Source organism: Phytomonospora sp. NPDC050363 (genome assembly GCF_040655735.1).
Classification (GTDB): domain Bacteria; phylum Actinomycetota; class Actinomycetes; order Mycobacteriales; family Micromonosporaceae; genus Phytomonospora.
On record NZ_JBFAKK010000017.1, the window covers coordinates 1 to 163,162 of the forward strand.

Genomic DNA, 163,162 nt, shown 5'->3' on the forward strand with positions numbered 1-163,162 from the left:
TGGGGGCGAAGCCTCCCAGCAGGGTCTGGGACGGAGTCCCAGCGGGGTCCGGGGCGGAGCTCCGGTGGGGGTGCGGGGGGCGAAGCCCCCGGCCAAGGGCTTGACCTTGAGGGCCGAGGACTGAGGACTGAGAACTGACAGCTGAGAACTGAGGTCAGTCCTGGGCTTGAGCTTGGGCTCGAAACCCTTGAAACCCCCTCCCCCACCTCAGATCCACCCCTCCTCCCACGCCCTGTGCGCCGCCGCGTGCCGCGTCGCCACGCCCAGCTTCGTCATCGCCGCCGACAAGTAGTTCCGCACCGTCCCCGGCGCCAGATGCACCTCCGCCGCGATGTCGCGCACCGACCCTCCGCCCCTGGCCGCTCGCAACACCTCCAGCTCCCTCCCCGTCAGCGGACACGCGTCCTCCGTCAACGCCGAAGCCGCGATGTCGGGATCCACGTACCGTCTCCCCGCCGCCACCTCGCGGATGATCTCGGCCAACCGCTCCGCCGCCGTGGTCTTCGGCACGAAACCGCTCACCCCTGCCGCCAGTGCCCTGCGCAGCACTCCGGGGCGGGCGTGGCGGGTCACCAGGATGATCCTCGTCGGCAGCTCCGCACCGATCTCCATCGCCGCGGCCAAGCCGTCGGCGGGCGGCATCTCCAGATCCAGCACGGCGATGTCGGGCCGGTGCTCGCGGGCGAGGCGGACCGCGTCGGTCGAGGTGGACGCCTCCCCCACGACCGCGAAATCGGGCTCCAGCGCCAGCAGCGCCGCCAGCGCGCCGCGCAGCAGATCCTCGTCGTCGGCGATCAGCAGCCGGATCATCCAGTCCCCCGGTCTAGCGGCAGGGAGGCGGCCACCGCGAAGCGGTCGTCCTCGCGTTTCCAGGTCAGTTCGCCACCGGCCTCGGCCAGCCGGGCGGCCAGGCCGCGCAGCCCGGTACCGCCGTCGCCGCCGGAGTCGTGGGCTCCATCGTTCCCGACGCGCAGGAGGGCGCGGCCGTCCTCGACGGTGAAGTCGACCTCGGCGAAGCGCGCGCCGCTGTGGCGCAGCACGTTCGTGGTCGCCTCCCGCACGACCAGCCCGAGCAGGTGCCGGGCCGCTTCGGGCAGCTCGTCGACCGGGTCGAGGCGGGTGGCGACCTCGATGTCGGCGGCGGCCAGGACCCGCCCGGCGTTGGCGATCTCGGCGTCGAGGGTGGTGCGGCGGTAGCCCTGCACGACCGCGCGGGTGTCGCGCAGCGCGTCGGCGGCCAGCTCGCGGACCTCGCGCATCTCGGCGGCGGCCCGGTCGGGGTCGCGGGAGGCGAGACGTGCGGCGAGTTCGCTCTTGAGGGCGATCACCTGGAGGTGGTGGCCCTGGATGTCGTGCAGGTCGGCGGCGAAGCGCAGCCGCTCGCGCGTGACGGCGAGGTCGGCGGCCAGCCCGCGGGCGGTGTCGAGACGTTCGGCGACGTCCCAGGCCCACAGCAGCCCATAGACGACCCAGACGGTGAAGATGACGATGGACGGCACGAGCAGGACGCCGAGGACACGGTCGTCGCCGGCGGCCACGGGCGGGATCATCTCGACGGCGGTGCCTGCGATGACGGCTCCGGCGATCAGGACCCGCCGGTCGACCGGCCGCAGGAACATCGCGATGACGGTGACCATGGAGGCCGGGGCGACGCACCATGCCTCGTCGCCGGGGTCGATGGCGAGGATGAGGGCGGCGAGCACGACCGCGGCCACACTTCCGGCGACCAGCCACGCGACGGGCGCCGGTGGCGGCCGGTCGGCGGCCGCCTCGGCAGGCGGCGTGGTCCGTTTGAAGGCGAGCCGGTGGTAGAAGGCGACCACGCAGGCGACGGACACGACGGCCAGCGCGGCGATGCCCACGATCCCCGACCACAGCGGCGTCTCGTCGCGGAACTGCCGCCAGCCGAGGACGCCGATGAGGGTGAGGACGATGCTGGCGACGAGCGTCAGCCAGGTGAAACGGCGGAGGTTGCCCAGCCCGTTGGCGGCACGGTCGTCGGTGCCCGGCGCGGTCATGCGGCCATTGTGGCAGCGCCCGGCCACGCGAGGAGGGCCCCAGCCGCCGGGCCCGCCGATCAATGACAGATGTCATCGGGACCCGTGACATTTCCACCCGATCGCCTGCGGTTTCGGCACTACTGGCCGGGCTCGTGTTCGGCGAGGCTGTTCTACAGGAGATACCCCGCCCCTGTATCGAGGAGAAGCCGTGAACACCACGACGAAGACCCGCCCCGCCGAGACCCACCACCACCACCACGGCCGCCGCGGATGGTGGCCCTTCACCCGCCACTTCCTGGAGATGGTCGCCGCCATGATCGTCGGCATGGCCGTCCTGGGCGGCGCCCGCATGGGCGTCCTCGCCCTGCTCGACGCCGAGATCCCCGGCGGCGCCACCACCGGCGCGCTGCTGATGGCCCTCGACATGTCGATCGGCATGGTCGCCTGGATGCGCTTCCGCGGCCACCGCTGGGCGCCCTGCCTGGAGATGACCGCCGCGATGTTCGTGCCGGTGCTGGCCGCGCTGCCGCTGCTGTGGACCGGCGTGATCGGCGAGCACGGCCTGATGATGGTCGAGCACATCGGGATGCTGCCGGCGATGCTGCTGGCCATGCTGATCCGCCCGTCCGAGTACGGCCGGTGAGCCCGATGACCGACCCCATGCGCACCGACTCCGCCACCGCCCCGAAAGGCACCGCCGTGACCACCGAGACCGCTCCCCGCCGCCACTGGGCCCGCACCGTCACCGACCGCTGGCCGACCGCACTGGCCCTGCTCGCCGCCGCCGCGATCGTCCTCGACTCCGGGGGCGACGGGGGTATAGCGCCGGTGATCCAGCTCTTCCCGCTGCTGCCGCTGGTCTACCTCGTCGTGGCCAAGCTGGAGCGGCCCGGTGCGACCTGGCCGGTCGTGCTGGTCGGTGCGGCGCTGATCGGGGTCCTGCGCGCCACGGAGGTCATCTCGCCGGCGGCCGTGCTCTACGGCATCGCCCTGGTGGTGCTCGTGTGGGGCGTCGTCGACGGGCATTCGCGGGGCTCGGGGACCTTCCGGCTCCAGGCGCTGGGCATGCTGGCCTTCGGCGCGCTGGGGCTGGTCGCCCTGGCGGTGGAGCCCGACCTGGGCCGCTACCTGATCGCGGCCGGCTGGTTCTTCCACGGTTTGTGGGACTTCTGGCACCTCAAGACCGGCAAGGCGGTCTCGCGCTCCTACGCCGAGGCGTGCGGCGTCATCGACGTCCTGACGGGCGTCGGGCTGCTGTTCATGGCGTAGGGCGTGTCCTGGGGAAGGAGAGACGGGCGGGGCTCATGGGGAGCCCCGCCCGTTTCGCGTGCTATTTGCGGCCGCCGGGGCCGTTGAGCAGGCCGAGCGGCTTGCCGGCCAGGCTCTCGCGGCGGACGGCGAGGCGGTCGGCGATGGCGCTCAGTGCCCTGGCCGCGGGCGCGTCCGGGGAGGACAGCACGTAGGGGCGTCCGGCGTCGCCGGCCTCGCGCAGGCCCGGGTCGAGGGGGATCTGGCCGAGGAGCGGCACCGATGCGCCGACGAGCTTGGTCAGCGCCTCCGCGACCGTCTCGCCTCCGCCCGCGCCGAAGACCTCCATGCGCGAGCCGTCGGGCAGTTCGAGCCAGGACATGTTCTCCACGACGCCCGCGAGGCGCTGGTGGGTCTGCATGGCGATCGCGCCGGCGCGCTCGGCGACCTCGGCGGCGGCCATCTGCGGGGTGGTCACGACGATCAGTTCGGCGCCGGGGAGCAGCTGGGCGACGGAGATGGCGATGTCGCCGGTGCCGGGGGGCAGGTCGAGGAGGAGGACGTCGAGGTCGCCCCAGTAGACGTCGGCGAGGAACTGCTGGAGGGCGCGGTGCAGCATCGGGCCGCGCCACACCACGGCGGCGTTGCCGCGCGTGAACATGCCGATGGAGATGACCTTCACGCCGCCCGCCTGCGGCGGCATGATCATCTCTTCGACCTGGGTGGGCTTGCCCTCGGCGCCGAGCATGCGCGGGACGGAGTGGCCGTAGATGTCGGCGTCGACGACGCCGACCTGGAGGCCCTTGGCGGCCAGCGCGGCGGCGAGGTTCACCGTGACGCTGGACTTGCCGACGCCGCCCTTGCCGGAGGCCACCGCGTACACGCGCGTGCGCGAGCCGGGCTGGCTGAAGGGGATGACGGGCTCGGCCCGGTCCCCTCCGCGCAGGCTCGTCTGGAGGTCCTTGCGCTGGGTGTCGGACATGACGCCGAAGTCGATGGTCACGCGGGCCACGCCGGGGACCTCGGTGACGGCGAGGGTCACGTCGCGCTGGAGTTTGTCGCGCATCGGGCAGCCCGCGATGGTGAGCAGGATCCGGACCGCCACGACGTCGCCCTCGATGGACACCGTGTCGACCATGCCGAGGTCGGTGATGGGCCGGCGGATCTCCGGGTCGTCGACGGTCGCGAGCGCTGCGCGGACGGCGTCTTCCATGGTGGTGCTTGGCGCGGACATGGCTCCCACTCTACGTCTCGGTAACCCTCAGGCGCCTTGCGCGTCCTCGCCGTCCCCGACGCCGTCCTGAGGGGTCGGCGAGGTGGTTGACGAGGGAGAAGGCGATGAGGGGGTCGGTGACGGCGAAGGCGACTGTGAGGAGGGTGACTCTCCCGGCGTGGTCGGCGTCGGCGTCGGCTTGTCGGTGTCGCTGTCGGTGGGCGCGGGCCGCTCGGGGTCTTCGCCCGGCCGGTCGTCGCCCTGCGGCGGGGAGTCGTTGTTGAGGCTGGTGCCGGTCGCGCCGTCGGCCTGCCCGAAGAGCCCGGCGAGGGGCTGGCCGAGAAGGGCCTCGGTGACGGTGACGACGCCGAAGGTCAGCGCGCACACGACCAGGGCGGTCAGCACGACGGCCTTCCAGCGTTTCGGCGCGTCGGCGTCGCCGGTGCCGCCCACGGGTTCGACGGCGGGCACGGTGACGGTCGCGCGGCCGGTCGCGGGCCCGGTGGTGGTGCCACCTTCTTCGAGGGTGATGACCTGCGTCGCCTCGGTCGCCTGGACGGAGGTCTCGACCACTCGCGTGGGCCGGTCGCCGTCGATCTTGGTCACGTCGATGCGCAGGGTCTTCGGCAGGTGGCGCAGGCGCTCCTTGGTGTGGTTCATCGAGGCCAGGTAGAGGGCGCTGCCGACGGTGCTGATGACGCTGGCCAGCACCGCGCCGATGATCGTCCCCGCGACGCCGAGCGTCGAGGCCACGACCGTCGCGGTCACCGCCGCCGCCGTCGCGGCCGCGACCTGGAGTCCGTTGAGTTCGAGCCGTCGCTTTGGCTGCTGCTCTTCGCTCACGCCACCTCCAGGGTCGCCGCCGGGGAGCGCCGGCGGGATTCGCTGTCGTCTTTGTCGCGTCGGCTTCGTCGCCGCACCCAAAAGCTCCAGAGTGGCCCACGCCTCCCGACACGCCCAGTGGCTGTGGCGGCACTCACCGGTGATGATGGCGACGTGCCGGCGGGGGCAATCGGATTGCGTTACCCACCATGGGGCGAATCGAAACGGGCCGAGACGCCCGGGATCACTTGGCGGAGGCCGGATCGCGGCCCGGCCCTCGGCGTAACCTGCCCTTGCCGACCTCGTCGAGCAGCCGGTTCATCTCGCCGCGCACGAAGTCGCGGGTGGCGACCTCGCCCAGGGCGATGCGCAGCGAGGCGATCTCGCGGGCCAGGAACTCCGTGTCGGCCTTCGACGCCTCGGCGCGGCGGCGGTCGGCCTCGATCTGGAGACGGTCGCGGTCGGCCTGCCGGTTCTGCGCCAGCAGGATCAGCGGCGCCGCGTAGGAGGCCTGGGTGCTGAAGAACAGGTTCAGCAGGATGAACGGGTAGGGGTCCCACCGCAGGCCGAAGACGCCCACCAGGTTCAGCGCGATCCACAAGATCACGAAACCGGTCATGTAGACCAGGAAGCGGGCGGTGCCCATGAACCGGGCGAAACGCTCGGCGAAGGCACCGAAGGCGTCGGAGCTGAACTTCGGCAGCCGGAGCCGGCCGGGGGGTTTGGGCTCCGACAACGGCGGCCGGCCCGCGCGGTTGTGGTCAGTCATGGGCTCGGTCCCGCCAGTCGGTGGGCAACAGGTGGTCGAGGACGTCGTCGACGGTCACCGCGCCGACCAGGCGCCCGTCGACCTCGACGGGCAGCGCCACCAGGTCGTAGGTGGCCATCTTCCGCGTGACCTCGGTGAGGTCGTCCTCGGGAGACAGGGGGTCGATGTCGCGGTCGACGATGGAGCCGATGAGGTCCGAGGGCGGTTCGCGCAGGAGCCGCTGGAAGTGGACCATCCCCAGGTAGCGGCCGGTGGGCGTGAGCGAGGGCGGCCGGCACACGAAGATCTGCGCGGCCATCGCCGGGGAGTTCTTCGGCTCGCGCAGCAGTGCCAGCGCCTCGGCGATCGTCGTGTCGGGCGGCAGGATGATCGGCTCGCTGGTCATGATGCCGCCGGCGGTCCCGGGCACGTACTTCAGCAGCTGCCGGACCGGACTGGCCTCCTCGGGCTCCATCAGGTCGAGCAGCTCGGTGCGGTCGCTGGTGGGCATCTCGGCGAGGAGGTCGGCGGCGTCGTCGGGCTCCATCTCCTCAAGGACGTCGGCGGCGCGGTCGCGGGAGAAGGCGGTGATGATCTCGACCTGGTCGTGCTCGGGCATCTCCTCAAGGACGTCGGCGAGGCGGCCGTCCTCAAGGGCCGCGGCCAGCTCGACACGGCGGCGCTTGGGCAGGTCGAGCATCATGGTCGCCACGTCGGCGGCCCGCATGCCCTCCACAATGGACAGCAGGCCGGCGGTGCCCTGCTCGGGCGCCGGAGCCACCAGGCCGGTCACGTCGTTCCAGCCGAACTGGTTGACGTGAGCGCGGCCGAGGCGGCCGGTGCGCTCGCGGACGGCGATGCGCGACAGCTCCCAGTCGCCGATGGAGCTCTCCCGGCACATCGCCACGTCGGTGACCTCGCCGGACTGGCGGGGAGCGCCGTTGTCGGTCACCACGGCCACCCGGCGGTCGAGAAGCTCGCCCAGCACGAGGATCTCGCCGGGCCGGCTCTCGAACTTGCGCAGGTTCAGCTGCCCGGTCGACAGCACCACGGCGCCGACGTCGACGCTCGTCACGCGGCCCATGGGGATGAAGATGCGGCGCCAGGCGCCGATCTCGGCGACCAGCCCGAGCACGCGGGGCGGGGCGTTGCCCGGCCGGGGCCGGGCGACGGCGTCGCGGACACGGCCGACCTGGTCCCCGTTCGGATCGAAGATCAGGGTACCGGCCAGCCTCGCCAGGTACACGAGCGCCGAAACTGCCACACCGGCAGCCTAGTCGTTGTCGATCGTGGGAAAGCGCGCTCTGCCGTAGGCTTCGGCGCATGTCCCCTGTGACCTACGAGATCGTCGACGTGTTCACCGACCGTCCCTACACCGGCAACCCGTTGGCGGTCGTGTTCGGCGCCGAGCGGCTCGACACCGAGCGGCTGCAGGCGATCGCGCGGGAGTTCAACCTCTCCGAGACCGCGTTCGTGCTGCCGGTCGAGGATCCCGCCGCCGACTACCGGGTGCGGATCTTCACGCCGGGCGCCGAGCTGCCCTTCGCGGGCCACCCGAGCATCGGCACGGCCGTGACGCTGCTGAGCCGGGGCAGGCTCAAGGCCGGCCGGGTCATGCAGGAATGCGCCGCGGGGCTGTTCGAGCTCACCATCGAAGACGGCCGCGCGACCCTGGACGGTACCCCGCCGTCACCGCTGCGCCCGCTCGACGCCGGTCCGCTGCTGGCCGCGGCGGGCCTGACCTCCGCCGACCTCGCCGGCGAGCCGTACGCCACCGGCTCCGGCCTTGAGCACCACTTCCTCCCCGTGCGGCCCGATGCCGTCGCCCGCGCGGTGAGCAGGCCGCGTCCGGACGTCCCGAAGGTCTACCTCTTCTCCTGGGACGCCGAACGCCGCCGCGCGAACGCGCGACTGTTCGCGCCCGGCATCGGCATCACCGAGGACCCCGCGACGGGTTCGGCCGCGCTCGGCCTCGGCGCCTACCTGACCGGCACCGGACTGCTGCCTTCCGACGGGGTCTCCGCCTACACGATCGACCAGGGCGAGCACATCTCGCGTCCGTCGATTCTGGACTGCGAGGTGGCCGCCAAGGGCGGTGTCGCGATCGGCCTTCGCGTGACCGGCCGCGTCGCGGCGGTGGCCAAGGGCGAGCTAGTCGCCCTCCCCCACTGAGGGCGGGGCGAGTTCGTAGACGACGCACTCGGCGGCCCAGCGGGCGGCGGTGTCGTCGGTGCCGGACAGGTTGAGGCGCTTGCCGCTGATCTGGCCGACGAGGTCGTCCCAGCGTTCGCCGCCGGGTTCGACGGGGGTGGCGGTCGCGGTGAAGGTGAGGATGGCGCCGCCGTGGTCGCCGCGCAGGGTGATCAGGGGGGCGTGGTCGCGGGAGAGTCCGGGGTCGGGCTGCTCGCCGGGTCCGACGACGGTGTAGAGCTTGCCCTCGATGGGCAGGCACCACACGGGCCGCGCGGCGGCTCCGCCGCAGGACACCCAGGCGACGGCGGCCTTCTTGAGGGCTTCGGCGAGCAGTTCCGGCGCGGGTGCGGTCGTCACGTGCGGCCTCCTGGTGGCGGGGTCGAGACGTATTCGAGGCTCTCGTAGCGGCTGACGGTCATGCCCTCCTCGGGCCACCGGGGCCAGCCGCCCTTGCGCAGTAGTGCGGCGAGGAACGCCTGCGGGGTTTCGAGCCGCTTCCACACCGCGGGCAGGAATGTCGAGCGGCGGGTGCCGTCGCTGAGGATGATGCCGTCGACGCCGGGGCGCAGGGCGGCCAGGAGCGCGCGGGGGTCGGCGTCGAGGGGTTCGGGCGTGGTGAGCACCGAGACCTTGACGGTCAGGCCGGGCCATTCGGCGGGTTCGACCGGGGGCAGGCGCGGGTCGCTCATGGCGCGGGCGGCGTTGCGGGGGACGTCGACGTAGAGGGGGCGCTGCGCCTGGAGTGTCCCGATGCAGCCGCGCAGGCGGCCGCCGTGCTCCAGGGTCACGAAGGACGCGCCGGGTTCGCGCAGCCGCTCGGGGTCGTCGTCGAGGAGCAGTTCGTCGGGGGCGACCGTGGCGACGGCCATCGTCAGGCGCACCGCCTCGACCGCGAGCCTGGTCACCGCTTCGCCGAAGGCTTCCATAGGTGGCATCGTGCCACGTTCGTCCCCGGGTGGGGTGATCAGCCGGTGAGGTGCGCCAGCGAGTAGGCCACCTCGGGGCGGACCTCGTCGGCGCTGGCGCCCGCGGTGAGCTTCACCGCGTCGGGCATGGAGGCGGCGTCGCCGACGATGATCACGTCGTAGGAGCTGCCGTGCAGCACGCCGGGGCCGTCCTTGTGCCTGCGACGGAGCAGGGGCAGGACGACGCCGCGCTGGACGCGGCGCGCGGCGCGTTCGTGCAGGCGGCCCATGAGGGAGACCGGGGCGCGCAGCGGTCCGCGGCCGACGGTCCGGTAGACCTTGCGCGGCAGGCGGAACAGCAGCAGCCACTCCATCGAGCGGGGCGGGCTGCGCAGCTCCATGCCGGAGCGGACGACGACCTCGACGCCCGGCGCGAAGGGCGTGTCGAGCCAGGAGCGCTCTTTGGCGACGACGACGGTGGCGCGGCCGCCCTCGGTGACGACCCGCGCGGCCTCGTCGGCCACGGCACGGCGCCGGTTGCCGCCGACGGCCAGGAACAGGACCCTCATGCTCGCTCCCTTGAGAACCAGAGCTCGTGGTGGCGCGCGCCGACGGCCTCGAAGCTGTAGCGCCCGGCGAGGACCTCGCGGGCGCGGGCCAGGTCGAGTCCGGCGGGGAAGCGGTCGCGCAGGCGCCAGTAGCCCTCGCTGATCGTGGCGGGATCGTCGGTGACGTCGATCATCTCGCCGGCCGCTTCCTCGACGCCGGCGAGGGTCTCCTGCGGGCCGCCGCTGCGGGTGACCAGGATGGGCGTGCCGGCGGCGATCGCCTCGACGATCGTCATGCCGAAGGTCTCCAGGCGGCTGGGGTGGACGAGGAGGTCGTGCGTGGCGATCATCCGCAGCGCCTCGGCAGGGGGGATCGAGCCGGTGAAGTCGACGACGTCGCTCAGGCCGAGTTCGGCGACCCGCGCGGTGAGCTCGGCGCCGAGCACGCCCTCGCCGACGATGGTGAGGCGCAGGTCGGGGTCCTTGTCGTGGCAGGTCGCGAAGGCCTCCACGAGCAGCCCGACGCCCTTGCGTTCGATGAGCGAGCCGAGGTAGAGCCACCGGCGCAGTTCGCGGACGGGTTCGGCGCGCTTCGGGCCGAAGTCGATCGCGTTGGGGATCAGGCCGATCTTGGCGGCCTGCTCCGGGAAGGCCTCGGCGAGCGGTTCGCGGACGGGGTCGCCGACGGCGTTGAAGCTCGTGCAGCGTCGCAGGACCTCGCCGTACATCTCCCGCGAGTCGGGCTGGGCGAGGACCTGGTCGAGGAAGGTGGAGTGCTCGGTGACGTGCACGCGCGCGTCGGGGCGGGCGTTGTCGAGTGCCACGAAGCCGCCGCGCAGTCCGACGTGGGCGTGGACGACGTCGGCGGGGATGGGCTGACCGCCCAGCGCCAGCCGCAGGTTCTCGGCGTAGGAGTGCGCGCGTTCGGCGAAGCTCGGGCGCCCGGTCAACGGCACCGGCACGTAGACGAGTTCGGCGCCGGCGACGTCGGGAACCGAGCGCAGCGCGCGCTTCATCAGCCGCTTGTGCGCCTTCTCGACGGCGGGCAGCCGCGACTCGTCGCGCAGCTTCCACGGGTCGCAGTGGAAGACGGTGACCCGGTCGCATCCGGGCGCGGTGGCGGCGACCATGGCCTGCACGAACGCGCCGCCGAAGGGCGACTGGGAGTTCGGATACCACGGCGTGATGATCGCGACGTCTCTGCTTGCGGGCACCGGACGGCTTCTTCCACTCGAAAAGGGGTGAGAAGGAGAGGGTGATTGCCCTGCGAAGGTTACCGGGAGTTGTCCTGAAGTGGAATTCCGGTGGCCCTCGCGCTGGCGTCCCACAGGGCGTGGGCGACCTTGTCGTCGGAGGCCGCCGAGGACGGCGAGTGCCGTTTTCCGCGTACGTAGTAGCCGCCGGAGGTGAAGTCGCCGGGCGCGGCCGTCGCCAGCCACACCAGGGTCCGCGCCCCGGCTTCGGGGCTGATGAACCCGGGCATGCGCTTGGCGAGGCGGAACAGGCCCGTCTCCTCGCCGAAGCGGGAGCGGACCGCGCCGGGGTGGAAGGCGGCGGTGAGCACCTCGGGGCCCCAGCGGCGGGCGGCCTCGCGGGTGAAGAGGATGTTGGCCTGCTTGCTTTCGGCGTAGGAGCGCCATTTGCGGTATTTCGGGGCGAGGGTGAAGTGGGCGGGGTCGATGCGGCCGCCGGCGTGCACCGCCGAGGACGTCGTGATGATCCGGCCGCCGGTGAGGCGGTCGCGGAGCAGGTTGGCCAGCAGGAAACCGGCGAGATGGTTGACCTGGAGGGTCAGTTCGTAGCCGTCGACGGTCTCGATGCCCTTCCCGGAGATCAGTCCGGCGTTGTTGGCCAGGACGTCGATGCGCTCGTAGGTGTGGTGCAGGACCGCGGCGAGGTCGCGAACGTCACTCAGGGCGGCGAAGTCGCTGCGGTAGGCGGCGGCGTCGTGCCCGCCGGCGGCGCGGACCTCGGCGAGGGCGTCGTCGAGTCGGCCCCGGTCGCGTCCGACCAGCACGATCTCGGCGTCCGGGGCGAGTGCGACGGCCGCGGCGCGGCCGATCCCGGCCGACGCGCCGGTGACGACAATGACGCTTCTGCTCGGCGTGCTAGGCATCCTCCGATTCTTCTCCATGGCAGGATCGGCGGTATGACCCCCGTACCGCCGCGGCGTTCCCACCCGGACGTCATCCCCCACCCCACGATGAACCGCCGCGCCCAGGTCGACCCGCAGTCCACCGGGATCCTCGAAGGCAAGGTCGCGCTGGTGACCGGGGCGGGCAGCCCGGACGGCATCGGTTTCGCCGTCGCCAGGCACCTCAGGGAGCTGGGCGCCGAGGTCGCGATCGTGTCGACCACGCGCCGGATCCACGACCGCGCCGGCGAGATCGGCGGTTACGGCTTCGTCGCCGACCTGACCGACGACGCCGAGGTCGCCGGTGTCGCCGACGCGATCGCCGAGCAGGTCGGGGAGGTCGACGTGCTCGTCAACAACGCCGGGCTCAACTCGAAGGCCGGTCCGGCGGTGCTGCGCCCGGTGGCGCAGTTGACCTTCGAGGAGTGGCGCGGGGAGCTCGACCGGAACCTGTCGACGGCTTTCCTGGTCAGTCGCGCGTTCGTGCAGGGCATGGCCGAGCGCGGCTGGGGTCGCGTGGTGAACGTGTCGGCGACAGCGGGTCTGCTCAAGGCCGTCCCGGCCGAGGCGGCCTACGCGGCGGCGAAGGCCGGGATGCTCGGTCTGACAAGGGCTCTGGCGATGGAGCTGGTCGCCGACGGCGTGACGGTCAACGCGGTCGCGCCGGGCGTCATCCGGACCGGATCGTCCACTGTGCATGAACTGCAGCGGGGGCTGGACTCGCCGATGGGCCGTCCGGGCACGCCCGACGAGGTCGCGGCGGTCATCGGTTTCCTGTGCGCCCCGCAGGCGTCCTACGTGACGGGGCAGGTCGTGGTCGTCGACGGCGGCGAGTCGATCCACGCGGATTAGGCTCCCGCGGGGCCCCAAGGCCGGGAACCGAGGACGAGCCCGACCCCCAAAGGCCGGGAACCCGTCACCGGAGGCGGGGCCGCAGCCCGATCCCATACCTTTCAGGCGTTTCGTTCGCCGCCGACCAGAGAGCACAGCCGTCCGCGAGCACATTTACCGGCCTCGTATCATGAGCCCCTGCCGCATCCACTCCTATCGCAGGGGAGAGCTCGTGTCCGGAACAAAGGGGTCGCTCCGGTGACGGTGATCGGACGAACCCTCGGCAAGTCGACCGGTGTGCGCGCCTTGTGGCGCAACCGTTCCACGCTGCTCACTCTGGTGCAGCGTGACCTGGCGGTGAAGTACCAGCGTTCGGTGCTGGGCTACTTCTGGTCGCTGATCGAGCCGATGGGCATGGCCGCGATCTACTACTTCGTCTTCGGCATTCTCTACAACCACGCGGGAAGCAATGTCGACGGCGGCGACTACGCCGTGTTCGTCGTGTCGGGCATCTTCGCCTGGCAGTGGGCGAGTTCGGCGATGTCGGAGTCGACGAGGTCGCTGACGAGTCAGTCCTCGCTGATCACGACGATGCGCGTGCCGCGGGAGATCTTCCCGGTGGCGAAGGTCATCGCCCGTTTCGCGGAGTTCGCGGCGGGTGTTCCGATCATCATCTTGTTCGCCCTGTTCCTGGGGGACGGTTTCCAGTCCTCGATCTGGGCGCTTCCGGTGGCGGTGCTGCTGCAGACCTGCCTGCTGGTGGGGCTGGCCTTCATCCTGGGTTCGGTGAACGTGCTGATGCGCGACGTCGAGCGCTTCATGCGGCTGGCGATGCGGGTGCTGTTCTACGCCGCCCCGATCATCTACCCGCTCTCGAAGGTCCTCGGCGACGACGCCAACCCCTCGAACGTTCCGGGCTGGCTCCAGGGCGTCTACATGGCCAACCCCTATGTCGGGATCATCCAGCTGCACCACGCGGCCTGGAATCCCAGCGAGCTTCCGAGCTGGGGACTGTTCGGGTACACCGCGGCGGTCTGCGTCGTGGTGCTGTTCCTGGGCTGGGCCCTGTTCAAGAAGCTGGAGAACTCGGTGCTCAAGGAGCTCTGAGAACTCTTTTCGAAGCGTTGCCCGGCCATCACCGGCGGTCCCTGTCAGGGGCCGCCGGTGTTCGTTGGCGGCCGTTTTCCGGTGAACGTCGAGCGAATTCGCCCGGACATGCCGACACCCCCGGTAACCTCGTGTTCCACCATTGGAGAGGCACTGCTCGGGCGGCTTTCAGGCGCCATCAACCGACCCGATGCTGTGCGTTAATCTTCCAGGCGGGACCGGCCCGGACGCGGCCGGCCGAAGCGAAGGGCGCGCCGGCGAGATCCACCGGGCGCCCCACAACGAAATCCGCAGGGAGTAACAGCACATGGCCGCAGGTGGAGCCCCTATCCCCGCCGCGCAACCGGTGATCGGCGACGACGAGATCGAGGCCGCCGTCCGGGTGCTGCGCAGTGGCCGGGTCGTGCAGGGCCCGGAGGTCGCGGCCTTCGAGGAGGAGTTCGGTGAGCTCGTCGACGGCAGGCACTGCGTCGCGGTCAACTCCGGCACGTCCGCCCTGCAGTTGACGCTGCTCGCCCTGGGCGTGGGCCCGGGCGACGAGGTGATCGTCCCGTCGTTCTCCTTCGCGGCCTCGGCCAACGCGGTGCGCCTGGTGGGCGCCGAGCCGGTCTTCGCCGACATCGAGGCGGGCAGTTACGGCCTCGACCCCGACTCCGTCGCCGCCGAGATCGGGCCGCGCACCGCGGCGATCATGCCGGTGCACCTCTACGGCCACCCGGCCGACATGGCGCGGCTTCAGCCGCTGGCCGACAAGCACAAGCTCGCCGTCGTCGAGGACGCCTGCCAGGCGCACGGCGCGACGCAGAACGGCCGCCAGGTCGGCGCGTTCGGCGCGGCCGGCTGCTTCAGCTTCTACCCGACGAAGAACATGCACTCCCTTGAGGGCGGCATGATCTCCACCGCCGACGCCGGCATGGCGCGCACGCTGCGGCTGCTGCGCAACCAGGGCATGGAGCAGCGCTACGCCAACGAGATCGTGGGCGCCAACATGCGCATGACCGACGTGGCCGCCGCCGTCGGCCGGGTGCAGCTGACGAAGCTGGCCGGCTGGACCGAGCAGCGCCGCCAGAACGCCAAGGTCCTCGACGCGGGCCTGACCGCGGTGGAGACGCCGCCGGTCGCCGAGGGCGTCGGGCACGTCTACCACCAGTACACCGTTCGCTACGCCGGTGACCGCGACGCCTTCATGGCCGCCCTCACCGAGCGGGGTATCGGCAACGCCGTGTACTACCCCACCCCGATCCACGAGCTCAAGCCCTACCGCGAGCCCGTCGGCGGCAACCCCGTGCGCGCCTGGGACCTCCCCGAGACGGCCCGCGCTGCCCGCGAGGTGTTCTCCCTGCCCGTCCACCCCTCCCTGACGTCCGAGCAGTTGGAGCGGATCGTCGCCGGTGTCAACGAAGTGGGAGAGGGGCTGTAGGCCTATGACGGCAGCGACCAGGCGTCTTCGCGCCGGGCTCGTCGGGCTCGGCGCGATGGGGCGCAACCACGCGCGCATTCTGTCCACTTTGGACGGCGTGGACTTCGTCGGCTCGGTCGACCCGGCCGGCGACCCCCGGCGCTCCGCCTACGGCGCGCCGGTCTTCGCCGAGGTCGCCGAGCTGCTGGCGCTGGGCGTCGACTACGCCGTCGTCGCCTGCCCCACCTCCCTGCACGAGAGCGTCGGCCTCCAGCTCGCCGAGGCCGGGGTGTGCGCGCTCATCGAGAAGCCGCTCGCCCCGAGCGTCGAGGCCGCCCAGCGGCTCGTCGAGGCCTTCGAGAGCCGCGGCCTGGTCGCCGGGGTCGGGCACATCGAGCGCTTCAACCCCGCGCTGCAGAGCCTGCGCGAGCGCCTGGAGGCCGGTGAGCTCGGCGACATCTACCAGGTCGTGACCCGCCGGCAGGGGCCGTTCCCGAACCGCATCGCCGACGTCGGCGTGGTCAAGGACCTGGCGACCCACGACATCGACCTGACCTCCTGGGTGACCGGGCAGGGCTACGCGACGGTCTCGGCGCGCACGGTGCACAAGAGCGGTCGCGAGCACGAGGACATGGTCGCCGTGGTCGCCTCCCTGGAGGACGGGACCGTCGTCAACCACCTGGTGAACTGGCTGAGCCCGCTCAAGGAGCGGTTCACCGCCGTCACCGGCGCCCTCGGCTGCTTCGTCGCCGACACGCTCACCGCCGACCTCACGTTCTACTCGAACGGCGCGGCCAGCAACGAGTGGGAGGCGCTGAGAACCTTCTCCGGTGTCGCTTCGGGCGATATGATCCGATATGCGATTCTGCGCCGTGAGCCGCTGCTCGTCGAGCACGAACGTTTCCGCGACGCCGTCGAGGGCAAGCCGAGCGAGATCGTCACCCTGCGGCAGGGCCTGCGGACCGTCGAGGTCTCGGCGGCGATCCTGGAGTCGGCGCGGACCTGTTCGACTCTGCGTGTCGACTAGGGGCGGTAACGGGATGGCCGATAACGCCCACCATCCGGCCGGTGGGGGAGCAGCCGGCCTTAGCAGTGAGGAAAGCCGTGCCAAAGGGCTCTGACAACACCGCCGTCTCCGACGGGAGACGCGGCCGGATCGTGATGCTGGTCGACAACCAGGTCAACGGCGACTCCCGCGTCCAGAAGGCCGCCCGCTCGGCCGCCGACCGCGGCTGGGAGGTAACCCTCCTGGGACGCTCCTCCGAGACCGTCCCGGCCCAGACCTGGCAGCTCGGCGAGGCCGAGGTCCGGCTCCTGGAGTTTCGTCCCCACTTGCAAAAACACCCCGAGCAGCTGCGCCGGCTCTTCTGGCGCCGCCCGCTGGCCTACCGCCCGGGCCACATCTCGGCCTACCGGCTCCAGCAGGTCCGTGCCCGCGAGGCCGAACTGCGCTACCGGGGCAGCCTGCTGGGCGCCGCCAAGAACGCCGGCGACACCGGTGTGGGCTTCCTCCTGGGCCGTGTGCGGCTCAAGGGCGCCAAGTTCCTCGCCGGCGCCCGCCGCAAGTGGGTCCGCATGCGCGCCCGCCACGCCAAGGCCATCGCCCCCATGCGCAGGAACAACAGCTCCTCCGCCGACCGGCTCGCGGTGAGGTTCTGGAGCAAGCTCATGGGCGACCGCGCCTGGCGCCGTATCGACCCGAGCCTGTGGGACTTCGAGCTCGCCTACGCCAAGACCATCGACCGGCTCAAGCCCGACATCATCCACGCCAACGACTTCCGGATGCTCGGCGTCGGCGCCCGCGCGGCGCTGCGCGCCCGCGCGAAGGGCCGCGACGTCAAGCTCGTCTGGGACGCCCACGAGTTCCTGCCGGGCACCCGGCCGTGGTCGAACAACGAGCGCTGGAAGCCCGCCATGATGGCCGCCGAACGCGAGTTCGCCCGCCTGGCCGACCGCGTCATCACCGTCTCCGACGGCCTCGCCGACCTCCTTCAGGAGACCCACGGCCTCAAGGAGAAGCCGGCCGTGGTCCTCAACGCTCCCGAGAAAGAGGTCGCGGAGGAGCGCGAGGCGCCCGCGCCGCCGAACCTTCGCGAGCAGTGCGGCCTCGAACCCGGCACGCCCCTGCTGGTCTACAGCGGCACCGTCAACCCGCACCGCGGTCTGACCACGATGATCGAGGCCCTGCCGCACCTGCCGGAGACCCACGTCGCGCTGATCGTGTCGCGGCCCGGTTCGGCCCACGTCCGCAAGCTCCTCGACCGCGCCACCGAACTGGGCGCCGCCGAGCGGGTCCACGTGCTCCCCTACGTCCCGCACTGGCAGGTTGTGCCCTATCTGACCAGCGCCGACATCGGGGTCATCCCGATCCACCACTTCCCGAACCACGAGATCGCGCTGATCACGAAGTTCTTCGAGTACTCCCACGCGCGCCTGCCGCTGATCGTCAGCGACGTCAAGACGATGGCCGCGGCCACCCGGGCGACCGGGCAGGGCGAGGTCTTCGAGGCCGAGAACACCGAGGACTACGTCCGCGCCGTCCGCGCCGTCCTGGCCGACCCGCAGCGCTACCGCTCGGTCTACGACCGGCCCGGGCTCCTCGACGGATGGTTCTGGGAGGCGCAGGCCGACGTCCTCGACGGCGTCTACCGGGAGCTTCACGGCAAGCAGGCACCTCGGCCGCGCTCAGCCGGCCCGGACGAGGACCTGGCGTCCGCGCCCGTCGAGGTGTCGGCGTGAGGCCCCCGCACGGCGGTCCGCGAGCCGCCGACCGGCCGGCCGGCGAGCACCCGGCGCGGCAACCGCTACCCCGTAGAGGAAGAGACCTGTCATGCGGATCTGTGTAGTCGCCCTGGGCAAGATCGGCCTCCCGCTGGCCGTGCAGTTCGCGTCCATGGGCCACCGGGTGATCGGCGCCGACGTCGACGAGAAGGTCGTCGGCCTGGTCAACGCCGGGGTGGCGCCCTTCCCGGGCGAGGCCGACCTGGAGAACAAGCTCGAAAAGGTCGTCGCCGAGGGCCTGCTGACCGCGACCACCGACACCTCCGCGGCCACCGCCGACTCCGAGGCCGTCGTCGTGGTGGTGCCGCTGTTCGTCGACGGTGACGGCAAGCCCGACTTCGGCTGGATGGACGCCGCGACCAGGGCCATCGCCGCGGGCCTGAAGCCCGGCACGCTCGTCAGCTACGAGACGACGCTGCCGGTCGGCACGACCCGCACGCGCTGGGCGCCGATGCTCCAGGAGGGCTCCGGCCTCACACCGGGCGAGGACTTCCCGCTCGTGTTCAGCCCCGAGCGGGTCCTCACCGGCCGCGTCTTCGCCGACCTGCGCCGCTACCCCAAGCTCGTCGGGGGCATCGACGACGCCTCGGGCCGCAAGGGCGTCGAGTTCTACGAGGCGGTGCTGGAGTTCGACGAGCGCCCCGACCTCACCCGCCCCAACGGCGTGTGGGACCTCGGCTCGGCCGAGGCCTCCGAGCTGGCCAAGCTCGCCGAGACGACCTACCGGGACGTCAACATCGGCCTCGCCAACCAGTTCGCGCGCTTCGCCGACTCCGCCGGCGTCGACGTCAACAAGGTCATCGAGGCCTGCAACACGCAGCCCTACAGCCACATCCACCAGCCCGGCATCGCCGTCGGCGGCCACTGCATTCCGGTCTACCCGCGCCTGTACCTGTGGAACGACCCGGACGCCACCGTCGTGCGGGCCGCGCGGGAGGCCAACGCGGGCATGCCGGAGTACAGCGTCGGCCTGCTGGCCGAGGCCTACGGCGTGCTCGACGGGGCCGCCGTGCTGGTCCTGGGCGCCTCCTACCGGGGCGGGGTCAAGGAGACGGCCTTCTCGGGCGTCTTCCCCGTCGTGGAGGCCCTGCGGGCCCGCGGCGCGGTGCCCTACGTCAGCGACCCGATGTACACCCCGGAGGAGCTGTCGAAGCTGGGCCTGCCCGCCCACGACGGCGCGCCGGTCACCGCGGTGATCGTGCAGTCCAACCACGAGGACTTCAAGACGCTCGGCGCCGCGGACTTCCCCGGCGTCCGCGTCGTCGTCGACGGCCGCCGCGTCACCGATCCGGCCAACTGGGCCGGCGTGAAGCACGTGGTCATCGGCGGCTAGACCGCGACCTGCGAGAAGGGCCGTCCGCTTCGTGCGGGCGGCCCTTCTCTGCGTCGGCACACCCTCCGCCGGCGGCCGGCGGGAAGCTTCCGAGAACGGCCTCCGGCCGCACCGCGGCCGATATGATCCGTTATGCGAGCCTGCGTCGCGAGCAGCCGCCCGTCGAGCACGAGCGCTTCGGCGACGCGGGTGACGGGAGCGCCGGACCGCGGCTGAATCCGCGCACGGCCGAGAGTCCGGGCGGCGATCTCGTCGCCGCTGCGGGCCCGGTCGCACCCCGCGGATCCATCGTGAGCGGCGCGGGCCGACACCGCGCACCGACGGCCGGTGGAGGGAGCAGCCGGCCCTAGCAGTGGGGGTAGCCGTGCCACAGTTTTCCGACGAGATCACCGCCTTCGGCAAGGAACGCGGCCGGATCGTGATGCTGGTCGACAACCAGGTCAACGGCGACTCACGGGTCCAGAAGGCCGCCCGCTCGGCCGCCGACCGCGGCTGGGAGGTAACCCTCCTCGGCCGTTCCAACAGCGCCGTCCCGGCCCAGACCTGGCAGCTCGGCAAGGCCGAGGTCCGGCTCCTGGAGTTCCACGACGTCCTGCACAAGCACCCCGAGCAGTTCCGCCGCCTGTTCTGGCGCCACCCGCTGGCATACCCCCCGGGTCACATCGCCAGCTACCGCCGGCGTGAGGTCCGCGCCCGCCAGGCCGAGCTGCGGTTTCGGGGCAGCCTGCTCGGCGTGCGGAAGAACGCCGGCGACACCGGCCCGGGCTTCCAGTTCGGCCGCGTCCGTCTCAAGCTCGCCCGGATCGCCGCGGAGCTGCGGCGCCGATGGGTCCGCATGCGCGTCCGCCAGACCAAGGCCGTGTCCTCCATGCGCAGGAACAACAGCACCACCACCGACCGCGTCGCGGTGAGGTTCTGGAGCAAGCTGATGGGCGACCGCGCCTGGCGCCGTATCGACCCGAGCCTGTGGGAGTTCGAGTTCGCCTACGCCAAGGCCATCGACGCCCTCAAGCCCGACATCATCCACGCCAACGACTTCCGGATGCTCGGCGTCGGCGCCCGCGCGGCGCTGCGCGCGCGGTCCTGCGGCCGCGACGTCAAGCTCGTCTGGGACGCCCACGAGTTCCTGCCCGGCATCTGCTCGTGGTCGCGCAACGAGCGCTGGAAGCCGGCGATGATGGCCGCCGAACGCGAGTTCGCCCGGTACGCCGACCGCGTCGTCACCGTCTCCGACGGGCTCGCCGATCTTCTGCAGGAGACGCACGGCCTCAAGGAGAAGCCGGCCGTGGTCCTCAACGCGCCGGAGAAGGAGATCCCGGAGGAGCGGGAGGACATCCCCCTGCCCGACCTGCGCAAGCAGTGCGGCATCGGGCCGGAGGTCCCGCTGCTCGTCTACAGCGGCGCCGCCGCTCCCCAGCGCGGCCTCGACACGATGATCGAGGCCCTCCCCCACCTGCCCGGGACGCACGTCGCGCTGATCGTGGCGCGGCCGGAGTGCGACCACGTGCAGGAGCTCCTGGGGCGCGCCGCCGAACTCGGCGCCGTCGAGAGGGTCCACGCGCTGCCCTACGTCCCGCACTGGCAGGTGGTCCCCTACCTGGCCGCCGCCGACGTCGGGGTCATCCCGATCCGCCATTTCCCGAACCACGAGATCGCCCTGATCACGAAGTACTTCGAGTACTCCCACGCACGGCTGCCGGTGGTCGTCAGTGATGTGCGGACGATGGCGGCCACGACGCGCTCGACCGGGCAGGGCGAGGTCTTCGAGGCCGAGAACACCGAGGACTACGTGCGCGCGGTCCGCTCGATCCTGGACGACCCGCAGCGCTACCGCTCGGTCTACGAGCGGCCGGGCCTGCTCGACCAGTGGTACTGGGAGACGCAGGCCGACATCCTCGACGGGATCTACCTCGAACTGAACGGCCGGCCGGCTCCCGAGCCCGTCCGCGCGGACCAGGACGACGAGGATCCGGCGCCCGACCCCGTCGAGGTACCGGCTTAGAGCCCACGGCGTCACCGGAGCGGCGTGTTCGCGCCGCCCCGGTGACCGTGGGATCAGCCTCGGCGCAGGAGCTTGCGCAGCAGCGCGTCGACGCGAGGCAGGATGCCGACCGTCGCGGGCGCGCCGCCCTTGCGGGTGACCGGCAGCGTCCGCTTACCGCCCTCGTGGGTCAGGCGCGCCTTGACCGTCCACGTGCCCGGCCGCAGCTTCATCAGCGGCGAGGACAGGTGGGAGACGACGAGCGACCCCTCGTCGTCGGCGCGCAGCTCGGTGGGCATGACGACGGTCTTGCCCGGGCGCGTCGCCACCAGGGAAAGGTCGAGGCCGTCGCCGACGTCGGCGAGGGGCATGTGCACCGTGACGTCGAGACGCGAGCGCGAGGAGTCGAGCTTCGTGCAGCGGGCCTTGTCGGTGATGTCGCGCAGTTTCCCGCCGACCTCGAAGCTGAGGTTTCCCGCGACGCTGAAGTAGGCGTCGGCGAGGTGGTGGCCGCCCTTGCCGTCGGGCAGGACGCGCAGGCGGTGGCCGGTGGCGATGTCCTTGGCCCGCTCGGCGCCCAGCCGCCGCTCCAGGGTGACGCCCTTGGCGTGGACCGCCAGCGAGAGGTCCCAGATCCCGGCGGCGACGGGCGCGCCCTCGGCGAGGGTGGCGAAGTCGACGCCGGCGCTGAAGCCCGCGTGCGTGTAGTCGTAGGGCGTCGAGTCGTCGGCCAGTTGCGGCGTCTCCCCGGTGGCGGCCGCCACGCGGTACTCCACGTCCGATCCCCGCTTGCGGACCAGCAGCTCGACCGTCTGACCGTCGGTGTCGACCTGCGTCAGGTGCGCGAAGCCGCCGAGGGTCAGGTGCCCGCTCGCGGCCCAGTCGAGGGTTTCGAGGCGGTGGACGACCCGGATGTTGTCCAGCGCGTACATCTCGTCGGGGATGCCGGCGGCGGGGTCGCGGAAATAGGGCAGGGACAGGTACACCTTGCCGTTGTCGGCGGTCGCCTTCTCGGCCGGCGACAATTGCGCGCGAACGATCTCGGTCAATTCAGCGATCTTGTTCTCGCGGAGGCAGTAGGCGCGCAGCCGCAGATCCGGGGCCAGCTTCTCCAGCACAATGTCGGTGACCCAGGTGTCGGTCAATTCCTTGACCCGGTCGAGCACTTTCCGCTGCTCGGCGGGGCCGCTGTGGTTGAGCCAGCGGTCGGCGAACCTCGGGTGTTTCCCGCCGAGGCAGGGAAGGATCTCGAAACGGAAGTGGCGGGTCACCAAATGGTCGCGGTCCTTACCGGCCGGAACGTATTCGGCGATCATGTCCAGCAGCCGCTCGGCCTGGTCGAGCCACGGGAGCGGATCGTGCGTGCGGCGGGTGACGTTGCTGTCGTCGGGACGGTTGCGCACGAAATAGCAGTCGTAGTCGGCGACCACGGAGATGACCTCGGCGCGGAAGTACGCCTCGGCGGCGAAAGGCTGGTCGGAGGAGACCATCTGCCCGGTGGGGAAGCGCAGGCCGTGGCGCTCCACGAAGGCGCGGCGGTACAGCTTCACCTGGCTGAGAGCGAGGTAGATCTGCGAGCTGAACAGGTCGACCTTCGCCTCGGTCCTGCCCCACATCCCGCGCGGCGCGCGATTGCCGAAGCCCGGCGCCGGGACCATCTTCCCCAGCACGATGTCGGAGTCGGCCTTGCGGGCCATGGCGAGCATTTTCTCCAGCGCCTTGGGGCCGAGATAGTCGTCGGCGCCGACGAAGTAGACGTACTCGCCGGTGGCATTGTCGAGACCGACGTTGCAGGGTTTACCCGGGCCGCCGGAGTTCTCCTGGTGAATCACTTTGACGCAGGAGTTGGCCGCCGCGAAACGATCCAATTCCTCGCCGCCCCCGTCGGTGGAACCGTCGTCGACGGCGATGACCTCCAGCTGATCTTGTCCGATGCTCTGGGCGAGGATCGAATTGATCGCCTCGGTCAGCCATGGCATCGCGTTGTAGACGGGAACCACGATGGTCACGGCGGGCGTGTGATTCATGAGGCGGATTTTACACAGCGGAAACCGGCACCAAGTACGACGTTCGTCCGATTGGCGAGAGGCCGGGTCCCCGGCCGCTACGTGGCATCGAGATCGTACTTCGCGGTCGTGCTGCGAGGCGGGTCGGCGATGGCCGTCTCACCGTCGGCGGCGACGGCCGGCGAGGCCTTGGGGGCCGACCTGCCGTTGTCGCGCGAGGTGATCCCCGAGGCGGTGTCCTTGAGGCTGTCGCGGACGCCGTCGGTGTCGCGCTTGAGGTCCTCGAAGGCCGCCTGGAGAGGGCGCTTGAGGGCCTCTTCGTCCTCTTCGCTCAAGACGTGCTTGCGAATGAAGGTCTTGGGGTTCAGGTCGGTGATGTCGAGGTTGGTGCCGAGGTCCTTGTTGAGGTCGGCGGTGGCCGAGGAGGCCATGTTGCGGACCTTGCGCAGGACGCGGCCGATGTCGGCGAGGATCTTCGGCAGGCGCTCGGGACCCAGCACGAATAGCGCGATGAGCAGCAGGGCCAAGATCTCCGGCCAGCCGAGGTTTTCGAACATGCGCTGCGCTCCCTAGCTGTGCTCCCCGATGACTGTCGCCCCGCCGAAGAGTACTCACAAGTCGGGCGGGCCGACAGTGGGCGTGTGGATCATTCCTCGTCGGCGGCGAGGGTGACGGAGACCTTGTTCTCCGCGCCCCCGCGCAGGTACCCGATCTCCACGACGGTGTTGGCGGGGTACTTGCGCACCAGTGCGACCAGCTGGACGGGGTCGGTGAGGTGCTTGCCGTTGAAGGTGGTGATGATGTCGCCGTCCTGGAGGCCGGCGCTCGCGGCGGGGCCCGGGTCGACGACCTTCTGGACCTTCACGCCGTCGGGGTTCGGTGTCTCGGAGGTCTCGATGCCGATGACCGTGCGGGACGGTTTCCCGTCGGCGATGATCTCCTCGGCGAGGCGGTTGGCGAGGTTGATCGGGATGGAGAACCCGATGCCCATGTTGCCGCCCTGGCCGTCGGCGTTCTGGAAGGTCGCGATGGAGGCGTTGACGCCGATCACGCGGCCGGAGGCGTCGAAGAGCGGTCCGCCGGAGTTGCCGGGGTTGATCGGGGCGTCGGTCTGGATGGCCGCGGTCACCGAGGAGTCGCTGCTCTCACCGGCCACGACGGGCCGGTCGAGGGCGCTGATGATGCCCATGGTGACCGTGCCGGGCAGGTTGAGGGGCGCTCCGACGGCCAGGACCGGGTCGCCGACGGCGAGTTCCTCGGAGTTGGCCATGGTCACCGGGGGCAGGCCGGTCTTGTCGACCTTGATGACGGCGATGTCGGACTCGATGGAGCTGCCCTTGAACTCCGCCGCCGCGGTGGACCCGTCGTTGAAGACGACGGTGAGCTCGACGTTGTGCAGGTCGGAGGGGTTGGCGACGTGGTTGTTGGTGATGATGTAGCCGTCTTCGCTGATGATCAGCCCGGAGCCGTTGCCCTCGCCCTCGCGACCCTCGATCATGATCGTGACGACGCTCGGGGCGATCGTGGAGACGACCTCGGCGACCGAGCCGACCGGCCGGTCGACGGGCGGGTTGCCGCTGGCGATGGGACTGCTGCCGCCGCCCCGCATCGCGAGGACGCCGATCGCCGCACCGAGACCGCCCGCGAGCAGTGCTGTGATGAGCGCCACGGTGAAGACGAGGCCGAGACCGCCGCGTACGCCGCCGCCCGGAGCGGGCGCGGCGGGTGCCGCGGGCGTCATCGGGTCGGTGGGCGGGCCGGCCGGGGGCGCGGTCTGCACGACGGCCGCGGAGGCCGCCGGGTCGCGCCAGGGGTCGCTGGCGGCGTTGTTGGCCCACCAGGGGGAGTTGTCGGGAGCGGGCGCCGGAGGTTGTGGGGGCCGTGCCGCGACCGTCGGCTGCGGCTGGGCCCTGAACTGGGCCTGAGGGGTGTTGTAAGCCGCGGCGTGCGGCGGCTGGGAGGCGTAAGGCCACTGCTGGGCGGCCCCTGCCGGTGGCTGCCCGTTCCCGTTGTGCCGCGCGGCTCCCGCCGCGTCGCCGCCGTCTGTCACGCCGTTCTCCTCCCGGTGCCCAGCCTGCCGGTGGGTGGACCCCCGCGCCAGACCGAGTCTCGCGCCGGTCGCCGCGAGGGGCGGCCCGTGGGTGGTCAGCTTCAAGCTTGTCATGCGCAACGGCCATCGTATTAAGGCCGGTCAAACTCGCGGGTAGGGCGTACTGGAGGGGCGAAAGAGTGCTGGTGGGGCCGCTTTCGAGGCTTTCCATGGCGGGACCCGGTCGCGTGGTGGGGCCGGGTCCCGCTGAGAAATGGAAGGCCGGAGGGAGTGATGTCTTCCGAAGAGCGCGCACGGTGCGCCGCCTCTCCGGTCGCTACTCCGTGACGGACTTCAGCGCATCGCCGAGTGACTGAGCCTCGTCCGGCGTCATCTCAAGTACGAGTCGACCACCGCCTTCGAGCGGAACGCGCATGACGATGCCGCGGCCTTCCTTGGTGACCTCCAGCGGACCGTCGCCCGTCCGCGGCTTCATGGCCGCCATGTGTTGTCTCCCCTCGATCCAATGCCGCGGTCGCCCGCGGGTTCACACAAGCCAGGCACCAGTCCGCCGGGGGGCGGGAGGTGCCACGACCAGTGGCGCTGTACGCCACCGACGAATAATCTTCCCCGATGAGGGCCTCAAAACCCAAACCGCCCCGGCACGGTTGTGACAAGGTCTGGCATTTTGGTTGCAGTACTGTCACAATGATCGGTCGTGCGAGCCCGGTCTGCCCTTTTTGATCTCTACGGCGACTACCTGCGAAATCGCGGAGGCGCCGCACCGATCGCCGCCCTCGTCCGCCTGCTCGCACCCCTCGGGATCGCCGCCCCGGCCGTGCGCACGGCGGTGTCGCGAATGCTCCGGCAGGACTGGCTGACCGCCACGCGCTTCGGCCGCCAGCGCGGATACGCCCTCACCGGACGCGCCGTCCGCCGCCTCGACTCCGCCGCCGGGCGCATCTACCGCACCACCCGCCGCGAATGGGACGGCGGCTTCGACCTGCTCGTGATCAGCCCACCGGCCGACCGGACCGCGCGCTCGCGGCTGTCGGCGCAACTGCGGCTCTTCGGCTACGGACACCTCGGCGACAGCGCCTGGACCTGGCTGTCGCCCTGGCACGCCGCCGAGGTCGGCCCGCTGCTGGCCGAGACCGACGTCACCTTCGAACGCTTCGACGCCCGCCACGCCGGGGACCCCGTCGCGCTCGTACGCCGCGCCTGGGACCTGCGCGAACTGGAGCTGGCCTACGAGAAGTTCATCGACGAACTCGACCCCGTCGTCAGCGGGATCGGGCCGACCAGCTCCGACGAGGCGGCCTACGCCGCCCGCTTCCGCCTCGTGCACGCCTTCCGCGGGTTCCTGTTCCGCGACCCCCAGCTGCCCGCCGCGCTCCTGCCGCCGGGCTGGGCGGGGTCGGCGGCGGCGGCCTTCTTCGACGCGCAGGCGGCGCGGCTGCGTCCGCCCGCCGACCGGCACGTCGACCGTATGCTCAGCGAGACCATTTGAGAACGAGGTGCCATCAGTGACCGACAGCCTGCTCGTCGACCGCGCCGAAGGCGTGGTGACGCTGACCTTCAACCGTCCCGACGCGCTCAACGCCCTCACCGACGACCTGAAGGTCGCCTTCCGGGACCAGCTGGCCGCGCTGTCGGCCGACCCCACCTGCCGTGCCATCGTGCTGACCGGTGCCGGGCGGGCCTTCTGCGTCGGGCAGGACCTGCGCGAGCACGTCGAGAACCTCAAGTCCGGCGATCCGCTCGCGACCGTCCGGGAGCACTACAACCCGATCGCGGCGACCCTCGCGGCCATGCCGAAGCCGGTCGTGGCGGCCGTGCGCGGCACCGCCGCCGGTGCCGGCGCGTCGCTGGCGTTCCTCGCCGACTTCCGCGTCGGCGGGCCCGGGACGAGCTTCACGATGGCCTTCGCCGGGATCGGGCTGTCCTCCGACACCGGTGCCTCGCTGACGCTGCCCAGGCTGGTCGGACACGCCAAGGCGACCGAGATGCTGATGCTGGGGACGAAGGTCAAGGGCGAGGAGGCCCAGCGCGCAGGGCTGCTCGGGACCTTCGTCGAGAACGACGACGACGTGCTGCCCACGGCGCAGAAGCTGGCGGCGCGGCTGGCCGAAGGGCCGACCGTGGCGTACGCGTACATCAAGCGGACCCTGTCGGCGGCGGAGCACATCCCGCTGTCGGAGACGCTGGAGCTGGAGGCCGAGGCGCAGGCGCGCTGCGGGCAGACGGCCGACCACTGCGGAGCGGTGGAGGCGTTCGTGGCGAAGGAGCCGATCGTCTTCGAGGGGCGGTAGGGGCGGGTTGGGGCACGGCGTGGGGGGCTGCCGTGCCCGGGGCTGGCGGCGTGGCGCTGCGTGCGCGGGCTTGGGCGTTAGCTGCTGAGGTGCGCCGCTGTGGCATTGGCCGCCGGGCGCTTGGCGGGCTGACCGTCGGGGCGCCGCTGTCCTCGCCGGAAGAGCCGCGCGACACGGCGACTGCGGGGTTTTTGGGCGGCGCGCGGGTGGCGCCAGTACCGAGCGCTGCCGCCGGCGAATGGCCCGGGTGGCCGAGTCGCCGCAGACGTCCTGGGTGGTGGACGCCGGAGGCGTTGACCGCCGATTTGCCGAATCTCCCGTCGAAAAACCCACGCGACGCGACGGGAGCGGGCGCTTGGAAGCGGGAGCGTGGGCGGCCTGGCAGTCGCCGTCGCCCAGAGTGCGGCGGAACACGGCGACCGCGGTGCTCAAGCTGCACCCGCCGCTGCCAGAAGTCCCCGCGCGACGCGGCGGCCGCACGCGCTTGGGTGTGTGAGGGCGCGCGAGCGGCCGGCCAACGCCAACGCCAAAGCCAACGCCAAGAGAAGCCTTGAGACACGGCGACCACCGTGCTTGAGCGTTGCCGCCGCCGGAGATCCACACGACCCGGCGGCCGCGAGCGCGCTGAGGCGCTGAGCGGCCGGGCCGCCGCCAACGCCCCGAGAGCCCGGAAACACAGCGACCGCCGTGCTTGAGCGGCATTGCCGCCGGAGAGCCGCATGACGCGACGCCAGCGATGCGGGCAGCGTTAGCCGTCAGCTCGCCGTCGCTGGTGGCGTGGGCGTGGGCGGACCCCTGTGACGCGGCGGCCGTACGCGTTCCGGGCAGCGTGCGTGGTGGCGCGGCGGCGTTAGCCACCGAAGAGCTGCTGCCGCCCACGGGATGGCCCGCGCGACCCGACAGTCGCAAGGATTGGCCCGCCAGGCGTCCGGTCGTCGTCATCGCCGGGAGGATCGTGGGGCCGCGACCGTAGTGGTTTAAGCCGCGTTGGGCGCCCGCCGGAAGGCCCGCGCATGCGGGGACGGCAGGTGTCCGGGCGGCGAGCGCGGCGCCAGCCGCCGAAACGCCGCTGCCGCCGACGGATGGTCCGCTCGGCCCGGCACCGGCAGTCGTTCTGGTCGGCGAGCGCGGTGGTGCCAGCCGCCGAAGCGCCGCCGGAGACCCTCGCAACACGGCGGCCGGGAGTGTTCGGAAGCGATGGCGTCCCCACCGGAGGACCCGCGGGCGGTGGCGGCCGCGAGTGGTTCGGAAGCGATGGCGTCCCGCCGCAAGGTCCTCGCGCCACGGCGGCCTTAAGCCTTGGGCGGCTAGGTGGTGGCGTGCGCACCGGCGTTAGCCATCAGGTCCCCGCGGCCGCCGTCGGAAGACCCGCACCACCCCTCGCCGCCGGACCCGTTCCACGGGGTGGCGGCGCGTGGTTCGAACGGCGTCCCAGACGGCGGATGGCGCCGCGTCGACCTCCGGCGAGCTGCGGCCGTCGGAAGAGCCGCCCGATCCCGGCCGCAGCGTTCGGGGCGGCGTGCACCCCAGCGCTAGCCATCAGGTCCCCGCGGCCGCCGTCGTCGGAAGACCCGCGCCACGCGGCGGCCGACCCCGACTCCGAGTGTGATCACGCCGCCCACCACCGACCCCGCCGCGAAGGCCAGTAACGCGAACAGACTCGGGACCGTCGGGTCGCGACGCTTCCGGCAGTTCATGGCGTGCCGGGAACGCCGACCGCGTCGAATGCCCGCAGTGCGCTCGCCGCCACCCGTCGCAGGAACTCGTCGCCGTCCTCCTCGGCCGCCGTCGCCAGCGTCGGGCGGAACACCGCCCATTCGGCGTAGGCCATGCCCCACAGCGCCCCTTCCCGCACCGCCGGGTCGTCGTGGAAGGCACCCGACTCCAGGCGCCGGACAAAGCCCTCGTCGGCCTCGACCGGCGCCCCCAACCCCGCCCGCGCGAGCGCCACGCCCAGGGCGGCGGTCGTGTCGGCGGAGTCGCAGGGGCCGAGAAGCTCGCGGCGCCCCCGCACGAACGGATGCGCCGCGAAGACGGACACGCAGCCCTCCACCTCGGCCGCCCCGAGCGCGCTCGCCGCCATCACGAAGCAGGTCTCGACGGCCGGCTTCTCGGTGTAGGTGACGGCCAGGCCCGGCAACGGCTCCCAGCCCAACAGCAGGGGCTTTCCGCCGTCGGGCGACGCGGGCCGGTCGACGGTGGGCTGCCACCCGGCGGCCGCGGCGACGGCCCGGACCTCTGCGGACGCCCTCGGCGCGGCGAAGACGAAGCGGCGCGAACGGAAGCCGCCGGGACGCTGGACGACGTTGGGGGTGGTGGGGTCCATCGGCCAAGGGTGGCATGGGGTGGTGGGGCGGGTGGGACCGGCGGGGATCGGTGCCCCCGATCGAATGGACGTGGCCGTGCTACGTCGCCGATGTCTGGCGGCGCACGGAGATGCCGGTCGTATTGATCGTCATCTGCCCGACCGACGAGACGGCGGCCTGGGCCGGTCGGCCGATCGAAATGGGACCGCGCGCGGTCGTCGTGCCGGCGGCGATCGCTCCGAGCCGCTTCCCGGTCATCACGGGCACCGAAGACGTGGAGGAGGCAGAAGTCTCGGTCGAGGTCGCCGTCTTCTCCGCCTACATGCACGCCGATGGTCCGCATGGCTCCGGAGTGCTCCGCGCGCTGATGGCAAGTCTCGATCGCGTCGACGTCGATGCGGCGGACAATTACATCAAGTACCTGGAACAGACCCTCTCCGCCGACCCGAAAGCCCTACTGGAGGTACTCATGAGCGCCGGAACCTACGAGTTCCAGACCTACAGCCAGAGCCGCTACGCCAAGGGCATGGCCGAGGGTGAAGCCAAGGGCGAGATCAAAGGTGAGATCAAGGCGATCCTCACCGTCCTCGGCGCGCGCGGGATCGAGGTCCCCGACGAGGTGATCAAGCGCGTCGAGTCCTGCCAGGATCTCCGAACCCTGCAGGCATGGCTCATCCGCGCCGCCACCGTCTCCACCGCCGAGGCCATCTTCGGCTGACCGCCGACGCAGGCCAACCACGCCACCCCTCCCCAGGCGCCCCGAGCCGTACCCCTAAACGATCACCCTCTCCGGCACGACCTCCGCCGGCCCGTGCCGCCGCAGCTCCTGCCACGCCGCCGCGAGTCTCCCCACCAGCGACTCCAGCTCGCTCTTCGAGAACGTGAACGGCAACCGAATGTGGTCGGAGAACCGCACGCTCTCCGCGCACATCGCGGTCCCCGGCACCACCTCCACACCGTGCCGCAACGCGACCTGCGCGAACACCCGCGCGTCGACTCCGGGCAACCGCACCCACAGCGACCCTCCGCCGTCGGGCCTGCGCCACGACCACTCCGGCAACCGGTCCCGCAGCAGCTCTTCCAGCACTTCCAGCCGCTCCCCGAGTTGCGCCGACCGCTCCGCGCGAATCCTCGCGTGGAACGGCATCAACCGCGCCGCCAGCGCCTGGTCGAGCAGCGGCCCACCGAGGTCGGCGAGCACTTTCCGCCGGGCGAGGCGGTCGATGATCCCGGCGGGGCCGCGCACCCATCCGATGCGCAGGCCGCCCCACACGAGCTTTCCCAGCGACCCGATCGTCAGCACTTCGGCTCCGGCGGGCGCGAAGGAGGCGATGGGCGGCGGCGCCTTCGACAGTTCGTACCCGTCGAAGGCGTTGTCCTCGCAGATGGGCACGTCGTGGCGGGCGGCGAGTTCGGCGAGCCGCCGGCGCCGGTTCGACGACATGACCAGTCCGGTGGGGTTGTGGTAGGTCGGCATCACGTAGAGGAGGGCGGGCTGGTGGGCCTCGAAGGCGCGCTCGGTGCCGGCGGCGCAGATGCCCTCGTCGTCGAGGGAGACGCCGACGATCTGCGCACCGCGATCGCGGAACACGTCGATGCATCCGGGCCATCCGGGCGACTCCGCGACGATCCGGGTTCCCTTGCGCGCGTAGAGCTGTGCGACCAGTCCGATGGCCTGGTGGGCGCCGTTGGTGATGAGGATCTGCTCGGGCGTGGTGGGCAGCCCGGCCTGGCGGTAGTGGGCGGCGACGGCCACGCGCAGCGGTTCCCAGCCGCGCGGGTGGTATCCGTTGTCCTGCAACAGGTCCGCCAGGTCCTCGCGGAGGAGGTCTTCGAGGGCGTCGCGGATCCAGGGCGAGCCGGGCTCGGAGGCGCAGCTGAGGGAGATGACGGCGCCGGGGCCGTCGAGGAGGCGCTGGAAGATTATCCCCGCCTGTCCGCCTTGTACCCGGCCGTCCTGTGCGCGGCGGGCCACATCGGTGAGATTGGACTGGGCCACGACCGTGCCACTCCCTTGGCGGCTGACGACGAGGCGTTCGGCGCGCAGGGCCTCATAGGCGGTGACGACGGTGGCGCGGGAGACCGCCAGGGCTTCGGCGAGTGCGCGCTCGGATGGCAGGCGCTGTCCCACAACCAGGTCGCCGCTGGTGATCGCGCGGCGGAGACGGTCGGTGAGCTGCTGGTAGAGGGGGCCGTTGCCCGCCGACCAGTCGCCGAGTAGCTCCTGCATTTCGGAACGGTCCACTTTTCGCTCCTTTGGCCAGGCCAGTTTCGGTCCATTGTGCCGACACTGGACCTGCACCCGCAAGCGGGAGGTCTACGAAACGCTCTGGAGGAGTGTCATGGAACTGGTCCTGTTCGCGTTCCTGGTCGTGTTGGCTCTGCTCGTTCCCTGGCTGGGCAAGGATTCTCGCCAGTCCGGCGACTGGCACGTGCCCTTCGAGGCGCGTCGCAGTCCGGTCAGCAACGCCGTCTCCGACCACTTCGGCTCCGGCCCGCGCAACGCCGCGCCCGCCGCGCCCGCCGCCACGGTCACGAACGCCAAGCCCTGCCCCGCGCCCGCGGTCGCCAGCGGGCACTGAACGCGCCGGTGGCGCCGCCCACGAGGCGGCGCCCGGCCTATTCGTCCTCGTCGTCCTCTTCCTCGGGGTCCATCTCGTGCGGGCTGCCCAGGACGTAGGCGCGCATGTCGAGCTCGTCGCCGTAGGGCGCCACGAAGGCCGGCAGTTCGGCCGGGCCCAGTTCGGCGACGTAGGACCAGTAGAGGCGCGCGGCCTCGGCCGGTGAGGACGCCTCGACGGGGATGGTCACGCTGACGAGGTAGTCGCGGACCGGCGCGGTGACTACGGCCGTCGCGGGGATCAGCGACGACAGCCTCGCGTAGGTCTCGCCGTCGAGCGGACGCGCGCCGGGCGTGGAGTCGCTGTCCTCCAGCGCGGGCGGTTCCTCCAGGACGCGGTGGGTGTAGACCGCCTCGCCGCCCTGGACCGTCCCGGCGCCGAAGAGCACGCCGTCGGCGGCCAGCAGCGCGGTGTCGCCGTCGCCGGGGCCGCCACCGCCGGGCAGCGTCACCGTGTCGGCCGCGTACATGCGCTGCCGCTCGTACTCCGTCGTGTCCACCACGATCAGCCAGTGCGCCATGCGGACATCACATCATGAACACCGGGGGCGCATCCAGCCGTACCCGACGTCAGGCGCGTGGCCAGGGCGGGACGCAGCAGTCGGCGAGGTGGTCGTCGACCATGCCCACGGCCTGCATGAGCGCGTAGGCGGTGGTCGGCCCGACGAAGCGGAAGCCGCGCTTGCGCAGTTCCTTGGCCATGGCCTTCGACTCGGGCGTGACGGCGGGCACGGTGTCGAAGCTCTCGGGCCTCGGACGCGCCTCGGGCGCGAAGGACCACAGCAGGTCCGACAGTCCTTCCGGCTGGTCGAGGGCGACCTTGGCGTTGGCCATGACGGCCTCGATCTTGGCGCGGTTGCGCACGATCCCGGCGTCGGCCATGAGCCGGTCGTGGTCGGCGGCGGTGAAGTCGGCGACCTTCTCGATGACGAAGCCGTCGAATGCCGTGCGGAAGTTCTCGCGCTTGCGCAGGATCGTGATCCACGCGAGTCCGGACTGGAAGGCCTCCAGGCTCATGCGCTCGAACAGGGCGTCGTCACCGCGCAGCGGGCGGCCCCATTCGTTGTCGTGGTAGTCGGTGTAGATCTCCGGCCCGGCGCCCCAGGGGCAGCGCGGAAGTCCGTCGGGGCCGGGCAGCGAACCGGTCACGACTTCTGCTCACCGGCCGGCGAGACCGGTTCGGCGGCAGGGTCGGCGGCGGGCTCGTCGGCGGGGTCATCGGAACCGGCGTCACCGGCGAGCGCGTCGGCGCCCTCCGCCGACTTGTCACCGGGGTCCACAACGGACGGTTGCTCCACGTCATCGCCGTCGACCGACGGCCGCCGCGTGTCCACTGTGGTCTCACCGATAGCCTTGGCGCGGGCCAGACGCAGTCGTTCGGCGTCGTCGGTACGCCCGTCACGCAATGCCTGTACCTCGGAGACCAGCACCTTGATCAGTTCATCCTTGAAGCCAACGTCGTACGCGAGCCGGGCGAGAGCGTCGTCCACCTGGCCGGTGCGGTAACCCCGCAGACCGGTATCGAAGCGGGCGGTGAGCACATCGTCCTCGGACAGCGGACGGTCCGGCGGGAGACCGATCGAAACCCCGTCGGCAGAGACCGGGCGCAGTCCGTTGTCTTTACCGGTCGCCAGCACGACAACGCCGAAGACCAGGCCGACGGCAATGGCGACGACGACGAGCAGGATCAGGAATTGGCCCATTGACGCATCTTTCCACGGAGGCCCGGGGCACAATTGCCCGGATGCTTCCTCCTCCCCCAGGACAATTGGCTTCTATGACTACAACTCCCCAACAACCAACTCCCTCTCGCACACTACGTCTCGGTTCACGGACTTTCGGTCCGAGCAGCTTCGCCCTGATGGTGATCGTCAACCGGACACCGGATTCCTTCTTCGACAAGGGCGCCAACTTCGCCTTCGAGGCGGCCCTGGCCGCCGTTGACCGCGCGGTCGCCGACGGCGCCGACATCGTCGACATCGGCGGCGTCAAGGCCGGCCCCGGCGACGAGGTCAGCGTCGACGAGGAGATCCAGCGGACCGTCCCGTTCATCGCCGAACTGCGCCAGCGCCACCCGCGGCTGGTCATCTCGGTCGACACGTGGCGCGCCGAGGTCGCCGAGAAGGCCACCGCGGCCGGGGCCGACCTCATCAACGACACGTGGGCGGGCGCCGACCCCGAACTGGTCTCGGTCGCCGCCGAGTCCGGGGCCGGACTGGTCTGCTCCCACACCGGCGGCATGCGCCCGCGCACGATCGCCGGGAAGGTCACCTACGACGACGTCGTCGCCGAGGTCACCGACGCGCTGGGCCAGGCCGCCGAACGCGCGCTCGCCGCCGGTGTCCGCGCCGACGGCATCCTCATCGACCCCACCCACGACTTCGGCAAGGCGACGGTCCACTCCCTGGAGCTGACCCGCCGCCTCGACGAGCTCGTCGCGACCGGCTGGCCGGTGCTCGTCGCGCTGTCCCGCAAGGACTTCGTCGGCGAGACCCTCGACCTGCCGGTGAACCGCCGCCTCCCCGGGACCCTCGCCGCGACCGCGGTGTCGGCCTGGCACGGCGCGCGGGTCTTCCGCGCCCACGACGTGACGGCCACCCGCCAGGTGCTCGACATGGTCGCGGCGATCCGCGGGGACAAGGCGCCCAAGGCGCCCAAGCGCAGCCTCTAGCGGACGAGCCCACCGTGTGAGACCGGACACGGTGGGCCGCGGCTCAGGCCCGTTGCGGGGGACTTGACAGGGTCTGGCACGGTAGGCGTGTCCCAGACCACATCCCCCACAAAGGACACACGACGTGACCGAACCCCTCCACGTCGACTTCGCCGGCATGGCCGGCGCCTCGACCAGGCTCAACACCCTCGGCGAGCACGCCGGGAGGGCCGCCGAGCTCGCCGACGACGCCGACCCCGACTGGTACACCTGGGGCATGCCCGGCCTCGCGCTGGCGCCGCTGTACTGGAGCAAGGCCACCGAACTCCACGAGCACATCGGCATGATCGGCCGCGCCCTGGGCGCCCACGCCGGCCGCATGGACGCCTGCGCGGAGAACTACCGCCTCACCGAGACCGACAACGACGACACGATGCGCAAGATCCGTGCCCGTCTCGACGGCGGAACCTACGGGGGCTGAGGGACATGGGATCAGGCGACTCCGCGACCGACGTCGGCGACGACACCGGCGTCAAGAACTCCCCCGGGATCTTCGACGGATCCGGCGCGGCCTCCGGCCTGCCGGGATACGCACAGGTCAAGGGACTCACCACCAAGTCGGCGGCCTTCGGCGACGGCGCCGACTTCTCCGACGTGACCGGCCTGCTCGGCGAGATCTCCTCGACCTTCTACACCGGCCTGGGCGCCATCACCAATCCGGCGAACTTCCTCGCCGGGACCGTGGTGTCGTTCCTCATCGACTTCATCCAGCCCCTTGAGGACCTGCTCGGCCTGGTGACCGGCAACCCCGAGCGCATGGACCTGGAGATCGCCAAGTGGGACCGCGTCGCCGCGGCCCTCAACGCGATCGGCGAGGACGTCGGCAAAGTCCCCGGCGAGGACATCGCGAACTGGCGCGGCGACGCCGCCGGCGTGGCCAAGACCCGCCTCGGCGAGTGCTCCGAGGCGATCACCGCGACCGCCAACGACGTCACGCGCGTCCGGCTGGTCATGCAGGGCGCCTCACTGCTCGCGACGAGCCTCCAGTCGATCATCAAGGGCGAGCTGACGAAGTTCCTGCTCGCCCAGATCCCGAAGTGGCTGACCGCGCTGGCCGCCGCGGGCCCGAGCATGGGCGCCTCGACGGCGGCGCAGGCCACGATCACCGCCGTGGAGGCAGCGCGGACCTACCTGACGGCCGTGACGTGGGTGCGCAAGGCCATGGCGGTGTTCGAGAAGCTCCAGACGGCGCTGAAGGTGATCGAGACGATCAAGTACGAGTCGGTCATCGCCAAGGTGGTCACCACCGGCGCCGACATGTACGTGCGCCACCAGGAGTCGAAGGACGGGCCCGCGTTCGACCCGGGCGGGCTGACCTAACTCGGCAGGGCGGCGTCGCCGGGCGGGCCGGGCCTGGTGTTGCAGCCGGCGACGATGTGCGCGACGGCCTCGGCGACGTCGTCGGTGACCAGCATCAGGTCGACGTCGACGGGGTTGATCATGCCGTCGTCGAGCATCCGGCCGCGCAGCCAGTCCACCAGGCCGCCCCAGTACGCGGTGCCCAGCAGGACCACCGGGAACTGGGTGACCTTCTTGGTCTGGACGAGCGTGAGCGCCTCGAACAGCTCGTCCATCGTCCCGAAGCCGCCGGGGAGCACGATGAAGGCCTGCGCGTACTTGACGAACATCGTCTTACGCACGAAGAAGTAGCGAAAGTCGAGGCCGATGTCGACGTAGCCGTTGAGGCCCTGCTCGAAGGGCAGCTCGATGCCCAGGCCGATCGACTCACCGCCGGCCTCGACCGCGCCCTTGTTCGCGGCCTCCATCACACCGGGCCCTCCACCGGTGATGACCGAGAAGCCCTCCTTGGCCAGGGCCGCCCCGACCTCCTCGGCCAGCGCGTAGCCCGGGCTGTCGGGCTTCGTGCGGGCCGAGCCGAAAACGGCGACGGCGCGCTCGACGTCGGAGAGCGTGTCGAAGCCGTCGACGAACTCCGAGAGGATCCGCAAGGTCCGCCAGGCGTCCTTCTGCTTCCACTCCGAGCGCCGGTTCGAGTCGAGCAGGTGCTGGTCTGCGGTGATACGCGCCTTCATGGGCCGAGTGTCGCACGGGCGGCCGCCGAGACAGCGGACCGGGCGTGTCGCGGCCCGCGGAGGCATCATGGGTCGATGGGCAACAACGTCGACACACTCCTCGGGATCGCGGCCAACCCCGCCGCGCCGCCCGAGGTCCGCGCTCGCCTCGCGAGCCTCCCCGGTGCGGGCGCGGCCATCGCCGGCCGCGCCGACCTCGACCCCGGCCACGCCCACCGGCTCCACCAGACCGGCGACGTCCACACCGCCATTCAGCTGGCCGCCAACCGGCACGCGCCGACCGAGCTGCGCGAGCAGCTGGCCGAGCACTCCCACGCCTACGTCCGCGAGGCCGTCGGCCGTACCGGACACGTCGCCGAACGAGTCCTGGTGCGCCTGGCCCTCGACCACGAGCAGCGCGTCCGCCTCGGCGTGGCCCGCGGCGCGCACAACACTCCCCTGACGCACAAGGCGCTGCTCGCCGACGACGACGGCGAAGTGCGCCGCGCCGTCATCGCCCGCGCCGAACTCCCCGAGGAGCTCACTGACACCCTCCTCGCCGACCCCGACGGCGAGACCCGCGAAGCCCTCGCCGACAACCCGCACATCTCCCCGGAGACCGTCAAGGCCCTCACCGACGACCCCAGCCCGCTGGTGCGCGCGAAGGTGATGCTGCGCCACGACGTCGGCGAGGACGTCCGCGCCCGCCTCTACAGCGAGCTGAGCGCCCGGCCCACCGACCCCGACGACCTCGACGCGCTGACCGCCTCGGTCCAGCTCGACGGCGCCCTCGCCGGCGACGCGCCCTGGGTCCGCCGCGAGCTCGTGGAGACCCAGATCGCGTTCCTGCGCTCCCCCTACCCGTTCCTGCGCCGCGCGGTCGCGCGGAACCCGAAGATCCCCGCGCGGGTCGCGTCGAACCTCCTCACCGACGCCGACACGTGGGTCCGGCAGTTCGCCGCCGGGCACCCCTCCACGCGCGCCGACGTGCTGGTCGCCTTCACCCGCGAGTTCGACGGGACGGGCAAGGTCCGCCACGACTACGTCCGCCACCCCAACTTCCCCGCCTCGGCCCTCCCCCGGCTCGCCACCGACGACCAGCCGCGCCTGCGCCTGATCGCCCTCGACTCCCCCGCCCTGCCGTCGGCCTCGGTGCTGTGGCTGCTCGCCGACGCCGACCCGCTCATCGCCCACAAGGCCGCACGGCACCCCTCGCTGCCGTTGGGGGCGATGCTCGACCTGCTCACCGCCGCCGGACGGTGACCGCGCCATCGCTACCCTTGCCCCGTGACCACCTACCTGACTGATTCCGCCTGGGGCGTTGGCGAGGCCCACCTCGACGCCGACGGGACCGTCCTCGACGTCTGGTACGCCGAGCTCGGCCTCGGTGCGGCCAAGCCCACCGAACTCGACTTCGAGCCCGGCGAGGACGACGTCCTGGGCATCGAGACCGAACAGGTCACGACGACCATCGCGTCCCTTGCCGACGCGCCGCAGAACGCCGCCGACGCCTACCTGCGCCTGCACCTGCTGTCGCACCGGATCATCAAGCCGCACCAGGCCAACCTCGACGGCGTCTTCGGGCTGCTGTCGAACAACGCCTGGACCGACCTGGGACCGATCCCCGCGCACCGCATCGAGGAGGTCCGGCTGGCGCTGCGCCTGGAGGGGCACCGCCTGGAGGTCTACTCGGTCGACAAGTTCCCGCGCATGACCGACTACGTCGTGCCCAGCGGTGTCCGCATCGCCGACGCCGACCGCGTCCGCCTCGGCGCGCACCTCGCCGAGGGCACCACCGTCATGCACGAGGGTTTCGTGAACTTCAACGCCGGAACCCTCGGCACCTCGATGGTCGAGGGCCGCATCGTCGCCGGGGTCGTCGTCGGCGACAACAGCGACATCGGCGCCGGCTCGTCGATCATGGGGACCCTGTCCGGCGGCGGCAAGGACGTCGTGTCGATCGGCGAGGGCTGCCTGCTGGGCGCCAACGCCGGGATCGGCATCTCGCTGGGCGACAACTGCGTCGTCGAGGCCGGCTGCTACATCACCGCCGGGTCGAAGATCCTGCTGCCCGACGGCGAGGTCGTCAAGGCGCGCGAACTGTCCGGCGCCTCCGACCTGCTGTACTGGCGCAACTCCCAGACCGGCGCGCTGGAGGCCAAGCCCCGCACCGGAACCTGGGGCGGGCTGAACGCGGCGCTGCACAAGAACTAGGGGACGGCGGGTCTCACGACTCGCGACCTCGCTGGACCGGGCCGGCTCCGCGACGCCATACTTGGCGTTCGCGGAGCCGCTTCGGCTTCGGGCGGGCTCGGCGGGCAGGGGATTCGGTGTCGAACGTGGAACTGGTCGTCGCGGCGTTGGTGGCCGGGGCGACGGCGGTACCGGAAGGCGCCGACGGAGAGGCCGTCCGCGGCTCGTACACCGCGCTGAAGGGCGCGCTCTCGCACGAGCTCGCCGAGCGGCCGGAAGTTCACGCGGCCCTGGAGGCCGAGGTCACCGACCCCGTCTACTGGCACAAGGTGCTGGATGACACCGACATCGGCGAGGACGTGGCCGTCACCGAACTCGCGCAGCATCTGCTGTCGATCGCCGAGCCGGGGAAGTACAACGTGGATCTGCGCGAGGCGAAGAGCGCGTAAGGATCGGCTCACAGCCGCTCGATCGAGTCGACGGACAGCTCCGGGACCACCGTGGTGCCGCCGGCCTGCAGCTCGTACTCCAGCGAACCGGCGACCTCGACGTCCGCCGTGAACTCGTCGCCCTGCACCAGATCGGCGAGTGTGGACTCGGCACCGGTGAGGACCGTGTTGGTCGGGTAGTCGAAGACGTACTCGGCGTCCTCGTGGCCGATGTCGGCCCGGAGGGCACCGGTGCCGGTGGCGGTGTCGAACTGCGTGACGACTCCGTAGACGACGATCGTGCGGCCCACATGCTTGTCGGGGTCCTTGGCGATGGTCGCCCATTCCCGTTGGCTGAGGTCCTCGTAGTCGACCGACAGCGGCATCGCGGCGTGCGCGATCGCGTCCATGGCCCCCGAAGGGTCGCCGCGCGCGCCTGCGTGGGCTGCCGAGATCGGCAGTGAGGCGGCCAGGAGTGCCAGTACGAGGGCCAGGATCGGCGACCACTTGAGGTGTGGGCGTCTTCGCCTCGCCGGTATCCGCGGTGGGCCTGTCGCCGTGTGCGGTGACGCTTCGTGTCCCGCCGACGGCACCGGGCCGGGCGGTGGGTTGAATCTCGCGGCCATGGTTCTCGCCCCGGGATCGATTATCCTCCCCGAGCTGCGGAAAAGGCCCGGATTCCGCCGGCCCTCACAACCCGATCGCGCCGTCCAGCCGTTCTCGCAGCAGGTCGGCGTGCCCGTTGTGCCGCGCGTACTCCTCGATCATGTGCATCAGCACCCAGCGCAGCGACAGCTTCCCCCGCCACGCGTCCTCGCCCTCGACGTCCAGGCTCGCCGCCCGCGCGGTGAACGCGTCGGCGAAGGCGGCCTCGTCCCTCCAGGCGGCCCAGGACTCCTCGATCACGGCGTTGTCGGCCACGGCGCCGTCGAAGTCCCCGTCGGGGTCCTCAGGGCCGCAGAAGCGGGGTGGGGCGTCCTCGCCGGCGAGGTCGAGGCGAAACCAGCGGCGTTCGACGTCGGCGAGGTGCCGCACGAGCCCCAGCAGCGACAGGGTCGACGGGGGTACTGCGCGGGACGCCAGCTGTTCGGCGGTCAGCCCGGCGCACTTCAGCTCAAGGGTGGCCCGGTGTGCGGCGAGCATCTCCACGAGCAGCGTGCGCTCGTCGGCGTCGGCGGGTGCCGCGAACCGGGACTCGTCCTCACCGGTGAACAGCCGCCCCCGGCGCATCAGCCGGCCAGGCGGGCGGCGGCGGACGCGACGAGCGCGTCCGGCGCGGTCAGCGCCACGCGCACGTGGTCACCGCCGGCGACACCGTAGAACTCTCCGGGCGCGACCAGCACGCCCAGGGAGGCGAACTCCTCGACGGTCTTCCAGCAGTCCTCGTCGCGCGTCGCCCACAGGTACAGGCCCGCCTCGGAGTGCTCGACGCGCATCCCGCGCGCCAGCAGCGCCGGGCGCAGTACTTCGCGGCGGGCCCGGTACAGCTCCCGCTGCGCCGCCGCGTGCTCCTCGTCGCCCAGCGCGGCGACCATGGCGGCCTGCACGGGGGCGGGAACGATCATGCCGGTGTGCTTGCGCGCCTCCAGCAGCGACGCGACCAGCGCGGGATCGCCGCCGACGAACCCGGCGCGGTAACCGGCCAGGTTCGAGCGCTTCGACAGCGAGTGCACCGACAGCACGCCGCCGTAGTCGCCGTCGCAGACCGACAGCACCGAGACGGGCTCGGCGTCCCAGCCCAGCGTCAGGTAGCACTCGTCGCCGGCCAGCACGGCGCCCGTCTCGCGGGCGTAGGCGAGCCAGTCGCGCAGCTCGCCGGCCGTCGACACGCGGCCGGTGGGATTGCTCGGCGAGTTGATCCAGATCAGCGAAGGCCTGGTCCCCGAGGGGATCTCCGACGGTGAGTCGGCCACCAGGGCCTCGGCGCCGCTGACGCGCACGCCGATGTCGTAGGTCGGGTACGCCAGCCGGGGCAGGACCACGGTGTCGCCCGGCCCGGCGCCCAGCAGGGTGGGCAGCCAGCCGACGAGTTCCTTCGAACCGATCGTGGGCAGCACGCCCACCGAGGCATCGGCTCCGCAGTGGAGCGCCAGCCAGTCCCGCAGCGCCGCCCGCAGCTCCGGCGTCCCCGCCGTCAGCGGGTAGCCCGGGATGTCCGCCGCGCTCTGGAGCGCACGGCGGATCAGCGGCGGGACGGGGTCGACGGGAGTGCCGACCGAGAGGTCGACGATCCCGTCGGGGTGGTTGCGAGCGATGTCACCGAAGGGGGCCAACCGGTCCCAGGGGAAGACCGGCAGCCGCTCCGACAGGCTCACGAATCAGTGCTCGGCGTTCTCTTTGGGCGGCAGCCCGGCCACGTGGGTGGCGTCCTTCTCGATCTTGCCCATCTTCGAGGCCCCACCGGGCGAACCGAGGTCGCCTTCGAAGAACTCGTAGTTGGCGCGCGTGAAGTCGCTCCACTCCTCGGGAACGTCGTCCTCGTAGAAGATGGCCTCCACCGGGCACACCGGCTCGCAGGCACCGCAGTCGACGCACTCGTCGGGGTGGATATACAGCATCCGGTTGCCCTCGTAGATGCAGTCGACGGGGCACTCTTCGATGCACGCCTTGTCGAGCAGGTCAACGCACGGCTCGGCGATGATGTATGTCACGGCCAGTCCTCTCACGTCGGCAGGTAGGTTCGCTGCCGGAAGCCCAGCCTAGTGTGGGTCGTCGTCCAGCGCGAACCGGGAGCCCTCATCATGCCCTCACTGACAGCCGAACACGTAGGCGGCCGGGTCGTTATCCGACTAAATGCCGGGGTGCGCGAGGGCCGCGAACGCTTCACCGACGTTCTCGGCGAGCTCCTTGAGATCAGTGATCGTTCTCTCCTGATCCGGCGCGACGACGGCGGTGAGCAGAAGATCGACCGCGCCGACGTCGTGGCCGCCAAGCCGGTGCCGCCGCGTCCGGTGCGGTTCTCGGCGGTCGCGGCGCTGGAGCGGGTCGCCTCGGCGCACTGGCCGGCGCCCGACAGTGAATGGATCGGCGACTGGCAGCTGCGGGCGGCGGCCGGCTGGACCTTCCGCGCGAACACGGTCCTGGCCGTCGGCGATCCGGGGCGCCCACTGGAGGAAGCCGTCCGCTACGTCACCGACTGGTACGGCTCGCGCGGCCTGCCGCCGGTGTTCTCGCTGCCGCTTCCGCTGTCGCGGCGCCTCGACGCCGACCTGGACCGGCTGGGCTGGGTCGAGCAGCTGCCGCGCACGAACGTGATGACCCGTGAGCTGTCCGACTGGACCCGGCCGCCGCGGGCGGACCTGGAGCCGGTGCAGATCGGTTCGGCGCCCTCGGTGGGCTGGCTGGACCTGGTGTCGAGCCGCAAGGGCGGGCTGCCGCAGATCGCACTGAGCATCCTCGCGGGCGCGCCGAAGACCGCCTTCGCCTCGCTGTACGAGGACGGCGAGCTGATCGCGATCGGCCGGGGCGCGGTGTCGGCGGGCTGGCTCGGGGTGTCCCTTGTGGAGGTCGTGCCGGAGGCAAGGCGACGCGGTGTGGCCACGCACCTCTTCGACGGTCTGGTGGGCTGGGCCCGGCCCCTGGGGGCCGAGCGCGCCTACCTACAGGTCGTGTCGACCAACGAGGCCGCGACGGCGCTGTACCACCGGATCGGTTTCACCGACCACCACGAGTACACCTACCGCAGGCTCAGCGCCGCTTGACGGGCTTCTTGCGGGAGTAGTACTTCTCGGTGTTCTTCAGCTGGCGGCTGCGGTAGTCCGCGGCGAACAGCGTCAGGGCCATCAGGCCGATGAAGACGCCGATGACGGCGACGGCCCAGAAGGTCAGCAGCGCGACGAGGAAGTCGCCGAGGCCGTTCTCGAAGGGCCCGCGGCCGGCGGCGACGGGGCCGAGGACGACGGCGAGGACACCGGCGACGACGACGCCGAGTCCGGCGTCGGCGATGAGGTTCTGCACCGATCCGCGGCGTCCCCACCACACGCCCGCGGCGATCGCGATCGCGGCGATGACGGCGATCATCGCGATGCCGAGTTGAGTGTCGCCGTCGGCGTCGGTCTCGTCGTTGCCGCTCATGACGAACGCGGCGATGACGTAGACGGCGACCAGGGCTGCGGTGAAGGCGGCGATGGGAATCCAGCGCGCTCGGGGATTGCTCACGGCAAATATGTACCCGAGATGAAGCGCACAGCGCAAGCCCTTCGCGCGCGCCGGAACGTCAGCGTCGCCTGGTCACCACGACATATGCCGCGACCACGGCGGCCGCGGCCCCGGTGAGCAGCATCGCGTAGCCGGGCCACACGTCGGGAATGACCAGGTCGCCGTCCCCGGTGGGCCGCGACAGGCCGACCACGACGGCGAACCACACCACGCCGGGCAGCAGGGCGGTGATGCGCCAGCCGGTCAGCCACACCGCGAGGAAGGTGAGGCCGGCGTTGACGATAAGGGCCATCGCCGCCGACACGGGGACGTAGACCTCGTTGAAGCGCAGCGGCACCAGGAACGACTCGATGACGGCGAAGACGAGGGCGGTGGAACCGACGAGCGCGGCGCCGGAGACGCGGATGGCCAGGGACAGCCCGGGCGGGGGCGTCGCCTCGGTGGTGGTGCGGGGATCCACGGGGGAAGCCGTGGAAGTGTCGGTGCTCACTCCGGGAGGGTAGCTCGCGGAGCTGAGCGCGGGGCGTCGGCGGGGCCCGGCACGCCGTCGACGGCCCGGCGGGAAGGGCCCTCAGCGGCCCGTGGGCGTCACAGCCCGGCGAAGAGGTCGTCCTCCCACTCCGGGCCGCCTTCGAGGGCGACGGTTCCCGGACCACGCTTGCCGCGCGCGAGGGTGTAGTACTCGACTTCGAGGCCGGCCTCGCCGAGTTCGGCGGCCAGCGTGAACATCCAGTCGCCGCCGGGGATCTGGCTGGCGTGCGCGTGCAGCGCGGCCAGTTTCGCCTCGCCGAAGCCGGTGGCCTCGACGCGGGCGTCGATCTGCTCGTCGGGCGCGCCGAAGGGCAGGTCCTCGACCCGCTCGACCTCGCCGAAGGGGTTCTCGGCGGAGTTCTTGAAGTGCTCGAACATCTCGGCGAGCTCGCGGCGCGAGACGGTCGTGTAGTAGAGCTTGTCGACGGTGTGCGCCTCGGGTCCCTCGGCGGCCAGCTCCATCGCGCGGACACTGACGCGGTGGGCCTGGATGTGGTCGGGGTGGCCGTAGAAGCCGTTGGCGTCGTAGGTGACCAGGACCTGCGGGCGGACCTCGCGGAGGATCTGGGCGAGGTGACCGGCGGCCTCGTCGAGGTCGGCGCCCCAGAAGGCGCGCGGGTGCTCGTTGGCGGGCAGGCCCATCATGCCGCTGTCGCGGTACCGGCCGGCCCCGCCGAGGAAGCGGTGGTCGGTGACGCCGAGGGCGGCGCAGGCGGCGTCCAGCTCGGCGATGCGCCAGCCGCCGAGCTGGTCGGCCTGCGCGGCCTCCAGCTGTGCCAGCGCGGGCACGTGGATCTCGCCCTCCTCCCCCAGCGTGCACGTCACGAGGGTGACGTGGGTGTCGGGAGCGGCGGCGTAGCGGGCCATGGTGGCGCCGGTGCCGATGCTCTCGTCGTCGGGGTGGGCGTGTACGAGCACGATTCGCCTTGGCGCGTCAATCACGTGGCCGACCTTAGCGCGACGGCCCCTCCCGTGGGGTGGGTACGGGAGGGGCCGTCAGGTGCGGGTGGAAAGCTCGGCGATCAGGTCTCGCTCAGTACGTCTCGGGGTGGTGGCAGGCCGCGACTCCGCCCGTGGGCTTGATCGACAGCGGCGGCGCCTCGGTGGCGCAGACCTCGGTCGCCTTCCAGCAGCGCGTCCGGAAACGGCAGCCCGAGGGCGGGTTGATCGGGGTCGGCACGTCGCCTTCGAGGCGGATGCGGCCCGATCCCTCCCGGCCGAGCTTGGTGACGTCCGGGACGGCCGACAGCAGCGCCTTGGTGTACGGGTGCGACGGGGTGTCGTAGATCTGGTGCCGGTCGCCGACCTCGGCGATCTTGCCCAGGTACATCACCGCGATGCGGTCGCAGAAGTGCCGGACCACCGACAGGTCGTGCGCGATGAACACGAACGACAGGTCGAGCTCCCGCTGAAGTTCGCGGAGCAGGTTGATGACCTGCGCCTGGATCGACACGTCGAGCGCGGAGACCGGCTCGTCGGCGACGATCAGCTTCGGCCGCAGGGCCAGCGCGCGGGCGATGCCGATGCGCTGGCGCTGACCGCCGGAGAACTCGTGCGGGAAGCGGTTGTAGTGCTCCGGGTTGAGGCCGACCAGCTCCAGCAGCTCCTGGACGCGCTTCTTCACGCCGCCCGGGGGCTTGATGTTGTTGACCTGGAACGGCATCGCCACGATCGTGCCGACCGTGTGGCGCGGGTTCAGCGAGGAGTAGGGGTCCTGGAAGATGATCTGGATCTCCTGGCGGAGCTTGCGCAGCTCCTTGCCCTTCACCTTCGTGATGTCGCGCCCGTCGAACTGGATCGACCCGGAGGTCGCCTCCAGCAGGCGGACCAGCATCCGGCCCGTCGTGGTCTTGCCGCAACCGGACTCGCCGACCAGGCCAAGGGCCTCACCGCGCGCGACGGAGAAGTCGACACCGTCGACGGCCCGCACGTACTGCTTCGTCGAAACCAGTCCACTGCGGACGGCGAAGTGCTTGGTCAGTCCTTTGACCTCCAGCAGCTCGCGCCGCTGGGCACGCTCCGGCGGCGCCACCGCCACCGTCTCGACCTCGGTCATCAGACTTCCACCTTCCTGACATCGGACTCGCGGATCGCCTTGCGCTCGTCCACCGGGAGGTGGCAGGCGGCCGAGTGGCCGCCGTCGCCGGGCACCACTTCGAGTTCGGGGCGAACGATCGCGCACGGGCCGGGAAGCATCGCGTGCGCACACCGCGGGTTGAACGCGCAGCCCGGCGGAACGTTCAGCAGGCTGGGCGGGTTACCGGGGATCGGCACCAGCTCATCGTTGGAGTCGCCCTTGAGCGACGGCACCGAGTTGAGCAGGCCCCACGTGTACGGGTGCTCCGGGGAGCGCATGACCCGCTCGACGCTGCCCTTCTCCACCGCGCGGCCGCCGTACATGACGAGCACGTCGTCGGCGACCTGGCTGACCACGCCGAGGTCGTGGGTGATCAGGATGATCGCCGAGTGGAACTCGCGCTGGAGATCTTCGAGCAGGTCGAGGATCTGCGCCTGGACGGTCACGTCGAGCGCGGTCGTCGGCTCGTCGGCGATGATCAGGTTCGGGTCGTTGACCAGGGCCATCGCGATCATCGCGCGCTGGCGCATACCGCCGGAGAACTCGTGCGGGTACTGCTTGGCCCGCCGCGCCGGCTCGGGGATCCCGACCCGGTCGAGCATCTCCACCGCCCGCTTCCACGCCTGGTCCTTGCCGACCTTGTGGTGGATGCGGTACGCCTCGGAGATCTGCCGCCCGATCGAGTAGAACGGGTGCAGCGCCGTCAACGGGTCCTGGAAGATCATCGACATGTCCTTGCCGCGCATGCGGCGGACCGTCTCCGGCTTCGCGCTGACGATGTCGACGTCGCCGATCGTGAGGCGGCCGCTGACCGTGGCGGTGCGCGTGTTGTGCAGGCCCAGCATGGTGAGGCTGGTGACGCTCTTGCCCGAGCCGGACTCGCCGACGATGCTGAGGGTCTTGCCGCGCTCCACGCCGAACGACACACCGTCGACGGCCTTGACGATGCCGTCCTCGGTACGGAAGTGGACCTTGAGGTCCTCGACTTCCAGGTAGGTGCCGGTGCTCATGCGTCGTACTCCTTAACCTAGCCGGACGCGCGGGTCGATGACCGCGTAGAGCATGTCGACCACGGCCGTGGAAACGACGATGAAGAAGGCCGCGATGAGCACCGTGGCCATGACGATGGGGAGGTTGCGGCCGGTGATGGCCTGGACGCTCATCTTCCCCAGCCCGTTGAGACCGAAGACGGTCTCGGTGACCACCGCACCCGACAGCAGACCGCCGAGGCCGAGGCCGGCGGAAGTCGCGATCGGGGTCATCGAGGCGCGCAGCGCGTGCCGCCAGTAGACGACCCGGTCGCGCAGGCCCTTGGCGCGGGAGGTGCGGATGAAGTCCTCGTCGAGGGTCTCCAGCATCTGCGACCGCGTCATCCGGGCGTCGAAGGCGAACCCGATCAGCGCGATCGTCAGCCAGGGCAGGATCATGCCCCCGACCCAGCCGAGCGGATTGACTATCGGGGATATGTACGACGGTTGCGGCAGCCACTCCAGGGTGTACCGGAAGATCAGCAGCAGCATCGCGCCGACGAAGTAGATGGGGAGAGCGGCGCCGACCAGGGTCGCGCCGATCGAGAAGCGGTCGATCAGGGTGCCGCGCTTGCGGGCGGCGATCACGCCGAGGCCCACCGCGATGACGGTCTGGAGGATCCAGGCGCCGATGGCGATGGAGGCCGAGATCGGCAGCGCCCGCGCGATCATGTCGCTGACGTCTTCGTTACTGAGAAAGGAGCGCCCGAAGCAGGGGGCGTCACAGCGTGTGGCGAACTCGCCCTCACCGAGATCGCGGCCGACGAAGATGCCCGCCATGAACTCGCCGTACTGGGTCATGATCGGCTCGTTGAGGCCGAGGGACTCCCGCACGTTTTCCAACTGTTCGGCGGTGCACCGCTGCCCGCACACCGTGCGAGCCGGGTCCGCCGGGACGGCGAAGAACAGCATGAACGTCATGAAACTGATCAACGCCAGTGTCACGACCGCCAGCAACGTCCGCCGCACAATGAAACGCAGCATCCAAAAACCACCTTGGTTCGCGCCGGTCGACCCGGCTGTCGCGTGGAATCCCGCCCTGTCGATCCGGGGTGGGGCCGCGCGGTTCGCGCGGCCCCACCCGTCGGACGGTCGATCAGACGAACATTCCGGTCGTCAGATCAGGTCAGGCGTTGAGCGCCGGGTCGATCAGGAAGAGCTTGGTGATGTCCAGGGTGCTGAGGTTCTGTCCCAGCTGGAGGCCACCGATGTTCGAGCCGCTCATCCAGACGCCGTAGCTGATGTCGGCGGGGATGTAAGGCGCGAACTCCTTCATGATCTTCTCGTCCAGCTCGCCCCAGCCCGGGAGGGCCTCGGTGACGGGCAGGCTCTCGAGGCGGTCGATCTCGGCCTCGATGGTCGGCTCGGTGAAGTACGAGTAGTTCGTGCTGGCACCGGGAACGTCGGAGATGCCGTCCTCGCCCAAGCACGGCGGGATCACGGTCGAACCCGACGGCCAGTCGGCACCCCAGCCGGCCCAGTACAGGTCGTACTCGTTGGTCGGGTCACCGATCTGGTCGTACCAGCCGGTCGGCTCCAGCGGAACCGTCTCCAGCTCGACACCGATCTTGGCGTACTCGTCCTTGAACATGCTGGCGATCTGGCCGTCCAGCTCCGAGGCGTTCTGGTAGGCGTAGCGCAGCTTGACGGACTTGCCCGCCAGCAGCTCCTTGGCCTTCTCGATGTCGGCCGGGTAGGCGTTGAACTCCTTGAAGCCCGGGACACTGGGGGTCATGAACGCGGTACCGGGCTTGGCCGCGAACTCGCCGCCCTGGAGCTGCACCCAACGGTCACGCGGGAAGGCGTAGTTCAGCGCCTGGCGCGTCGCGAGGTCCTTCACGCGGTTGTTGTTGATGGCGATGTAGCCGTTGTACTTCTGGGCGCCCTGAACGACACGGGTGCCGTACTTGCCGAGGTCCGAGGTCACCTGGGGCAGCAGGTCGGGGTAGACCTGGGCGAAGGTGAACAGGTTCTCGTCGCCGCCGGCGTTGGCGTCCAGACGGACCGAGGTGTCCTGCGGCTCGGCACCGAACTTGAACTCGAACTTGTCCGGGTAGGCGTGACGGATCGGGTCCGTCTTCTCGTCCCAGTGCTCATTGCGGACGAGGACCATCTCCTCGTCGATGGTGCGCGACTCGATCTTGTACGGACCCGAGGAGAAGGGCTTCTTGTCGAACTCGCCCTTGGTGTCCTTGGCCTCCGGCACGGGGGCCGTGTTCGGCATCGCCACGGCGAACGGAAGCTCGCAGCGGGCCTTGTCGAAGGTGAAGGTGATCTTGTTGCCGTTGACGGTCACGCCCGGCGGAACCTTCTCGGCACCCTCGTACGGTCCCTTGTACTCGCGGGACTCCTGGAGCCAGTTCTGCAGGAACTGGGCGCCCTCACCGAGCTCGGGGGTGAAGCTGCGGGCGATGCCGTAGGCGACGTCGGCCGCGGTGATCTCGGTGCCGTCCTCGTACTTCAGGCCGGTCTTGAGGGTGTACTCCCAGACCTTGCAGTCCCCGTTGACGTCCAGGCCGGGGTTGGTGGCCAGGTCGCCGACGAGCTTCAGGCCGCCGCCCGGCTCCTCGCGGTAACCGTTGAGCGTGCGCCACAGCAGACCGTTGCCGACCATCATGTACGAGCCGACGTAGGTACGCGACGGGTCGAGGTGGACGAAGTCGGAGAGACCGGTGTAGTCGATCGTGCCACCGGGCTTCGCGTTGGGCACGGGGGTCGCGGGACCGGTCGAGTCGGCCTCGGTGCCGATGATGTCGAGCGAGCCCACCTCGATGTCGTCGCTGGCTCCGTCACCTTCACCGGTGTTCTGCGAACACGCGCTGAGCGCGAGCGCAATCACCAAACCGCCTGCGGCGGCGATCCTTGAGGATCTTCTCACTACCTTCTCCTTTTTCAGTGGGTCCGTACCGGGGGGCACGGGATCACCGGTTCGATTTCGGGTTGAGGGCGTCTCGCACCGAGTCGCCGAACAGGTTGAATGTCAAGACCAGGAGGAAGATGGTGCCGCCGCTGATCAGCAGGAGGAACCATCCGTTGATGATGCGCATCTGGCCGACCGCGTAGGCGACCAGCCGGCCGAGGTCCGGGTGGGGCTGGGAGACGCCGACACCCAGGAAGGCCAGGTACGCCTCGGCCGCGACGAGCGCGGGGACCGTCATCGAGAACGACACGAGGATCGGCGCCCACACGTTGGGCAGGATCTGCTTGAAGACGATGTGCGCGGGGCCGGCGCCGGCGGCACGGGCCGCCTCGATGAACTCGCGCTCGCGCAGCGACATCACCTGGCCGCGCACCAGACGGGCGGCGCCCATCCACGAGAAGATCAGCAGCACGATCATGATCATCGAGGCCGAGACCCACAGTGGACGCTCGCCCGGACCGCCCAGGAGGAGGTCGGTCACGATCGGCACCGCGGCCAGCGCGATGATCAGGAAGGGCAGGCTCAGCATCACGTCGATGAACCAGTTGATGACCGCGTCGAGCCAGCCGCCGACGAAGGCGGAGAAGGCTCCGACGATCGCCCCGAGGGCCACCACGACGATCGCGGTGATGATCGCGATCGACACCGAGGTGCGGATTCCGTAGAGCAGCTGCATCAAGACGTCTTCACCGTTGCCCGGCAGCACGCCGAGCCAGTGCGTTCCGTCCATACCGGCGAAGCCGAGCGGCTTGGCGCCGCTGTCGAGCAGTTCCGGGTTCTGCTTGTAGGCGTCGGAACCGTAGATGAGGGACCAGAGCGGGGCTCCGTAAGCCGCGACCATCAGCAGGACGATCGTGATGAACGTGGCCTTCGCCGTACGGTCGCGCTTGAGACGGGCCCACGCGAGTTGACCGGGCGATCGGCCGACGAACTTCTTGGCCTCGGCCTCGGAGATCTCCTCGACGACGGTCAGATCCGCCTCGGCGATCGGCTCCATGGTTCCGCTCATCGGCCGTGACGCTCCTCTTAGGACAGGGACAGGGAGTGACCGGCACTGTAAGTGATCACTCGCACAGTGCCGTTCCTCACTGCAACGTAGCCCCGCGCGAGGCGATTTCGAACGCTGCCCGCCATCGGTTGGATAACAAGTCGATCACAGGCCGGAATGAAGGTGCGTTAGACGCTGAACGGCCCTCGTCCACCTTCCAGGTGGGCGAGGGCCGCATCGTACTTATGGTCATCTAGCTGGGAGATCGCCTCCGCGCCCAGGGCACGGGTGTAACACGCCCGTAGTCTGCCTGTCATCGGCAGGGTCGACTTCGTAGGCGATCTTCGCTCTTGTGATGGTTTTTCTAAGGGGTCGACAGAGGCCTATTCGACGGCGTGCACGACGTCGCGGGGTGCGGCGTAGTGGCAGGCGTTGGGGTGCGGGGCACCGGCCCGGATCTGGAGCAGGGGCTCCTCGGCGGCGCACTTCTCGGTGGCCTTCCAGCAGCGCGTGCGGAAGCGGCAGCCCGAGGGCGGGTTCGCCGGCGAGGGCACGTCGCCTTCGAGGACGATCTCGTCGCGCAGCCCGCGAAGGGTGGGGTCGGGGACGGGAACGGCCGACAGGAGCGCCTGCGTGTAGGGGTGCATCGGGGCTTCGTAGATCTCGTCCTCGGTGCCGAGTTCGGCGATCTTGCCCAGGTACATCACCGCCACGCGGTCGGCGATGTGCCGCACCACCGACAGGTCGTGCGCGATGAACACATACGACAGGCCCAGCTCGTCCTGGAGTTCCTCCAGGAGGTTGATGACCTGCGCCTGGATCGACACGTCGAGGGCCGACACCGGCTCGTCGCAGATCAGGATCTCGGGTTTGAGCGCGAGCGCGCGGGCGATGCCGATGCGCTGACGCTGACCACCGGAGAACTGGTGCGGATAGCGGTTGATGTGATCGGGGTTCAAGCCGACGACATCGAGAAGATCCTGCACCGCTTTGCGGCGGCCGGTCTTCGGCACGACGTCGGTGTGGATCTCGAAGGGTTCGCCGATGATGTCGCCGACGGTCATGCGGGGGTTCAGCGACGTGTAAGGGTCCTGGAAGACCATCTGCACGTTGCGGCGAAGCCTGCGCATGCCGGCCCTGCCGAGTTTCGTGACGTCCTCGCCGCGAACGGAGATGGAGCCCTCCGTCGCGGTCTCCAGACCGACGAGGAGCTTGGCGAGCGTCGACTTGCCGCAGCCGGACTCCCCGACGACGCCGAGGGTCTCGCCCTTGCGGAGGGTGAGGTCGACGCCGTCGACGGCCTTGACCTGACCGACGGTGGTCTTGAAGACGACACCCTGCCGGATCGGGAAGTGCTTCTTGAGTCCCTTGACTTCCAGGGCGACATCGCCGTTGGGGCTAGACATCCCGGATCACCTCCGAGGAGAAGTGGCACGCGGCGGCGCGGTCGGCGGCCACCGTGGCGAGGAGAGGGAGTTCCCGCGTGCAGATCTCCTGCGCGTAGGCGCACCGCGGCGCGAAGTTGCACCCGGGCGGGAGATCGGTGAGCACCGGCGGCAGACCCTTGATGATCTCCAGCCGCTGGCCCTTGGTGTCCAGGCGCGGAATCGACTTCAGCAGCGCCTTGGTGTACGGGTGCGCCGGGGTCGCGAAGGTGTCCAGAACGGGCGCCTGCTCGACGATGCGGCCGGCGTACATGACGCTGATCTTGTCGGCGACGTCGGCGACCACGCCGAGGTCGTGGGTGATCAGGATCAGGCCCATGTTGCGTTCGAGCTGGATCTCCTTGAGCAGGCGCATGATCTGCGCCTGGACGGTGACGTCGAGAGCGGTGGTGGGCTCGTCGGCGATCAGGAGGTCCGGGTCGAGTGCGAGCGCCATCGCGATCATCACGCGCTGGCGCATACCGCCGGAGAACTGGTGGGGGTACTCGCGCAGCCGCTGCGCGGCGGCGGGGATCTTCACCAGGTCGAGGAGTTCGAGGGAGCGCTTCATCGCGTCCTTCTTCGACATCCCCCGGTGCTGGCGGAACAGCTCGGAGAGCTGGAACCCGACCGTCCACACAGGATTGAGCGCGGAGAGCGCGTCCTGGAAGACCATGGCGACGTGGTTGCCGCGGACCCGGCGGGCGCGTTCCTTCGACAGCGTGAGCAGGTCGACGTTGCGGAACAGGACCCGGCCGCCGGCGACCTTCGCCGGCGGGGATTCGAGGATCCCCATGATCGCCTGCGAGGTCACCGACTTGCCGGAACCCGACTCGCCGACGATGGCGAGGGTCTCGCCGTTGTCGACGGAGAAGGACGCGCCGTTGACGGCCTTGGCGATCCCGTCGCGCGTGTGGAACTCCACCCGCAGGTCCTCGACGCGCAGCAGCGTCGCCATCGGATCGGCGTCGGGCAGGATCTCCGACTTGACCTTCACTTCAGTCATGTCGCTCACCTCAACTTCGGGTCGAGTGCGTCGCGGATCGCGTCACCGAGCAGCACGAAGCTCAAGACGGTGGCGATCAGGAATGCGCTTGGCACGATCAGCAGTCGCGGGAAGCCGGACGTGAAGTACGGCGCTCCGGAGCTGATCATCATGCCCCAGGTGATCTCGGGCGCCCGCACGCCGAGACCGATGAACGACAGGGTCGCCTCGACCGAGATCATGCTGGCGATGCTGAGCGGGATCAGCGAGACCACCGGCGCCATGGCGTTGGGCAGGATGTGGCGGAACATGATCCGCATGTCCGAGGCGCCCAGCGAGCGGGCGGCCTGGACGTAGTCCAGTCCGCGAGACTCGATGACGCTGGCGCGGATCAGCCGCATCGTGCTCGTCCAGCCGAAGATGATCAGCGTGATCGCCGCCGGGATGATCGCCTGGAGGCGACCGCCGATGAGCGGCACCTGCACGTCGCGGAACATCGTCAGCAGCATGACCGCGCCCAGCAGGAACGGGATCGAGTTGAACACGTCGACGACGCGGGAGAAGATCGCGTCGACCCAGCCGCCGTAGAAGCCGGCCAGGACGCCCATGAAGCCGCCGATGATGATGGTGACGGTCACGACGATGACCGCGAGCTGGATGGACGGGCCCGCGCCGTAGATGGCCTGGGCGTAGTAGTCGCAACCGAACTCGTCGAAGCCGAACCAGTGCTGGCCGCTCGGCGCGCCGCGGGTCAGTCCGAGGTCGCAGTACTTGACGTTCTGGTCGTGGAAGTTGAACAGGCCCGGGAAGAACGCGATCAGCAGGATCACCAGGATCACGAAGCTGGAGATGATCACCGTCGGCCGCTTGCGCAGGTCGTGGAAGGCGTCGCTCCACAGACCGCGCTGCTTCTGCGTCTTGGGGGCCGTCGCCGCAGCCACCTGGAGGTTGGCGTCACTCATAGCGGATCCTCGGGTCGAGTACGGCGTAGAGCAAGTCGATCAGGAGGTTCACCAGCATGTAGATGATCGCCGAGATGGCCGTGACGGCGATGATGACCGGTGTGTCCACGGTCTTGATCGCGTCGTAGGCGAGCTTGCCCATGCCGGGGATGTTGTAGATGCCCTCGGTGATCAACGCGCCGCCGAGCGCCTCGGCCAAACTGAAGCCGATCAGGGTCACGACGGGGATCAGCGAGTTGCGAAGCGTGTGCACGATCGTCACGCGCGTCGGCTTGAGGCCCTTGGCCTTGGCCGTGCGGACGAAGTCGGAACGCAGGTTCTCCAGCATGCTCGTCCGCGAGAGGCGGGTGATGCCGGCGATGCCGAAGACACCGAGCACGATGCCGGGGATCAGAAGGGTGAGCCAGGCGTACTTGGCGTTGTACGACGGCTGGAAGATGATCCCCAGCACGCTTTCTCTGCCGAAGGTGTCACGTGCCCAGTTGCCGAGCAGCACGCCGACGACCTTCTGCACGATGAGCAGCAGGAGGAAGCCGGGGACCGCGACGGTGAGGGTCGTGCCGATGCGCACGAAGTAGTCGATGAACTTGCCGCGGCGCAGGGCCGCCCAGGTTCCGGCGGTGATGCCGAAGAGGATCCACACGATGGTGACGATCAGGAAGAGCTGGAGGGTCACCGGGATCGCTTTGAGGATCGACTCCATGACGTCGACCTGCTTGAAGTTCGTGCCGAAGTCCCCGCGCAGGAACCAGTCGCCCATGCGCTTCTGGAAGATGCCCATGCACGGGTCGCCGACCCGCGTCAGGCAGGGGTCGTCCAAGTTGAACTTGGCCTTGGTCGCCGCGAGCACGGAGTCGCTGACGGGTTTGTCGCCGAAGAACGTGCGGACCGGGTTGCCGTTGATCTGAATGGCCAGCGTCGTCAGGTAGTGCAGCAGGAACATGACTACGCCGAAGGTCACCACCGTCTGCAACAGCCGACGGATGACATATCGCCCCACTGGGGACCCTCCTTCCTCTTGTGGACACGCGTGGGATCACTGGTGGCGCAGAAGGGTGGTGACCGCCCGCCGTTCCGGGTCGGCCACCACCCTTGGTTCTGCTTCTACGTCCTCGTATTGCTCAGCGCGTCTTAGGCGAGCTTGAGCTTGACGAGGTCGATCTCACCCAGGATCGGGTTACGGTCCACCGAGTCGAAGGCGATCTTCTCGCCGATGACCGTGGAGGTCATGCGGGTGAAGAGCGGCGAGACCGGCAGGTCGGTGCCGAGGATGGCCTCGGCGGCCTGGTACTGGACGATGGCCTCGGGCAGCGTCGCCGAAGCGTCACCGGCGGCCAGGGCCGCCTCGAACTCGGCGTTGTAGTAGCCGAAGTCGTTGTCCGAGCCGTCGCCGGCGATGCTGGCGTACAGCGGGCCCATGTAGTTCTGGCTCAGCGCGTAGTCGGGCGCCCAGCCGGTGAAGAACGGACCGGTCAGTTCCTGGTCGGTCTTCTTCTGCAGGAAGTCGGGCCACTCAAGGGTCTTGAGCTCGTACTCCAGGCCCAGGTTCTTGTTGAGCTGGTCGCCGATGGCCTTGAGGATCTTCTCACCGGTGCTGCCGCTGTTGATCCACAGCTCGACCTTCTTGCCCTTCGGCCAGCTGGAGGAGTCCAGCATCGCCTTGGCGGCGGCCGCGTCGAACGTGGTGTAGGTCGCGGCGGTGCCGTCCTTGAAGCCCGGGATCATCTCGGGGGTGAAGGAGTTGAGCACCTTGCCCTGGCCCTGGAAGATCGCGTCGATGATCTCCTGGCGGTTGATCGCCTGGGAGAAGGCCTGACGGACCTTGACGTCCTTGAAGACGTCGTCGTAGACCGGGTAGCCCATGCTCCAGGTGCTCGGGGACGGCGCCTCGATCATCTTGGAGCCGTAGGTCTCCTTGGCGCCCAGGTACTTGTCCGGGGTCGGCGCGCAGATGTCGATCGTGCCGGCCTCGAAGTCGGCCCAGCAGTTCGACTGACCGGTGTAGATCCGGTAGTTCAGGTTCTTGTACGCCGGCTTGTCACCGGTGTACTCCTCCCAGCGCTCCAGCTTGATGGAGGTGTTGTGCTCCCACTTACCGACGATCTTGAAGGGGCCGTTGCCGATCGGGGCCTCGTTGCAGGCGTCGATGGCGGTGCGGCACTCTTCGGCGGTCGGGAAGAAGGCGGTGTAGCCGAGCATGGTCGGGAAACCGACCCACGGGTCGCTGAGGGTGACCTCAAGCGTGGTGGGGTCGACGACCTTGACGCCGGTCAGCTCCTTCGCCTTGGGCTCGGGGGCCTTCTTCGGGCCCTCCTCGCCGTCGGGGTCGGTCGACTGCAGGTCGGCGTAGCCCTCGATGCGCGAGAAGAAGTAGCCGCCGTTGTTGGCGGCCGGGCCGTAGGCGGCGTAGTCCCACGACTTCTTGAACAGGTCGGCGGTGATCTCCTCGCCGTTCTGGAACTTGAAGCCGGTCTTGAGCTTGAGGGTCCAGACCTTGTTGTCGGTCGTGGTCGGCTGTCCGGAGGCGATGACCTCTTTGAGAGAGCCGTCGTTGGCGTACTCGTACAGACCGGAGTACGTCAGGCGGGCGACGGCGCCGCCCTCGGTCTCACCGATGTTCGGCGGCACCAGGTTGGCGGGCTCACCCAGGCTCAGGTTGAGTTCGCCATTGCCGTCAGAACCAGCACTATCTCCATCGCCACTGCCACATGCGGTCACAACGAGACCGGCGATGGCTGCCACGGCGACGGCCGACAGGACGCGCTTACTGCGCATCTTCAGCCTCCTGCAAATAAGTAAATGAGGTCAGGGCCACCGGCGCATCGGAGAGGCTGTGTTCATCTCCCGGCACCCGGTGATGTGGGCCACCGGCTGTGAGCCCATGGGACGGAAACCTAGCGCAGGAAATTGGGTCGTTGAGCGCTCAGAGCCATCGGATGGATAACGACTTGGCCACGATAGTCGGCTCGCGAATGAACATCGAGCGGGCTTACGCAGGGACTTCGGCAATTCGGGCAAGTCTGGACTCCTCGGGTACCAGTGGGGACTAACCGTTCGGTGGAGGCCAACGGAGAGTGACCGAACGGAAGCCCAAAGGGGGCGAAAAGGGGTTTGTGATCAAAGAGTGATTCAACAGAAATCAAGGAGTTTCCAATGCGCTGCATGACTGCGACGGAATTGACGGGGTGGACGGGAATCGGATCTTGTGGTATTGGCGGGGAGGGGGAATGGGAAGTGGTGTGGGTGGGGGACGAATAGGGAGGATTCGGCGGGGGCGGGAGGGGGTGTCTTCGGCGGGGAGTCGGTGGGGAATCGGTGGGTTTTCGGCGGGTGGGACGAAGGCCCGGAGGAGGGGGCGGGAAGGCGGGCCGGAGGGGGCTCGGCGGCGGTCGGCGGTGTCCTCTGCCCCCGGTATCTAAGATCGGCCGATGCCCACGCCCGTTCGCCCGCACCTCGCCGCCGTGCTCGCCCGCACGAGCCACGTCCTGATCGCCTTCGACGCCATCGCCGGCGGCGCGGTCCGCACCGCGGGGACCGGCCGCCGCCTCGGCGACCTGATGCGCCGGCGCGGTGAACGCTTCTCGCTGGTCGCGGAGATGCTCGCCGGCGACGACGACTGGTACGCGATCGCCGTCGAGCGCGGCCATGGCCGGGACGCCTTCGCGATGTACGCCGAGGCCGAGCGCGAGGCGACGGCCGAGTCCGCGCCGAAGCCGTACGTGCCCGAGTTCCTCGCCGCCTGCCGCGAGTCGGGCCGTGGCGTGGTCGTCGCGGGGAACCAGGACCAGCACGTCGTTCGCGCCTACCTTGAGCGGCACGGACTCGCCCGTCGGGTCGACCACGTCCTGTGCCGACGGGCGCTGCTGCCGCCTGGCGTGGAGGAGTTCGCACCGAGCGCCGGGTGCCTGCCGGGAGAGCTCGCGGCCGTCTCCGGCTGCGCCCACTCGCTGTGGCGGGCGGAGATGGCGGGGATGCTGCGGATCGGTGTCGAGGGTGGCGGCGGGGGTGGCGGCGGGGGGCGTGGCGACGGCTGCGGCGAGGGTGTCGCCGACAGTCGCAAGCTCCTCGCGGGCACCGGCAGGCTCGGCGTGACGAACACCGGCGCGACTCGGGGACCCGCGATCGCGCGGATGTGGCCGGTCGCGCGCGGCGGGCTGGTGAGCGGGCACGTGGACCGGGTGCCGGTGAGGCCGGAACGGCCGACGCCGGTGGTCGGGGACCTCGGGAGGCTTGCGGCGGCGATGCTCGCCGTCCTGCCGGAGGCGACGGGGCGGCGGGGGCGGCGGGGGCAGGGGCGGTGGTGGGCTGGGTTTCTCGGGCGGTAGGGCTCGTCGGGCGGGCGGGGCGGCAGAGGGTGGGGCCGGGCATGGGGCGGCGGGCGGCAGGCGGCAGGCGGCGGGCATCGAGGGCCGGGCATCGGGCGGCGGGCACCGGGCGCCGGGCGGTCGGCACCGGGCGGCGGGCGGCCGGGCACCGGGCGGTCGGCACCGGGCGGCGGGCGGCCGGCATCGAGCATCGGGCGGCTGACGGCTGCGGATAACGGTCGGCGCTGGGCAGTTATCCACAACCGGCCAGTTATCCACAGGTCCGGCGTCTCAGGCCTACACAGTCACGCGTGGCGGTCTTCTACTGTCAGAAGTGGGAGGCGGACCGGGTGGCCCCTCCGTTCCGATCCGGCGAGTGGCGGGCGTACGGCGCGTGGTTGACACGGCAGCGCAGTCGCCCGGCAGGCCGCAGCCCGCGAGTCGAGCGGCCCGCCAGCCCGCCGCCCGACAGTCCGCAAACTGAGCGGCCCACCAGCCCGCCCCGGCAGCCCGCGAATCGAGCGGCCCGCCAGCCCGCCGCCCGACAGTCCGCAAACTGAGCGGCCCACCAGCCCGCCCCGGCAGCCCGCGAATCGAGCGGCCCCGCCAGCCCCGCCATCTGGCAGCCCGCTAGCCGAGCAGCCCACCAGCCCGCCGCCAAGTAGCCCGGGCACCGAAGGTTGGGTTACCCGCAACCGGAACCGCCGACCAGCCAGCCCGCCATCCGCCATCCGCCAGCCCTCAGCCCTCAGCCCTCAGCCCTCAGCCCTCAGCCCTCAGCCCTCAGCCCTCAGCCCTCAGCCCTCAGCCCTCAGCCCTCAGCCCTCAGCCCTCAGCCGGCGAGTCAAGCGGCCCGCTACCGCCAGCCCGGCCACCCGCAAGCCGAGCGGCGCGGCGACCCGTCAGCCCGCCAGCCGAGCGGCCCACCAGCCCGGCGCCTCTCGGCAACCAGCCGCAAGCCCTCTCCAGCCACCCAGCGTCGGCCGTCCCCAACCACCGGCCCGGCCACCCGCGCACCGAAGGCCGGGCCGCCCCTGCCGGCACCACCGGCGCGAGGGGCGGCTACCGAGGGCTGCCGCTCGCTCGTTTCCGTTTCCCTCGGGTTCGGGGTGGCGGGTGGCGGGTTCTCGGCGGGGCGCGGTCGTCTCGGGTTCCTCACCTCAAAACCGGCTGGGTGGCTCCGCCCCCAGCACCCCCGCCGGGACTCCGTCCCGGACCCTGCCAAGGACTCCGTCCCTGGACCCTGCTGGGGCTCCGCCCCAAACCCCGCCAGGAACTCCGTCCCTGGACCCGGTCCTACGCCGAAGGTGCGGGCCGTGGTGCGCGTTCTCCGCCTGTCTCCCTGCCTGCCGCCTCGCTTCGCGGGGTGGGGGGCCGCTCCGCTTGGCGCGCCTTCGCCTTCGGCAGCCGGCCGCCTCGGCGGCGAGCCGCCTCGCCCGGCCGCGCTTGGCGTCCAGCCTCCAGCCCAGCACGTTCCGCCTCTCCACCCCAGCCCGCCGCCCGCAACCTCACTCCACCCCGCCCCGCCTCCCCGCCCCTCCTCCCCACCCGAACACCCACCTCAGTGGACACCCCCACCCTCCACTTAGGTTCCCCTTACCCAGCGCTAACGCCTGTGACCCCCCGGCACTTTCCCGGGGCGAGCGCGAGTGCCCCACGTCACCCCTGACTATGCTGCCTAGCGCATCTGTAGATAGAGCCTCGGCGTAACGTGTGCACCGGCATGCGAACTATGTCGTTTCCGTATCGCGACACACCGCGATTCACGACGACACGGTGCCTGGCTCGCACGAACCGCTCAGGGAGCGTACGAAGGATGACAACAACGGCAGCGACGCCGCCACGTCCGCGGGCAGCGATCGCCGAGCGAACTCTGCGGACCGATCGATGGTGGCTTACTCCACTGTTGACATTCCTGGGCCTGGCGGGCTTCCTGGTCTACGCGACGGTGCGCATCTTCGTCGACGACTACTACTGGGTCGACGAGTTCCACTACCTCGCGCCTTTCTATTCCCCTTGTCTGGCCGACAGTTGCGTGCCGGGTTCGAGCCACTTCCTCGGCTCCCCGTTCCCGCAGCTGCCGTCGTGGATGAGCCCGGCGATGATCATTCTGGCGCTGCCCGGCGGTTTCCGCGCGACCTGCTACTACTACCGCAAGTCGTACTACCGCTCCTTCTGGCTGTCGCCGCCCGCGTGCGCGGTTCCCGACGGCCACAAGAAGTACACGGGTGAGACGAAGTTCCCGCTGCTGGTCCAAAACGTCCACCGCTACTTCTTCTACGCCGCCATCCTGGTCGGCGCGGTCCTCACCTACGACGCCTTCCTTTCCTTCCACGGCAAGGACGGCGGCTTCGGCATCGGGCTGGGCACGGTGATCCTGTGGATCAACGTGGTCCTCATCTGGGCCTACACGCTCGGCTGCCACTCGTGCCGCAACATCGTCGGCGGCCGGCTGACGCACTTCTCGAAGCACCCCGTCCGCTACTGGCTGTGGACGCAGGTCGGGAAGCTGAACAAGCGCCACCAGCTCTTCGCCTGGTTGTCGATGTTCTCCGTGGTGGCCGCCGACGCTTACGTCTGGGCGGTCGCCGCGGGTATGACCGATCTGCGGATCTTCAACTAGGGGACTGTCCAACATGCCTGACAAAGACATCACCCGCCTCTCCTTCGACGTGGTCGTCATCGGCGCCGGCGGTGCCGGGCTGCGGGCCGCGATCGAGGCGCGCATGGCCGGTAAGAAGACCGCGATCATCTCGAAGTCCCTGTTCGGCAAGGCCCACACGGTCATGGCCGAGGGCGGCGCGGCCGCCGCGATGGGGAACGTGAACTCCAACGACAACTGGCAGGTCCACTACCGCGACACGATCCGCGGCGGGAAGTTCCTCAACCACTACCGGATGGCGGAGCTGCACGCCAAGGAGGCGCCGGACCGCATCTGGGAGCTGGAGACCTACGGCGCCCTGTTCGACCGCACCAAGGACGGCAAGATCAGCCAGCGCAACTTCGGTGGTCACGAGTACCCCCGTCTGGCGCACGTCGGCGACCGCACCGGTCTCGAACTGATCCGCACGCTCCAGCAGAAGATCGTCTCCCTTCAGCAGGAGGACTTCGCGGAGTTCGGCGACTACGACGCCCGCCTGGCCGTCTTCGCCGAGACGACGATCACCGACCTGATCCTGGACGGCGACAAGATCGCCGGTTCCTTCGGTTACCGGCGCGAGAACGGCGAGTTCCTGCTGTTCGAGGCGCCTTCGGTGATCCTGGCGACCGGCGGTGTCGGCAAGTCCTTCAAGGTCACCTCGAACTCGTGGGAGTACACCGGCGACGGGCACGCGCTGGCGATGCGCGCGGGCGCGAACCTGGTGAACATGGAGTTCCTGCAGTTCCACCCGACCGGGATGGTGTGGCCGCTTTCGGTGAAGGGCCTGCTGGTCACCGAGTCGGTTCGCGGTGACGGCGGGGTTCTGCGCAACTCCGAGGGCAAGCGGTTCATGTTCGACTACATCCCCGAGGTCTTCAAGGCGCAGTACGCCACGACCGAGGAGGAGGGCGACCGCTGGTACACCGACCCGGACAACAACAAGCGCCCGCCGGAGCTGCTCCCGCGTGACGAGGTCGCCCGGGCCATCAACTCCGAGGTGAAGGCCGGTCGCGGCACCGAGCACGGCGGCGTGTTCCTCGACGTCTCCACGCGCATGAAGCCCGAGGAGATCATCAAGCGCCTGCCCTCGATGCACCACCAGTTCAAGGAACTGGCCGACGTCGACATCACGAAGGTGCCGATGGAGGTCGGCCCGACGTGTCACTACGTCATGGGCGGTGTCGAGGTCGACCCGGACACGACGGAGTCGGCCGTGACGGGCCTGTTCGCCGCCGGTGAGGTCTCGGGCGGAATGCACGGCTCGAACCGGCTGGGCGGCAACTCGCTGTCCGACCTGCTGGTGTTCGGCAAGCGCGCCGGCGAGTACGCCGCGCTGCACGTCGACCGGCTCGGTGAGGCGCGTCCGCAGGTCTCGCAGGAGGCTTTGGACAAGGCTCTCGACCGGGCGCTGACGCCGCTGGTCGACACGCCGGACGAGGCGGCGGACGGCGAGAACCCTTACACGGTCCAGTACGAGCTCCAGCAGGTCATGCACGACCTGGTGGGCATCATCCGCCGCGCGGATGAGCTGGAGGACGCGCTGGTGAAGATCGGCGAGTTCAAGAAGCGGCTGGCGAACGTGCGCGTGGCCGGTGGCCGCAAGTACAACCCGGGCTGGCACCTGGCGCTCGACCTGCAGAACATGCTGCTGTGCAGCGAGGCGGTCGCGAAGGCGGCGCTGGAGCGGACCGAGAGCCGTGGCGGGCACACCCGCGACGATCACGGGAAGATGGATCCGGCCTGGCGCAAGGTGAACCTGATCTGCTCCACGCAGGGCGACGGTGTGGCGCTGCGGCGCCAGCCGGTGCCGACCATGCCGAACGAGCTGCTGAGCCTCTTCGAGCGTTCGGAGCTGGCGAAGTACCTGACCGAGGAGGAGCTGGCGGTGTTCGACGCGGACAACGCCACGGACGCCGTCTCTCCGGAAGCCACGGTGTCGGGTGGCGACGCCACGGACGGCAGCGCCTCGGACAGCACGACGGCCGCCCCCTCAGGCGCCACGGCAGTCGACCCCGCAGACGGCTCGAAGGACGGTGAGAAGTAATGACTACTCGACACTTCCGCGTGTGGCGGGGTGACGACGAGGGCGGTCAGCTGACCGACTACGACGTCGAGGTCAACGAGGGTGAGGTCGTTCTCGACATCATCCACCGGTTGCAGGCGACGCAGGCGCCGGATCTGGCCGTGCGGTGGAACTGCAAGGCCGGCAAGTGCGGGTCTTGTTCGGCCGAGATCAACGGCAAGCCGGGTCTGCTGTGCATGACGCGGATGAACACCTTCGGTGACGAGCAGACCATTACCGTGACGCCGGTCCGGACCTTCCCGGTCATGAAGGATCTGGTCACGGATGTCTCGTACAACTACGAGAAGGCTCGGGAGATCCCGGCGTTCACGCCGCCCGCGGACCTGAAGCCCGGTGAGTACCGGATGCAGCAGGTCGATGTGGAGCGTTCGCAGGAGTTCCGCAAGTGCATCGAGTGCTTCATGTGCCAGAACGTGTGTCACGTGATCCGCGACCACGAGGAGAACAAGGAGGCCTTCGCGGGTCCCCGGTTGTTCATCCGGGCCGCCGAGCTCGACATGCATCCCCTCGACGCGCGCGATGACCGCAAGGAATTCGCGAAGGAGGAGCAGGGGCTCGGGTTCTGCAACATCACGAAGTGCTGCACCGAGGTGTGCCCCGAGCACATCAAGATCACCGACAACGCGATCATCCCCATGAAGGAGCGCGTTGTGGACAGGAAGTACGACCCGTTGACGTGGCTCGGCAGGAAGATCTTCCGCCGGGATCAGCTGGAGTCAGGCGCGAAGTAGCCGCTCGGGGCTGCTTTGGGCTTGAGGCTTGAGGCTTGAGGCTTGAGGCTTGAGGCTGCCTGAGACTGCTTGAGCTCCGGCCGGGTCGGAACCCGACACGAACGATGAGCACGAAAGAGCGCCCCACCGGAGACCGGTGGGGCGCTCTTTCGTTGCGGGGGAAGGACTTCAGCGCTTCACGATGGCGAGGAAACCCACCCAGTCAGCAGCGGTGAGGGTGAGAACCGGGCTTTCGGCGAGCTTGGAGTCACGAACCTGGAAACGGCCGAGGTTGGCCCTCGCTTCAACGCAAGCTCCGCCGCTCTGGCTGCGACTGGACTTCTTCCACGGGGAGACGCCCACCTAGAACTCCTCTATCGGTAGTCCTCGATCGAATGACTGCTCGAACACCCGATGGTAGATCGCGGCGGTCTCGGCGACCTCGTCGTACCGACTGCCCTCCAACCCTTCGGTGTACACGCAATCGGGCTCATCCGTGTCCTCGGGAAACCGCAGGATCATGAACGGGCCCCGGAGGAGCGGATGCGGCGCACCGGCCGTGCTCAGCACTCTGACCTCGGCGTCCGGCGACCGCAAGCGCGCCAACTGATCCGCGCCGCCGAGTCCAGGAAGCGCCCACTCCCCCATGAGAACCTTCACCACCGGGCGAGGCTCGCGGGACCAGAACGTGCCGAGCCTGCGCTCCCAGATCTCCATCCTCGCCTGCACCGTCGCCGCGTCGATCTCGTTGCGGCGGTGCAGTTCGCGTGCGTACTCCTCGGTTTGGAGCAGCCCGGTCACGAGGTTCGGTTCGAAGATTCGAAGCTCCGAAGCCATGTACTCCAACTCGATGAACAGCGGGAAGCCCTTGATAACGCTCTCGCCGTACCGGTCGCCCCAGGGACGGTCGGCGGCCTTGAACATGTTCTCCAGCTCGGCGCACAGCTCTGCCGGGGCGCCGTAGTACTCGGCGAGCCGTCCGATGGCGGGAAAAGTGAGGCTCACGGACTGTCCGGCCTCCAACCGCCGGATGGTTCTCGTCGAGCCCACGATCCCCGTCGCCTCTACTTCTCTGAGCCCGCGCCGGCCCCGAAGCCTGCGCAGGCGACGCCCCAACTGACGCCTCGTGAACGTGATCGCCATGTCCACAGTGTGGCATCGACTGCCACGGGGCGCAACGCCACTCTTACTCAATGCACGTTTGGCATTGTCACCGGCAACGCGGCGATCTAACGTCCCTTGTGTACCGGTGCGATTACCACCGGTCATTCATCGAGGTGGGGACCACCATGCTGACCCGTTGGATCGACACTGCCCTCTGCGCCTGCGTGGCGGGAGCCCTGGTCGGGCTGACGTGGTTCAGCAGCGTCGACGAGGGCCCCTTCTGGATCGCCTGCGGCGCAACCCTCACCGCCACCGCCGCGACCCTCGCCGGCCGCCTCGCGTGGGTGCTCCCCGGCCTACCCGACTCAACCGACTCGCCCGACTCAGCCGACGGCAACACCAACGAACAGAAGGAGTCCTGACATGGCCCTCGTAGTGGACTGGGCGAAGATCGCCGCCGCCCACGTCGAAGAACCCGGCGGCGGCATCTGCGCCGACTGTCGCCGCCCCCACCCGTGCCCCGCCGCCCGCATGGCCGACCGCACCCTCCGCGACATGCGCGAACTCCAGCGGGAGGCCCGATCATGAGCCCGCTCCCGATCGGCGACACCAGCGCCGCCCCCAAGCCCACCATCGGCGTCGTCTTCTCCGCACCCACCTCCGCACCCGCCCCCGCCGCGCCCACCCCTGCCCCTATCCCCCTCGCACTCCCCAACATGTCCACCCCGACCGCCGCCTGGCGCGCGGCCGGCATCGCCTCCGGCTGCCTCGCCCGCGAAGCCGCCCGCGACCGCCGCCCCACGGAACTCCGCGAAAGCCTCCGCGTCCTCCTCGCCGTCGCCACCTCCCTCGGCGTCAACCTCGGCATCGACCTCCGCGACACCGGCGGCGGCCCTTCCCTCTACCCCATCCCCGGCCCCGACGCCGACCTCGCCCTCACCGAAACCCAGCAACACCACCGCGCCCGCCTGCGCCTCTCGATCCGCGAACTCCAGGTCCTGCGCGGCATGTCGGAAGGCAAGTCCAACGCCGCCATCGCCCGCGACCTCTCCATCGCCGAGGACACCGTCAAAACCCACGCCCGCCGCATGTTCAAGAAAGTCGGCGCCCGCGACCGCGCGCACTCTGTGGCGATCGCGTTTCGGATCGGCCTCATCACGTGAACACCAGGTCTCGGCACGACAACGATCCCCTTTGAACCACCGTGATCCCCGCGACTATCCCGCCCCCGCACACCCCGAAATCACGGGCGCGTCCCCTCCCGGAGACGCGCCCGTGACCAAAAAGCGACCTGCCGATCCCACAGATCAGACCGGTGCGACCCCCGAATCGTCACCGATCAGCCCGCCCGCGACATCACCGAGGACACCGTCGAGCGCCCACACCCGCACGAAACCGTTGCGGCCACCCGTGATCGCGACCGCCCGCCCCTCCAACTCGGTCACCCGCACCGCGCTCACCTCATCGCCGTGCTCACCTTCGGCGACGACCTTCAACGCACCCAGGTCCCACACCCGCACCGCACCGTCGGCGGCACCGGTCACCGCGACGGGCCTGCCGTCCACCAGGCCCGCGTCGAGACACCGGATCCCGACACGGTCGAAGTCGGGCTCGTCCTCGTCGTCACCGTCGTCCCCGCCGTCGCCCTCAGCATCGCCCCCGATGTCGTCCCCGATGAAGTCGTCGGGGCCACCCCGCCATTCCTCCGTCACCGGATCCCCGACCACCACGCGGTCGTCCCCACCGGCGACGATCACCTCCCGACCATCCACAGTGGCCAGCGCCACACCGAAGACCCTGATCCCCGGGTGGTACATCTCCCGCACCGCCCGATCCCCGTTCGGGTCCACGATGGACACCGTCCCGTCGTACCGGCCCCAGACCACCACCGGCTCACCGCCCAGCTCCCCGGCGGCGATGTCGCTGGTCGACTCGAAACCCGCGTAGAACTCCGCCGGCTCCGCCTCATCCCCACCCGCCGGATCCCACACCCGCAGCCTCGGCGGAACACTGCTGTCCCCCGCGATGAGCACCGGACGCCCGTCGACGATTCCACCGATGGCTTGGCCGACGCCGGCGTGTTCGAGCCGCGCGTGCGCAAGCACCCGTCCGCTCTCCAAATCCCACAAGGCGAAGGGCTGATGCTGCGCCCCCCGCCGATGACGACGCGGCCGTCGTGGACGACGGCCGCGATCGCGACGATCTCAATGAAGTCCATGCCGTCGCCCGCGCGAAACGGTTTGGCCGGCGGATGCTCCCGCCACTCGCCGGCCGCCGGATCCCACACGTGCACGTCACTGCGGGAGTCGACGCACACGACCTTCGTGCGCCCGTCGTGGTGGACGACATCGAAGTCGTCGATGACCGCCCCGGAAGGGATCCGGGCGGCCCGAATCGTTGAAAACACCGACATGCCGCCCGACTCTAGAGCCACCCTGAGACAGCCCCGGCTACGGGCACAGCGCCCCGGCGAGGATCCCCACGATCTCGTCCTGCGTTGCCCCACGCAGGTAAGGGTTGTAGCTCAAGGTCGCGACCCGGCCGTCGTCGGTGCGCAGGCTGTAGGTCAAGTACCCCAGCAGCTGCCCCCCGTGCCCGAACGCCGACTTCCCGCACGGCAGCGGGTACTCCTGCAAGCCGAGGCCGTACTCGAACAGCGGCGTCCCCGTCGCCACGGTCTGGCGCATCTCTCGCAGCGACTCCCGGCTCGTCAACCTCCCCGACAGCAGCGCCGTGAAGAAGCGGTTGAGGTCGGCCGTCGTCGAGATCATCTCGCCGGCCGCCCAGTCGAGCGAAGGGTTCTGCTCGGTCGCATCGACCAGCACACCGTCCACAGTGGTGTACCCATGCGCGTGCGGCTCGGGCAGACCCGGATCCTCGCCGGGAACGACGGTGTCGCGCATCCGCGCCGGGCGCAGGACGCGGTCTTCGACCTCGTCGGCGAAGGACTCTCCGGTCAGCCGCTCGATCAGCATCGCCGCGACGATGTAGTTCGTGTTCGAGTAGTGCCACTGCGAGCCCGGGACCTCGAAGTCCGGGCCGTGCGCGAAGGCCACGTCCAGGAGTTCCCGCGGCTCATAGGAGTCGAAACGCGCGTCGCCGCGCCAGCGGTTCGTCGAGTAGCCGGGCTCGCTCATGTAGTCGTGCAGGCCGCTGCCGTGGTTGAGAACGTGCCGCACGGTGATCGCCGATCCGTTGGGCACCACCCCTGGCAGGTGCTCCTCGACGAAGTCGTCCAATCCCAGCAGACCCTCGTCGACGAGCTGCAACACGACCGTGGCCGCGAAAGTCTTGGTGACACTGCCGATCCGGAAATGCCCCCGCCGATCGGCCGGCTCCGACCCACCGAGCTCGGCCACCCCCGCCGCACCCGACCAGTGCTCGCGGCCGACGTCGACGCGAAACAGCGCGGCCGAGGCCGCTTCACCGTCCACAAGGGCGTCAAGGCGCTGCTGAAGGTCGGCGCCGGGGATGGTCGACGGGGCCGACAGCGCGGAATCGGTCGCCGGGGCCGGGGTGGTCGAAGCGTTCGCGTCGACCGCGAACACCCCCAGCCCGGCGAGCGCGGTGAGGGTCAGGGCGGTGGTGAGGACTCGTCTTCTCGTCATGCCCCGAAAGCTACGGATCCCGGCGGTGGCCGCCATTGCGGATGAACCGGAGCTTCGTTGCGGAAAACCTCACGTCCGCCGGACGCGGGCACTACCCCCTCGACCCCGGCGGTGCGTTCTGCCGGTCCACCAGGACGTCGAAGCGGTCGCGTTCGCGAAAGCCCACGAGCGCCAGCGCCCGCCACCGATGGGCCAGCACCTCGCGCAATGCGGCGTCGACCGTCTCCGACGGCGTGCCGGTCCCCAGCGCCCTCGCGGCCTCGGCGAGCAGTTCCTCGTCGAGGTCTATGCGTACCCGAGCCATCGACCGCCTCCTCGGACCCCGGCCGGCGGGTCGGTGCGAGCCGCGATGACCACCGGTAGCGGTGAGGATACGTGGTGTTGGGCGCGGGGTGGGCGCCTACTCCTTCTTCTTCAGCGAGTGGCGCAGCACCGCGTCCTTCTCCGACACCATCCGCTCCAGCCCGACCTGGTAGTCGCGCAGCGTGGCCGTGAGCTTCTCGTCGGCCACCGCCAGGATCCTGGCGGCCAGGATCCCCGCGTTCTTCGCGCCGCCGATCGCCATGGTGGCCACCGGGATCCCGGCGGGCATCTGGACGATCGACATGAGCGAGTCCATCCCGTCGAGGTACTTCAGCGGAACGGGCACGCCGATGACCGGCAGCGTGGTCGCCGAGGCGACCATGCCCGGCAGGTGGGCGGCACCGCCGGCGCCGGCGATGATCACGCGCATGCCGCGATCGGTGGCGGAGTCGGCGTAGGCGAGCATGCCGTGCGGGGTGCGGTGGGCGGAGACGACGCGGACCTCGTGGCTGATCCCGAACTCGTCGAGCACGTCGGCGGCGGGCTTCATCGTCGGCCAGTCGGAGTCACTGCCCATGATGATCCCGACCAGGGGTTGCGCGTAGTTCGTCATGTCCCCGATGATTCCAGCACTTCAGTGCTCGATGTGGCCGACCCCGTCGCGCAACCACGTCGCCGCGGCCTCGGCGCGGGCGCGGGCGTCGGCGAGGTCGTCGCCGAGGACCGTCACGTGCCCGATCTTGCGGCCGGGCCGCACCGCTTTGCCGTAAAGGTGGACCTTCGCGCCCGGGTCGGCGGCGAAGAGGTGGTGCAGCCGCTCGTCGATGCGCATGCCGCCGGGCTCGCCGCCGAGGACGTTGGCCATGACGACCCAGCGCGCGGTCAGTTCGGTGGCGCCCATCGGGTAGTCGAGGACCCCGCGCAGGTGCTGCTCGAACTGCGAGGTCCGCGCGCCCTCGATGGTCCAGTGGCCGCTGTTGTGGGGGCGCATCGCCAGTTCGTTGACGAGGATCCGCCCGTCGGTGGTCTCGAACAGCTCGACGGCCATCACGCCGGTCACGCCCAGCTCGCCGGCCAGCGAGATCGCCAGCCGCTGCGCCTGCGAACCCAGCTCCTCCGAGAGGTCCGGCGCCGGGGCGATCACCTCGACGCAGATCCCGTCGCGCTGCACGGTCTCCACGACCGGGTAGGCCGCGACCTGCCCGAACGGCGAGCGCGCCACGACGGCCGACAGCTCGCGCGCCAGCTCGACCTTCTCCTCGGCGATGAGCGGGACTCCGCTGCCGACGACGTCGGCGGCCTCCTCGGCGCTGCCGACGATCCACACGCCTTTGCCGTCGTAGCCGCCGCGCACGGCCTTCAGCACGCACGGGAAGCCGAAGGCCTCCACGTCGGCGAGGGACGCGATGGGCGCCCAGCGCGGGACGGGCGCGCCGAGTTCGGTGAGGCGCTCGCGCATGGCGTGCTTGTCCTGCGCGTAGATCAGCGCCTCGGCGGAGGGCTGGACGTTGACGCCGTCGGCGACGAGGGCGCGGATGTGGTCGCCGGGGACGTGCTCGTGGTCGAAGGTGACCACGTCGCAGTCCTTGGCGAAGGCGCGCAGGGCGTCGAGGTCGGTGTGGGAGCCGATCTGCACGTCGGCGGCCACGAGGGCGGCGCCGTCGGTGGGCGACTCGGCGAGGACGCGCAGGGACTGGCCGAGCGCGATCGCGGCCTGGTGGGTCATGCGAGCGAGTTGTCCGCCGCCGACCATGCCGACCTTGGGGAGTTGCGTGTGCTGGTCCATCGCGGTGAAGCGTAACGAGGCCCGCACCCGGGCTGAGCGGGGGCGGGCCTCGATTGAAGGGTTGCTTACACCGGGGGTGCGGCGGGGGTGCTGCCTACGCCTCGCGGCGGCGGCGGGCGATCAGGAGGGCGCCGAAGCCGGCGGCGAGGACGCCACCGCCCACGAGGCCCAGGGTCGCCAGGTCGGCGCCGGTCTTGGCCAGCGGGCCCTTGGTCTTGCTCGGGGTCGGGCTCGTGCTGGTCGGGGGCGCTCCCGCGCCGCCTTCCGGCGAGATCTTGATGGTCACCTTGGCGCTGTCGGAGAGCTTGCCGATGACGAGCTCGTAGGTGAAGGTGTCGGTGCCGCTCCAGTCCTTGTCCGGCGTGTACGTGAAGGCGCCGGTCTTGGAGTCGAAGACGAGCTTGCCGTGGGTCGGCTCGGAGACCAGCTCGACGGCGCCGCGGTCGGCGGGCTTGTCGTTGCTCCTGACGTTGCCGGTGACGGGCTTGTCCTCGGTGCCGGTGAACGCGTCGTCAGTGGCGACGAGTTCGAAGGGGAGGTCGTAGTCGATGACGAACTTCCACTGGGTGGTGCTGTCCGGCTTGCCGTCGGTGACGGTGGCCTCGAAGGTCGCGTTGCCGTCGGGGTTGTCGGTGCCGGTGAAGGTCAGCGACTTGCCGTCGTCGGCGGCCTCGACCGAACCGTCGCCGTTGACCTGCGAGACGGCGGTGATGGTGAGTTCGTCGCCGTCATCGTCCGTGCAGTGGTCGCCGACCTGGAAGGTCAGGGCCGCGCCGGTGAAGGTGATGTCATCCGAGATGGGGCAGTTCGGCGCCTGGTTCTCTTCGTCGTCGGCCGAGGCCATCGCGGGCGCCGCCAGCGCCAGTGCGAAGGCCGCCGCGGCCACGCCGAGGGCTCTGACGGTGTTGCGGGATGTACGAGTCATGTTCGGGCATTCCTCCCCGTTGGGCAGTCCGCTGCGCAGTCCACTGTGGGGTGAACACGTCTCATAATCGCCGCGGGTTGCGCCATTTCTCCGCCACCGGAATCGATCTTCGACAATTGATCATGCATAGGAAAAGATCCGGATCGCCTTTCGGCGATCCGGATCCTCGGGTCGTGCCCGTCGAGTGGGAGATTCGCTTAGATCTCGCCCGTCTCCTTGCGGCGACGCGAGAACCACAGCGCCACGGCACCGGCACCGAGGGCGCCCGCGCCGGTGACGGCGACACTCGTCAGGGACATGCCGGTCTTGGCCAGCTTGTCCTTGTCGTTCTTGGCGGCGGTGTCATCGCCGTTGTTGTTGTCGCCGGTGTTGTCGCCACCGCCGTTGTTGTTGTCGTCATCGTCGCCATCGTCGCCGCCGCCACCGCCGGTGGCGGTGATGGAGATGCTGACCGTGGCGACGTTGGTCTTCTTGTCACCCTTGACGAGGTGGTACGTGAAGGTGTCCTTGCCCGACGTGCCGGCGTTCGCCTTGTAGGTGAACGAACCGTTCGCGTTGAGCGTCAGCGAGCCCTTGCCGGGCTTGGCGTCGAGAACCACGTCCCAGTCACCGGCGGGCGAGTCCTCGGAGCCGTCGTTGTCCCGGACGTTGCCGGTCTTCGTCGCTCCGGCCTTCACCGAGAACGAGTCAGGGTTGGCGTTCGGGTCATCGGGCTCTTCGGCCTTGTACCTGAGATTGATGGGCCATACGCTCGGCTCTTCGTTCTCATCGCCGTCCGACACGAGCGCCTGGAACTCCGCCACACCGGTCTCGGTGTCCGGGATTCCGGTGATCACGACGGTGTCGCCGACGATCGCGGCCGAACCGAGACCGCTCAGGCGCGTCACCTCGACGATGGTGAGATCGTCGCCGTCCAGGTCACGGCACTCGACGTTGACGTCCGCCGTCGCGACGGGCCACTGGAGATTGGTGGTGTCGCACTCGGGCACAGCCTGGGTCGAGACATCGGCCGAAGCCATCGCGGGAGCCGCGAGAACAAGAACAAAAGCAGCCGCACCGGCCCCGGCCAGCCGCGCCGTGCGCGGCGCGAGATTCTTCATTTACCGGTTCCTCCGTCCCCGATAAGTCGACTGTCGACTATCAGGGCGAGGATATGGGAGGCGATCAACCCTCGGCCACCTCGCGAATCCATTGAAACCGCAACGATTCGGCTGATAATGGTCCGATGTGAGCCCCGTCAACACATAACGTTTCGGCCACTAATCTGTCCAATAGGGACCGAACGGACGATGATAGTCGCCTAGCTGACTGTCGAGAATGCGCGTCGTCGCCCGCACACGACCGCAATGTCCCCTAGTCTGTGATGGCCTGGTGACAGGTGTGCGACCCACAGTCACATCCTCCCGGCCGAAACCGAATCCGAACCAGCGAGAGACACCACGCCGATGGCGCCCCCACCGCACTCTGACGGCGAGCCGCCGGCCGACGCCGACAACTCCGTCAGCGACGCCGATCTCATCACCGCCACCCGCGGCGGTGACACCACGGCGTACGGCGAGCTGTACGCGCGCCACGTCGGCGCGGCCAACCGCCTCGCCCGCATCCTCGCCCGCGACGGCGCCGAGGCCGACGACCTCGTCTCGGAGACCTTCGCCAAGGTCCTCACGACCATGCGCAACGGGCGCGGGCCCGACCTCGCCTTCCGGGCCTACCTGCTCACCACCCTGCGGCACACCTTCTACGACCGCACCAAGCGGGACAAGAAGATCGAGTTCACCGACGACATGACCCGCCACGACCGCGGCGAGTCGTTCGAGGACCCGGCCGTGGCGGGCATGGAGCGCAGCTACGCCGCCCGCGCCTTCAAGCGCCTCCCGGAACGCTGGCAGGTCGTCCTGTGGCACACCGAGATCGAGAAGGAGACCCCCAAGCAGGTCGCGGTCCTGCTCGGCCTGAGCCCCAACGGCGTGTCCGCGCTGGCCTACCGTGCCCGCGAGCGCCTGCGCCAGGCCTTCCTCCAGGAGCACGCCAAGGACACCGCCGACGCCGACTGCCAGTGGACCGCCGACCGCCTCGGCGCGCGCGTGCGCGCCGGGCTCTCGCCGCGCGACTCGGAGAAGGTCGACCACCACCTTGAGGACTGCGCGCCCTGCAAGCTGCTGTTCGCCGAACTCGGCGAGCTCAACCAGTCGATCCCGAAGCTGATCGCGCCGCTCGTCCTGGGCGCGGCCGCGATCCCTTATCTGGGCGCGGGAGTCAAGGCCGTCGCGGCCGGCGCGGGTCTCGGTGGCCTGTTCACGGGCGCCTGGACGTGGATCCTGCGGGGCGGCGACAAGGTCCGGCAGGTCGCGCAGCACGTCGGCGGCAAGGGCGCCGCGGTCGGCGGTGGCGTCGCGGCGGTCGCCGTGGTCGTCGCGCTGATCCTGGTCGCCAACGAGGGGCCGCCTCCGCCGCCGGTGGCCGACCCGCCGGCGAACAACGCGCCGGCGCCCCCTCCCGACGATCCCGCGGACCCGGCCGATCCGCCCGAGGACCCGCCCGGGGTCCCGCCCGACGACCCGACCAGGCCCCCGTCGAACCCGCCGCCGACCGCACCGTCGCCGACACCGCGACCGAGCGATCCGGCGAAGGACTTCGCGATCTACACCCCCGAGATCGGCAACGACCTGGTCGCCGGGAACTCCGGGACGCTGCCGATCACCGTCCGCTCACCCGAACGCGCGTCGGTCGGCGTCGCCCCCGAGGGCGGCGGGCAGGGCGGCGGCGTGGGGACCTTCACCGAGCGGGCGGCGCCCGACGACGTCGTGCTGGTCGCCTCGGTGCCCAGAGGCGTCACGCTGAAGGAGAGGAGCGCCGGCGACGGCTGGTCCTGTGTGGACGGTCGCGAGGAGGGCTCGACGCACCGGATCACCTGCACGCGCCCGAAGCTCAAGGCCGGCGCCAGCAGCACCGCCCGCCTCAAGCTCGACATCCCCAAGCAGGTCAGCGGTTTCCAGAGCGTCAAGGTCACCGTCGACACCGCCGACCGGCAGGGCGAGGCGAGGCTGCGCATCGCGATCGCGCCCAAGGGCATGAACACCGCCTACGCCAGCGTGAAGGCGACCGGCATAGCGGTGGTCGGCGACACCCTCCTGACCTGCAAGAAGCAGCCGCACTGCCTCAAGGGCCCGATGCTGGACAACCACACGCGCCGGATGACGCCGTATGTCGGCTCCGACCCCGACGTCGCGGTCAGTTCCGCCGAACTGAGCCTCCCCTCGGGCGCCGACGTGACCTGGGCGGGCCTGTACTGGACCTCCTCGGGCACCAGCGTTCCCCGTAACGTGCACCTGTCGGGGCCCGGCGGCAGCCGAGAGCTCTCCCCCGACCGCGTGTACAGCGGCTACGAGCGGGCCGTGACGCAGGCCGTCGCCGAGGTGACCGACCTGATCCGCGCCGGCAACTGGAAGGTCTCCGTCGACGCCGGCCTGCTCCCCGACGGCGTCACCGAGTACGCCGGCTGGAGCCTCGTCGTCGCCTACGACAGCGGCGCCGACAACGAGGTCGGTGTCTACGAGGGCCTCGCGCAGCCGCGCCACGGCACCACCCTCGACCTCCAGGTCGAGCACAGCGGGCCCGTCACCGTCGGGTTCGTGCTCTGGGACGGCGACCGCAGCCTCGGCGGCGACTGCGCGGCACTCGGCTCGGCGACCGTCGGCGAGAACGGCAACCTCGGCCACAGCCAGGCCGCCGGTTCCGGCGAGGACCACACCTTCGGCGTCGACGCCGCCGTCCACAAGGTCGACACCTCGCCCTCGAACGACACGCTGAGGATCACCACGGGCTGGGACCCGCTCGACATCGGCGTCATCGCGACGGCCGCCTGATGACCGATGCGCCGCGCGGGCGTGGTCGCGCGCTCGCGGGCGAGTTCGGGAAGTTCGGCACCGTCGGGATGACCGCCTACGCCATCGACGTCGCCGTGTTCAACCTCGGCATTCTCGTCCTCGACTGGCCCGACCTGGGCGCCAAGTGCCTCTCCACGGTGATCGCCGCCTCACTGGCCTTCGTGGGCAACCGCTACTGGACCTGGCGGGACCGGGTCCGCTCCGGCCTGCGCCGCGAGTACGGGCTCTACTTCCTGTTCAACGCCATCGGGCTGGGCATCTCGCTGACCTGCCTCGGCGTCAACCACCTGCTCGCCGCCGAGTGGCCCGGCGTGTTCGGCGGGCCGCTGGCGGCCAACATCGCCGCCAACCTCGTCGGAGTGGGCCTTGGCACCCTCTTCCGTTTCCACGCCTATCGTCGGTGGGTGTTCCAGAACGTGTGAACACGCGGCCCGGATCACATTCGCCTAACACTCGCCCGGGGGCCGCATCACCGCGACCAGCGCCGATACGGCCTCCGTCGGTGACTTCCCTCGCTCATGAGAGCGCTTGTCAGCAACTCATCAGCCAATGCGCGTATCGTAGCCGGGTGCGTTTGCTTGAAAAGCTGCCCCCAAAGTGGCGATCTCTTGCCGAGGAGATCGTCAAATTCGGTTTGATCGGCGGCGTCAACACCGTCATCACCTTCGTGGTGTTCAACGCATTCCTCGGGATCGGCGCCATCAAGGCGACCGTCATCTCCACCGTGGTCGCGACCACGGCCTCGTACTTCCTCAACCGGCACTGGACCTACCGCCACCTGCCCAAGCAGGCCCTGCGGCGCGAATACATCCTCTTCGCGTTCTTCAACGGCGTCGGCATGCTCATCGACGCCGGCTTCATGGGCGTGGCGACCTACGGGCTCGGCTTCGACCCCAAGCGCGACGTCCTGGCCTACAACATCTTCAAGCTCGGCGCGCTCGGCATCGGCACCATCTTCCGCTTCTGGGCCTACCGCACCTTCGTGTTCGGCGCCACCAAGAGCGGCCCCAACGCCGCCGTCCTCGAAGACCCCACCCCCGTCTCGCCCGCTCCGGCCGGCGCGACCATGGTCGCCCCCGGCGGGCCGGTCACGCCCGAGGCCGCCGAGGCCGTCGACGACGCCTTCGCCGACATCCTCGCCGACGCGCAGACCGACACGTCCAGCTCCCAGCGCCTGCGATAACGTCCCGGCATGCCGCCGCTGTCGGGCAACGAGCCGCTCTGGTACTACGAGGACCTGCACCCGGGCCGCGTCTTCGACCTCGGCATCACCGTGGTCTCCGAAGAGGACATGCTCGCCTTCGCCGAACGCTTCGACCCGCAGTGGTACCACCTCGACGCCGAACTGGCCGCGGACGGGCCCTTCGGCGCGGTGACGGCCAGCGGCTGGTTCACCGCCTCGATCTTCATGCGCGCATACGTCGACAACGTCCTCGTCCACGCCGCCGCCGACGCCTCCCCCGGCGTCGAGGAGCTGCGCTGGCCCGCCCCCGTCTACGCCGGTGACGAGCTCGCCGGCAGCGTCGAGATCGTCGACCGCGGCCCTTCGCGGGCCCGGCCGGGTCTGGGGACCCTGACGCTGGCGGGATCGCTCACCAACGTCGAGAGCGGCCGGCAGGTGCTCCGTACGCGCTTTCGCGGATGGTTCGGCATGCGCGAGGGCACCGGGGCATAGAAAAACGCCGCCGGAGAGCTCCGACGGCGCCGTGTCACGAGTGCGGTGTTACGCGCACTGCGGGCCCTGGCTGTAGCAGCCGAGCAGGCGGCCGCCGTTGCAGTTGTCGTAGTAGCAGTAGTACAGGGTGGCACCGACGCACTTGCTGCGGCGGACCTCGCAAGGCGCGGCCTCGGCGGTGGCCTTCGGGGCCAGACGGGCGACCAGGGCGTCGCCGACACGGCTGAGCAGCTTCATTGGTTCTCCTTGAGTGAGCTGTCCTATGGACGGAAAGGACGAGCGGAAGCCTAAGATCATCGTCTACATCGGACCGCATAGCCGACCGCATACGGAACAGGTGTTCGCGCACGTCAAGTGGATCAAAATAAAGATCTTGCGGCCCGGCGGCAGCCCTCGGCACGATCAGCGCATCTCACTCGCCGCCGCCGAAATGCCGCGTGTTCCGCGGCCGCACGGCGAAACGCGCCGCGGGAACCCGCGACGCGTTCGGTGATCGTCCGTCTCAGCCGCGCATCGGCGGCTGCGTGGCCAGCGGCGGCTCGTCGTCGCCGGCGCCCATGCGCCGGTCGTGGTCCTCCTCCACCAGGCGGTACAGCGTCGACTGCGCGTTCTCCACCTGCGGCATGTCCTTGAGCACCTGCTGCCCGCGCTCACCGGCCGACTCCACCACCAGCGTCCCGAAGCGGAACATGCGCTCGATGACGCCCTGCTCGAAGGAGACATCGTTGATGCGGCCCAGCGGGATGTCGCGGCCCCGGCGGGTGACCACGCCCGTGCGCAGCAGGACGCGGTGGGTCGTGAAGACGTAATGGGTGGTGGCCCAGGTGACGTAGGGCGTGACGACCAGCCAGAGCATCAGCACGGCGATCAGACCCCAGCCCACGGCCTGCCCGACGGCACCCCAGGAGTCGGGCAGCGCGAGCAACCCCACCGTCCCGAACGCCGCGATCACCACGAACCACACGATCGGCATGAACAGTTCTTTCCAATGCGGATGCGTGTGGAGGATCAGTTCCTCGTCGTCCTGGAGAAGGTTGTTCGGGAAGCCCATGCTTGGCAACGTACCGTGCCGAAACCAGGCCCTCAAGCCGAACCGCGAGCGTGGGAGCGAGTGTCGAGCGTCCGGGTGAATCCGCCCTAAACCCACCCGCGGCGGGCGGCCTGCCAGCCCAGCTGGATGCGGGTGTCGACGCCGGCGACGTCCATGAGGTCGCGAACGCGGCGCTGGACGGTGCGCAGCCCGACGCCGAGGCGGGCGGCGATCGTCTGGTCGGTGAGGCCGGCCAGCAGCAGGGAGAGCAGCATGCGGTCCTCCTCGGAGCTGAAGGGCGCGCCCTCGTCCGACTGGGGCGCGGGGACGGCGTCGGACCAGACCTGCTCGAAGAGGGCGGCGGCGAGCGCGACGAGGGCGGGGTGCTCGGTGGCCAGGGCGACGGGCTGGGTGCCGGGTTCGGCGATGATGGCGGCGTCGTCGTCGGCGATGATGATCTTCAGGGGGACGGCGGCGGCGAAGCGGACCTCCTCGCCTCTGGCGGTGAGGTCGCGGATGCGGTCGACCTGGCCGGGGAGGTCGAGCATGGCCTTCTCGTAGACCATGCGGTAGCGGACGCCGCGGGCGAGCGCCTCGTCGTGGATGGTGAGGTCGGAGCGGGCGGTGACGCGGGGGGTGCGGATGAAGGCGCGCATCTGGCGCATCGAGCGGCGCTGCATCTGGTCTATGCGGGAGCGCAGGGCGACTTCGCCGGTGATGGTCTCGGCTTCGTCGCCGCCGAAGCGGCGCTGGGCGTCGCGGTAGGCGCTGACGAGGCCGTGGAGGGCGTCGTAGCCGTGTCGAAGCGCTTCGAAGCGGTCGGCGAGCAGGCCGCCGAGAGCGGCGTCGGGAGGGACGGCGGTGAAGGCGTCGTCGGCGTGCATGCGCGCCAGGCCGCGGTCGGTGAGGGTCAGCAGGAGGGCGCCGGCCTCACCGTCGTCGATGTCGAGGACGGTGGCGAGGGTCGCGGCGTCGGTGCGCCCGAGGTTCATCAGGGCGCGGTAGGCGCGCTCCTCCTCGGCCGCCAGGCCGATCGTCTGCAGTGAACGCTGACCGTTCCACTCTTCCGCCACGGCACCTCCCCGTATGCCCGGGAGCCAACCGTACTACCCGCCGGGGTCGCAACTCGGGTCTAGGAACATTCCAAAAAGGATCACGATAATCCGGTGGTAATCGTTGCAGCCGATACACAGTCGTTACCTGTCCACTGTGGGGCGGAGGTGGACGACGTCCGCCGCGGCGACGGCGGTGGGCCCTGCGGGGTGGTCGATGACGAGGCGCCCGTCGGCGTCGACGGTCGTGGCGCGGCCGAGGAGTTCGCCGCCGTCGGGGAGTTCGGCGCGGACATCGGCGCCCAGGGTGGCGCAGGCGGCGCGGTAGTCGGGGGCCAGTCCGCACGCCTCGGGGTCGCCGTCGGCGGCGGTCCAGGCGCGGTAGCGGTCTTCGAGGCGCGCGAGGAGTCCGGCGAGGATCTCGGCGCGGTCGGTGTTGCGCGCGCCGGCCAGGGCGAGGGAGCTCGCGTCGGCGCGGGGCAGTTCGGCGGCGGTCAGCGACACGTTGAGGCCGACGCCGAGGACCACGGCGGGGGGCTGGCGGCTGTCGGGGACGAACTCGGCGAGGATGCCGGCGCTCTTGCGGCGTTCGGGGCCGGCGAGGAGGTCGTTGGGCCACTTGAGCCAGGCCTCGGCCCCGGCGACCTCGCGGACGGTGTCGACGAGGGCGACGCCGGCCAGCAGCGGCAGCCACCCGAAGCGGAACGTCGGCACGGTCGGGCGCAGCAGGACGCTGACGGCGATGCCCGCGCCCGACGGGGACGTCCAGCCCCGGCCGAGCCTGCCGCGGCCGGCGGCCTGCCGGTCGGCGGTGACGACCATGCCCTCGGCGGCGCCTTCGCGGGCGAGGTCGGCGAGGTCGGCGTTGGTGGAGCCGGTCTCGGCCAGGACGCGCAGGCCGGTCCACATGCCGCCGGACAGGACGGCGGCGCGCAGGGTGGTCTCGTCGAGGGGTTCGCGTCCGGGTGTCGGCATGGGGCTATCTCATCACCCCCCGTTTCGCCGAGTGCGGGAACACCCCGGCAGGGTTTAGCGTCGTTGGATGTCACGGGGGACGGCCGTCAGGGCCGCGATCGCGCTCGGTTTACTCGCCGGGTTCTACGTCTACGCCCTGGCCTGGGCGGTGGGCATCGGCCTGCTCGCGTTGTGGGCGGTGCGCTCGTTCGGGGTGGTGCTCTCGCTGCCGGTGACGGTGGGGTGCGGGGTCGTCGCCTTCGGGGTGCTCGGCGGGCTGCTGGCCTCGCTGCGGAAGGTGCCCTTCGAGCCGGGCGGGCGGCCGCTGGGACGCGGGGAGGCGCCGGAGCTGTGGGAGTTCGTCGAGGAGACCGCCCGGCTGGCGGGGACGCGGCCGCCCGACGAGATCCACCTCGACGAGGACGTCAACGCCTGGGTGTGCGAGGTCGGCGGGCTGCTGGGGTTGCTGCCGGGAACGAGGCACCTGATGATCGGGCTGCCGTTCCTGTCGGCGCTGCCGCGCGGGGAGCTGCGGGCGATCGTGGCGCACGAGTGCGGGCACTACGTCGGGCATCACACGCGGCTGGGGCCGGTGACCCACCGCGCGCAGCTGGCGATCGGCCGGGTCGGCGAGCGCCTGCGCCGACAGTGGTGGAACCCGCTGGCGTGGCCGCTGGTGCCGTACGCGGTGGTGTTCGGGCTGGTGGCGACGGCGGTGTCGCGGCGGCAGGAGCTGGAGGCCGACCGGGCGGCGGCGGGGATCGCGGGCGCCGACGCGATGCGCGCGGCGCTGCGGGCGCTGCGGGTCGTCGGCGCGGGCTGGGACTTCTACCTGGGCGCCTACGTCTCCCACGGTCTGCCGCACGGGCTCGTCCCCAAGGGCGTGCTCACCGGCTTCCAGGAGATGTGGGACCACCGCCGCGAGTTCGTGGCGCGGCTGGAGACCGGCCTGCCGATCGAGCCGCCCGGCGTCTTCGACACCCACCCGCACCTCGGGGTCCGGCTCAAGGCCCTCGACGGACTTCCCGCCGAGGGGACGGTCGACGACGAGGGCGAGGCCCGTGACCTGCTGCCCGCAACGCTGTGGGAGGCCTGCGACGGGCTGGTCGTCGACCTCGACGGCCGCGAGCGCGTGGAATGGGCGGCGTTCACGACCCGCTCCTACGCGGCCGTGCAGCGCGAGATCGCCGAGGACGCCTACCGCTTCCTCGCCAACGAGACCGGCGTGAACCCGCCGACGCTGACGTCGGTCCTGTGGAACTACGAACGCGGCCGCGGGGAGGCGCTGCTGGCCAAGCTCGCCGGGCCGCTGTTCCCCTCGCACGGGCTCGCCGCGATCGTGCTGAGCGCCGCCTACGACTCCGACGCGCTCTACTACGCCCACCACTGGGGCGGCGCGCTGCGACTGATGCGGCAGGGCGTGCGCCTGTCGGCGGCCGTCGGCGAGCCGGTCACCGACCCGACGCCCACCGGCGGCTTCGACGACCTCGCCGCCGACGTCACCTACCGCGACACCGACTGGGACATGGCCGTCACCGTGCACGGCCTGCTGCTCATCCCCTTCGAGGGCCGCCAGCCCCCGAAAGGGCTCTCCGAGACCGGCCGCCCCTACCAGCGGCTGCGCGAACTCGTCGGCCGCAACAGCCCGCTCACCTACACCCGTCACGAGACCCTCTGGCTCCCCTACGCCCACTGGACCTCGGCACACGTCGAGAACGACAAGCCGCTGCGGCTGACCTTCGAGACCCGCGACGGCGCCCGCCACACCCTCGGCGAGCACTACGCGCCGATGCGTTTCGGTGAGCCCGCGCGCCTCCTGCGGACACGACTCGCCGCATACGGCATCGGTCGGTGACAGTACGATCGCGTGCGTGACCGAGCAGCCGAAGATCGACACGCACACCACGGCGGGCAAACTCGCCGACCTGCGATCCCGCCTCGACGCGGCCACGCACGCCGGCAGCGCACGCGCGGTCGAGAAGCAGCACGCGCGCGGCAAGAAGACCGCCCGCGAGCGCATCGCGATGCTCCTCGACGAAGGCTCCTTCGTCGAACTCGACGAGCTCGCCCGCCACCGGTCGACGAACTTCGGCATGGAGGCCAACCGGCCCTACGGCGACGGCGTCGTCACCGGCTACGGGACCATCGACGGCCGCCAGGTGTGCGTGTTCGCGCAGGACTTCACCGTCTTCGGCGGGTCCCTCGGGCAGGTCTTCGGCGAGAAGATCGTCAAGGTCATGGACCTCGCCGTCAAGACCGGCTGCCCCATCATCGGCATCAACGACTCCGGCGGCGCCCGCATCCAGGAAGGCGTGGTCTCCCTCGGGCTGTACGGGGAGATCTTCTTCCGCAACGTGCGCGCCTCGGGCGTCATCCCGCAGATCTCGCTGATCATGGGCCCCTGCGCCGGCGGCGCCGTGTACTCCCCCGCCGTCACCGACTTCACCGTGATGGTCGACAAGACCTCGCACATGTTCATCACCGGGCCCGACGTGATCAAGACCGTCACCGGCGAGGACGTCGGCATGGAGGATCTCGGCGGCGCGCGCACCCACAACGCGACCTCCGGCAACGCCCACCACCTCGCCGCCGACGAGGACGACGCCGTCGACTACGTCAAGCAGCTGCTGAGCTTCCTGCCGAGCAACAACTTCGACGAGGCCCCCGCCTTCGACGCCTCCGCGACGCTGGAGCGGTCGGACGAGGACCTCGCGCTCGACACGCTCATCCCCGACTCCGCCAACCAGCCCTACGACATGCACACCGTCATCGAGACCGTCCTCGACGACGGCGAGTTCTGCGAAGTGCAGCCGCTGTTCGCGCAGAACATCATCGTCGGCTTCGGCCGCGTCGACGGGCGCTCGGTCGGCGTCGTGGCCAACCAGCCCATGCACTTCGCCGGGTGCCTCGACATCGACGCCTCCGAGAAGGCCGCCCGCTTCGTGCGGACCTGCGACGCCTTCAACATCCCCGTGCTCACCTTCGTCGACGTCCCCGGCTTCCTCCCCGGCACCGACCAGGAGTGGAACGGCATCATCCGGCGCGGCGCGAAACTCATCTACGCCTACGCCGAGGCCACCGTCCCCAAAGTCACCGTCATCACCCGCAAGGCCTACGGCGGCGCCTACGACGTCATGGGCTCCAAACACCTCGGCGCCGACCTCAACCTCGCCTGGCCGACGGCACAGATCGCCGTCATGGGGGCCCAAGGCGCGGTGAACATCGTCTACCGCCGCGAACTCGCCGAAGCCGACGACGTCGACGCCCGCCGAGCGGAGCTGATCACCGAGTACGAAGACGCCCTGTGCAACCCGTACCTGGCGGCCGAGCGCGGGTACGTCGACGCGGTGGTGGAGCCCTCGGCGACGCGGGCGCACATCGTGCGGGGACTGCGGGCGCTGAGGACGAAGCGCGAGACGCTGCCGCCGAAGAAGCACGGAAACATTCCGTTGTAGTTGCGGCTGGTTAGTTGGTGGCGGGCTCGTTGGCGGCTGGCTCGTTGGTGGCGGGCTCGTTGGCGGCTGGCTCGTTGGCGGCTGGCTCGTTGGCGGCTGGCTCGTTGGCGGCTGGCTCGTTGGCGGCTGCGCCGCGGGCGCGCTTCGCACGCTTGCCGCTGGGCGCGGTGGCCCCCTCCGCCGTCTCGTGGGGGGACGGACGTGGGGAGACGGACGTGGGGGGACGGACGTGGGGGGTGGGGGACGGCTTTGGCGGCCCCGCGCCGTACGCGGCAGAGTTGGCGGGGCGCGGGGTCAGGGCGGGGCGGTTCGGCGTGGGTGGGGTGCGGGGTGCGGGGCTCTGCGCGGGGTGAGGGTGCTGTGGAAGGCGTGGGGCGCTTCGGTGGTGGCTCGCGAGCGGGGGCGCGCAGGGTGCGGGCTGGTGACGGCGGGCTGGTGACGGCGTCCGGCGGCTCGGGCGCTAGCGACGCTCCGCGTTGACTCGCCCCGTCTCGCTTCGCTCCACTGCTCTGGGTTTCGCGGCTCTGCCACCCCGCACCCCGCACCCCGCACCCCGCACCCCGCACCCCGCACCCCGCACCCCGCACCCCGCACCCCGCACCCCGCACCCCGCACCCCGCACCCACGAGTGTCAGCGCGGCCGTCGCCGCCGCACCGGCGGACGGCCGGCTCGACGACCGCGTGAGCGGCGACGCTCTCCGGTTCGGATTGAGGTTCGGACCAGCCATCGTGCGCACGGCCACCGCCCTCCGCGCCGTCTGAGCACCGACGCGTCCACGACCGATTCAGCGAGTGGCCGGTCCAACGATCGCGCGAGCGGCAGCGCGCTCGAGTTCGGGCTCGGCCCAGCCAGCATGTGCGGCCACCGCCCTCTTTGCCCTCGCAGTTCGCCTCCGACGGCGCTGCGGCTCTGCGCCACCCCGCCGCCCTCGCCCCGCCTCAGAGGCAACGCATGCGCTCGCTGTACTGGCGGGCGGACTGCACAAAGGCTGCGTGATGCATTGACCGCCCGGGCCAAGCGATCACACCTGCGGTCGGTTCACCGGTCCGCAGGTCGGCCGCCTCCCCCCTCGCACTCGCCGTTCACCTCGTCGCCCCACCGCAGCTCCACGCCACCCCGCCGCCGCACTTACCGTCGCCTCGCCGCACACCACGTGTCTCAACCCAGCGCCTGCACTCGCTGTAGCGGCGGGAGGCTCGCACGATCTCGACTTGGCCGTCGTGCGGCCGCTCGGGCGCCGCCCAACTCCACCGCCTCGCCCTCGCCCTCGCGTCTGCGTGCGCTCGCCGTACTGGCGGGCGGACTGCACAGAGGCTGCGCGATGCGCGTTTGCATCGGCCGCCCAGTCCCAGCCATCACACCTGCGGCCGCGGCCGCGTCTCCCTTCGGCCTCGCCTTTCATCTCGCCTCGCCACCGCGTGCTCCGTCGAACTGGCAGGGCGGCCGGCGCGACAGCCATGTGAACGGACCCCCACGCCCTCGCCCCAAAGCGTGAGCGAGCGCAGCCGTCCTGGTGCGCGCCGCACGGCGGATGCGCTGGCGACCATTGGTGCGCGGCGGCCACGAGCCCGGCCCGGCCCGGCTCCGCCATCGTGTGGGCCCCCGCCACTGGCCTGTCCCACCCCTGGTCCCACCCCTGCCCGTCACCCCGGCGCGCGCTCAAACGTCCGCGAGGGCGCTCGCCGCACCGGCCTGCGGCTGGACGGAGATCGCGTGGGCGACGCACGCGCACGACCTCGGCCGGGTACCACGTGCCTTCGCCGCGCTCGCCCCGCTCGTCCAATGTCCGCGGGCGCGCCCGCCCCAACCGCTCCCCCGCCCACCCGCCGCCACCCCCTCCCCGCACACCCCGTTCCCGACCACTCCCACCGTCGCCCGCTCGCGACCGCACGCACTGCGGTCGCCCCTCCCAGCCCACCCGTGTCAGTGGCTCATCTCGCCCGCGTGCTCCGGTAGCGTTTCGACAGGAACCATTTACCACTTGTTGCGAAATATTGGAGCCGCTCATGTCCCGACTCGACCATGACTGCGGAAGCAAGGCCAGTCGCCGTTATTCGATCTTGATTGATGTGGGCTATCTGTACGCCGCCGCCGCCGAAGTGCTGCTCGGGGCCACGTCCCGTCGCGAATACAAAGTGGATGCCGAGAAACTGATCGGCACTTTAATAGCCCGCGCCGCCGAGCGCCTCATGGACGGTGAGTTGCTGCGCGTCTACTGGTTCGACGCCGCGCGCGACCGTGTTCCCACCGTCGACCAGCGCGTCATCGCGCAAATGGACTTCGTGAAAGTCCGCCTGGGCAACCTGAACTCCCGCGGCCAGCAGAAGGGGGTCGACGCGATGATCCGCGCCGACCTCGAGCAGCTGGCCCGCCACCGCGCCATCAACGAGGCGATCCTGCTCGCCGGCGACGAGGACATGGTCCCCGCCGTCGAGATCGCCCAGGCCTACGGCGTGCGCGTGCACCTGTGGGGCGTCGAACCTCCCTACGGCACCAACCAGGCCGAACGCCTGGTGTGGGAGGCCGACACCGTTGAGATCCTCCCCGCCGACTTCTGCCGCGCCTACTTCACGAAGATCGGGACGGCGGCCGCCGGTGCGGCCCGCGTGGCCGCGGCCCCACAACCGGGCGAGGAGGTCGTCCCCGAGCCGGTGCTCGGTCCTCCCTCGCCCGCCTCGGTGTTCGGCGCCCGCCACTCGGTGGCGGTCACCATGAGCGCCGCCGACGCCTGGGACAACCTGGAGCGCGCCAAACCCAAGCTCACCACCAAGGAGGCCGCCGACCGCGCGGCGATCGAGGAGACCGGCGAGTACGTCGCCCACAAGTGGATCCTCACCCGGGGGCAGGACAACATAAGGGATCTCCTGCCCGGACCGACCCTGCCGACGGTCATCGACAAGGAGTTGCTCGTCGAGGCCGAGAAGACCCTGGGATACTCGCTGCGTGATCTTCCCGAGGCGCGCATCTGGGTGCGCGACGGCTTCTGGGACCGGGTCTACCGGGAGTTCGATCACGACGGCAAACCCTGGTAGGGAGTGAACATGCAGGTGGTGAGGGGCGAGGTCACGCCCGAGGAGCTGGCGGCACTCTACGTCGTGCTCGCCGCGCGGTCGCGCGCCGGCCAGGCCCCGCCCCCACCCCCGGCACGACCCTGGACCGACCCGGGCCTGCGCCTGGGCGCGGTCCGGTCCTGGCGCGCGAGCGGACTGCCCCGGTGACCGCCCGCTTCATCCTCGGCTCGGCCTCACCGGCCCGCCTGGGGCTGCTGAAGGCCGCCGGGCTCACGCCCGAGGTGATCGTCTCGGGCGTCGACGAGGAGGGCGTGACCGCCGCCGACGTCGCCGCGCTGACGGCCGAACTGGCCCGCATGAAGGCCGTCGACGTCGCCGCCCGCGTCGAGGGACCCGCCTACGTCCTCGGCTGCGACTCGCTGCTCGAACTCGACGGCCGCCCGTGCGGGAAGCCCGGCACGGCCGAGGAGGCCGTCGCGCGCTGGAAGTCCATGCGGGGCCGCTCGGGCGTCCTGCACACCGGGCACTGCCTCATCGACACCGCGAGCGGCCGCCGGCTGCTCGAAGTCGGCTCGACGACCGTGCACTTCGCGAAGATCTCCGACGAGGAACTGGCCGCCTACGTCGCCACCGGCGAGCCGCTGCACGTGGCCGGCGCGTTCACCATCGACGGCCACGCCGCACCGTTCGTCGAGCGCATCGAGGGCGACCACGGCAACGTCGTCGGCGTGTCCCTGCCCCTGCTGCGGCGCATGTTCGCCGAGCTCGGCGTGCCCGTGCACACCCTGTGGGGTCAGCGCCCGCCGGCCTGACGCAGCAGCGCCGCGATCGTGTCCTGCCCGCGCTCGCGGGCGTGCGACAGCGGCGTGACACCGTTGGAGTCGGCGAGGTTCACGTCGGCCCCGGCGTCGATGAGCAGACCCACGATCTCCTGGTACTGCCGGCCGCCGTCGCCGTAGACGATCGCCTCCAGCAGGCCCGTCCAGCCCAGGTCGTTGACGTGGTCCACCTTGATGCCCGTCTTGAGGACCTCGCGGACGTAGTCGACATGCCCGCGCTCGCAGGCCGGGATCAGCGCGATCCCGCCGAAGCGGTTGCGGATCGTCAGATCCGGCTCGGCCGGGAGCAGCGCGCGCATCATCCGCACGCTGCCGGTGACGCCGGTGACCAGCCACGGCGTGTCGTGGCGGTCGTCGAGGGCGTCCACATCGGCGCCGGCGGCGACCAGCGCGGCGGCCACGTCGACGTGGTCGTGCGTGGCCGCCAGCAGGAGCGGGGTGCGCTCGCGGCCGTCGCGGGTCTCCAGCTCGGCGCCGTCGGCGATGGCCGAGGTCAGCGCGGAGAGGTCGCCGTCGCGGGCGGCGGTGAGCAGGTCGGCGTTCGACATCGGATCGGCTTCCTTCGGCGTCGGGGACGGCTCGGCCGGCGCAGAGGAGCCCGCCGGCGACGGCGGTGCCACCGCGGGGTCACCGCACGCCACGAGCAACGGTACGGCCAGCGCGGCCGTGAGCAGGGCACGACGCGAATGTCCTCGGTTCATGCCCCAAGGCTGGCGCCCGGGACGGCCGACGGCGTCGGGGCCGGGGGCGACGCGGCGTTCATCCGATCGGACGACACGCCGATCCCGGCCGGGCTGCCGCTCGGGCCGTCACAACACGGAGATACGAGCTGAATAAGACTATTTCCGCCATTGCACATAAACCACCGTAGATGCGAAAGGAATACGTTTTCGAGCGTTCCATTGGGCGAATCCCTCACCGCGCGGCCGGCGGCGTACCCGGTGTGCGCGGCTCCCGATGTGCCTAAACGCCGGTGATCTTCCCCAGCCACCAGACCAGCCCTTCCCAGGACTGTTCGACGTCGGCGGAGTGCTCGTGCGCCTGGCGGAACTGGTGCGAGTAGGCGGCTATGTCGTCCAGCGCCCAGCGCCGCTCGTAGAAGGCGACCAGCTCCTCGGAGACCTCGTGGCCCGTGTCCCGCGTGTACCGCGCGCGAGCCTCGGCGTCGTCGGCGAGACCCATCCACAGGTCGCGTTCGGGCGGCGCGAGGCGCGCGGTGTCCCAGTCGATGAGCAGCAGGCGGCCGGCGGCGGTGAGGACGTTCCCGCGGTGCGGTTCGCCGTGCGTGATGACGAGATCGGTCGCGCCCGAGGCGATCCGGCCGGCGATCGCGTCGAATGCGGCCAGCGCTTCGCGGATCTCGCTCTCGTGCGCGGCCAGCAGCGCGCGGGTCTTCTCTCCGTACGGTCCGGTCTCCCAGGGGCGTGCGAGGTCGCCGAGGGCGGCGTCGAGGTGCGCGCGGTCGGCGAGGGCAGGGTCGTGGCGGGGCGGGGCCGCGACGTCGGGGGTGGCGTTGTGGAGTCGCGCCAGGACGGCGGCCATGTCGGCGCGCTGGGCGGGTGTGGGCACGTCGGAGAAGCGCCCCGACTCGGCCTCCACGAAGGGGAAGAGCGTCAGGGCGTAGCGGTCACGGAGTCGCACCGCGCTGTTACCGTCCTTAGTGGATAGAGGTGCCACGGCGAAGCCGAGGTCCGCGAGCGCCATGGCGGTGTCCATCGCCGCGCGCAGGGTCTCGTAGTCGGTGTGCGCGAGGTCGTTGGCCGTGACGAAGTGTCCCGGCGCGGTCCAGTGGTAGCCGCCGAAGCCGACGGGCGCGTAGGTCAGCGTCGTGTCGGCCAGGTCCCAGTGCTCGGTGAGGGCCGCGGCGAGTTCGCGCTCGCCGAGGTCGGCCGGTCGTTCCTGCATCGCGACACCATAGCTGCGTCCGGGCGGGACCAAAGACCTATTTTCGGTGCGGGACTGGCCGCCTGCGGGTTCGGCGACGCACAGTGGTGTCTCATGTACCGGTCCGAGAATCACGAGCCGGGGAGGTCGATCTATGCAGGGCGAGGCGATGTTGAAGGTCAGTGAGCACACGCGGGCCGAGTACGGGATCGCGGCGGCGACCGCCACCGCGATGCTGCACTACGGGTTCGTACTACTGGCCATCGCCGGAGGGGACGAGGAGGTCGGCAACGCGCAGCTCGACTGGCTCATCAAGCACCAGCGCAGGTTCGGGGCGCCGGACGAGGTGATCGATCAGTACCTGGACTTCGATCACCGCTCGGCCGACATCGTGTCGCTGGTGCGCGACATCGCCACCGACGTGCCGACGTGGGCGGCGGCGCCGCACCTGATCTACCACGCGATCCAGATGTGCACTGTGGACGGTACTTATGACATCGGCGTGCAGCGCAAGGTCACGCGGGCGGCGCGCAGGCTCGGGGTCACCGACGACATCATCCTGACGATCCAGACCCTGATCGACATGGAGAAGGCGGCGGCGAAGATGCGCCGGGCGCTGTTCGGCGTCGACACGCTGTAGCGCCGCACGGTCGGGGCCCGGACCTCGCCCTGACCTGCCCGTTCACCCCGCGCGAGATTCATATCACCTGATCGAAGGCGACCCTTACCGCGCCGCGCGTTCTTATTGCCAGTAACTTGCAATAGTGCAGGACCTGCAATAGAACGTCCGACCACTAAGGAGCGCCACGCAGATGGAGATCTACACCCTCCCCGACCTGCCGTACGACTACGCCGCGCTTGAGCCGCACATCAACGGCCACATCCTGGAACTGCACCACGACAAGCACCACGCCGCCTACGTCAAGGGCGCCAACGACACCCAGGAGCGCATCGCCGAGGCGCGCGACAAGGGCGACTTCACCTCCATCGTCGGCCTTGAGAAGACCCTGGCCTTCAACCTCTCCGGCCACGTCCTGCACTCGCTGTACTGGCAGAACATGAGCCCCGAGGGCGGCGACCGCCCCGAGGGCGTGCTGGCCGAGGCCATCGACGAGCACTTCGGCTCCTTCGACGCCTTCCACGGCCAGCTCTCGGCCGCCACGACCCTGGTGCAGGGTTCGGGGTGGGGCGTACTGTCCTTCGAGCCCCTGTCGAAGCGCCTGATCGTCGAGCAGGTCTACGACCACCACGGCAACGTGGCGCAGGGATCGGTGCCGCTGCTGGCCTTCGACGCCTGGGAGCACGCCTACTACCTGCAGTACAAGAACGTGCGCCCCGACTTCGTCAAGGCGATGTGGGACGTCGTGAACTGGCAGGACGTGACCGCCCGGTACACCGCGGCGACCGCGGGCTAGAGTCCGCGCCCGCGTGGAGACTCCGGGGCGAGCGGGTTCCAGCTCCCGCTCGCCCCGGTCGAGTTCACGAGACGGCGACGTCCTGGCGCGGCTGGCCCTTGAAGTTGACCTCGTCGTAGAGGACCCAGCCGGTCACGTCGATCCGGTAGACGCGGTGGTGGCTCTCCCCCGAGGCCAGTCGCGCGGGCGCGATCGCGTTGGCGGCGCTGGGATGGCGGCCGACATAGGCGGCGATGTCATCGTCGATGCCGGTGACGGCCAGTTCCCGCGCGGTGCCGACGAACTGGACGCCGCGCACCGGCTGGCCCAGGTCTTCGAGCTCGATGGCGAGGATCGCGCCGGCCACGCGCTCGTCGGCGCGCAGGTTGACGCAGTGCGCCCGGTTCGGCCGGGAGATGAACCACAGCCGGTCGGGCCCGAAGGCACTGGCGAACCACAGGTTGCACACCACCGGTGCGCCCGTTTCGTCCACAGTGGCCAGTTGCAGCGCCTTCCCGGCCGAGACGTACTCCTCCAGCAGTGCACGTGCGTCACTCATCGGCGAGCCTCCATCCAGTTTGGACAGATGGTAACGGCGGCGACGACGTTGCGTCCCCCTCCGAGGGCGACTATTTCCACTGTCCGGTAAGGATTCGAAGCCCTCACGCTCCTTCTGCGGCGTCCCGGGCCGCGCGCACGAAGGCCTTCACCCGCTCGGTCGTGTTCGACTCCAGCCACACCGGCCCCCGCTGGATCGGCGGCGCGTCGCGGATCGGCACGTAGGCCAGCCCGGGACGCGGGTAGTGCCGCTCGGTGTCCTCCCCGACCGGGCACACGCCCTTGCCGAGCGCCACCAGCGTCAGGATCTCCGAGAAGCTCTCGGCCGTCGGCCCCTGCGGCACCGGCCGCCCCGACGGCGTGAAACGCGGCGTCCGGTCGGCCTTGAACGCCTCCGAGGTCGCCTCCGGGTACTGGATGACCGGGTGGTCGCCGAGGACCTCCAGTGACACCGACTCCTCGTCGGCCAGCCGGTGCCCGGCCGGCACCGCGAGGACGCGCTTCTCGGCGAGCAGGGCCGGCCCGTTGGCCATGCCGTCGAAGGGGAAGGAGGCGAACAGCACGTCGACGCTCCCGTCGAGCAGGCTCGCGCGGGTCCGCAGCAGCGACGCCTCCCGCACGCGCACCTCGCAGTCGGGATGCCGCGCGGTGAACAGCGCGACGGCCTTGAGCACCACCTCACCGGGCCCCTCGCCGATGAAGGCGACCGTCAGCTCACCGGTGACGCCGCGCCCCGCGTCGACGGCCCGGCGCACCGCCTCGTCCATCGCCGCGGCCAGCGGTGCCAGGTCCTCGGCGAGGCGCCGCCCGATCGCCGTCGGCCGCACCACCCGGCTGGTGCGCTCGAACAGGGGCGCGCCGACCCGCCGCTCCAGCTTCTTGATCGTCTTGCTGACCTGCCCGGTGGTCAGCCGCAGGCGCTCGGCCGTGCGGCCGAAGTGCAGCTCCTCGGACAAGACCAGGAAGGTCTCGGTCTCCTGCCGCTCCAGCATGCCGCCGCCCATCGTTGACTCTGAGGCAACGATGGTAGCCCGAAGACGGCTTGATGATGTTTCGCGCGGCGACGAGAGTTGACGACATCACCCCCACCGACCAGGCGAAGGACTGAGGAACAGTGACCGTCACCGAATACATCGCCGGACTCGACGGCGAGACCGCGGCCGTCGCCGCCGAACTGCGCGGCGCCATCGACGCCGCCATGCCCGAGGGCACCGGCGCCGTGTGGCACGGCCACCCCGTCTGGAGCCTCGGCGCCAAGCCCGGGCAGACGCCCGTGTGCTTCATCAAGGCCTACAAGAACCACGTCGCCCTCGGCTTCTGGCGCGGCGGCGAACTCGCCGCCCCCGGCGCCGCCCTCGACGTCAACCCGCGCGGCATGGGCTCGCTCAAGGTGCGCGCCCTCGCCGACGTCGACACCGAACGATTCACCGCCTGGGTGCGCGAAGCCCTCGCCCTGGAAAACTAAGAGACCGGAGACCACCATGCGCGTCAAGGCATTCGACCACCTCGTCCTCAACTGCGGCGACGTCGAGCGTTCCCTCGACTTCTACTGCGGCACCCTCGGCCTCGCCCCCGTCCGCGTCGAGGAGTGGCGGGCCGGCAAGGTCCCCTTCCCCTCCGTGCGCATCACCCCCGAGACCATCATCGACCTCGTCAGCCGCGAGCGCGGCGAGTCGAACGTCGACCACATCTGCCTCGTGGTCGATCCCCTCGACTGGGACGAGGTCATCGCCTCGGGCACCTTCGACGTCACCGAGGGGCCCGTCGAGCGCTTCGGCGCCCGCGGGTCGGCGACCTCGGTCTACGTCCGCGACCCGGACGGCAACGGCGTCGAGCTGCGGTGGTACCCGCAGGACGTGGGCGAGTAGGGGCCGATCACGTACCGTATCCGCCGTGACCCCCGCCCAGCACGTCCGCTCCTTCGCGCACCGCCACCCGCGGCTCGCCGACGGAGCGGTCGTGCTGGGCCTCTACGCGGGCCTGCTGGTCGTCTCCTACTTCGGCAAGCTCCCCGACCCCTCGCGGTGGGTGCCGCTGGCCGGGGCGCTGATGGCCGGGTCGTTCTGGTTCCGGCGGCGGTGGCCGACGCAGGTCCTCGCCTTCTGCCTGGTCCTGCTGGTCGCCCTCCTCGTCGTCGACGGCTGGCGGCGGGCACCGGTCGACCTGCTGGCCGCATTCGCGCTCTACAACCTCGCCGTGCGCCGGCCCCGCAAGACGGCGTGGACGGCCGGCGCGATCGTCGCCGCCGTCCTCCTCGCCGCCAACCTCGCCACGCCGGAGAACACCCCCCTCATCGAGGACATCCTCGGCCCCGTCCTCGCCGTCGGCATGGCCACCGGCATCGGCGACGCCCGCCGCACCCGCCGCGCCTACATCGCCGCCATCGAGGAACGCGCCCGCCAGGCCGAGGCGACCCGCGAGGAGGAGGCCGAACGCCGCGTCATGGCCGAACGCCTGCGCATCGCCCGCGAACTCCACGACGTCCTCGCCCACCACATCGCCCTCATCAACGTCCAGGCCCAGGTCGCCGCGCACGTCCTCGGCACCGCACCCGCCCAGGCCCGCACCGCCCTCGGCCACGTCCGCGACGCCGGCCGCGAAGCCCTCGACGAACTGCGCACCACCGTCGGCCTGCTCCGCACCCCCGGCAGCGGCGAGGAGCTGCCCACCGCCCCCTCCCCTGGCCTCGACGGACTCCCCACCCTCCTCACCGCGTTCACCGCCGCAGGCATGAACGTCACCGCCACCACCGACGGGACCCCGCGCCCGCTGTCCACGCAGGTCGGCCTCGCCGCGTTCCGCATCGCCCAGGAGGCCCTCACCAACGTGCACAAACACGCACCCGCCGCCTCGGCCGCCCTCACCGTCGCCTACCTCCCCGACCACCTCCTCGTCGAGGTCACCGACGACGGCCCCGGCGGCGCCACCCTCGGCCCCGGCAACGGCCTCATCGGCATGCGCGAGCGCGCCCTCTCCGTCGGCGGCACCTTCACCGCCGGCCCCGCCCCCGAAGGCGGCTTCCGCGTCCGCGCCGTCCTCCCCGTCCTCCGGGAGACACCGTGATCCGCGTCCTGCTCGCCGACGACCAGGCCCTCCTGCGCACGGGCTTTCGCGTCCTCATCGACGCCGCCCCCGACCTCCAGGTCGTCGGCGAGGCCGCCGACGGCGACGAGGCCATCCGGCTCACCGCCGCCACGGGCGCCGACGTCGTCCTCATGGACATCCGCATGCCCGGCACCGACGGCCTCACCGCCACCGCCCGCATCACCGCCGACCCGGCCCTGTCGGCGGTGCGGATCCTCATCTTGACCACCTTCGAGATCGACGAGTACGTCTTCGCCGCCCTGCGCGCCGGGGCCAGCGGCTTCATCGGCAAGGGCGTCACCGCCACCGAACTCCACGACGCGATCCGCACCGTCGCCGCCGGCGAGGCCCTGCTGTCCCCGGCGGCGACGAAAGGCCTCATCGCCCGCTTCCTCGCCGGGCCGGCCGAGGAGCGCCCGCACGCCCCCGAGGACCTCGCCGTGCTCACCGAACGCGAACTGGAGATCGTCGCCCTCGTCGCCGTCGGGCGCACCAACGACGAGATCGCCGAAGGCCTCGGCATCAGCCGCACCACCGCGAAGACGCACGTCAACCGGGCCATGCTCAAACTCGGCGCGCACGACCGCGCGCAGCTGGTGATCATCGCCTACGAAACGGGCCTGGTCCGCCCCCGAAGGTCGTAGACCGGCGCGCCCGGATACGGCGAACGCAGTACCCCGCGAACGTTCCCTGGGAGGACGTCGCCGCCCCCTCCTCCGGCGACGCTTGATCAGCGCCCCGCCGCGCATCACCTGTCCCGGCGCGTTGAGGAGTTTCTCCGACATGTCCTTCCTGGCTCGATGGAGCCTGGCCAACCGCGGCCTCGTAGCGCTCATCACCTTGGTGGTGGCCGGTTTCGGGGCCTTCGCGGTCCCGGCCCTCAAGCAGCAGCTGCTGCCCCAGATGAGCTTCCCGATGGTCTCGGTCACCGCCCCCTACCAGGGCGCGGCACCCGAGGTCGTCGAACAGCAGGTGACCATCCCGCTCGAAGACGTCCTGCGGGGCGTCGACGGCGTCATCAAGATGAACTCCACCTCGGCGGAGTCGAGCGCCAGCCTGCTGGTCTCCTTCGACTTCGGCGTCGACATCGACAAGGCCCAGGCCGACGTCGACAAGGCCATCGCCTCCGTCCGGCTCCCCGACGACGTCGAGCCGCGATCCCTCGTCGGCAGCACCGACGACCTGCCCGTCATCCAGCTGGCCGTCGCCTCCTCCGAGGACCAGCAGGTCCTCGCCGAGAAGCTCGAACGGCTCGCCGTGCCCGAACTCGCCGCCGTCGAGGGCGTCAAGGAGGCCACCGTCTCCGGCGCCCGCGAGCGCGTCGTGACCATCACTCCCGACCCGGCGAAGATGGCCGCCGCGGGCCTCGACGCCTCGGCGATCTCCACTGCCGTCCAGGCGGCCGGCACGCCCTTCCCGACCGGTTCGGTCACCGACGCCGACAGCACGCTGACCGTGCAGGTCGGCACCGCCTACGACGCCGTCGAGGACCTGGAGGACCTGTACCTGACCCCGGCCGCGCCCCCGCAGGGCTCGGCGACCGGTTCGCAGCGGCCCGCCGAGCCGGTCCGGCTCGGGGAGGTCGCGAAGGTCTCGCTCGAAACGTCCGAGGCGACCTCGCTGACCCGCACCGACGGTCAGCCGAGCCTCGGCCTGTCGATCACGATGACGCCCGACGGCAACGCCGTCGACGTCTCCGAGGGCGTGCGCGAGGCGCTGCCCGAGCTGGCCGCCGCGCTCGGTTCGGACGCGACCCTGACGGTCGTGTCCGACCAGGCGCCCGCCATCACCGAGTCCATTGAGGACACCACCACCGAGGGCCTGCTGGGTCTGGCCATGGCGGTCCTGGTGATCCTGGTGTTCCTGTTCTCCGTGCGCTCGACACTGGTCACCGCGGTGTCCATCCCGGTCTCGGTGCTGATCGCGCTGATCGCGCTGTGGACGCAGGACTACACGCTGAACCTGCTCACCCTCGGGGGTCTGACCATCGCCATCGGCAGGGTCGTCGACGACTCGATCGTGGTGCTGGAGAACATCGGCCGCCATCTCTCCTACGGCGAGCCGAGGCGGCAGGCGATCCTCAACGCCGTCAAGGAGGTCTCGGGCGCGGTCACCGCCTCGACGCTGACGACGGTCGCGGTGTTCCTGCCGATCGCGCTGGTCGGCGGACTGATCGGGCAGCTGTTCGGCTCCTTCTCCTTCACCGTCACCGTCGCGCTGCTGGCCTCGCTGCTGGTGTCGCTGACGGTCGTGCCGGTGCTGGCGTACTGGTTCATGAAGACGCCGAAGCACGCCGACCGGGAGGCCGCCGAACGCAAGGAGCGCAACAACATCCTGCAGCGCGCCTACGTCCCGGTCCTGCGCTTCGCCACGAAGCACCGGCTGACGACGGTCGCGGTGGCGCTGCTGATCCTGGTCGGCACGCTGTCGCTGGTACCGCAGCTGGAGACCAGCTTCATCGACGACGCCGGGCAGAAGACGGTCAGCGTCAGCCAGACCCTGCCGCCGGGGACCTCCCTGGAGTCGGCCGACGCCAAGGCCAAAGAGGTCGAGGGCGTCATCGCCGGGATCGACGACGTCGAGATGTACCAGGTGAACGTCGGCGGTGGCGGCGGGCTCGCCGCGCTGTTCGGCGGCGGTGGCGGCGGCACGAAGGTCAGCTACTCGCTGACCCTCGCCGAGGACGGCGACCCCGAGGCCGTCGAGGAGACACTGCGCTCGACCCTCGGCGCGCGGCCGGAACTCGGCGAGATCGCCATCGGCGAGGCCGGCGGCTTCGGCGGGGACTCGCTGGAGGTCAAGGTCACCGCCGACGACCCGGCGGTACTGGCCGAGGCGTCGTCCCTTGTGGAGGACGCGATGACGCAGACGCCGGGCGTCACCGAGGTCACCAGCAGCATCTCCGAGACGGTGCCGCGCATCCAGGTGACCGTCGACCGGGAGGCCGCCGCGCAGCGCGGGCTGTCGGAGGCGGCGATCGGGCAGCTGGTCGCGCAGGCCATGCGCGGCAGCACGATCACGCAGATCTCCTTCGACCAGACCACCGCCGACGTGGTGCTCACGTCGGGCGCCGAGCCACCTTCGTCCATTGAGGACCTCGCCGATCTGGCGCTGCTGCCGGGCGTGAAGCTGTCCGACGTCGCCGAGGTCGACGAGGTCGCCGGGCCGGTCTCGGTCTCGCGGACCGACGGCGAGCGCACCGCGACGGTGAGCGGCAAGAACTCCGGGGTCTCGCTGGGGACGGCGACGGCCTCGCTGACCGAGAAGCTCGACGGGCTCACGCTTCCGGCGGGCGCGAGCTACGCGCTCGGCGGTGCCAGCGAGGAGCAGGCCGAGGCCTTCGGGAACCTGGCGCTGGCCGGGCTCGCGGCGATCGCGCTGGTGTTCATGATCCTGGTGGCGACCTTCCGGAGCCTGATCCAGCCGCTGATCCTGCTGGTGTCGATCCCCTTCGCCGCGACCGGCGCCATCGGGCTGCTGCTGGTGACGGGCACGCCGCTGGGTCTGGCGGCCGGAATCGGCCTGCTGATGCTGATCGGGATCGTGGTGACCAACGCGATCGTGCTGCTCGACCTGATCAACCAGTACCGCCGTGACGGGATGCCGCTGCATCAGGCGGTGATCGAGGGCGGGCGCAACAGGCTGCGGCCGATCCTGATGACGGCGCTGGCGACCATCTTCGCGCTCACGCCGATGGCGCTGGGCCTGACCGGTGGCGGCGGGTTCATCTCGAAGCCGCTGGCGATCGTGGTCATCGGCGGTCTGGTCAGCTCGACGCTGCTGACGCTGGTGCTGGTTCCGACGTTCTACACGATGGTGGAGAACCGCAAGGAGAAGCGCCGGGCGAAGCGCGACGCGAAGGCGGAGCGCAAGGCGGCCAAGGCCGACGCGTCCAGGAGCGAGGAGGGCGAGCCGGTCACGGTCGGCTGACGCCTTGAGGTGAGGAGACCGCCCGTGCCTTCGTGAGGAAGGCGCGGGCGGTCTTCGCGTCGGGTGCTGTCCGACTCCGGTGTTAGCCTCGCGGCCCGACCGGGACGCGCGCTCACCGAGCACGGTCCCGCCGATACGGAGGAATGCCCGGTGCCCGAACTCACTCAGCACGAACGCGCCATCGTCGACAAGGTCGCCGCCTCCGGGCGGTTCCTCGTCCAGGGCACCTGCCATCCCGGCGGGGCGTCGTTGAAGTCCTTCAACGAGCAGGGCCGCCCGGTCGGCTCGCCCAGGATCTTCGAGCAGCTCGGCGCGCTGCGAGACGCGCTGGCCACCGACGGCGACGAGCGAACGCTGACCGTCGAGGTCCGCCGGGGCGAGAACGGCTACGAGCTGCGCCGCACCTTCGACCTGCCGCACATCTCGCCCGCCGTGGCGGTCCTCGATCCCGGCTACCGGTACCCGGGCCACCCGGCACCGGGAATGCCGCGCCCCCACGGCATCGACGTCACCGCCGAGCCCACCGACCCGGCCGTCCTCGCCGAGGTGAGCGGTCTGGTCGCCGCGTTCGTCGCGCTCTACACCTCCATCAAGGGCGAGGCTCCCGACTTCGGCCCGCCCCGGACGGAGGAGGAGATCGCCGCCGCCGAGGCGTCGATGGGCCTGCGGCTGCCCGAGGAGGTCCGCGCGCTGTACCGGTCGATCTCGGCCGACAACAGCGAGCACGGTCTTCTCGGCGCGCACTCGCTCCTTCCGCTGGAGGCCGTGGTCGAGTGGTACCACCAGGGCGAGCCGGGAACCGAGACCGGCGACGACGGGCTGTTCCCCACCTACGAGGTCGTGCTGGACACCGAGCCCGCCGGCCACGTGCGCCGGGGGTCGCGCAGCGACTGGTGGGTCACGGTCACCACCGACCGCGGCTGCAACTACGGCGCCGTCGATCTCGACCCGGCGGCGGGTGGGCGCCGCGGGCAGTTGTTCGAGTACGGTCGCGACTTCCACAATCCCGTCGGGTACATCGCCGCCTCGGTCACCGACGTGATGAGGGATGTCGTGGCCGCGTTGCGCGCGGGCGAGTACGAGAAGGGCCACGAGGAGTCGACGTACCTCGTCGCGGAAGGAAACATCGGCCGGTCGACGGAGGCCGACCACACCCGCTCGGTGCGGGCCGGCGAGAGGTCGACCGCCGAGGTCGTCGCGGGCCTCGACGGCGTCCAGCAGCTGTACCTCAACGACGCCGACCGGATCGAACTGGCCGCACTGGCGCCGCTGTCCACCCTGCGGGCCCTGTCGATCAACCGCGCCGGGCGCGTCGAAACGCCGCTGCCGCACCGGATCCCACTGGAGTCGCTGTCCCTGCACGCTGGGCAGGCCGACCTGGGCGCCCTCGCCTGCCACCCGACCCTGTGGCACCTGGAACTCAGCGGTCTCTCCGCACCGGTAGACGTCGCGGTGCTCGCCGCGCTTCCCGCCCTGACGGCGCTCGATCTGTCCGGTGTGGACGCCGTCGGCCTCGAACTGCTCGCCGACCTGCCGGGCTTGCGGGTGCTGACGCTCAGCCCTGAGCAGTGGCGCGTCCTGCGTGCCTCCGACCGCCTGCCCCCGCGTCTGGCGGCGGCGCGCATGGGCGGCCGCACCTTGCTCGACGAGGCGATGGAGTGGCGGGGATGGCTCATGGGCGAAGCCGCGTCCTGAAAGCCGGTGCGGGGCGCTTCGGTCCGAGGAGACCGAACGCCCCACCCCTACCGCATGTTGTGCCGCGCCTGGGGAGTCAGCGCCGGACCCACCTGGTTGATCAGGTCGGCGAGCTCGTGGGCGACCTGCCCGATGTCGCAGCCGAAACCGGCCAGGGCGAGAAGGCTGGCGCCGTTCGACACGGCCATGGAGAACATGTAGCCGCCGTTCATCTCGGTCAGGTTGCTGATGACCGGGTCGGCGCCCATCGAGCGCGCGGCGCCGGCGAGCAGGCTGGTGAGGCCGGAGGCGACGGCGGCGAGGCGCTCGGCCTCGTCGGTGGGCAGCTCGTTGTTCGCCGCGATCAGGAGCCCGTCGGCGGCGACGGCGAGCACGTGGGACACATGCGGGACACGGCCGACGAAGTCGTTGAGAAGAAAGTCGACGTTGAAGCTGCTGGTCACGTGGGCGTCCTCGGGTTGTTGTTCGGTTTCTTCTGGGCCTGCCGGCTGCCGGAGAGGCCACGGGCGTAGGCGAGGTAGGTGGCGCTGATCGCGGCCGGGTCGCGGCGGATCGGGCCCTTCACGACCGGCCGGGCGGCGGCCGGCGCGGTGGCTCCCGGCGCGAGGCTGGACATGGGCCTGCGGCGCGGGAGGCCGTTCTCGTCGAGGTCGGGTTCGGCCTGTTCGGCGACCTGGGCGGCCTGCCAGGCGAAGTGGACGACGGGGATCTCCTCGTCCTCGGCGTCGATGACCACCGACGAGGTGCGCCCGCCCGAGGCCGCCGCGGCGGCCGATCGGCTGGCACGACTGCGAAACAGCGGCGCCTCGCGTCGCTGCGGCGCGGCTCCGCTGGTGAGTTCGAGCCGGCGGCGGGCCTCCGGCGTCGGCGAGAAGTCGAGGAGCGTGGCGGGCAGCACGACCTCGGCGATGGTGCCCCGGTCGGGCGCCGGGCGCAGCCGCACGGAGATGCCGATGCGGGTGGCGAGGATGCCGACCACGGTCAATCCCATGGCCTGGAGGGATTCCAGGTCCATCGGCGAGGCCGCGCCGAGGCGAGCGTTGAAGGTTCCCAGGCGCTCCTCGTCGATGCCGATGCCGTGGTCGCGGATCTCCACGACGACCTTGTCGGTGAGGAAGCGCGCCGCTACGTGCGCGGGGTCGCTGGAGTACTTGGTGGCGTTGTCGATCAGCTCGGCGAGCAGCTGCACGGCGTCGTCGACGGCGGCGGGTTTGATCCACACGCCGTCGTCGACGGTGGTGAACTCGACGCGCTTGTAGTGCTCGGTGTGGCTCTGCGCGGCGCGCAGGACGTCGCCGAGGAGTTCGTTGGAGGTACGGACCTTCGCCGCCGACGCGCCGCCGAGGACCAGGAGGCTGTCGTTGGCGCGGCCCTGGAGGGAGACCAGGTGGTCGAGCCGGAACAGGCGCTCCAGCTGGTCGGGGTCGTTCTCGGCGTGCTCGGCCGCGTCGAGTTCGGCGGTGAGCCGGCCGGTGAGCGAGTGGCCCCGGCGGGCGAGGCGGATGAACATCGAGCCGACGTGCACGCGCAGCATCGCCTGCTGCGCGGCGACCCGGATCGCCTCGCGGTGCACGAGGTTGAAGGCACCGGCCACTTCGGACAGTTCGTCGTCGCCGCTCTCGCCCAGGGGCGGGGTCGTGGCGTCGGCGAACTCCTCGGGGGTGAGTCCGGTGAGGTCCTTCTGCTCGTCGACCTGGCGGACGGCGGTGGGCAGTTCGTCGCGGGCCACGCGGCGGGCGGAGTCGCGCAGGCGCCGCAGGCCCCGGGTGACCGAGCGGCCGAGCCACAGGGCGGTCAGCACGGCCATGATGATCGTGATCACCACGACGGTGACCTCGATGAGCACCTGCCGGGTCACCGTCTCCTGGATGGCGATCGACTCGGCGACGGTGTCGTTCAGCGTCTGGTCGATGACGGCGCCGGTCGCCGTGTGCCGGGCGTCGAAGCCGGCGACGAGTGCGGTGTGGTCGACGGCGATGTCCTCGTACGAACGGGAAGTGGTGACCTCGCGTTCGAAGCTGTTGACCGGGCGCGCGTCCTGCGCACCGAGGCCGCCGGCGTCGAAACCGGTGCCGTCGCTGATGCGCCGGTACTCGTTGAGGGTGCGCTGCCGGTCGCCGATCAGCTCCATGAAGGGCCGGTAGGCGGCGTCGAGGGGTTCGCCGTCCTTGAGTTCGAGGGACAGCACGCGCAGCTGTTCGGAGCTCTCGTCGGCGGCGCTGAGCAGTACCGCGGCGCGCAGGCTGCGGTTGAGGCTCGTGGCCTCGGCCTGGTCGACGGCGTGGTCGAGCAGGCGGGACAGGCGGCTGACGGCGGCGCCGTAGACGGTGAGGTGATAGCCGGCGATGTCGCGGTGCGCGGCCGAGCGCACGACCGTCAGACGTGACAGCGGCTTGTCGGCCGAGGCGAGCAGGTCGGTGACCTCGACGTCGCCGGCGAAGGCCTCGCGGGCGGTGGCGAGTTCGGCCAGCCGCTCGTTGGAGGCGGTGACGGCGTTGTCGAAGCCGGTGATCGAGGTGTCGGCGAGGTCGAGTTCGTCCTTGAAGACCTGCACGGCGGCCTGGGCGCGCTCGTCCTGCATGGCGCGGATGACGCGCGAGACGGTCCCGGCGAGTTCGACGAGCGCCGCGGTGTCGTCGGCGTCGGACGCCTCCTGCGCGGAGTCGGAAAGACGCACCGAGGCGATTCCGGCGAGCGCGATCACCGGGATCAGCAGCATCATGGCCAGTTTGGTGCGGATGCGCGATTGAGAGGGACGCAGTCGGGCGAGACGGCGCGACCAGCCCGAGCCCACCGGGGCGTTGCGGTCACCATCCAGCATGGATCCTCCACGGATCGGTCGTCGGGGCCGGCGCTCCCACCGTCGGCGCCGATCTCGAATCGGCGTCTCCCGCGACGTGCCCTCGCAGATCTCACCACAGGATTTCTCCTGAGGAAATAGCGAGGACGGCAAATGTTTACACGTATCGATTCATGTTCATCACCCGCGGACACCGGCTGTCGAGCCGCCGTCGCCGCACGTGATCGGTACATTGTGGACGCACCGCAGGCTTCAGTCGCCCTCCAGCGGGACCAGCACTCCGTCCCGGACGATCTGCACCACCGGGTCCTGGTAGACCTCCCCGTTCTCGTCGATGGAGAGCGTGCCGAGGATCGTCTCCTGTTCGAGGATCTGGCCGAGGTTGTCCTTGATGGCCTCCCGGCCGGCGTCGCAGTCGGCGCGCACCGCGACGTCGATGAGCTGCGCGGCGGTGTACGCCTGCGCGGCGAACTGATCGGGGGCCTTGCCGTAGCGCTGGGTGAAGGACGCGACGAACTGCTCGTTGCCCTCGCTCGGCAGCGCCGAACTCCAGGCCCCGCCGACGATCAGGCCCTCCGCGGCGGCACCGAGAGCGCCGACCATGACCGGCGAGTTGAAGGCGTTGCCGCCCACGATCGGGGCCGTGATGCCCAGTTCGCGGGCCTCCTTCACCAGCGGGATCGTCGCGCCCGGCAGCGCCGAGAGGACGACGGCGTCGGGCGCGGCCGCCCGGACCTGGTTGAGCTGCTCGGTGAAGGTGGTGTCGGTGGTGGCGAACTCGTGGTCCTCGACGATGTCGATGCCCAGGCCCTCCAGGGCCTCCTTCATCGTCGTGTAGGCCGAGGAGGTGAACTCGTCGACGCTGTCGTGCAGGATCGCCACGGTCTTGAGGTCGAGGGCCTGCACGGCCGCCGGGATGCTCGCGTTGAGCGCGATCTGCTCCGACAGCGAGTCGCGGAAGATGTAGTCGCCGAGCTCGGGGATCCCCTCGGCGGTGGTGGAGATGCCCAGCGCCGGGACACCGGCCTCCTGGGCGTCGGAGAACGCCGTGAAGGCCACACTGGACAGTGTCGGGCCGACGATGACGCTCACCCTGTCGGCGTCGATGAGCTTCTCGTAGACGGCGACGCCCACGTCGGGCGTGGTCTGGTCGTCTTCGAGGACGACCTCGTAGTCGACGCCCTTCTTGGCGTTGATCTCCTCGAAGGCCAGTTCGAGGCCCTGCTGCTGGTACTCCCCGGCGAAGGCCGCGCCACCGGACAGGCTCAGCACGATGCCCACCTTGACGGGCGTGCCGATGACGCAGTCGGCGCCGGATCCCGTACCGGACAAGGAAGTGCCGTCGGCGGAGGTCCCGTCGCCGTCGTCGGTGCAGCCGGCGACAAGGAGCAGCACGACGGCCGCCAGTGCGGCCGACCCCACTCTTAAGCGCATGGGTCTCCCCGGTCCTGTGAGTCCACGGTGGTCGAACAGCGTCTCCCGGCGAGGGGTGGCGAGGTTCGGTACGTGAAGCTACACGGCCCGGGCCAGCCGGTCGAGGGCTGAGCGGACCGCCGACGGTCAGCGTTTCGGCCGGAAAGGGGCCATGGCGGCGATCTGGGAACAAAAAATTCGGGCCGCGGCGTGCAACCACGACGGCCCCTCGATGCGTAGGTAGCGGCGACCATCGCCGACGGGAGAGCACATGCGGGCCGAGCAGGAAGCCGAGTTCAGGAAGTACGTGGCCGCGCGGGTCGATCGCCTGCGCCGCTTCGGATACCTGTGCTGCGGAGACTGGCAGCGGGCGGAAGACGCCGTCCAGACCGCCTTCATCAAGCTCTACGGGGTATGGGCGCGACGGTCCTCGGACGCCTGCGACGCCTACGTCCGGCGGATCGTGGCCAACGCGCTCATCGACGAGCACCGGCGCGGCTGGTTTCGCCGGGAACGCGCCAGCGACCGGCTGCCCGACCGCACCGTCCCCGACGCGAGCGCCGCCAGCGTCGAGACGCTGCACATCATGAACGCCCTGGCGAGACTGCCGAACCGCCAGCGCGCCGTGGTCGTCCTGCGCTACTGGGAGGACCTCTCCATCGAGCGGACCGCCGAGGTCTTGAACTGCTCGATCGGAACGGTGAAATCGCAGGGCGCGCGCGGCTTGCGGACGCTGCGCGCCCTGCTGTCCGATTCCATGCCGGAACGAACACTTGGAGCGACATCATGACAGAGGATCTCAAGATCATGCTGGACCACGCCTCGGAGCAGTCCCCGCCGCACGCTCTCGACACCGACACCGTCGTCAAGCGCGGCCGCAACCGAGTGCGGCGGCGCGGTCTCGCGCTCGTCGGCGGTGCCGCGCTGAGCGTCGCGGCGGTCACCGCCGTCTCGGTCGCGGTGGCCTCCTCCCTGCCCACCGCGCCGAAAGCGGAAGAGACACCGCCGGTGGCGGCCGCCGAACCGCCACCGGACTACACACTGCCCGACCTCGACCCCGACGGCCGGTTCGAGTGGAACTCCGCCGAGCGCACGGACGACGCCACCGGCGCCCAGCTCACCGCCGCCCTCACCGCCTACTTCGCCGGGCACCACCCCGAGGCGAAGGTCGCGCGCTGGGGACCCGAGAAGACGGACGTCAACGGGAACAACTTCTCCTACGTCCGCAACCTCGCCGAGCTGACCGAACCCCAGTCGACCTTCCAGGTCTCCCGCTACACCAATCAGCTGATCGACGCCGAAGTCGAACTCGACCTCGAAAACCCCGACCTGGAAAGCCGAGTCGTCTACACGGCACCGGTCTACCGCCTCTGGAACGGTGGCGAACTCCGCACCGACGTCGACACCGGCGCCACCATCGGCAGGGCCACCGGAGCACCGATCGCCTTCGACGGCGAAGGCGCCGACCAGCTCGACGACCTCCAGGTCGCCCTCTTCCCGCCCGGCGGCTACCGGACCGGCCACGACGCCACGAAGGACTCGATCGGCGACCCCGGCAACGGCCACCTCGTCGAAGGCTGCGACGACCACGACGTCAAGGGCCACCACGGCGGCCCGGGCACCGAGGTCACCTACCGCTGCGACGAACTGGCCGGCCCGAACGGCGAGCGCATCACCACCGTCGCCGCACGCGAGACCTACAAGCAGGACGGCACGACACTGGCCCTCAACACCGTCGTGGTGATCCGTACCGACGGAACGGCACTCGTCGTCACCGACTCCCCCACCACCGGGATGGAATGGACGCAAGGCAGCGGTGACGGCCCCGGCGGGCCGGCACTCGACCTCGACGAGCTCACCGAACTCGCGCTCGCCGTCCCGCTGGTGTCCTTCTGACGGTGCGACCGTCCCGCGCGGCCCGTTCACCGCGGCCGCGCGGGACGGCCCCTGCCCACCGCCGGAAGCGGTAGCGTCGCTGACCATGAGCCGACGATCCATCAACCTGAACCCCGACCTCGACGACTACTCGCAGGCGCACTCCACCCGCCCCGACGGGCTCCTGGCCGCACTCGCCGCCGAGACCCGCGAGGCCCTCCCGGCCGAGGCCGGCATGCAGATCAGCGCGGTCCAGTCCCAGTTCCTGACCATCCTGGCCCGCTCACTCGGCGTGCGCCGGGCCGTGGAGGTCGGCACCTTCACCGGCATGTCCTCGCTGTCCATCGCGCGCGGCATGGCCGCCGACGGACGCCTCATCTGCTTCGACATCAGCGAGGAGTTCACCAGCGTCGCCCGCAAGTACTGGGAGCGCGACGGGGTCGCCGACCGGATCGAACTGCGCATCGGCGACGCCAAGACGCGCCTCGCCGAACTCGACCCGGCCGCCGAGATCGACCTGGCCTTCATCGACGCCGACAAGCCCGGCTACCCCACGTACTGGGCCGAACTGGCGCCCCGCATGCGGCCGGGCGGCATCATCGTCGTCGACAACGTCTTCCAGGGCGGGCGGATCATCGACGGTGACGAGAACGGCGCCAACACCGTGGCGATGCGCGAGTTCAACGACATCGCCGTGGGCGACGAGCGCTTCGACGTGGTGATGCTGCCGATCTCCGACGGTCTCACCCTCGCCCAGCGCCGCTGAGTCCGCCGCACCCTCGCGGGCGGCTCTATCGTTGGAAACGGCGAGACGATAAGGAGCACATGTGCACGAGCATCCGCTGAAAGGCCAGTTCGACGAGCAGGCCGCCGATTGGCGCCGGTCGACGAATCTGGACGGCACTCCCGGAAAGCTTGAGGTCGGCTTCGCCGCCGACGGACTCGTGGGACTGCGCACCGTAGACGAACCCGAGACGATCCTCATCTACACCCCGGCCGAATGGGACGCCTTCGTGGCGGGCGCCAAGGACGGCGAGTTCGACATCGAGGTGCTCGAAGAGGACGCCCGGCTCGCCGAGGAGGCCGAGGCCGCCGAGCTGAAGGCCCGCGAAAGCGCCGAACCCGGCGAGTGAACGACAGCGGGGGCCTCCACTGTGGAGGCCCCCGCTTCGCTCGGACCGCAGGATCAGGCCGCGGCGCGGCTGAACTTGCGCGCCGACCAGAACACCAGCACCAGCATCAGCGCGCCGATGAAGATCGCGGCCTGCCAGATCGCGTTGGACGCCAGGTCGCCGTTGAACAGCGCGCGGGCGGCGTCGACGGCGTAGGCGAAGGGGTTGAACTTCGCCACCGTCTGCAGCCAGTCGGGCGCCAGCGCCATCGGCAGCATGATCCCCGACAGCAGCAGCACCGGCTGCGTGACCGTGTTGAGCAGCGGCGCCATCGCGTCCTCGCTCTTGAGCACGATCGCCACGCCGTAGGAGGCCGCCGACAGCGCGAAGCCGATCCCGATGACGATCAGCATCATCAGGCCAAGGCCGTCCCAGTAGATCGTCAGACCGCCGATCGGCGCCGACAGCAGCACCAGGATCAGCGCCTGGAACACCAGCGTCGACACGTCCCGCAGGGAACGCCCCAGCAGCAGCGACAGCCGGCTGATCGGGGTGACCCGGAAGCGCTCGATGACGCCCTCGCGGATCTCGGCGATCAGCCCGAAACCGGAGAACAGCGTCCCGAACATCGCCATCATGATGACCAGGCCCGGCACGAAGGTCTGCATCGCGCCCGCCTCGAAGCCGGGCAGGCCGCCGAGGCCGTCGAGGAGCGGGCCGAACAGGATCAGGTAGTAGAGCGGCTGGATGAGCATGATGAACACCCAGGTCGGCTGGCGGATGACCAGGCCCATCTGCCGGGCGTAGACCAGCCAGGTGTCGCGGAGGATTTTCATGATCGCTTTCTCCTAGTCGCTTTCCCGCAGGGAACGGCCGGTCTGGCGCAGGAACACGTCGTCGAGGCTCGGGCGGTGCAGCTCCATGGAGCTGATGGTGATCTCGGCCTTGTCGAGGGTCCGCAGGATGTCGGGGACGGCCTCGGAGCCGTTCTCGACGTAGAGGCGCAGCAGGCTCACGCCCGTCGGGTCGGGCTCGTCCGACTCGACCTCGCGCACGTACTCGGCGGGCTCCAGCAGCGAGACGGCCTTGGCCGCCGAACCGGTCACACCGACCAGCACGATGTCGCCGGCGATCTGGCGCTTCAGCTCGATCGGCGTGCCCTCGGTGACGATCTCGCCGTTGTCGATGATGGCGAGGCGGTCGCACAGGGCGTCGGCCTCGTCGAGGTAGTGCGTGGTGATGAAGACCGCGGTGCCGCGCTCGCGCAGTTTCTTGATCTCCTCCCACATGTGCGCCCTGGCCTGCGGGTCGAGGCCGGTGGTCGGCTCGTCGAGGAACAGCAGCGACGGCTGGTGGACGGTGCCGAGCGCGACGTCGAGACGCCGGCGCTGCCCGCCGGAGTAGGTCTTGACCTTGCGGTCGGCGAACTCGCTGAGTTCGAAGGCCTCGATGACCTCCGCGGCGCGCTCGCGGGAGGCGGACTTGCCCATCTCGTAGAGGCGGCCCTGCATGACCAGTTCCTCGCGGGCGGTGACCTCGCCCCAGGTTCCGCCGGACTGGCCGACGTAGCCGATCTGGCGACGCACCTGGGCCGGTTCCTTCAGCAGGTCCGCACCGGCGATGCGGGCGGTTCCCCCGGTGGGTTCGAGCAGTGTGGAAAGCATGCGCAGGGTCGTGGTCTTGCCCGCGCCGTTGGGGCCGAGGAAGCCGAAGATCTCGCCTTCCTTGACCGAGAGGTCGACACCGCGCACGGCCTCGACGTTGCCTTTTCGGGAGCGGAAGGTCTTCCGCAGGCCCCTGGTCTCGATCAGCATCCTTGTCTCCCCGTCCGGTCGCGGTGACGGCCGCCCGGACATAGTTCAGACGCCACAATGGCGTCACTCTAGCCTCGAACGCGACACTACCTCAGGTCTCGCAGGCTAGTCAACGTTGAATAGAAAACCGGGGGACAGGCAGGCAAGTCCGCATGATCGCCATACTCAAGTTCGGCTAAGATTTAATCCATGTGGACCACCCGGCTGCTCATCCTCGGTCTCGTGCGCTGGTTGCAGCCGGTACACGGTTACGACGTCCTCAAGGAGCTGACCTCCTGGAACGCCGAGGACTGGGCCCGGGTCAAGCCCGGCTCGATCTACCACGGCCTCAAGAAACTCACCACCGACGGCTGCCTCACCGTCGTCAGCACCGAGCAGGTCGACAACCGGCCCGCCCGCACCAGCTACGAGATCACCGCCAAAGGCGAGGCCGAGTTCCAGCAGGTCCTGCGCGCGCGGCTGTGGAGCATCGAACCCGTCGTCGACCCCTTCTTCGTCGCCTGGAGCTTCGCCCCCGTCCTCGGCGCCCGCGAGTCGGCCGCCATGCTGCGCAACCGGGCCGCGCTGATCAGCGCCCAGGTCCGGCAGCAGCGCAGCTGGCTCGCCGAGGCCCTCAGCACGGATCCCACCGCCGAGTCGTTCATCCCCGTCCACGTCCAGGAGGCCATGCGCCTGGCGGCCGACTCCATGCAGCTGACGGTCGAGTGGTGCGAGCGCGTCGCCGAACGCGCCGAGAACAACGAACTCGGCTTCGACGAGAACCACTCCTACTCGCCCGAGACGATCGCGCTGTGGCGCGAGCACATCCACTCGATGCCCGACCCGGGCACGGCCGGCAAGGCTTGACGAGGGGCAATAACATGCGGCCAGACCGACCGAAGGAGGCCGCCGTGCACGCCTACCCGACGAAGATGCGCACCATCGGCGAACAGCTCAAGTCCATCGCCACCGACGCCCAGGCCGACGCCGACGCCGCACAGGCCGGCATGGACAAGGCCGGGCAGGGCAACGAGGGCTTCGCCACCGTGAGCGCGGCCGCCGACGCCTCCTTCGACTGGCGCCAGCACGTCCACCAGGTCCGCATGCGCATGGGCGACGCCGGAGGCGGGCTCATCGCCGCCGCCGACGACATCGCCGGCACCGACGCCGACAACGAGGCGAACATGCCGATCGTCGAGCCGGTCCAGATCTAGCCTCGATACCCGGCCTCCACACCCCGACGGCTACCGGCTCCGGTACGACGTGGCCGGGGACGAAAGCGCGCCGGCGATCCTGTCCCCCACCCGGCTCCGCGTCGAGTTCGCCGCCCTGGGCGCCGCGCTCGCGGCGATGCCCGGCCCCAAGACCCCGCGACGGCTGGAAGCGCTGGGCGAGACGAGCCGGTGAGCGCACCGCCGGGCTCACGGCCTGCGGAGGTCGCCGGTGTCGGGGTCGCGCCCGGTGAGGCAGTACTCCACGCCGGCCGGATCGCGCATGACGTGCCAGAAGGGGAAGGCCTGGACGTGCCCGGCGCCGGCGGCCACGTGGGCGTCGCGGGCGGCGTCGATGTCGCGGCAGGCGAAGTCGAGGTGCATGCGGGCCGGGCCGGGCTCGTCGAGGCGCTGGACCAGGATCCGCAGCGGCAGGCCGGGCGGCTGCTTGAACCGGCCGAAGCCCGGCAGGCTCCCATGGCCCGACTCCCAGCCGGTCAGGGCGGCCCAGAAGGCGAACTCGGCCTCGTAGTCGGCGGGCGAGACGTCGACGCAGATCTGGTCGAGGCGGGTGCGGCCGCCGGCCAGGTCGACCGGTTCGGGCCGGCCGGTCTCGCCCTCCCAGGCGACGGCGCAGAAGGGGGCACCGGCCGGTGAGGCCAGGACGGTGACGTCGTCGAGTTCGGTGACCACGCGGGCACCGAGGCCGACGGCCCGGGAGGTGAGGTCGGCGATGTCGTCGACGGAGAGGTCGAGGTGCGCGCCAGGCGCCTCGCCGACGGTCTGGGTCTTGACGTAGGCGTGGCCGTCGCCGGGGAGAAGAGTGGCGAACTGGCCGCTCTCTCCCCGGCGGGGTGAGATCTTCGCGTCGGTGACCGTACGCCAGAAGGTCTCGGCGGTCCGGTCGAGGCGGTCGATGAAGGCGTAGGACCAGCGGATCATCGTCCTATCGTCGCTCAGTGGTAGGCGTGGACGACGGCGTGTCCCTTGCCCTTGCCGATGATCCACCGGTTGATCGGCGTGGTGATCACGAAGGCCAGGGCGAGCGCTCCGGCCAGCGAGGCCCAGAACAGCCAGGTGCCGAGTCCGGCGTCCATCGCTCCGGGGATCAGCAGCATCGCCGAGTTGTCGATGATCTCCATGAAGACGATGGAGACGGTGTCGGCGGCCAGGGCCACCCCGATCATCTGCTTGAAGGTCAGCCCGGACTTGCGGATGCCCCACATCGTCAGCGCGTAGCCGAAGAGGAAGGCCAGCCCGACGGCCAGGACGATCGTGGCGAGATTGCCCCAGCCCAGGGCGGTGCCGATGACGATGCCGAGGACCTCGCCGATAGCGCAGCCGGTGAGGCAGTGGAGGGTCGCCTGGGCGGCCATCTTCCAGGAGACCTTGCCTCCGGGGGTGTGGTGTGCGTGTCCGCCGCCGTGGCCCTCGTGACCGCCGTCGGCGTCGTGCCCGGGGTGGGTGCCGCCGGGGCCGTGGTGGTCGTGGGCCATGGGGGCGGTGTGGTCTGCGTGTTCCCCGTGCCCGCTGTGGTGCTCGTGTGCTTCAGATCCGTGTGCCATACCAGGAACATATACCCCCTAGGGGTATCTGACAAGCGACACGCCGAGTGACCCGGCGCACACTGGCGCTCACGATCGGGAGCAGGGTGCCGCAGGCGGGACCGCGCACTAGACTCCTTGCGGGTCTTCGGCCCCCCACAGTCACCGCGGAGGAGTAAGTCGTGCGCAAGGTGTTGATCGCCAACCGGGGAGAGATCGCCGTCCGGGTCGCCAGGGCCTGCCGGGACGAGGGCCTGGACTCGGTCGCCGTCTACGCCGACTCCGACCGCGACGCGCCCCACGCCCGCCTCGCCGACGAGGCCTACGCCCTCGACGGCGACACCCCCGGCGACTCCTACCTGCGCATCGACAAGATCCTCGACGTGGCCGCGCGCTCGGGCGCCGACTCCGTCCACCCCGGCTACGGCTTCCTCTCCGAGAACGCCGACTTCGCCCAGGCCGTCATCGAGGCCGGGCTCACCTGGATCGGCCCCACCCCGCAGGCCATCCGCGACCTCGGCGACAAGGTCACCGCCCGCCACATCGCGCAGCGCGCCGGAGCCCCGCTGGTCCCCGGCACCTCCGAGCCGGTCAACGGCCACGAGGAGGTCGAGGCCTTCGCCGACGAGTTCGGGCTGCCGGTGGCCATCAAGGCCGCCTTCGGCGGTGGCGGGCGCGGCCTCAAGGTCGCCCGCACCCGCGAGGAGATCCCCGAGCTCTACGCCTCGGCCGTCCGCGAGGCCGAGGTCGCCTTCGGGCGCGGCGAGTGCTTCGTCGAGCGCTACCTCGACCGCCCCCGTCACGTCGAGGCCCAGGTGCTGGCCGACACGCACGGCAACGTCATCGTCGTCGGCACCCGCGACTGCTCCCTCCAGCGCCGCCACCAGAAGCTCGTCGAGGAGGCCCCGGCGCCCTTCCTCACCGACGAGCAGCGCGCCACGATCCACAGCGCGGCCAAGGCGATCTGCGCCGAGGCGAAGTACCACGGCGCCGGGACGGTGGAGTTCCTCGTCGGCAACGACGGGACCATCTCCTTCCTGGAGGTCAACACGCGCCTCCAGGTGGAGCACCCGGTCACCGAGGAGACCGCGGGCGTCGACCTGGTCCGCGAGCAGTTCCGCATCGCGCGCGGGGAGACCGTCACCTTCGGCGAGGACCCCACCCCGCGCGGGCACTCCATCGAGTTCCGCATCAACGGCGAGGACCCGGGCCGGGGTTTCCTGCCCGCGCCGGGCGCGGTCACCACACTGACCCTGCCGACCGGGCCGGGCGTGCGCGTCGACGCCGGCATCGAGTCGGGCACCGTCATCGGCGGCAACTTCGACTCGCTGCTGGCCAAGGTGATCATCACCGGCGCGACCCGCACCGAGGCGATCGAGCGGGCCCGCCGCGCGCTCGACGAGATGGTCGTCGACGGCATGGCCACCGCGCTGCCCTTCCACCGCGCGGTCCTGCGCGACGAGGCCTTCACCGACGAGCCCTTCCGCGTGCACACGCGCTGGATCGAGACCGAGTGGGTCAACGAGGTGCCGCCCTTCGCCGGCGCCGCGGAGGCCGAGGCGCCCGAGGAGCGCGAGACGGTCGTCGTCGAGGTGGGCGGCAAACGCGTCGAGGTGCGGCTCCCGGCGGGCTTCGGCGCGTCGGCGGCACCCGCCGCCAAGTCCGGTCCCCGCAAGGGCGGCGGCCGCAAGAAGGCCGCCGCGGCGGCTTCCGGCGACTCCCTCACCAGCCCCATGCAGGGGACTATCGTCAAGATCGCCGTCGAGGACGGACAGCAGGTCGCCGAGGGCGACACCGTGGTCGTCCTCGAGGCGATGAAGATGGAGCAGCCGCTCACCGCGCACAAGTCGGGCACGGTCACCGGGCTGGCCGCCAAGGTCGGCGACGTCGTGTCGTCGGGCGCCACGATCTGCGAGATCAAGGAATAGGGCCCGCGGGCCGACTACGGGGGTTTTCAGACAAGATGCGCTGGCTGCACGGCGAACCCGACTACGACCTGACCTACGCCGACGTGTTCATGGTGCCCAACCGCTCGTCGGTGGGCTCACGGCTCGACGTGGACCTGTCCACCGGGGACGGGACCGGCACGACCATCCCGATCATCGCGGCGAACATGACGGCGGTCTCGGGCCGGCGGATGGCCGAGACGCTCGCCCGTCGCGGAGGTCTGGCGGTCATCCCGCAGGACATCCCCGCCGACGTGGTCTCCGACGTCGTCGGCTGGGTCAAGCGGCGGCCGCTGGTGCACGACACCGCGCTGACGCTGCACCGCACCGACACCGTCTCCGACGCCCTGGCGCTGCTGTCGAAGCGCGCGCACGGCGCCGTGGTCGTCGTCGAGGACGGCAGGCCCGTCGGCGTGGTGACCGAGGCCGACTGCTCCGGGGTCGACCGCTTCACGCAGCTCCAGCAGATCGCGTCGAGCGACCTGGTGACCCTCCCGGCGTCGCTGGCGCCCGAGGAGGCCTTCGCCGAGCTGACCGCGCGCCGCCGCAAGCTCGCGCCGGTCGTCGACGCCGACGGCCGCCTCACCGGCATCCTCACCCGCGCCGCCGCGCTGCGCGCGACCCTCTACGAGCCCAACGTCGACTCCTCGTCGCGCCTGCGCGTCGCCGCGGCCGTCGGCATCAACGGCGATGTGGGCGCCAAGGCCCGCCGTCTGGTCGAGGCCGGCGTCGACGTGCTCGTCGTCGACACCGCGCACGGCCACCAGGACCGGATGCTGGACGCGCTGCGGCTGGTCCGCGAGGCCGCCCCGGACGTGCCGGTCGCCGCCGGGAACGTCGTCACCGGCGACGGCGTGGCCGACCTCGTCGACGCCGGAGCCGACATCGTCAAGGTCGGCGTCGGGCCGGGCGCGATGTGCACGACCCGGATGATGACCGGCGTCGGGCGCCCGCAGTTCTCCGCCGTGCTCGAATGCGCCGCCGCCGCGCGCCGCCTCGGCCGCCACGTCTGGGCCGACGGGGGCGTGCGCCACCCGCGCGACGTCGCCCTCGCCCTCGCCGCCGGCGCCTCCAACGTCATGGTCGGCTCCTGGTTCGCCGGCACCTACGAATCACCAGGCGACATCCACCGCGACGCCGACGGCCGCTCCTACAAGGAGAACTTCGGCATGGCCTCGGCCCGCGCGGTCCGCCTGCGCACCGCCGAGGACACCGCCTACGACCGGGCCCGCAAGGCCCTGTTCGAGGAGGGCATCTCCACCTCGCGCATGTACCTCGACCCGCAGCGACCGGGCGTCGAGGACCTCCTCGACTCCATCGTCGCCGGCGTGCGCAGCGCCTGCACCTACGCGGGTGCGAGCAACCTCGCCGAGTTCGCCGAGCTGGCCATGGTCGGCGTGCAGAGCGCCGCCGGGTTCACCGAAGGGGCACCGCTCTCGGACTGGTGACCCCGGTGGCGGCGGGCCAATACCGTGTTCCCTCAAGCGAACACGGGGAGACAGCGGGATGGCCCACGAGACCGAATGGCGCTGGACCCAATGGGGTCATGAGCGCCAGCAGAACCGCAACATCGGCTACCTCAACGAGGAACTGGCCTTTCAGCGCCGCGCCAACCGGCGCACCCAGGATGCCATGCGGGCACAGCTCACCCGCCTGTCCGGCGACCTGAGCGGGCGCATCGACACCATCGGCCGCGCCCTCGACTCCTTCGTCGAGCTGTCCGACCTGCGCTTCGAACTCGCCGTCCACCAGCCCGCCGCGGCCGTGCGCGCGGCGGTGCGCGCCTACCTGGTCGCCGCCGCCGACAGCAGCGCCGTCGCGGCCGCCGAGCTGCCCGAGGCCACCGGCTACTGGCTGCGTCCGGCCGCGCTGGCGCTGTCGGCCCGCCTGACCGGCGACGGCTCCACCGCCCACCTCGCCGCCGCGCACGCCCTCGACCACCGCCGCACCGAGCTGTTCCTCGCCACCGCCCTGGCCGCCACCGGCCACCCCGACGCCGCCGCCGAACACCTCCCCCAGGCCGTCGGCGACTTCCACGGCGAACTCACCCGCGCGCAGCTCTCGCTGTGGCTGGGCTCCGTGCACGGCCACTTCGGGCGGACCGGGGACGACTTCCTCGACACCTGGATGCGCGAGCGGCTCGCGGGAGACGAGGACCCGGCCGCCAAGGCGGCCTGGGACGAGTTCGGCGCGAAGCGGCTCCACGTCACCCCGGTGACCGGCGCTCCACGGGCCGCGCATTTCGCCGCGAGGCTGGACCGGCTGCGCGCCTTCTGCGTCGAGTCCATGGCCGCCGCTCCCCCGAAGGGCCGCGAGGAGCTGTTCTCCCTGATCGAGGACCTCGTCGACGAGGGCACGCCCCTGGAGGCGCCGCTGCTGCGCCGGTCGCTGGAGCTGCGCCGCCAGATCGAGGAGCGCACGACCCAGCCCATGCCCGTCGAACACTTCGACGACCCCGCCGGGACCGTCGACGCCGTACTGGCCGGCGTCGCCGCCGGGGACGACCCGGCCGCCCGGGCACGGGCGATCACGGTGGGGGCGCCGCGCCTGCTGGCCATGTCGGAAAGGCTGCGCGCCGAGGCGACACTCCCCTTCGGCGAGAACACCCGCCAGGTCCGCCGAGCCGGCGTGACCCTGACCGTCAGCGCCATGGACACCCACACCGACGTCAGCGCGCTGCGCCCGGAGGTCGAGCGACGCCACCCGCGACCCGACCCGGTGCGCTGGGCACTGGCCGCGCTCGGCATGGCCGTGCTCGCGCTGGCCCTGACCTACCCCGTCCCGGGCCTGGCGATCCTGCTCGCGGCGGCCGCGATCGGGCTGGGCGTGAAGTGGTTCGCCGTCCGCAAGGCCGCCACCGAGACCGACGGCACCGTCGCCTACGTCATGAAGGCGCTGGAGAAGGACGTCGCCGCGGCCCACAAGGCGCTGATCGACCGGCGCGAACAGGCCGCCCTGGCCGCCACCGAGGCCGAGAGAGCGCACCGCGAACTCGCCGAGCTGCTCGGCGGGAAACAGTGAGCTCAGGCGAGCGCGAGGCGCCCGTCGGTCTCGGTGTAGGCCTCGTCGGTGACCGGGCAGCGCCACGTGCCCTCGCCGTCGGCCACCAGGGGGCGTCCGGCGCGGCCGACCCAGCGGTGGAAGCGCGCGGGGTTGCCGATCACGAGGGCGAAGTCGGGGACGTCGCGGGTCACCACGGCGCCGGCGCCGACGATCGCGAAACGGCCGATCGTCACACCCGCGACCACGACCGTGCGCGCGCCCAGGGCCGCGCCCTCGCGGACGGTGACGCCGGTGGCCTCCCAGTCGTCGCCGCCCTTGAGCTCGCCGTCGGGCGTGACGGCGCGCGGGTACTGGTCGTTGGTGAGGATGACGCCGGGGCCGAGGAAGACGCCGGCCTCCAGGTGCGCGGGCTCGAAGACCTGCGCCAGGTTCTGGATCTTGCAGCGGTCGCCGACCTGCACGCCGGGCCCGATGTAGGCGGAGCGGCCGATGACGCAGTCGCGCCCGATGACGGCGTTCTCGCGGATCTGGGTGAGGTGCCAGACTTTAGTACCCTCGCCGATAACGGCACGGGGGTCGACGTCGGTGCTCTCAGCGATCGTTACAGCCACGCGGCGACGATACAGCCCGTCGCGTCACACGGTGAGAGCACGATGGGGCGACCCCGCACGGCCAAGCGCGACCACATAGTCTCTATGACGTTCACGACACAGATCTGACCGCGAGATCTCAATACCTGGAGGACGCCGTGGGCCGCCACAGCTCTGAAGAGGATGGCGCGCAGCCGGACGCACTCGACGCCGACGGCACGCCTGAACGCGACCGTGAGGCCGACGAGTTCTGGGACCTGGTCAACGTCGATCCGGTGGAGATCGCGCTGAGCAAGGGCGTCGGGTACACCCTGCGCGCCTACGTCACCGTCGAGAGCGCCGCCGACGAGGACGAAGAGGTCGAAGAGGCCGTCGAGGAGGACGAGGAGTCGCCGACCGAGACCGAAGAGGTCGAGGCCGCCGACGCCGAGGACACCGAGTCGGACGAGGACGACGACGAGCCCCGTAAGAAGGGCAAGGACGTCAAGGCCTCCGACGACGCCGACGAGGACGAAGAGCTCGAAGAGGAAGAAGAAGAGGAGATCGTCGTCGCGGCCCCCAAGGCCGAGATCGCCGAACTCGACATCGACGAGGCCCCCCGCTTCCTCACCGCCGACGGCAAGCTGCTGCTCTTCGAGACCCCCGAGCTGCTGACCGCCTTCGTGCGCGAGAACCACGACCACGACCTCGCCGACCTCGACAAGTGGGACGAGGTCGTCGCCAAGATCAAGCCCGAGTGGGTCGTACCCGGCGAAGAGGACTCCTACGAGCTCGACCTGGTCGTCGAGAACCTGCGCGGCGGCCACGACGTGTGGGACCACGACCTCATCATCTCCGCCGGTGAACTGGCCCGCGACCTGGGCTACGCGCTCCACCTGAAGTCGGTGCTCACCGCCCTCGCACCCGGCTCCCCCATCGACGATCTCGACGATGCCCTGCGCGCCGTCGAAGCCGGGGGGTTCGGGGGATTCTTCGCCAAGCGCCGTCTCCGTAAAATCGGGGCACAGCAGGCATCTCTGGCGTGGAGGTCCATCATCGGCAAGATATCTGCCGCAGTGGACTGGCGGAAGTAGCACTCTTCGGGGGAGCATCGGGACGGACCGTACGACTGGAGGGAGCAGACAGCGTGCGCATCTACTGTGGACTCGCCACGGCCGGGCATGCGTCTTTCGCCGCGATCGTGGACGACGCCGGGCGTGCCATCGCCGTCGCCGCGCTTGACGAGGACGGACCACGCGCGTACACCGCGCTGTGCCAGCTGCTGGCCGCCCACGGCGGCGACCGGTACACGCCGATCGCCACCGACGACGGGTCGGGCACGACGCCACAGCTGTGCACCGCGGCAGGACACCCCGTCACGGTCACCGACGAGGAGATCATCGGCCGCTTCACGCGCGACGACCCCGCGGCCCGCCAGCCAGGCGCACAACGCGCCCTGGCCGCCGCGCGGGCCCTTCAGACCGGCGCGGTCACCGCCATCGCCGGCGGCGCCGTCCGCAACCTCGCACGCCTGCGCCCGCTCCTGTGCTCCGCCGCCGCGCTCGCCGCCGGCCGCGCCACCGCCGTGTCGACGCTGCGCGGAGTCCTCCGCGAGCTCTACCCGGCGGCCCTGCGCGCCTTCGACGACCCCGGCGCGCCCCGCCCCCTCGCCGTCCTCGACGCGCTCCCCGAGCCCGCCGCGGCCGCCTACTGCCGGGAGGACGAGGTCGCACACGAGCTCGCCACCGCCGGCCTGCCCGACACCACCGGCGTCATCGTCGCCCTGCGCACCGCCGCCGCCGAGTACGCGCCGAGCCGCCGTTCCGGCGACGACGCGACCCGGGCCACCGTCCGAACGGCCGTGCAGGCCGTCCGTGTCTACGACGACGGCCTCAAAGGCCTCGCCGAGGCCCTGACCGAGCGTTTGAAGCAGAGCGGCGCCAGAGGGCAGACCAGAACGCGCGGGGAGACGCCGGGCGTCGACCTGCCCGCCATGCCCGAGGAGCGCGGCAAGCGCAGGACCATACCGGCCCAGCGCATCACCGTGCCCCCCGCCGCCGTACCCGAACCCCCGCAGCAGGCGGCACCGCAGCCGCCGGTGGCGCCCCCCGTGCCGCCTTCGCGGCCCGCGCCCTCCGTCGAGGAGTCCCGCAGCTCGAAGATCACGTCGCTGCCGACCCGCCGCAGCGCCCGCGCCAAGAGCGACAGCGGCGGCTTCCCGCAGATGCCCGAGCCGCCCGTCTTCAACGAGGGCGCCACCTCCGCGCAACCCGTGCTCCCCCCGCACGCGGAGCCGGAAACGGTTCCCGCCGGGCTGAAGCTCCCGCCGCCCAACAACATCGCGCCGCCCCCCGTGCGGCCCGCGCCCCCCGTCCCCGAGATCGACGGCGACAACGACGAAGGCCTCACGATCTTCGCGCAGGCCAAGTCGGCCTGGTTCACCGGCGTGAACGAGGACGAGGAGCCCACCGCGCTCGACTGGTCCATGCCGACCGACGAAGCCTGGCGCAGCGCGCAGAAGACGGTCACCCCGTCCACCGGAGAGGCCACCGCCAAGGGCCTCCCCCGCCGCGTCCCCCAGGCCAACCTCGTCCCCGGCTCGGCGCTGCCCGAAGACCCCGGACCCATCGCCATCGAACGCGACCCGCAACTCATCGCCGCCAACACCGCCGGCTACTTCCGCGGCTGGAACCGCGCCCGCCGCGACGCCGTGGACGCGGCCCCGGTGGGAGCCAACGGATCGACGGTGCGCTTACTGTGACGAACCTAGGTGTATACGAGCGAAGCCTGAGCATGCTGCTCGCCTCGCTGGTGGCCCGGACACCCGGACTCACACACGCCGTGCTCGTCTCGGCCGAAGGCGTCCCACTCGCCATGTCGCACGGCCTGCCGCTGGAGCGCGCCTCGCAGCTGTCGTCCATCGGGGCGGGCCTGCTGTCCATCGGCGACGGCGCCGGGCAGGTCATGACGACCGGTCACACCCACCAGGTGATGGTGGAGATGGCGGAGGGAATCCTGCTGACCGCGCCCGTCGGACCGGCGATCTCGCTGACCCTGCTCGCGGTGACCGAGTGCAACCGGGAACTGCTCGGGTACGAGATCGGGCAGTTCACGACCCAGGTCGGGCCGCTGCTGGACGAGGCGCTGGGCGGCGGGCGGTAACCGATCCGCTCGCGCCGGGCGGTCGATCCGGTAGACGTGGTGAGCGCGGCCGTCGGCCGGGTTGTCGGGCTCCAGTGCGGCCTCGGCGACCCGCCGCAGCCCTGCCTTCTCCAGCGCCCCCCACGACGCCCGGTTGCCCACCTGCACCGGCACCACGATCGCGGTGACGTCGGGGCGCTCGGTCCACGTCGCCTCGACGAGCGCCCGGATCATCGCGGCGCCGTACCCGCGGCCCACGAAGCCCGGAGCGCCGATCAAGTAGTCGATCGTCGCCGCCCCCGCCGGCATGTCCACCCCGGCGGCCACCAGCTCGGCCAGATAGTCGGGGTAGTCGGCGAACAGGCACCGCTGCACCAGTCCCAGCGGCTCCCCGTCGAAGAAGACGAGCAGGTCCTCCGACGGCTCCTCCCCCCGAGCCGCCGGCCCGAAGTCGCGCGCCACCGCCTCCGCGGACGTCTCGTGGTTCCACCACCGCGCGACATGCGGCTCCCGCAACCAACCCCGCAGCAGAGGGAAGTCGGACTCACGCAGCCGCCGCCAGGTCAACCCCTTTGGAACGACGGGCTCGGTGCCGAGGACGCTCACGGGCCGACGGTAGCAGGGCAGGGTCGGGGGGACGGTCGGGTCTTGAGAGCCCGAGTCGACCGAGCCGTGGCGTGGGCGCGCCGTCGCCCCACTTCGAACCCAACGCAAAACCGCCCCACCAAGGCGGGGCGGTCCACGTCATGCGGGTCCTACTGCGCGGCTCCGACCGTGCCGGCGCCGGCGCGGCGCATCGTCAGCACGTACTCGACCAGCGTGATCAGCACCTGCTTGGTCGACTCGCGGCTGCGGGCGTCGGTGGTCACGATGGGCGTGTTCGGCGAGACCGCGAGGGCCTCGCGCACGTCGTTGACGTCGTGCTGCTGCCTGCCGTCGAAGCAGTTCAGCGCGATGAGGTAGGGCAGTCGCCGGTGTTCGAAGAAGTCGATGGCGGCGAAGCAGTCGGCAAGGCGGCGAGTATCGACTATTACGACCGCGCCGATCGCTCCTCGTACCAGCTCGTCCCACATGAACCAGAACCGTGTCTGGCCAGGGGTTCCGAACAGGTAGAGAATCAGGTCCGAGTCGATCGTGATACGGCCGAAGTCCATCGCCACCGTGGTGGTGGTCTTGTCCTGGACCATCTCGTTGTCGTCGACGCCTTCGCTGGCGGAGGTCATGATGGCCTCGGTGGTCAGCGGAGTGATCTCCGAGACCGATCCGACCAAGGTCGTCTTCCCAACGCCGAATCCGCCTGCGATGACGATCTTCGCCGAGGTCACGCGGTTGTTCGGTTGACGGATGGACACGTCAGAGCCTCCGGAGTCCACTTAGTACCCTTTCCAGCAGTTCGGTGCCCACCAGGTCACCGCCCCCATCACTAATCCCCGAGGGCTCGTGCACGGCCAGCAGGCCGTCGGCCGCCATGTCCGCGACGAGGACTCGCGCCACTCCGAGAGGCATGCGCATGTGCGCCGCGATCTCGGCGAGCGACTGGAGTCTCGTTCCGCACATACCCGCGATCGTCGCCTGTTCACGCCCGGAGGACAGGCCGTTCAGCCTGCCACGAGCGGTGGTCTCGACCAACGCCTCCATGGCGATCTCAAGGCGCGGGCGGGTGCGGCCTCTGGTGACGGCATATGGCCGTACCAGCGCACCGGTCGGCTCGTGGTCCCGATCAACGACCATCGTCCTCACATCCTTGAGTCTTCACGGAGTGTTAAAGCTCTGTCTTGGCTGTAGGTCACGTCGTCGGGCTCCTAGCCTTTGTCCACGTTGCACGGTACCGCACGCAGGCTGGTAGTTCCCGTTCTCCTCCGGGGCAAGGGAACGAGCGCGATCATCCGACCTCGCGTTCGGCGATTCGATCACCGTGCGGCCTCCCGGGCGGCCGGGGTGAGGGCCTGACCGACGCGGTCGACGAGCAGGGCCATTTCGTAGCCGACCTGGCCGACGTCGCAGTTGCGCGCGGCCAGCACGGCGAAAGAGGAACCGTCCGAAATGGACATCAGGAAGAGGAATCCGTTGTCCATCTCGACGACTGTCTGGAGGACGGCGCCGCCCTCGAAGCAGCGCGAGGCGCCCTGGGTGAGGCTGACCAGGCCCGAGGCGACGGCGGCGAGCTGGTCGGCGCGGTCGCGGGGCAGGTCGCGCGAGGACGCGAGCAGGAGCCCGTCGGCCGACACCGCGACGGCGTGCGCCACTCCGGGCACCCGGTCGGCGAAGCCGGCGAGGAGCCAGCCCAGGTCCTGCATGCCGCGAGGGCCTGCCTGCGACGGGGCGGGGCCACGCTGGTGGCCGTGTGCCGTGTGAGGGAGAGTCATGCGTCGTGCTCCTTGCCTGAGCCATTGGTGAGCCTGCCCGTCCGGCTCCGGGCATCGTCATCCACCGTACGACCACCGCGGCCGCGTTGCACGCCCCTGTGGTACGCCGACAGCAGTCCGCGTACGCCTTCGGGGTCGCGCTGCTGTGCGCGCATGGGCTGCTCGTCGGGGATCTCGATACTGCCTGGAACCAGTTGCGCCATGGGCGTGCGCTTGGGCAGTCCGTTCTCTGACCTAGCTTCCGCTGCTGTTGCTGTCGGCGCGGCGGCGGCCCGAGCGGCGCGCCAACCGTCGTCGACCGACGACTCACCCCAGAAGTCGGTCCTGGGGGTCTCGCGTGACGGCGGAGCGTCGGACATGCTCTCCTCCTGCCGGGTGGAGGTCGATTCTGCGTGGGTGCCGCCCGTACGACCGCGGACGGGATCGCCCGCCGGTGCACGGGTGGGCAGGTCCGGGAGGTCCGGGACTTCGGGCACGGACGGTGCGCTGCCGAAGAAGGACTCGTCGTTGCGGGGTTCGTTGGACCGTACCCGGCCGGACGCGCGCGCGGGTAGGCCGCCTTCCCTTGAGGTGCGGGGTGCCGGCACGTCGGCGGCGGGCGCGGCCGCGCCCTGTACCGCCTGCTGCGCCGGGGGTGTGACGGTGAACCACGCCGAGGAGACCTCGCGGAAGATCGGGATCTCCATGGTCTCGTCGGCGGCGCCCGAGGGGGGCGGGGTGGGCTTCTCGGTCGAGCGGGGCGGCGGCCACGACGGGATGTCGTTGAGCGCGGCCCACTTCGACTCGCCGTCGGCCTTCTCCTGCTCGGCCTTGGTGCTGCCGCCGGTCGCGATGGTGCGGCGGGAACGGCTCGACGGAGACGTGGTGGCTTCGAGCGTGATCATCGGGAACGCCTCGGTGGGTCCCTCGACGGGGGTGTGCACCGGCGCGTCGGGGTCGAGGGCGCCCTCGGCCTCGGAGACGATCTCGCCGGTCAGTTCCATGACCTTGCGGCGCGGCATCGCGTCGGCGTCCTCGGCCGCGGGCCGGAACGTCATCGTCGGGACGTCCTCTTCCTCGCGGTCGGGGACGGCGGGAGGCGCCGGCGGCTCGGGGTCGTGGTCGGGGATGTGCACCGGCTCGAAGAGGCTCTGCTGCGGCGGCGGGGGCATCCCGAAGGAACCGGAGTTCTCCTCGTAGGACTGCTGCTGCGGCGCAGGGCTGTCGTAGGAGGTCGGCGCCGAGGACGCGAAACCGTTGAACGACGTCGGTCCGGCCGGGATCTCGCCCTGCGGGCGGCCGCCGTTGAGCGACGGGCGGCCGGTCGAGCCGAGCGGGTCGGTGAGGACCGCGTCGGGGAGGACGACCTCGGCGACGGTGCCGCCGAGTTCACCGGGGTGGAGCGTGACGCGCACGCCGTGGCGGATGGCCAGGCGGCCGACCACGACGAGGCCCATCATGCGCGAGGCGGCGAGGTCGACCAGCGGCGGAGCGGCGAGCTGCTGGTTGAGCTCGTCGATCTGGTCGGGGCTGATGCCGATGCCGCGGTCGGTGATGAGCACGACGATCTCGCTGCCGACCTGCCGGGCCTCGGCGACCACGGCGGTGTCGGGCGAGGAGAAGGCGGTGGCGTTGTCGAAGAGCTCGGCGACCAGGTGCACGAGGTCGTTGACGACGGCCGCGGTGATCTCGCGCTCGGCGAGGATCGTGCCGAACTCGATGCGCGTGTACTGCTCGACCTCGGACTGCGCGGCGCGCAGGAGGTCGGCGACGGTGGCCGGCTCGCGCTGGATGCGGGCCGAGTCGGCGCCGGCGAGGACCAGGAGGTTCTCGTCGTTGCGGCGCATTCGGGTGGCCAGGTGGTCGAGCTGGAACAGCTCGCCGAGGCGGTCGGGGTCCTCCTCGCCTCGTTCGAGGCGGTCGAGGTGGCCGATGAGCCGGTCGACGAGGATCTGGCTTCGGCGGGCCAGGTTGACGAACATCGTCGAGACCGAGGAGCGCAGCGCGGCCTGTTCGGCGGCGACGCGGACGGCTTCCTTGTGGACGATGTTGAAGGCCTGGGCGACCTGGCCGATCTCGTCGGCGTTGCGCAGGCGCAGCGGTTCGGCGAGGCGTTCGGCGAACTCGTCCGGGGTCGACTGGCCGAGCACCTCGGAGTCACGAAGTCGGGCGACGGCCTCGGGGAGGTCGACGTGCGCCATCTGCAGCGCGCCCTCACGCAGCTGGCGGAGGCTGGAGGCCATCGAACGGGCGATGATCAGCGCCAGCGCCACGGCCAGGGTCAGGGTGAGCAGGACGATCGCCGACTCGACGAGCACCCGGGTGACCACCGAGTCGCGCAGTTCCTCGGCCTTGGCGACCAGCTCGGTCTCCAGGCGGATCTCCACGGTACGGGTCGCCTCGCGGCGCTCGTCCATCGCCGAGACCCACACGGCGTAGTCGAGGTCTTCGAACTTCTCACCGGGCAGCACGTTGTCCAGCTGCGCCTCGACCTGGGTGGCCGAGCGGGAGTCGGCCTCGTTGAGGATCCGGTCGACCTCGTTGCGCTGCTCGACGGTGATGACGGCCTTCATGTTGGCCTCGGACAGGTCCCGGCTGGTCCGCTGGGAGACGAACTCGCGGAACTCCTCGGTGCTGAAGACGCGGTCGTTCTCGGTGGCCAGGACGGTCAGCTTCTCGCGCTCGTTGGCCTCCTTCATGCGTGACAGGAGGGAGGCGATGCGAATGTCGAGGGCCAGGTCGGCGTCCTGGGTGACCTGCGCGATCGCGTCGTGCACGTTGAGCAGGTTCGTCACGTACCCGCCGTAGCGCTTGACGGCGCTGGTGTCGGCGATGAGCTTCTCGCGGACGTCGGCGCGGTGCGTGTCGAGGTTGATCAGGAGGTTGTCGGCGTCGCGAATCGTCTGTTCGAGCAGTTCGGGCAGGTCGGACAGCCCGTCGCGTTCGGCCTTGTAGTCGGAGTACGACTGGTTGGTCGCCGCGACGGCGCTCTCGAAGGCCGCCGAGTCGTCGTCGCCCGCGGCGTCGCCGCGGTCCTCGGGGTCGAGGAAGTCGAAGGCGGCGGTGCGCTCGACCTGAAGGTCCTGCGTCAGCTGCGAGACCGTCGCCGTGAAGCGCGCGAGAGTGCGGATCTCGTCGGCCTGAACGGCCCGTTCACCGGTGTCGAGGAGCCGGACGACGGCGAGACCGACAAGGGCGAGCACCGGGACCACCAGGATGATGCCGAGCTTCGGCCGGATGCGGATGTCCCGCAGCGGCGGGATGCCGAACCGGCGTCGTCCACCGGTCGCCTCGCTTCGCTTGCTCACCTCTGGTCGTCCTCCAGGCGTTCGGTTCGCGTCGGTCGCAGCCGACGGGTTCGAGGACAGCGCGACAGACGCCGTCAGGCTTTACGGACCTGAGCGATTCCATCACGCGAAGCGGGAAAGCGGAAGGGCAGGTGGCAAGATCAATTAGGGCTCTGCCGCAATTGGGGTATATCGACAAAACCCAGTGACATTCAGTGTTTGAGCAGTGACTTCACGTGCCGAAGGCCTGCGAAACACGTCGTGGGACGGTGACGGCCGCCTCGTCTCGGAGGAGCTCGGGGAGCAGCTCGGCGGGGGTGTCCTGGTAGGCGACGGGCCGCAGGAAGCGGCGCATCGCGGTCTCTCCCACCGACGTGTACTGGGAAGACGTCGCGGCCGGCCACGGTCCGCCGTGCTGCATCGCCGCGGTCACCGCCACGCCGGTCGGCCAGCCGTTGACGACGACACGGCCGACCTTGGCGGCCAGAGCGGGGAGGAGCCCCTGTACGAACGTGCCGGTCGATTCAGCGTCGGCCAGGTGAACGCTGCCGGTGAGGCTGCCCGGGAGCAGTTCGAGGATGCGCGCGATGTCCTCCGGCCCGTGGTCGACGACGACCGAGACGGGACCGAAACACTCGGTGAGCAAGGCCTCGGCGTTGTCGAGGAAGTCGGCGACACCGACCTGGAACAGTCCCGGCCGCACCCCGAAACCCTCACCGTCGGCGCCCGGCTCGGCGAGCGTCTTCACGCCCGGCAGGCCCGCCAGCGCCGCGGCTCCGTCGAGGTAGGCGTCGCGGATGCGGGCGTGCAGCAGCGGATGCGGGGAAGCCTTGGCCGCCGCGTCGGCCAGCTCGCCTTCGAGGCCGTGACCGGCGGGGAGGAACAGGACACCGGGCTTGGTGCAGAACTGGCCGCTGCCGAGGGTCGCCGAGGCGACGAAGGCCGCGGCGAGCTCGGCGCCGCGCTCGGCGACCGCGCCGGGCGTGGCGAACACCGGGTTGATGCTGCCGAGCTCCCCGAAGAACGGGATCGGCTCCGGCCGGGCCGACGCCAGCGAATGGAGCGCGCGGCCGCCGTTCAGCGAACCGGTGAACCCGGCAGCCTTGACCGCCGGATGGGTGATGAGTTCGCGGCCGGCCTCGAAACCGTGCACGACGGCGAAGGTGCCGTCCGGGGCACCGGCCGCCATGAGCGCGTCGCCGACGATCCGCGCGCACAGCTCGGAGGTCCGCGGGTGGCCCTCGTGGGCCTTGACGATCACCGGGCAGCCCGCCGCCAGGGCGCTGGCGGTGTCGCCGCCGGGAACCGAGAACGCCAGCGGGAAGTTGCTCGCGGCATAGACCGCGACCGGGCCCAGCGGGACCAGCATCCGGCGCAGATCCGGACGCGGCGTGGGCTTGGCCGCCGGGTCGGCGTGGTCGATGATGATCTCCAGGAACGCGCCCGACTCGACGGCGTCGGCGAACAGCTCCAGCTGCACCCGGGTGCGGGCGAGCTCGCCGGTGAGACGGGCGGTGCCCAGGGCCGTTTCGGCGTCGGCGGTGGCGATGACCTGGTCGGCGTGCTCGCCGAGGGCGATGGAGACCGCTCGCAGGCACGCGGCGCGGGCGGCGAGGGGAAGCGCGGCGTAGTCGACGGCGGCGGCGCGGGCGCGTTCGGCGATGACGGCCAGTTCGATCGTCGTGGTCGCCTCGACCGCGTCGCCGGCCTCTTTGCCGGTGCGGGGGTCGATGCTGCGCAGCGCGTCGGTCACGGTGGTGTTCCCTTCGGTCGGGGCGGATCACTGTCACCGTACCGATCCCGTGCCGGTGGTGGGCGTCGCAGCCCGGGAGCGCCGCGCCACACAGGGTCTCCACTCCTCAAGTCGGGATTAAGAGACTCTTAAGGCCTTGGATCTTCGGGGCGGGATCGGACAGACTCACCCCAGAAGATGAGAGATGTCCGGCTTAGCTAGGGTCAGTCCCCGGCACCCGATCGGAAGCGGCCGGCGTCGTAACAGAACGCACACCGTGTCCGACGAGCACAACGCCCTCATGACAAGACTCGGTGGCAGCCAGATGCCTACCCAATGCGTCAGGAGTTGACGTGGCTCATATCTCGCACTTTGCGCACGGTTTCATCAATCCGTTGATGGGATTCGGTTTCGCCATCTCAGGGTCGCTGCTCGGCCTGTTCTGCATGGTGCGTGCCCGAAACGCCACGACTACCGGCTCGAAAGTCATGCGTCTCGGTTACGCGACCATCGCCCTGGGAGGCACGGGCATCTGGATGATGCACTTCACGGCCATGATCGGCTTCGACGTGCAGAACTCCGACGTCCGCTACGACATCGGCGTGACAGCGCTGAGTCTGTTCATTTCCATCGCCTCGGTCGGCTTCGGCATCTACACCGTCGGGCTCGGCCGCAAGTCGCTCACCAAGGTCCTCATCGGAGGGCCGCTCACCGGTCTCGGCGTGGTCGCCATGCACTACACCGGGATGGGGGCCGTGCGCATCAACGGCACCATCGAATACGACCCGCTGCTGTTCTCCGCGTCGGTGGCCATCGCCGTCATCGCCGCGACCGTCGCACTGGCCTTCGCGGTGTGGATCGAAGGCCGCAAGCCGATCCTGATCGCCTCGGTGATCATGGCGATCGCCGTGTGCGGCATGCACTACACGGGAATGGCGTCGGTCTCGGTGGCACTGCGCACCGAAGGCGCGCAGCCCGTGCCGGGCGTCGACCCGATCCTGTTGCTCATCCCCATCATGGTGCTGGCGACGATCGCGCTGATCGGCCTGATCTTCGGGCTGCTCAGCGACGCCGACGAACCCGAGTCGGTGCTGTCGGCGGCCACCCCGCGCAGCCGCGCGTCGGCGGAAAGGCGCCCCGCCCACCGCGGAGCCCGGCCCACCTTCGCGCCTACCGTCACCAACCCGGACCCCGGTCAGGGTCCTCGACCGGCCTCGGCCTTCGGCGCGAACGCCTCCCCCGTGTCCGCCGCTGGGCCGCCGCCATACTCGAACGACTCCACGTCAACGGTCGTCGCCAACGAACCGGAGCCGTTCGCGTACCGCGAGAACGACCGCTCCACCCACCGAGAGGCGCCCCCGGCCTCCCGTCCCGCCAGTGAGGAGGCCTGGGCGAACTTCATGGACGAGACCGAACCACAGGGTTCCCTGCCGCGCCGGGACACGCGACTCCCCCGTCCGCGTGAATCCGGCTCGACGACCCTGGCCTCGCCCCCCTCCACGGGTGGACGCGCCTGACCGCAGGACGAAGCCCCGGACGCCGACCAACGGCGGCCGGGGCTTTGTCGTGGGTGGGGACACGGATGGGGGTGAGGACGGGTGGGGACAAGGGCCGGCCTGGGGAATCGGTGCGGCGGGTGGGCAATGGGTGGCGCGGGTGAGAAGAGACGAGGTCGGGGAACAGGGTGGCGAGGTTCAGGGCGCGCTGGTGGCGGGGATCGGGCTCGCGCCTGCGCGCTAGCGCTGGAACGCGAGGCTCGGCGCCGCACATCGCGGGGTGACACGGGTGCGGCCGACACCGCAACGCTGTACGGCCCGTAGGCCAGGCTGAGGACCGGGTCCAGGGACGGAGTTCCTGGCAGGGTCTGGGACAGCGTCCCAGTGGGGGTCTGGGGCGAAGCCTCCCAGCAGGGTTCGGGACGGAGTCCCGGCGGGGGTGCTGGGGGCGGAGCCACCCAGCCGGTTTGAGGTGAGGAGGACGCCGGCACCACCCCAAGGGTGCTGCGGCAACGCGGCCAGGAAACCACCGCCCCCCACACCCGTAACGCGAGCCTTGCGCCACCGGGCCACTAGGGCGTGTCCTGGTGATCTTGTGGGTGCGAGGCGAGGCTCGTTTTTCTTCTGGCAAGCCGTTCTTTCGCCCTGGTACCGGTGTTGTACCTGGGCGAAAGAACGGTGCCGCCAGGGGGAAAACGAGTCCGCCGCAGCCCCACAGTGATCACCAGGACACGCCCTAGGCGAGTTCGAACGCCGGGCACGCGCGGAGCACCGAAGGCGAAGCGGCAGCGAGTCGGGGGGAGGCCGGTCCGCAATTCCACGCTGGCGAGCGCGAGGACATCGACGCCAAGACACCAGTGCATTCGAGGGCAGGGCGGGCCGAACTTGGCAGGCGTTCGAACGACCGGCGAACCCGCCGCGAAGCGGGCGACGCCGCCCACGCCGGCGCGGCGACGCTCGCCATGCCTTGTGCGGCGATCGAACGATCGGCGACGGCGCGGCGTGGACGACACCGCGGCGGCGAGGTGGCGAGGTGGCGAGGTGGCCCACCGCGTTCGTGGGCAGGTGATGCGGACCCGAACACTCGCGAGCGCGCCGCGAGCACAACCACGAAGTACCGGGGCGAACGGGCGCGGCGGCAATCAGCGCGCGAGGTACGAACGAACGCCGAACAGCGCACGGCGCACGGCGCACGAAACGGTGGCGCAGTGCCATATCCGTCGGCGGCGAGGTGGTGTCGCCCGTTGTCAGACGGCTAAAAGAGGTCGGCCGAGGTGCTGTTCGTGAGGTTCTCAACGATCGTGCGCAGCCACGGGCTGCGCACGGCCGGCAGCCGGACCAAGGTGTGCAGGAACGTGTCCCGGTCAGCCCGGAACAGGTGGTCGGGGAGCGGTGGGAGAGGTGCTTCGCGGAGTACGTCTCGGGGTATGCGACCTGACGCGGGAAGCGGCAAGTAAGGCTGGGGATGAGCCAGACACAGCCACACCCCCAGTGGCAGGGGAACCGAGTACACCGACGCGGTGGGCCTGGCGGAAGTCCAGGTCCGACCTGTCTGAGGATGAACCGGTACGAGGAGGATGTCGGCGCCCGCGTCCGGGGAGGGCTGTCCCGGTCCAGCCAGGACGGCGACCCGCTTCAGGGCGCCAGCGGGCAGCAGGGCGTCGAGCGCGCGCTGGAACACGTTCGCGGTCAGACCGCCCGGGACCGTCACCGGCTGCCCTTGGGAGGCGACCAGCAGGTGGGCGAGCGCGTGACCGGCCGCCGCCTCCCACCGCGGGCTCCACGACCAGTAGTGGTTCGTCCCCGACCGTCCTCCCCACGTGGCAATGGGTTCGAACGGGGGCGTCTTCTCCCCCTTCTCTGTCAGCGTCGACCAGGAGAGGGGTGCGGCGTGGACACCGTCAACGGGGACGCGGTGCACGGCGTCCGGGCTGAGCCGCACCGCCTGCCACAGCGAACAGTCGTCGACCCTGGTCGCCACGGGGAGGTCGCATGTCTCGCAGGCCATGTTGGGCCCATCGGCTCCATCGAGGCCGCAGCAGGAACCGCCGCGTTTCCCAGGAATCAGGCGGGTTCCGCGAATATCACCGGGCGCGGCGACACTGGCCCCGGGCACACCGTCGGACAGGGCGTAGACCGGTGCGTAGATGCCGCGTGCCTCCGCCTCGCCCGGGCCGATCTCGTCCCACGTCCGCCACGGCCCTCCCCACGGGTCCGGGTCCACAGCGAACGTCCCGGACTCCATGAGCACCGCAAGCTGGGCCCCGTTCCCGTACTTCTGACGAACGTGGACCGGCAGTGAAACCTGGGACAGCGGAGTGGTCAACCCGGCACCGCATCCCCCACACACGAAAACGAACACACGTCCTCCGCCCGGGGAAACAGAGCATCGTCCCAGCCCGCCGAAAGCCGACCGACATGGTTTCTCGTCCGCTGGCCGCAGCCGCAACCGCAACCGCAGCCGCAGCCGCAGCCGCAGGAGTCAGGCGGCACACACCGCCACCAGCGCGAGGCCGCACGGCAGGCGGAGTGGGGCGGCGGCGGCAACGACGAGTATCCGTGCGCCTCGCGAACAGCCCGCCTTAAAGCAATCCGAGTCCCGCGCCAAGCCTCCGCCCCCTCGCGCTAACCCCCCCTCGCGCATCCCCGCCCTACCCCGCCAACTTCGCGTAGGCCGGCTTGATCACGTCGTTGATGATCTCCAGTCGCGCGTCGAAGTGCACGAAGGCACTCTTCATCGCGTTCACCGTGAACCACCGCAGGTCGCTCCACCCGTATCCGAAGGCCTCCGACAGCAGCGCGAACTCCTTCGACATCGAGGTCCCGCTCATCAGCCGGTTGTCGGTGTTCACCGTGACCCGAAAGCCCAGCGAGCTCAGCAATCCGATGGGGTGTTCGGCGATAGAGGGAGCCGCGCCGGTCTGGACGTTCGACGAGGGACACATCTCCAGCGGAATGCGCATGTCGCGCACGTAGTGCGCGAGGCGGCCGAGGTGCGCGCCGCCGTCGGCGGTGGGAGTGATGTCGTCGATGATGCGCACGCCGTGTCCGAGGCGGTCGGCTCCGCACCACTGGAGGGCCTGCCAGATCGAGGGCAGGCCGAAGGCCTCGCCGGCGTGGATGGTGAAGTGCGCGTTCTCGCGCTGGAGGTACTCGAAGGCGTCGAGGTGGCGGGTGGGAGGGAAACCGGCCTCGGCGCCGGCGATGTCGAAGCCGACGACGCCCTCGTCGCGGTAGCGGACGGCGAGTTCGGCGATCTCCATCGACCGGGCTGCGTGGCGCATCGCGACCAGCAGGAGGCCCATCTTGATGGGGCGGCCGTTGCGGGCGGCTTCGGCCGATCCCTCGCCGAATCCGGCGAGCATCGCCTCGACGGCCTGCTCCAGGGTGAGGCCGCGTTCGATGAGCAGTTCGGGGGCCATGCGGACCTCGGCGTAGACGACGCCGTCGTCGGCGAGGTCGAGGGCGCATTCGCGGGAGACGCGCTGGACGGCCTGCTCGGTCTGCATGACGCCGACGGTGTGCGCGAAGGTCTCCAGATACCGCTCTAGGGAACCGGAGTCGGCCGCGGCGCTGAACCACTCGCCGAGGGCTCCGGCCTCGGTCGCGGGGAGTTCGTGCCCGCACTCCTCGGCCAGCTCGATGACGGTCTGGGGCCGCAGCCCACCGTCGAGGTGGTCGTGCAGGAGGACCTTGGGGGCGGAGCGGATCTCTTCGAGAGTCAGTGGCATCGGTCGAGCATACGACCGGCCGGTGACCCACTCGTGTCGGCGTGGTGACGTTGGGCGACATGGGAAACGGCCCCCGCCGTGGGCGAGGGCCGTGTTCCGTGCCGGGGTCTAGCAGCAGGGCGGCTTGCCCTCGCCGATCGTGCCGGGGAAGTAGACGCCGTCTCCGCCGCAGCCCGAGACGCAACGGGCGATGACAACGCTCGCTTTGGCCTCGTTCTTGGGGAGTAAGGCCCTGGACACTCGCGCGAAAAGTTTGCGCATGACACGCCTCCTATATTGACGCTTGTCGATGCAATGAACCCATAGTGTTCCGAATGCCTCAGCCGGGGTCAATATCAGACCGCATAAGCAACCGCATTCAGAGTTTGCGCACGACCACGCCTCGCACACGACCGAGCGCGACCAGACCCTCGTGCCGCGAGTCATAACTGTCCACCCGGTTGTCCCCCAGCGCGACGAAGCCGTCGGCGGGAACCGGCTCCCCTGCCAGGTCGAGCAGGGCCGGGCCCAGCCCGGGCGGCACGGCGTCGCCGGGACCCGCCGCCACCCGCTTGAGCAGCCACAGCCGGCCACCGCCGGGCGAGGGCACGGCGCCGCCCTCGAAACGCGGAATAAAGGCCACGACCTGGCCCGCGCGCACACGGCCGGTCCGGCGGACCAGCACTGTGTCCCCGTCCAGGTAGGCCGGGGACATGCTCGACCCGTCCACATCGACCATGACGAAGCGCCGTCGTGCCCACCACAGCGCACCCACGAGCGCCAGGAGCGACGCCGCTAAGACCACAGCCCAGAACGGCACGACTAGTCCCCGTCCCGGAACTCGTGCGAGACGACGACCTGCCCGGCACCGAGAACGCAGAACGCCGGGGTCGCCTTGACGCGAAAGGCCCTCGCCACCGGTCCCCTGCGGCGCTCGACGACGACATGGGCGTGCGGGGAGGCCACGGCGATCATCTCCTCCTGGTCGGGCGCCTCGCGGACGACCGCAAGGGCCTGCTTGCGTCCCAGGGGAAGCGCGGCGGCCACCGCCGACCACTTCGGCAACTCCTCCGCACAGGTCTCGCACTGGGGATCGAAGAAGCCGACCAGAGTCCCCTCCGGCAGGGCGTCCCTGGTGAGGATCTCGCCGTCCACCGTGGCCGCCTCGAAGTCGTCGACGCGTTCGCCCACTTCGGCCAGGGCGACGGTCTTGACCTCGAAGGCGGCGAACTTGGCGTCGTGCTCACGCACCCGTTTGACCAGCGCCACGGTCAGCAGGAGATTGAGCAAGCCGAGCAAAGTCGCCAGTACGGTCAGGGACGCTAATAGCGCCATGGGGACTCCCGAATCAGCCGTGCCGCGACGAGGTCGTCGCGGGCGTTGGACGGAACAACTCGTACAGATCGTCGAACATCGTCACCAGACCGCCGAACACCAGACCGCCGACGACCGCGACCGCCGCCAGCCCGAACTCCAGCGGACCGCCGACCGCCGCGCCGACGAGCCCCGCGGCGGCGACCAGCAGCAGGAAGGCGTTGCGCCCCACGTGCTGCGGCCCCATCGGGGTCGTCGACTTGCCGAAGCACGAACAGGGCTCGGTGTCACCGTCACGGACGGCGACGACGATCCCGACGGTGAAACCACCGAGCAGACCGAGCGCCACGACGAAACCGGCCAGCGCCGACACGGTCAGCGGGATCGCCATGAGAACGACGATCGCGACCTCCGCGACGACGACGAGAACGGCCGTCTGCTTCACCAGCGCCCGCGGCACGACCCGCATCCGCCGGGTAGCCCGCTGGAACGACCGGTAGCGGACCGGACTGGTCAGCTTGGTCGCCGCCGAAACGAGGAAGACCGCACCGATCAACGCCCGGCAGGCCAGGGCCAGATACTCCATTTCCGCGCCTCCTACAAAGGGCGACCGTCCGACGACGCACGCGGAATCGAAGCTACTCGATCAATTCGGCCCGGGGAAGACCCCGGGCCGACAAGATCTACTGTGGACTTATGCGGACAGGTCGACCTGATCCCAAGCGGGGAAGGGAACCTGGCTGCGACCGCGCACGACCAGCGCCCACTCCAGTGCCCAACGCCGATGCCACACCGCCGCCGGATCCAGCGGTCCCGGCGCGGGCATCCCGCGACGGGCCGCGTCCTGGTACATCCAGTCGAGGCAGTAGTACATGTCCAGAAGGGACGCGACCTCCCACGGATCCGGCCTCGTCGTCAAAGTCCGCGAACGCCAGGCCCCGAAGGACTCGCCACCGCGCAGGTCCGGAAAGAGCGCCGCCAGACCCTCGACGCAATCGCGCTGCGGGTCGAGATGCTCGACCAGACCCAGCAGCCACGCCAGTCCATAGAGGGCATCGAGCTGCTGGGCGTACCGGCGCGGATCCCCCACACCGCTGCCGATGAAGGCCCACTCGTCGCGGGTCATCTCCTCCAGCACATGGGCGTCGAGCATCCACCGCATCGCGTTCTGCGGCGGCATGTCCATCACCCTGGCCTGAAGGACGTTGAGTATCGCCGCCCGCGCCTCGATCTCGCCGACCGAACGCAGACTCACGTCCTCGTCCGGCTGCCAGATCAGCGGAAAACGATCGGCGTTCATGGGCACGCCCAAACGCTGAAAGTCTCCACACGTACGGGTACGGATCTGCCGAGGATCCACCGTCATCGCAGTCATGAGCCACTCGTTCAACACTCGTCGTGCCAGGATGGCGCACTTTACCGCGCCCAAGGTGGCGCGCGACACACGTGGCGCTCTACGCCGGAACATTAGGGGTTCACGGGCTGATCTACAAGGGTGACAAGTCGGGGCTAATGGCTGCGAACAGTGAGCAAGACGACATGCGCTGGTGAGCTTTGCACGGAGAACCGACGCGAAATTAACGCACCCGCAACAGGGACTTTCGGCCCCGCCTTTTCAGCACCCCGGAAAACCACCGTGAGACAAGAGACCAGGACTCGGCGTGACCGCGCCGAATCCCGATCCGCAAGCCGGGTCAGGCGATCCGGTCGATCAGCATCGTGCGCGAGACAGAGTCCCCGCCGACGTCGACGGCGCCTTCGAGGACCTGCCGGGCCGCGGCGAAGCGCGCGGTCTCCCCGGCGTCGGCGTGCAGCCGCAGGATCGGCTCACCGGCCCGCACGGTCTCCCCCACGGCCCGCAGGATCTCCACACCGGCCCCCGCCGACACCTTGTCCTCCTTGCGCGCCCGGCCGGCACCCAGACGCCAGGCGGCCACACCGACGGCGTAGGCGTCCATCCGGGTCACCACACCGTCCGACTCGGCCACCACGTCGTCGGACTCCTCGGCGACCGGCAGCTCGGCGTCGGGATCGCCGCCCTGCGCCTCGACCATCGACCGCCAGGCGTCCATCGCGCGGCCGTCGGAGAGGGCCTTCGCCGGATCGGCGTCGACACCGGCCAGCGCCAGCATCTCCCGGGCCAGCGCGACCGTCAGCTCGACCACGTCGGCCGGTCCCCCGCCCGCCAGTACCTCCACCGACTCGCGCACCTCAAGGGCGTTGCCCGCCGTGCGCCCCAGCGGCGTCGACATGTCGGTCAGCAGCGCCACCGTCCGCACCCCGTGCGCGCCGCCGAGCCGGACCATCGTCTCGGCCAGCTCACGCGCCGGACCGATCTCCTTCATGAACGCGCCCGAACCGACCTTCACGTCCAAGACCAGCGCGTCGGTGCCCTCGGCGATCTTCTTGCTCATGATCGACGACGCGATCAGCGGAATCGACTCCACCGTCCCCGTCACGTCCCGCAGCGCGTACAGGCGCCGGTCGGCCGGGGCCAGCGACTCGCTCGCCGCGCAGACCACCGCGCCGACCCGGCGCATCTGGTCGATGAACTCCTCGTTCGACAGCGCCGTCCGGAAGCCGGGAATGGTCTCCAGCTTGTCGAGTGTCCCGCCGGTGTGCCCCAGACCGCGGCCCGAGAGCTGCGGAACGGCCACACCGTGCGCGGCGACCAGCGGCGCCAGCGGAAGCGTGATCTTGTCGCCGACACCGCCGGTCGAATGCTTGTCGACGGTCGGCATGCCCACACCCGACAAGTCGAGGCGCTCGCCGGAGGCGATCATCGCCTGCGTCCAGCGGGCGATCTCGGCGTCGGTGGCGCCGTTGAGGAAGATCGCCATCGCCAGCGCCGACATCTGCTCGTCGGCGACGGTCCCGCGCGTGTACGCGTCGATGACCCAGTCGATCTGGTCGTCGCCGAGAACACCCTTGTCCCGCTTGGTGCGGATGATCTCGACCGCGCTGAAACTCACGACGTCTCCCTGCTGAGGTGGTCGGGGCCGAAGGCGCCCGGAAGAAGATCAATTATGCGCAGCGGCCCCTCGGCGGAGTCGATGAGGCATTCGGGGCCGCCGTGCTCGAAGAGCAGCTGCCGGCAGCGTCCGCAAGGCGTCAGCGGGTTCCCGCCGCCGTCGACGCAGGCCATCGCGACCAGGCGCCCGCCGCCGCTGTCGTGGATCGCCGAGACCAGGCCGCACTCGGCGCACAGTGTCAGCCCGTAGGAGGCGTTCTCCACGTTGCAGCCCGAGACCACGCGCTCGGTCCCGTCGGCGGCCACGACCAGCCCGGCGGCGCCCACGGGGTACTTCGAGTAAGGCGCGTAGGCCCGCCGCATCGCGGCGACGGCCTCGGCGCGCAGGCCGTTCCAGTCGATGTCCAAGGCAACCTCCAGAGATGATGCTCGCCCGCCCGGGGCGGGTCGCGGGCCGAAACCGGCCGGAAAACTCACCGGCCCGAACGCGCGAACGGCGCGGACACCCCGCGAAGGGGACGTCCGCGCCGTTCGCGCAGATCAGGACTTCACGTATGGCACCCCGTCGGCCGCCGGGGCCCTCACTTTCCCGACGAGCCCCGCCACGGCGAAGATCGTCACGATGTAGGGCAGCATCGACAGGAACTGCGAGGGGATCGGCGAACCGCCCGGCATGGAGCTGAGGAAGATCTGCAGCTGGTCGGTGAACCCGAACAGCAGCGCGCCCAGCAGGGCACCGATCGGGTTCCAGCGGCCCACGATCAGCACCGCCAGGGCGATGAAGCCCTTGCCGACGGTCATGTTCTTGTTGAACGCGATCGCCGAGCCGATGGTGAAGAACGCGCCGCCGACACCGGCGATCAGGCCGCCCATGAGGACGTTGCGGAAACGCACCCAGTTGACCCGCACGCCGACCGAGTCGGCCGCCGCCGGGTGCTCGCCGACCGCGCGGGTGCGCAGACCGAAGGGCGTGTGGAACAGCGCCACGTACACGATCGCGACGAGCGCGACGGCCATGTACGTGAAGATGTTCTGGTCGAACAGGGCCGGTCCGATCACCGGGATGTCCGACAGCAGCGGCACGGTCCAATCGCCAAGGCGCGGCGGCGAGTTGTACTGCTCGGCGGCCTGCTGCATGATCCGCTCGTACAGGAAGCCGGTCAGGCCCAGCGCCAGCAGGTTCAGCACGACACCGAGGACGACCTGGTCGACGAGGTAGCGGATCGCCAGGACGGCCAGGAACAGGCCGATGAGGCAGCCGGCGAGCGCGCCGGCGATGAGGCCGGCCCACGCGCTGGCGGTCAGCGTGCCGATGAGGGCGCCGGTGAAGGCGCCGACGAGGAACTGGCCCTCGATGGCGACGTTGATGACACCGGAGCGTTCGCAGAGCACGCCGCACAGCGCGCCGAGGATCAGCGGGAGCGCCAGGAACAGCGCGCCCTGCATCGTCGCCGTCACCGGCAGGAAGACGCCCGGTTTGGCGATGGAGAAGCACACGAAGGCGAGCGTGAAGGCGGTCAGCGCGATCGCGGTGCCGCCGGTGAACATCCCGGCGCCCAGCGGCGAGACGAGCAGCGCGCCGACGATGACGCAGATCCCGGCCAGGGCGAAGACGGTCGCCGCGGCCGGAAGTTTGACCTCGATGTCCTCGCCGGTCCAGAAGATCTTGAAGACGGCGTTCGCGCCGGACTCGACGCGTGTGCCGAACCAGATCGCGATGAGGCCGAGGGCGATGTAGGTGAGCCCGCCCTTGACCGAGCGGGTCCAGAAGCCGTGGACGGCCTTGGACTCGGCGACCTCCGCGGTAGCGAGAGTGGTCATCGGTTCACCAGCCTTTCGCCATGGTGAGGTCCAGGCCGGCGCCCCGGGAGGGGCGCAGCCGGAAGATTGCCTTCACCAGCGCCGGGGCGGCGATGAAGATGACGATGAGCGCCTGGAGGACGGTCACCATGTCGACGGGGATGTCGGCGACGGACTGCATGCGCACACCGCCCGCCTGCATCGCGCCGAACAGCAGGCCCGCCATGACGACGCCGACGGGACGCGCGCGGCCCAGGAGGGCCACCGTGATGCCGTCGAAGCCGATGTTGCCCACCACGGCCGGCGTCAGCGCGTGCGAGGTGCTCGACAGCATGATCGTCGCGCCGCCGAGGCCGGCGAGCGCGCCCGCGCAGGCCATGGCGGTGGCGTAGGTGCTCGCGACGCTCATTCCGGCGGTGCGGGCGGCGTCGGGGTTGGCCCCGACGGTCCGCATCCGGAACCCGAGGGTCGAGCGGCTCAGCAGCCAGCCGATGACCCCGGCCGCCGCGATGGCGACGAGGATGCCCCAGTTGGCCCGCAGGTTGGCGTTGAGGAACAGCGAGGGCAGCCAGGACGTGTTGTCCACCGACTTGCTGATCGCGTCGGTGCGCTCGGTGGAGTGCACGAAGGCCGTCGAGATCACCCACAGCAGCCCGTAGGCGGCGATGTAGTTGAGCATGATCGAGGTGATCACCTCGTGGGCGCCGGTGCGGGCCTTGAGGACGCCGGGAATGGCGCCCCAGATCGCGCCGGCGAGGGCGCCGCCGAGAAGCGTGGCGATCACGTGGATCCCGAGCGGCAGGTCGAGGCCGAAGCCGACCACGGCGGCGCCGATGGCGCCGGCGATGGCCTGGCCCTGGGCGCCGATGTTGAACAGGCCCGAGCGAAACGCCAGCGCCACGGCGAGACCGGTGAAGATCAGCGGAGCGGCGTTGGTGAGCGTGTCGGAGATCGGGCGCAGCAGCTTCGTCCAGTCGACCTGGCCCTGGAAGGCCAGTTCGAGCTGGGTGAAGTCGACGATCGCGCCCTGGAAGAGCGCGCTGTAGGCGTCGGAGATCGCCGTCCAGCTCGCCGACAGCGCGTCACCGGGCCGGGAGAAGAAGTAGGTGTACATCCCGCGGATCTCTTCGTCGGAGACGACGATGAGGACTCCGCCGATGACCATCGCCAGGATCAGCGAGTAGATCGTCACCATCACCGAGTTCGCGGTGACCAGGTAGCGCAGGAAGCGCACCGCCCAGGGGCGTTCGCGCTCGACCGGGGGCGCCTCGACGGCGACGGTCTGGTCGGGCTGCGGGGCCGTCCCGGTCCCGGCGACCTCCTGGAGCGCCTCCTTCTCGGCGCGCACCTCGGCCCTCTCGGTCACCGGTCCGGCGTCGGGCGAGGAGGCGGCGGGTTCGGGGCTCGCGGCCGCCGCACCCTCGGGCTCGGGAACCGCGTTCCCGGTCGTGTCGGGCGCGTCGCCCTCACCGGGTGGTTCCACGGGCGGCTTGGTCACGCTCCCGGCTCCTTACTCGCAGTGTTGTCGGCGGTCGGGCTGTCATCGCTCACGCCCGCCATGAGACGGCCGATCTTCTCTCGCGGGGTGTCCGGGCCGACCGTCGCCAGGATCTTGCCCCGGTACATGACCGCGATGCGGTCGGAAAGGGCCAGGACCTCGTCGAGCTCGCTGGAGATCAGCAGCACGCCGGTCCCGGTGTCGCGCTCGGCGACGATCCGCTTGTGGATGAACTCGATCGAGCCGACGTCCACGCCGCGGGTCGGCTGGGCGGCCACGAGGAGGTTCAGCTTCCGCGACATCTCGCGCGCGACGATGACCTTCTGCTGGTTACCGCCCGACAGGCTCGACACCGGCGCCCGCGAGGACAGGGTCCGCACGTCGTACTCCTCGACGCGTTCGTCGGCGGTACGGGCGATGACCTCGGGATTGATGGTGAGGGTCCCGCCGAACGGCGCCCGGTTGTACTGGTTCAACACCAGGTTCTCGGCGATCGAGAACGGCTTCACCAGACCGTCGGCGCTGCGGTCCTCGGGGATGTAGCCGACACCGCTCTCGATGACCTTCGAGGTCCGCGAGTTCGAGATGTCGACACCGTTGACGCGGATCGTGCCCGTAACCGCCGGCCGCAGGGCCATGATCGCCTCGGCCAGCTCGGTCTGCCCGTTGCCCTGGACACCGGCGATGCCGAGGATCTCCCCCGCCCGCAGCTCCAGGTCGAGACCGTCGACGGCGTGCTGGCCGCGCTCGTCGGTCACCGTGAGGTTCTCGATGCTCAGCACCGGCTCACCCGGCTGCGCCACGTCCTTGGCGACCGTCAGGCTCACCTCGCGGCCCACCATCATCGCCGCCAGCTCGTCCTGCGGCGCCGACGGGTCGGCGCTGCCCACGATCGTCCCGCGGCGCACCACGGTGATCTTGTCGGCGATCGCCTTGACCTCTTTGAGCTTGTGCGTGATGAAGACGATCGACTTCCCGTCATCGCGCAGGGTGCGCATGACCTCCAGCAGATCCTCGATCTCGCCCGGCGTCAGCACCGCCGTCGGCTCATCGAGGATCAGCAGGTCGCAGTCACTGGTCAGAGCCTTGATGATCTCGACGCGCTGCTGCACGCCGACGGGAATGTCCTCCACGACGGCGTCGGGATCGACGTCGAGGCCGTAACGCTCCGACAGCTCCCGCACCTCACGGCGCGCGGCACGGCGATCCAGGAACGCCAGACCGGTCTTCTTCTCCCGGCCCAGCATGATGTTCTCCGCGACCGTGAAGACCGGCACCAGCATGAAGTGCTGGTGCACCATGCCGATACCCGCCCTCAGAGCGTCACGAGGGCTGCCGAAGGTGCGCGGCACGTCGTCGATGAGGATCTGCCCCGAATCGGGCGTCAACAGTCCATAGAGCACGTTCATCAACGTGCTCTTACCCGCGCCGTTCTCACCCAGAAGCGCATGGATCTCGCCGGGCTCGACGATCAGGTCGATGTGGTCGTTGGCGACAAGCGCACCGAACTTCTTGGTGATGCCGCGCAGTTCGAGTCTCAGGGGGAGCCTCCTGTGTTTGCTGGTCGGCGCTGCGCCTCTGGTCGGCGGCGAACGAATTCGCCTTGCGGGTAGGGGATCGGGCTGCGGCCCCGCCTCCGGTGCCGGGTTCCCGAGGCGGTGCCTTCGCTTCGGCCGGAGCCCCGGGTGGTGGCCGGGTCTCCGGATTTGCCGGAGTGGTGCCTTCACGTCGGCCCGGTGCCCGAGATGGTGCTTCGGGCGTCCGGGTTTCCTTCGTGGTGCCTTCGCGGGGAGGCCTACTCGGAATGGGCCCGGACGGGCGCTTCCCTGAGCGGTTTCCCTGCTGACCTGGCGCCGGGGTTTCCCGCCTCCAGGTGCCGCGATCCTCGTGCCGCCACGTGTCGCCGTCCTGCCGCCGCGCCCTCCGTATGCCGTCCGAGTCGCTTGCAGAGCTCAGAAGATAACCGTCGTACCGGGTGCCGGTCACGAGGACCAGCACCCGGTACGCATTGTAAGCGGGTTATAACCGCAGGCAGGGCACTACGCGGCGGCGGGCTGCACCTTCGACGCGATGGTGACCTTGCCGTCGATGATGTCCTGCTTCAGCGTGTCGAGCTCGGCCTGCAGCTCGGCGGACACCATGGAGGCCTTCTCCTGGAACGCGGCCAGCGAGACGCCCTGGTTTTGCAGCGTGCCCACGTAGTGGCCGGTCTTCGCGCCACCCTTGGCGGCGATCAAGGCGTCGGTCACGGCGGCCGGGATGTTCTTCTCGGCCGTCGACAGGAACACCGAGCACGAGTCGGCGAGGCTCTTGCAGCCGTCGACGTCGACCCAGATGACGCTCAGCTCGGGGTTCTCCTTGGCGACGTTGGCGGTGCCGACGCCCGTTCCACCCGCGACCGGGAAGATGATGTCGGCGCCCTGCGACACGAAGGTGTCGGTGAGGCTCTTGCCCTTCTGCTGGTCGATGAAGCTCTCCGCGAAGGAGCCCTCCTGCTTGGCCGGGTCCCAGCCGAGCACCTCGACCTTCTTGTCCTTGACCTTGTTGAAGTGCGCGACGCCCTCGGCGAAGCCGTCCATGAAGATCGTCACCGGCGGGATGTTCAGCCCGCCGTAGGTGGCGACCTTGTCGGTCTTGGTCGTGGCGGCGGCGAGGTAGCCGGCCATGAACGAGTTCTGCGCGGTGTTGAACTCCATCGAGAACACGTTCGGCAGGTCGACCTTGGCGTCCACGATCGCGAACTGCTGCTCGGGGTTGGCCTCGGCGAGCTTCTTGGTCGCGTCGAACATCAGTCCGCCGACGGCCACGATCAGGTCGCACTCACCGTCGACGGCCGCCTGGAGGTTCGGCTCGTAGTCGGCCTCGCTGTTCGACTGCGTGTAGTCGACCTTGATGCTGGCGTCGCGAGTCGCGGCGTCCTGCATGCCCTGCCAGGCCGAGGAGTTGAAGGACTTGTCGTCGACGCCACCGAGGTCGGTGACCATACAGCCCTTGAACTCGGTGCCCGTGGAGCCGGCACCGTCATCCTCGGGGGCCTTGCCGCATGCTGCGACGGCGAGCACGAGACCACCGCTGGCCAGCGCGGCGATCAGTTTCATAGCAGGACGCACCCTGCGTCTCCCTTCCCTGATGGCCACACGCGTCGCGGTGGTCCAAGGGCGGAAGCTTAGTGGTGTTCGCACGCCTGAACACAGGGTTGAGTCCGATTCGTCGGCGAGTGGTTACTGAGCCGTAATCCAAGCGACGAACCGGACCCTGATGCGTGTTGGTCCTAGGACGGCTGTGAGGGTGAGGTGATCTGGATGGTACCCGCGGTGATGTCCCTGCCGACCTGTTCGACCTCGGCCTTGAGCTCGGCCGGGACCTTGGCGTCGAAGTCGTGGTAGGGCGCGATCAGCACGCCGCTGTTCTCCAGCGTGCCGACGTAGACGCCGGAGCGCGGGCTGCCCTTGACGGCGTCGACGGTGGCCTGCGAGACGACCTCGGGGATCTCCTTGACGACGCTGGTGAGGAAATACGGGCAGTAGTCGGGGGCGGCGTCGCAGCCGTCGAAGTCGACCCAGATCAGGCTGAGCTTCCCGCCCGACTCGGCGGCGACGTTGGCCGCGCCGAGGGAGGAGTTGCCGGCGACGGGCATGACGATGTCGGCGCCCTGGGAGACGAAGTTCGTGGTGAGGGACTTGCCGGCGGTCTGGTCGGCGAAGCTGTTGGCGAAGCTGCCGTTCTGGTCCTCGGCGTCCCAGCCGAGGAGGTCGACCGAGGCGTTCTTCTTGTCGTTGTAGTAGTCGATGCCCTGCGCGTAGCCGTCCATGAAGATGGTGACCGGCGGGATGTTCAGGCCGCCCCAGGTGGCCACCTTCTTCGACTGGGACATGCCCGCCGAGAGGTAGCCGGCCTGGAAGGCGGCCTGCGCGGTGTTGAACTGCATCGAGTAGACGTTCGGGAGGTCGATCTTGGCGTCGACGATCGCGAAGTGCTGGTCGGGGTTGGCCGTGGCGATCTTCTCGGTGGCGTCGGCCATGAGACCGCCGACGGCGATGACGATGCCGCAGCCCTGGTCGACGGCGGCGTTGAGGTTCGGCTCGTAGTCGGCCTCGGTGGTGGAGGCGACATAGGACGGCTCGACGTTGGAGTCGGCGGCCTTGGCGTCCTGGAGGCCCTGCCAGACCGAGGCGTTGAAGGAGCGGTCGTCGACGCCGCCGGTGTCGGTCACCATGCAGGCCTTGAAGGAGCCGCCGCCCCCGCTGTCGTCTTCGGGCGGGCTGCCGCACGCGGTGAGGAGCAGCATCGTTCCGGCCAGGATCCCGGCGCCCGTACGTACCCGCATCGCATACCCCCGTATGGCCCGATTTGTCGGCATGGTCATGGTATGCGTGGACGGGGTCCACTGTGGGCGACATGGGAAAACCCCGCGAGCCGTGGAGGCTCGCGGGGAAGGGCTGGAGGGCTACTCGACAGACACGTCGGGAAGCGCCTCGGCCAGGGCGAGGAGCTGCTCGACGCTGATCGCCGGTTCGGCGGTGTCGGTGTCGAGGTACTGGCGCACGGTGCCGACGTTGAGTTCGACCGCGCTTCCGTCAAGGCGGTAGAGGACCACCCAGTAGCTCACATCGGCTCCAGCGACGTCGTGACCCTCCTCGTCGGGCATGAGCCGGCTGACCGTTCGGGAGGTCACGAAGCGCTCGCCCTCGGCGTTGACGCCCTCCTGGCACGTGACCTCGACGGAGTGGTCGGCACTCGCGCCGTTGTCCTCCTCGTAGTCGTCGCAGCCGATGAGGTCGAAGACGCCCTCCTGGTCGGGCGAGCCGTCCTCAGGACGGTGGGTGCCCTCGGTGTAACCACCCTTCGGCCACACCCTCACCCCGAGGCTTTCAGCCGCCGAGGTCGAGCCGGGAAGCTGGAGCTTCACGCCGGGGTACCACCCGTCGGCATCGATCAGGGTGTAGGCCGGAAGGCGGTAACCGGTCCACTTGGCGTCATCGCCCGAGCCGCCGATGAACTCGACCAGTTCGATCTCCTCGCGCTTGAAGAGCGAGTGGGCGCCCGAGACGTGATCCTCCTCCGAGTACACCGGCCCTTCCTCGCCGTAGTGCTCCACGTCGTCGGAGCGATCGATGTAGCCGGGGAGGTTGGACTCGACCCACCCCCAGAACGCGTCGGAATAGGCGGAGGTGGCCACGCTGTAGGTGTACTCACCGTTCATGTCGGCCCAGTAGTACTCGACCCCGTCGTCCAGCGCGGGCAGATCCACCGGCGTCTGCCCGGTCGGCGGTGGCCCGCCCTGGCTCGCGCTCGGGCTCGGAGTCGCACTTGCCGCCGCGTCGGGCGCCGCTCCCCCCACCGTGTTCATCGCCAGGCTGATCGACACCGCCACGGCCACAACTCCGGCCAGCGCGCCTCCGCCCGCCGCGTAGCGACGCCGCCCGAGCCGCCGGCGCCCGGCCGCGACCGCCGACTCACCGTCCATCGCCGTCGGCGGCGGTTGGGACAGCGCGCCGTTCAGCAGGTTCTTCACTTCCTCGTTCATGCTCGTACCCCTTCGGTCCGCTTCGATCGGTCTTCTCCGAGCAGACCGCGCAGCGCCTGCAGCCCCCGCGCGGTGTGACTTTTTACCGTTCCGGTGGACAGGCGCAGAATCTCCGCCGTCTGGTCCACCGACCTGTCCTCCCAGAAACGGAGGACGACCACCGCCCGCTGCCTGGTGGGCAGCCTGGCGAGGGCGGACAGGACCGCCATGCGCTGAGCGCTCGCGGTGGCCGGGTCGGCCGTCGCCGACTCGGGGATCTCCACGTCGGAGTGCTCCCGGCGAAACCACGCGCGCCGCCAGACGTCCTTGATGACGTTGACGAGGATCCGCCGCGAGTAGGCGTCGGCGGAGATCTTCGCCGTCTTGGGCCAGGCGACGTACAGCTTCGCCAGGGTCACCTGGACGGCGTCCTCGGCACGATGCCAGTCGCCGCAGACCAGGAAGGCGAAGTTGCGCAGCCGGTCCAGCCTGGTGGCGACGAATTCGCGGAACTCCGCCTCTTCGCGCTCACTGTGTCTCATGCGTCCTCTTTCACCCGCGGAACCTGTCGGGGTACGTACGCGCGCCCTCGGGCGAAGGGTTGTCACGGCGGCGAAGGCAACCGGGAGGCTAACCCGGGCACGCGAAAACCCCCGCGTGCCATGGGCTCGCGGGGGCGGTGAGCTCGCGGGTTACTGCACCGGCTCCAGGGGGAGGGCGGTGGCCATCTGGAGAAGCTGACCGAAGTCGAAGGTCTGCTCCATGCCCGGCGTGTCGACGGTGTCGGTGACCACGACGGCGCTGCCGTCGGCGCGGTAGAGGACGAGCTTGGTCTCGGTCATCTCGTACTCGCCGCCGGGGTCGGCGACCTCGGTGACCTCGATGTAGCGCTCGCCGATCCCGGTGGTCTTCTCCCTGCAGGTCACATCGATCTCGCGGGTCTGGCCGGCCTGAATGGCGTCGGTGCGGTCGCTGCAGCCGATCACGTCGAAGAAGCCGGGGTTGCCCTTCACGCTGTCGTCGGCGGGGCCGTCGACGCCCGTGGTGAACTGGTCGGGGACCCGCACGTCCACGCGAACGCGCTCGAAGGGACCCTTGTCCTTGCCCCAAGCGATGAGCCCGTCGTCGGTCTGCCCGTTGACGAACGCGAGGTTCAGGCGGTAGATGAGACGGTGGGCGACGATCTCGTACTCGCCGCTGGTGCCCTCATAGGGCTCCGCGCCGCTGATGACCTGGGTCTCCATCCGGCCGAACTCGGTGGGGGTGGGGCCCTCGGTGAAGCCGCCGAACTTCTCGTCGATGAGGTCGAAGAAGGCCTCGTCGTACTTCGCGGTGCTCTCGGTGCTCTCGGCGGCGAAGGGGATGATGTTGCCTTCCTGGTCCCACAGGCCGTCGTCGATCCAGGTGTAGTACTTCTCCGGATCCAGCTTCGGCAGCCCTTCGGGGCGCTGCGTGTCCTCCGTGTCCACGCTCGGATCCGCCGCGTTCACGCCCGGCGACGCGGGGTCGGCTCCACCTCCGGTGGGTGCCGTGACGCCCGGCAAAGCCACCATGGCCGCCGCGATGACCGCCACCACGCCCGTGGTGAGGCCGCCGATGGCGAACTTGCGCCGGCCGAGGGCTCCGTGGCCGCGCTTGACGGCCGCGTCGGCGTCGAAGGCGGTGAGGGAGTCGTGTCGGGCCGTCTCGTCCAGTAGTTCTCGAATGTCCTTTGTCAACGTACTGCTCCTTCGGCCCGCCTCGGTCCGGATCCTTCGAGCAGGCCGCGCAGCGTCTGTAGTCCCCGCGCGGACTGGCTCTTCACTGTCCCGGTCGTGCAGCGCATGATCTCGGCCGTCTGCTCGACCGACCTGTCCTCCCAGTAGCGGAGGACCACGACCGCCCGCTGCCTCTTCGGCAGGCGGGCGAGCGCGGACAAGACCGTGAGGCGGAGCGCCCCGGACTCCGCCGAGGCCGCCGGGGGCGGCTCGGGGAGCGAGTGGGAGACGCGTTCGCGCCGGAACCAGGCACGTCGGCGGTCCTCGTTGACCACGTTCACCAGGATCCGGCGAACGTAGGCCTCGGTGTTCAGCTTCGAAGCGCGCGTCCAGACGACGTAGAGCTTGGTCAGCGCCGTCTGGACGGCGTCCTCCGACCGGTGCCAGTCACCGGTCAGCAGATAGCCGAAACGCCGGAGGCCGTCGACGCGCGCCACCACGAATTCGCGGTACTGCGCGTCCCTCTCAGAGCGTCGCATCGTGTTCCTCTCCCGAGCTTGTCGCACCTATCAATGGGCGCGGGGGTCCGGGAGGTTGCACGTTCGGGTGAGAAGTTCGGCGGGTCTCAGCGCCAGAAGGTCGCCACGGCGGCGTTTCCGAGGGTGAGGACCAGGATGCCGATGAAGTGTCCCTTGTGGACCACGGCGCCGTCGGCGGCCTTGCGCTTGCGGAAGTAGGGGACCAGCACCATGATGCCGATCAGGACGGCGACGACGCCCTTGACGGCGAGCTTGGCGGGGTCGGGCTTGTCGGCCTCGTCGCGGCCGAGCGGTGCCGACAGCAGGATGCCGGTGAGCAGCTGGATTCCCGCTCCCCAGGCCATGGTCGCGTTGATCCGGAACCTGCCGGCGACGTACTGGACGCATGCGCCACCGAGCAGCACGGCGAACCCAATCAGATGGGCGTACCTCAGGATGAGCCGTAGAGTCTCCATGGCACGGCAGTATGCCAGAGGTTCTACGTGCCGTCGAAGTCCGGCGGATACATCGAAGAGGCAAGATCTTCGGCACATTCATTGGCACGCCTGCCAGACGCCGATGACGACAGTCGATAGCGTGTCCATATGCAAAGGGGGCCGAGCATGCGGGCGGAGCGCACAGTGACGCGACGATCACTGCTCGGATCCCTGTCCTTCATGGCCCTCACCGTCGTCGGCTGCGCGGCCATGCTCCTCCCCGCCGCGCTCTCCAACCGCGCGGGCACCGGCGAGGCCCCGCCGTTCTCCCTGGTGGACGACGCCGGCGGCGGCTCGGAGTCCCCCGGAGGCGGCGAGCCGAGCGGCTCGGCCGACCCCTCGACACCCCCTCAGCCGGGACCGGGCAACCCCATGCCCGGCGGCAACGAGGACAACGAGAACACCAAGACCGAGGGCGGCGGCTCCGGCGGCGGCCTCGGCGACCTGTCCTTCGGCGTCGAGACGGCGCTGTCGATGGGCCTGCTGGCCCTGTTCGCCCTCTTCCTCATTCCGGGTCGTCGGCCACCACGGTCGGCGGGCGGCCGGACAGGTCGATGACCCCGCCTCGGCGGGACGTCGCCGTCCACGCGGCGGCGAACATCAGGATCTGGTTGAACAGCTGAAGGAAGACCAGCAGCCCCACGGTTCCGGTCACCAGCTGGTATGCCGGGTTGTGCTCGACGCGGGTGATGTAGAAACGGCCGACGGTCTTGATCAGTTCGAGGCCGACGGCCACCCAGATCGCCGGGAACAGCACCCGCGCCGGGCGCATCGCCAGCCTCGGCAGGACCGTCAGCAGCGCCGTCGACAGCACCGTGTTGGTCGCCATGCCGATCATGAGCTCCCCGACGGTCGGAATCCACCCGTAGCCGTCGCCGACCGAGGCGTTCACCGTCCAGTTGAGACCCGTCTCGACGATCGTGCCGACCCCCAGCGTCACCGCCAGCAGGATCCCCAGCGCCACCAGGACGCCCAGGTCGACCAGCCAGCGCAGGATCGGGTGCCCCGGCTCGGGCTCCAGCATCCACACCGCCCGCACCGACGAGCGCAGCGCCTGCACCCACGCGATGCCGGTGATGACGAAGCCGATCAGGGCGATGATGCCGACCGTGCCGCGCGCGGCGACGATCTGCGAGACGTCGATCGTCGGCAGGTTCGTGGTCAGCCAGTCCTCGACGGTCTCCAGCACCTTGGAGTTCGCGTCGAGCACGAACCCCAGGCCGGAGAACGCCGCCAGCAGCAGCGCGAAGGCCGCGAAGAAGGCGTAGTAGGAGATGCCCGCCGACAGCAGCGCGCCCTGCGTGTCCCAGAACCGGTCGATCGCGCGGCTGAAGTGGTCGACCCGGGGCGAGAATCGGCGCAGCCGCATCCACATGCGCTCGGCGGCGTCGATCGGATCGGGAAACCTCATCTGCACATCATCGGGCAGGACGTCCACGCGTGACGGGATCCCACCGGTGTTTCCGCGCGGGTCGCACGGGACGTGCCGGACATGGGGGAAACGGCGGTCACCGCGAGCCGTTGGAGGGCGCCGGAGCGGTCAGCGCGAAGCGTCGCTGCACCCGCCAGACCCCGTCCCCCCAGTGCGCGTAGAGCACGAACTCGCCGACGGCGAAGCGCGCCTCGTAGCCGGCCAGTTCGTCGAAGACCCGGTCGGCCTGCTCGGCGGAGACGTCGTGGGCGACGGTCACGTGCGGGTGGTACGGGAAGCGCGCCTCATAGGTCAGCGGCCCGGTCCGCACCGAACCCGCGAGGCGCTCGCACTCGCTGATCCCGGCGGCGACGGCGACGAACACCACCTCCGTCACCGGACGAAACGTTCCCGTCCCGCGCAGGTGCAGCGCGAAAGGAGAGTGCCGCCGGGCGACGCCCGCCAGGTGCTCCTCGACGCCCGGCATGTCGGCGTCGGCGATCTCCACCGGCGCCAGCAGGGTCACGTGCGTGGGCACGCCCGCCGCCTGCGGATCGCCGGTGCCCATCCGGTGATCGCGCAGTTCGCTCCCCCACGGTTCGGGCACCGCGATGGCGACCCCGATCTTTGCCACGGCCACCCCACCCGTCCTTTAGTCGCGCACCGGCTGCGCGAACCCGACCTTTTCGTACACGTCCGCCAGCGTCGCCGAGGCGACCGCGCGTGCCTTGCGCGCGCCCTCGGTGAGCAGCTTGTCGAGCTGGCCGGGGTCGGCGAGGTACTCGTCGGTCCGCTTCGCGATGGGGGTGATGGCCTCCACCACGACGTCGGCGAGGTCGCCCTTGAAGTCGCCGTAGCCCTTGCCCTCGTAGCGCGCCTCCAACTCGGGGACGGTGACCCCGGCGAGGACGGAGAAGATGGTGAGCAGGTTGGCGATGCCGGGCTTGTTCTCCTCGTCGAAGACGATCTCACGGCCGGTGTCGGTGACGGCGGACCGGATCTTCTTCGCGGCGGCCTTGGGCGTGTCGCGCAGGTCGACGATCCCGGCGGGGGCCGAGTTCGACTTCGACATCTTCGCCGAGGGGTCCTGCAGGTCACTGATCTTGGCGGTGCCCTTGACGATGTGCGGCCGCGGAAGCCGGAAGGTGCGCCCGAAGGTCTTGTTGAAGCGGCCGGCGAGGTCGCGGGTCAGTTCGAGGTGCTGGCGCTGGTCCTCGCCGACGGGGACCTCGTCGGTCTCGTAGAGGAGGATGTCGGCGGCCTGCAGGATCGGGTAGGTGAACAGGCCGACGCTGGCGCGTTCCTGCTTGGCCGACTTGTCCTTGAACTGGGTCATCCGGCTGGCCTCGCCGAAACCGGTGATGGCGCCGAGGATCCAGGCGAGCTGGGTGTGCTCGGGGACCTGCGACTGCACGAACAGGGTGCAGCGGTCGGGGTCGAGGCCGATGGCGAGCAGCTGGGCGACCGAGGCACGCCGGCGGCGGCGCAGCTGCTCGGGGTCGTGCCCGGCGGTGATGGCGTGGAGGTCGACGACGCAGTAGAAGGCGTCGTGGGTGTCCTGCATCGCGACCCACTGGCGGAGCGCCCCGAGGTAGTTGCCGAGGTGGAAGGACTCGGCGGTGGGCTGGATTCCGGAGAGGACCCGTGGGATGCGCGGTTCGGCCATGGGCTGAATTCTGTCAGGTCGCCCGCCGGGGCGGTGGCGCCGGTGTGCGTCACCGCCCCGCGCGCGTCGCCTACGGCGTCGGGAGCGAACCGGTGAGGCAGTTGCCGCTCACCAGGGCGGTGAGGGTGGCCGACAGGTCCGCGGCGGCCGCCGCGGCGGCGGTGGCGTCGGGTCCGGCGACGTTGACGACGGCCGCGACCACGGCCGAGACGTTGAGCTGGAGGTCGAGGGCGAGTTCGACGCAGATGGTGATCTCGGCGCCGGGGTCGGGCGCACCGGGCAGGCAGCCGCCGGAGACGAGCGCGGCCACGGCGGCCTGCACGTCGAGGGCCGCGGTGACCGGGTCGCCGCCGGGCAGTGGCGGGAGCGCGGCCGGGTTCGCGTCGCGGGCGGGCAGCGCGACGGCCGTCGTGAGCGCGGTGACGGCAGCCTGAAGGTCGACCGGTGTGACGAATGGGCGATTCGGGCGAGGGGAAGCCCTCGGAACCGTCGCTTACACCTCGCACTAGATCCAACACAACCCCAAAAGCACAGCTTCGCCCATCTCCCACACCCGGGCGGGCTGCGCGTTCGAGCCCGAATGCGCAAGATCCACGGTGAATAGGCCTCCGCCACGCCTGAGCGCCCCGGAACGTGCGCGAATGATGCGCACGCGCTCACCATTGGCATGTTGGGTCGTGTTGGTTTACTCTCGCAGGATCGTGTCAGCCGGTCCCGCCCCCGGGAGAGTCATGCTCGCGCAACAACGCCAGGCCATCATCGCCGAACGAGTCCGCCGCGACGGAGCGGTGCGCGTCAGCGAGCTCGTCGCCGAGTTCGGCGTCTCCGACATGACCATCCGCCGCGACCTCGAACAGCTCGCCGAGCGGGGGCTCGTCGCGAAGGTGCACGGCGGCGCCACGGCCGTCGACATCGGCGCCACCGACGAACCCGGCTTCGCGGCCAAGTCGGTGCAGCAGAAGAACGAGAAAGAGGCCATCGCGCGCGCCGCCGCCGGGCTCGTCAAACCCGCCACCGCCATCGCGCTGTCGGGCGGCACGACGACCTGGACCCTGGCCCACCACCTCCTGTCGGTGCCGAGCCTGACCGTCGTGACGAACTCCGTGCCCGTCGCCGACGTGTTCTACCGCTCCGGCCGCGCCGACCAGACCGTCATCCTCACCGGCGGGATCCGCACCCCCTCCGACGCGCTCGTCGGACCCTTCGCCACGGCGTCCCTGGCGACCATCAACGTCGACGCCCTCTTCCTGGGCGTGCACGGATTCAGCGTCAAGGCGGGCTTCACCACGCCCAACATCGCCGAGTCCGAGACCGACCGCGCGATGGTCGCCGCCGCCCGTCGCCTGATCGTGCTCGCCGACCACTCGAAGTGGGAGCTGGTCGGCATCCGCACCATCGCCGAACTGACCGAGGCCGACGTGCTGGTCACCGACGCGGGACTGCCCGAGGCGTCTCGCGCCGGCCTGCGCGAGCACGTCGGTGAACTGCTCGTGGCCGAGGCGTGAGCCCCGGCCGCGGGACGCCGACCCGGAATGAGGGCATCCCGGCTTTGTCCACTTTGACCAGCATCCACCGCTCCACCACCACCCTCGCCGACGGCCGGGAGATTCACTACTTCGACGCCGCCCCCGACTCCGGCCGGGCGTCCTTCGTGGACGGCCGCGCCCTGCCGCCGCGCCCGCCGGCCGGCGAGCTGCGCTACGACGCCCTGCGCGCCGAGTGGGTGGCCGTCGCCGCGCACCGGCAGACCAGGACCTTCCTCCCCCCGGCCAGCGAGTGCCCGCTGTGCCCTTCGACCCCGCAGCGGGCGACCGAGATCCCGGCGCCCGGCTACGAGGTCGCCGTCTTCGAGAACCTCTTCCCCTCCTTCGCCGGCCCCGCCGGGCACACCCTCGACGGGGAGTCGCTCTCCCCGCGACGCCCGGCGGCCGGCCGCTGCGAGGTCGTGTGCTTCACGCCCGACCACGGCTCCTCCTTCGCGTCGCTGGAACCCCGCCAGGTGCGGGTGGTGATGGAGGCCTGGGCCGAGCGGACCGCCGCGATGTCCGGCCTCGACGGTGTCGAGCAGGTCTTCTGCTTCGAGAACCGCGGCGAGGAGATCGGGGTGACGCTGCACCACCCGCACGGGCAGATCTACGGCTACCCCTTCGTCACGCCGACGACCCGGCGCATGCTCGCCTCCGCCGAGGCGCACCTGCTGCGCACCGGCCGCAACCTCTTCGCCGACGTGCTGGCCGCCGAGGCCGCCGGTGAGCGGGTGGTGGCCGCCAACGAGCACTGGACGGCCTTCGTGCCGGTCGCCGCGCGCTGGCCCTTCGAGGTGCACCTCTACCCGCACAGCCACGTGCCGGACCTGCCCGCGCTGTCCGATGTGGAGCGTGAGGCCTTCGGGCCGATCTACCTGGAGGTGCTGCGGCGCCTCGACGCCGTCTACGGCGTGCCGATGCCCTACATCTCGGCGTGGCACCAGGCGCCGGTGCGCACCGGCCGCGACCTGTCGTATGCGCACCTCCAGCTGCACAGCGCCCGCCGGGCACCGAACAAGCTGAAGTTCCTGGCCGGATCGGAGTCGGCGATGGGCGCCTTCATCAACGACGTCGCGCCCGAGCAGGCCGCGAAGATGCTGCGGGAGGCGTCCCTGTGAACGAGCGTCAGCGAGCCGACCGGAAAGCAGAGCCGCTCGGCGTTCGCCCAGTCGCCTCGCGCGGCGAGGTGGACTCGTGAACGCCCTGGCGACCGGCCTGCGCGCCGCCGAGTCCTTCATCTCCGCCTACGGCCGGGTCCCCACGGTCCGCTGGACCGCGCCGGGACGGGTGAACCTGATCGGCGAGCACACCGACTACAACGACGGCTTCGTGCTGCCCTTCGCGTTGCCGCACGACATCGTCGCGGCCGCCGCGAAGGTCCCCAATCCAGTGTGGACGGTCGTGTCGGAGGGCGTCGACGAGCGCGTCACCTTCACCGTCGACGACCTGGAGCCGGGCAAGGTCGAGGGCTGGGCGGCCTACGTCGCCGGGGTCGTGTGGGCCCTGCGGGAGGCCGGGCACGAGATCGGCGGCGCCGACCTGGCGCTGGCCTCCGACGTGCCGGTCGGTTCGGGGCTGTCGTCCTCGGCGGCCCTGGAGTGCTCGGTGATGGGCGCGCTGTGCGAGCTGTACGGCGTCGCCCTCGACGAGGAGACCGGCCCGAAACTGGCCCAGCGGGCCGAGAACGCCTACGTGGGCGCACCGACGGGCATCCTCGACCAGTCGGCCTCGATCCGCTGCCGTGAGGGTCACGCGCTGTTCCTCGACTGCCGCACCGGCGAGGCCGAACACGTCCCCTTCGACCTGGCCGCGCACGGGCTGAGCGTGCTCATCATCGACACCCGCGCACCGCACCGGCACGTCGACGGCGAGTACGCCGCCCGCCGCGCCGACTGCGAGAAGGCCGCCGAAGCCCTGGGCCTGCGCGCCCTGCGCGACCTGACCCTCGACGGCCTCGACGGGGCCCTGGCGCGCCTGGACGGCGACGTCGCCCGCCGCCGGGTGCGGCACGTCGTCACCGAGAACCAGCGGGTCCTGCACACCGTGGGGCTGCTGCGGGCCGGCATCGAGCCGCACCGGCTCGGGGAACTGCTCACCGAGTCGCACGCCTCCATGCGCGACGACTACGAGATCACCGTCGGCGAGGTCGACCTGGCCGCCTCCGCCGCCGTCGAGGCCGGCGCTTACGGCGCCCGCATGACCGGCGGTGGGTTCGGCGGGTGCGTCATCGCGCTGTGCGAGACGGCGAGGTCCGCCGAGATCGCCGCGGCCGTGCACAAGGCCTTCGTCGACGCCGGGTACACCCCGCCGGCGACGTTCCCGGCGGTCGCCTCGGCGGGTAGCAGGGTTCTGGGGTAGGGGCGGCGGGCCGCCCCCACCCGGTCACATCGCGTCGGTCTCGTCGTCGAAGTCGCCGAGGACCTGCTCCAGCAGGTCCTCCAGTGCCACCAGCCCGCGCAGTGCGCCGTCGGTCCCGGTGACCAGCGCGACCTGCGCGCGCTCGGCGCGCATGGTGGCCACCGCCCGCGAGATCGGCGTGTCCTCGGGCAGCGTCAGCGGCTCGCTGAGCAGGTCGGCGGCACCGGCGGTGGGCTGCTTGAGCGCGTCACGGATGTGCACGATCCCCAGCGGCCGGTCGCCGTCGACGGCCACCAGGCGCGAGCGCCCGGAGGCCAGCGAGACGCGCTCGACCTCGTCGTTGTCGGCCTCGGGGCCCACGGTGACCAGCTCCTCGCGGGGCCGCATCAGCTCGCCGACGGTCGTCGCGCGCAGCTTCAGCACGCCGCTGAGGATCCGGTGCTGCTGCTCGTGGAGCAGCCCGTCCTCCCGCGACTGCCGCAGCAGGACGGCGAGGTCCTCGGGCTTGTGGCTGTCGTCGATCTCGTTCTTCGGGGTGACCTTCGCCATCCGCAGCGTCAGGTTCGCCGCGCCGTTGAGGAGCAGCAGCAGCGGTTTGGTGAGCCAGATGTAGCCCTCGAAGGGCACCGACAGCGCCAGCGCCGACTTCTCCGGGTGGGAGATGGCCCACGACTTCGGCGCCATCTCACCGATCACCATGTGCAGGAACACCACGATGGCGATGCTCAGCAGGAACGCGATCACATAGGACACGCCGCCGGGCAGTCCGGTGGCGGCCAGCAGCGGGTCGAGCAGGTGCGCGATCGCCGGCTTGGCCAGGGCGCCCAGGCCCAGGGTGCACAGCGTGATGCCCAGCTGCGCGCCGGCGAGGGTGACGGTGAGGTGGCGGCTGCCGCGAACGGCCAGCCGCGCCGACAGGGACCCGTCGGCGGCCAGTTCGGCGAGACGGTGGCGTTTGACCGACACCAGCGCGAACTCGGCGGCCACGAAGAACCCGTTGGCGGCCAGGAGGAACAGCGAGACGATCAGCGCCCAGGCGGTGCTCACGCGCGCTCCCCCTTCTCTTCACGGACCGACATCGCGATCGTGTGCGGCACGTGCCGCTGCACGGCGACCACGGCCAGGCGCGCCACACGCGGCGGCGAGGCCTCCTCGTCGGGGTCGTCGACGCTCGCCAACGGCACGTCGACGGAGTCGCCGGGCGAGGCGGTGCGGCCCAGTTGCTGGAGCACCAGTCCCCCGACGGTCTCGTAGGCGCCGTTGCCCGGCAGCTCCACGCCCGTCTCCTCGGCGATCTCGTCGATGCGCCATCGGGCCGGCACGACCCAGCTGCCGTCACCGCGGCGGCGGGCGCGGGCCTCGGGCTTGTCGTCCTCGTCGAGGATCTCGCCGACGACCTCCTCGGCGACGTCCTCGAAGGACACCACCCCGGCGAGGCCGCCGTACTCGTCGACGACGCAGGCGAGCTGGCGGTTCTCGGTCCGCAGCCGCTCCAGCAGCACCGGCGCGGGCAGGCTCTCCGGCACGAACAGCGCCGGGGAGGCGACCGAACCGACCAGCGTGGTGCCGCGCTCGTCGCGGGGGACGCGCAGCACGTCGGCGATGCTCACGACGCCGACCACGTCGTCGACGCCGGTGCCGGTCACCGGGAAGCGCGAGCGGCCCGTCGACAGCAGCCCCACGACGCGCGCGACGGGCTCGTCGGCGGCGATGGTGTGCACGTCGACGCGCGGCGTCATCACCTGGCCGGCGTCGAGGCTGCGGAAGTCGAGCCCGCCTTCGAGCTGCCGGAACAGCTCGGCGTCGAGGAACCCGCCGGCGTGCGACTCGTCGAAGATGTGCTCAAGGTCCTCCGGCGTCGCACCGTGCGGCAGCTCCTCGACCGGCTCGATCCCGATCGAGCGCAGCAGCTTGTTGGCCGCGGCGTCGAACAGGCGGATCACCGGACCGGCGATCTTGAGGTAGACCACCGTCGAGCGCGACAGCGCGCGGGCCAGGGCCTCCGGCCGCGCGATCGCGAGGTTCTTGGGCGCCAGCTCCCCGAACACCATCTGGATCAGCGTCGAGAACAGCAGTGCGATGAGCACCGAGACCGACAGGCTCACCGAGGTCGGCACGCCGGCGCCACCGAGGATCTCGGCGAGGCCGTTGCCGACGTAGGGTTCGGCCACGTAACCGACGAGCAGCCCCGTCACGGTGATGCCCAGCTGCGCGCCGGACAGCATGAAGGACAGCTGCCGGGTCACGCCCAGGGCGCGCGCGGCGGATTTGTCGCCGGCGTCGGCGGCCTGGCGGAGGCGGTTGCGGTCGACGGCGACGTAGGCGAACTCCTGCGCCACGAAATAGCCGGTCGCCGCGGTGAGCAGGACGATGACGAGCACGCCGATGAGGATCAGCATGACGTCACCCCCTGTCGCGTCATGCGTGGTGTCAGCCGGGCCGAACCCGGCTGAGTACTACAACCCTCTATGTCATCGTCCATGATCGGCATTCCGAAGAGGGTACCGGAGCTCGAATTCGCCATCGAGGGCTTGTGGCCGAGGTGACGCCCGAGACGTGCCGGGACTCACCCGGGGAACAAACGGAGCCCCCGTCCTGTTTCCATCTTGCGTGCATACCGACCCCATCCGCGGCCACAAGCGCGGCACCGCTCCGGTCCCCCTGTCCGTCCTCGACCTGGCGCCCGTCGGCAGCGGGCTGACCGTCGCCCAGGCGCTGGCCACCACGACGGCGGTGGCCAAGCGCACCGAGGAACTCGGCTACCACCGCTTCTGGGTCGCCGAGCACCACTCCATGCCCGGCATCGCCAGCTCGGCCCCCGCGGTGATCCTGGCGCACCTCGCCGCGCACACCGAGCGCATCCGCCTCGGCTCGGGCGGGGTCATGCTCCCCAACCATGCCCCGCTGGTCATCGCCGAGCAGTTCGGCACCCTGGAGGCGCTGGCCCCCGGTCGGGTCGACCTCGGCCTCGGCCGGGCGCCCGGCACCGACCGCGCGACCACCCTCGCGCTGCGCCTGACGCCCGAGCGCCTCGGCGCCGACGACTTCCCCGAGCAGCTGGCCGAGCTCACCGCCTTCCTCGACGGCTCCTTCCCCGAAAACCACCCCTACCACCGCATCCACGCCGTCCCCGGCCCCGTGCAGCGCAGGGTCGACGGCGGCGTCGGCGAGCACTCCCGCCCGCCGGTGTGGCTGCTGGGCTCCTCCGACTACAGCGCCCGGCTGGCGGCCTCGCTGGGCCTGCCCTTCGCCTTCGCGCACCACTTCTCGGCCGACAACACCGTCCCGGCCCTCGACCTCTACCGGCGCACCTTCCGCGCCTCCTCGGTGCTCGACAAGCCCTACGCGATGATCGCGGCGACCGCCGTGGCCGCCGACACCGAGAAGGACGCCGCCCGCGCGGCGGCCTCGCTCGGCCTGTCGATGCTGAAGCTGCGCACCGGCCGGGCGGGCCTGGTGCCCTCGGCCCAGGAGGCCGAGGACTTCCCGTACACGCCCGCCGAGCGCGACTTCGTCGCGCAGTGGATGTCGAACGCCGTGACGGGCACGGGCGCGCAGGTCCGCGAAGGGCTCGACGCGCTGGTCGAGCGGACCGGCGCCGACGAGCTGATGGTCACCTCGACCGTGCACGGCCATGAGCCCCGGCTGCGCTCCTACGAGCTGATCGCCGAGGCCTACGGCCTATAGAGCGTGTCCGGTGGGGTCACTGCGGGGCTGCGGCGGGCTCATCTCGCCAACAAGACCCACAAGACAAGCCCTGGGGCTACTCCACCGTCACCGACTTGGCGAGGTTGCGCGGCTGGTCGATCTCCAGACCCAGACCGCGCGCCACCTCGCACGCGAACACCTGGAGCGGCACGGCCGTCAGCAGCGGCGCCAGCAAGGTCGGCACGACCGGGACGTGCACGATCTGGTCGGCGTAGGGCGCCACGGCCGTGTCGCCCTCCTCGGCGATGGCGATGACGGTCGCCCCGCGCGCCTTGACCTCCTGAATGTTCGACACGACCTTGTCGTGCAGAACCCCGCGCCCGCGCGGGGACGGGACGATCACCACGACCGGTGTACCGTCCTCGATCAGCGAGATCGGCCCGTGCTTGAGCTCACCGGCGGCGAAGCCCTCGGCGTGCAGGTAGGCCAGTTCCTTGAGCTTGAGCGCCCCTTCGAGGGCGACGGGGTAGCCGACGTGCCGCCCGATGAACAGCACCGGATGCTGCCCGGCGAGACGCCGGGCGAGTTCGCGCACCGGATCCATCTGTTCCAGGACGGCGGAGATCTTGGCGGGCATCGCGGCGAGCTGTTCGAGGACGGCGGCGACCTCGTCGGCGTACTTCACGCCCCGGATCTGCGCCAGGTGCAGCCCCACGAGGTAGCAGGCGACCAACTGCGTCAGGAAGGCCTTCGTCGAGGCGACGGCGACCTCCAGGCCGGCGCGCGTGTAGAGCACGGCGTCGGACTCGCGCGGGATGGTCGAGCCGACCGTGTTGGAGATGGCCAGGACGCGCGCCTTCTGCTCCTTGGCGTGGCGCAGCGCCATGATCGTGTCCATGGTCTCGCCGGACTGCGAGATGACGATCACCAGCGTCGAGCGGTCCAGGACCGGGTCGCGGTAGCGGAACTCGCTGGCCAGCTCGACCTCGCAGGGCAGCCGCGTCCAGTGCTCGATGGCGTACTTGGCGACCAGCCCGGCGTGGTAGGACGTGCCGCAGGCGACGATGAAGACCTTGTCGGCGTCGCGCAGGTCCTGGTCGGAGAGGCGGACCTCGTCGAGGGCGATCTCACCGGTCTCGGTGACCCGGCCGCGCAGCGTGTCGGCGACGGCGGCGGGCTGCTCGTCGATCTCCTTGAGCATGAAGTGGTCGTAGCCGCCCTTCTCGGCGGCCGCGGCGTCCCAGTCGACGGTGTAGGGGCGCGCCTCGACCGGCTCGCCGGCGAAGTCGGTGACGGTGAACCCGTCCCGGCCGATCGTGACGACCTGGTCCTGGCCCAGCTCGACCGCCTCGCGCGTGAACGACAGGAACGCCGCCACGTCGGAGGCCAGCCAGTACTCGCCCTCGCCGCGCCCGATCACCAGCGGCGAGTTGCGGCGGGCTCCCACGACGGTGTCGGGGTCGTCGGCGTGCACGGCCAGCAGTGTGAAGGCGCCGCTGAGCCGCCGGACCACGCGGTGCATCGCCTCGGTCAGGTCGGCGCCGCCGGCGACCTCGGCGGCCAGCAGGTGCGCGACGACCTCGGTGTCGGTGTCGGAGGCCAGCTCGGTGCCCCCGGCTTCGAGCTCGCCGCGCAGGACGGCGAAGTTCTCGATGATGCCGTTGTGGATGACGGCGATGTTGCCGTCGGCGCTTCGGTGAGGGTGGGCGTTGCGGTCGGTGGGGCCGCCGTGGGTCGCCCAGCGCGTGTGGCCGATCCCGACGGTCGCCTCCAGGTGGGCGGGCTCGCCGTTGTTCTCGGCGAGTGCCTTGTCGAGGTTGCCGAGCTTGCCGGCCCGCTTCTCGACGTAGAGCCCCCCGGCGACGGGCAGGGCGACGCCCGCCGAGTCGTAGCCGCGGTATTCGAGCCGCCGCAGACCGTCCATCACCACTTCGAGCGCCGAGCGCGCTCCCACGTATCCAACGATTCCGCACACGGCCGCGACTGTACCCGAGTTTCACGCAGAAGGCTTGCGTAATAGGGGGGTGTTCACGCATGCCCGCTGCGCGCAGCATGGAAGTGGGTTAACAGAGCGGCAACATCGGCCGCATAACGTGTGGTCACAGCCTTAAGAGGAGGACGGCCATGTCAACGCCCACGGCACCCTCGATCACGATCGCCGCCATGACCGACGCGCACGCCTGGCCCGTGCTGTCGATCTACCAGTCGGGCATCGACACGCACAACGCCACCTTCGAGACCGAGGTTCCCGACTGGACCGCGTTCGGGACGTCCCGCCTGCCCCACCACCGCTTCGTGGCGCTGGGGGTGGATCCGTCTCCCCGTCTGGGGGCGGTGCCGTCCGCCACGACGGTGCTGGGGTGGATCGCGGCTTCGCCGACCTCGAAGCGGCCGGCGTATCGCGGGGTGGTGGAGCACTCGGTGTATGTGCGCCCCGACGCGGCCGGGCGGGGGGTGGGGAGGCGGTTGCTGGAGGTGTTCATCGCCTCGACGGAGGCGGCGGGGATCTGGACGATCACGACGGCGGTGTTTCCGGAGAACGTGGCGAGCCTGCGGCTGCACGCGGGGGCCGGGTTCCGGACCGTGGGGACACGGGAACGGGTGGCGCAGCTGCACGGCAGGTGGCGGGACACGGTGCTGCTGGAGCGGCGGAGCGGGGTGGTGGGGTAGGTAGGGCGGTGGGGTAGCGGACGGGGGTGAGGGAGGGCGGCGCCGGACCGAGACGGGCCGGTCTGCGAGCGGTTCGGGGTTCGGGTTTGGGATGTACCTGGAAGCTCCATCCCCGCAATCTCCGGCGACGAGCGACCCCATGACCACCTGAACCAGCTCCCGATTCCGGGTCCAGGGACGGAGTTCCTGGCGGGGTCTGGGGCGGAGCTCCAGCGGGGGTCTGGGGGCGGAGCCTCCCAGCAGGGTTCGGGACGGAGTCC

General features: G+C 70.5%; 154 protein-coding genes and 6 pseudogenes. 65 read left to right on the forward strand and 95 right to left on the reverse strand.

Annotated features, from left to right (window positions below; all coding sequences use genetic code 11):
* Positions 1-207: 207 nt before the first annotated feature.
* Together AB0I28_RS33960 and AB0I28_RS33965 are read right to left on the reverse strand one after the other, a co-directional pair.
* Positions 208-810 (reverse strand): response regulator transcription factor, encoded by a 603-nt coding sequence (locus AB0I28_RS33960; RefSeq protein WP_357499825.1) that lies wholly within the window; start codon positions 808-810, stop codon positions 208-210.
* Complete coding sequence (locus AB0I28_RS33965) at positions 807-2,018, reverse strand: histidine kinase (RefSeq protein ID WP_357499826.1); 1,212 nt, start codon at positions 2,016-2,018, stop codon at positions 807-809. The genes AB0I28_RS33960 and AB0I28_RS33965 overlap by 4 nt, the downstream gene beginning before the upstream one ends.
* A gap of 190 nt (positions 2,019-2,208) precedes the next feature.
* Here AB0I28_RS33965 and AB0I28_RS33970 point away from each other — a divergent pair, with 190 nt between their 5' ends.
* Entirely contained in the window at positions 2,209-2,643 is a 435-nt protein-coding gene (locus tag AB0I28_RS33970; RefSeq protein ID WP_357499827.1) for a hypothetical protein, read from the forward strand.
* A gap of 5 nt (positions 2,644-2,648) precedes the next feature.
* Positions 2,649-3,269 (forward strand): hypothetical protein, encoded by a 621-nt coding sequence (locus AB0I28_RS33975; RefSeq protein WP_357499828.1) that lies wholly within the window; start codon positions 2,649-2,651, stop codon positions 3,267-3,269.
* Between the two features lie 61 nt (positions 3,270-3,330).
* Here AB0I28_RS33975 and AB0I28_RS33980 read toward each other — a convergent pair whose 3' ends face one another.
* From AB0I28_RS33980 to AB0I28_RS33995, 4 genes are all read right to left on the reverse strand, one after another.
* Positions 3,331-4,482: an Mrp/NBP35 family ATP-binding protein gene (locus AB0I28_RS33980; protein ID WP_357499829.1), complete on the reverse strand. Its 1,152-nt coding sequence runs from the start codon at positions 4,480-4,482 to the stop codon at positions 3,331-3,333.
* A 27-nt stretch (positions 4,483-4,509) separates the two neighbouring features.
* On the reverse strand, positions 4,510-5,304 hold the full coding sequence (locus AB0I28_RS33985; RefSeq protein ID WP_357499830.1) for a hypothetical protein: 795 nt from the start codon (positions 5,302-5,304) through the stop codon (positions 4,510-4,512).
* Positions 5,305-5,527: 223 nt separating this feature from the next.
* A complete protein-coding gene (locus AB0I28_RS33990; RefSeq protein WP_357499831.1) occupies positions 5,528-6,052 on the reverse strand; it encodes a DUF1003 domain-containing protein in 525 nt (174 codons plus the stop codon).
* Entirely contained in the window at positions 6,045-7,295 is a 1,251-nt protein-coding gene (locus AB0I28_RS33995; RefSeq protein ID WP_357499832.1) for a CBS domain-containing protein, read from the reverse strand. The genes AB0I28_RS33990 and AB0I28_RS33995 overlap by 8 nt, the downstream gene beginning before the upstream one ends.
* A 59-nt stretch (positions 7,296-7,354) precedes the next feature.
* On the opposite strand from AB0I28_RS33995, the gene AB0I28_RS34000 reads away from it, so the two are divergent.
* The gene (locus AB0I28_RS34000; RefSeq protein WP_357499833.1) at positions 7,355-8,203 is read left to right on the forward strand and encodes a PhzF family phenazine biosynthesis protein; all 849 of its coding nucleotides are present in this window, start codon (positions 7,355-7,357) and stop codon (positions 8,201-8,203) included.
* Here the strand turns inward: AB0I28_RS34000 and AB0I28_RS34005 are convergent.
* Genes AB0I28_RS34005 through AB0I28_RS34025 form a run of 5 tightly spaced genes read right to left on the reverse strand, consistent with a single transcriptional unit; the run spans position 8,183 to position 11,793 of the window.
* The gene (locus AB0I28_RS34005) at positions 8,183-8,581 is read right to left on the reverse strand and encodes a hypothetical protein (RefSeq protein WP_357499834.1); all 399 of its coding nucleotides are present in this window, start codon (positions 8,579-8,581) and stop codon (positions 8,183-8,185) included. The genes AB0I28_RS34000 and AB0I28_RS34005 overlap by 21 nt on opposite strands.
* On the reverse strand, positions 8,578-9,159 hold the full coding sequence (gene amrA, locus AB0I28_RS34010) for an AmmeMemoRadiSam system protein A (RefSeq protein ID WP_357499835.1): 582 nt from the start codon (positions 9,157-9,159) through the stop codon (positions 8,578-8,580). Before amrA ends, AB0I28_RS34005 begins: the two co-directional genes overlap by 4 nt.
* A 29-nt stretch (positions 9,160-9,188) precedes the next feature.
* Positions 9,189-9,698, reverse strand: a complete 510-nt coding sequence (locus tag AB0I28_RS34015) for a hypothetical protein (RefSeq protein WP_357499836.1) — start codon at positions 9,696-9,698, stop codon at positions 9,189-9,191.
* A complete protein-coding gene (locus AB0I28_RS34020) occupies positions 9,695-10,891 on the reverse strand; it encodes a glycosyltransferase (RefSeq protein ID WP_357499837.1) in 1,197 nt (398 codons plus the stop codon). Before AB0I28_RS34020 ends, AB0I28_RS34015 begins: the two co-directional genes overlap by 4 nt.
* A gap of 59 nt (positions 10,892-10,950) precedes the next feature.
* Positions 10,951-11,793 carry an SDR family NAD(P)-dependent oxidoreductase gene (locus AB0I28_RS34025; RefSeq protein WP_357499838.1) on the reverse strand — a complete coding sequence of 281 codons (843 nt, stop codon included), beginning with the start codon at positions 11,791-11,793 and terminating at the stop codon, positions 10,951-10,953.
* A gap of 87 nt (positions 11,794-11,880) precedes the next feature.
* Here AB0I28_RS34025 and AB0I28_RS34030 point away from each other — a divergent pair, with 87 nt between their 5' ends.
* From AB0I28_RS34030 to AB0I28_RS34060, 7 genes are all read left to right on the forward strand, one after another.
* Positions 11,881-12,663 carry an SDR family NAD(P)-dependent oxidoreductase gene (locus AB0I28_RS34030; RefSeq protein ID WP_357499968.1) on the forward strand — a complete coding sequence of 261 codons (783 nt, stop codon included), beginning with the start codon at positions 11,881-11,883 and terminating at the stop codon, positions 12,661-12,663.
* A gap of 237 nt (positions 12,664-12,900) precedes the next feature.
* Positions 12,901-13,749 (forward strand): ABC transporter permease, encoded by an 849-nt coding sequence (locus AB0I28_RS34035; RefSeq protein WP_357499839.1) that lies wholly within the window; start codon positions 12,901-12,903, stop codon positions 13,747-13,749.
* Between the two features lie 307 nt (positions 13,750-14,056).
* On the forward strand, positions 14,057-15,169 hold the full coding sequence (locus AB0I28_RS34040; protein WP_357499840.1) for a DegT/DnrJ/EryC1/StrS family aminotransferase: 1,113 nt from the start codon (positions 14,057-14,059) through the stop codon (positions 15,167-15,169).
* A 4-nt stretch (positions 15,170-15,173) separates the two neighbouring features.
* Complete coding sequence (locus tag AB0I28_RS34045; RefSeq protein ID WP_357499841.1) at positions 15,174-16,175, forward strand: Gfo/Idh/MocA family oxidoreductase; 1,002 nt, start codon at positions 15,174-15,176, stop codon at positions 16,173-16,175.
* Positions 16,176-16,252: 77 nt separating this feature from the next.
* Positions 16,253-17,887: a glycosyltransferase family 4 protein gene (locus tag AB0I28_RS34050; RefSeq protein ID WP_357499842.1), complete on the forward strand. Its 1,635-nt coding sequence runs from the start codon at positions 16,253-16,255 to the stop codon at positions 17,885-17,887.
* A 91-nt stretch (positions 17,888-17,978) separates the two neighbouring features.
* Positions 17,979-19,262, forward strand: coding sequence for a nucleotide sugar dehydrogenase (locus AB0I28_RS34055; RefSeq protein ID WP_357499843.1), 1,284 nt, complete (start codon positions 17,979-17,981; stop codon positions 19,260-19,262).
* 364 nt (positions 19,263-19,626) lie between these two features.
* A complete protein-coding gene (locus AB0I28_RS34060) occupies positions 19,627-21,264 on the forward strand; it encodes a glycosyltransferase family 4 protein (protein ID WP_357499844.1) in 1,638 nt (545 codons plus the stop codon).
* Between the two features lie 53 nt (positions 21,265-21,317).
* On the opposite strand, the gene AB0I28_RS34065 is transcribed toward AB0I28_RS34060, so the two are convergent.
* The 4 genes from AB0I28_RS34065 to AB0I28_RS34080 all read right to left on the reverse strand — a co-directional run bounded on the left by AB0I28_RS34065 (position 21,318) and on the right by AB0I28_RS34080 (position 25,783).
* The gene (locus AB0I28_RS34065) at positions 21,318-23,270 is read right to left on the reverse strand and encodes a glycosyltransferase (protein ID WP_357499845.1); all 1,953 of its coding nucleotides are present in this window, start codon (positions 23,268-23,270) and stop codon (positions 21,318-21,320) included.
* A gap of 77 nt (positions 23,271-23,347) precedes the next feature.
* Positions 23,348-23,806: a twin-arginine translocase TatA/TatE family subunit gene (locus AB0I28_RS34070; protein ID WP_357499846.1), complete on the reverse strand. Its 459-nt coding sequence runs from the start codon at positions 23,804-23,806 to the stop codon at positions 23,348-23,350.
* A gap of 89 nt (positions 23,807-23,895) precedes the next feature.
* On the reverse strand, positions 23,896-25,413 hold the full coding sequence (locus AB0I28_RS34075; protein WP_357499847.1) for a trypsin-like peptidase domain-containing protein: 1,518 nt from the start codon (positions 25,411-25,413) through the stop codon (positions 23,896-23,898).
* Between the two features lie 202 nt (positions 25,414-25,615).
* Positions 25,616-25,783: a DUF3117 domain-containing protein gene (locus tag AB0I28_RS34080; protein WP_184786099.1), complete on the reverse strand. Its 168-nt coding sequence runs from the start codon at positions 25,781-25,783 to the stop codon at positions 25,616-25,618.
* 213 nt (positions 25,784-25,996) lie between these two features.
* Here AB0I28_RS34080 and AB0I28_RS34085 point away from each other — a divergent pair, with 213 nt between their 5' ends.
* Both AB0I28_RS34085 and AB0I28_RS34090 read left to right on the forward strand, forming a co-directional pair.
* Positions 25,997-26,788 (forward strand): PaaX family transcriptional regulator C-terminal domain-containing protein, encoded by a 792-nt coding sequence (locus AB0I28_RS34085; protein WP_357499848.1) that lies wholly within the window; start codon positions 25,997-25,999, stop codon positions 26,786-26,788.
* A 16-nt stretch (positions 26,789-26,804) separates the two neighbouring features.
* Entirely contained in the window at positions 26,805-27,590 is a 786-nt protein-coding gene (locus tag AB0I28_RS34090; protein WP_357499849.1) for an enoyl-CoA hydratase-related protein, read from the forward strand.
* Positions 27,591-29,283: 1,693 nt separating this feature from the next.
* On the opposite strand, the gene AB0I28_RS34095 is transcribed toward AB0I28_RS34090, so the two are convergent.
* A complete protein-coding gene (locus tag AB0I28_RS34095) occupies positions 29,284-29,916 on the reverse strand; it encodes a hypothetical protein (RefSeq protein WP_357499850.1) in 633 nt (210 codons plus the stop codon).
* A 50-nt stretch (positions 29,917-29,966) separates the two neighbouring features.
* Here AB0I28_RS34095 and AB0I28_RS34100 point away from each other — a divergent pair, with 50 nt between their 5' ends.
* On the forward strand, positions 29,967-30,614 hold the full coding sequence (locus AB0I28_RS34100) for a hypothetical protein (protein WP_357499851.1): 648 nt from the start codon (positions 29,967-29,969) through the stop codon (positions 30,612-30,614).
* Between the two features lie 54 nt (positions 30,615-30,668).
* Here AB0I28_RS34100 and AB0I28_RS34105 read toward each other — a convergent pair whose 3' ends face one another.
* Positions 30,669-32,141: a PLP-dependent aminotransferase family protein gene (locus AB0I28_RS34105; RefSeq protein ID WP_357499852.1), complete on the reverse strand. Its 1,473-nt coding sequence runs from the start codon at positions 32,139-32,141 to the stop codon at positions 30,669-30,671.
* A gap of 97 nt (positions 32,142-32,238) precedes the next feature.
* Here AB0I28_RS34105 and AB0I28_RS34110 point away from each other — a divergent pair, with 97 nt between their 5' ends.
* The gene (locus AB0I28_RS34110; RefSeq protein WP_357499853.1) at positions 32,239-32,478 is read left to right on the forward strand and encodes a hypothetical protein; all 240 of its coding nucleotides are present in this window, start codon (positions 32,239-32,241) and stop codon (positions 32,476-32,478) included.
* A 37-nt stretch (positions 32,479-32,515) separates the two neighbouring features.
* Here AB0I28_RS34110 and AB0I28_RS34115 read toward each other — a convergent pair whose 3' ends face one another.
* Genes AB0I28_RS34115 through AB0I28_RS34125 form a run of 3 tightly spaced genes read right to left on the reverse strand, consistent with a single transcriptional unit; the run spans position 32,516 to position 34,219 of the window.
* The gene (locus tag AB0I28_RS34115) at positions 32,516-33,037 is read right to left on the reverse strand and encodes a hypothetical protein (protein WP_357499854.1); all 522 of its coding nucleotides are present in this window, start codon (positions 33,035-33,037) and stop codon (positions 32,516-32,518) included.
* 49 nt (positions 33,038-33,086) lie between these two features.
* Entirely contained in the window at positions 33,087-33,665 is a 579-nt protein-coding gene (locus AB0I28_RS34120; RefSeq protein ID WP_357499855.1) for a DNA-3-methyladenine glycosylase I, read from the reverse strand.
* The gene (locus AB0I28_RS34125) at positions 33,662-34,219 is read right to left on the reverse strand and encodes a DivIVA domain-containing protein (protein WP_357499856.1); all 558 of its coding nucleotides are present in this window, start codon (positions 34,217-34,219) and stop codon (positions 33,662-33,664) included. Before AB0I28_RS34125 ends, AB0I28_RS34120 begins: the two co-directional genes overlap by 4 nt.
* A gap of 74 nt (positions 34,220-34,293) precedes the next feature.
* On the opposite strand from AB0I28_RS34125, the gene folP reads away from it, so the two are divergent.
* The 3 genes from folP (at position 34,294) to AB0I28_RS34140 (ending at position 36,546) form a co-directional block, all read left to right on the forward strand.
* Positions 34,294-35,187, forward strand: a complete 894-nt coding sequence (gene folP, locus AB0I28_RS34130) for a dihydropteroate synthase (protein ID WP_357499857.1) — start codon at positions 34,294-34,296, stop codon at positions 35,185-35,187.
* A gap of 124 nt (positions 35,188-35,311) precedes the next feature.
* Positions 35,312-35,647: a hypothetical protein gene (locus AB0I28_RS34135; protein WP_357499858.1), complete on the forward strand. Its 336-nt coding sequence runs from the start codon at positions 35,312-35,314 to the stop codon at positions 35,645-35,647.
* Between the two features lie 5 nt (positions 35,648-35,652).
* Complete coding sequence (locus AB0I28_RS34140) at positions 35,653-36,546, forward strand: hypothetical protein (protein ID WP_357499859.1); 894 nt, start codon at positions 35,653-35,655, stop codon at positions 36,544-36,546.
* Here the strand turns inward: AB0I28_RS34140 and AB0I28_RS34145 are convergent.
* Positions 36,543-37,259 carry a TIGR00730 family Rossman fold protein gene (locus AB0I28_RS34145; protein ID WP_357499860.1) on the reverse strand — a complete coding sequence of 239 codons (717 nt, stop codon included), beginning with the start codon at positions 37,257-37,259 and terminating at the stop codon, positions 36,543-36,545. The two genes, AB0I28_RS34140 and AB0I28_RS34145, sit on opposite strands and share 4 nt — an antisense overlap.
* A 75-nt stretch (positions 37,260-37,334) precedes the next feature.
* Here AB0I28_RS34145 and AB0I28_RS34150 point away from each other — a divergent pair, with 75 nt between their 5' ends.
* The 3 genes from AB0I28_RS34150 (at position 37,335) to AB0I28_RS34160 (ending at position 39,880) form a co-directional block, all read left to right on the forward strand.
* Positions 37,335-38,501, forward strand: coding sequence for a hypothetical protein (locus tag AB0I28_RS34150; RefSeq protein WP_357499861.1), 1,167 nt, complete (start codon positions 37,335-37,337; stop codon positions 38,499-38,501).
* Positions 38,502-38,525: 24 nt separating this feature from the next.
* Positions 38,526-39,452: a 2,3,4,5-tetrahydropyridine-2,6-dicarboxylate N-succinyltransferase gene (dapD, locus tag AB0I28_RS34155; protein WP_357499862.1), complete on the forward strand. Its 927-nt coding sequence runs from the start codon at positions 38,526-38,528 to the stop codon at positions 39,450-39,452.
* Positions 39,453-39,568: 116 nt separating this feature from the next.
* Positions 39,569-39,880 (forward strand): hypothetical protein, encoded by a 312-nt coding sequence (locus AB0I28_RS34160; protein ID WP_357499863.1) that lies wholly within the window; start codon positions 39,569-39,571, stop codon positions 39,878-39,880.
* 8 nt (positions 39,881-39,888) lie between these two features.
* Here the strand turns inward: AB0I28_RS34160 and AB0I28_RS34165 are convergent, their stop codons facing one another.
* The 4 genes from AB0I28_RS34165 to fdxA all read right to left on the reverse strand — a co-directional run bounded on the left by AB0I28_RS34165 (position 39,889) and on the right by fdxA (position 42,510).
* Positions 39,889-40,269, reverse strand: coding sequence for a hypothetical protein (locus AB0I28_RS34165; protein WP_357499864.1), 381 nt, complete (start codon positions 40,267-40,269; stop codon positions 39,889-39,891).
* A gap of 280 nt (positions 40,270-40,549) precedes the next feature.
* Positions 40,550-41,089, reverse strand: coding sequence for a DinB family protein (locus tag AB0I28_RS34170; RefSeq protein ID WP_357499865.1), 540 nt, complete (start codon positions 41,087-41,089; stop codon positions 40,550-40,552).
* A complete protein-coding gene (dapC, locus tag AB0I28_RS34175; protein WP_357499866.1) occupies positions 41,089-42,174 on the reverse strand; it encodes a succinyldiaminopimelate transaminase in 1,086 nt (361 codons plus the stop codon). The genes AB0I28_RS34170 and dapC overlap by 1 nt, the downstream gene beginning before the upstream one ends.
* A gap of 3 nt (positions 42,175-42,177) precedes the next feature.
* Positions 42,178-42,510: a ferredoxin gene (gene fdxA, locus AB0I28_RS34180; protein WP_357499867.1), complete on the reverse strand. Its 333-nt coding sequence runs from the start codon at positions 42,508-42,510 to the stop codon at positions 42,178-42,180.
* Between the two features lie 90 nt (positions 42,511-42,600).
* Here fdxA and AB0I28_RS34185 point away from each other — a divergent pair, with 90 nt between their 5' ends.
* Complete coding sequence (locus tag AB0I28_RS34185; protein ID WP_357499868.1) at positions 42,601-43,560, forward strand: GNAT family N-acetyltransferase; 960 nt, start codon at positions 42,601-42,603, stop codon at positions 43,558-43,560.
* Here the strand turns inward: AB0I28_RS34185 and AB0I28_RS34190 are convergent.
* From AB0I28_RS34190 to AB0I28_RS34250, 13 genes are all read right to left on the reverse strand, one after another.
* Positions 43,547-44,017 (reverse strand): hypothetical protein, encoded by a 471-nt coding sequence (locus AB0I28_RS34190; protein ID WP_357499869.1) that lies wholly within the window; start codon positions 44,015-44,017, stop codon positions 43,547-43,549. The two genes, AB0I28_RS34185 and AB0I28_RS34190, sit on opposite strands and share 14 nt — an antisense overlap.
* A gap of 58 nt (positions 44,018-44,075) precedes the next feature.
* Positions 44,076-44,507: a hypothetical protein gene (locus tag AB0I28_RS34195; RefSeq protein WP_357499870.1), complete on the reverse strand. Its 432-nt coding sequence runs from the start codon at positions 44,505-44,507 to the stop codon at positions 44,076-44,078.
* A gap of 98 nt (positions 44,508-44,605) precedes the next feature.
* A complete protein-coding gene (mshB, locus tag AB0I28_RS34200; protein ID WP_357499871.1) occupies positions 44,606-45,490 on the reverse strand; it encodes an N-acetyl-1-D-myo-inositol-2-amino-2-deoxy-alpha-D-glucopyranoside deacetylase in 885 nt (294 codons plus the stop codon).
* 91 nt (positions 45,491-45,581) lie between these two features.
* Complete coding sequence (locus AB0I28_RS34205) at positions 45,582-46,604, reverse strand: ABC transporter ATP-binding protein (RefSeq protein ID WP_357499872.1); 1,023 nt, start codon at positions 46,602-46,604, stop codon at positions 45,582-45,584.
* Entirely contained in the window at positions 46,604-47,635 is a 1,032-nt protein-coding gene (locus AB0I28_RS34210) for an ABC transporter ATP-binding protein (RefSeq protein WP_357499873.1), read from the reverse strand. The genes AB0I28_RS34205 and AB0I28_RS34210 overlap by 1 nt, the downstream gene beginning before the upstream one ends.
* A gap of 12 nt (positions 47,636-47,647) precedes the next feature.
* Positions 47,648-48,637: an ABC transporter permease gene (locus AB0I28_RS34215; RefSeq protein WP_357499874.1), complete on the reverse strand. Its 990-nt coding sequence runs from the start codon at positions 48,635-48,637 to the stop codon at positions 47,648-47,650.
* Positions 48,638-48,779: 142 nt separating this feature from the next.
* The gene (locus AB0I28_RS34220) at positions 48,780-50,531 is read right to left on the reverse strand and encodes an ABC transporter substrate-binding protein (RefSeq protein WP_357499875.1); all 1,752 of its coding nucleotides are present in this window, start codon (positions 50,529-50,531) and stop codon (positions 48,780-48,782) included.
* Positions 50,532-50,574: 43 nt separating this feature from the next.
* Positions 50,575-51,582: an ABC transporter permease gene (locus tag AB0I28_RS34225; protein WP_357499876.1), complete on the reverse strand. Its 1,008-nt coding sequence runs from the start codon at positions 51,580-51,582 to the stop codon at positions 50,575-50,577.
* A gap of 362 nt (positions 51,583-51,944) precedes the next feature.
* Positions 51,945-52,967: a dipeptide ABC transporter ATP-binding protein gene (locus AB0I28_RS34230; protein WP_357499877.1), complete on the reverse strand. Its 1,023-nt coding sequence runs from the start codon at positions 52,965-52,967 to the stop codon at positions 51,945-51,947.
* Positions 52,960-53,991, reverse strand: coding sequence for an ABC transporter ATP-binding protein (locus AB0I28_RS34235; protein WP_357499878.1), 1,032 nt, complete (start codon positions 53,989-53,991; stop codon positions 52,960-52,962). Before AB0I28_RS34235 ends, AB0I28_RS34230 begins: the two co-directional genes overlap by 8 nt.
* Before the next feature lie 5 nt (positions 53,992-53,996).
* Positions 53,997-54,932, reverse strand: coding sequence for an ABC transporter permease (locus AB0I28_RS34240; protein WP_357499879.1), 936 nt, complete (start codon positions 54,930-54,932; stop codon positions 53,997-53,999).
* Positions 54,925-55,932, reverse strand: a complete 1,008-nt coding sequence (locus AB0I28_RS34245) for an ABC transporter permease (protein WP_357499880.1) — start codon at positions 55,930-55,932, stop codon at positions 54,925-54,927. Before AB0I28_RS34245 ends, AB0I28_RS34240 begins: the two co-directional genes overlap by 8 nt.
* Before the next feature lie 131 nt (positions 55,933-56,063).
* Positions 56,064-57,707, reverse strand: coding sequence for an ABC transporter substrate-binding protein (locus AB0I28_RS34250; protein WP_357499881.1), 1,644 nt, complete (start codon positions 57,705-57,707; stop codon positions 56,064-56,066).
* Between the two features lie 653 nt (positions 57,708-58,360).
* Here AB0I28_RS34250 and AB0I28_RS34255 point away from each other — a divergent pair.
* The 4 genes and pseudogenes from AB0I28_RS34255 to AB0I28_RS34270 form a co-directional block, all read left to right on the forward strand.
* On the forward strand, positions 58,361-59,257 hold the full coding sequence (locus AB0I28_RS34255) for an HAD family hydrolase (RefSeq protein WP_357499882.1): 897 nt from the start codon (positions 58,361-58,363) through the stop codon (positions 59,255-59,257).
* A gap of 1,795 nt (positions 59,258-61,052) precedes the next feature.
* The gene (locus tag AB0I28_RS34260; RefSeq protein ID WP_357499883.1) at positions 61,053-61,859 is read left to right on the forward strand and encodes a hypothetical protein; all 807 of its coding nucleotides are present in this window, start codon (positions 61,053-61,055) and stop codon (positions 61,857-61,859) included.
* A gap of 13 nt (positions 61,860-61,872) precedes the next feature.
* Positions 61,873-63,771: pseudogene (locus AB0I28_RS34265) on the forward strand (fumarate reductase/succinate dehydrogenase flavoprotein subunit); the annotation flags it as partial.
* Between the two features lie 149 nt (positions 63,772-63,920).
* Positions 63,921-64,673, forward strand: a pseudogene (locus AB0I28_RS34270) (succinate dehydrogenase/fumarate reductase iron-sulfur subunit); the annotation flags it as partial.
* A 186-nt stretch (positions 64,674-64,859) separates the two neighbouring features.
* On the opposite strand, the gene AB0I28_RS34275 reads toward AB0I28_RS34270, so the two are convergent.
* Together AB0I28_RS34275 and AB0I28_RS34280 are read right to left on the reverse strand one after the other, a co-directional pair.
* Entirely contained in the window at positions 64,860-65,033 is a 174-nt protein-coding gene (locus AB0I28_RS34275; protein WP_357499884.1) for a DUF397 domain-containing protein, read from the reverse strand.
* Positions 65,034-65,813: a Scr1 family TA system antitoxin-like transcriptional regulator gene (locus tag AB0I28_RS34280; protein ID WP_357499885.1), complete on the reverse strand. Its 780-nt coding sequence runs from the start codon at positions 65,811-65,813 to the stop codon at positions 65,034-65,036.
* Between the two features lie 146 nt (positions 65,814-65,959).
* Here AB0I28_RS34280 and AB0I28_RS34285 point away from each other — a divergent pair, with 146 nt between their 5' ends.
* The 3 genes and pseudogenes from AB0I28_RS34285 to AB0I28_RS34295 all read left to right on the forward strand — a co-directional run.
* Positions 65,960-66,196 (forward strand): hypothetical protein, encoded by a 237-nt coding sequence (locus AB0I28_RS34285; protein WP_357499886.1) that lies wholly within the window; start codon positions 65,960-65,962, stop codon positions 66,194-66,196.
* Between the two features lies 1 nt (position 66,197).
* On the forward strand, positions 66,198-66,362 hold the full coding sequence (locus AB0I28_RS34290) for a hypothetical protein (RefSeq protein WP_357499887.1): 165 nt from the start codon (positions 66,198-66,200) through the stop codon (positions 66,360-66,362).
* A 386-nt stretch (positions 66,363-66,748) separates the two neighbouring features.
* Positions 66,749-66,937, forward strand: a pseudogene (locus tag AB0I28_RS34295) (helix-turn-helix transcriptional regulator); the annotation flags it as partial.
* 144 nt (positions 66,938-67,081) lie between these two features.
* Here the strand turns inward: AB0I28_RS34295 and AB0I28_RS34300 are convergent.
* From AB0I28_RS34300 to AB0I28_RS34330, 7 genes are all read right to left on the reverse strand, one after another.
* Positions 67,082-67,879 carry a hypothetical protein gene (locus tag AB0I28_RS34300; protein WP_357499888.1) on the reverse strand — a complete coding sequence of 266 codons (798 nt, stop codon included), beginning with the start codon at positions 67,877-67,879 and terminating at the stop codon, positions 67,082-67,084.
* Positions 67,880-68,224: 345 nt separating this feature from the next.
* On the reverse strand, positions 68,225-69,382 hold the full coding sequence (locus tag AB0I28_RS34305) for a serine hydrolase domain-containing protein (RefSeq protein ID WP_357499889.1): 1,158 nt from the start codon (positions 69,380-69,382) through the stop codon (positions 68,225-68,227).
* Positions 69,383-69,473: 91 nt separating this feature from the next.
* Positions 69,474-69,686: a type II toxin-antitoxin system VapB family antitoxin gene (locus AB0I28_RS34310; protein ID WP_357499890.1), complete on the reverse strand. Its 213-nt coding sequence runs from the start codon at positions 69,684-69,686 to the stop codon at positions 69,474-69,476.
* Between the two features lie 96 nt (positions 69,687-69,782).
* Positions 69,783-70,298: a 5-(carboxyamino)imidazole ribonucleotide mutase gene (gene purE / locus AB0I28_RS34315; protein ID WP_357499891.1), complete on the reverse strand. Its 516-nt coding sequence runs from the start codon at positions 70,296-70,298 to the stop codon at positions 69,783-69,785.
* 21 nt (positions 70,299-70,319) lie between these two features.
* Entirely contained in the window at positions 70,320-71,471 is a 1,152-nt protein-coding gene (locus AB0I28_RS34320) for a 5-(carboxyamino)imidazole ribonucleotide synthase (protein WP_357499892.1), read from the reverse strand.
* Between the two features lie 94 nt (positions 71,472-71,565).
* Entirely contained in the window at positions 71,566-72,396 is an 831-nt protein-coding gene (locus AB0I28_RS34325; protein ID WP_357499893.1) for an Ig-like domain-containing protein, read from the reverse strand.
* 197 nt (positions 72,397-72,593) lie between these two features.
* A complete protein-coding gene (locus AB0I28_RS34330; protein WP_357499894.1) occupies positions 72,594-73,496 on the reverse strand; it encodes an Ig-like domain-containing protein in 903 nt (300 codons plus the stop codon).
* A gap of 345 nt (positions 73,497-73,841) precedes the next feature.
* Here AB0I28_RS34330 and AB0I28_RS34335 point away from each other — a divergent pair, with 345 nt between their 5' ends.
* The 4 genes from AB0I28_RS34335 to AB0I28_RS34350 all read left to right on the forward strand — a co-directional run bounded on the left by AB0I28_RS34335 (position 73,842) and on the right by AB0I28_RS34350 (position 77,958).
* Positions 73,842-76,262: a sigma-70 family RNA polymerase sigma factor gene (locus tag AB0I28_RS34335; protein ID WP_357499895.1), complete on the forward strand. Its 2,421-nt coding sequence runs from the start codon at positions 73,842-73,844 to the stop codon at positions 76,260-76,262.
* Positions 76,262-76,705: a GtrA family protein gene (locus AB0I28_RS34340; RefSeq protein WP_357499896.1), complete on the forward strand. Its 444-nt coding sequence runs from the start codon at positions 76,262-76,264 to the stop codon at positions 76,703-76,705. Before AB0I28_RS34335 ends, AB0I28_RS34340 begins: the two co-directional genes overlap by 1 nt.
* Positions 76,706-76,851: 146 nt before the next feature.
* Positions 76,852-77,466: a GtrA family protein gene (locus AB0I28_RS34345; RefSeq protein WP_357499897.1), complete on the forward strand. Its 615-nt coding sequence runs from the start codon at positions 76,852-76,854 to the stop codon at positions 77,464-77,466.
* A gap of 9 nt (positions 77,467-77,475) precedes the next feature.
* On the forward strand, positions 77,476-77,958 hold the full coding sequence (locus AB0I28_RS34350) for a MaoC/PaaZ C-terminal domain-containing protein (RefSeq protein ID WP_357499898.1): 483 nt from the start codon (positions 77,476-77,478) through the stop codon (positions 77,956-77,958).
* Between the two features lie 48 nt (positions 77,959-78,006).
* Here the strand turns inward: AB0I28_RS34350 and AB0I28_RS34355 are convergent, their stop codons facing one another.
* The 4 genes from AB0I28_RS34355 to AB0I28_RS34370 form a co-directional block, all read right to left on the reverse strand.
* A complete protein-coding gene (locus AB0I28_RS34355; protein ID WP_357499899.1) occupies positions 78,007-78,195 on the reverse strand; it encodes a hypothetical protein in 189 nt (62 codons plus the stop codon).
* 265 nt (positions 78,196-78,460) lie between these two features.
* Positions 78,461-79,009, reverse strand: coding sequence for a PH domain-containing protein (locus AB0I28_RS34360; protein ID WP_357499900.1), 549 nt, complete (start codon positions 79,007-79,009; stop codon positions 78,461-78,463).
* Positions 79,010-79,095: 86 nt separating this feature from the next.
* Entirely contained in the window at positions 79,096-80,061 is a 966-nt protein-coding gene (locus AB0I28_RS34365) for a helix-turn-helix domain-containing protein (protein ID WP_357499901.1), read from the reverse strand.
* A 123-nt stretch (positions 80,062-80,184) separates the two neighbouring features.
* On the reverse strand, positions 80,185-81,015 hold the full coding sequence (locus tag AB0I28_RS34370) for a biotin--[acetyl-CoA-carboxylase] ligase (RefSeq protein ID WP_357499902.1): 831 nt from the start codon (positions 81,013-81,015) through the stop codon (positions 80,185-80,187).
* A 67-nt stretch (positions 81,016-81,082) separates the two neighbouring features.
* On the opposite strand from AB0I28_RS34370, the gene AB0I28_RS34375 reads away from it, so the two are divergent.
* The 5 genes from AB0I28_RS34375 to AB0I28_RS34395 all read left to right on the forward strand — a co-directional run bounded on the left by AB0I28_RS34375 (position 81,083) and on the right by AB0I28_RS34395 (position 88,273).
* The gene (locus AB0I28_RS34375; RefSeq protein WP_357499903.1) at positions 81,083-82,849 is read left to right on the forward strand and encodes a M48 family metallopeptidase; all 1,767 of its coding nucleotides are present in this window, start codon (positions 81,083-81,085) and stop codon (positions 82,847-82,849) included.
* Positions 82,850-82,865: 16 nt separating this feature from the next.
* On the forward strand, positions 82,866-84,449 hold the full coding sequence (locus tag AB0I28_RS34380) for an acyl-CoA carboxylase subunit beta (RefSeq protein WP_357499904.1): 1,584 nt from the start codon (positions 82,866-82,868) through the stop codon (positions 84,447-84,449).
* Positions 84,450-86,456: 2,007 nt separating this feature from the next.
* Positions 86,457-87,482 carry an NYN domain-containing protein gene (locus AB0I28_RS34385; protein ID WP_357499905.1) on the forward strand — a complete coding sequence of 342 codons (1,026 nt, stop codon included), beginning with the start codon at positions 86,457-86,459 and terminating at the stop codon, positions 87,480-87,482.
* Between the two features lie 9 nt (positions 87,483-87,491).
* Positions 87,492-87,668, forward strand: a complete 177-nt coding sequence (locus AB0I28_RS34390; protein WP_357499906.1) for an acyl-CoA carboxylase subunit epsilon — start codon at positions 87,492-87,494, stop codon at positions 87,666-87,668.
* On the forward strand, positions 87,641-88,273 hold the full coding sequence (locus tag AB0I28_RS34395) for a nucleoside triphosphate pyrophosphatase (RefSeq protein ID WP_357499969.1): 633 nt from the start codon (positions 87,641-87,643) through the stop codon (positions 88,271-88,273). The genes AB0I28_RS34390 and AB0I28_RS34395 overlap by 28 nt, the downstream gene beginning before the upstream one ends.
* Here AB0I28_RS34395 and AB0I28_RS34400 read toward each other — a convergent pair.
* Positions 88,255-89,001 carry an ankyrin repeat domain-containing protein gene (locus AB0I28_RS34400; protein WP_357499907.1) on the reverse strand — a complete coding sequence of 249 codons (747 nt, stop codon included), beginning with the start codon at positions 88,999-89,001 and terminating at the stop codon, positions 88,255-88,257. The two genes, AB0I28_RS34395 and AB0I28_RS34400, sit on opposite strands and share 19 nt — an antisense overlap.
* A 262-nt stretch (positions 89,002-89,263) precedes the next feature.
* Positions 89,264-90,205, reverse strand: a complete 942-nt coding sequence (locus AB0I28_RS34405; RefSeq protein WP_357499908.1) for a phosphotransferase — start codon at positions 90,203-90,205, stop codon at positions 89,264-89,266.
* A 148-nt stretch (positions 90,206-90,353) separates the two neighbouring features.
* Here AB0I28_RS34405 and AB0I28_RS34410 point away from each other — a divergent pair, with 148 nt between their 5' ends.
* Both AB0I28_RS34410 and AB0I28_RS34415 read left to right on the forward strand, forming a co-directional pair.
* Positions 90,354-90,824 carry a hypothetical protein gene (locus AB0I28_RS34410; protein WP_357499909.1) on the forward strand — a complete coding sequence of 157 codons (471 nt, stop codon included), beginning with the start codon at positions 90,354-90,356 and terminating at the stop codon, positions 90,822-90,824.
* A gap of 172 nt (positions 90,825-90,996) precedes the next feature.
* A complete protein-coding gene (locus AB0I28_RS34415) occupies positions 90,997-91,599 on the forward strand; it encodes a superoxide dismutase (protein WP_357499910.1) in 603 nt (200 codons plus the stop codon).
* A gap of 64 nt (positions 91,600-91,663) precedes the next feature.
* Here the strand turns inward: AB0I28_RS34415 and AB0I28_RS34420 are convergent, their stop codons facing one another.
* Both AB0I28_RS34420 and AB0I28_RS34425 read right to left on the reverse strand, forming a co-directional pair.
* Positions 91,664-92,137: a pyridoxamine 5'-phosphate oxidase family protein gene (locus tag AB0I28_RS34420; protein ID WP_357499911.1), complete on the reverse strand. Its 474-nt coding sequence runs from the start codon at positions 92,135-92,137 to the stop codon at positions 91,664-91,666.
* A gap of 103 nt (positions 92,138-92,240) precedes the next feature.
* Complete coding sequence (locus tag AB0I28_RS34425) at positions 92,241-93,128, reverse strand: LysR family transcriptional regulator (RefSeq protein WP_357499912.1); 888 nt, start codon at positions 93,126-93,128, stop codon at positions 92,241-92,243.
* Between the two features lie 122 nt (positions 93,129-93,250).
* Between AB0I28_RS34425 and AB0I28_RS34430 the strand changes: the two genes are divergently transcribed.
* The 6 genes from AB0I28_RS34430 to AB0I28_RS34455 all read left to right on the forward strand — a co-directional run bounded on the left by AB0I28_RS34430 (position 93,251) and on the right by AB0I28_RS34455 (position 100,845).
* Positions 93,251-93,601, forward strand: a complete 351-nt coding sequence (locus tag AB0I28_RS34430; protein WP_357499913.1) for a DUF1801 domain-containing protein — start codon at positions 93,251-93,253, stop codon at positions 93,599-93,601.
* A 16-nt stretch (positions 93,602-93,617) separates the two neighbouring features.
* Entirely contained in the window at positions 93,618-94,004 is a 387-nt protein-coding gene (locus tag AB0I28_RS34435; protein WP_357499914.1) for a VOC family protein, read from the forward strand.
* Positions 94,005-94,029: 25 nt separating this feature from the next.
* Positions 94,030-95,199 carry a sensor histidine kinase gene (locus AB0I28_RS34440; protein WP_357499915.1) on the forward strand — a complete coding sequence of 390 codons (1,170 nt, stop codon included), beginning with the start codon at positions 94,030-94,032 and terminating at the stop codon, positions 95,197-95,199.
* Positions 95,196-95,864: a response regulator transcription factor gene (locus tag AB0I28_RS34445; RefSeq protein WP_357499916.1), complete on the forward strand. Its 669-nt coding sequence runs from the start codon at positions 95,196-95,198 to the stop codon at positions 95,862-95,864. The genes AB0I28_RS34440 and AB0I28_RS34445 overlap by 4 nt, the downstream gene beginning before the upstream one ends.
* A gap of 139 nt (positions 95,865-96,003) precedes the next feature.
* Complete coding sequence (locus AB0I28_RS34450) at positions 96,004-99,150, forward strand: efflux RND transporter permease subunit (protein WP_357499917.1); 3,147 nt, start codon at positions 96,004-96,006, stop codon at positions 99,148-99,150.
* Between the two features lie 150 nt (positions 99,151-99,300).
* Entirely contained in the window at positions 99,301-100,845 is a 1,545-nt protein-coding gene (locus AB0I28_RS34455; protein WP_357499918.1) for an SMI1/KNR4 family protein, read from the forward strand.
* Positions 100,846-100,892: 47 nt separating this feature from the next.
* Here AB0I28_RS34455 and AB0I28_RS34460 read toward each other — a convergent pair whose 3' ends face one another.
* From AB0I28_RS34460 to AB0I28_RS34470, 3 genes are all read right to left on the reverse strand, one after another.
* Positions 100,893-101,288 carry a roadblock/LC7 domain-containing protein gene (locus tag AB0I28_RS34460; protein WP_357499919.1) on the reverse strand — a complete coding sequence of 132 codons (396 nt, stop codon included), beginning with the start codon at positions 101,286-101,288 and terminating at the stop codon, positions 100,893-100,895.
* Entirely contained in the window at positions 101,285-103,666 is a 2,382-nt protein-coding gene (locus AB0I28_RS34465; RefSeq protein ID WP_357499920.1) for an ATP-binding protein, read from the reverse strand. Before AB0I28_RS34465 ends, AB0I28_RS34460 begins: the two co-directional genes overlap by 4 nt.
* 231 nt (positions 103,667-103,897) lie before the next feature.
* On the reverse strand, positions 103,898-105,079 hold the full coding sequence (locus tag AB0I28_RS34470) for an ABC transporter substrate-binding protein (RefSeq protein WP_357499921.1): 1,182 nt from the start codon (positions 105,077-105,079) through the stop codon (positions 103,898-103,900).
* 250 nt (positions 105,080-105,329) lie between these two features.
* Between AB0I28_RS34470 and AB0I28_RS34475 the strand changes: the two genes are divergently transcribed.
* The 4 genes and pseudogenes from AB0I28_RS34475 to AB0I28_RS34490 all read left to right on the forward strand — a co-directional run.
* Entirely contained in the window at positions 105,330-105,848 is a 519-nt protein-coding gene (locus tag AB0I28_RS34475; protein WP_357499922.1) for a SigE family RNA polymerase sigma factor, read from the forward strand.
* The gene (locus AB0I28_RS34480) at positions 105,845-106,954 is read left to right on the forward strand and encodes a hypothetical protein (RefSeq protein ID WP_357499923.1); all 1,110 of its coding nucleotides are present in this window, start codon (positions 105,845-105,847) and stop codon (positions 106,952-106,954) included. The genes AB0I28_RS34475 and AB0I28_RS34480 overlap by 4 nt, the downstream gene beginning before the upstream one ends.
* Before the next feature lie 85 nt (positions 106,955-107,039).
* The gene (locus AB0I28_RS34485) at positions 107,040-107,699 is read left to right on the forward strand and encodes an O-methyltransferase (protein WP_357499924.1); all 660 of its coding nucleotides are present in this window, start codon (positions 107,040-107,042) and stop codon (positions 107,697-107,699) included.
* A gap of 61 nt (positions 107,700-107,760) precedes the next feature.
* Positions 107,761-107,982: pseudogene (locus AB0I28_RS34490) on the forward strand (DUF397 domain-containing protein); the annotation flags it as partial.
* Positions 107,983-108,119: 137 nt separating this feature from the next.
* Here the strand turns inward: AB0I28_RS34490 and AB0I28_RS34495 are convergent.
* Together AB0I28_RS34495 and AB0I28_RS34500 are read right to left on the reverse strand one after the other, a co-directional pair.
* Positions 108,120-108,881 carry an ABC transporter permease gene (locus AB0I28_RS34495; protein ID WP_357499925.1) on the reverse strand — a complete coding sequence of 254 codons (762 nt, stop codon included), beginning with the start codon at positions 108,879-108,881 and terminating at the stop codon, positions 108,120-108,122.
* Between the two features lie 12 nt (positions 108,882-108,893).
* Positions 108,894-109,856 carry an ATP-binding cassette domain-containing protein gene (locus AB0I28_RS34500; RefSeq protein WP_357499970.1) on the reverse strand — a complete coding sequence of 321 codons (963 nt, stop codon included), beginning with the start codon at positions 109,854-109,856 and terminating at the stop codon, positions 108,894-108,896.
* Positions 109,857-110,048: 192 nt separating this feature from the next.
* On the opposite strand from AB0I28_RS34500, the gene AB0I28_RS34505 reads away from it, so the two are divergent.
* The 3 genes from AB0I28_RS34505 to AB0I28_RS34515 are packed head-to-tail and all read left to right on the forward strand — an operon-like array spanning position 110,049 to position 111,245.
* Entirely contained in the window at positions 110,049-110,705 is a 657-nt protein-coding gene (locus AB0I28_RS34505) for a PadR family transcriptional regulator (protein ID WP_357499926.1), read from the forward strand.
* Positions 110,706-110,719: 14 nt separating this feature from the next.
* Complete coding sequence (locus AB0I28_RS34510; RefSeq protein WP_357499927.1) at positions 110,720-111,052, forward strand: hypothetical protein; 333 nt, start codon at positions 110,720-110,722, stop codon at positions 111,050-111,052.
* 49 nt (positions 111,053-111,101) lie between these two features.
* Complete coding sequence (locus AB0I28_RS34515; RefSeq protein ID WP_357499928.1) at positions 111,102-111,245, forward strand: hypothetical protein; 144 nt, start codon at positions 111,102-111,104, stop codon at positions 111,243-111,245.
* 14 nt (positions 111,246-111,259) lie between these two features.
* On the opposite strand, the gene AB0I28_RS34520 is transcribed toward AB0I28_RS34515, so the two are convergent.
* Positions 111,260-111,991: a VOC family protein gene (locus AB0I28_RS34520; protein ID WP_357499929.1), complete on the reverse strand. Its 732-nt coding sequence runs from the start codon at positions 111,989-111,991 to the stop codon at positions 111,260-111,262.
* Positions 111,992-112,005: 14 nt separating this feature from the next.
* Entirely contained in the window at positions 112,006-112,614 is a 609-nt protein-coding gene (locus AB0I28_RS34525) for a DUF4396 domain-containing protein (RefSeq protein ID WP_357499930.1), read from the reverse strand.
* A 161-nt stretch (positions 112,615-112,775) separates the two neighbouring features.
* Here AB0I28_RS34525 and AB0I28_RS34530 point away from each other — a divergent pair, with 161 nt between their 5' ends.
* Genes AB0I28_RS34530 through AB0I28_RS34540 form a run of 3 tightly spaced genes read left to right on the forward strand, consistent with a single transcriptional unit; the run spans position 112,776 to position 117,560 of the window.
* Entirely contained in the window at positions 112,776-114,521 is a 1,746-nt protein-coding gene (locus tag AB0I28_RS34530; RefSeq protein ID WP_357499931.1) for a biotin carboxylase N-terminal domain-containing protein, read from the forward strand.
* A gap of 35 nt (positions 114,522-114,556) precedes the next feature.
* Positions 114,557-115,987 (forward strand): GuaB1 family IMP dehydrogenase-related protein, encoded by a 1,431-nt coding sequence (locus AB0I28_RS34535; RefSeq protein WP_357499932.1) that lies wholly within the window; start codon positions 114,557-114,559, stop codon positions 115,985-115,987.
* Positions 115,988-116,045: 58 nt separating this feature from the next.
* Positions 116,046-117,560 carry a hypothetical protein gene (locus tag AB0I28_RS34540; protein WP_357499933.1) on the forward strand — a complete coding sequence of 505 codons (1,515 nt, stop codon included), beginning with the start codon at positions 116,046-116,048 and terminating at the stop codon, positions 117,558-117,560.
* 2 nt (positions 117,561-117,562) lie between these two features.
* Here the strand turns inward: AB0I28_RS34540 and AB0I28_RS34545 are convergent, their stop codons facing one another.
* Positions 117,563-118,153 carry an acyltransferase gene (locus AB0I28_RS34545; RefSeq protein WP_357499934.1) on the reverse strand — a complete coding sequence of 197 codons (591 nt, stop codon included), beginning with the start codon at positions 118,151-118,153 and terminating at the stop codon, positions 117,563-117,565.
* Between the two features lie 137 nt (positions 118,154-118,290).
* On the opposite strand from AB0I28_RS34545, the gene AB0I28_RS34550 reads away from it, so the two are divergent.
* The 3 genes from AB0I28_RS34550 to AB0I28_RS34560 are packed head-to-tail and all read left to right on the forward strand — an operon-like array spanning position 118,291 to position 121,273.
* A complete protein-coding gene (locus AB0I28_RS34550) occupies positions 118,291-119,205 on the forward strand; it encodes a DNA primase (protein WP_357499935.1) in 915 nt (304 codons plus the stop codon).
* Between the two features lie 53 nt (positions 119,206-119,258).
* The gene (locus AB0I28_RS34555; protein WP_357499936.1) at positions 119,259-120,872 is read left to right on the forward strand and encodes a hypothetical protein; all 1,614 of its coding nucleotides are present in this window, start codon (positions 119,259-119,261) and stop codon (positions 120,870-120,872) included.
* A gap of 32 nt (positions 120,873-120,904) precedes the next feature.
* Positions 120,905-121,273 (forward strand): roadblock/LC7 domain-containing protein, encoded by a 369-nt coding sequence (locus AB0I28_RS34560; protein ID WP_357499971.1) that lies wholly within the window; start codon positions 120,905-120,907, stop codon positions 121,271-121,273.
* Positions 121,274-121,363: 90 nt separating this feature from the next.
* Here the strand turns inward: AB0I28_RS34560 and AB0I28_RS34565 are convergent.
* The 6 genes and pseudogenes from AB0I28_RS34565 to AB0I28_RS34590 all read right to left on the reverse strand — a co-directional run.
* A pseudogene (locus AB0I28_RS34565) lies at positions 121,364-121,858 on the reverse strand (GNAT family N-acetyltransferase); the annotation flags it as partial.
* A 149-nt stretch (positions 121,859-122,007) separates the two neighbouring features.
* Positions 122,008-122,625 carry an ATP/GTP-binding protein gene (locus tag AB0I28_RS34570; RefSeq protein WP_357499937.1) on the reverse strand — a complete coding sequence of 206 codons (618 nt, stop codon included), beginning with the start codon at positions 122,623-122,625 and terminating at the stop codon, positions 122,008-122,010.
* Positions 122,606-122,983, reverse strand: coding sequence for a DUF742 domain-containing protein (locus AB0I28_RS34575; protein WP_357499938.1), 378 nt, complete (start codon positions 122,981-122,983; stop codon positions 122,606-122,608). The genes AB0I28_RS34570 and AB0I28_RS34575 overlap by 20 nt, the downstream gene beginning before the upstream one ends.
* A gap of 179 nt (positions 122,984-123,162) precedes the next feature.
* Entirely contained in the window at positions 123,163-123,549 is a 387-nt protein-coding gene (locus AB0I28_RS34580; RefSeq protein ID WP_184786343.1) for a roadblock/LC7 domain-containing protein, read from the reverse strand.
* 65 nt (positions 123,550-123,614) lie between these two features.
* Positions 123,615-126,905: a nitrate- and nitrite sensing domain-containing protein gene (locus tag AB0I28_RS34585; RefSeq protein WP_357499939.1), complete on the reverse strand. Its 3,291-nt coding sequence runs from the start codon at positions 126,903-126,905 to the stop codon at positions 123,615-123,617.
* A 211-nt stretch (positions 126,906-127,116) separates the two neighbouring features.
* The gene (locus tag AB0I28_RS34590) at positions 127,117-128,637 is read right to left on the reverse strand and encodes an aldehyde dehydrogenase (NADP(+)) (protein ID WP_357499940.1); all 1,521 of its coding nucleotides are present in this window, start codon (positions 128,635-128,637) and stop codon (positions 127,117-127,119) included.
* Positions 128,638-129,014: 377 nt separating this feature from the next.
* Between AB0I28_RS34590 and AB0I28_RS34595 the strand changes: the two genes are divergently transcribed.
* Complete coding sequence (locus tag AB0I28_RS34595) at positions 129,015-130,133, forward strand: MHYT domain-containing protein (protein WP_357499941.1); 1,119 nt, start codon at positions 129,015-129,017, stop codon at positions 130,131-130,133.
* 1,234 nt (positions 130,134-131,367) lie between these two features.
* On the opposite strand, the gene AB0I28_RS34600 is transcribed toward AB0I28_RS34595, so the two are convergent.
* From AB0I28_RS34600 to AB0I28_RS34690, 19 genes and pseudogenes are all read right to left on the reverse strand, one after another.
* The gene (locus tag AB0I28_RS34600; RefSeq protein WP_357499942.1) at positions 131,368-132,120 is read right to left on the reverse strand and encodes a hypothetical protein; all 753 of its coding nucleotides are present in this window, start codon (positions 132,118-132,120) and stop codon (positions 131,368-131,370) included.
* A 643-nt stretch (positions 132,121-132,763) separates the two neighbouring features.
* A complete protein-coding gene (locus AB0I28_RS34605) occupies positions 132,764-133,843 on the reverse strand; it encodes an adenosine deaminase (protein WP_357499943.1) in 1,080 nt (359 codons plus the stop codon).
* A 108-nt stretch (positions 133,844-133,951) separates the two neighbouring features.
* On the reverse strand, positions 133,952-134,104 hold the full coding sequence (locus tag AB0I28_RS34610; protein ID WP_357499944.1) for a hypothetical protein: 153 nt from the start codon (positions 134,102-134,104) through the stop codon (positions 133,952-133,954).
* 97 nt (positions 134,105-134,201) lie between these two features.
* Complete coding sequence (locus AB0I28_RS34615; RefSeq protein WP_357499945.1) at positions 134,202-134,642, reverse strand: S26 family signal peptidase; 441 nt, start codon at positions 134,640-134,642, stop codon at positions 134,202-134,204.
* 2 nt (positions 134,643-134,644) lie between these two features.
* The gene (locus tag AB0I28_RS34620) at positions 134,645-135,157 is read right to left on the reverse strand and encodes a hypothetical protein (RefSeq protein ID WP_357499946.1); all 513 of its coding nucleotides are present in this window, start codon (positions 135,155-135,157) and stop codon (positions 134,645-134,647) included.
* A gap of 13 nt (positions 135,158-135,170) precedes the next feature.
* Positions 135,171-135,722, reverse strand: coding sequence for a MauE/DoxX family redox-associated membrane protein (locus AB0I28_RS34625; protein WP_357499947.1), 552 nt, complete (start codon positions 135,720-135,722; stop codon positions 135,171-135,173).
* Between the two features lie 108 nt (positions 135,723-135,830).
* A complete protein-coding gene (locus AB0I28_RS34630) occupies positions 135,831-136,604 on the reverse strand; it encodes a DUF4272 domain-containing protein (RefSeq protein ID WP_357499948.1) in 774 nt (257 codons plus the stop codon).
* A gap of 226 nt (positions 136,605-136,830) precedes the next feature.
* A complete protein-coding gene (locus tag AB0I28_RS34635; RefSeq protein ID WP_357499949.1) occupies positions 136,831-138,108 on the reverse strand; it encodes a thymidine phosphorylase in 1,278 nt (425 codons plus the stop codon).
* Between the two features lie 23 nt (positions 138,109-138,131).
* Positions 138,132-138,527, reverse strand: a pseudogene (locus tag AB0I28_RS34640) (cytidine deaminase); the annotation flags it as partial.
* A gap of 120 nt (positions 138,528-138,647) precedes the next feature.
* The gene (locus AB0I28_RS34645) at positions 138,648-139,928 is read right to left on the reverse strand and encodes an ABC transporter permease (protein WP_357499950.1); all 1,281 of its coding nucleotides are present in this window, start codon (positions 139,926-139,928) and stop codon (positions 138,648-138,650) included.
* Between the two features lie 4 nt (positions 139,929-139,932).
* Entirely contained in the window at positions 139,933-141,141 is a 1,209-nt protein-coding gene (locus AB0I28_RS34650; RefSeq protein ID WP_357499972.1) for an ABC transporter permease, read from the reverse strand.
* A 260-nt stretch (positions 141,142-141,401) separates the two neighbouring features.
* On the reverse strand, positions 141,402-143,003 hold the full coding sequence (locus tag AB0I28_RS34655) for an ABC transporter ATP-binding protein (RefSeq protein ID WP_357499973.1): 1,602 nt from the start codon (positions 143,001-143,003) through the stop codon (positions 141,402-141,404).
* Between the two features lie 441 nt (positions 143,004-143,444).
* The gene (locus AB0I28_RS34660; protein WP_357499951.1) at positions 143,445-144,503 is read right to left on the reverse strand and encodes a BMP family ABC transporter substrate-binding protein; all 1,059 of its coding nucleotides are present in this window, start codon (positions 144,501-144,503) and stop codon (positions 143,445-143,447) included.
* Positions 144,504-144,676: 173 nt separating this feature from the next.
* On the reverse strand, positions 144,677-145,732 hold the full coding sequence (locus tag AB0I28_RS34665; RefSeq protein ID WP_357499952.1) for a BMP family ABC transporter substrate-binding protein: 1,056 nt from the start codon (positions 145,730-145,732) through the stop codon (positions 144,677-144,679).
* Positions 145,733-145,852: 120 nt separating this feature from the next.
* Positions 145,853-146,932, reverse strand: coding sequence for a hypothetical protein (locus AB0I28_RS34670; protein WP_357499953.1), 1,080 nt, complete (start codon positions 146,930-146,932; stop codon positions 145,853-145,855).
* On the reverse strand, positions 146,929-147,453 hold the full coding sequence (locus tag AB0I28_RS34675; RefSeq protein WP_357499954.1) for a SigE family RNA polymerase sigma factor: 525 nt from the start codon (positions 147,451-147,453) through the stop codon (positions 146,929-146,931). The genes AB0I28_RS34670 and AB0I28_RS34675 overlap by 4 nt, the downstream gene beginning before the upstream one ends.
* Positions 147,454-147,603: 150 nt before the next feature.
* A complete protein-coding gene (locus tag AB0I28_RS34680) occupies positions 147,604-148,629 on the reverse strand; it encodes a hypothetical protein (RefSeq protein WP_357499955.1) in 1,026 nt (341 codons plus the stop codon).
* The gene (locus AB0I28_RS34685) at positions 148,626-149,147 is read right to left on the reverse strand and encodes a SigE family RNA polymerase sigma factor (protein WP_357499956.1); all 522 of its coding nucleotides are present in this window, start codon (positions 149,145-149,147) and stop codon (positions 148,626-148,628) included. Before AB0I28_RS34685 ends, AB0I28_RS34680 begins: the two co-directional genes overlap by 4 nt.
* A gap of 86 nt (positions 149,148-149,233) precedes the next feature.
* Positions 149,234-149,602 carry a hypothetical protein gene (locus tag AB0I28_RS34690; RefSeq protein WP_357499957.1) on the reverse strand — a complete coding sequence of 123 codons (369 nt, stop codon included), beginning with the start codon at positions 149,600-149,602 and terminating at the stop codon, positions 149,234-149,236.
* Between the two features lie 165 nt (positions 149,603-149,767).
* Between AB0I28_RS34690 and AB0I28_RS34695 the strand changes: the two genes are divergently transcribed.
* On the forward strand, positions 149,768-150,181 hold the full coding sequence (locus AB0I28_RS34695) for a hypothetical protein (RefSeq protein ID WP_357499958.1): 414 nt from the start codon (positions 149,768-149,770) through the stop codon (positions 150,179-150,181).
* Here the strand turns inward: AB0I28_RS34695 and AB0I28_RS34700 are convergent.
* From AB0I28_RS34700 to AB0I28_RS34715, 4 genes are all read right to left on the reverse strand, one after another.
* The gene (locus tag AB0I28_RS34700) at positions 150,129-151,034 is read right to left on the reverse strand and encodes a YhjD/YihY/BrkB family envelope integrity protein (protein WP_357499959.1); all 906 of its coding nucleotides are present in this window, start codon (positions 151,032-151,034) and stop codon (positions 150,129-150,131) included. The two genes, AB0I28_RS34695 and AB0I28_RS34700, sit on opposite strands and share 53 nt — an antisense overlap.
* Before the next feature lie 97 nt (positions 151,035-151,131).
* A complete protein-coding gene (locus tag AB0I28_RS34705) occupies positions 151,132-151,674 on the reverse strand; it encodes a 2'-5' RNA ligase family protein (RefSeq protein WP_357499960.1) in 543 nt (180 codons plus the stop codon).
* A gap of 12 nt (positions 151,675-151,686) precedes the next feature.
* Positions 151,687-152,700: a tryptophan--tRNA ligase gene (trpS, locus tag AB0I28_RS34710; RefSeq protein WP_357499961.1), complete on the reverse strand. Its 1,014-nt coding sequence runs from the start codon at positions 152,698-152,700 to the stop codon at positions 151,687-151,689.
* 70 nt (positions 152,701-152,770) lie between these two features.
* Positions 152,771-153,022: a hypothetical protein gene (locus AB0I28_RS34715; RefSeq protein WP_357499962.1), complete on the reverse strand. Its 252-nt coding sequence runs from the start codon at positions 153,020-153,022 to the stop codon at positions 152,771-152,773.
* Positions 153,023-153,431: 409 nt separating this feature from the next.
* Here AB0I28_RS34715 and AB0I28_RS34720 point away from each other — a divergent pair, with 409 nt between their 5' ends.
* The 3 genes from AB0I28_RS34720 (at position 153,432) to galK (ending at position 156,584) form a co-directional block, all read left to right on the forward strand.
* Entirely contained in the window at positions 153,432-154,205 is a 774-nt protein-coding gene (locus AB0I28_RS34720; protein ID WP_357499963.1) for a DeoR/GlpR family DNA-binding transcription regulator, read from the forward strand.
* Between the two features lie 53 nt (positions 154,206-154,258).
* The gene (gene galT / locus AB0I28_RS34725) at positions 154,259-155,344 is read left to right on the forward strand and encodes a galactose-1-phosphate uridylyltransferase (protein WP_357499974.1); all 1,086 of its coding nucleotides are present in this window, start codon (positions 154,259-154,261) and stop codon (positions 155,342-155,344) included.
* Between the two features lie 97 nt (positions 155,345-155,441).
* Positions 155,442-156,584, forward strand: coding sequence for a galactokinase (gene galK, locus AB0I28_RS34730; RefSeq protein ID WP_357499975.1), 1,143 nt, complete (start codon positions 155,442-155,444; stop codon positions 156,582-156,584).
* 24 nt (positions 156,585-156,608) lie between these two features.
* Here the strand turns inward: galK and AB0I28_RS34735 are convergent, their stop codons facing one another.
* Both AB0I28_RS34735 and AB0I28_RS34740 read right to left on the reverse strand, forming a co-directional pair.
* Entirely contained in the window at positions 156,609-157,631 is a 1,023-nt protein-coding gene (locus tag AB0I28_RS34735; protein WP_357499964.1) for a hemolysin family protein, read from the reverse strand.
* A complete protein-coding gene (locus AB0I28_RS34740; RefSeq protein WP_357499965.1) occupies positions 157,628-158,983 on the reverse strand; it encodes a hemolysin family protein in 1,356 nt (451 codons plus the stop codon). The genes AB0I28_RS34735 and AB0I28_RS34740 overlap by 4 nt, the downstream gene beginning before the upstream one ends.
* A gap of 211 nt (positions 158,984-159,194) precedes the next feature.
* Between AB0I28_RS34740 and AB0I28_RS34745 the strand changes: the two genes are divergently transcribed.
* Positions 159,195-160,271: an LLM class flavin-dependent oxidoreductase gene (locus AB0I28_RS34745; protein ID WP_357499966.1), complete on the forward strand. Its 1,077-nt coding sequence runs from the start codon at positions 159,195-159,197 to the stop codon at positions 160,269-160,271.
* Positions 160,272-160,347: 76 nt separating this feature from the next.
* Here AB0I28_RS34745 and glmS read toward each other — a convergent pair whose 3' ends face one another.
* Entirely contained in the window at positions 160,348-162,207 is a 1,860-nt protein-coding gene (glmS, locus tag AB0I28_RS34750) for a glutamine--fructose-6-phosphate transaminase (isomerizing) (protein WP_357499967.1), read from the reverse strand.
* Positions 162,208-162,395: 188 nt separating this feature from the next.
* Here glmS and AB0I28_RS34755 point away from each other — a divergent pair, with 188 nt between their 5' ends.
* Complete coding sequence (locus AB0I28_RS34755) at positions 162,396-162,902, forward strand: N-acetyltransferase family protein (protein WP_357499976.1); 507 nt, start codon at positions 162,396-162,398, stop codon at positions 162,900-162,902.
* The last annotated feature ends 260 nt before the right edge of the window (positions 162,903-163,162 follow it).

Coding starts and splice junctions, on each gene's coding strand:
- AB0I28_RS34370 (WP_357499902.1), bottom strand. CDS start 81,015: ATGCCGACACCCGGACGCGAACCCCTCGACGAGACCACCCTGCGCGCC.
- AB0I28_RS34110 (WP_357499853.1), top strand. CDS start 32,239: ATGGAACTGGTCCTGTTCGCGTTCCTGGTCGTGTTGGCTCTGCTCGTT.
- AB0I28_RS34305 (WP_357499889.1), bottom strand. CDS start 69,382: ATGACGAGAAGACGAGTCCTCACCACCGCCCTGACCCTCACCGCGCTC.
- AB0I28_RS34755 (WP_357499976.1), top strand. CDS start 162,396: ATGACCGACGCGCACGCCTGGCCCGTGCTGTCGATCTACCAGTCGGGC.
- AB0I28_RS34385 (WP_357499905.1), top strand. CDS start 86,457: ATGTCCCGACTCGACCATGACTGCGGAAGCAAGGCCAGTCGCCGTTAT.
- AB0I28_RS34015 (WP_357499836.1), bottom strand. CDS start 9,698: ATGAGGGTCCTGTTCCTGGCCGTCGGCGGCAACCGGCGCCGTGCCGTG.
- AB0I28_RS34420 (WP_357499911.1), bottom strand. CDS start 92,137: ATGAGTGACGCACGTGCACTGCTGGAGGAGTACGTCTCGGCCGGGAAG.
- AB0I28_RS34320 (WP_357499892.1), bottom strand. CDS start 71,471: ATGGACCAGCACACGCAACTCCCCAAGGTCGGCATGGTCGGCGGCGGA.
- AB0I28_RS34255 (WP_357499882.1), top strand. CDS start 58,361: ATGCCCACGCCCGTTCGCCCGCACCTCGCCGCCGTGCTCGCCCGCACG.
- AB0I28_RS34055 (WP_357499843.1), top strand. CDS start 17,979: ATGCGGATCTGTGTAGTCGCCCTGGGCAAGATCGGCCTCCCGCTGGCC.
- AB0I28_RS34425 (WP_357499912.1), bottom strand. CDS start 93,128: ATGCTGGAGCGGCAGGAGACCGAGACCTTCCTGGTCTTGTCCGAGGAG.
- AB0I28_RS34225 (WP_357499876.1), bottom strand. CDS start 51,582: ATGAGCGGAACCATGGAGCCGATCGCCGAGGCGGATCTGACCGTCGTC.
- AB0I28_RS34115 (WP_357499854.1), bottom strand. CDS start 33,037: ATGGCGCACTGGCTGATCGTGGTGGACACGACGGAGTACGAGCGGCAG.
- AB0I28_RS34235 (WP_357499878.1), bottom strand. CDS start 53,991: ATGACTGAAGTGAAGGTCAAGTCGGAGATCCTGCCCGACGCCGATCCG.
- AB0I28_RS34400 (WP_357499907.1), bottom strand. CDS start 89,001: ATGAACCGAGGACATTCGCGTCGTGCCCTGCTCACGGCCGCGCTGGCC.
- AB0I28_RS34170 (WP_357499865.1), bottom strand. CDS start 41,089: ATGCGCCGGGGGCGGCTGTTCACCGGTGAGGACGAGTCCCGGTTCGCG.
- AB0I28_RS34475 (WP_357499922.1), top strand. CDS start 105,330: ATGCGGGCCGAGCAGGAAGCCGAGTTCAGGAAGTACGTGGCCGCGCGG.
- AB0I28_RS34205 (WP_357499872.1), bottom strand. CDS start 46,604: ATGACCGAGGTCGAGACGGTGGCGGTGGCGCCGCCGGAGCGTGCCCAG.
- AB0I28_RS34600 (WP_357499942.1), bottom strand. CDS start 132,120: ATGGCCTGCGAGACATGCGACCTCCCCGTGGCGACCAGGGTCGACGAC.
- AB0I28_RS34410 (WP_357499909.1), top strand. CDS start 90,354: ATGTTGAAGGTCAGTGAGCACACGCGGGCCGAGTACGGGATCGCGGCG.
- AB0I28_RS34700 (WP_357499959.1), bottom strand. CDS start 151,034: ATGAGGTTTCCCGATCCGATCGACGCCGCCGAGCGCATGTGGATGCGG.
- AB0I28_RS34040 (WP_357499840.1), top strand. CDS start 14,057: ATGGCCGCAGGTGGAGCCCCTATCCCCGCCGCGCAACCGGTGATCGGC.
- AB0I28_RS34660 (WP_357499951.1), bottom strand. CDS start 144,503: ATGAAACTGATCGCCGCGCTGGCCAGCGGTGGTCTCGTGCTCGCCGTC.
- AB0I28_RS34000 (WP_357499833.1), top strand. CDS start 7,355: ATGTCCCCTGTGACCTACGAGATCGTCGACGTGTTCACCGACCGTCCC.
- AB0I28_RS34470 (WP_357499921.1), bottom strand. CDS start 105,079: ATGCGCTTAAGAGTGGGGTCGGCCGCACTGGCGGCCGTCGTGCTGCTC.
- AB0I28_RS34540 (WP_357499933.1), top strand. CDS start 116,046: ATGGCCCACGAGACCGAATGGCGCTGGACCCAATGGGGTCATGAGCGC.
- AB0I28_RS34520 (WP_357499929.1), bottom strand. CDS start 111,991: ATGATCCGCTGGTCCTACGCCTTCATCGACCGCCTCGACCGGACCGCC.
- AB0I28_RS34215 (WP_357499874.1), bottom strand. CDS start 48,637: ATGCTGCGTTTCATTGTGCGGCGGACGTTGCTGGCGGTCGTGACACTG.
- AB0I28_RS34670 (WP_357499953.1), bottom strand. CDS start 146,932: ATGAACGAGGAAGTGAAGAACCTGCTGAACGGCGCGCTGTCCCAACCG.
- AB0I28_RS34625 (WP_357499947.1), bottom strand. CDS start 135,722: ATGGAGTATCTGGCCCTGGCCTGCCGGGCGTTGATCGGTGCGGTCTTC.
- AB0I28_RS34340 (WP_357499896.1), top strand. CDS start 76,262: ATGACCGATGCGCCGCGCGGGCGTGGTCGCGCGCTCGCGGGCGAGTTC.
- purE (WP_357499891.1), bottom strand. CDS start 70,298: ATGACGAACTACGCGCAACCCCTGGTCGGGATCATCATGGGCAGTGAC.
- AB0I28_RS34415 (WP_357499910.1), top strand. CDS start 90,997: ATGGAGATCTACACCCTCCCCGACCTGCCGTACGACTACGCCGCGCTT.
- AB0I28_RS34260 (WP_357499883.1), top strand. CDS start 61,053: ATGACAACAACGGCAGCGACGCCGCCACGTCCGCGGGCAGCGATCGCC.
- AB0I28_RS34290 (WP_357499887.1), top strand. CDS start 66,198: ATGGCCCTCGTAGTGGACTGGGCGAAGATCGCCGCCGCCCACGTCGAA.
- amrA (WP_357499835.1), bottom strand. CDS start 9,159: ATGCCACCTATGGAAGCCTTCGGCGAAGCGGTGACCAGGCTCGCGGTC.
- AB0I28_RS34620 (WP_357499946.1), bottom strand. CDS start 135,157: ATGGCGCTATTAGCGTCCCTGACCGTACTGGCGACTTTGCTCGGCTTG.
- AB0I28_RS34360 (WP_357499900.1), bottom strand. CDS start 79,009: ATGGGCTTCCCGAACAACCTTCTCCAGGACGACGAGGAACTGATCCTC.
- AB0I28_RS33980 (WP_357499829.1), bottom strand. CDS start 4,482: ATGTCCGCGCCAAGCACCACCATGGAAGACGCCGTCCGCGCAGCGCTC.
- AB0I28_RS34355 (WP_357499899.1), bottom strand. CDS start 78,195: ATGAAGCTGCTCAGCCGTGTCGGCGACGCCCTGGTCGCCCGTCTGGCC.
- AB0I28_RS34560 (WP_357499971.1), top strand. CDS start 120,905: ATGCTGCTCGCCTCGCTGGTGGCCCGGACACCCGGACTCACACACGCC.
- AB0I28_RS33965 (WP_357499826.1), bottom strand. CDS start 2,018: ATGACCGCGCCGGGCACCGACGACCGTGCCGCCAACGGGCTGGGCAAC.
- AB0I28_RS34510 (WP_357499927.1), top strand. CDS start 110,720: ATGCGGCCAGACCGACCGAAGGAGGCCGCCGTGCACGCCTACCCGACG.
- AB0I28_RS33960 (WP_357499825.1), bottom strand. CDS start 810: ATGATCCGGCTGCTGATCGCCGACGACGAGGATCTGCTGCGCGGCGCG.
- AB0I28_RS34685 (WP_357499956.1), bottom strand. CDS start 149,147: ATGCGACGCTCTGAGAGGGACGCGCAGTACCGCGAATTCGTGGTGGCG.
- AB0I28_RS34465 (WP_357499920.1), bottom strand. CDS start 103,666: ATGCTGGATGGTGACCGCAACGCCCCGGTGGGCTCGGGCTGGTCGCGC.
- AB0I28_RS34535 (WP_357499932.1), top strand. CDS start 114,557: ATGCGCTGGCTGCACGGCGAACCCGACTACGACCTGACCTACGCCGAC.
- AB0I28_RS33975 (WP_357499828.1), top strand. CDS start 2,649: ATGACCGACCCCATGCGCACCGACTCCGCCACCGCCCCGAAAGGCACC.
- AB0I28_RS34185 (WP_357499868.1), top strand. CDS start 42,601: ATGCCCTCACTGACAGCCGAACACGTAGGCGGCCGGGTCGTTATCCGA.
- AB0I28_RS34240 (WP_357499879.1), bottom strand. CDS start 54,932: ATGAGTGACGCCAACCTCCAGGTGGCTGCGGCGACGGCCCCCAAGACG.
- AB0I28_RS34165 (WP_357499864.1), bottom strand. CDS start 40,269: ATGGACGCGATCGCGCACGCCGCGATGCCGCTGTCGGTCGACTACGAG.
- AB0I28_RS34390 (WP_357499906.1), top strand. CDS start 87,492: ATGCAGGTGGTGAGGGGCGAGGTCACGCCCGAGGAGCTGGCGGCACTC.
- AB0I28_RS34505 (WP_357499926.1), top strand. CDS start 110,049: ATGTGGACCACCCGGCTGCTCATCCTCGGTCTCGTGCGCTGGTTGCAG.
- AB0I28_RS34495 (WP_357499925.1), bottom strand. CDS start 108,881: ATGAAAATCCTCCGCGACACCTGGCTGGTCTACGCCCGGCAGATGGGC.
- AB0I28_RS34605 (WP_357499943.1), bottom strand. CDS start 133,843: ATGCCACTGACTCTCGAAGAGATCCGCTCCGCCCCCAAGGTCCTCCTG.
- AB0I28_RS34210 (WP_357499873.1), bottom strand. CDS start 47,635: ATGAGCACCGGCACCTACCTGGAAGTCGAGGACCTCAAGGTCCACTTC.
- AB0I28_RS34435 (WP_357499914.1), top strand. CDS start 93,618: ATGCGCGTCAAGGCATTCGACCACCTCGTCCTCAACTGCGGCGACGTC.
- AB0I28_RS34595 (WP_357499941.1), top strand. CDS start 129,015: ATGGGATTCGGTTTCGCCATCTCAGGGTCGCTGCTCGGCCTGTTCTGC.
- AB0I28_RS34335 (WP_357499895.1), top strand. CDS start 73,842: ATGGCGCCCCCACCGCACTCTGACGGCGAGCCGCCGGCCGACGCCGAC.
- AB0I28_RS34450 (WP_357499917.1), top strand. CDS start 96,004: ATGTCCTTCCTGGCTCGATGGAGCCTGGCCAACCGCGGCCTCGTAGCG.
- AB0I28_RS34675 (WP_357499954.1), bottom strand. CDS start 147,453: ATGAGACACAGTGAGCGCGAAGAGGCGGAGTTCCGCGAATTCGTCGCC.
- AB0I28_RS34070 (WP_357499846.1), bottom strand. CDS start 23,806: ATGTTCGAAAACCTCGGCTGGCCGGAGATCTTGGCCCTGCTGCTCATC.
- AB0I28_RS34095 (WP_357499850.1), bottom strand. CDS start 29,916: ATGGACCCCACCACCCCCAACGTCGTCCAGCGTCCCGGCGGCTTCCGT.
- AB0I28_RS34125 (WP_357499856.1), bottom strand. CDS start 34,219: ATGGGCCAATTCCTGATCCTGCTCGTCGTCGTCGCCATTGCCGTCGGC.
- AB0I28_RS34580 (WP_184786343.1), bottom strand. CDS start 123,549: ATGCAGGACCTGGGCTGGCTCCTCGCCGGCTTCGCCGACCGGGTGCCC.
- AB0I28_RS34480 (WP_357499923.1), top strand. CDS start 105,845: ATGACAGAGGATCTCAAGATCATGCTGGACCACGCCTCGGAGCAGTCC.
- AB0I28_RS34575 (WP_357499938.1), bottom strand. CDS start 122,983: ATGGTCGTTGATCGGGACCACGAGCCGACCGGTGCGCTGGTACGGCCA.
- AB0I28_RS34740 (WP_357499965.1), bottom strand. CDS start 158,983: ATGCTGATCCTCATCGGCGTGCTCGTCATCGTCCTGCTCACCGCGGCG.
- AB0I28_RS34330 (WP_357499894.1), bottom strand. CDS start 73,496: ATGAAGAATCTCGCGCCGCGCACGGCGCGGCTGGCCGGGGCCGGTGCG.
- AB0I28_RS34285 (WP_357499886.1), top strand. CDS start 65,960: ATGCTGACCCGTTGGATCGACACTGCCCTCTGCGCCTGCGTGGCGGGA.
- AB0I28_RS34075 (WP_357499847.1), bottom strand. CDS start 25,413: ATGACAAGCTTGAAGCTGACCACCCACGGGCCGCCCCTCGCGGCGACC.
- AB0I28_RS34140 (WP_357499859.1), top strand. CDS start 35,653: ATGGGATCAGGCGACTCCGCGACCGACGTCGGCGACGACACCGGCGTC.
- AB0I28_RS34630 (WP_357499948.1), bottom strand. CDS start 136,604: ATGTTCCGGCGTAGAGCGCCACGTGTGTCGCGCGCCACCTTGGGCGCG.
- AB0I28_RS34310 (WP_357499890.1), bottom strand. CDS start 69,686: ATGGCTCGGGTACGCATAGACCTCGACGAGGAACTGCTCGCCGAGGCC.
- AB0I28_RS34405 (WP_357499908.1), bottom strand. CDS start 90,205: ATGCAGGAACGACCGGCCGACCTCGGCGAGCGCGAACTCGCCGCGGCC.
- AB0I28_RS34665 (WP_357499952.1), bottom strand. CDS start 145,732: ATGCGGGTACGTACGGGCGCCGGGATCCTGGCCGGAACGATGCTGCTC.
- folP (WP_357499857.1), top strand. CDS start 34,294: ATGACTACAACTCCCCAACAACCAACTCCCTCTCGCACACTACGTCTC.
- AB0I28_RS34145 (WP_357499860.1), bottom strand. CDS start 37,259: ATGAAGGCGCGTATCACCGCAGACCAGCACCTGCTCGACTCGAACCGG.
- trpS (WP_357499961.1), bottom strand. CDS start 152,700: ATGGCCGAACCGCGCATCCCACGGGTCCTCTCCGGAATCCAGCCCACC.
- AB0I28_RS34045 (WP_357499841.1), top strand. CDS start 15,174: ATGACGGCAGCGACCAGGCGTCTTCGCGCCGGGCTCGTCGGGCTCGGC.
- AB0I28_RS34325 (WP_357499893.1), bottom strand. CDS start 72,396: ATGACTCGTACATCCCGCAACACCGTCAGAGCCCTCGGCGTGGCCGCG.
- AB0I28_RS34150 (WP_357499861.1), top strand. CDS start 37,335: ATGGGCAACAACGTCGACACACTCCTCGGGATCGCGGCCAACCCCGCC.
- AB0I28_RS34025 (WP_357499838.1), bottom strand. CDS start 11,793: ATGCCTAGCACGCCGAGCAGAAGCGTCATTGTCGTCACCGGCGCGTCG.
- AB0I28_RS34525 (WP_357499930.1), bottom strand. CDS start 112,614: ATGGCACACGGATCTGAAGCACACGAGCACCACAGCGGGCACGGGGAA.
- AB0I28_RS34690 (WP_357499957.1), bottom strand. CDS start 149,602: ATGGAGACTCTACGGCTCATCCTGAGGTACGCCCATCTGATTGGGTTC.
- AB0I28_RS34065 (WP_357499845.1), bottom strand. CDS start 23,270: ATGAATCACACGCCCGCCGTGACCATCGTGGTTCCCGTCTACAACGCG.
- AB0I28_RS34030 (WP_357499968.1), top strand. CDS start 11,881: ATGAACCGCCGCGCCCAGGTCGACCCGCAGTCCACCGGGATCCTCGAA.
- AB0I28_RS34280 (WP_357499885.1), bottom strand. CDS start 65,813: ATGGCGATCACGTTCACGAGGCGTCAGTTGGGGCGTCGCCTGCGCAGG.
- AB0I28_RS34485 (WP_357499924.1), top strand. CDS start 107,040: ATGAGCCGACGATCCATCAACCTGAACCCCGACCTCGACGACTACTCG.
- AB0I28_RS34350 (WP_357499898.1), top strand. CDS start 77,476: ATGCCGCCGCTGTCGGGCAACGAGCCGCTCTGGTACTACGAGGACCTG.
- AB0I28_RS33990 (WP_357499831.1), bottom strand. CDS start 6,052: ATGACTGACCACAACCGCGCGGGCCGGCCGCCGTTGTCGGAGCCCAAA.
- AB0I28_RS34080 (WP_184786099.1), bottom strand. CDS start 25,783: ATGGCGGCCATGAAGCCGCGGACGGGCGACGGTCCGCTGGAGGTCACC.
- AB0I28_RS34230 (WP_357499877.1), bottom strand. CDS start 52,967: ATGTCTAGCCCCAACGGCGATGTCGCCCTGGAAGTCAAGGGACTCAAG.
- AB0I28_RS34375 (WP_357499903.1), top strand. CDS start 81,083: ATGTCACGGGGGACGGCCGTCAGGGCCGCGATCGCGCTCGGTTTACTC.
- AB0I28_RS34720 (WP_357499963.1), top strand. CDS start 153,432: ATGCTCGCGCAACAACGCCAGGCCATCATCGCCGAACGAGTCCGCCGC.
- AB0I28_RS34250 (WP_357499881.1), bottom strand. CDS start 57,707: ATGCGCAGTAAGCGCGTCCTGTCGGCCGTCGCCGTGGCAGCCATCGCC.
- AB0I28_RS34610 (WP_357499944.1), bottom strand. CDS start 134,104: ATGCGCAAACTTTTCGCGCGAGTGTCCAGGGCCTTACTCCCCAAGAAC.
- AB0I28_RS34645 (WP_357499950.1), bottom strand. CDS start 139,928: ATGACCACTCTCGCTACCGCGGAGGTCGCCGAGTCCAAGGCCGTCCAC.